The sequence below is a fragment of the Pseudomonas sp. FH4 genome, from assembly GCF_000510915.2.
GTDB lineage: Bacteria > Pseudomonadota > Gammaproteobacteria > Pseudomonadales > Pseudomonadaceae > Aquipseudomonas > Aquipseudomonas brenneri.
The window spans coordinates 1-178,327 of sequence record NZ_AOHN01000018.1; the positions used below are offsets into that span (position 1 = coordinate 1).

153 protein-coding genes, 4 tRNA genes and 5 pseudogenes are annotated in these 178,327 nt (G+C 60.1%); 92 read left to right on the top strand and 70 right to left on the bottom strand.

Annotation, left to right across the window (positions count from 1 at the left end):
• The coding region (locus tag H097_RS12740) for a DUF2806 domain-containing protein (protein ID WP_032860164.1) at window positions 1–473 on the top strand (473 nt) is incomplete at its 5' end.
• A gap of 24 nt (window positions 474–497) precedes the next feature.
• Here H097_RS12740 and H097_RS12745 read toward each other — a convergent pair.
• Entirely contained in the window at window positions 498–1,997 is a 1,500-nt protein-coding gene (locus tag H097_RS12745; RefSeq protein WP_082445573.1) for a tyrosine-type recombinase/integrase, read from the bottom strand.
• A 103-nt stretch (window positions 1,998–2,100) separates the two neighbouring features.
• Between H097_RS12745 and H097_RS12750 the strand changes: the two genes are divergently transcribed.
• Window positions 2,101–2,685, top strand: coding sequence for a hypothetical protein (locus H097_RS12750; RefSeq protein ID WP_032860165.1), 585 nt, complete (start codon window positions 2,101–2,103; stop codon window positions 2,683–2,685).
• A 47-nt stretch (window positions 2,686–2,732) separates the two neighbouring features.
• On the opposite strand, the gene H097_RS12755 is transcribed toward H097_RS12750, so the two are convergent.
• The 6 genes from H097_RS12755 to H097_RS12780 all read right to left on the bottom strand — a co-directional run bounded on the left by H097_RS12755 (window position 2,733) and on the right by H097_RS12780 (window position 10,171).
• Window positions 2,733–5,033: a PAS domain-containing hybrid sensor histidine kinase/response regulator gene (locus H097_RS12755; RefSeq protein WP_082445574.1), complete on the bottom strand. Its 2,301-nt coding sequence runs from the start codon at window positions 5,031–5,033 to the stop codon at window positions 2,733–2,735.
• Window positions 4,963–6,126: a nitric oxide-sensing protein NosP gene (gene nosP, locus H097_RS12760; RefSeq protein WP_032860167.1), complete on the bottom strand. Its 1,164-nt coding sequence runs from the start codon at window positions 6,124–6,126 to the stop codon at window positions 4,963–4,965. The genes H097_RS12755 and nosP overlap by 71 nt, the downstream gene beginning before the upstream one ends.
• 185 nt (window positions 6,127–6,311) lie before the next feature.
• On the bottom strand, window positions 6,312–7,487 hold the full coding sequence (locus H097_RS12765; RefSeq protein WP_032860168.1) for a porin: 1,176 nt from the start codon (window positions 7,485–7,487) through the stop codon (window positions 6,312–6,314).
• Window positions 7,488–7,727: 240 nt separating this feature from the next.
• The gene (locus H097_RS12770) at window positions 7,728–8,531 is read right to left on the bottom strand and encodes a sulfite exporter TauE/SafE family protein (RefSeq protein WP_032860169.1); all 804 of its coding nucleotides are present in this window, start codon (window positions 8,529–8,531) and stop codon (window positions 7,728–7,730) included.
• 9 nt (window positions 8,532–8,540) lie between these two features.
• Window positions 8,541–9,785, bottom strand: coding sequence for an FAD/NAD(P)-binding oxidoreductase (locus H097_RS12775; RefSeq protein WP_032860170.1), 1,245 nt, complete (start codon window positions 9,783–9,785; stop codon window positions 8,541–8,543).
• Between the two features lie 50 nt (window positions 9,786–9,835).
• On the bottom strand, window positions 9,836–10,171 hold the full coding sequence (locus H097_RS12780; protein WP_032860171.1) for a metalloregulator ArsR/SmtB family transcription factor: 336 nt from the start codon (window positions 10,169–10,171) through the stop codon (window positions 9,836–9,838).
• Window positions 10,172–10,265: 94 nt separating this feature from the next.
• On the opposite strand from H097_RS12780, the gene H097_RS12785 reads away from it, so the two are divergent.
• Window positions 10,266–11,129, top strand: a complete 864-nt coding sequence (locus H097_RS12785) for an MBL fold metallo-hydrolase (RefSeq protein WP_032860172.1) — start codon at window positions 10,266–10,268, stop codon at window positions 11,127–11,129.
• A 122-nt stretch (window positions 11,130–11,251) separates the two neighbouring features.
• Here the strand turns inward: H097_RS12785 and bkdR are convergent, their stop codons facing one another.
• Window positions 11,252–11,737 carry a Bkd operon transcriptional regulator BkdR gene (bkdR, locus tag H097_RS12790; protein WP_032860173.1) on the bottom strand — a complete coding sequence of 162 codons (486 nt, stop codon included), beginning with the start codon at window positions 11,735–11,737 and terminating at the stop codon, window positions 11,252–11,254.
• Window positions 11,738–11,933: 196 nt separating this feature from the next.
• On the opposite strand from bkdR, the gene H097_RS12795 reads away from it, so the two are divergent.
• The 5 genes from H097_RS12795 to H097_RS12815 all read left to right on the top strand — a co-directional run bounded on the left by H097_RS12795 (window position 11,934) and on the right by H097_RS12815 (window position 18,134).
• On the top strand, window positions 11,934–13,169 hold the full coding sequence (locus tag H097_RS12795; protein WP_032860174.1) for a 3-methyl-2-oxobutanoate dehydrogenase (2-methylpropanoyl-transferring) subunit alpha: 1,236 nt from the start codon (window positions 11,934–11,936) through the stop codon (window positions 13,167–13,169).
• A gap of 1 nt (window position 13,170) precedes the next feature.
• Window positions 13,171–14,229 (top strand): alpha-ketoacid dehydrogenase subunit beta, encoded by a 1,059-nt coding sequence (locus H097_RS12800; RefSeq protein WP_032860175.1) that lies wholly within the window; start codon window positions 13,171–13,173, stop codon window positions 14,227–14,229.
• Complete coding sequence (locus H097_RS12805) at window positions 14,230–15,501, top strand: dihydrolipoamide acetyltransferase family protein (RefSeq protein ID WP_032860176.1); 1,272 nt, start codon at window positions 14,230–14,232, stop codon at window positions 15,499–15,501.
• 3 nt (window positions 15,502–15,504) lie between these two features.
• Complete coding sequence (lpdA, locus tag H097_RS12810; RefSeq protein WP_032860177.1) at window positions 15,505–16,884, top strand: dihydrolipoyl dehydrogenase; 1,380 nt, start codon at window positions 15,505–15,507, stop codon at window positions 16,882–16,884.
• 230 nt (window positions 16,885–17,114) lie between these two features.
• Entirely contained in the window at window positions 17,115–18,134 is a 1,020-nt protein-coding gene (locus H097_RS12815; protein ID WP_032860178.1) for a branched-chain amino acid aminotransferase, read from the top strand.
• Window positions 18,135–18,269: 135 nt separating this feature from the next.
• Here the strand turns inward: H097_RS12815 and H097_RS27710 are convergent, their stop codons facing one another.
• Window positions 18,270–19,160, bottom strand: coding sequence for a GNAT family acetyltransferase (locus tag H097_RS27710; RefSeq protein ID WP_082445576.1), 891 nt, complete (start codon window positions 19,158–19,160; stop codon window positions 18,270–18,272).
• A 224-nt stretch (window positions 19,161–19,384) separates the two neighbouring features.
• Between H097_RS27710 and H097_RS12825 the strand changes: the two genes are divergently transcribed.
• The 7 genes from H097_RS12825 to H097_RS12855 all read left to right on the top strand — a co-directional run bounded on the left by H097_RS12825 (window position 19,385) and on the right by H097_RS12855 (window position 25,330).
• Entirely contained in the window at window positions 19,385–20,311 is a 927-nt protein-coding gene (locus H097_RS12825; protein ID WP_032860179.1) for an arginine deiminase-related protein, read from the top strand.
• Between the two features lie 11 nt (window positions 20,312–20,322).
• On the top strand, window positions 20,323–21,369 hold the full coding sequence (locus H097_RS12830; protein ID WP_032860180.1) for an ornithine cyclodeaminase: 1,047 nt from the start codon (window positions 20,323–20,325) through the stop codon (window positions 21,367–21,369).
• Between the two features lie 257 nt (window positions 21,370–21,626).
• The gene (locus tag H097_RS12835; protein WP_032860181.1) at window positions 21,627–22,406 is read left to right on the top strand and encodes an ABC transporter substrate-binding protein; all 780 of its coding nucleotides are present in this window, start codon (window positions 21,627–21,629) and stop codon (window positions 22,404–22,406) included.
• 154 nt (window positions 22,407–22,560) lie between these two features.
• Window positions 22,561–23,262: an ABC transporter permease gene (locus H097_RS12840; protein WP_032860182.1), complete on the top strand. Its 702-nt coding sequence runs from the start codon at window positions 22,561–22,563 to the stop codon at window positions 23,260–23,262.
• The gene (locus H097_RS12845; RefSeq protein ID WP_032860183.1) at window positions 23,259–23,972 is read left to right on the top strand and encodes an ABC transporter permease; all 714 of its coding nucleotides are present in this window, start codon (window positions 23,259–23,261) and stop codon (window positions 23,970–23,972) included. The genes H097_RS12840 and H097_RS12845 overlap by 4 nt, the downstream gene beginning before the upstream one ends.
• Before the next feature lie 3 nt (window positions 23,973–23,975).
• Window positions 23,976–24,818 (top strand): ATP-binding cassette domain-containing protein, encoded by an 843-nt coding sequence (locus H097_RS12850; RefSeq protein ID WP_032860184.1) that lies wholly within the window; start codon window positions 23,976–23,978, stop codon window positions 24,816–24,818.
• A 14-nt stretch (window positions 24,819–24,832) separates the two neighbouring features.
• The gene (locus H097_RS12855) at window positions 24,833–25,330 is read left to right on the top strand and encodes an Lrp/AsnC family transcriptional regulator (RefSeq protein WP_029296543.1); all 498 of its coding nucleotides are present in this window, start codon (window positions 24,833–24,835) and stop codon (window positions 25,328–25,330) included.
• 71 nt (window positions 25,331–25,401) lie between these two features.
• On the opposite strand, the gene H097_RS12860 is transcribed toward H097_RS12855, so the two are convergent.
• From H097_RS12860 to H097_RS12875, 4 genes and pseudogenes are all read right to left on the bottom strand, one after another.
• Entirely contained in the window at window positions 25,402–26,235 is an 834-nt protein-coding gene (locus H097_RS12860; RefSeq protein WP_032860185.1) for a TIGR03915 family putative DNA repair protein, read from the bottom strand.
• Complete coding sequence (locus tag H097_RS12865) at window positions 26,232–27,452, bottom strand: putative DNA modification/repair radical SAM protein (RefSeq protein WP_032860186.1); 1,221 nt, start codon at window positions 27,450–27,452, stop codon at window positions 26,232–26,234. Before H097_RS12865 ends, H097_RS12860 begins: the two co-directional genes overlap by 4 nt.
• 112 nt (window positions 27,453–27,564) lie before the next feature.
• Window positions 27,565–27,732: pseudogene (locus tag H097_RS12870) on the bottom strand (FKBP-type peptidyl-prolyl cis-trans isomerase); the annotation flags it as partial.
• Window positions 27,733–27,751: 19 nt separating this feature from the next.
• Window positions 27,752–28,516, bottom strand: a complete 765-nt coding sequence (locus H097_RS12875) for a hypothetical protein (protein WP_032860187.1) — start codon at window positions 28,514–28,516, stop codon at window positions 27,752–27,754.
• A gap of 593 nt (window positions 28,517–29,109) precedes the next feature.
• On the opposite strand from H097_RS12875, the gene H097_RS28185 reads away from it, so the two are divergent.
• The 7 genes from H097_RS28185 to H097_RS12910 all read left to right on the top strand — a co-directional run bounded on the left by H097_RS28185 (window position 29,110) and on the right by H097_RS12910 (window position 34,485).
• Complete coding sequence (locus H097_RS28185; protein WP_156356793.1) at window positions 29,110–29,247, top strand: hypothetical protein; 138 nt, start codon at window positions 29,110–29,112, stop codon at window positions 29,245–29,247.
• A complete protein-coding gene (locus H097_RS12885) occupies window positions 29,247–29,720 on the top strand; it encodes a hypothetical protein (protein ID WP_032860189.1) in 474 nt (157 codons plus the stop codon). The genes H097_RS28185 and H097_RS12885 overlap by 1 nt, the downstream gene beginning before the upstream one ends.
• Complete coding sequence (locus H097_RS12890; protein WP_032860190.1) at window positions 29,717–29,899, top strand: hypothetical protein; 183 nt, start codon at window positions 29,717–29,719, stop codon at window positions 29,897–29,899. Before H097_RS12885 ends, H097_RS12890 begins: the two co-directional genes overlap by 4 nt.
• Window positions 29,896–30,183 carry a hypothetical protein gene (locus H097_RS12895; protein ID WP_032860191.1) on the top strand — a complete coding sequence of 96 codons (288 nt, stop codon included), beginning with the start codon at window positions 29,896–29,898 and terminating at the stop codon, window positions 30,181–30,183. Before H097_RS12890 ends, H097_RS12895 begins: the two co-directional genes overlap by 4 nt.
• A gap of 378 nt (window positions 30,184–30,561) precedes the next feature.
• Window positions 30,562–32,817 carry a hypothetical protein gene (locus H097_RS12905; protein ID WP_032860194.1) on the top strand — a complete coding sequence of 752 codons (2,256 nt, stop codon included), beginning with the start codon at window positions 30,562–30,564 and terminating at the stop codon, window positions 32,815–32,817.
• A 51-nt stretch (window positions 32,818–32,868) separates the two neighbouring features.
• Window positions 32,869–33,132, top strand: a complete 264-nt coding sequence (locus tag H097_RS28190) for a hypothetical protein (protein WP_156356794.1) — start codon at window positions 32,869–32,871, stop codon at window positions 33,130–33,132.
• A gap of 147 nt (window positions 33,133–33,279) precedes the next feature.
• Window positions 33,280–34,485 (top strand): hypothetical protein, encoded by a 1,206-nt coding sequence (locus tag H097_RS12910; RefSeq protein WP_156356795.1) that lies wholly within the window; start codon window positions 33,280–33,282, stop codon window positions 34,483–34,485.
• Between the two features lie 97 nt (window positions 34,486–34,582).
• On the opposite strand, the gene H097_RS12915 is transcribed toward H097_RS12910, so the two are convergent.
• Complete coding sequence (locus tag H097_RS12915; protein WP_032860196.1) at window positions 34,583–34,924, bottom strand: hypothetical protein; 342 nt, start codon at window positions 34,922–34,924, stop codon at window positions 34,583–34,585.
• 306 nt (window positions 34,925–35,230) lie between these two features.
• On the opposite strand from H097_RS12915, the gene H097_RS12920 reads away from it, so the two are divergent.
• From H097_RS12920 to H097_RS12930, 4 genes are all read left to right on the top strand, one after another.
• Complete coding sequence (locus tag H097_RS12920) at window positions 35,231–35,449, top strand: hypothetical protein (RefSeq protein ID WP_032860197.1); 219 nt, start codon at window positions 35,231–35,233, stop codon at window positions 35,447–35,449.
• 136 nt (window positions 35,450–35,585) lie between these two features.
• Window positions 35,586–36,125, top strand: coding sequence for a recombinase family protein (locus H097_RS12925; protein ID WP_032860198.1), 540 nt, complete (start codon window positions 35,586–35,588; stop codon window positions 36,123–36,125).
• A 200-nt stretch (window positions 36,126–36,325) separates the two neighbouring features.
• Window positions 36,326–36,592 carry a hypothetical protein gene (locus H097_RS27715; protein WP_229752358.1) on the top strand — a complete coding sequence of 89 codons (267 nt, stop codon included), beginning with the start codon at window positions 36,326–36,328 and terminating at the stop codon, window positions 36,590–36,592.
• Window positions 36,593–36,646: 54 nt separating this feature from the next.
• Window positions 36,647–37,375, top strand: a complete 729-nt coding sequence (locus tag H097_RS12930; RefSeq protein WP_032860199.1) for a hypothetical protein — start codon at window positions 36,647–36,649, stop codon at window positions 37,373–37,375.
• 28 nt (window positions 37,376–37,403) lie between these two features.
• On the opposite strand, the gene H097_RS28725 is transcribed toward H097_RS12930, so the two are convergent.
• Window positions 37,404–37,943: a helix-turn-helix transcriptional regulator gene (locus H097_RS28725; protein ID WP_241495428.1), complete on the bottom strand. Its 540-nt coding sequence runs from the start codon at window positions 37,941–37,943 to the stop codon at window positions 37,404–37,406.
• Between H097_RS28725 and H097_RS12940 the strand changes: the two genes are divergently transcribed.
• Window positions 37,927–38,163: a hypothetical protein gene (locus H097_RS12940; protein WP_156356796.1), complete on the top strand. Its 237-nt coding sequence runs from the start codon at window positions 37,927–37,929 to the stop codon at window positions 38,161–38,163. The genes H097_RS28725 and H097_RS12940 overlap by 17 nt on opposite strands.
• Window positions 38,164–38,486: 323 nt before the next feature.
• Here H097_RS12940 and H097_RS12945 read toward each other — a convergent pair whose 3' ends face one another.
• Together H097_RS12945 and H097_RS12950 are read right to left on the bottom strand one after the other, a co-directional pair.
• A complete protein-coding gene (locus H097_RS12945) occupies window positions 38,487–40,103 on the bottom strand; it encodes a recombinase family protein (protein WP_082445578.1) in 1,617 nt (538 codons plus the stop codon).
• A 64-nt stretch (window positions 40,104–40,167) separates the two neighbouring features.
• Window positions 40,168–40,359: pseudogene (locus H097_RS12950) on the bottom strand (FKBP-type peptidyl-prolyl cis-trans isomerase); the annotation flags it as partial.
• Between the two features lie 181 nt (window positions 40,360–40,540).
• On the opposite strand from H097_RS12950, the gene H097_RS12955 reads away from it, so the two are divergent.
• Together H097_RS12955 and H097_RS12960 are read left to right on the top strand one after the other, a co-directional pair.
• On the top strand, window positions 40,541–41,428 hold the full coding sequence (locus tag H097_RS12955; RefSeq protein WP_032860202.1) for a nitrilase family protein: 888 nt from the start codon (window positions 40,541–40,543) through the stop codon (window positions 41,426–41,428).
• A gap of 14 nt (window positions 41,429–41,442) precedes the next feature.
• Window positions 41,443–42,612 (top strand): hypothetical protein, encoded by a 1,170-nt coding sequence (locus H097_RS12960; RefSeq protein WP_139115706.1) that lies wholly within the window; start codon window positions 41,443–41,445, stop codon window positions 42,610–42,612.
• A 38-nt stretch (window positions 42,613–42,650) separates the two neighbouring features.
• Here H097_RS12960 and H097_RS12965 read toward each other — a convergent pair whose 3' ends face one another.
• The 3 genes and pseudogenes from H097_RS12965 to H097_RS28730 all read right to left on the bottom strand — a co-directional run.
• Window positions 42,651–43,271, bottom strand: a complete 621-nt coding sequence (locus H097_RS12965; protein WP_241495429.1) for a hypothetical protein — start codon at window positions 43,269–43,271, stop codon at window positions 42,651–42,653.
• 87 nt (window positions 43,272–43,358) lie between these two features.
• Window positions 43,359–44,327, bottom strand: a complete 969-nt coding sequence (locus H097_RS12970) for a hypothetical protein (protein ID WP_032860204.1) — start codon at window positions 44,325–44,327, stop codon at window positions 43,359–43,361.
• A gap of 172 nt (window positions 44,328–44,499) precedes the next feature.
• Window positions 44,500–44,607 (bottom strand): annotated as a pseudogene (locus tag H097_RS28730) (outer membrane lipoprotein carrier protein LolA); the annotation flags it as partial.
• 32 nt (window positions 44,608–44,639) lie between these two features.
• Here H097_RS28730 and H097_RS12975 point away from each other — a divergent pair.
• The 3 genes from H097_RS12975 to H097_RS12985 all read left to right on the top strand — a co-directional run bounded on the left by H097_RS12975 (window position 44,640) and on the right by H097_RS12985 (window position 46,780).
• On the top strand, window positions 44,640–46,136 hold the full coding sequence (locus H097_RS12975) for a helix-turn-helix transcriptional regulator (RefSeq protein WP_032860205.1): 1,497 nt from the start codon (window positions 44,640–44,642) through the stop codon (window positions 46,134–46,136).
• Window positions 46,137–46,268: 132 nt separating this feature from the next.
• Entirely contained in the window at window positions 46,269–46,520 is a 252-nt protein-coding gene (locus H097_RS12980; RefSeq protein WP_032860206.1) for a CsbD family protein, read from the top strand.
• A gap of 11 nt (window positions 46,521–46,531) precedes the next feature.
• Complete coding sequence (locus H097_RS12985; protein ID WP_032860207.1) at window positions 46,532–46,780, top strand: DUF1652 domain-containing protein; 249 nt, start codon at window positions 46,532–46,534, stop codon at window positions 46,778–46,780.
• 106 nt (window positions 46,781–46,886) lie between these two features.
• Here the strand turns inward: H097_RS12985 and H097_RS12990 are convergent, their stop codons facing one another.
• Entirely contained in the window at window positions 46,887–48,092 is a 1,206-nt protein-coding gene (locus tag H097_RS12990) for an MFS transporter (RefSeq protein WP_032860208.1), read from the bottom strand.
• 176 nt (window positions 48,093–48,268) lie between these two features.
• On the opposite strand from H097_RS12990, the gene H097_RS12995 reads away from it, so the two are divergent.
• The 5 genes from H097_RS12995 to H097_RS13015 all read left to right on the top strand — a co-directional run bounded on the left by H097_RS12995 (window position 48,269) and on the right by H097_RS13015 (window position 55,695).
• A complete protein-coding gene (locus H097_RS12995) occupies window positions 48,269–50,434 on the top strand; it encodes a WG repeat-containing protein (protein WP_032860209.1) in 2,166 nt (721 codons plus the stop codon).
• Between the two features lie 111 nt (window positions 50,435–50,545).
• Window positions 50,546–51,103, top strand: a complete 558-nt coding sequence (locus H097_RS13000) for an XRE family transcriptional regulator (protein WP_032860210.1) — start codon at window positions 50,546–50,548, stop codon at window positions 51,101–51,103.
• A gap of 22 nt (window positions 51,104–51,125) precedes the next feature.
• Window positions 51,126–52,472 carry a glutamine synthetase family protein gene (locus H097_RS13005; protein ID WP_032860211.1) on the top strand — a complete coding sequence of 449 codons (1,347 nt, stop codon included), beginning with the start codon at window positions 51,126–51,128 and terminating at the stop codon, window positions 52,470–52,472.
• Between the two features lie 114 nt (window positions 52,473–52,586).
• Complete coding sequence (locus tag H097_RS13010; RefSeq protein ID WP_032860305.1) at window positions 52,587–53,684, top strand: DNA alkylation repair protein; 1,098 nt, start codon at window positions 52,587–52,589, stop codon at window positions 53,682–53,684.
• A gap of 151 nt (window positions 53,685–53,835) precedes the next feature.
• Window positions 53,836–55,695: a DUF3857 domain-containing transglutaminase family protein gene (locus H097_RS13015; RefSeq protein WP_032860212.1), complete on the top strand. Its 1,860-nt coding sequence runs from the start codon at window positions 53,836–53,838 to the stop codon at window positions 55,693–55,695.
• A 72-nt stretch (window positions 55,696–55,767) separates the two neighbouring features.
• On the opposite strand, the gene H097_RS13020 is transcribed toward H097_RS13015, so the two are convergent.
• A complete protein-coding gene (locus H097_RS13020; protein ID WP_032860213.1) occupies window positions 55,768–56,658 on the bottom strand; it encodes a LysR family transcriptional regulator in 891 nt (296 codons plus the stop codon).
• Window positions 56,659–56,787: 129 nt separating this feature from the next.
• Here H097_RS13020 and H097_RS13025 point away from each other — a divergent pair, with 129 nt between their 5' ends.
• The 7 genes and pseudogenes from H097_RS13025 to H097_RS13045 all read left to right on the top strand — a co-directional run bounded on the left by H097_RS13025 (window position 56,788) and on the right by H097_RS13045 (window position 63,927).
• Window positions 56,788–58,434, top strand: coding sequence for a GMC family oxidoreductase N-terminal domain-containing protein (locus H097_RS13025; RefSeq protein ID WP_032860214.1), 1,647 nt, complete (start codon window positions 56,788–56,790; stop codon window positions 58,432–58,434).
• Between the two features lie 15 nt (window positions 58,435–58,449).
• Window positions 58,450–58,536: pseudogene (locus H097_RS29110) on the top strand (outer membrane lipoprotein carrier protein LolA); the annotation flags it as partial.
• 70 nt (window positions 58,537–58,606) lie between these two features.
• Window positions 58,607–60,232, top strand: coding sequence for an MFS transporter (locus H097_RS13030; RefSeq protein WP_032860215.1), 1,626 nt, complete (start codon window positions 58,607–58,609; stop codon window positions 60,230–60,232).
• Window positions 60,233–60,461: 229 nt separating this feature from the next.
• The gene (locus H097_RS13035) at window positions 60,462–62,411 is read left to right on the top strand and encodes a DNA topoisomerase III (RefSeq protein WP_032860216.1); all 1,950 of its coding nucleotides are present in this window, start codon (window positions 60,462–60,464) and stop codon (window positions 62,409–62,411) included.
• Between the two features lie 125 nt (window positions 62,412–62,536).
• On the top strand, window positions 62,537–62,977 hold the full coding sequence (locus tag H097_RS13040) for a CBS domain-containing protein (RefSeq protein ID WP_032860217.1): 441 nt from the start codon (window positions 62,537–62,539) through the stop codon (window positions 62,975–62,977).
• An 88-nt stretch (window positions 62,978–63,065) separates the two neighbouring features.
• Entirely contained in the window at window positions 63,066–63,371 is a 306-nt protein-coding gene (locus tag H097_RS28195; RefSeq protein ID WP_156356797.1) for a hypothetical protein, read from the top strand.
• A 226-nt stretch (window positions 63,372–63,597) separates the two neighbouring features.
• Entirely contained in the window at window positions 63,598–63,927 is a 330-nt protein-coding gene (locus H097_RS13045) for a hypothetical protein (protein ID WP_029296579.1), read from the top strand.
• A gap of 60 nt (window positions 63,928–63,987) precedes the next feature.
• On the opposite strand, the gene H097_RS13050 is transcribed toward H097_RS13045, so the two are convergent.
• Window positions 63,988–64,890 carry a LysR family transcriptional regulator gene (locus tag H097_RS13050; protein WP_032860218.1) on the bottom strand — a complete coding sequence of 301 codons (903 nt, stop codon included), beginning with the start codon at window positions 64,888–64,890 and terminating at the stop codon, window positions 63,988–63,990.
• 132 nt (window positions 64,891–65,022) lie between these two features.
• Between H097_RS13050 and H097_RS13055 the strand changes: the two genes are divergently transcribed.
• From H097_RS13055 to H097_RS13065, 3 genes are read left to right on the top strand one after another with little or no spacing between them, the layout of a single operon-like run.
• Window positions 65,023–65,721 (top strand): CoA transferase subunit A, encoded by a 699-nt coding sequence (locus tag H097_RS13055; protein WP_010211319.1) that lies wholly within the window; start codon window positions 65,023–65,025, stop codon window positions 65,719–65,721.
• A 31-nt stretch (window positions 65,722–65,752) separates the two neighbouring features.
• Complete coding sequence (locus H097_RS13060; protein ID WP_032860219.1) at window positions 65,753–66,412, top strand: CoA transferase subunit B; 660 nt, start codon at window positions 65,753–65,755, stop codon at window positions 66,410–66,412.
• A gap of 11 nt (window positions 66,413–66,423) precedes the next feature.
• Window positions 66,424–67,605 carry an acetyl-CoA C-acetyltransferase gene (locus H097_RS13065; protein WP_032860220.1) on the top strand — a complete coding sequence of 394 codons (1,182 nt, stop codon included), beginning with the start codon at window positions 66,424–66,426 and terminating at the stop codon, window positions 67,603–67,605.
• A 123-nt stretch (window positions 67,606–67,728) separates the two neighbouring features.
• Here H097_RS13065 and H097_RS13070 read toward each other — a convergent pair whose 3' ends face one another.
• Complete coding sequence (locus H097_RS13070; RefSeq protein WP_032860221.1) at window positions 67,729–68,139, bottom strand: PaaI family thioesterase; 411 nt, start codon at window positions 68,137–68,139, stop codon at window positions 67,729–67,731.
• A 170-nt stretch (window positions 68,140–68,309) separates the two neighbouring features.
• On the opposite strand from H097_RS13070, the gene H097_RS13075 reads away from it, so the two are divergent.
• The gene (locus H097_RS13075; protein WP_032860222.1) at window positions 68,310–69,089 is read left to right on the top strand and encodes a DUF4349 domain-containing protein; all 780 of its coding nucleotides are present in this window, start codon (window positions 68,310–68,312) and stop codon (window positions 69,087–69,089) included.
• A 2-nt stretch (window positions 69,090–69,091) separates the two neighbouring features.
• Here the strand turns inward: H097_RS13075 and H097_RS13080 are convergent, their stop codons facing one another.
• The 4 genes from H097_RS13080 to H097_RS13095 all read right to left on the bottom strand — a co-directional run bounded on the left by H097_RS13080 (window position 69,092) and on the right by H097_RS13095 (window position 72,995).
• The gene (locus H097_RS13080; protein WP_032860224.1) at window positions 69,092–70,177 is read right to left on the bottom strand and encodes a DUF1615 domain-containing protein; all 1,086 of its coding nucleotides are present in this window, start codon (window positions 70,175–70,177) and stop codon (window positions 69,092–69,094) included.
• Between the two features lie 177 nt (window positions 70,178–70,354).
• Window positions 70,355–71,329: a porphobilinogen synthase gene (gene hemB, locus H097_RS13085; RefSeq protein ID WP_032860226.1), complete on the bottom strand. Its 975-nt coding sequence runs from the start codon at window positions 71,327–71,329 to the stop codon at window positions 70,355–70,357.
• A gap of 121 nt (window positions 71,330–71,450) precedes the next feature.
• Window positions 71,451–72,293 carry a PhzF family phenazine biosynthesis protein gene (locus H097_RS13090; RefSeq protein WP_032860228.1) on the bottom strand — a complete coding sequence of 281 codons (843 nt, stop codon included), beginning with the start codon at window positions 72,291–72,293 and terminating at the stop codon, window positions 71,451–71,453.
• A 3-nt stretch (window positions 72,294–72,296) separates the two neighbouring features.
• A complete protein-coding gene (locus tag H097_RS13095) occupies window positions 72,297–72,995 on the bottom strand; it encodes a glutathione S-transferase N-terminal domain-containing protein (RefSeq protein WP_032860230.1) in 699 nt (232 codons plus the stop codon).
• A gap of 251 nt (window positions 72,996–73,246) precedes the next feature.
• On the opposite strand from H097_RS13095, the gene H097_RS13100 reads away from it, so the two are divergent.
• Both H097_RS13100 and H097_RS13105 read left to right on the top strand, forming a co-directional pair.
• Entirely contained in the window at window positions 73,247–73,951 is a 705-nt protein-coding gene (locus tag H097_RS13100) for a hypothetical protein (RefSeq protein WP_032860232.1), read from the top strand.
• A gap of 114 nt (window positions 73,952–74,065) precedes the next feature.
• Window positions 74,066–75,121: a permease gene (locus tag H097_RS13105; RefSeq protein ID WP_032860233.1), complete on the top strand. Its 1,056-nt coding sequence runs from the start codon at window positions 74,066–74,068 to the stop codon at window positions 75,119–75,121.
• A 54-nt stretch (window positions 75,122–75,175) separates the two neighbouring features.
• On the opposite strand, the gene H097_RS13110 is transcribed toward H097_RS13105, so the two are convergent.
• From H097_RS13110 to H097_RS13120, 3 genes are read right to left on the bottom strand one after another with little or no spacing between them, the layout of a single operon-like run.
• A complete protein-coding gene (locus H097_RS13110) occupies window positions 75,176–76,705 on the bottom strand; it encodes a DHA2 family efflux MFS transporter permease subunit (RefSeq protein ID WP_032860234.1) in 1,530 nt (509 codons plus the stop codon).
• Window positions 76,705–77,907 (bottom strand): HlyD family efflux transporter periplasmic adaptor subunit, encoded by a 1,203-nt coding sequence (locus H097_RS13115; RefSeq protein WP_032860235.1) that lies wholly within the window; start codon window positions 77,905–77,907, stop codon window positions 76,705–76,707. The genes H097_RS13110 and H097_RS13115 overlap by 1 nt, the downstream gene beginning before the upstream one ends.
• Window positions 77,908–77,922: 15 nt before the next feature.
• Complete coding sequence (locus H097_RS13120; RefSeq protein ID WP_032860236.1) at window positions 77,923–78,399, bottom strand: MarR family transcriptional regulator; 477 nt, start codon at window positions 78,397–78,399, stop codon at window positions 77,923–77,925.
• Between the two features lie 196 nt (window positions 78,400–78,595).
• On the opposite strand from H097_RS13120, the gene H097_RS13125 reads away from it, so the two are divergent.
• The 8 genes from H097_RS13125 (at window position 78,596) to H097_RS13160 (ending at window position 91,712) form a co-directional block, all read left to right on the top strand.
• A complete protein-coding gene (locus H097_RS13125) occupies window positions 78,596–79,567 on the top strand; it encodes a fimbrial protein (protein WP_050593347.1) in 972 nt (323 codons plus the stop codon).
• A 54-nt stretch (window positions 79,568–79,621) separates the two neighbouring features.
• Window positions 79,622–82,444: a response regulator gene (locus H097_RS13130; RefSeq protein ID WP_032860237.1), complete on the top strand. Its 2,823-nt coding sequence runs from the start codon at window positions 79,622–79,624 to the stop codon at window positions 82,442–82,444.
• Window positions 82,431–83,618, top strand: a complete 1,188-nt coding sequence (locus H097_RS13135; protein WP_032860238.1) for an EAL domain-containing response regulator — start codon at window positions 82,431–82,433, stop codon at window positions 83,616–83,618. The genes H097_RS13130 and H097_RS13135 overlap by 14 nt, the downstream gene beginning before the upstream one ends.
• Window positions 83,619–83,680: 62 nt before the next feature.
• Entirely contained in the window at window positions 83,681–86,857 is a 3,177-nt protein-coding gene (locus H097_RS13140; RefSeq protein WP_032860239.1) for a hybrid sensor histidine kinase/response regulator, read from the top strand.
• A 34-nt stretch (window positions 86,858–86,891) separates the two neighbouring features.
• Complete coding sequence (locus tag H097_RS13145) at window positions 86,892–87,536, top strand: response regulator (protein WP_032860240.1); 645 nt, start codon at window positions 86,892–86,894, stop codon at window positions 87,534–87,536.
• Between the two features lie 136 nt (window positions 87,537–87,672).
• Window positions 87,673–88,269, top strand: a complete 597-nt coding sequence (locus H097_RS13150) for a fimbrial protein (RefSeq protein WP_032860241.1) — start codon at window positions 87,673–87,675, stop codon at window positions 88,267–88,269.
• Window positions 88,270–88,342: 73 nt separating this feature from the next.
• A complete protein-coding gene (locus H097_RS13155) occupies window positions 88,343–89,092 on the top strand; it encodes a molecular chaperone (RefSeq protein WP_032860242.1) in 750 nt (249 codons plus the stop codon).
• Window positions 89,093–89,189: 97 nt separating this feature from the next.
• Complete coding sequence (locus H097_RS13160; RefSeq protein ID WP_050593352.1) at window positions 89,190–91,712, top strand: fimbria/pilus outer membrane usher protein; 2,523 nt, start codon at window positions 89,190–89,192, stop codon at window positions 91,710–91,712.
• A 179-nt stretch (window positions 91,713–91,891) separates the two neighbouring features.
• On the opposite strand, the gene H097_RS13165 is transcribed toward H097_RS13160, so the two are convergent.
• The 3 genes from H097_RS13165 to H097_RS13175 form a co-directional block, all read right to left on the bottom strand.
• Entirely contained in the window at window positions 91,892–95,563 is a 3,672-nt protein-coding gene (locus tag H097_RS13165; RefSeq protein WP_082445581.1) for a translocation/assembly module TamB domain-containing protein, read from the bottom strand.
• Window positions 95,563–97,290, bottom strand: a complete 1,728-nt coding sequence (locus H097_RS13170) for an autotransporter assembly complex family protein (protein ID WP_032860244.1) — start codon at window positions 97,288–97,290, stop codon at window positions 95,563–95,565. The genes H097_RS13165 and H097_RS13170 overlap by 1 nt, the downstream gene beginning before the upstream one ends.
• Window positions 97,291–97,354: 64 nt before the next feature.
• Window positions 97,355–98,005 (bottom strand): GNAT family N-acetyltransferase, encoded by a 651-nt coding sequence (locus tag H097_RS13175; RefSeq protein ID WP_032860245.1) that lies wholly within the window; start codon window positions 98,003–98,005, stop codon window positions 97,355–97,357.
• 187 nt (window positions 98,006–98,192) lie between these two features.
• On the opposite strand from H097_RS13175, the gene xthA reads away from it, so the two are divergent.
• Both xthA and H097_RS13185 read left to right on the top strand, forming a co-directional pair.
• Window positions 98,193–99,005 (top strand): exodeoxyribonuclease III, encoded by an 813-nt coding sequence (gene xthA, locus H097_RS13180; RefSeq protein ID WP_032860246.1) that lies wholly within the window; start codon window positions 98,193–98,195, stop codon window positions 99,003–99,005.
• Between the two features lie 156 nt (window positions 99,006–99,161).
• Complete coding sequence (locus H097_RS13185) at window positions 99,162–100,502, top strand: phosphate ABC transporter substrate-binding/OmpA family protein (RefSeq protein WP_032860247.1); 1,341 nt, start codon at window positions 99,162–99,164, stop codon at window positions 100,500–100,502.
• A gap of 96 nt (window positions 100,503–100,598) precedes the next feature.
• Here H097_RS13185 and H097_RS13190 read toward each other — a convergent pair whose 3' ends face one another.
• The gene (locus tag H097_RS13190; RefSeq protein WP_032860248.1) at window positions 100,599–101,828 is read right to left on the bottom strand and encodes an acyl-CoA dehydrogenase; all 1,230 of its coding nucleotides are present in this window, start codon (window positions 101,826–101,828) and stop codon (window positions 100,599–100,601) included.
• A gap of 151 nt (window positions 101,829–101,979) precedes the next feature.
• Here H097_RS13190 and H097_RS13195 point away from each other — a divergent pair, with 151 nt between their 5' ends.
• The 3 genes from H097_RS13195 to H097_RS13205 all read left to right on the top strand — a co-directional run bounded on the left by H097_RS13195 (window position 101,980) and on the right by H097_RS13205 (window position 104,295).
• Window positions 101,980–102,909, top strand: coding sequence for a LysR family transcriptional regulator (locus tag H097_RS13195; RefSeq protein WP_032860249.1), 930 nt, complete (start codon window positions 101,980–101,982; stop codon window positions 102,907–102,909).
• 70 nt (window positions 102,910–102,979) lie between these two features.
• Window positions 102,980–103,381, top strand: coding sequence for a MerR family DNA-binding transcriptional regulator (locus tag H097_RS13200; RefSeq protein WP_029298346.1), 402 nt, complete (start codon window positions 102,980–102,982; stop codon window positions 103,379–103,381).
• 14 nt (window positions 103,382–103,395) lie between these two features.
• Complete coding sequence (locus H097_RS13205) at window positions 103,396–104,295, top strand: hydroxymethylglutaryl-CoA lyase (RefSeq protein ID WP_032860250.1); 900 nt, start codon at window positions 103,396–103,398, stop codon at window positions 104,293–104,295.
• A 698-nt stretch (window positions 104,296–104,993) separates the two neighbouring features.
• On the opposite strand, the gene H097_RS13210 is transcribed toward H097_RS13205, so the two are convergent.
• Window positions 104,994–106,676, bottom strand: a complete 1,683-nt coding sequence (locus tag H097_RS13210) for an AMP-binding protein (RefSeq protein ID WP_032860251.1) — start codon at window positions 106,674–106,676, stop codon at window positions 104,994–104,996.
• A gap of 171 nt (window positions 106,677–106,847) precedes the next feature.
• Here H097_RS13210 and H097_RS13215 point away from each other — a divergent pair, with 171 nt between their 5' ends.
• Genes H097_RS13215 through H097_RS13230 form a run of 4 tightly spaced genes read left to right on the top strand, consistent with a single transcriptional unit; the run spans window position 106,848 to window position 112,400 of the window.
• Window positions 106,848–108,011 (top strand): isovaleryl-CoA dehydrogenase, encoded by a 1,164-nt coding sequence (locus H097_RS13215; RefSeq protein ID WP_032860252.1) that lies wholly within the window; start codon window positions 106,848–106,850, stop codon window positions 108,009–108,011.
• Window positions 108,012–108,022: 11 nt separating this feature from the next.
• Window positions 108,023–109,630 (top strand): carboxyl transferase domain-containing protein, encoded by a 1,608-nt coding sequence (locus tag H097_RS13220; protein ID WP_032860253.1) that lies wholly within the window; start codon window positions 108,023–108,025, stop codon window positions 109,628–109,630.
• Window positions 109,631–109,644: 14 nt separating this feature from the next.
• A complete protein-coding gene (locus H097_RS13225) occupies window positions 109,645–110,451 on the top strand; it encodes a gamma-carboxygeranoyl-CoA hydratase (protein ID WP_032860254.1) in 807 nt (268 codons plus the stop codon).
• Window positions 110,448–112,400 carry an acetyl/propionyl/methylcrotonyl-CoA carboxylase subunit alpha gene (locus tag H097_RS13230; RefSeq protein ID WP_032860255.1) on the top strand — a complete coding sequence of 651 codons (1,953 nt, stop codon included), beginning with the start codon at window positions 110,448–110,450 and terminating at the stop codon, window positions 112,398–112,400. The genes H097_RS13225 and H097_RS13230 overlap by 4 nt, the downstream gene beginning before the upstream one ends.
• On the opposite strand, the gene H097_RS13235 is transcribed toward H097_RS13230, so the two are convergent.
• Window positions 112,397–113,044: an XRE family transcriptional regulator gene (locus tag H097_RS13235; protein ID WP_032860308.1), complete on the bottom strand. Its 648-nt coding sequence runs from the start codon at window positions 113,042–113,044 to the stop codon at window positions 112,397–112,399. The two genes, H097_RS13230 and H097_RS13235, sit on opposite strands and share 4 nt — an antisense overlap.
• Window positions 113,045–113,173: 129 nt before the next feature.
• Here H097_RS13235 and H097_RS13240 point away from each other — a divergent pair, with 129 nt between their 5' ends.
• Complete coding sequence (locus H097_RS13240; protein ID WP_032860256.1) at window positions 113,174–113,518, top strand: DUF3077 domain-containing protein; 345 nt, start codon at window positions 113,174–113,176, stop codon at window positions 113,516–113,518.
• Between the two features lie 479 nt (window positions 113,519–113,997).
• Window positions 113,998–115,149, top strand: a complete 1,152-nt coding sequence (locus H097_RS13245; protein ID WP_032860257.1) for a M14-type cytosolic carboxypeptidase — start codon at window positions 113,998–114,000, stop codon at window positions 115,147–115,149.
• A 24-nt stretch (window positions 115,150–115,173) separates the two neighbouring features.
• Here H097_RS13245 and H097_RS13250 read toward each other — a convergent pair whose 3' ends face one another.
• Complete coding sequence (locus H097_RS13250) at window positions 115,174–115,629, bottom strand: helix-turn-helix domain-containing protein (RefSeq protein WP_032860258.1); 456 nt, start codon at window positions 115,627–115,629, stop codon at window positions 115,174–115,176.
• A 96-nt stretch (window positions 115,630–115,725) separates the two neighbouring features.
• On the opposite strand from H097_RS13250, the gene H097_RS13255 reads away from it, so the two are divergent.
• Window positions 115,726–116,991, top strand: a complete 1,266-nt coding sequence (locus H097_RS13255) for an MFS transporter (protein WP_082445582.1) — start codon at window positions 115,726–115,728, stop codon at window positions 116,989–116,991.
• On the opposite strand, the gene H097_RS27725 is transcribed toward H097_RS13255, so the two are convergent.
• The 4 genes from H097_RS27725 to H097_RS13275 form a co-directional block, all read right to left on the bottom strand.
• Window positions 116,889–117,425, bottom strand: a complete 537-nt coding sequence (locus H097_RS27725; RefSeq protein ID WP_082445583.1) for a cytochrome b — start codon at window positions 117,423–117,425, stop codon at window positions 116,889–116,891. The two genes, H097_RS13255 and H097_RS27725, sit on opposite strands and share 103 nt — an antisense overlap.
• The gene (locus H097_RS13265) at window positions 117,422–118,504 is read right to left on the bottom strand and encodes a catalase family peroxidase (protein ID WP_032860260.1); all 1,083 of its coding nucleotides are present in this window, start codon (window positions 118,502–118,504) and stop codon (window positions 117,422–117,424) included. Before H097_RS13265 ends, H097_RS27725 begins: the two co-directional genes overlap by 4 nt.
• A 102-nt stretch (window positions 118,505–118,606) precedes the next feature.
• A complete protein-coding gene (locus tag H097_RS13270) occupies window positions 118,607–119,884 on the bottom strand; it encodes a membrane protein (RefSeq protein WP_032860261.1) in 1,278 nt (425 codons plus the stop codon).
• Window positions 119,881–121,488, bottom strand: a complete 1,608-nt coding sequence (locus H097_RS13275) for an amino acid adenylation domain-containing protein (protein WP_050593348.1) — start codon at window positions 121,486–121,488, stop codon at window positions 119,881–119,883. Before H097_RS13275 ends, H097_RS13270 begins: the two co-directional genes overlap by 4 nt.
• 204 nt (window positions 121,489–121,692) lie before the next feature.
• Between H097_RS13275 and H097_RS13280 the strand changes: the two genes are divergently transcribed.
• From H097_RS13280 to H097_RS13295, 4 genes are read left to right on the top strand one after another with little or no spacing between them, the layout of a single operon-like run.
• Window positions 121,693–122,199, top strand: coding sequence for a sigma-70 family RNA polymerase sigma factor (locus H097_RS13280; protein ID WP_032860311.1), 507 nt, complete (start codon window positions 121,693–121,695; stop codon window positions 122,197–122,199).
• On the top strand, window positions 122,196–122,942 hold the full coding sequence (locus H097_RS13285; protein ID WP_032860262.1) for an anti-sigma factor: 747 nt from the start codon (window positions 122,196–122,198) through the stop codon (window positions 122,940–122,942). Before H097_RS13280 ends, H097_RS13285 begins: the two co-directional genes overlap by 4 nt.
• Window positions 122,943–122,954: 12 nt before the next feature.
• Entirely contained in the window at window positions 122,955–124,067 is a 1,113-nt protein-coding gene (gene zapE / locus H097_RS13290) for a cell division protein ZapE (protein WP_032860263.1), read from the top strand.
• A 34-nt stretch (window positions 124,068–124,101) separates the two neighbouring features.
• Window positions 124,102–125,406 (top strand): protein kinase, encoded by a 1,305-nt coding sequence (locus tag H097_RS13295; protein WP_032860312.1) that lies wholly within the window; start codon window positions 124,102–124,104, stop codon window positions 125,404–125,406.
• Window positions 125,407–125,520: 114 nt separating this feature from the next.
• Here the strand turns inward: H097_RS13295 and H097_RS13300 are convergent, their stop codons facing one another.
• Together H097_RS13300 and H097_RS13305 are read right to left on the bottom strand one after the other, a co-directional pair.
• A complete protein-coding gene (locus tag H097_RS13300) occupies window positions 125,521–126,228 on the bottom strand; it encodes a YebC/PmpR family DNA-binding transcriptional regulator (protein WP_032860264.1) in 708 nt (235 codons plus the stop codon).
• 118 nt (window positions 126,229–126,346) lie between these two features.
• Entirely contained in the window at window positions 126,347–127,672 is a 1,326-nt protein-coding gene (locus H097_RS13305) for an MFS transporter (protein ID WP_032860265.1), read from the bottom strand.
• A 266-nt stretch (window positions 127,673–127,938) separates the two neighbouring features.
• Between H097_RS13305 and H097_RS13310 the strand changes: the two genes are divergently transcribed.
• On the top strand, window positions 127,939–128,814 hold the full coding sequence (locus H097_RS13310; protein WP_032860266.1) for a LysR substrate-binding domain-containing protein: 876 nt from the start codon (window positions 127,939–127,941) through the stop codon (window positions 128,812–128,814).
• Between the two features lie 115 nt (window positions 128,815–128,929).
• Here the strand turns inward: H097_RS13310 and H097_RS13315 are convergent, their stop codons facing one another.
• Window positions 128,930–129,790, bottom strand: coding sequence for a LysR substrate-binding domain-containing protein (locus H097_RS13315; protein WP_032860267.1), 861 nt, complete (start codon window positions 129,788–129,790; stop codon window positions 128,930–128,932).
• A 112-nt stretch (window positions 129,791–129,902) separates the two neighbouring features.
• Between H097_RS13315 and H097_RS13320 the strand changes: the two genes are divergently transcribed.
• The 3 genes from H097_RS13320 to H097_RS13330 all read left to right on the top strand — a co-directional run bounded on the left by H097_RS13320 (window position 129,903) and on the right by H097_RS13330 (window position 132,614).
• The gene (locus H097_RS13320; RefSeq protein ID WP_032860268.1) at window positions 129,903–131,027 is read left to right on the top strand and encodes a 2-aminoethylphosphonate--pyruvate transaminase; all 1,125 of its coding nucleotides are present in this window, start codon (window positions 129,903–129,905) and stop codon (window positions 131,025–131,027) included.
• 99 nt (window positions 131,028–131,126) lie between these two features.
• Window positions 131,127–131,954: a phosphonoacetaldehyde hydrolase gene (gene phnX, locus H097_RS13325; protein WP_032860269.1), complete on the top strand. Its 828-nt coding sequence runs from the start codon at window positions 131,127–131,129 to the stop codon at window positions 131,952–131,954.
• Window positions 131,955–132,068: 114 nt separating this feature from the next.
• Complete coding sequence (locus H097_RS13330; protein ID WP_032860270.1) at window positions 132,069–132,614, top strand: cytochrome b; 546 nt, start codon at window positions 132,069–132,071, stop codon at window positions 132,612–132,614.
• On the opposite strand, the gene H097_RS13335 is transcribed toward H097_RS13330, so the two are convergent.
• Window positions 132,611–133,501 (bottom strand): pyridoxal-phosphate dependent enzyme, encoded by an 891-nt coding sequence (locus H097_RS13335; RefSeq protein WP_032860271.1) that lies wholly within the window; start codon window positions 133,499–133,501, stop codon window positions 132,611–132,613. The genes H097_RS13330 and H097_RS13335 overlap by 4 nt on opposite strands.
• Before the next feature lie 57 nt (window positions 133,502–133,558).
• Entirely contained in the window at window positions 133,559–135,598 is a 2,040-nt protein-coding gene (locus H097_RS13340) for an NADPH-dependent 2,4-dienoyl-CoA reductase (RefSeq protein WP_032860272.1), read from the bottom strand.
• Window positions 135,599–135,808: 210 nt separating this feature from the next.
• Here H097_RS13340 and H097_RS13345 point away from each other — a divergent pair, with 210 nt between their 5' ends.
• The 3 genes from H097_RS13345 (at window position 135,809) to H097_RS13355 (ending at window position 139,337) form a co-directional block, all read left to right on the top strand.
• Entirely contained in the window at window positions 135,809–136,939 is a 1,131-nt protein-coding gene (locus tag H097_RS13345) for a carbon-nitrogen hydrolase family protein (RefSeq protein WP_032860273.1), read from the top strand.
• Between the two features lie 4 nt (window positions 136,940–136,943).
• On the top strand, window positions 136,944–137,984 hold the full coding sequence (locus H097_RS13350; RefSeq protein WP_032860275.1) for an AraC family transcriptional regulator: 1,041 nt from the start codon (window positions 136,944–136,946) through the stop codon (window positions 137,982–137,984).
• A gap of 300 nt (window positions 137,985–138,284) precedes the next feature.
• Window positions 138,285–139,337, top strand: a complete 1,053-nt coding sequence (locus H097_RS13355; RefSeq protein WP_050593349.1) for a pyruvate dehydrogenase — start codon at window positions 138,285–138,287, stop codon at window positions 139,335–139,337.
• A gap of 18 nt (window positions 139,338–139,355) precedes the next feature.
• Here the strand turns inward: H097_RS13355 and H097_RS13360 are convergent, their stop codons facing one another.
• Together H097_RS13360 and H097_RS28735 are read right to left on the bottom strand one after the other, a co-directional pair.
• Window positions 139,356–139,832, bottom strand: coding sequence for a MarR family transcriptional regulator (locus tag H097_RS13360; protein ID WP_029298408.1), 477 nt, complete (start codon window positions 139,830–139,832; stop codon window positions 139,356–139,358).
• Between the two features lie 61 nt (window positions 139,833–139,893).
• Entirely contained in the window at window positions 139,894–140,136 is a 243-nt protein-coding gene (locus H097_RS28735) for a hypothetical protein (RefSeq protein ID WP_241495430.1), read from the bottom strand.
• Between H097_RS28735 and aceE the strand changes: the two are divergent.
• Window positions 140,044–142,648 (top strand): annotated as a pseudogene (gene aceE / locus H097_RS13365) (pyruvate dehydrogenase (acetyl-transferring), homodimeric type). The gene H097_RS28735 and the pseudogene aceE overlap by 93 nt on opposite strands.
• Here aceE and H097_RS13370 read toward each other — a convergent pair.
• On the bottom strand, window positions 142,649–143,446 hold the full coding sequence (locus H097_RS13370; protein ID WP_032860277.1) for a DUF2242 domain-containing protein: 798 nt from the start codon (window positions 143,444–143,446) through the stop codon (window positions 142,649–142,651). It abuts the pseudogene before it with no gap.
• A 44-nt stretch (window positions 143,447–143,490) separates the two neighbouring features.
• Complete coding sequence (locus H097_RS13375) at window positions 143,491–144,435, bottom strand: LysR family transcriptional regulator (RefSeq protein WP_050593350.1); 945 nt, start codon at window positions 144,433–144,435, stop codon at window positions 143,491–143,493.
• Window positions 144,436–144,561: 126 nt separating this feature from the next.
• Between H097_RS13375 and H097_RS13380 the strand changes: the two genes are divergently transcribed.
• Window positions 144,562–145,740, top strand: coding sequence for an MFS transporter (locus H097_RS13380; RefSeq protein WP_032860278.1), 1,179 nt, complete (start codon window positions 144,562–144,564; stop codon window positions 145,738–145,740).
• A gap of 172 nt (window positions 145,741–145,912) precedes the next feature.
• Here the strand turns inward: H097_RS13380 and H097_RS13385 are convergent, their stop codons facing one another.
• The 10 genes from H097_RS13385 to H097_RS13430 all read right to left on the bottom strand — a co-directional run bounded on the left by H097_RS13385 (window position 145,913) and on the right by H097_RS13430 (window position 155,308).
• Window positions 145,913–147,784 (bottom strand): SurA N-terminal domain-containing protein, encoded by a 1,872-nt coding sequence (locus H097_RS13385; RefSeq protein WP_032860279.1) that lies wholly within the window; start codon window positions 147,782–147,784, stop codon window positions 145,913–145,915.
• A gap of 229 nt (window positions 147,785–148,013) precedes the next feature.
• Entirely contained in the window at window positions 148,014–148,286 is a 273-nt protein-coding gene (locus tag H097_RS13390; RefSeq protein ID WP_003174819.1) for an HU family DNA-binding protein, read from the bottom strand.
• Window positions 148,287–148,432: 146 nt separating this feature from the next.
• Window positions 148,433–150,829 (bottom strand): endopeptidase La, encoded by a 2,397-nt coding sequence (gene lon, locus H097_RS13395; RefSeq protein WP_032860280.1) that lies wholly within the window; start codon window positions 150,827–150,829, stop codon window positions 148,433–148,435.
• Between the two features lie 160 nt (window positions 150,830–150,989).
• A complete protein-coding gene (gene clpX / locus H097_RS13400; RefSeq protein WP_032860281.1) occupies window positions 150,990–152,273 on the bottom strand; it encodes an ATP-dependent Clp protease ATP-binding subunit ClpX in 1,284 nt (427 codons plus the stop codon).
• A gap of 112 nt (window positions 152,274–152,385) precedes the next feature.
• The gene (gene clpP, locus H097_RS13405) at window positions 152,386–153,021 is read right to left on the bottom strand and encodes an ATP-dependent Clp endopeptidase proteolytic subunit ClpP (RefSeq protein ID WP_029298421.1); all 636 of its coding nucleotides are present in this window, start codon (window positions 153,019–153,021) and stop codon (window positions 152,386–152,388) included.
• Window positions 153,022–153,113: 92 nt separating this feature from the next.
• The gene (gene tig / locus H097_RS13410) at window positions 153,114–154,424 is read right to left on the bottom strand and encodes a trigger factor (RefSeq protein ID WP_032860283.1); all 1,311 of its coding nucleotides are present in this window, start codon (window positions 154,422–154,424) and stop codon (window positions 153,114–153,116) included.
• A 402-nt stretch (window positions 154,425–154,826) separates the two neighbouring features.
• Window positions 154,827–154,902 (bottom strand) — tRNA-His (locus H097_RS13415).
• A gap of 76 nt (window positions 154,903–154,978) precedes the next feature.
• Window positions 154,979–155,063: transfer RNA gene (locus tag H097_RS13420), tRNA-Leu, on the bottom strand.
• 60 nt (window positions 155,064–155,123) lie between these two features.
• A tRNA-His gene (locus H097_RS13425) sits at window positions 155,124–155,199 on the bottom strand.
• A gap of 32 nt (window positions 155,200–155,231) precedes the next feature.
• Window positions 155,232–155,308, bottom strand: a tRNA-Arg gene (locus H097_RS13430).
• Between the two features lie 280 nt (window positions 155,309–155,588).
• Here H097_RS13430 and folD point away from each other — a divergent pair.
• Both folD and pbpG read left to right on the top strand, forming a co-directional pair.
• Window positions 155,589–156,443, top strand: a complete 855-nt coding sequence (gene folD / locus H097_RS13435; protein WP_032860284.1) for a bifunctional methylenetetrahydrofolate dehydrogenase/methenyltetrahydrofolate cyclohydrolase FolD — start codon at window positions 155,589–155,591, stop codon at window positions 156,441–156,443.
• 717 nt (window positions 156,444–157,160) lie between these two features.
• Entirely contained in the window at window positions 157,161–158,084 is a 924-nt protein-coding gene (gene pbpG / locus H097_RS13440) for a D-alanyl-D-alanine endopeptidase (protein ID WP_032860285.1), read from the top strand.
• A gap of 41 nt (window positions 158,085–158,125) precedes the next feature.
• On the opposite strand, the gene H097_RS13445 is transcribed toward pbpG, so the two are convergent.
• The gene (locus H097_RS13445) at window positions 158,126–158,812 is read right to left on the bottom strand and encodes a peptidase C39 family protein (protein ID WP_032860314.1); all 687 of its coding nucleotides are present in this window, start codon (window positions 158,810–158,812) and stop codon (window positions 158,126–158,128) included.
• Between the two features lie 212 nt (window positions 158,813–159,024).
• On the opposite strand from H097_RS13445, the gene H097_RS28415 reads away from it, so the two are divergent.
• Entirely contained in the window at window positions 159,025–159,186 is a 162-nt protein-coding gene (locus H097_RS28415; protein WP_191982823.1) for a hypothetical protein, read from the top strand.
• Window positions 159,187–159,222: 36 nt separating this feature from the next.
• Here the strand turns inward: H097_RS28415 and H097_RS13450 are convergent, their stop codons facing one another.
• A complete protein-coding gene (locus tag H097_RS13450; protein WP_032860286.1) occupies window positions 159,223–160,503 on the bottom strand; it encodes a Zn-dependent hydrolase in 1,281 nt (426 codons plus the stop codon).
• Window positions 160,504–160,597: 94 nt separating this feature from the next.
• The gene (locus H097_RS13455; RefSeq protein ID WP_032860287.1) at window positions 160,598–162,085 is read right to left on the bottom strand and encodes an NCS1 family nucleobase:cation symporter-1; all 1,488 of its coding nucleotides are present in this window, start codon (window positions 162,083–162,085) and stop codon (window positions 160,598–160,600) included.
• Window positions 162,086–162,683: 598 nt separating this feature from the next.
• Between H097_RS13455 and hydA the strand changes: the two genes are divergently transcribed.
• The 3 genes from hydA to preA all read left to right on the top strand — a co-directional run bounded on the left by hydA (window position 162,684) and on the right by preA (window position 166,912).
• The gene (hydA, locus tag H097_RS13460) at window positions 162,684–164,123 is read left to right on the top strand and encodes a dihydropyrimidinase (RefSeq protein ID WP_032860288.1); all 1,440 of its coding nucleotides are present in this window, start codon (window positions 162,684–162,686) and stop codon (window positions 164,121–164,123) included.
• A gap of 146 nt (window positions 164,124–164,269) precedes the next feature.
• Complete coding sequence (locus tag H097_RS13465) at window positions 164,270–165,637, top strand: NAD(P)-dependent oxidoreductase (RefSeq protein WP_032860289.1); 1,368 nt, start codon at window positions 164,270–164,272, stop codon at window positions 165,635–165,637.
• Window positions 165,638–166,912 carry an NAD-dependent dihydropyrimidine dehydrogenase subunit PreA gene (preA, locus tag H097_RS13470; RefSeq protein ID WP_032860290.1) on the top strand — a complete coding sequence of 425 codons (1,275 nt, stop codon included), beginning with the start codon at window positions 165,638–165,640 and terminating at the stop codon, window positions 166,910–166,912.
• Window positions 166,913–167,016: 104 nt separating this feature from the next.
• Here the strand turns inward: preA and H097_RS13475 are convergent, their stop codons facing one another.
• Window positions 167,017–167,637: a TetR/AcrR family transcriptional regulator gene (locus tag H097_RS13475; protein WP_029298440.1), complete on the bottom strand. Its 621-nt coding sequence runs from the start codon at window positions 167,635–167,637 to the stop codon at window positions 167,017–167,019.
• Window positions 167,638–167,752: 115 nt separating this feature from the next.
• On the opposite strand from H097_RS13475, the gene copC reads away from it, so the two are divergent.
• Together copC and copD are read left to right on the top strand one after the other, a co-directional pair.
• On the top strand, window positions 167,753–168,118 hold the full coding sequence (copC, locus tag H097_RS13480) for a copper homeostasis periplasmic binding protein CopC (protein ID WP_032860291.1): 366 nt from the start codon (window positions 167,753–167,755) through the stop codon (window positions 168,116–168,118).
• 3 nt (window positions 168,119–168,121) lie between these two features.
• Window positions 168,122–168,970 (top strand): copper homeostasis membrane protein CopD, encoded by an 849-nt coding sequence (copD, locus tag H097_RS13485; RefSeq protein WP_032860292.1) that lies wholly within the window; start codon window positions 168,122–168,124, stop codon window positions 168,968–168,970.
• A gap of 111 nt (window positions 168,971–169,081) precedes the next feature.
• Here the strand turns inward: copD and H097_RS13490 are convergent, their stop codons facing one another.
• From H097_RS13490 to H097_RS13500, 3 genes are all read right to left on the bottom strand, one after another.
• On the bottom strand, window positions 169,082–170,233 hold the full coding sequence (locus H097_RS13490; RefSeq protein WP_032860293.1) for an HlyD family secretion protein: 1,152 nt from the start codon (window positions 170,231–170,233) through the stop codon (window positions 169,082–169,084).
• Window positions 170,230–171,891 (bottom strand): MFS transporter, encoded by a 1,662-nt coding sequence (locus tag H097_RS13495; RefSeq protein ID WP_032860294.1) that lies wholly within the window; start codon window positions 171,889–171,891, stop codon window positions 170,230–170,232. Before H097_RS13495 ends, H097_RS13490 begins: the two co-directional genes overlap by 4 nt.
• Window positions 171,892–172,031: 140 nt before the next feature.
• Window positions 172,032–173,510 carry a DASS family sodium-coupled anion symporter gene (locus H097_RS13500; RefSeq protein ID WP_032860296.1) on the bottom strand — a complete coding sequence of 493 codons (1,479 nt, stop codon included), beginning with the start codon at window positions 173,508–173,510 and terminating at the stop codon, window positions 172,032–172,034.
• Window positions 173,511–173,776: 266 nt separating this feature from the next.
• On the opposite strand from H097_RS13500, the gene H097_RS13505 reads away from it, so the two are divergent.
• Window positions 173,777–175,939 carry a TonB-dependent siderophore receptor gene (locus H097_RS13505; RefSeq protein ID WP_032860297.1) on the top strand — a complete coding sequence of 721 codons (2,163 nt, stop codon included), beginning with the start codon at window positions 173,777–173,779 and terminating at the stop codon, window positions 175,937–175,939.
• Here the strand turns inward: H097_RS13505 and H097_RS13510 are convergent, their stop codons facing one another.
• A complete protein-coding gene (locus tag H097_RS13510) occupies window positions 175,940–176,377 on the bottom strand; it encodes a carboxymuconolactone decarboxylase family protein (RefSeq protein WP_032860298.1) in 438 nt (145 codons plus the stop codon).
• A 104-nt stretch (window positions 176,378–176,481) separates the two neighbouring features.
• Window positions 176,482–177,924 carry a mechanosensitive ion channel family protein gene (locus H097_RS13515; protein ID WP_032860299.1) on the bottom strand — a complete coding sequence of 481 codons (1,443 nt, stop codon included), beginning with the start codon at window positions 177,922–177,924 and terminating at the stop codon, window positions 176,482–176,484.
• Between the last annotated feature and the right edge of the window lie 403 nt (window positions 177,925–178,327).

A 178,327-nucleotide genomic window follows, 5' to 3' on the forward strand; every position in this document is an offset into this window, starting at 1 on the left:
ATCGTAAGGGGGAAACGGTGTCCTGTCTTTCATGGGGCTCGTTCAGCACGGTTCAAGCGGTAAAATCTTTAAGCGTAGACGACGCAAACTTATTTACACTGCTATGCAGCTTCTCGTTTGTTACTGATGGTGAGGATAGAATTTTCCCGTTGTTTTCACATAAATTTTTTAATTATATTCGCGCAAACGGGCTAACCACTAAAGTCGAGACTCACCTAAAAAGCATTGATCTTTTGAACAGCGGCACCATTTGGTATAGCGCTACCAGATCTGAGGACAAGGTGAACCTTCAGTATTTTTCCAAACAATACTACGCCTCCCCTGCACCATCGAAAGAAACTGTGGATAAAGTTTATATTCAAGCATTCCCTTTTACTGAAATAGGAAGAGAGCTCGCTAATATTGCCGGAGGCCAGCCTAATAAGGAATTCATTGAAATGCTGTGTGAAGAAGGTTGCATCCACCTCCTGTAAGAAAGCCTCAAATGATACAGCCATTTAGCTATCCGAGAGAGCAGCCTTAATTGCAGACGCCATTCGGTGCACCTGTACGCTCCTGCCAGACCCGTAGAGGTCGAACGTAATGCTTCCTGAGCTGTGCCCTAAGATCCCCTGCGCCGTCCCTTCATGAACCTCAGCGGCCTTCATAGCTCCTGCAAGCTGGTGCCGTAGCGAATGGAAAGACAGACCGCTTCGTGACTCAAGCATTAGGACGCCTCTAAGGCGCTCGTTAAGGAGAGACGAGAAGCTGCTTAAAGACATCGTGAAGAGAGGCCCCTGAGCATCCTGAGCGAACTTCTCAAAGGCTTCCACATCGAAGCCCAGCGCATCCACCACAGGAACCTGACGGACGCTGAATTTGTTCTTGAGCGTCTTACCCTCGTTCTCGTTCACATCAATGACCAACTGATCCCCGTCTTTGAAGACATCTGATGTGGTCAGCTGATGAAGTTCACCGATACGGGCACCTGTGACTACTCCAAGAGAGAGGCCCCAGCGCTGCCATGAGTTCAGCGGGAGACCGTTAGCGTATTCCATAATGGCCTTCACTTGATCCGGGCTGTACGCTTCACGCTCGCTTTCTGCACCCTTACGAATCAATAAGCCCTTGTCGTAGCTCTTTTCGATATAGCCGTTATCTTCTGCCCAGGTCATGACCGATGACAGGTCAATCAACAGCTTGTTGGCAGTAGATACCTTACGACCTTCCATGAGACGCTCTTTAAGGTCCGTCATGTCCTTGCGTGTATGCGCGCGTAGATCCAAATCGCCCAGCAGTGAGCCAATCGTCTTGAAGCCTGTCTGCTTGGTCTTCCGTGTGTTCGGCTGCCAGTCAGCTACACGCTCAGCTGTATGTAGCTCAGCGAGCTTCGTGAAGGTCAATGCGTCAGTGTCATTAGTAGCCTCCTGCACAACAGCCTCAGAGACAACGACAGGACGTTCTGTAGGGACGCTCACAGACTGCTCACCACTCTCCCTCTTGATCTCTTCAAGGATCTCTAAGATTGGCCCGAAGTCACCTTCATGGCGTCTCTCAGCGGCCCACATGACCCTCTGTATAAACGGCATCACCTGAGCTTGGTCAACGTTCAGCGGCTCAGTGACGCTAATTTCTTTAAGGTCCGCGCTGGTGTCTGAGTAAATAACTCCCATACCGCCACCCTCAATCCACTCACCTGAACGGGACTCTACGACCCCCTCAGCGATGTCACGCAGGCGAGCCCACAGCTCATCCCGTGTAGCGTCTAAGCGGTCAAGGTGGAAGGTCTTAAGGGTACTCAGTAGATGTCTTGCAGTAGCCAATGCTGTTTGCCTGTTGGTGGTCTTGAGGGCAATTGTACAGGTGTCCTTTGAGCCCTTCACGCGGACTCTTAGGGAATAGCGGCCCTCCCTCCTGTACAGATAAGGACGGGCAAGGCCTAACGGTTTTCTAACAGTTTCTAACGGTTTTTCTAACGATTTGTTAGAACTCTTGAAGGGACTTGACGGGCTGTTCATGAGCGAGAGCCTTACGCTACGTGGCTTTGGCCTCACTGATGGTCAACTTTAAGCATTCTCTGACAGAATAGGTCGCAATTTCGTTCACCCATTGGACCACCTCATGGCCATTCTCAGCAAAACCGCCGCCCGCCTGGCCCTGGCGCTGACCATCAGCCTGGGTGCCAGCCCGCTGTTCGCGGCAGCCAAGCCGGCCACTGCGCAACCGGACGACTTCCAGATCGTCTCGACCCTCGACGGCAAATTCACCTTCACCCTGCCCAAAGGCTATGTCGCCGACGCCTTGCCCGCTGGCGCGCAAGCCCAGGGTACCGCTGGCGCCAACGGCACGATGTACATCAACCAGGCGTCAAAAAGCGTGGTGGTCGTGGCCCAGACCCTGCGCAACGACGGCATCGACCTGAAGGACGACGAACCGCTGTTTCTCGATAGCGCGGTTGAAGGTTTCCTCAAGGACGTCGGCACCAGCCTGCCGGACTACAAGAAACTGTCGCAGAAGAAACTGCTGATCAAAGGCGTAGGCCTGCGCCAGATTGATGCCACCGCGAGCATGGGCGGCGGCAAGACCTTGAACTCGACCTTCCTGGCCGGCTCCGGCAACCGGTTGCTGGTGATCCAGGCCATTTCCCGGGCTGAGGACGTGATGGGGCATGGGCTGCTGGTAAGACAGATTACCAGTGGCAAATAACTGTGCGCCTACAGGGGATATGACACCCACCTGTGATCGCGACAGTGTCAGGGCCGGCCGAGCAAGTGGCTCATGGCAGTCTTGAGTTTCATCGGCCGCACCGGTTTGTGCATCAACGTATGCCCCAACTCGCGGATCTGCAGTTTCAGTTCATTGCTGTAGTTGGCCGTGATCATCATCGCCGGGATCGCGCTGGCCCGCCGCGCATTGATCCTGGCCACCGCGTCCACGCCATTCTGTTCGTCATCCAGGTGATAGTCGGCAATCAGCAAATCCGCCTGGGCATGGTAGTTGTCCACCTGGCGCGCCAGGTCCTGCTCGGACAAGGCCGTCACCACCTGGCAGCCCCAGCCCTCAAGCAGCGTGCGCATGCCGGCGCAGATCGCGGCGTCGTTATCCAGCACCCACACCCGCGCGCCCTGCAAACGCTCCAGCATCGGCTCGCTCATCACCGGCTTGGGCAAAGCCTTGGGCGCGGTGCTGCTCAGCGGTACCTCCACGCTGAACATCGAGCCCCGGCCCGGCCATGAGCGTACGGTGATCCGGTGCCCGAGAATCCTGGCGATCTTCTCCACAATCGCCAGGCCCAGGCCCAGCCCGCGATCCTGATCCGGGCGTTGCACATCACCGCGCTTGAACTCCTGGAAAATCTCCTCCAGACGCTCCTCGGCGATGCCCATGCCGGTGTCCCAGACCTGGATCGACAAGCGCTGATGCTCACGCCGACAGCCCAGCAGCACACGCCCGCTAAAGGTGTAGCGAATGGCATTGCTCAACAGGTTGCGCAAGATCCTCGCCAGCAGTTGAACGTCACTGCGTACCAGTGCCGAGCAACCGATAAAATGCAATTCCAGCCCCTCACTGCGCGCCACTTGGGTGTATTCGGCGGCCAGGTTGTCCAGCAGTTCGCTCAAGGCAAACGGCGCGATATCGGCCTTGATCACCCCAGCATCGAGTTTGGAAATATCCACCAGGGTACCCAGCAGGTTTTCCACATCCTCCAGGGAGTTGCTGACGTTACGCACCAGCGTCTCGTTGGCCACCGGGTCGCGCCGTTCCAGCAAGGCGCCGGTAAACAAGCGCGCGGCATTGAGCGGTTGCAGCAGGTCATGGCTGACCGCCGCGAGAAACTTGGTTTTCGACAGATTGGCCTGCTCGGCTTCCAGCTTGGCCTCACGCAAGCGCGATTCCACGCGGCGACGCTCGTCGATTTCCTGCAAGAGTTGGTCGTTGAGCGAGGTCAGCTCGGCCGTACGCTCGCGTACCCGCAGCTCCAGGTTCTGATAGGCCTGGTGCAAGGCTTCGGCGGTGCGGCGGCGCTCGGTAATGTCGCGGATCAGCACAAAGATCCCCACCACTTCGCCACTGGCCAGGCGGTTGGGCACATAGGAGCGCAGCATGTAGCGCTCCTGGTGGTTGCTGTTGGTTTCGGCGAACTCAAAGGTCACGCTCTCCCCCGCCAACGCCTGCGCCACGTAGGTTTCCAGACGCTGGTAATGCTGTTCGCTGTGGGCCTGGCGCAGGCTTTTGCCGAGCATCGCGCCCTGGGGCCAGCAATACCATTGCTCGTAGACTTTATTGGTGAACTCGTAGATCAAGTCGCCATTGAGGTAGGCAATCAACGCTGGCACATGGTCGGTAATCAGGCGAATCCAGCGCTCGCTCTCCTGGGATTTCTGCGCGACGGCTTGTTCTCGGCGCAGGGTCTCGGCCAGTTTGACGTCGGTGATATCCGTAAACAGAATCACCCGGCCGCCGTCCTGGGTCGGCCGTTCGCTGACTTGCAGCCAGCGCCCGTTATCCAGGCGATAGAACAGGGTCTCATCGGCGTGCCCGTGGGCCTCTTCAGTGAACAGACCGTTGACCGTCATCAGCCGCTTGACCTCGCGCAGGCCCATGCCCGCGACAATCTGCACCGGGCTGTTGCTCCAGAACCCCTGGAAGCGGCTGTTAAACAACACAATATGTTGATGCTGGTCGAACAGCACAAAGGCATCGGAAATGCTCTCGATGGCATCGATCAGATGCTGGTGCGCGGTTTCTGCCCGCAGTCGTGCATCACTCAGCAGATGGTTGCTGGCCTTGAGTTCGGCCATGGCCTGGTTCAACGCATCGGTACGCTCGCGGACCTGCTCGGCCAGCACCACCGAATGCTGGAACGCCGCATAAGGGTCGTTGCCACGGGTGGCACCGGACTCGATGCGTTCGATCAGCGCGGCGTTGATCCGTTGCAGCTTGTGGTTGTCCTGCTGCAGGGCGCTGATCTGCGCCTGCAGTTCAGCGCTGTCCAGGGGGACGACCACGGGCAATGGCGACCCCGGTAAAGGTCTGGTTGATGTGCATGCCATTGAACTGCTCTCCGTAGGTGTTGAACCCCATCACCCGTTGCTCACGCAAAAATGTGCCGATCGACTCCAGGGTACCGTGGTCTTCCAGCTCCAGGCGCCTGAGGAAACAGTCGCAGCCGATGGTCAGCAGCAGGTCGCCAAGGCGTGCTTGCAGGCCGTCGAACAGGGTTTGCAGGTTGGGCAGGATCGGCCCCGGCGTCATGGCGGTGAGGACGATGCCGTTCTCTACCGCACAGTAAAAACTCAGGCTCAGGTCAGCGTGGACCCGCTGGATCGCGCGCACGTAGTACTGGTCGTTGATGCGCACCGCCAGTGGGTGGGCGGCGAAGATCCGGTGATCGAGTTGTCCCACCGCCACGCCGATGTGCCGGGCGTATTCTTCGGCGGCAGGTTCGGCATTCAGTTCGAAGACCCGCCGCGAAGGGCTGTCGGCGCCGGTCACTACCAGTTTCTGCGCCCGGGGCAGGATGTGGTGGGTGGTGAACACTTCAAAATCCAGCCAGGTATTGACCAGCACCACCACCGCCGCGCCGCTGTGAAACTCACCGTCGAAGTACACGTGAGTGTGGGTCAGGTGGTTGTCATCACCCGCCGAGCCGCCAAAGTGCGGGATATCGCCCAGAGCCGCACTCAGGGCGGCCAGGACCATTTCTTCACGGCTGGACAGGCCGTCGAGCAGGGTCAAGGCAAAGCTGTTGCCCTTGATCGGCGCCAGGCTGTTGCTGCGACAGCCACCCACCAGGCGCTCGACCATTTGCTGGGCGTCGATCAGGCTGAAGTGCTCAACCTGGTCGATCAATTCGGTAGCGATGGAAAAGTGCGCATGATCAAACCCCACCGCTGTCACGCAATTGCGCCCATAGCCCTGGGGCGTGATTTCGCCGGCACTGGTGCAACCCACCACGCGGATCCCGCCGAAACGCTGCTGCAGGGCCTGGCCAAGGGCCTTGAGGTCATAGGTGGCGGAGCAGAAGAACAGCACGAAACCCAGGTACGGGTGCAACAACTGGCTGGCCAGCTCATCAGCCACCTGCCACGCCTCGCTGGCCTGGGACATGGCTGTGACTACGCCTTCGCTGTGCATCTGTTGCATGGTCATCTCCGCCTTTGAAACTCAAGTGTACGAACGCGCGGGATGGCAACCTATGCTACTTGGGTACTGGGTCGGGGCTTCGATGGGATGAGAACGCCAGGTTGGCGAGCAATCCATGTGAAATGAGATCAAAAAATGTGGGAGCGGGCTTGCTCGCTCCCACATTTTGATCCCATTCCAAGTCATTACCAGGTGAGCACCGCACCTACGGCAAAGGTATCGGTGTCTTCGTTCTGCGCGCTGGTGTCGTGGCCGGTGATCTCGAACTGGTTGTACTCGGCCACCAGTTTCAGGTTGTCGTTGATGTCATGGAACAGGGCAATGCCACGGGTTTCATAATCCGCGCCGCTGCCGACCACACCGTTGCCGTCGTCCTTGGTCTTGCCGTAGGACAGGGCCAGACGGTTCTTGCCCAGTTTGTAGGAGCCCTGCAACAGGTAGCCGTTGCTGTCGACATTACGCAGCGTCGCCTCACCCGCGTTGTTGGTGAAGAACGGGTTGATGCCCTTGGCCTGGAAGCCCGAGCCGGTCAGCGACAAGCCGCCCATCTTCGCCTGCACGCCGTAGCCCAGGCCCTTGGAGGTCACCGATTCGACGGTGGAATCGGTGTTGTCCGAAGTCTGGTAGCTGCCGTTGAGCCAGCTGTAGATCTTCGCCCCGCCGACATCGAACTGGTAGGTGATCTCGCTCTCGGTGCGCGGGTTCTTCTGGTAGGCCTTGCCCAGCGTGCTGCTGTCGTTGGTATCGACCGGATCCATGATGCCCACCGCCACGCGCAGGCCTTCCATCACCGGGGTGCGGTAGGTGATCTGCGAGGTGGGGAACGGGTACGGGTAACCACTGCCGATATTGCCGAACGACACCCCGCCGCCGTCCACCAGGCCCAGGCTGTCGCTGACCTGGCCATAACCGGCCAGCAGTTCGTCGAGCAGGATGTTGGAGCGGGCGAACAGGCCGAAGTCCTTGCCGATCAACACCTCGCCCCATTCGGGGTTGGCCACGGTGCCGTAGAACTGGCGCACGTCGATGGCGGTGTCGGTGCCGTTGGTTTCGCTGTCGTTGATGGTCACCCAGAACGAGGCCCGGGCGCCGAGCTTGAGGTCATCGACCTGCTTGCCCATGTTGAAACCCAGGTAGTTGGGCAGAAACCCCATCTTCACCCGCGACTGGCGCCGGTCGTACTGTTCGCCGGCACGGTCCACATCGCTGTTGACGTAGAAGGCGTTGATATAGCCATCGGTCGAGAACGTGGTCTCGTCCTTGTCGTACAGCACGATTTCGGCCTGGGCCACTGAGCTCAAGCCGAGGCTGGCGATAAAGACAGGCAACAAATGACGGGGGACATTCTTATTGTTATGCATGGCGCGCTCCGCGACGGGGGTCTGGGTGTCGGAGGCGATTATCGAAAGGCAGGCTGCGCGGTTAAACGCTGCCTTGGAGGGGAATGTGCGGTGCTTTGGACGGCGGCAAGGGCCCGCCACTTAAGGCTTACACCTGTAGGAGCGAGCTTGCTCGCGAAGGTCGTCAACGATGACGCGGGGTGCTTGAAAGAACGGGGGGCGTCCTTGGTTTTTTCACGAGCAAGGTGAGCGGTGCGCAGGTTAGACAGCGTTGAACAACATCCCGCCGGCGACCACCACACACAGGCTGGCAAAACCGACTTGCAGCACCCGCGCCGGAACCCGCGAACCCAGGCGCCGGCCAACGAGCATGCCGACAATGCTGGCGCCGATAAACACCCAGCCCAGAGGGTCGATGGTCACACCCGCATGAAACGCCCCCACCACGCCGATCAGCGAGATCAGGCTGATCACCATCAGCGACGTGGCGACGATCCCGCGCATCTGCACATCGGTCAGTTGCTTGAACGCCGGCACAATCAGAAAGCCGCCACCCACGCCGAGCAGGCCCGATACCGCCCCCGTCACCGCACCCAATGCCGCCAGGGTCGCGGTGCATTTAGCGGTCCAGGAAAAGCGCCCGGTCTGCTGATCGAGCATGCAGTTCTTCTGCCCCCAGGACGCTGCGCCGTGATCGCTGGGGCCGGCTTCGACCTTCTCGCGCCGCAGCATGCGCCACGCCACCAGCACCATCAGCGCGCTGAACAGGCCCATCAGGATCTTGTCCGGCAGTTGATGGGCAAAAAACACCCCCAGTGGTGAAAACAGCGCGCCGAGCAAGGCGATCAACAGCGCCGCGCGGTAACGCACCAGGCCATGGCGCAGGCCATCGATGGCACCGACAGCCGCCGCCGCGCCGACCGCGAACAACGACACCGGCGCCGCTTCAGTCATGCTCAAGCCCAGCCCCAGCACCAACGCCGGCACGCCGAGAATCCCGCCCCCGGCCCCGGTCAAGCCCATGACCAGGCCCATCATCACGCCAAAAAAACTTGCCAGCAGCATAGGGTTCTCTCAATCCACCTTGGCCAGACGGGTCAGCCACTCGCGGCCCTTGAGCATGCCGTTCCAGTAGAACCACGGCAGCAGCGTCGCCTTGAGCAACCACGCCGAGCGCCGCGCCACCGTCGGGTCGAGGGGGAACGTGGGCAACAGCTTGCCGCCATAGCCGAACTCGGCCAGCACCACCTTGCCCTTCTCGACCGTCAGCGGGCAGGAGCCATAGCCGTCGTACTTGAGCGGCAACGGCGCCTGCCTGCGCAGGGCCAGCAGGTTCTCGGCCACCACCACAATCTGCTTGCGCACCGCCGCCGCTGTCTTGGCATTGCTGGTGGAGCACACATCGCCAAGGGCAAAGATGTGCGGGTAGCGCACCTGCTGCAGGCTGTGAGGGTCGACTTCACACCAGCCGGCAGCATCGGCCAGCGGGCTGTGGCGAATAAAGTCCGGGGCTATTTGAGGGGGGACTACGTGCAGCAGGTCGAAGGATTTTTCCTCGACGCTGACATTGCCCTCGGCGTCCTTGACCTCGAACCAGGCCTTGCGCGCCGGGCCATCGACCTTGATCAGGTTGGAATTGAAGGCCAACCGTGCGCGGTATTTCTCGATGTACTTCATCAACGGCGGGACAAAGGTCGCGACGCCAAACAGGGCCGCGCCCGCCAGGTTGAACTCAACCTCGATGTGGTGCAGGTCGCCTTGCCTGAGCCAGTGATCACAGGACAGATACAGGGCTTTTTGCGGCGCGCCAGCACATTTGATCGGCATGGCCGGCTGGGTGAAGATCGCCTTGCCACCCTTGAGCTGCTGCACCAACTGCCAGGTGTAGGCCGCGTGCTGGTAGCTGTAATTGGAGGTGACGCCGTTGTGGCCCAGGGTCTGCTCCAGGCCTTCGATTTTCTCCCAGGCCAGGCGCAGGCCCGGGCAGACAATCAGGTTGTTCCAGGTCACGCGCTGGCCGCTGTCGAGCAGCAGGGCTTGCTCGTCGGGCAGCAGCTCGCTGACCGCCGCCTGGACCCAGGTCACGCCATCGGGCAGCACCCGGGCCATGGGCCGCATGGTTTTGCGAATGTCATGGGCGCCGCCGCCCACCAGGGTCCAGGCGGGCTGGTAGTAATGTTCGGCGCTGGGTTCGATCAGGATGATATTCAGCTGCGGGTCGCGCTTGAGCAGGCTGGCCAGCAGGCCGATGCCTGCCGAGCCGCCGCCGATGACTACGATATCGCCACTGATGGTTGGGCCACAGTGTTGCTCGTTCATGGTCTATCGCCTTTTGAATCAATGCACACAAGGGTCGCTGCCGCATGGCGTCACGCCCAGCTTTTTATCACCGCCCCGCAGTACAACCCGGAGAGGGTTTTCATCACTTGAATCACTTCGTGGCTGGCCAGCCCGTAAAAGATGTACTTGCCTTCACGGCGGGTCGCCACCAGCCCCTCATCGCGCAGGATCCCCAACTGCTGGGACAACGTTGGCTGGCGCACGCCGGTCATGGTTTCCAGCTCACCGACGTTGCGTTCACCCTGGGTCAACTGACAGAGGATCAACAGCCGGTCCTCATTGGCCAGGGCCTTGAGCAAGGTGCACGCCTTGGACGCCGATGCACGCAACTGGGCGACTTCGCCTTCACTCAGACTGGATTCCATTTGCCTCGGTCCTTTCTCTCACTTAAGCTCAAAACATTATGTTTAAATATAAAGTGAATATCACGCCTTTTTTTAGCCATCAGGGACCGCCGTCATGTCAGCGCTGATTCAACCCTTCCTGGACGAGGCCTCGTCGACCTGGACCTACATCGTCTATGAAGCCGACGGTGGCCCCTGCGCCATCGTCGATTCGGTACTCGATTACGACCCGGCGTCCGGGCGCACCAGCACCGCGCAGGCCGAGCGGCTGGTCGCTTTTGTGGTTGAGCACCGCTTGCAAGTGCAATGGCTGCTGGAAACCCACGCCCACGCCGATCACCTCTCTGCCGCGCCTTATCTGCGCCGGCAGTTGGGCGGCAAGATCGCGATTGGGCAATCCATCAGCAAGGTCCAGGATGTATTCAAGAACCTGTTCAACCTGGAGCCGGAGTTCCGCGTCGATGGCTCGCAGTTCGACCATCTGTTCGCCCCCAACGAGATCTTCCACATCGGCCAGCTCAAGGCCCAGGCCCTGCACGTACCCGGCCACACCCCGGCGGACATGGCCTACCTGATCGACGACCAGATGATCCTGGTCGGCGACACGCTGTTCATGCCCGACGTCGGCACCGCCCGCTGCGACTTCCCCGGCGGCGATGCGCACCAGTTGTATGCCTCGATGCGCAAGCTGCTGGCCTTCCCCGACGACACACGGTTGTATGTGTGCCATGACTACCCACCGCAAGGCCGCCCGGCCAAATGCCTGACCACCGTGGCCGAGCAGCGAGCAGGCAATATTCATGTGCATGACGGGGTGGATGAGGCGGCGTTTGTGCAGATGCGCACAACGCGCGATGCCGGGCTGGGCATGCCGACGCTGTTGCTGCCGGCGATCCAGGTGAATGTGCGGGCGGGGCATATGCCGCCGGCGGAAGACAACGGGGTGGTGTACCTGAAGATCCCCCTCAACCAACTGTGAAACACCGCCCCCTGTAGGAGCTGGCTTGCCTGCGATAGCGGTGGGCCAGTTAACACAGCTTTGCCTGATCTACCGCTATCGCAGGCAAGCCAGCTCCTACATTTTCAAACGCATTCCAATCATCAACCCAGGTTGATGCCATTGGCCGGCAACGGCAGCGCCGTCTTGTAGCGCACCTGCTTGAGCGCAAAGCTCGAGCGGATGTTCGCCACCCCCGGAACCTTGGTCAGAAAGTCCATCATGAAGCGCTCCAGCGATTGGATGGTCGGCACCAGTACCCGGATCAAATAGTCGGGATCACCGGCCATCAGGTAGCACTCCATCACCTCCGGCCGGTCGGAAATCGCCCCCTCGAACTGTTGCAGCGCCAGTTCGTTCTGTTTTTCCAGGCTGACGTGGATAAACACATTGACGTGCAACCCCAGCAGGTCAGCGTCCAGCAGTGTCACCTGGTCACGGATCAGCCCCAGTTCCTCCATCGCCTTGACCCGGTTGAAACACGGTGTCGGCGACAGGTTGACCGAGCGTGCGAGGTCGGCGTTGGTGATGCGGGCGTTCTCCTGAAGACTGTTGAGAATCCCGATATCGATACGGTCCAGCTTGCGCATGAGACAAAACCACCTGTTTATTATGTTTATGCAGATTTTTTATCCGCAAATGATCTCAGGCGCAACCAAACAGAGATAAATATTCTCCCCAGCCCGGCCTATGATTGTTGTAGGACAAGATTTCCCTTACCCGGGGACTGACTGTCAGCTAAGCGCGCCCACTATAAGAAATCCACAAGATCGAGCGTAGAAAGCCATGACCCAGCACTATGAACCGCTGCGCCTGCACGTTCCCGAGCCTTCCGGCCGCCCAGGTTGCAAGACCGACTTTACCTACCTGCGTCTGACCGACGCCGGTACGGTGCGCAAACCCGCTGTTGACGTAGAACCCGCCGACACCGCCGACCTGGCCAAGGGCCTGATCCGCGTGCTCGACGACCAGGGCCAGGCCCTGGGCCCCTGGGCTGAAGGTGTGCCGGTAGAGATTTTGCGCCGTGGCATGCGTGCCATGCTCAAGACACGAATCTTCGACAACCGCATGGTGGTCGCCCAACGCCAGAAGAAAATGTCGTTCTACATGCAAAGCCTTGGCGAAGAAGCCATCGGCAGCGCCCAGGCCCTGGCCTTGAACATCGACGACATGTGCTTCCCCACCTACCGCCAGCAAAGCATCCTGATGGCCCGCGAAGTGCCGCTGGTGGACCTGATCTGCCAACTGCTGTCCAACGAGCGCGACCCGCTCAAGGGTCGCCAGTTGCCGATCATGTACTCGGTCAAGGACTTTGGTTTCTTCACCATTTCCGGCAACCTCGCCACCCAATTCGTACAGGGCGTGGGCTGGGGCATGGCCTCGGCGATCAAGGGCGATACCAAGATCGCCTCGGCGTGGATCGGCGATGGCGCCACCGCCGAATCGGACTTCCACACCGCCCTGACCTTCGCCCACGTGTACCGCGCGCCGGTGATTCTCAACGTGGTCAACAACCAGTGGGCAATCTCCACCTTCCAGGCGATTGCCGGCGGTGAGGCCACGACCTTTGCCGGACGCGGCGTGGGTTGCGGCATCGCCTCCCTGCGCGTGGACGGCAACGACTTCATCGCCGTCTACGCCGCCTCCGCCTGGGCCGCAGAACGTGCGCGACGCAACCTCGGCCCGACCCTGATCGAATGGGTCACCTACCGCGCTGGCCCGCACTCCACCTCGGATGACCCATCCAAGTACCGGCCTGCCGACGACTGGAGCCATTTCCCGCTGGGCGACCCGATTGCCCGCCTCAAGCAGCACCTGATCAAGATTGGCCAGTGGTCCGAAGAGGAACACGCCACAGTCAGTGCAGAGCTGGAAGCCGAAGTGATCAGCGCGCAGAAAGAAGCCGAACAGTACGGCACCCTGGCCGGTGGCCAGATCCCGAGCGCCGCGAGCATGTTCGAAGACGTCTATAAAGAGATGCCGGAGCACTTGAAGCGCCAGCGTCAAGAGTTGGGGATCTGACATGAACGATCACAACAATAAAATCGAGTTGGAAACCGCCATGACCACTTCCACCATGACCATGATCCAGGCCCTGCGCTCGGCCATGGATGTGATGCTTGAGCGTGACGACAACGTGGTGGTGTTCGGCCAGGACGTCGGTTATTTCGGCGGCGTGTTCCGTTGCACCGAAGGCTTGCAGACCAAATACGGCACCTCGCGGGTATTCGACGCACCGATCTCCGAAAGCGGCATCGTTGGTGTGGCCGTGGGCATGGGCGCGTATGGCTTGCGGCCGGTAGCCGAGATCCAGTTCGCCGACTATGTCTACCCCGCCACCGACCAGATCATCTCGGAAGCGGCGCGCCTGCGCTATCGCTCGGCCGGCCAGTTCACCGCGCCTTTGACCATGCGCATGCCTTGCGGCGGCGGCATCTATGGCGGCCAGACCCACAGCCAGAGTATCGAAGCGGTGTTCACCCAGGTCTGCGGCCTGCGCACGGTGATGCCGTCCAACCCGTATGACGCCAAGGGCCTGCTGATCGCCTCGATCGAAAACGATGACCCGGTGATCTTCCTGGAGCCCAAGCGCCTGTACAACGGCCCGTTCGACGGCCACCACGATCGCCCGGTAACGCCATGGTCCAAGCACCCGCAGGCGCAGGTGCCGGACGGTTACTACACCGTACCGCTGGATGTGGCCGCCATCGTGCGCCCTGGCTCGGCCGTGACCGTGCTGACCTATGGCACCACGGTGTATGTGTCGCAAGTGGCCGCCGAAGAAACCGGGATCGACGCCGAAGTCATCGACCTGCGCAGCCTGTGGCCGCTGGACCTGGAAACCATCGTCAAGTCAGTGAAAAAGACCGGCCGTTGCGTGGTGGTGCATGAAGCCACCCGTACCTGCGGCTTCGGCGCCGAGCTGGTGTCGTTGGTGCAAGAACACTGCTTCCACCACCTGGAAGCGCCAATCGAACGTGTGACCGGTTGGGACACCCCCTACCCCCACGCGCAAGAGTGGGCGTATTTCCCTGGCCCGTCCCGTGTGGGCGCGGCTTTGCAACGGGTCATGGAGGTCTGAATGGGCACGCACGTTATCAAGATGCCGGACATTGGCGAAGGCATCGCAGAGGTTGAGTTGTCGGTGTGGCACGTCAAGGTCGGCGACATGGTCGTCGAAGACCAGGTACTGGCGGATGTGATGACCGACAAGGCGATGGTGGACATCCCCTCGCCAGTCCACGGCAAGGTGATTGCCCTCGGCGGCGAGCCGGGTGAAGTCATGGCGGTGGGCAGCATCCTGATCAGCATTGAAGTGGAAGGCGCCGGCAATACCAAGGAATCGGCGCTGTCGGCGGTGGCTGCACAAGCCGCGCCGGCACCGCAAGCCCAAACCAAGGCACCCGTGGTTGAAAGCAAGCCGGCAGCGACCAAGCCGGTAGTGACAACAGCGCAAGCCCCGGTGGCCCGTGACGCCGCCGAGCGCCCGCTGGCCTCCCCGGCCGTGCGCAAGCATGCGCTGGACGCCGGGATCCAGTTACGTCTGGTCCAGGGCTCGGGCCCGGCCGGGCGCATTCTGCATGAAGACCTCGATGCCTATCTGCAACAGGGTTCCACGCGGGCCTCGGCCGGCGCCAACCCGTATGCCGAACGCAACGACGAAGAGCAGATCCCGGTGATCGGCATGCGTCGCAAGATCGCCCAGCGCATGCAGGACGCGACCCGCCGCGCCGCACACTTCAGCTACGTCGAAGAAATCGACGTGACGGCCCTCGACGACTTGCGCGTACACCTCAATGAAAAACACGGTGCCAGCCGCGGCAAGCTGACCCTGTTGCCATTTTTGGTGCGGGCGATGGTCGTGGCGCTGCGTGACTTCCCGCAGATCAACGCGCGTTATGACGACGAAGCCCAGGTCATCACCCGCCTCGGCGCGGTGCATGTGGGCGTCGCCACCCAGAGCGATGTTGGGCTGATGGTGCCGGTGGTACGGCACGCCGAGGCACGCAGCCTGTGGGGTACCGCCGAGGAAATCACCCGCCTGGCCACTGCTGCACGCAATGGCAAGGCCAGCCGCGACGAGCTGTCAGGCTCGACCATCACCCTGACCAGCCTTGGCGCGCTGGGCGGGATTGTCAGCACCCCGGTGCTGAACCTGCCGGAAGTGGCGATTGTCGGAGTCAACCGCATCGTCGAACGGCCGATGGTGATCAAGGGGCAGATCGTGATCCGCAAGATGATGAACCTTTCCAGCTCCTTCGATCACCGGGTGGTCGATGGCATGGACGCGGCGCAATTCATCCAGGCCATCCGTGGCTTGCTCGAACAACCCGCCAGCCTGTTCCTGGAGTAAGTCATGTCGCAAGCATTGAACACCACGCTGCTGATTATCGGCGGCGGCCCTGGCGGCTATGTGGCAGCCATTCGTGCCGGCCAACTGGGCATCCCGACCATCCTGGTAGAAGGCCAGGCGTTGGGCGGCACCTGCCTGAACATCGGCTGCATTCCGTCCAAGGCGCTGATTCACGTGGCCGAACAGTTCCAGCAAACCGTACACCTGAGCCAGGGTTCGGCCCTGGGCATCGACGTGGATGTGCCGAGCCTGGATATCCGCAAGAGCGTGGAATGGAAAGACGGCATTGTCGACCGCCTGACCACTGGCGTCGCCGCGCTGCTGAAAAAGCACAAGGTCCAGGTGATCCATGGCTGGGCCAAGGTCATCGACGGCAAGACCGTGGAGGTAGGCGAGCAACGCATCCAGTGCGAACACCTGCTGCTGGCCACCGGCTCGAAAAGCGTCAACCTGCCGATGCTACCGATTGGCGGGCCGATCATCTCGTCCACCGAAGCCCTGGCGCCAACCCGCGTACCCAAACGCTTGATCGTGGTCGGTGGCGGTTACATCGGCCTGGAGCTGGGGATTGCCTATCGCAAACTGGGCGCCGAGGTCAGCGTGGTCGAAGCCCAGGATCGCATCCTGCCAGCCTACGACGCCGAGCTGACGCAACCGGTGGCCGAGTCCCTCAAGCAACTGGGGGTCAAGTTGTACCTCAAGCACAGCGTCACCGGGTTTGAAGGTGGCAGCCTGCAGGTACGCGATCCAAATGGCGACACGCTCTCTTTGGACACCGACCAGGTACTGGTCGCCGTCGGGCGCAAACCCAACACCCAGGGCTGGAACCTGGAAGCCTTGAACCTGGCGATGAACGGTGCGGCGATCAAGATCGACAACCGTTGCCAGACCAGCATGCGCAATGTCTGGGCCATCGGTGACCTGAGCGGCGAGCCGATGCTGGCGCACCGGGCCATGGCCCAGGGCGAAATGGTCGCCGAACTGATCAGCGGTAAATCCCGGGAATTCAACCCGGCGGCGATCCCGGCAGTGTGCTTTACCGACCCGGAACTGGTGGTGGTCGGCAAGACCCCGGACGAAGCCAAGGCGGCAGGCCTGGACTGCATCGTGTCGAGCTTCCCGTTCGCCGCCAATGGCCGGGCCATGACCCTGGAATCAAAAACCGGCTTCGTGCGGGTGGTAGCGCGCCGCGACAATCACCTGATTGTCGGCTGGCAGGCAGTGGGGGTTGGCGTGTCCGAGCTGTCCACGGCGTTTGGCCTGAGCCTGGAAATGGGCGCCCGCCTGGAAGATGTGGCCGGCACCATTCATGCCCATCCAACCTTGGGCGAAGCGGTGCAGGAAGCAGCCCTGCGGGCCTTGGGGCATGCCCTGCACCTGTAAAAAGCCACACACAACCCTGTAGGAGCGAGCTTGTTCGCGAAAAACTCAAGGGCACCGCGTTTATTTTGGTTATACGCGTTATCGTTGACGATTCTCGCGAGCAAGCTCGCTCCTACAGGAACCGCATGCAACTGGAAGACCAGCAGCGGAATGAAGTATTGTTGCGCCCATCCGGAAATAAACCGAAAGCCTGCCTTCGACCAGGCGGTTGCAAAGAGATAGAGGGTGTCATGAGTAACGAAAGCATCAATTGGGACAAATTGGGTTTTGACTACATCAAGACCGACAAGCGCTTCCTCCAGACCTGGAAAGACGGCGCCTGGCAAGAAGGCACCCTGACCGACGACAACGTGCTGCACATCAGCGAGGGCTCCACTGCCCTGCACTACGGCCAGCAGTGCTTTGAAGGCCTCAAGGCCTATCGCTGCAAGGACGGCTCGATCAACCTGTTCCGCCCGGACCAGAACGCCGCCCGCATGCAGCGCAGTTGCGGCCGCTTGCTGATGCCACAAGTGCCGACCGAAGCCTTTATCGAAGCCTGCAAGGAAGTGGTCCGCGCCAACGAGCATTTCATCCCGCCGTACGGCACCGGCGGCGCGCTGTACCTGCGCCCGTTCGTGATCGGCACCGGTGACAACATCGGCGTGCGTACCGCGCCCGAGTTCATCTTCTCGATCTTCTGCATCCCGGTCGGCGCCTACTTCAAGGGCGGCCTGACCCCGCACAACTTCCTGATCTCCGGCTACGACCGCGCCGCGCCAAACGGCACCGGCGCCGCCAAGGTCGGTGGCAACTACGCGGCCAGCCTGATGCCCGGCTCCCTGGCGAAAAAAGCCAACTTTGCCGACTGCATCTACCTGGACCCGGCCACCCACTCGAAAATCGAAGAAGTCGGCTCGGCCAACTTCTTCGGGATCACCCACGACAACAAGTTCGTCACCCCGAACTCGCCGTCGGTACTGCCAGGCATCACCCGCCTGTCGCTGATCGAGCTGGCCAAGACCCGCCTGGGCCTGGAAGTGGTTGAAGGTGATGTGCTGATCGACAAACTGGCAGACTTCAAGGAAGCCGGCGCCTGTGGTACCGCTGCCGTGATCACGCCGATTGGCGGCATTGAGTACAAAGACAAGCTGCACGTGTTCTACAGCGAAAAAGACGTCGGCCCGGTCACCCAGAAGCTCTACAAAGAGCTGACCGGTGTGCAGTCCGGTGATGTCGAAGCGCCAGCGGGCTGGATCGTCAAGGTCTAAGCCAACACTGATTGCAGGAGCCGGTTTGTGTGGGAGCGGGCTTGCTCGCGAATGCGGTGGGTCAGTCACTGATGATGTTGACTGACCCACCGCATTCGCGAGCAAGCCCGCTCCCACATTTGTTTTGGGGTGACTTCAGGGTTTGGGGAGATTCTGCGCAATCTTCTTGCCCATGCTGATCCTCGGTTCCACGCCATACCCCAGCGCTTCGTAGAACCCCACCACCGTATCGTTGCCCAGATTGATCTGCAGGTTGATCTTCAGGCAGCCCAGGGCGATCAACGCCTGCTCCCCATGCCGCACCAATGACGCGCCCAGGCCCTGGCGGCGATAGTCGGGATGCACGGCCACCGAATACAACCAGCCACGATGCCCGTCGTAACCGGCCATCAAGGTACCGATCACCGCCGTCTTATCGGTAGCGACAAAAAACAGCCCATCGTCGACCGCCAGCTTTTTATCAATCGCCAGTTCCGGCCGGTTGTGTGGCGTGTCATAACCAAACGCTTGCTGCCACAGCGCTGCCACCTGGGCACGGTGCTGGCGGTCGCGATAGACGCCGATGGGATGGCGTGACGACAATACCTTCTCCATCACCAGCGTGCGCTCGTTGCCGTGATACACATCGCGCACGGTATGAAACCCCAGCCTGGTATAGAACGGCTCGGCGGTGAGGGACGACGGTACGCTCAGCACCGTGACCCCAGCTTCACGGGCCCGCTGTTCGATATCGACCATCAGTTGGCGGCCGATGCCCTGCCCTTGCAGTGCCGGGTTGACGAACACCGAACGCACGACATTGGTATCAAGGGCGGCGGTCGCGACGATTTGCTGATCCTGGAGTGCAACCAGCACGGTGCGCCGCGTGAGCAATTGCAGGACCGCCTGCGGCGTGAAGTTGCTCGCCACCCGGGCAATCACGTCCGCCGGGTAATCGCCGGCGTTGCTGCTGTGCAGGGCGGCAAGGATGACCTGGCTGATGCCTTCGGCATCCGAGGCTTGAGCAAGGCGAACGGCGGTAGACATGACTCCTCCTGACGGACGACGTTACGACAGCCACCACAATACCTATGTGTGGGCTTGTGTGGGAGCTCCCACATTTTGAGCGGCGCTCGACGCTACAGCCGATTCGGCTGCCTCACCCCTCTTTTCAGCTTTCCCGGCTGAGGCGCGACCTTGTTTCAGCCGGGATTCTGCAACCAGAGCGCACACAATAGCCTCAATGCCCAACCTCATGGACTCGTGCCCCCATGCAAACCACCAATACCGTCTTGATGATCCGCCCGGCACACTTTGCCTTTAACCCGGACACCGCGATCAACAACCGCTTCCAGCGCGCGCCCGCCGATCCCCAGGCCGCACAGCACAAAGCGCTGGAAGAGTTCGACGGTTACGTCGACACCCTGCGCAAGCATGGCGTGGAAGTGCTGGTGGTACAGGACACCCCCGCGCCCCACACTCCGGATTCGATCTTCCCCAACAACTGGTGGAGCAGCCACGCCGACGGCAGCCTGGTGCTGTACCCGATGGAAGGACAGAACCGCCGCCTGGAACGCAACAAAGGCGTGCTGCAAGTGCTGGAGCAACGCTTCGCAATCAAAGGCACCATCGACTTCAGCCACCTCGAACAACAGAACATGTTCCTCGAAGGCACCGGCAGCATGGTCCTCGACCGCCAGCATCGCATCAGCTATGCCTGCCATTCCGGGCGCACCCACCATGACGCCCTGCGCCAGTTCGCCGAGCGCCTGGACTATCAGGTCTGCGCCTTCCATGCCGTCGACCGTCATCACGCGCCGATCTATCACAGCAACGTGATGATGAGCGTGGGCCGCGACCTGTCGGTGGTGTGCCTGCAAGCGTTGCCCGAAGAGCACGAACGCCAGGGCCTGGAACGCTCCCTGCGCGATACCGGCAAGGACATCCTGCCCCTGGACTTCGACCAATTGGAAGCCTTCGCCGGCAACATGCTGGAAGTCCACGACCGCGACGGCCAGCCGCTATTGGTGATGTCCAACAGCGCCTGGCAATCGCTCAAGCCCGCGCAGCGCCAGCATGTGGAGCGCCATACCCACCCGGTGGTGGTGAATATCGACAATATCGAACGCATCGGCGGCGGCAGTGCCCGCTGCATGTTGGCCGAAGTGCATCTGCCGGCCCGCGCCTCATTCCAATAAGGAGTTTTTCCATGACCCGTTATATCGACGTCAACGACCTCAGCTACCTGGTATCGCAAAAGGGCCTGCAAACCTGCATCACCGAGATGGCCGAGTACATCCGCGCCGACTACCTGCGCTGGAATGACTTTGAGAAATGCGCACGCCTGGCCAACCACTCGCCCGAGGGTGTGATCGAACTGATGCCGGTCTCGGATGCTTCGCTGTATGCCTTCAAATACGTCAATGGCCACCCGAAAAACACCCAGAGCGGCATGCTCACCGTCATGGCCTTTGGCGCCCTGGGGGATGTGGATACGGGCAAACCGGTATTGCTCAGCGAGATGACCCTGACCACCGCGATTCGCACCGCCGCCACCTCGGCCCTGGTCGCGCGCTACCTGGCCCGCGACAACAGCCGCAGCATGGCGCTGATCGGCAACGGCTCGCAAAGTGAATTCCAGGCCCTGGCGTTCCACGCCATGCTCGGGATCACAGAAATCCGCCTGTTCGATATCGACGCCAAGGCCATGGCCAAACTGGCAAACAATCTCAAGGCCTTCCCGGCGATCAAGGTGATCCTGGCCGGCAGCGTGGCCGAAGCGGTCAAAGGCGCCGATATCGTCACCACCGTCACCGCCGACAAGGCCTACGCCACCATCCTCACCGACGAGATGATCGAGCCGGGCATGCACCTCAATGCCGTCGGCGGCGACTGCCCCGGCAAGACCGAGCTGGACCGCCGTATCGTCGAGCGCGCGCGGGTGATCGTCGAGTACGAACCACAAAGCCGTATCGAGGGCGAAATCCAGCATATGCCCGAGGATTCGCCAGTCACCGAGCTGTGGCAAGTGATCAACGGCCAGAAGCCGGGCCGGGAAAACGCACGCCAGGTCACCCTGTTCGACTCGGTGGGTTTTGCCCTCGAAGACTACTCGGCCCTGCGTTATGTGCTGGACGTGGCCAAGGCCCTCGACGTGGGCAGCGAGCTGGAGTTGGTGCCAGACCTGGCCGACCCCAAGGACCTGTTCGCACGCCTGGCGCAGCAACCAGCCGCACAGCATAAAAAGCGCGCCTGAAACCGCTCTGGCCTGCTGCTTTGCGCAAGTAGCAGGCCGAGATAGGCGGTTTGAAAAGCCGATATACCGGGTCTTGCAGCCGATTCCGCTGCCGCCCGCGTTTTAACAGCGTATTCCGCATGCCAACACCCCGGTAAACGACACAAAAAACGCACCACCATGAAGCATTCTGAGCGCGACCAAAGAGTCAGCAAATGAATGCATGCAGCACCCTTTCTACTGCCCTGACATCAATTACAAAATATAGGGAAAACACCATGACTCCGCTCCGATCACTCATCGCCGCGCTGCTCCTGCCTTTGTGCGCCACCGCCGTCCAGGCCCAGGAATGGAAAGAAATCCGTTTCGGCGTGTTCCCCGAGTACCCACCCTTTGAATCCGTGGCCGCCGATGGCAGCCTGCAAGGTTTCGACATTGAACTGGGCAACGCCATCTGCGCCAAGCTCGAAGTCAAATGCACCTGGGTCCACAACGAATTCGACGGTATGATCCCGGCGCTGCGTGCGCGCAAGTTCGACGCCATCATGTCCTCCATGGCCGTGACCCCGGCCCGGCAAAAACAGATCGACTTCAGCGACCGCCTGTTCCTCAGCCCCACCTCGGTGATCACCCGCAAGGGCGCCGGCTTCGGCGACACCCCGGAATCGCTCAAAGGCAAGCAGGTCGGTGTACTTCAGGGCTCGCTGCAGGAAGCCTACGCCCGCGCGCACCTGGCCAAGCTCGGCGCCCAGGTCAAGGCGTATCAGTCCCAGGACCAGAACTATGCCGACCTGCAAAACGGTCGCCTCGACGCGACGCTGACCGACAAACTCGAAGCCCAGCTCAACTTCCTGTCCAAGCCTGAAGGCGCCGACTACCAGTCCGGCCCGGCCTTCAAGGATCCGACCTTGCCGCTGGACATTGCCATGGGCCTGCGCAAGAACGACCAGGAGCTACTGGCGCTGATCAACAAGGGCATTGCTGCCATCCAGGCTGATGGTACTTACGCGCTGATCCAGAAGAAGTACTTCGGCGACGACGATATCTACCACGAATAACGTCCTCAAATCGCCTCCCCCTGTAGGAGCGAGCTTGCTCGCGAAAAACGTCAACGATAACGCGTAAAACCAGATTAAACGCGGTGCCCTTGAGTTCTTCGCGAGCAAGCTCGCTCCTACAAAAGGGAAACCGTGCCCATCGAGATCTCCCTCCATGAATGAACTCCTCAACCTGCAAGGCTTCGGCCCGCTGCTGGCCCAGGGCGCCTGGATGACCATCAAACTGGCGTTCCTGGCGCTGGTGCTGAGCCTGGCCCTGGGCCTGATCGCTGCGGGTGCCAAGCTGTCCAGCCACAAACTGCTGCGTATCCCGGCCACGCTCTACACCACCTTGATCCGCAGTGTGCCGGACCTGGTGCTGATCCTGCTGATCTTCTACAGCCTGCAACTGTGGCTCAATGACCTGACCGAAATGCTCGGCTGGAACTACTTCGAAATCGATCCGTTCACTGCCGGCGTGATCACCCTGGGCTTTATCTACGGGGCATATTTCACCGAAAACTTTCGCGGCGCGATGCTCAGTGTGCCCGTGGGCCAACTGGAAGCGGCAACCGCCTACGGCTTGAGTCGCTGGCAGCGCTTCAGGCTGGTGATGTTCCCGCAATTGATGCGCTTTGCGCTGCCGGGGTTGGGCAATAACTGGCTGGTGCTGCTCAAGTCCACGGCGCTGGTGTCGATCATCGGCCTGGCAGACCTGGTCAAGGCCGCGCAGAACGCCGGCAAGACCACCAATGACCCGCTGTACTTCCTGATCCTCGCGGGCTTGGTGTACCTGTTGATCACCACCCTCTCCAACCGCATCTTCAAACGCCTGGAACGGCGCTACAACGTCGGCATCAAGGGGCTCGTGCGATGATTGAACTGATCCAGCAATACGGCCTGGCGTACCTGTGGACCGATGGCTCGGGCTTTTCCGGGGTGGCCATGACCTTGTGGCTGTTTATTGTGTCGGTGATCCTCGGGTTTTTCCTGTCGATCCCGCTGGCGATTGCCCGCGTCAGCGAGCACTTCTGGCTACGCTGGCCGGTGGAGGTCTACACCTACCTGTTTCGCGGCACGCCGCTGTATATCCAATTGCTCATTTGCTACACCGGCCTGTACAGCCTGGAAATGGTGCAGGACAACGCCCTGCTCAATCAGTTTTTCCGCAACGCGCTGAACTGCACGCTGCTGGCGTTTGTACTCAATACCTGTGCCTACACCGTGGAGATCTTCGCCGGGGCCATTCGCAATATTCCCCATGGCGAGGTTGAAGCCGCGCGGGCCTATGGCCTGCACGGCTGGCGGATGAACCTGTTCGTGGTGATTCCCGCTGCACTGCGCCGCGCGTTGCCGGCCTACAGCAACGAAATGATCCTGATGCTGCACGCCACGTCCCTGGCGTTTACCGCAACCATCGCCGACATCCTCAAGGTGGCCCGCGATGCCAATGCCGAGACGTTCATGACGTTCCAGGCTTTCGGCATTGCCGCGCTGCTGTACATGCTGCTGTCCTTTGCATTGGTGGGCCTGTTCCGACTGGCCGAACGACGCTGGATGCGCTTTCTTGTCCCGACCCGAGGCTAACCCATGAACCAGTCCGCACAGGCCCTGGCCGCTCACCCTGCTGACCTTGCCGTCTCCCGCCCGACGGCTGTTGCGGCCAGCGCCAGCGTCAAGCTCAAGGTCCAAGACCTGCATAAAAGCTACGGCGAGCATGAAGTGCTCAAGGGCGTTTCGCTCAACGCCAGCAAGGGCGATGTGATCAGCCTGATCGGTGCCAGCGGCTCCGGCAAAAGCACCCTGCTGCGCTGCATCAACTTCCTCGAACAACCCGACGCCGGGGTGATTACCCTGGATGGCATCAGCATTGAAATGCGCCGGGGCCGCGCCGGCGTACAGGCGCCGCACCAGGCACAACTGCAGAACCTGCGTACGCGCCTGGCCATGGTGTTCCAGCACTTCAACCTGTGGAGCCACATGACGGTACTGGAAAACATCTGCATGGCGCCGCGCCGGGTGCTGGGCGTGAGTGCCGCCGAAGCGGAAAAACGCGCGCGGATGTACCTGGACAAAGTCGGCCTGCCGGGCCGGGTCGCTGATCAATACCCGGCGTTTCTCTCCGGTGGCCAGCAACAGCGGGTGGCTATCGCGCGGGCCCTGGCCATGGAGCCGGAGATTATCCTGTTCGACGAACCGACCTCGGCGCTGGATCCAGAGCTTGTAGGAGAAGTCCTCAAAGTCATACAGACGTTGGCCGAGGAAGGTCGTACCATGCTCATGGTCACCCACGAAATGGGCTTCGCCCGGCAAGTCTCCAGCCAGGTGTTGTTCCTGCACCAGGGCCGCGTCGAAGAGCAAGGCAGTGCCGAGATCCTCGACCATCCCAACAGCGAACGCTTGCAGCAATTTCTCTCCAACCGCTTGAAGTGAATACAGAATCGACCATGGATACCAAGGCCAACGGACCCCACTCCTCCCCTGCGCTGGATCGCATTGATGAAGCCATCATCGATGTCCTGCGCCATCAGGGGCGTATCACCTACGAAAAGCTCTCTTCGCTGGTGCATCTGACGCCCAGGCCCTGCCTGGAACGGGTGCGCAAGCTGGAACGACGCGGGGTGATTCGTGGCTATGGCGCGATCATCGATGTGCAGATGGTCTCGCCGGGGTTGTCGCTGCTGGTGCTGGTGGCCCTGTCCAACCAGAGCGGGCGCTCGGCGCAAAAGGCCTTCGAAGCCTGCGTCAAGGCGTGCCCGCAGGTGTTCGAATGCCAGTTGATCAGCGGGCCGTTCGACTACAGCCTGCGCATGCGTTGCCGGGACATGGAGCACTACCGCGTGTTGACGGAAACCTGGTTGAACAATGACGAGCTGCACATTGATAAATTGGTGGCACATCCGGAGTTGGCGGTGGTGAAAAACACCGCGACTGAGTTGGCCTAATCACCACCCCCTGACACAACAGAGATCAACTGTGGGAGCAAGCCAGCTCCCACACAAGCCCGCTCCCACATTTAACTGTGCCCGCTTGATATTTTCTTACCTCGCCGAGCCGCCACGAGGCTCGCCTGTCCATCCCGCTGCTTCCCCGTCCGCGCCTCGCTGATCAACCCCGGTATCAACTTGCCCTCCGGCAGATTCTTCCAGAACCGGCTCGGCAAGTGCCCTTCCATGACCTTGGGATTCAACCGCGCCGGGTTGAAGATATGGCTGTAGTAGGTCAGCCACATGGCACTGTGTGGATCCTCGACATTCCGTGCCAATTGCTGCCATTGCTCCGGGCACTGGCGTTGATGAATCAACTGCTCACCGTCGTAATACACCCCATCCAGTGGCGTGGCGATCATCCAGCGATGACGGCCCATGCGCCCGACAAAGTGCTGGCTGGCGCTGTGCAGGATATCGTGGGCCGGCTCATGCCACGCCACGTACTCCGGCATCTGCGGGCCCACTGCCGCCGGCAGGGCGATAAAGCGCACAAACGCATGCAGGTGGTGGGCTTCGCGTCGTACCTGCTTGATCCGTCGTTGCAGTTCGCTGCCCAGTTGATCCCCCGCCATCATCGCCGTGCGGTCGCCATGGCTGACACGCCACAGCACTTCGTACAGCAGGCTCCAGCGTTGTTCGCCGTGGTAACAGGCGGCACTTTCCAGCAGCTCCAGCAGGGCCTTGGGAATACGCGCCTGGAACGGGCCATTGTGGGTCGGATAGTGCTCATCGGTGGCGAACAGGTCGGCCACTTCCACTTCGCCCCAACTCACATGGCTGGGGTCGATCTGATGGCTGAGCAACCAGCGCGCCTGCTCGCGCCAGGTGCTGAACAGGTTGTCGCACTCCAGGCTGATCATCCCCATAACCCCATCTGTTGCGGTTGCGGACGATCACGCAGTTGCTCGCGCAACAGCACGCTGGTGCTTTCGGCCTGCTGGGGATGGTAGTCACTGGTGATGAAAAACGGCTTGGCCTTGGTCAGCACGCAGCGCATGCGCGCCAGGTCCTCAAAGCGGATCTTGCGTTGCCGGCGCAGTTCCACCAGACGCTCGGTGGTGCGCAGGCCAATCCCCGGGATACGCGCGATCAAGGTCGCCTCGGCACGGTTCAGGTCCAGCGGGAACACCTCGCGATGCTCCAGGGCCCAGGCCAGCTTGGGGTCGATATCCAGCGCCAGATCCCCCGGCCCCGCGAACAGTTCATTGGCGCGAAAACCATAACTGCGCAGCAGGAAATCCGCTTGATACAAGCGGTGCTCACGCATCAACGGCGGCGCCGCCAGAGGCACGCTTTTCGGGCTATTGGGAATCGGGCTGAACGCCGAGTAATAGACCCGGCGCAACTTGAAGTTGCCATACAACGCCTCGGCGCCGTGGAGGATGGTGCTGTCGTCCGTGTCATCGGCACCGACAATCATCTGCGTGCTTTGCCCCGCTGGCGCAAAACGCGGTGCACGGGGTTCGTTGAGCACGGTTTGCTCGCCGGTGAAAATCGTCTGCATCGCCTGCTTGATCGAGCCGATCTGCTTTTCCGGCGCCAGGATCTGCAGGCTTTTATCGGTGGGCAGTTCAATGTTCACGCTCAAGCGATCGGCGTAACGCCCGGCCTCGGCAATCAATGCAGGATCCGCTTCGGGAATGGTCTTGAGGTGGATATAACCGCGAAAGTCATGCACCTCGCGCAGCAACTTGGCGACCCGTACCAGTTGCTCCATGGTGTAGTCCGCCGAACGGATGATCCCCGAACTGAGAAACAACCCGCTGACACAATTACGCCGATAGAAGTCCAGGGTCAGCGTCACCACCTCCTCCGGGCTGAACCGCGCACGGGGCACGTCGCTGGAGCGGCGGTTGACGCAGTATTGGCAGTCGTAGAGGCAGAAATTGGTCAGCAATACCTTGAGCAACGACACACAGCGCCCGTCCGGGGTGTAGCTGTGACAGATGCCCATGCCGTCGGTCGAGCCCAGCCCCGCCTTGCCCTCGGAACTGCGCTTGGGCGCACCGCTGCTGGCGCATGACGCGTCGTACTTGGCGGCATCGGCGAGGATGCTGAGTTTTTCGATCAACTGCATGGCGGGCTACCGAATACTGTATTTTTATACAGTATCAGCAGCAGCACCCGCCATTCAAGGGGAGACAGGCGAACGGTAGGACAAATCACTGTAGGAGTCGGGTCTTGGACCTTCAATCATCGCGCGTCAGCACTTCCAGCAACTCGATCTCAAAATGCAGATTGCTATGGGGCTTTATATGCGCACCCATCGCCCGCTCGCCATAGGCCAGATGCGCCGGTACAAACAGCTTGCGCACACCACCGACCTGCATGCCCATCAAGCCCTGGTCGCAACCTTTTCATATATGACACAAGGAATCAGCCCTTCGCGTGCGACTCCAACTCAAGGAAGTACTGACGGCCCAGCGGAGTGAGGTCAGCATATTGACCACCGTAAGAACCACGGACGGCGCAAACAAGTCCCACTCCGGTAAGGTGATCTAGGGCATTGTGCGTTGCGATTCTTGATAGACCAGAGTTTTTACGCACTTCGTCGAACCCAAACTGACAACCCTGTTGGATAGCGTTTCCCACAACAAGGAACACAAGGTTCTGGTCATCCGTTAGGGGCGCCCCCTTCTCAGATGCAAAGTCCACAGGCTCAACCTTCTCATACCGGGCATAAACCAGTGCTACAACGGGCCACATAAGCAGCACCATCAGTACGAGCACGAGCGTCACCACCCAGAACGGGAGAGAAACGTCTCTCACAAACCAACTGCCAACGCTCTGCATCCAGCTCCACAGCCCTAAAATTGCGGGACTGAAAAACGACAAGTTCAATTGAGACTCGACCCATTTCGTTATCGGTACTGCCGCTACCGTACCGAGCACCCACCACAAAACTCTCTTCACCGTCTTCGCCCTGTCACCAACTGATATGCCGGATGTTACCAGAGCCCCCAGAGCGACGGCAGACTGCGTACAGCCAAGGCGCCACAGCGGCACAGAAGCTAACAGCGATATCCAAACTCCCAATGCTTCCCGAAGTTCCGGAATCTGTGCAGGAGACATCTGAGTAAAGTTGTTTTTGCGGGAAGCCCTATAACCCAACGACAACACGCCCACGCAGAGAATCTGCATACACCAACCCAGTCAAACATGCAACTCTTACCTTGACAAACAGCCTCTTTTCGCTTATAATACTCACATACAGGAACATTTTATTTTTCAGCTGCTCGTTGTTCGGGCTGCTTCTGATTTTACCTCTCCTCCATTATTACGCTCTTGTCGCGTTTGTGGTGCGAGTCATGCTTATGATGGCTCATCTACTCCTCCTGAGATTTATTCAGACTGCCAATCGCGGACCGTTTCCCCGCGACCTCGCATTCTATCCAGTAATGTTGGCATTCCCACTGGTACATCAGCTCTAACGAACTCCTCTTCGTTTTTTTCAATTGGCCGCCGCTGTCGGTGATGGAAACAGCAAATCATTCAATTAGCGTTGACATTGGAAGTGGCCCTTGAGGCCATTTTCTTTATTCCGTCGCCGTTATTCTCACATTCAAATACTCAACAAGGAGGCCGAATGGCTCTAATCCTCGTACGCCCCTGCGTCATCTGCGGGGCGCCTATGAAAACGCAACGCGCTTCAAAGCAGACATGCTCGCACCGTTGTTACATGCAGCTCTACCGATCCAAGCAGGACAAACATACCAGCGATACAGGAGAAGAAAATGGAGCTCAATGAAGAAACAGGCCAGTTTGAATGGCCAGAGCAATCTACAACAGATGCCTTCGAAGAGAGCAAAGCAATCGTTGAGCAATACCTATCCCTGCTACTACAACAATCCAACCATAAGGAAAACGACTAATGTCCGTACTGAAAACCTTTGACAAGGCCGCTCTGCAAATCCTGAAAGACAATGCCACCAAGTTTTATGATGGCGGCTTTGCGGATGAATTCGCAGTTCCTTCTACACGCTCCACAGTGAGTCAGATTGGTGTGATGGTGCAAGGCCTTCCCGCAGCGTTTAAACGCCGTGACGAACTTCTAGTTGCTGGGTACTCCCACAGCGACGTTCCACCTTTACAGATTGGGGCCTATTTCACCTTTTATGTTAAGAAGCCACAAGCCGAGCAGAAAGCTGACTTAAAAGCAATCCATGCTCAAGTTGAGCTTGACTACCGTGCTGGTCTTGAACGTGAGAATGAAGCAGTTGTCTCCCGCCAAGTGAGGCTAGAACAGGAAAATATTCAACATCAAGTTGAAAGGGAATTGGCAGCAGAGCGAGAAGCCCAGCGCCTAGCCATCGAAACACGAATTCGTGCGGAGTTATCAAGATGAGAGCAAATACCCAAGCTTCACATAGTCAAACAAGCCTCGACTTGCAGCTGAAACTGGACAACATGACCGCTGCTTTTCAGTTGCTGGCCGAACAGTACAATGAAGCCGTCCGACTTCTTGATATTTCAACTACCGCACTTGAAGGGCTGACGATAGCCATAGTGGAAGGCACTCAATGAAACTGACAAAAGCACAAAATCAATTCTTCTCTTGTTTTGTTGAGGATGCTACTCGCTCGACATTGCAAGGCGTCCGAACACCAGAAGAAGTTGATAAATTTATCACTGATACCGATCTATCGCCATTGGTGCAGGAGTACGCAGAGTCGTTATTGAAGCAAGTTGACTTTTCCACCTTGAAGCGAGTTGATCGTTTCTTGCGAAGCGACGAGTACTTAACAGTTATGGCTGCCATCGAAAAAACATTAACCCAAGTGGCACGGAGCGCAGATGAGACTACCTGAATACATTCAAAATATCAGTGACGGCGGGCCAGCCTTTTTGGTTCACTGCCTGATGGGTAGTATCAACATCCGTCTATTAGCTAGTGCGATGCGTGGGTACGTCAACCACAACGCAGGGTGCGCCTATCAGTATCGCTACTTCTGGTTCGCAACCGAGGTTGGTTTGGTTGTCGCAGTCTCCGGCGATAGGAAGGCCGTCGAAGCGTTAGACGAGTTCTTCTCAACGCCCCAGCCTACATACGGCGAGTCAGAGCTCCAGTACAAGGGCAACGGTCCGAGAGCGTTCCTACGCGTCTTGAATTCGTTCCGTAGAGCCTACATCGGGTTAAATCGCCAACGCTCCTACGGTGGTTCCGTGCTACCCAAGGGGGAACCAGCATGATGGCTCAGGAAATTACAAGGCTCTCGGGCAAGCTGGTGTTTAACGTCGATATGCGTCAGATGCTGGCCTTTGAGCGGAAGCTTGTAGGCCTACAACGCCGCCTACAAGAGTTCGGGAAGGCGGCAAACAAGAAACTGAAACTGGACGTGTCCGCAAATGCAGGAAATCTACAGAAGCAACTGAAACAGAATACTGCTCTATCGAAAGCGCAGTTCGCGGCTCAGATGCAATCCAGCAAATTTACTCTTGCGACTGAGAAAGCTCGTACTGCCCTTTCGATAGAACAGACGAAGCAAGCCCTCAAGCAATCTCAAGTCGCCAAGGCGGCTCAACAACACAGCATGCGAGCCGAGGTACACGCTCAACGTATGCAGCGTGAGAGAGCAACTACAGCCGCCGCTGAGGCTCGTTCACGTACAGCTCTAGGTCGTGCAGAGGCATATGCTCAACAACTGCATGAGAAGCGTCATAAGGCCGCACAGAGACAAGCTCAACGTGCTTCGTATCAACGCTCAACAGGCAGTGTTCACCGTGGTGGTCATGGCCTAGGCGGAATGGCCGGACGTATGTCCATGATGCCCTCTATAGGGCCTGTATTCGGTTTAGGGAGTGCCGCCGCTGGCGCCACAGTCGCTATCGGTGCAATGGCTGCCGCAGCTATAGCCGCCTCTCTGGCCTTTGCTGCTAGTGCCGAGAAAACATCTAACGCACGAGACACCCGAATGGCTTCCTTCACCGCAGCCGCAGGCAGCAAAGAAGGTGGGGCCAGAATGGAAAAGAGCTACCAGAGCCTTGCCGATTTCCTAGGTTTGAATGCCAAGGAAGGTGGTCGAGATTACGCCAAGTTGACTGGAGCATTTGCAAAACGCATGGGCGTGGACAAGGCCGAAGACACATCTCGTGGAATCATGTCGTTCGGTAAGTCTCAAGGCATGTCGCAAGAGGACATGTCCAACATGAACCGAGGGATCATTCAGGCTCTGGGCAAAAATCAGCTCTACAGCGAAGAGTGGACAGGTCAAATCTCCGAGCATATGGGGGCCAGCGCCAACCAGTACGGTGCTGAGGCGTGGCAACGAACAATCAAGGGAAATCTGAAAGGTGACGCTGCCGAGAAAGCGTTCTCCGACGCCCGTGAAAAGAAGCTCATCAAGGGGAGCAAGGTTGTTACAGCGTTCTTTGAAAACCTTGGCGCGATCATGAAGCAGCATGCCAATGATGGTGGAGCCCTGGACGTGGCTCGTAACACGCAAGAATCCCGCACCAACCGATTCAGCAACCAACTTGATAATCAGATGGTGCAAGCCTACGAGTCGAATAACGGTAAGTTGAAAGCAGCCACTGGCGACTATGCTGCTGCGAAGCTGGAACTCTTGAAGTCTCTCGGCCCGCAGTTCGACCAATTCGGCAGCTTTACCGCAGATACGCTGGATAGTCTGACCAGAATTCTAAAGCTCACTAAGGAGCTGGTAGACACGCTGAATAGTCCTGATCCGAAAGCCATGGAGCGGTATTTCAGTCCTGAGTCCATCGAGAAATTCAAACAAGCATGGGACACCTTCGGTGACTCTATGACCAATCACTTCGGCACATTGAAGAGACTCTGGCAGAGTATTTTCGGCGAAGACAGTTCACGCGATATTTTGTCGTTCCTGTTGAGCCGTATCAGCGACGTCCTCAATTTGGCAAGCGCAGCTTTTAGTGTTCTAGATGCTGCCATCGAAAAGATTCGTGCTGTCCTAATTGCGGCAGGTATGTTGAAGCCTGATGCAGAGCAAAAGAAAATTTCCGAGGTTAAAGCCGAAACAGCCGCTCCGCAAAATGGCAATCAGTATATGACTAGGAAGCCTCTGCCCGGTCATGAGTGGGATACGCCAGATCCTTTGGGTGGTGCAAGCCTTAGTGCAACAGTCGTGCAAAATGCAGCAGACAGCTTGCAGCAGCGTATCTCGGCAATACACATGCCTCAAGTGAATATGCCTAATTACTACAATACTCCATCAGTGGAGCAGGGCAAAACGCTTTCGCATCCTGAGTTTGACTATGACCAATTAGCGTCACTGATTAGTGGTGCCAACACCAATTTAGGTGGCTTGGCTCCGGTCGAAGTGAAGTTGGAAATGAACTTTCATGGTGTTACTCAAGCATCCGAAATCATTCGAACTGCGGAATATGAAATTACGGATATTGCTCGCAGAACATTCGGCGAGCAAATCAGCCGAGCAAACGCAGGATTGAAAGAAATTAAATGATGGATGGCCTTCGGGCCATTTGTTCCCACAAACATAAATAGGATTATGCCAATGCACATCGGCAAGACGCCGCTTGCCCTCTGTTTGACATGGGTGCTGATTTTGATACTTCACTTTGGCCAAGAAGCTGAGATTGAATCGGTCAGCGCTCATTCAATTGACTTAAATCGACAAACATACAACCAACTCCAGCTAGAGCGCTCACAAGAAAGAGTATTAAACGAAGAGCAGACACAAAGAATAGTTTCCATTGAAATTATCCGAGCAACATCCAGTAATCCGAACACACAAATCCATACAGGAGAGCCCAAATGAAATCTTTCACTTGCCGGTATTGCGGACACGTTTTCTTCTCTACGAAGTTTAAACCTTTTTGCAATCCAGCGTGCCGTCATGCGGCAACAGATATAGACCCGCTCAGTAAAAAATCCAATAGACCAGTTAACCCAGAGGGAACTACAAATGAAACCAGCTACAACCAAAGCAGCCGCTAAACGCCAACCAACCTGCCCTGAGTGCAAAAAGCGTTTCCGCACCATGAGTAGAACAAAGAAGTTTTGCAGTGCTCTGTGCAGTCAAAGCTTTCGCAACGAAGCACGCCGAGTGAAATACCTGTTCAACGCCACAAACTCTCCTTTCTTCCAAGAGCTAGCTCGTCAAGCTGTCCGTGCCAGAACACTGCTAATCTACAAAGACTTCTCGCAGGATCAACTGGAGGCACTTTATGACGTGTATGCCGCCTGCCAGAAAATGAATGGTTATGGCCTAAGAAAAGAATACGGTGAAGCTCAGTTTGAAATTAGCCACATCGCACCAGTCCGTGGGAAAGCCTCTATCGGTCTATTCCGTGCTGACAATCTTGTAATTGTTCCAATGGCATTAAACCGTGCTCACGGCACTAAACACTTCGCTGGTGGTGCGTCACTACCTATTACTGATCTATCTTCGCGCTTCGCCCTGGAGAAGGAAGCTAACCACGCTGACGTGATTCAACGCATCATCGAGCTGATTGGCGAGAAGGCTGTCATGGCTGTCGTCAAGTCGAAGAAAATTCAACCGTCTAAGCGACAGGCTCTGTACTCGTGGCTAGTCGATAACCTCGACGATGCCAACCCCGATCATGCCAAGCACCTGACTACAATTGAGACGGCATCAGCTCGCGTCCTTGCAGGGATAATGCAAGAGGTGCAAGGCAAAGAAGTTGTGAGCGACTTCCGCGTATTCTTGTCCTTCCACGACGACACCAGTGTTCTGATGAGCGAGTGGGAACGAGTAGGGAACGCGTATCGTCCTGAAATCTTACCCGCCCTTGAACGCCTGCAATTTCTCGACGCCAACACCAACACTCGGTTCCGTTTGAGATTTGATTCTATCGACACGCAGTTGGTTTTCGACATGCTCCACGGCAAACCAGCCTGCACAGTGGATTCTATGATAGACGCTCTGTACGCCAGAGCCCTTGCATCGCCAGTGATGTACCAACCAACCGACGCACTACAGCAAACCATGCAACCAGTTATGCAGGCTCCAGCAGCTCGCAGGTCGGTCACACTGTCCTTTCTTGAAGAACTGGATAGCCAGATGGAGTCTGTAGCCCCTATCGCCCTTGTAGTCGCTAACTCGGTGCCAGTTGAAGAGCCTCACTTCATAATTCGATCATCTCTCTAGGGATGTAATCCGCGTAGTGGAATCAGCCTGTAAGCCACGTAATATAAGGCTTTTAGTGGTATTTCAGTGTGCACATGCGTGCAGTTCCATTGGACGTTTACATCTGCTTGGGGCGGAAGCCTCGGTAGACCCAGCCAAATGAATAGCCAAGTACATACAGACCGGCACACACGCCAGCCCATGCAGCAAGCAGTTTGGCAACGTACCCTAGCTGCCTGTCGATCAGATTTTCTTTGAACTCGTCATATGCTGCCTCAGCTCGCTTGTCGGCTTCGGCAGTGTACTTGCTGGGGAGTCTCAACTCGGGAAGCAGTAAGGATGCTTGGAAACGCTCCTCAGCTTCAGACTCTTCTGTAGGGATGTTCTGCCAGCCAATACCAACAAGCCCTAGCCCGACGATCACTGAAGCAACTGCCCACAATCGTTGCCATCCATTCATTTCCGATTTCCTTGTATGCCGAGTCCACAGCGTGGATCAGTCTGAGGCTCGGGAGCGTTGTAAATCAACCGCCCAAACCTGTCAAAAACCTCGAATAACGCCCTTAAAACCTATGCAGTCTGATTCATCTTTGAAATGACCACCCGTGCAGAACATCTGTAGCCCTGATTCTACGGTGCCTCCATTGTAGGGTTATGTAGCAAAGGCCGCTCCCCGTAGTCGAATTTCAGTTTCTGGCAAAAATCTGCAAGATTTCCTTCCTGATCCACACTCTATGGTCAAAACATCTCATCAAGGACGACTGCCATGTCAGACAACACAGAAGCTCACATAGCGACAGCGGACCTAATGACCTTGCTACTGCATAACCAGCACGCCTTGGCTGCTGCAATCGAAGAGTTGTCCCTGTGGGCTAAATCCAGCGGAGCAAGCGAAGCATATGAAAATGCCATCACTACACTGACAACCCTTGACCAAAATGCAGCTGCCATAACTGCCGGGATTTTCAAACTCCGCCAATCCTGATCCGTTGTGTTCATTTGTGTACACCCTTGAGACCACTCATCTGTGACTACAAAATCTGTATTCAATAGACTTGATTTAGATTGTGAACACATTCAGAATAAAAGCATCTAGACCCAAATGAATACGGAGTGCGGAAATGTCAGAGATTGGTTATGTGCGGGTGTCGTCCGTTGATCAAAACACCGCTCGCCAGTTGGACGGTGTTGCCCTAGAGGAAGTGTTCACTGATCAAGTCAGTGGCGCGACCACGGAACGTCCCGAGCTACAGGCCATGCTCAGGCACGTGCGGAAAGGCGACACAGTTCATGTTCATTCGATTGATCGTCTTGCTCGATCCCTTGAGGACTTACTGTCATTGGTCAAAAGCTTGATTGGACGAGGTGTAGCCATACGCTTTCACAAAGAACAACTTCACTTCACTGGCGATGCGAATCCAATGCAAGAACTGATGCTCTCTTTGCTGGGTAGCGTTGCACAGTTCGAACGAAGCATGATCAAAGAGCGCCAGCGTGAAGGCATAGCAAAGGCTAAAGAGCGCGGTGTCTACACAGGCCGTGCGAAGACGGTGGACGATGAGGCTATCAAAGCCTCCATTGCGTCCGGTGTATCCTACCGTGGCACAGCTAAGGCTCTTGGAGTGAGCCTGAGCACCGTTCAACGCGCAGTGAAGGGCTAAAACGCCGCATCGCTGCTCGGGTGCTACGGCGCCTGAGTGGCAAACGTTATTTTCAGATCTTGGCAGTTTTCATCTGGCTCCCTCGTGCTTGGCTTAGCACCAAGGATAGGTCGCCAGTTTATTTTTCCCAGCTAAAAACCAAACAACTATCAACATGCACCCAAAAATTTCGGCGAGGCTTGGCGATTTTCTGAAACGTCTTGGCTGATCAATTGGTCGAGAAAAATGATGCTACAGTAGTGGCTCATTCATCTCGGAGTGAAGAAAAAATGCCTATCCGTAGAACTGGAAGTTTCGACGTGACTGCTGGCTTAGTCCACCTAACACGAGAAAAACTCGCTGGTTTCCTGAGCGAAGAAGAGCTTGCTCAAACGGAAGTGAAACTCGATGGCGGGAGACTCACATTTAACGCTCCTGATCCTGTGTTGAAGAAAATCACACAGAATCTTGGACAGCCAGCAGGCTGAGACGCTTCACAAAAATTGACCATGCCTGTGGGCTGGCAGCCTGGAGGGAAAAACGTGGGTGAGACGGATACGCCAGATTTCAATAAAGCGCGAGGCTACTTGATCGGCTTTTCAACTGTAGTGCTGCTGTTATGGTATTTCGGTGCGGATCTATCAGCCTTTAAGCTGCTGGGGAACGAGGTCAAGCTCAAGGAAAACGTTCAAAACGTTTGGATGGTCCTTGCCGGTATCAACGCCTATCTATGGGTGAGGCTGTACCAACGAACTCCCGAGGGCAGCTTCCGCTTTGACGTTTCAATGCACGACCTCTATGAAAAGACGCTCATCTCAGTGGTCAAGCATCAGCGCAGAAAAAAGATGCGAGCTCATGTCTTGGAGCTCTTCGAACAATCACCAGGCACTGTTGACGGCGACTTCAAACTCATCAGTTTCAATCCCAAAGGAAGGATGACTCACTACGACAAATCCCCACCAAAAAGCTCAGAGCTTGCAGACAGGCTAGCGATGCTTAGAAAGCTACACAAAACGGCAAGAAATGAAATCTGCTACTCTTTTTATATCCACTACAAAGTAGGTGATAGCGAACACCATTTGAGCGGTGGTCAGACTTACCCTACGACTCCTTCTCTGCTCACAGCGACGCTAGTCAAAGGGTATGTTTTTGCGAGAGGCGTGATCGTGTCGCCTTGGTTCTTTGATCATGTCACCCCTTTTGTTTTGGGTGGTTTGGGCGTCGGTGTTGCTCTGTTTAACTGGTGGCAGATCAACTATCCGCAAGCTTGAGCACAACTATCTTGTCTCGTCAGACACCTCAATTTTGACCTGCAACAGATTCGACATGATTTAGAAGTGATAATCGCTTTTCTTCTGACAGCCTATGAAAAAGCATCAGCAATCTGGCGGTGTCGTCCTCCAGTGCATAGAAGTAGGCCGTTGGTAAGTTCAGCACGTCCGCAATTTGCCTCACAATATTTATATTGGGTTCATGCTTGTCGTTCTCGTACTGATTCATTCGGGCGCTGGCGCTGGCAGGATCGATACCGGCCTCTATTCCTAGACGCTCCTGCGACATTTTCGAGATTTTCCTAGCCTCTCGCAGGCGCTTGCTAAAAATCGACATCTCAATCTGCCCCTCAGTGGAGGCTAAGAGATTCTTAGATTTGCCTTGACCAAACACTAAGACATTCTTAGTATTTCGCTCTTGAGTGGTGTCTGTCTGACCGCTTAACCAACGGACTAAGGATTTTACAATGAAGTGCGCTCGTCTCTTTTTACTGATCCCCCTTCTTGCGGCCCCTCTCACGGCGCCAGCCTCTGGCAAGGTAGTAACCTTGATGGCTGATTCCGTCATCTGCTACAAGCGCGGCGACTGGGAGCAAATGATTGCAGCCGGTACGGATCAGGATGCGCCTGCAATGATGCGTCTTGTTAACTCCGGTAAGTGCCGAACTATCCATAAGGCAACCAAAATCGGCTACCTCGACCCCGCTGGCGGCGGAGAATGGGCGCTGATTGTACTGGAGAGCGGAAAAACAGCGTTTACGTGGGATAGCTTCATCCAGGGGAAGTAATCCGCACAGGTAGAAGTGGCTGAAAGCCTTGCAAGACAAGGCTTTTAGGCCGTCTACAGTGCGCGAGAATGGCAGAATTCAAACGAGCCGTAGTGGCTTATAAGTTCCGATATATACAAAATTTTGTATTTGTGTCGCATTATAAAAGAGCGAAGCGGCCACCGTAGGCAACCCCAGAGTGCTCTGATTTTTTTTGCATGGTAAGACGTAAGCCACTTAGCCCAAGGCTTCCAGAGCCTTACAAGTATCCATTTCTTATCTAGGGCGACGACGTTAGGGGACGGTTCGCTCCTGTTGGATGCGACACCAGCGACTGAACGGCGTCACTGATATTGTTGGTGCAAATCAGCATAGTCAGCTTCATCCCACACCAAATCTGCCGGCTCATCAGACTGGAATGGTTCGTGATATGGATAGCCCGCTTCATCGCCCTTCGATACGAGAATCAACCTCTCTCCTGCAATCAACTTGTACCGATTCTTGCGACGATCTACACCATCGTAACGATACATAGCATTCGAATGCGAGGAAGTGATTTGTCCATTTGCATTCACAGTGATTGAATACCCAACAGTGCGAAGCATCGCAGCCAGTCGCTGACTATCATCTGCCTCAAGCGTCCAGAGCTTGCCCATTTCGTTCCAGCCTTGAGCAGGCGGTGCAACAACAGTTGAACGTAGTATCACCAAAGCGTTCTCTGCCCCCTCACGGGCTTTCTGAGCCTCTTTCAGCTTGGTTGCAAGCTCTGGCATAAAACCAACTGCGTCGACCGTCTGCAACAGGCTAGTCACCCGCCTGCTCAACTCCTGCAACTCAGCTTCACGGGTGACAATTTCTTTGTCATTCACGCCCATCTGTTGTTGCGCAATCGCTTCAAGAGCGGCTTTAACAGATGTGTCCGAGTAGATTTTGTCAAGTACAGGCTTGGGCACGCTGTGTGAATTATCGCACCCAAGCTTTTGCGCTCTTGTGATGCAACGCATCGTATGAGGTGCCCCGTCTTTATTCTGCATAACGTAGCTCTTCCCACATTCACCACAACGCACCAATCCCACAAGAAAATGTTTGGCAGTCTTCTTAGGGCGTTGCGTCTTCATCTTCTCTGCATGCAATTGTGCCTTGTAGAACAATGAAGGCTCGATGATGGAGGGATACACATCATCAATGATTTGATGCTCTGGTGTGTCGGGCTGTGTTTCCCACTTTCCGATGACAGATTTGTTCCTCAACCATCCTCCAACGCCTGGTCCAGAAGCTTTTGCCAGACGCTCAACGCCAGACTCACGCATTCTTTTTGCAACGGCGGCTTTGCCCACACCACTGACATAAAGTTCAAAAGCAGTTTTGATCCAAGGTGCAACATCATCACGGACAGAGCCATCGCTGTTAAGCCATACAGGCGTCATGCGTTTTGGTGTGACGCCGCTCTTCTTGGCTTGCTCTCTCCGTAGCTTGTAGGAGGCTGCCACGCGCTCTGATAGAGCCTGAGAATATCCATGAGCCGCCTGTATCTTCGCAACGAGCAGGAAGATTTGAGCACCGCCTACAGACTCCTTGGTGTAGGTGGTGTTGTCGTCTAGGGTGATGATTGAAACGCCAGCTTGAAGGATTGGTGCAATCACTTGCGTGAGCATATCTAACGCCTGTAATCGGCCGGTACGGTCGATTGCCTCGACCAGCACCACGTCACCGGCCTTGATGACTCCTGCTTCAACAGCTAAGAGAAGCTTCCCGAAGCCACCACCCTCCTTGACGTGCTCCCCGTGAAAGCCGCTCTTCGCGAGATCAGAGAATTTGAGGTCGGTGTTCGAGTAATCAGGATTAGCGGCCAGCCACTCAGCGATCATGGCTTCCTGTCGCTCTACGCTGCTCCCACCCCTCTGGCGCTCGCTAGAGAATCGAACATAAGAAATGGCCTGTTTGGTTGCTTGTCGTTTCATGAAGGGGCGCCCTGTGTCTGCTGCCAAGAATAATAACAGGGGCTAAGTGTCACATACGAAATAGCTGCTCCCAACCTTTAATCACTCGACCGGTACCGATCACACATTGGAACGGCTTGCCCCGCTCCCAGGAAGAGTCAAACACCGTGCCGTCTTCCAGGGTGCCGGTGTATTGGGTGGTGATCAGCGCCCCCTTGACCACGGTTTTTCCGTCGCCTTGGCGCAGGTCGGTGATTTGCAGTTCTTCGTTGCTCATGGGGGTCTCGTTGGGTTCATACAGGCTGGCTTTTTCCCAGAATCAAGCGCCTTTGGCAAGCGCCCTCTAAAGGATCCAGGCTACAGCTCAGCCAGAAGCATCTGACTTAACCTCACCCATTTTTTCCCCTCTTATGAAAAACCAACCACCCCGGTTGCATAACAATAAGAGGTCACCCGCAATGAGCGAACCAACAAGCCCTGTCCGCGTCGCTGTCGTGCAGTTCGCCCCCCAGGTCGGCCTGGATAACCGCGAAAGCAATCTACGCCGCAGCCTGGCGTTGGCCGCCGAGGCCGTCAACGGTGGGGCTAACCTGATCGTACTGCCCGAGTTGTCGAACTGCGGCTATTTCTTCAGCAGCCGCCAGGATGCATTCGAGCATGCCGAGGTCATTCCAAGCGGCGCCAGTGTGCAGGCCTGGATGGCGTTTGCCGCCACGCACCAGGTGTATCTGGTGGCGGGCCTGAATGAGATCGATGGCCGGCAACTGTTTAATACCGCGGTATTGCTGGGGCCGGATGGGTTAATCGGCAAATACCGCAAGGCTCATCTGTGGAACCTGGAAAAACTCTGGTTCACCCCCGGCAACCTGGGGTTTCCGGTGTTTGAAACACCTATCGGGCGGATTGGCCTGTTGATCTGCTGGGATATCTGGTTCCCGGAAGTACCACGCATCCTCAGCCAACAAGGCGCCGACATTATTTGCAGCCTCAACAACTGGGTGTGGACACCGCCGCCGCTGTTCGATGAGGCAGGCAAATGCATGGCGTCCTATCTGACCATGACTGCGGCACACGTCAACAACGTGTTCATCGCCGCTGCCAGTCGTATCGGTGAAGAGCGCGACGCGCGCTACCTGGGCTGCTCGTTGATTGCCGGGACCAATGGCTGGCCCATCGGCAAAGTGGCGTCAGCCGATCGCCAGGAAATTCTGTTCGCCGATATCGACCTGACCAGTGCCCGCAGTGCGCCGATCTGGAACAGCCTCAATGACCTGCAACGTGACCGGCGCAATGATCTTTACGATCAGATGCTCGGGTATTCCCAACACCCCGCCCTGCCACGCTAAAAGGACGGTGGATCATGGAAAACCTGTTCCTGAAACCCGGCACCGAACGATCATCGGTCGATAAGGCGGTCATCACACTAGGGCTCATCAGCGCCTTGCTGATCCTCTGGATTGCATTCACACACCCAGGCTCCTGGCCCGGCTACAACGATATGGTGGAGGGCTTTCCGGAGCCCATCGCCTGGCTACGCTGGGTAGTGGGGGATATCAGCGAGGTGGCCTTCTACAAACATGAACTGGCCTCCCTCGGTTTGTTGGCGGGTGCATACCTGGCCTGGTGGGCCAGCCGAACCGGCAAGCGCTGGCAGGGTTTTGCGATTTGCTACGGCAGTGGGTTATGGCCGTGGCTGGTAACCAGTTCCCTGCTGGGCCTGCTGCTGAGTAACCTGCTGTGGGGGTGGACGGTCACCGCCGCTACCTGGCAGCCGACCTTTGCGGCGTTTGTGTCATTGCCGGCGGCAATGGTGCTGATGTTTGGCGGCGGCTGGAAGGTCACGCTCAACGGCGCGTTGCTGGGTGCGCTACTGGTCACGCCAACGTGCTTGCTGATCGTCAATTTTGTCTGTGTCCCGCTGGGTTTGCCTGTCGTGATTGGCAACGTACTGGGCATGGCGGTGGGCAGCGTGATTGCCTTTGTAGTGTGCCGACGCGTACCGGTGCTGGTGCGTTCCGGCTATATCGCCCCGCCCAGGCCGGCCCCGGCCAAGCCACCGTCTTATGGCGTGGCCTGGAGCCTGCGCAGGGTGTTGGCTGATTTTTCCGAAGCGCCGTTTTTCGGTAATGAGTGGGCCAGCCTCGGCCTGCTGGCCGGGGTCATGCTGGCGTATGCCTTGAACCCCGTGAGCGCCGCCTATGGCTCGGGATTGGTGCTGCAACTGGTCGGCGCCCAGGCGCTGACTTCGGCACTGGGCGTGGTGATCTGGCGCAGCCAGTGGATCAAGCGCGGTTGGTATCCCACCTATGTGCCGTTGGTGTCGGTCGTGCCAGCGGCAGTGCTGACCCATGGCGGCAGTTGGATGGTGATCGGCTCAAGTGCATTGCTCGGGGCGCTGGTTGCGCCGCCATTGGCCTGCGCAATTGCAGGACGGATGCCGGCGCACTTTCATCCTTACATCGGCAATGTGATTTCGATGGCGCTGAGCACCTTGTTGATTGTGCCTTTGGTTGGAAGATTGGTCGCGTAAACACGCGGGTAAGGCCCATGAGTCTTACCCGCGCTCACTCACAGCCACCGCCAAAACCGGCTCCAGAACCCCCGCTCCAGGTCCGCCTTGCACCCCGCATATTGGCGTGCATACATATCGGAGCGGGCCTTGACCTTGCCGGCAACCGGCAACAGCCACGCCTTGCTGGCATAGGTGCGGTTACGGTAACCGCCCCAGCCTTCGTGGTAGTTCAGGTATTGGCCATAGGCGTCATATTTGTACACGCCGTTGATGGTGGCGGTCTTGTCCATGTACCAACCGACAAAGTCGATGGCATCGTCGAAGTCCTGGCGGCGGGCCCAGTTGCGGCCGGTGCTTTTCTGGTAGTCGCCCCACACTTCATCCTTGGCCTGGGCGTAGCCGGCGGCGGTGCTGACACGGCCCCAGGGAATGATCCACAACAGGTATTTGCGCGGGGTCTTGGCGTTCTGCCGGAAGCCCGACTCCTGATACATGATGGCAAACGGCACCTGGATCGGCACACCCCAGCGCTTCTGGGTGACTTTGGCCGCGTCGTACCAGTCATCCTTTTCGCGGAAGATGCCACAGATGTCATTGGGCGTGCGTGGCGGTGAAGTGCCGCACGCTGCCAGCAGGAGGGTGAGTAACAGCAGGGTTGTGGTTTTTAGCAGGGTCAAAAGCATACCTTTGCGTGATGCGCGTAAAAGGTCGACAGTTTACGCGCTCACGCAAGGTGATGCCGCTAAGACATCAATTGGCCTTGATCAAACCATTGGCACTTTACGAGTCGAAATGGCCAGGCGCCCCATACCAAAGCTCAATGCAGCCCCCAACAGCAACATCAGCAATGTGCTCCAGGCCGCGCGGGAGAGTTGCTTAGCCGCGATTTCACCGGCTTCGCGGGCCTTTTGTTCAGCCTGGGCCTTGAGCTCTTCGACTTTCTGCACGGCCTGCTGATATGCCTGGGCATAGTTCTCGACAATCTGGCTGGCCTCGGCCTGGCTCTTGCCGGTGCGGGCCGCGACAATGTTGACCAGCGCTTCTTTGTCCGCCGCATTCAACGCAGGCTCACCGGAAGCCTTGACGCGCTCGAACCATTGCTTGAGTTCGGTCGCAGCCTGGGCCGGGTCGGTTGCTGCATCGGTGGCCGATTGCTTGCCATCAGCGCCAATCTGCTCGGCTTTCTGCTCGACCGTGGCCGGATCCAGCTCAGCCTTGCCGCTTTGCTTGAGCAAGGTGTCGAGTTCGCCCTGCAGGCTGTCCCAATCCAGGCTGATGCCCTTTTCGTTCAACTGCTGCTTGACGCTGTCGCTGATACCCGGCGCCACGGCGGCAATCCCGCTGCCCGCCGCCGACAGGCCTTTGCCTACGACATTGCCCGCTGCGCCGACAACGCTGGTGGCCAACGCCGCCAGCAGCCAGGTGGTCAGCAAGGTGGTGATGGTCCAGCTCAGGATGCCATGCAGGCCACCGCGATCCGGGGCCGTGCGCCCGGCAACGAAGGCACCCACGCCAATCGCCAGCAGCGTGGAGACAAACAGCCAGATACCAGCGCCGGTACCAAAGCCACTCAACGGGTTACCGGCCTGCATCGCGTCGACCGCGCTGGCGCCGATGGCGGTGCCCAGTACGCTCAGTACCAGAGAGGTCACCAGGGCAATTGCACTACCGGCCAGTACCGAGCCCCAAGACACGCGAAACGGCGAACGGTTGGTTTCATAGAGGGTGGTCATGATCGATCCTTGGACAAATGAGTAGGCCTTCAGTGTGTCCAGGTCGGTGGCTGCGGTCTCGGCACAATTGCACTAGGTACACTGGTGCATTCGCACCCTGCCAGGGTGATTGGCTCTGCACTATGCTCAGGCTCTGTTGTCGTACTCCACATGTGCCAGACACGCCCTGTTTTGTAGGCGCGAGCTTGCTCGCGAAGAACCTGAGGGCGCCGCGTTCTTCCAGGGCGCGCGCGTTACCGTTGGAGACCTTCGCGAGCAAGCTCGCGCCTACAGGAGACACGGTTGTCCTTACCTACCCATTTTGGAGAAACCATGAGCCAGGCCGTCCTCGCCCAAGAAACCAATCGCCGCCAATTGCAGCAGATCATCTCCGGGCTGTCCGATGGGGTGATTCTCGCCGAGGTCGACCAGAGCATTCTCTGGGCCAACGAAGCCGCGCTGGCCATGCATGGCCTGGATGACATTGCCGGGCTCGGTGCCAACACCGCCGAATACGCCGAGCGCTTTGCCCTGCGCTATCGCAACAATCACCCGCTGGCCCTGGAGGCCTATCCGCTGAGCCGGGTGGCCAACGGCGAAGCGTTCAGTGACGTGATAGTCGAAGTCACCCCCACCGCCGACGCCGACCGCACCTGGGTTCATCGCTTGCGCAGCCTGGCGCTCACCGACAGCGCCGGCAAGCCGGAACTGCTGGTGCTGATCCTCAGCGACGCCACCGAATGGGCCAGCGCCGAGCAGCGCTTTGAAAAGACCTTCAACGCCAACCCGGCACCGGCGGTGATCTGCCGCTTGAGCGATTTGCGCTATATCAAGGTCAACCAGGGTTTCCTCGAAATGACCGGTCACAACCGCGATCAGGTGATCGGCCGCTCGGTATACGAACTGGATGTGCTGGAACAGGCCGAACGCAAGGAGCTGGCGATCCAGCGCCTGGGCGAAGGGGCGACCATCCCGCAGATGCAAGCCGAGCTCAAGCTGCCTGAAGGCGGCAGCAAGCTGGTGATTGTCGCCGGCCAGCCGCTGGATATGAACGATGAGGAATGCATGTTGTTTTCCTTCACTGACCTTGAGCCCCGGCGCAAGGCCGAAACCGCCCTGCGCCAGAGCGAGGAGCGGTTTGCCAAGTCCTTCCGCCTGACACCGGTGCCGACCCTGGTGTGCGATGCGGGCAATCAGCAAGTGGTGGACGTCAACGACGCGTTCATGAGCATCACCGGCTACACCAGTGAAGAACTGATCGGCAAGTCCATCACCGAGATCAACTTTATCGACAGCAGCGAGGCCTGCACGCAGTTGTTCGCCACCCTGGAAAAGGCCGGCAACCTCGATGGCCAGGATCTGAAGATCCGCAAGAAAGGCAACGAAGTGATTGATTGCGTGGTGTCGGCCGACACCGTGAGCATTCAGGACACCACCTGTTACCTGCTGGTGATGATGAACATCACCGAGCGCAAACGCTCGGAGCTGGAGTTGGTATCGGCCATCGAAGAAGTGATGAAGGACGCGTCCTGGTTCAGTCAGACCCTGATTGAAAAACTGGCCAACGCCAAGAGCGTCAACAGCCCCAACCTGCCGAACATCGCGTTCACCGACTTGACCGCCCGTGAGCGGGATGTACTGGGGCTGATCTGTGAAGGCCTGGCCGACAAGGAAATCGCCTCGCGCCTGAAGCTGGCGCCCAACACCGTGCGCAATCATGTGGCTACGGTCTATTCCAAACTCAACGTACACAGCCGCAGTGCCGCCATCGTCTGGGCCCGCGAACGAGGGTTGTTTGCCGGGGAGCGGCGGGCAAAAAACCCGAAATAAGGTGCAAATGCACTAGGACTACCAGTGCAAATTCGCCTTATTGCACACCGCTGCGCTGCTTAACCTTGAAGGGTAGGCACTGGGTTTGACGCCCTGTGCCATGGCGATTTTTTTGCCCTTCAAGGAGGCATCATGAACAGTGAACAGGTCAAAGGCCGCATCGCAAAAGCGGCGGGCAAAGCTCAGGACTTTCTCGGCGACATGACCGACGACGAACAGCTCCAGGCCAAGGGCGTAGCGCGCCAGGCGGCCGGCCAACTGCAACAGACCTATGGCGATGTGCTGGACAATGTCGGTGACTTTGCCCAACGCAAACCCCTGGCCACTGTGGCAATCGTGGCGGGCGTGGGTCTGCTCCTGGGTCTGTTGCTGCGTCGTCGTTAATGGGGGCTGGCATGTTTACCTTGGCCCAACTGCGCAATTGCATCGAGGAAGCCTTGTTGCCGCTGACCTGCGAATTCACCCTGTGTCGCGACTCGTCACTGACCTTGAAGGTGTTTGACGCCGAGAGCGGCCGGGTGGACCTGGTCGTCACCGGGATCAGCGTGAATAAGCTCAAGACCCCGCAGGACGTCGCGACGATGGTCGAGGAATTGCGCTATGAGTTGCACAGCAACACCGTGGGCGAGACAGTGTCCATCTGACACCCCACCTCTGTAGGAGCTGGCTTGCCAGCGAAAAACGCCAGGGCACCGCGTTTTGCCTGGTTGTGCTCATCATCGCTCACCCCCTTCACCGGCAAGCCGGCTCCTACAGGGGGTGTGCGGTGTCAGGACGCGGTTTCAACGACGCGCCGATAAAATAGAACAGCCCGCCGGCCACGATAAACCCCGCCAGCATGTAGAACATGTAGTGCGCCGGCAGGCTGGCCAGCACCAGCCCGCACAACACCGGCCCCAGGGCGGCACCGAGGTTGGAGAGGTTTTGCGCGCCGTAGTACATGCCCCGCAGGTGATCCGGGGCAATGCGGTCGATAAACATGTATTCAGCGGGGAATACGATGATTTCCCCCACGGTAAAGATCGCCATCGACACCACCCACCACCACACGCTGGTGGACAGCGCAAAGCCAATCACCCCCAGCATGAACATGCCCAGCCCGAGAATCAGCCAGCGGCTCAGGTGACGGTGGCTGATCTGCCGGCCAATCACGTATTGCAGGGCGATCACCAATAGTGCGTTGGTGGTCAGAATCGCGCTGATGACCTTGTAGGTGTACTCCGCACTTGAGGTCGTCACCAGGTACTGCGACAGGTACGCAGTGAACTGTCCAAAGACTACTGCGCTGAGCAAGCCGCCCACGGTAAAGCACACCAGCCGATGATCACGCAGCAACACCCGGCCAACGGCAAGGAACGACACCGGTTTTTGCGCCGTGTCAACCGTCGCCAGGGTGCGGTCGCCCCAACGCCAGTAGAGTAGGAAAAACCCAGCCCCCAGTACCGCCGACAATACAAACGGCAGGCTGATATCGGCCTTGGCGATCATCGCACCAAAAAACGGCCCTACCGCGTAACCGATATTGGTCAGGGTGTATTTGATGGAAAACACTTCGCTGCGCGCATCCTCGGGCAACAGGCTGGCAAACCCGGCCTTGACCGCAATATCGATCACCGCATAGGCCAGGTTGATCAGGATCAGGCAGGCATAGAACAACCACAGGTCACGCGCCAGCAGCGTGCCGACAAACCCCAGGACAAACAGCAGGCTCAGGCCCAGCAACAAGCGATAACTGTTGACCCGGTCCACCAGGAAGCCGCCGTACACACTCAGCAGGGAGCCGACGATCAGCGAACTGCCAATCACCAGGCCTACCTGGCTGATGCCCAGGGCAAAGTGACTCGTAAGGTAGATCACCATGTACGGAAAGGTAATCGCCTTGGCCAGCGTCAGAATCAGCGTGGCTGACAGCAGCAGGTTCACGGTGCGGGGGTAACTTTTTATTGTGGTCAGCATCCTGCTCTCTTTCTCTGAAGGCATTCGTTGCAATGGGGCCAGTCGCTACCTTAACGCAGGATGAGCGGCAAAAAATGCTGCTTTATGCATTTATGCAAAAATTAAATCCACAATTCTGAATAACGTGTATACGGTACTACTCTCCTTGCGCCAGCCTACTGACGAGTCCAAGCACGATGAAAACAGCTCTGTCCCGAACCAAACTATTGGCTAGCGCCTTGATTGTGATCGCGGTGATCGGCGGCGCAACGTATTACCTGCTGGGCCGCAATGCTGACACCGAGTTGCTTGAAGACGCCGAGTACAGCGAGGCACAGCTCAATGAAGGCGGTGTGGATGGCATTCGGGACCTGCCCTTGGCGGAAGCGAAAAAGCGCCTGAATTACCTGATCCTCGATATGCGCGACAGCCTCAACCGCATTGCGGTGATCGAAAGCATGCGCCTGGAAATCGGCCCGGCCACCCCCACGCCCGGCGAGCCCCAGGCGCACAAAGAACTGAGCTACGACAAGCCGTTCATGCCCTTCCCCGATCAGCAATTGAAGGCTGCGTTAACCACCCTCAAGCAAACACCGCTGCACTTCCAACAGGTGTTTTTCGACAATGGCTCCGGGCTCAATCTGGATGTCGAAACGATCCGCGACACCCTCAAGCTTGGCGCACTGCCGGATCAGGAAAGCACAGGCAGCTACCAGATCCAGACCGTGCATTTTCGCGATGGCACCCAACAGCCGTTTGCCGAGGTGGTCCTTGAGGACGCCAATAACGAAGAAGAACCAAACCACACCAGCACCGAGCTGAAGGTCAACAAGCCGGTTGAGCGCATCAGTGTTGCCCTGCACTACCAGGCTTACCCTGGCTTCAAGAAAATCCTGCTGGACCAGGCCAACCCGAAAGTCACCGGTGAAAACGGCGAGACTTACCAACTGACCGCCCTCGGCGACTCACGCGCGGCCCTGCAACTGGCCACGCCCAAGCACAAGTCCTATGTGATCCAGGGCCTGACCGCCGACGGCAAGACCCTGTACAGCGGCGGCAGCAGCTCCAACACCTCGCCCACGGCCGCACAAAAGGCCAACCTGAAGGCGTACTACAACGAACTGCTGCGCATGGAAGACCATTTCGACGATTTCAAAAATGCCGCAGCCGTGCAGGATCACCTGGAAAAATTCGCCAGCAGCCTGCCCAGCTCAGACAGCGACCTGAGCAATGTCCAGGTGACTTACCAGTTCGAAGACACGCCTGCCAGTGTGGTCATCTACCTGCTGGAACCGGCGCAACCACAAACGATTGATCTGGAAATGAGCAACAACCTGGCGCCCCGTGATCGCTACATTGCCTTCGACAGCGCCAGCGAAAAAAAGGGGTTTATCGATAACCAGGGACAATGGGTGGTCAAGCCACGCTTCGAGCGTATCGAGTACACCCAAATGCCTGATGTCTACCAGATGATGGTCGGCGAGAAGTCCTCTGGCGAGGGCTGGAGCCAGTTGCTGTTCAAGTACTTTGCCTTTGTGCCTGGCACGCACACGCTCAATGAACTGCCCTTCGAAAGCATCGAACAGCAGATCAACGACCGGTTGATGGTGGTCCAGCGCGAGACCAATGGCCCCTACGGTGTCTACGACGTCAAGAAGTTGCAGGTCGTGGTGCCGATGAAGTACGTCAACCCCAGTGTCGTCGGCGAGGTGTTCATCGCCCGTCCGGGCCAGAAAACCTATGGCTCGGACTCGCTATACGGTGCCTGGAACCTGAGCGGCAAGGAGCTGCTGGCGCCACGCTACTCCAGCGTTAACGGCGCGGGAGCCTTTATCTACGCCACCTCTGCCGACAAGCATCAAACCGACGTCTACGACCTGGGCATGAAAAAACTCAATCCGGCCGGCGCAACGGTCTTCGGACAGTTTGTGCAGGGCCAGCCGTTATTGATCCAGGACCGTAAAAGCAACAAATACAGCTTCATCAATGAACAGGGCAAGGCGCTACCGTTCAGCCTGCCATTCGATGACGTGAATACGTTCTCCAACGGCATGGCGGTGGTGCAAAAAGGCAGCCGTTACGGCGCCATTGATACGAACGGCAAACTTCGCGTGCCCGTGACCTACACCAAGCTCACCCCCTTCCAGAAGAACCTGGCCGCTGCAGAAATGGATGGGTTTGAGGGCTTGGTGCTGATCGACAAGAACAACCGCGTGGCGAAGAAACTGGGCTCCTATACCAGCTACAGCTACCCGTCCAACAGCAACGATGCGACCTACAGCATTTGGGATGCGCAGGTGCCGAACCGGGTCAATGTGTTCGATGCTGACGGTAACCAGACAAGCAGTTTTGAGCGCGAGTAAGGTTCAAACCGTTCAATCAAGCCAGACAGGGCGCTTGTCCGTTGCGCCCGTGAAATTAATCATGTATTTTTTCATGAAATTTAAAGATAAGAATTTCACGAAAATACTCCCATGGACAAACAAGAAGAACTGGACGCCCTGGCGACCCTGATCCACGACCTGCGCAAGTACAAGAAACTCACCCTGGCCCAGCTGGCGCAAAAGATCGAACGCTCGGTGGGTTTCCTGTCCCAGGTCGAGCGCGGTTTGTCGCGCCCCACCGTGGCAGACCTGACTGCTATCAGCCACGCCCTCGATGTGCCCACCACTTATTTCTACAGCGTACCCAAGCCCAAGGCCGTGGATTGGGTCACGCGGCCCAACGAGCGGCGCACGGTGTACTACGCCAATGGCATTACCGACATCCTCGTCTCACCGAGCATGAACGGGGCGTTCTCGATGCTCGACAGCTGGTTGGCCCCTGGCGCCAACAGCGGTGAACAGACCATGAGCGACCGCGCCGAACAGGCCGGGTTTGTGCTTGAAGGCCACCTGACGCTATGGGTCGAAGGCGAGGCCGACGCGGTCACCCTGGGCCCCGGCGACAGCTTTCACCTGGCCAGTTTCGCCCACTGCCGCTACGGCAACCTGACTGACCTGCCGGCCCGCGTGCTGTGGGTCTACAACTGAGGCACACCAAGGAGCGTCACCCGTGAAAAGCCATTCCTCCACGTTACTGGCCGAAGTGCGGACCTTTCGCCAGAACCATCCGGATGTACGTTACGTCGACCTGATTTCCCTGGACATTCCCGGGCGGTTCTACGGCAAGCGCTACCCGGTTGAAATGTTGGAAAAAGTCGCCGCCGGCAGCCCTCTGAAACTGCCACAGAACGCCGTGCTGCTAGGCGCCCAGGGCGGTTTGTTCAAGATCGGCGACTACTGCTTCCATGACGGCGACCCGGACGCCAACCGCCGCCTGGTGCCCGGCACGCTCAAACCGGTGAGCTGGGAGGCGCAGCCCCTGGGACAGATGCTGATCACCTCCGACGGTACCGAGGCGCCCATCGAATTCGAACCCCGCGAAGTGCTGGCCAAGGTCCTCGAACGCCTGCACGGCAAGGGTATTCACCCGGTGGTGGCGTTTGAACTGGAGTTCTACCTGTTCGACAGAAAACTCGCCGACGGCCTGCCGCAATTTGCCCGCGACCCGTTGAGCGATGACCCGGACGACCAGCCCACCCTGCATATCGAGCGGCTGTCACGGTTTGCCCCGGTGCTCGATGACATGGTGCAGACCGCCCAGGCCCAGGGCATCGATATTACGGTGATCACTGCCGAGTTGGGCCCAGGCCAGTTCGAAATCAATTTCGGCCACCTCGACGATGGCCTGCGCGCCGCCGACTGGGCCGCCCTGTTCTGCCGCAGTACCCGTGGCGTGGCCCTCAAGCATGGCTATCGCGCCAGTTTCATGGCCAAGCCCTACCTGCAACATCCGGGCAGCGGCATGCATGTGCATGTCAGCCTGTACGATGGCGCCGGTAATAACCTGCTGGCGGCGCATCAGCAGCAACCGTTGCGCCACGCGGTGGCAGGTTGCCTGGAACTGCTGCCCCATTGCATGCCGATTTTCTCGCCCAACCACAACGCCTTCAGGCGCCTGGGCGGTACGGTCAACGCAGCGACCAAGGCCTGCTGGGGCTATGAAGACCGTGACGCCTGCGTGCGTATCCCCGAGTCTGATCCGCGCAACCTGCGGATCGAGCATCGCCTGGCCAGTGCCGACGCCAATCCCTACCTGGTGCTGGCGGCAATCCTGGTCGGGCTCGAACATGGCCTGGAGGCTGCGCGCGAACCCATCGCACCGTTGAACGAGGACCGTGACAGCGGCCACGACTTCCCCCTGGAAATGCTTGAGGCCGTGCGCGCCATGCAGGCACAACCGGCCCTGCGCAAGGGCCTGGGCGCGGAGTTTGTCGACGTGTATTGCGAGAACAAACGCCAGGATCACCTGGCCTTCCAGCAGGAGATCAATGCACGGGAATATCGCTGGTATCTGTAGCGACCGCCCCCCTGTAGGAGCTGGCAAGCCAGCTCCTACATTTTGATCTTCGCGGCCTTGAGCAAGGTGTTACCTTGCAAAGGTCTTATGATCGCCCTCTCCTGCGGACTGCCCATGACCGACCAAAGCCCCCCTGCCCTCAAGGAAATCTTCAACCTCGAACGCCTGCAACACATCGCCGATGAAATGCGTGCGGTGTACCCGGCGTTTGACGCCAAGGGGTTTCTCAAGCACGCCACGCAGGGTTTGGCCCAGTTGTCGGTGATGCAGCGCATGGCCCGTGTCAGCGAAAGCCTGCACGCGGTCATCCCCCTGGACTATGCGCATACCCTCAAGCATCTGTATGCCTTGGCTCCGCGCCTGAACAGCAGCTTTGTCAGCCTGTTCCTGCCGCACTTTGTGGCCAGCTACGGCCAGGATGACTTCAAGCGCTCGATGGCAGCGCTCAAGTACTTCACCACCTTTGGTTCTGCCGAGTTTGCCGTGCGGCCTTTTCTGCTCAAGGGTTTGGAACCCACGCTGGCGGTGATGCAGCAGTGGTCGCTGGACGACAATGAGCACGTGCGCCGCCTCGCCAGTGAGGGCTCGCGGCCGAGGCTGCCGTGGTCGTTTCGCCTGGCCCGGGTGCAGGCCGATCCGCGCCTGTGCGCGTCGATCCTGGATAACCTCAAGGCCGACAACAGCCTGTATGTACGCAAGTCCGTGGCCAACCACCTCAACGACATCACCAAGGACCATCCGGACTGGGTGCTGGATGTTATCGAGAGTTGGTCACTGGACAACCCTCACACCGCCTGGATCGCTCGCCACGCCCTGCGCAGCCTGATCAAGCAAGGCAATACCCGTGCATTGACGATCATGGGCGCAGGCGCGCGTGCCGAAGTGAAGATCCAGCACTTGAAGGTCGAGCCCGCGGTGATTCGCCTGGGTGAGCGCATCAACCTGTCGTTTACCCTGCAATCCATGGCCAGCACCTCACAAAAACTGGTGGTGGACTACGCCATCGACTATGTAAAAAGCGCCGGCCATAGCGCCGCCAAGGTGTTCAAGCTCAAGACCTTTACCCTCGGCGCGGATGAGCGGCATACAGTTTTACGTCGCCAACACATCCGCGACATGACCACGCGCAAGCACTACCCCGGCCAGCACACCGTGCATGTACTTGTGAACGGTGAACGCCTGGCAAGCAGTGAATTTGAGCTGATCGACTGACCCTTCCCACCAAACAAAAGGCTCTATCTCGGGCCTTTCAGCGATATTTATTGTCCTACAATGCTGGTCTTTGGTGTTGCGATCCATTATCATCTTCCGCCTTCTTGGTACCCGCGAGGGTATCTGTGTCAACGTTCCACCTGAGGCGCCCATGCACTGTTTTTCGTTTTACCGCCCTTTGATTTGCGCAAGTCTGGGGCTTGTTTCGCACCACGCTTACGCCGCGCCGCAACCCATGGCCGAAGCTGCACTTGCCAACGAATCCGAGCTGCACTGCCACTTCAACCGTGACGCCAGCACCGATTGCACCACCACCTACCGCTACACCATCCTCAAGCCCAGTGGCCGGGAAATATTGTCGCGAATCGACTTCAACTATGCCGAGGGCGATGGTTTTGAAGTACTGCACGCCGAGTCCACCCAGCCCGGCGGCAAGCCGCAGCCCCTCGACGAAGCGCAGATCGATACGCGCACCGCGCCCAACCCTGACCAGGGGTTTTCCCGGCTCAAGCAAACGTCCCTGGCCTTTCCCAACCTGCGGGTCGGCACGCAAATCCGCTACACCGTGCGCGAACATCACGCCGCCAAGCCGCTGATGACCGAGTTCCACTACGCCCTGCAGTTCGGCACCAGCACTGCCCGTCGCGACCGCCTCAAGGCACGGTTCACGGCTGAACGGCCAATCGAGTGGCGCGCGGAGTTGATGGACGGTTTCACCATCACCCCCTCGGTCAATCGCAAGACCCTGGATATCGAACTGAAGGCGCCGACCTATCTCAATTACATCAACGAATCGAGTCACGCCTACCTGCGGTTGATCCCACGTATCGAAGTGGGCAGCAGCCTTGATGTGCAAAAGCATTTCGGTGGTTTTGCCCAGCGCTACAACCAGATCCTCGCGGCCAAGCTACCGGCAGGCAGTGCCGCCGCCGTGGCTACGGTGAAAGACTTGGCCCCGGCGCAACAAGTGGCCGGCCTGATGCAGCACATCAACGATCACTACCGTTACCTGGGTGACTGGCGCGCCACGGATCGCGGCTATGTGCCGTTTAACCTGGCAGAGATCGAACAGCACGGTTATGGCGACTGCAAGGACCTCGCGATCCTCCTGACTGCCATGCTCAAGGCCAGCGGGATCAAGGCCGAGACCGCCTGGGTCAGCCGTGGGGATGTGGTGGATTCACTGCTGATTCCGGGCACCGGCGCGCCCAACCACGCCATCGTGCGTGCCGAAGTAGCCGGCCAGGTGTGGTGGCTGGACCCAACCAACCCGGTGTTCGCCCCGGGCCAGGCCATGCCCGACATCCAGGATCGCTGGGTACTCGTCAACGACACCCAGGGCCAGGTACGCGAGGAACATATCCCCCTGGCGCGCCCTGAAACCAGCATCCGCCTGGACAAACAGGTGCATTACGACAAACAGGGCAACGGTGCGACCCGCGCCAGCGTCACCTTCAGCCGCCTGACACTGATGCAATTGAGCGTCGCTGACCGCGAGCAAGGCGCTACCGCCACCGACCAGAACATCTGCGACAACTTCGGCCGGGAAATCAGCGATTGCCAGGTCACCCGCCCGCCCACCGGTTTCGTGGTGCCCGACACCTACACCGTCAACGCCAGCATGACCGACCTGCGCGCCCTGGAGAAACTCGACAACGGCTACGTCTATACCGACCAATCGCTGAAAGAGAAGTGGGATGACCTGTTCAACTACCGCCGCAACGGGCAACAGGGCGACCTGTACCTGGGCAATCCGGACACTGTCGACTACACCTTTACCTTGACCGGCGGGAAGATGGACAAACCGGTGCAGGGCTGCAAGATCAGCTCGCCCTGGTATGACCTGGAGCTCGATGGCGAGCCGCTCAAGGACGGCTTGCGCTATCACTATCGGCTGACCCAGAAAGTGCGCTGGTTGAGCCATGATGAAATCGTCAGTGCGCCGTTTGAAAAGATGATCAACGATGCCCGTGCGTGTGGTGAACAGGTGCATCAGACCGTGAAACTGTAGGAGCCGGCTTGCCGGCGATGAGGTCCTTGAGTCCCGCGCAAACCTATTGGACGCCATCGCCGGCAAGCCGCCCTACAGTCCGCCCAACAGCAGCCCCTGCTCCTTGGCACACAACTCCACCACGTAATCCCACAACACCCGCAACCGCACCGACTTGTGCAGTTCGCGCCGGGAACTGATCCAGTAACTGCGCTGGATGCCCTCCTGCGGCAACAACGGCACCAGGTCCGGGTCGCCTGCGGCCATAAAGCACGGCAGCACGGCAATCCCCAGGCCCGAACGCGCCGCCTGGTGCTGGGCGATCACGCTGGTGCTGTGGAACACCACCCTGGGGTTGCGGCAAAAACTGCTGAGGAGCTTGAGCTCCTGACTGAACAACAGGTCGTCGACGTAATCGATCCAGGCATGGGCGACCAGGTCTTCGCGCTTCTCGATAGGCGGCGTGCGGGCCAGGTAGCTGCGGCTGGCATAGAGCGCCAGGCGGTAGTCGGTGAGTTTGCGCGTAACCAGTTGGTCGACGCTGGGCCGCTCCAGGTGGATGCTGATCTCGGCCTCGCGGTTAAGGATGCTGACAAACCGCGGCACCGCCACCAACTCCACTTCCAACCCTGGATAACGCTCGAACAGGCCACCCATGCGCCCGGCCAGGAACATCACCCCCAGCCCTTCGGCCACTCCCAGGCGAATCTTACCCAGGGGCGCGGCGGAATGGGTCAGTTCCTCCTCAGCCATCAGCGCGACGTTTTCCATGGCCTCGGCATGCTTGAGCAGCGCCTCACCCGACGGCGTCAGTTCATAACCCTGGGCATGCTGCACAAACAGCGCAGTGCCGAGGCTTTTCTCAATGGCCTCGATATGCCGGGCCACGGTCGCATGCGTGGTTTTCAGGCGCTGGGCAGCGGTCAGCAGGCGCCCGCTGCGCTGTAACTCAAGAAAATACCGCAGGTCATTCCAGTCGAACATGTCGCCTCCCTTCCCGGCCATGAGAACAGCGCTGTTTAAAAACGCACAGCAGCTGGGTAAAAACTAACATTTTTAAGACGAAAACTAACAACTAGGATGGAGCCAATAAGAAAAACAAGCGAGACCCAGATGACTATTGCAACTGAGCAATACGATTACGTGGTAGTAGGTGCCGGCCCTGCGGGCTGCCTGCTGGCCAATCGACTGTCTGCCAACCCCGCCCATCGCGTGCTGCTGCTCGAAGCCGGTGGCCGCGACAATTACCCCTGGATCCATATCCCCGTCGGCTACCTGTTCTGCATCGGCAACCCGCGCACCGACTGGTGCTTCAAGACCGAAGCCCAGGAAGGCCTGCAAGGCCGCGCCTTGAGCTATCCACGGGGCAAGGTGCTGGGCGGCTGCTCGTCGATCAACGGCATGATCTACATGCGTGGCCAGGCCAACGACTACGACGGCTGGGCCGCCGAAGGCAACCCGGGATGGGCCTGGGACGATGTACTGCCGCTGTTCAAGCAAAGCGAAAACCATTTTGCCGGTGCCTCGCCCCTGCATGGCGACAGCGGCGAGTGGCGCGTGGAGCAACAGCGCCTGCACTGGCCAATCCTCGACGCGTTCCGCGAAGCGGCCAAGCAAAGTGGCATCGCCAATATCGACGACTTCAACCAGGGCGATAACGAAGGCTGCGGTTACTTCCAGGTCAACCAGAAAAGCGGCGTGCGCTGGAACGCGGCCAAGGCGTTTCTCAAGCCAATTCGCCAGCGCTCCAACCTGACGGTGCTGACCGAAGTCGAGGTCGATCGTGTGTTATTGAACGACGGCCGCGCCAGTGCCGTGGTTGGCCGCCAGCATGGGCAAGCCATCACCTGGAAAGCACGCGAGGAAATCATCCTGTGCGCCGGTGCCGTGGGTTCACCCGGCATCCTGCAACGCTCCGGCATCGGCCCTTCCAGCGTCCTCAAGCCCTTGGGCATCGAGGTGCTGCACGAGTTGCCCGGAGTCGGCGGCAACCTGCAGGACCACCTGCAACTGCGCCTGATCTACAAACTGGAAAACGCCCGCACCCTGAACCAGATCGCCGGCTCCGTATGGGGCAAGCTGGGCATGGGCCTGCAATACCTGTATGACCGCAGCGGCCCGTTGTCCATGGCCCCCAGCCAACTCGGCGCCTTTGCCCGCTCGGGGCCGGAACAGGCCACGGCCAACCTCGAATACCATGTGCAACCACTGTCACTGGAACGCTTTGGCGAGCCGCTGCACGCGTTCCCGGCGTTTACCGCGTCGGTCTGCGACTTGCGCCCACAGAGTCGTGGGCGCATTGATATCCGCTCGGCAGATCCTTCTGTGCCGCCGCTGATCCAACCCAACTACCTGAGCCATCCTGAGGATTTACGCGTGGCCGCCGCTGCCATCCGCCTGACCCGGCGCATTGTCGGCGCCCAGGCCCTGCGCCCCTTCAACCCGGTGGAATACTTGCCCGGTGAAGCCCTGCAGAGCGACGAACAATTGCAGGAAGCCGCAGCGCGGATCGGCACCACGATCTTCCATCCGGTGGGTACCTGCCGCATGGGCCACGATAAGGACGCGGTGGTCGATGCCCAGTTGCGCGTGCACGGAGTTCCCGGCCTGCGCATCGCCGATGCCTCGATCATGCCGCGCATCACCTCCGGCAACACCTGCTCACCCACACTGATGATCGCGGAAAAAGCCGCGCAACTAATCCTGTCCCCTTCAACGAGGAACCTCACCCCCCAACGAGAACAGACAACACCGGCATGACCTGTAGGAGCGAGCTTGCTCGCGAAAATCGCCAACGATAACGCGGGCATCCTGGATAAACGCGTTGCTCTCAGGCTTTTCGCGAGCAAGCTTGCTCCTACAGGGTAAAAGCGGCGCTGAAGTTGGCGCCGACAGTGGAACAACAATAAATAATCACTGTGAGGGCTACCCCATGTCAGAACGTGCTCAACCCCTGGACGCCACCGTCGGCGCCACTGTCACCAGCAAAGAGTCGCAAAAGGTCATCTTCGCCTCGTCCCTGGGGACGGTGTTCGAGTGGTATGACTTTTTCCTCTATGGCGCCCTCGCGGCAGTCATCAGCAAGCAGTTCTTTGCCGGGGTCAACGACACCACGGCTTTTATCTTCGCCTTGATGGCCTTTGCCGCCGGTTTTGTGGTGCGCCCCTTCGGCGCGCTGGTGTTCGGCCGCCTGGGGGACATGATCGGACGTAAATATACGTTCCTGGCCACCATCGTCCTGATGGGCGTGGCAACCTTCTGTGTGGGCCTGCTACCGACCTACGCCAGCATCGGCATCGCCGCACCGATCATCCTGGTGGTGTTGCGCATGCTCCAGGGCCTGGCCCTGGGCGGTGAATACGGCGGCGCCGCAACCTATGTGGCCGAACACGCGCCACAAGGCAAACGCGGGTTCCACACCAGCTGGATTCAGTCCACCGCAACCCTCGGCCTGCTGCTGTCACTGCTGGTGGTACTGGCCTGCCGGTATTTCACCGGCGATCAGTTTGAAGTCTGGGGCTGGCGCCTGCCGTTCCTGCTGTCGATCGTGCTGCTGGGGATTTCCACCTGGATCCGCATGAGCCTGCACGAATCCCCCGCGTTCCTGAAAATGAAAGAGGAAGGCAAGGCCAGCAAGGCGCCGATCCGCGAGTCGTTCGGCAACTGGGAAAACCTCAAGGTGGTGCTGATTGCGCTGTTCAGCATCAACGCCGGCCAGGCCGTGACCTTCTACGCCGCACAGTTCTATGTGCTGTTCTTCCTCACCCAGTTCCTGAAGATGGACCCGGCCCTGGCCAATATGCTGCTGATCATCAGCGTGGTGATTGGCGCGCCGTTCTTTATCTTCTTCGGCTGGCTGTCGGACAAGCTGGGGCGCAAGCCGGTGCTGATGGTCGGCCTGCTGCTGGCCACCGCGCTGTACTTCCCGATCTTCAAGGGCCTGGCCCACTACACCAACCCGGCGATGGACCAGGCCAGCCGCCAGGCGCCGATCACCGTGCTGGCCGACCCGGCTACCTGCACCTTCCAGTTCGACCCGGTGGGCAAGGCGCGGTTTGACAGCCCCTGCGACAAGGTCAAGACCTTCCTGGTCAAACAGGGCCTGCCCTACAGCAGCGAAGCCGCACCTGCCGGCAGCGCAGTGCAGGTCAGCGTGGGCGATGTGCGCATCGACGGCTATGACGAAGACGCCCTGCGCGGCGCCGTGACCCTGGCCGGCTACCCGAAATCGGCGGACGTGGCCCAGGTCAACAAAACCATGGTGGTGGTGCTGATCGTCGCCCTGATCCTGATCGCTGCGATGTGCTACGGCCCACTCGCCGCGCTGATGGTGGAACTGTTCCCGACGCGCATCCGCTACACCTCCATGTCCCTGCCCTACCACATCGGCAACGGCTGGTTTGGCGGGTTCCTGCCAACCGTGTCGTTTGCCCTGGTGGTGTACACCGGCGATATCTTCTACGGGCTGTGGTACCCAGTGGTGATTACCGGGGTCAGCCTGATTGTCGGGCTGCTGTGCCTGAAGGAAACCAAGAACGTGGATATCGACAACAACTAAATATCCCGCAAACACTGTAGATCCCTTGTGGGAGCGGGCTTGCTCGCGATGGCGGTGGATCAGTCAATACATCTAGTGACTGACACAGCATCATCGCGGGCAAGCCCGCTCCCACATTGGTTCCCGGCGCTCACACAAATTGCTGTATATCCATCCAGATAAAGGTTGCTCAATCCCCTTCTTTTGCCCATCCTGCTTCCCATTCAACTGCGTAACGAATGGGCTGAGCATGCGGCTGTACCTCTGTGAAAAACCCTCCCAGGCCAAGGATATCGCGGCCGTGCTCGGCGCCAGGCGCCGGGGCGACGGCTGCTGGCTGGGAACCGACGTCACAGTCACCTGGTGCATCGGCCACCTGTTGGAAACCGCCCCGCCCGACGCCTACGACGCCAAGTACAAACGCTGGGTGCTGGCCGACCTGCCCATTGTCCCGGAAAAATGGAAGATGACGGTCAAGCCCAAGACCGCCAGCCAGTACAAGGCCGTCAAGCGCCTGCTGGGCGAGGCCCGGGAACTGGTGATTGCCACCGACGCCGACCGCGAAGGCGAGATGATCGCCCGGGAACTGGTCGAACATTGCCGCTATCGCGGGCCGATCCAGCGGTTGTGGTTGTCGGCGCTGGACGATGCCTCGATCCGCAAGGCGCTGGCGTCGTTGAAGCCTGGCGCAGAGACCTTCAACCTCTACCATTCGGCCCTGGGTCGCTCCCGCGCCGACTGGCTGATCGGCATGAACATGAGCCGCCTGTTTACCCTGCTCGGCCGCCAGTCCGGCTACCAGGGCGTGCTGCCGGTGGGTCGGGTGCAAACCCCGACCCTGCGCCTGGTGGTGGACCGTGACCGTAGCATTGCCGACTTTGTCCCCGTGGCGTACTGGGCCATTGATGTCGAATTGCGCCATCAGTCGATGAGCTTTATCGCGCAATGGCGCGCCGCCGACGATATCTGCGACGACCAGGGCCGCTGCCTCAACCCGCAACGCGCGCAACAGGCCGCCAGCGCGATGAGCAACGCGGCCAGCGCCCGGCTGGTGAAGTTGCGCACAGAGCGCATGCGCGAAGTGGCGCCGCTGCCCTTCGACCTGGGCACCCTGCAGGAAATCTGCTCGAAAAAACTCGGCCTCGGCGCCCAGGAAACCCTGGATATCGCCCAGTCCCTCTACGAAACCCACAAGGTCATCACCTATCCACGCAGTGACTGCGGCTATCTGCCCGTCAGCCAGCATGGCGACGCACCAAGCATTCTCGCGGCATTGGGCCGGGCCGATCCGGCGGTCAATGCGCTGATGCCGCACATCGATGCGCAACGCCGCTCCCGCGCCTGGAACGACGCCAAGGTCAGTGCCCACCACGGCATTATCCCCACTGGGGCCGGCAAGGACCTGGCACAGTTGGCCGGCAAGCACCGCGCCGTCTACACCTTGATCCGCGCCCGTTACCTGGCGCAGTTCCTGCCCAACCACGAATACGACCGCACCCAGGCGGACTTCAACTGTGCCGGCGAAGCCTTGCGCGCCGTGGGCAAAGTGGTGGTGGAGCCAGGCTGGAAGCGGGCCTTGCCCGAAGCCCTGGCGCCAAGCAAGGGTCGCGAGGCGCCGGCCCCACAACCCTTGCCACCATTGGTGCAAGGCCAGGACTACGCAGTGGCCAAGGTCAACCTCAAAGACTTGTGGACCCAGCCGCCCAAACCCTTCACCGAGGGCGACTTGATCAAGGCCATGAAAAACGTCGCCAAGCTGGTGGACGACCCGCTGCTCAAGCAGAAACTCAAGGACACCACCGGCATCGGCACCGAAGCGACACGGGCTGGGATTATCCAGGGCCTGCTGGACCGCGGTTACCTGGTAAAAAATGGCAAGGCATTGTCAGCCACACCGGCGGCCTTCAGCCTGATCGACGCGGTGCCCAGGGCCATTGCCGACCCTGGCACCACCGCCATTTGGGAACAGGCCCTGGATATGGTGCAAAGCGGTGAGATGAGCCTGGAGGAATTCGTCGCCAAACAGGCAGCCTGGATGAGCAAACAAGTGGCGCGCTGCAATGGCCTGCAAATGACCATCAGCGGCCCGGCCAGCCCGGCAGGTCGTGCTGCCACGCCCTGGAAAAACAAACGCAAGCCGGCCAAGCGCAAGACTGGCACCAGCCCGAAACGGGCGGCAAAACCGGCAAGCAAGGGCTAATTGGGTGAAAAAATCCATAAAATGACGCTTTTTGACGGGATATACGCCGCTTTGGGTCTTGCTCCAGCGCCTGCGGTCTAGGATTCTGTAGGCACAGCCCTAATAACAACACCAGAGTGGCCGCCATGAAAACCGTCGCACAGTTGCTCAAGTCCAAGGACCAGAAGAATCAGGAAGTGCATACCATCCAGTGGAATCACACTGTGTTTGAAGCGCTGGTGGTGATGGCAGCGAAGAACGTCGGCGCTTTGCCGGTGGTCAAGGACAACAAAGTCGTCGGCATCATCAGTGAGCGCGACTACGCGCGCAAACTGATTCTCCACGGACTGTCCTCGACGAGCACACAGGTACACCAAGTGATGAGCTCACCGGCAATCACTGTGGACACCCACAAAAGCGTCGAAGACTGTATGGGCATCATGACCGACGGCCACCTGCGTCATCTGCCGGTGGTGGAAGACGGAGAACTGCTGGGCCTGCTGTCCATCGGTGACCTGGTCAAGGAAGCCATCGCTGAGCAGGCGGCCCTGATCCAGCAACTGGAGCAGTACATCCGCGGCGAATGACCCTACTCTCGACACCACCACGCCCCCGGTGAGAACTGGCTTATGTAGGAGCTGGCTTGCCTGCGATGGCATCACCTCGGTGTAACTGATGCACCGAGGCGCCTGCATCGCAGGCAAGCCAGCTCCTACATGGATCACTGCTGAACCCGGCCTTGCATGCGACCCACCGGCACAAAAAGTGACGCACAAGTCACCTTTCCCGCATCCTCCCCTGCACAAAAAAAATTATGTAGTGAGTAAAAATAATCACTACATAACCGTTGACGTAACCATTTTGACCTTGCATGATTCAGACGTCTCCCGGATCGGGAGCGTTGGCAACAAGCGTTTTGAACAGGCTCGTCTGACCGCCGAGCTGTTTTTCCGGATGTGCACTGCCCACAAGGCAGATTGATGAAGCTGACCGGCCCGCAAGGATCGGTACAAGAAGCTCAAATGCTGCTTGTCTTCGTTATGAAACCATTGCGTAGCAGGTCATCAGCAACACTACATGCATCAGGTTCAAGACCCTGCCCGTATTCGGCAGACCGTTACTGACGCCCGGTTTTCGGAACCGGAGACAACTTAAAAGTGTATTAACGAATCAACTGAAGATCGCCAACTGGTCAAGGGGCTTACACATGAATCTGAACAACCAACCAACTATCGACGAATTGGCTGAGATGTTCGCAGCGCAGAAAGACACACTCGACGACCATATCCTGTGGATTGGCAAATCGGGCGAAGTGCAAATTGACTGCCTGGCGCCCCATACCGAAGAAGCCGAGTTCGACCGCAATAACCGCGAACTGGCGGCGCGCCTGAAGATGTACCGCCGCGGCCAGGGTTATGTCGGCAAGAAAGCGGCAGCCGATCGCAACTTTATCGAGCAAGTGTTCGATACACTTAACAATGCCTGGGAGTCTTTCAAGGACAACTCGCAAGTTAAAGTAATCGACCGCTACTACTAAGAATAACGCTACCTTTGTGGGAGCTGGCTTGCCGGCTCCCACATTTGTTTATGTGCAACTTCAACTGTTGGGGTAATGCCCCTTCCCCGCCTCAGCCAGAAAGATATCGAACAGTGCCTGCGCCGCCGCCGACAGCTCATGCCCCGGCTTGGTCAGCACACCAATCGGCCGCTCGATCACCGGCCCGGTCAAGGTGATGCAATGAGCGCCCGCCTCCTCCATCTGCTGCGCGCATAACGCCGGCACCGCGCTGACCCCCAAGCCATTGGCAACCATCTTGCCCACTGTGGCCAGTTGATGACTTTCGAGGGCCACGGGTAACTTCATTTGCAAGGCACCGAGGTGTTCTTCCAGCATCACCCGCACAGTGGAAGGCCGCTGCAGGGTGATAAAAGGTTGCACCAGCAGGGTTTTCCAATCGATCTCGGCCATTTGCGCCAATGGCGAATCGCCGGGCACGACGGCGATAAAGCGGTCCAGGTACAGCGGGGTGAATGCCAGCGACGACCCCGGCGCCGGTTCGAACGCTACCCCCAACTCCACCTGGCGATCACGGACCATTTCCAGCACTTGTTCGTTGATCAGGTCATGCACCGTCACGTTGACCTGAGGAAAGCACGCGCGAAAGATCTTCAAGATCGGCGGCAGCAGGTTGCCGGCAAACGACGGCATCGCCGCCACCGTTACCCGCCCACGTTGCAGGGTAAAACGCTGGCGCAATTCATCTTCGGCATTGTCCCAATCGGCAATCAGACGACGCGCAAGCGGCAACAAGGATTCACCTTCAGGGGTCAGTGCCACGTTACGGGTATTGCGGCTGAAAAGGCGCCCGCCCAAGCCCTCTTCCAGGCCCTTGATGGTCAGGCTCAGGGCCGACTGGGACAAATGCAGGCGCTCACAGGCGGCGGCAAAACTCAGGCTTTGGGCCACGGCAAGGAAGGCCCGCATCTGTTTAACTGTCATGACGCTGCTCCAACGCATGGGTAATTGTGCTGTTTTTTAAATCAATCAACCTTAAAAAACAACTTAACAAATCAATCCGTCGGCGCAACACTCGGTTCACTGGCTGGACCACAAACAATAAAAGAGGTGCATATGGCAGGTTTCGATAAACGCGTGGCGTCCTATGAAGAAGCGCTGGCAGGCCTGGAAGATGGCATGACCGTACTCTCCGGTGGTTTTGGCCTGTGTGGCATCCCGGAAAATCTCATCGCCGAAATCAAGCGCAAAGGCACCCGCGACCTGACGGTGGTTTCCAACAATTGCGGCGTCGACGGTTTCGGCCTGGGCGTGTTGCTGGAAGAAAAACAGATCAGTAAGGTCATCGCCTCCTACGTCGGTGAAAACGCCCTGTTCGAGAAGCAACTGCTCAGCGGCGAAATCGAAGTGGTGTTGACGCCCCAAGGCACCCTGGCGGAAAAAATGCGCGCAGGCGGCGCCGGCATCCCGGCCTTCTTTACCGCCACCGGCGTCGGTACCCCGGTCGCCGAAGGCAAGGAAACCCGTGAATTCAACGGTCGCCCGTACCTGATGGAAGAATCCATTACCGGCGACTTCGCCATCGTCAAAGGTTGGAAAGCCGACCATTTCGGCAACGTGATCTACCGCCACACGGCGCAAAACTTCAACCCGCTGGCGGCCACCGCCGGCAAGATCACCGTGGTTGAAGTCGAGGAAATCGTCGAACCGGGCGAGTTGGACCCGGCGCAGATCCACACCCCTGGCATCTACGTCGACCGGATCATCTGCGGCACATTCGAGAAGCGCATCGAACAGCGCACCGTCCGCAAGTAATCCTCTAGCCCGAATAATAAGGACACATAAAATGGCTCTTACCCGCGAACAAATGGCTCAACGCGTCGCCCGCGAAATGCAGGACGGCTTCTACGTCAACCTCGGCATCGGCATCCCGACCCTGGTGGCCAACTACATCCCCGACGGCATGGAAGTGATGCTGCAGTCGGAAAACGGCCTGCTGGGCATGGGTCCGTTTCCTACCGAAGACACCATCGACGCCGACATGATCAACGCCGGCAAGCAGACCGTTACCGCACGCATCGGCGCCTCGATTTTCTCTTCCGCCGAATCCTTCGCCATGATTCGTGGCGGGCATGTCGACCTCACGGTACTCGGCGCCTTTGAGGTGGATGTACATGGCAACATCGCGTCCTGGATGATCCCAGGCAAGCTGGTCAAGGGCATGGGCGGCGCCATGGACCTGGTGGCCGGCGCAGAAAACATCATCGTGATCATGACCCACGCCTCCAAGGACGGTGAGTCCAAGTTGCTCAGCCAATGCAGCCTGCCGCTGACCGGTGCCAACTGCATCAAGCGCGTGCTGACGGACCTGGCCTACCTGGAAATCGAAAATGGCGCTTTTGTCCTCAAGGAACGCGCACCTGGCGTCAGCGTTGAAGAGATTGTCAGCAAGACCGCCGGTAAACTGATCGTCCCGGACCACGTTCCAGAAATGCATTTCCAGTGAGGACAGATTCCATGCAAGACGTCGTGATTGTTGCTGCCACCCGCACCGCCGTGGGCAGCTTCCAAGGTGCCCTGGCGAGCATCCCGGCACCGGAACTGGGCGCTGCGGTGATCCGCCGCCTGCTGGAGCAGACGGGTCTCGATCCTGCGCAAGTGGATGAAGTGATCCTCGGCCAGGTGCTGACCGCAGGCAGTGGCCAGAACCCGGCGCGCCAGGCGTCGATCCTCGCCGGCCTGCCGCATGCGGTGCCGAGCCTGACCTTGAACAAGGTCTGCGGCTCGGGCCTCAAGGCCCTGCACCTGGGCGCGCAAGCCATCCGCTGCGGTGACGCCGAGGTGATCATCGCTGGCGGCATGGAGAACATGAGCCTGGCCCCCTACGTACTGCCATCCGCCCGCACCGGCCTGCGCATGGGCCACGCGAAGATGGTCGACAGCATGATCACCGACGGCCTGTGGGATGCGTTCAACGACTACCACATGGGTATCACTGCGGAAAACCTGGTGGACAAATACGGTATCAGCCGTGAAGCCCAGGACGCGTTCGCCGCCGCCTCCCAGCAAAAAGCCGTCGCCGCGATTGAAGCCGGGCGCTTTGCCGACGAGATAACGCCGATCCTGATTCCCCAGCGCAAAGGCGACCCGATTGCCTTTGCCGTGGACGAGCAACCCCGTGCCGGCACCACCGCCGAATCCCTGGGCAAGCTCAAGCCAGCCTTCAAGAAAGACGGCAGCGTCACCGCCGGCAACGCGTCGAGCCTCAATGACGGCGCCGCTGCGGTGCTGCTGATGAGCGCCGACAAAGCCAAGGCCCTCGGCCTGCCGGTCCTGGCGCGTATTGCCAGCTACGCCAACGCAGGTGTCGACCCGGCAATCATGGGCATTGGCCCGGTGTCTGCGACCCGCCGTTGCCTGGACAAGGCCGGCTGGCAACTGGCCGACCTGGACCTGATCGAAGCCAACGAAGCGTTTGCCGCACAGGCACTGGCGGTGGGCAAGGAACTGGAGTGGGATGCGAGCAAGGTCAACGTCAACGGCGGCGCGATTGCCATCGGCCACCCGATTGGCGCTTCAGGCTGCCGCGTGCTGGTGACCCTGCTGCATGAAATGATCAAGCGCGATGCCAAGAAAGGCTTGGCCACCTTGTGCATCGGCGGCGGTCAGGGCGTGGCACTGGCCCTTGAGCGCGACTGATTCAACGAGCAACATGAAAGAGGCCCGGTTCCACGAAAACCGGGCCTTTTTTTGCCTATCTGATTTGCGAACGTCCTTCAATGTAGGAGCTGGCAAGCCAGCGCCTACAATAGATCGCCATCGTCAGCCAGGTTGGGGTACGGCGAAGACCGCATTGGCCCGCACCACGACCTTTTCTCCCACCTGCAAACTGACCGTGGCAAACGCCATCTGCCGCCCGCGCTTGTGATGCTCCAAGTGCACCTCGATCCACTCCCCTACCTGTACCGCCCCCAGATAATCGAGGGTCATGCTCGCGGTAATCAACGGCAACGGCGGGTCGCTGGAAAACGCCATGGCGTAACCCATGCCAACATCCGCCAGGGTCGCCAGCACGCCACCGTGGACCGTGCCGCGTCCGTTGGCATGGCGATTGTCGGCGCGCAGCCCCAGTTGCAAGTGCAGGCCTTCGCCACGGCAATACACCGGACCAAGCAAGTCCAGGAGCGGGCTGCTGCGGGGCAATGGGATAAAACCTTCAGGAATAACAGTCATGGTCGGATCGTCCTTGTGTGCAGACACAAGGTTTAACCCTGGGCGCGCGTTGCAGCCATCAAGATCAATGCGGCAAATCTGTGGCGATAAGCCTACGCCCGCTTTGCGTTCGCCGGGCAAACCCGCTTTAATCGCCGCGCACTTTATCCCGCACACTTGAAGGAACTGTAATGCGCCATCTGGAAGGCAGATTCACTGCACTGTTGTTATTGACTGGCCTGCTGCTCGGCGGCTGCTCGCCCAAGGAGTACTCCGAGGCCACGGCCATCAGTGGCGAACAGGGCCGGGCCGGCGCGCTGCTGGCCTATGAGCATGAGTTGAGCCTGGCGATGCCAGTAGCCCTGCTGGCACCGCGCATGCAGGCCACTCGCCAAGCCTGTGAGTCGGCGCAGTTCGGCGCCTGCAATATCCTGCGTATCGAAGAGAACAGCGACGGCGGCATGATCGTGCTACGCATTGTTCCAAACGGTGTCGAGCCGTTGGTGAGCATGGCGGCCGAGGGCGGTCAACTGGGCCAGCGTATCACCAGCGCCGAGGACCTGGCCGACGCCGTGGCCGATGTGCGCCGTCGCCAGGAACGCTTGCAGGCCCAGCAAAAACGCCTGGATGAACTGGCTGCGCGCAAGGACATCACCGTGGGCGATCTGATCACCCTCAGCAAGGAACAGGCCGCCATCGAAAACGAGCTGCAGGAACTGGCACAGATCGCCGCCGGCCAACAGCGGCGCCTGGACACCAACCGCGTGACCCTGAACTTCCAACCCTCAGACGGCGAACATCAGCAATCGCGCTTTGCCAGGATGTTCGGCAACCTGGGCGACAACCTGGTCGATGGCACCGCCGATGCCCTGGAGCGCTCCAGCTATGTGCTGCCGTTTGTGATCCTCGCGTTCCCGGTGTTGTGGCTGTGGGTCTGGTTGTGGCGCAAGCTGGTCAAGCGTCGCCCCTGACCTCAGCGCTTGATGCAGCGCTGGTAACGCTCATCCACGCGCTGGGCGAACCAGGCCGTGGTGAGGTTGCGGGTGATCTTCGGGCTCTTGAGCACAATACCCGGCAGGATCGCCCGCGGCAGCGGTTTGCCTTCGGCTTTCTCGGCCAGGGCAAACACCCGCTGGTACAGGGTGGTCTCTTCAAAATCCAGGCGATCGCCCTGCTCTAGCTGGCTGCGAATGCTCGGGTTGCGCATGTCCAGCTTCTTGCCCAATGAACGCACCGCCAGCTCCGTGGTGCCGGGCATGATGGAGCCATGCAGGATCAGATCCCCATCCAGCGCCAGACGCGTGCCCGAGGCGCGGCTGACGGCAGCCTGGAACGCCGCATTGCGACTGGCGTACCAACCGGCGTTGAAATCCGCAAAACGGTACAGCGGCTGGCTGTAGTTCACCGGGTAGCCGAGCAAATGGGCGATGCCGAAGTACATGCCACCCCGTCGGGTAAACACTTCCCGGCGAATGCTGCCGTCCACGGTGTAGGGATAGCCCCTGGCCTGTTTCTCGGCAAAGGCAATGCTCACCTGCATCGGGCCTGCGGTATGCACGGGGTTGAAACTGCCAAACAAAGTGCGCCCCAACGGCACAGTGCCAATGAAATCATCAAAGATACCACTCAGGTCTTTTTCGGTACGCGCAGCGCTCAGGCGCTCGGCGTAGGACTTGCCCGTGGGCGAACGCAGTTGCAACGCGGTACGCACCAGCACGGCCGGCACATGCACTTTGCCTGCACGACGGAGGATTTCATCCTGGGCGATCTTGCCCATGTTCGGCACCGGCGGGTCGACCTGGTAGGTGGACTCCTGCTCGGTCACGGCCAGTACCGCGCAGATATTCTCGGTGCTGGGGTAGATGTCCTGGCTGTCGAAGGCGGTGTAGATATCCTGGGCCCAACCGGCGCGATCCGACACCTTGGCCGGCATCAGCCGCACGATCTGCGCCTTGACCTCGGCCTCACTGCGCTCGGGCTGTTGCTGGCTGCGTTGGGTTGAACAGCCGGCCATGACCAACAAGGCGGCCAGGCAGGGAATCAGCCGGGATGAAAGCATGCGAGGGTGTCCTGTAAGCCGATGAAAGCACCCACTATCTCACAAACCCACACCCACCCCTGTAGGAGCCGGCTTGCCGGCGAAGAACGTCAACGGTAACGCGTACCACCTGAATGAACGCGTTGTTTGTGAGTTTTTCGCCGGCAAGCCGGCTCCTACAGGGGTGTAGCGTCAGGATCAGATCCCGGAAAGCGCCAGGTCCATCGCAAAGTAGGTGAAGATCAAGTCCGCACCGGCACGCTTGATCGAGCCCAGGGTCTCACGCACCACCCGTGCTTCATCAATGGCCCCTGCCTGGGCACCGAACTTGATCATCGCGTATTCGCCACTGACCTGGTAGGCCGCCACGGGCAAGCGCGAGGCTTCACGGATATCGCGGATGATGTCCAGGTAGGCGCCGGCCGGCTTGACCATCAGGCAGTCGGCACCTTCCTGCTCGTCGAGCAGGGATTCGCGCACGGCTTCGCGGCGGTTCATCGGGTTCATCTGGTAGCTTTTGCGATCGCCCTTCAGCGCACTGCCGCCCGCCTCGCGGAACGGGCCATACAGGGCCGAAGCGAATTTGGTGGAATAGGCCATGATCGGGATATGGTTGAAACCGGCCGCATCCAGGGCCCGGCGAATAGCCTGGACCTGGCCGTCCATCGCCGCCGACGGCGCGATCACATCGGCACCGGCGCGGGCGGCCGCCACTGCTTGCTTGCCCAGGTTGGCCAGGGTGCGGTCGTTGTCCACTTCATTACCGTGCATCACGCCGCAATGGCCGTGATCGGTGTATTCGCAGAAGCAGGTGTCGGACATCACGATCATCTCCGGCACCGCGTCCTTGCAGATCGCCGACATGCGCGACACCAGCCCACGCTCGTTCCAGGTGTCGCTGCCGCTGGCGTCCAGGTGATGAGACACGCCAAACGTCATCACCGACTTGATCCCGGCGCGGGCAAAGCGCTCGATTTCACTGGCCAGTTTCGATTCAGGGATGCGCATCACACCGGGCATGCTGGTAATCGGTACGAAATCGTCGATTTCTTCTTCGACAAAAATCGGCAACACCAGGTCATTGAGGGTGAATTCGGTTTCCTGGAACAGGCTGCGTAACTCGGGGGAACGACGTAGGCGGCGAGGACGGGTTTCGGGGAACTGGCTGGACATGAATGCTCCTGAAAAAAACAGGCGAAAAAACCTAGGGGCGAAAGCTTATGCCCTACGCACCCATCAGAACAAACGCTGGGGAACAACAGTTTATTCCCCTGGCGGTAACAATTGCATTGACCTACAGCCGTAGACAGCCCTCTATGCAGAGCGTCACGGCACCACCGATCCAGACTTCATCACCTTGCCGGGCGACACGGATTCGCCCTACACGCCCCATGGTAGTGCCCTGGCTGACCACATACGCATCGGGCGCCAAGCCTTCGCCCAGCAACCACTGCGCCAGGCCGGCATTCAGGCTGCCAGTGGCCGGATCTTCCGGCGCCCCATCACCAGCAATGAACGCCCGCACCTCAAACTGCGCATCAACCTCATCGCGGGCAGGATCACACGGGGCAATCACGCCCACCGCCAGCCCCAGCAACTTTGAATAGTCCGGCTGCAAGGCCAGTACCGCCTGCCGATCAGTCAACATCAGGGCCAGCCAGCCCGCGCCGTTATCGACCCATTGGCTGCGAAGGATCGCCTCGGGCTCAAGGTTCAGGGCCAGGCGCACACGCTCCAGCAACTCAACATCCAACGGGCCCGAACGGATCAAGGGCGGGGCGATAAACGCCAACTCGTCACCCTCGCGGCGGATGCGCACCAGGCCGATCTCGCATTCCTGGATGATCTCGCTGCCCCGGGGCACGCCACCGGCTTGCAGCCATGCCTGGCAACTGCCCAGGGTTGGATGGCCGGCGAAGGGCAGTTCCTGCACGGTGGTAAAAATCCGCACTCGGTAATCGGCACGTGGGTCCCGGGGCTGGAGCAGGAAGGTGGTTTCGCTGAGGTTGGTCCATTGGGCAAAGTCGGCCATCTGCTGGTCGCTGAGGCTATCGGCGCCCAGCACTACAGCCAGTGGGTTGCCCTTGAGTGCGACCCTGCTGAACACGTCCAGTTGCTTGAAATCGAAAGTCGGCATGGGTCAGCTCGGAATATTCAGGCCACGGATCACCGCTGGCCGGGCGACAAAACCATCCAACGCCCGCAGTACATTGGGGAAGTCGGTAATGCCCACCAGATCGCCCGACTCATAGAAACCAATCAGGTTGCGGATCCAGGGGAAGGTGGCGATGTCGGCAATGCTGTACTCGTCGCCCATGATCCAGGTACGGCCCAGCAGGTGCTTTTCCAGCACGCCGAGCAGGCGCCGGGCTTCAGCGGCGTAGCGGTCGCGGGGGCGTTTGTCTTCGTAGGCCTTGCCGGCGAACTTATTGAAGAAACCGACCTGGCCGAACATCGGCCCGATCCCGGCCATCTGGAACATCAGCCATTGCAGGGTTTCATAGCGCACAGCGGGGGCCTGGGGCAGCAGTTGGCCAGTTTTTTCAGCCAGGTAGATCAGGATCGCACCCGACTCGAACAACGCCAGCGGTTCGCCGCCCGGGCCATTGGGGTCGATGATCGCCGGGATCTTGTTGTTGGGGTTCAGGGACAGGAACTCCGGGGAAAGCTGGTCCTGGGTGTCGAAGCTGACCTTGTGCGCCTCATACGCCAGGCCCACCTCTTCGAGCATGATCGATACCTTGACGCCATTGGGGGTCGCCAGCGAGTACAACTGCAAACGCTCGGGATGCTGGGCTGGCCATTTGGTAATAATCGGAAACGCTGCGAGTGAAATCATCGATATACCCCAAGCTGAGAAAAACCCATGATAGCCATCTAGCGGCCAGGCTGCATTGGTCTTCAATCCGCAACATCGGCGCGCTAATCTCGGGTTTCAGCGAACCAAAACGCTATGGCGCACTCTTAGAAGCGCTTGAACGGTTGAATGGAGGCATACCGCCATACTCATGGAAAACCGCACGATGCTTGGAGCGTCGCTGTGGCTGGGCCTTGCGGTCTTGATCCGAAGCACTGAAGACTCGAAACCTCATGACAATCAAGCCTCTGTGCCTTGGTAAACGCTTTAAACGATATGCTTACTACCTGCTACCGATGTTCTTCGTAGGCGGCGCCTTGATGCTGGCCTTCGAAGCTCGCGAAAGCAGTGCCGAACCGAAGAACGGCGTACAGACCCTGGTCTTCCTGCGCCATGGCGAAAAACCCGCCGGCGGCCTGGGCCAGCTCAATTGCCAGGGCCTCAACCGCGCGATGAACCTGGCCACGGTGCTGCCGGAAAAATTCGGCGCCGCCGATTTCGTGTTCGCCGCCAATCCGACGCGCAATGTCGAGGAAGGCGAGTTCGACAATTCCTACAGCTATATTCGTCCATTGATGACCATCAGCCCCAGCGCGATCAAACTTGGGCTACCAGTCAACATCGAGTTTTCGGCCAACGATACCAGCGACCTGGCTGACGAATTGATGGAAGACAAATACCACAACTCCACCATCTACACGGCCTGGTCCCACGGCTACCTGCCGGAGTTGATCAATAAGGTGGCGAGCGAAGCGGTCGGTGAGAAATACACCATCACCGAAGACTGGTCCGGCGGTGACTTCGACACGTTGTACGTGCTGACCCTGACCTGGCACAACGGCAAGGCCAGCCTGCTCAGCCGCAACTACAAGCAAGGGCTGGATAACGGCTTGCACACGTGCCCGGATGCGACGCACGTAAACAACGCCGATGCATGACCTTGCCGGCGATCGCGTCCCGTCTGACAGGCCGCTATCGCCACCAAGCTGGCTCCTACAAGGTTCATGACCGCGTATGATGCGTCGCTATCGACTTATCTGCGGATCTTGACCATGTCTAACCTCACCTCTGCCAGCCCTGCACGCGGCTGGTCCTTCTGGTGGAAACCGGCGCTGTTCCTGTTGGTGGCCTGCGTCGGCCTGTATTACGTGAAGTGGTCGCCCTACTACTTCAAGGCCTTCATCGCGGCCGACAGCCATAGCATCGGTAACTCGATTCTCAATGACCAGCAAGGCTCGCCATTGGCGGCGGCCCTGGCCTATGCCCAGGTGTATTTCCTCGCGATCTGGAAAGCCGCCGTGCTGGCGGTGATTCTCGGCTCGTTGCTGCAGGTCTTGATTCCACGGGACTGGCTGTTGCGCTTGTTCGGCCGCGCCGGGCTTGGCTCCACGGTACGCGGCGGGCTGTTCGCCCTGCCGGGCATGATGTGCAGTTGCTGCGCCGCGCCAGTGGCGGCCGGCATGCGCCGCCAACAGGTTTCGGTGGGGGCCGCGCTGGCGTTCTGGATGGCCAACCCGGTGCTCAACCCGGCCACGCTGGTGTTCATGGGCTTTGTCCTGGGCTGGGACTTTGCCGCGCTGCGGCTGGTGGCCGGGATCGTGCTGGTGATCGGGGTAGCGTTGATCGCCCAACGTATCGCTCGTCCTGAGCAAGTGCCACAGGTGGCGCTGGAGGCCGTGGCCGACGTCAGTGGCACCGAGACCCAGCCGTTCCTCAGCCGCTGGTTGCGCACCCTGTGGCAGTTGTTCTGGAGCACCATCCCGGTGTACATCCTGGCGGTGTTGCTGCTGGGCGCGGCGCGGGTGTGGCTGTTTCCCCATGTGGATGGCGCAATGGCCGACAGCTTGCTGTGGCTGGTGCCGCTGGCGATTGTCGGCACCTTGTTTGTGATCCCGACGGCGGCGGAAATCCCGATTGTGCAAACCATGATGGCCCTCGGGCTGGGGACCGGGCCGGCGGTGGCACTGTTGATGACCCTGCCGAGCGTGAGCCTGCCGTCACTGTTGATGCTGCGCAAGGATTTCGATGCGCGGGTGCTGGTGACGGTGGCTGGGCTGACCATGCTGATGGGGGTGGTGTGTGGGTTGGTCGCGGTGGTGGTTCTTTAGTGACTCGGTGAATGTTGGGGCACCCTCACATGTTTGACCGCATGCACTGCAAGATCAGTGACCTGACGCCGCCGGCCCCGCCTTCGCGGTAAACGGCGGTTTGGCCAGCCACACCAGCAGGATCAAGCCCATGAACATCCACCCCAGCAACGTGAAGTAATCCACGGTGGACATCATATAGGCCTGGCTGGTGAGGACCTGGTCCAGTTGCGCATAGGCCTTGTGCCCGGCACCGCCCAGGGCATTGAGCGCATCCCGCGTGGCGGAATCATAGGTGCTCATGCTCTCACTCATGTAGGCATGATGCTGATCGGCCCGGCGAATCCAGATCCAGGTGGTCAGCGACGCCGCAAAGCTGCCGCCCAGGGTCCGCAGGAATGTCGCCAGGCCTGCGCCGTCGGCGATCTGGTGGGGTGGCAGGTCAGACATCAGGATGCTCAAGGTCGGCATAAAGAACAGTGCCACACCGATGCCCATGAACAGTTGCACCATGGCGATGTGCTGGAAATCCACTTCATTGGTGAACCCGGCGCGCATAAAGCAGCTCAGGCCAATCGCCAGGAATGCCAGGCCGGCCAGCAGGCGCAGGTCGAACTTGTGCGCGTATTTGCCGACAAACGGTGACATCAACACCGGCAGAATCCCGATCGGCGCCACGGCCAACCCGGCCCAGGTCGCGGTGTAGCCCATCTGCGTCTGCAGCCACTGCGGCAGGATCAGGTTGATGCCAAAAAACCCGGCGTAGCCCAGCACCAGCACAATAGTGCCAATGCGAAAATTGCGGTGGGCAAACAGCCGCAGGTTGACCACCGGGTGTTTATCGGTCATTTCCCAGATCACGAACACCGCCAGGGCGATCACCGAGATGGCCGCGCCGATGATGATGAAGTTGGACTCGAACCAGTCCAGGTCGTTGCCCTTGTCGAGGATGATCTGCAAGGCCCCGACCCCGACGATCAGGCTCAACAACCCGACGTAATCCATCGGTTGATGGCTGGTCACCACCGGGCGCTTCTTGAGCTGGGAGCGCACCACCATCACCGCAAAAATCCCGATGGGCACGTTGATAAAGAAGATCCACGGCCAGCTGTAGCTGTCGGTGATCCAGCCACCGAGAATGGGACCTGCAATCGGTGCCACCACCGTGACCATCGCCAGCAACGCCAGGGCCATGCCGCGCCTGGCGGGCGGATACACCGCAATCAGCAGGGTCTGGGTCATCGGGTACAACGGCCCCGCCACCAGGCCTTGCAGCACCCGAAACCCGATGAGCTCGGGCATCGAGGTGGAGACACCACACAGGAACGAGGCCAGCACAAACAGGAGGGTGGCCCACAAAAACAACTTCACTTCGCCAAAGCGCCGGCTCAACCAGCCGGTCAGCGGCAAGGCAATCGCATTGCTCACCGCAAACGAGGTGATGACCCAGGTGCCCTGCTCCGAACTCACCCCCAGGTTGCCGGAAATGGTCGGCAACGCCACGTTGGCGATGGTGGTGTCGAGCACCTGCATGAAGGTCGCCAGGGACAGGCCAATGGTGGCCATCAGTAAGCTGGGCGGTGTGAAAGAGGCGTTATCGCTCATTAGCGTTGCGCTGCCTTGGGCACGGCCACGCTGTTGTCATGGATCAGTTGGGTGATCATCGCGTCGGCTTCGCTCAACTGGCGGTCATACACATTGGTGCTGAACGAGGCTTTTTGCGGCGGCTGTTGCGCCAGCACCGGGCCGCTCTGGTCGTGCAGATTGACCTCCACCTGGGTCGACAAACCCACCCGCAATGGGTGTTTGGCCAGTTCCTCGGCATTGATATGAATGCGCACCGGCACCCGCTGCACAATCTTGATCCAGTTACCGGTGGCGTTCTGCGCCGGCAGCAAGGCAAATGCGCTGCCGGTTCCGGCGCCGAGGCTGTCGATGGTGCCGCTGTACTTCACATCACTGCCGTAGAGATCGGCCTCGATGTCCACCGGCTGGCCAATGCGCATATTGCGCAGCTGGGTTTCCTTGAAATTGGCGTCGATCCACAGTTGGTCCAGGGGAATCACCGCCATCAATGCGGTGCCCGGTTCGACACGCTGACCCAGTTGCACGGTGCGCTTGGCGACGTAGCCGGTGACCGGTGCGATCAGGGTACTGCGCGCATTGGCCAGATAGGCCTGGCGTAATTGCGCAGCGGCGGCCTGCACATCCGGGTGGGACGAAATCACCGTGTCATCCACCAGCGCGGTGGAGGTGTTGAGTTGCTGTTGCAGGTTGGCCAGGGAGTTGCTCGCCGCGCTCAGGGCGTCGCGGGCATGGGACAGTTCTTCCAGGGAAATCGCGCCACCCTGGGCGAGGATTCTGCGGCGGTTGAAGTTGTCCTGGGCGGTTTGCACCTGGGCTTTTTGCGCCAGTACCTGAGCCTTCATGCCATCGACATTGCTGTACAAGCCACGCACCTGGCGCACCGTACGCGCCAGGTTGGCCTGGGCACTTTGCAGGCCGACGGCGGCATCGTTGGGGTCGAAGTTGATCAGCACCTGGCCTTCATGCACCAGGTCGCCATCATCGGCACCAATGCTGACCACGGTACCGGTGACCAGCGGGGTGATTTCCACCACATTGCCGTTGACGTAGGCGTCATCAGTGCTTTCGCTCCAACGGCCATACAGTTCGTGCCAACCCCACACACCGACGATGCCGAGAACCACGATCAGGGTCAGGCCCAGCAGCATGATTTTGCGTTTGCGCGGGTTGCTGTCGTTGGGTTGGGATTCAGCGGTGTTGTTTGCTTGGGCAGTCGCCATGACAAGTACCTTGGGTTAATCAGTGCGCCCTACGCGCTGCAGCGTGATGGGATCACCTGCCGCGATAAGGATTTTCTTGAGGATGCGTTCCAGGGTCTGCAACTCGCCGGGCTCCAGCACGCCGGCCAACTGGTTCAGGGCCTGGGCGCCGATCTGCGGCAACAGGTCTGCCAGGCGCTGGCCTTCAGCAGTGAGCACAAGCTGCACCTGGCGCCGATCCTGTTCGGAACGCTTGCGCGCCAGCAGGTCCTTTTGCTCCAGGCGGTCGAGCATGCGGGTCATCGAGCCACTGTCCAGGGACAGGTTGCGGCACAGTTCTGCCGGGGTATCGACGCCGAACTGGGCCATGATGATCAACACCTTGAACTGCGCGGCGGTGATGCCGTGGGGTTCCATGTGGGTATCGATGATGCGGTCCTTGAGGATCGCGGCGCGGCCCAGCAACAGGCCGAGGTGGCAGTTGTGGAAGTTTTGCGGGGTGAAGTGATCCATCGGCAAGTCACCTTATTACTGCCTAGGCAGCGAATATGTGACTAAATATTACTGCCTAGGCAGTGAATGTCAAACAAAATGCTTAGCTTGCTTGGCAATTGACTACTCAACGGTATGTTCTAAGGATCACCTGATAGGCAGCAGCGGATGGCGTGATTACCGTGTAGCCCTCCTTTGCCAGCACGTATAGCCCCTCATGCAGCGTTCAACACTTCCGCGCCCCTTGCTCACCTTCATCGTCATGATGACGCTGGCTTGCTCCTCAGTCGCCATGGCGGGCAGTTGCACGGCCACCGATTCCGTCACGCAAACCCTCAACTTCGGCGCCAGCCTGGCCAGCGCCGGCCTGACGATACCCGCCGACACTCCCAATGGCACCGTGGTCTACCAAGACACTCTGTCCGCAAGCGCTCACCTCTGGAGATGCACGGCAACCTCGCAGTACGGCGTACTCCTCAATCCGTCGCACGGGACGATCACTGGCAGGGAATCGATCTTCCCCCTGGGCAAAAGCGGGCTCTCCTACCGTATCTGGATGGATTCGTTAAACCGCTACGAACTCTCCTTGCAGCCAATCCCCTCAAACGCCAACTACGGGATCAGTGCAGGGTCGGTGCGCCTGGAAATCATCAAGACTGGCGAACTGACGGATAAAGTCAGGATCAGTGCAGGCCTCCTGGGCACTTTGCAAGACGATGATCTGATCCTGAAAAGATTCAACCTGACCAATGCCATCGTCTTGAACAGCGCCTCCTGCCAGACCCCTTCCGTCCCGGTGGACATGGGGATCGACTACACCCTCGAAGACTTCCCCCGGACTGGTCCCACCCAACGTCGAGTACCCTTCAACATTGCCCTGAAACAGTGCCAGACCGGCATCAAGAAGGTGACCTACTCGATCAAGGCCAACACCCCGGTCATCGACGCAGCCAAAGGCATTGTTGCGCTCAGCAACGACAAGACCAACGCCAAGGACATCGCCCTGCAATTGATGAATCAGGCCGGACAGCCCCTGGCACTGGATACCACCTATCCCTTCAACGCTTTCACCACGAGCGGCACCAGCTTCAACATCCCGCTGTCGGCGGCCTACTACCGCCTGGGCAGCACTGAACTCAAGGCCGGCAACGGCAACACCAGCGTGACGTTTATCGTGAACTACCTGTAGCAAACTAAGGATCGTCTGATTTTCCCTACACCCGGCGACACCTAAAGTGCCGGCATGCGATTGAAGACCTACCTGCACCAGATCAGCCCGATTCTGTCTACCCCCGACGCCGCCCGCCGCCTGTTGCGCATTTTTGCGTTGGTGGTGCTGGTGGGCATCCTGGGTGGGGTGTACAGCTTCCTGCTGTTCACGTTCAACAATGAAATTTCCCAGCGGCGCAGCTATATGAGCAGCGCCATTGCCGAAGCCCATACGTTTTTCACCACCCGAGAATCCCTGCTCGAAAGCCTCAGCCTGTCGGCCACCCGGCGCGTTAAAAATGCCGACAGCGCCGTGTCCGCCGAAGAAATCCACCTGCTGCTGGGCACCCGCCCCGCCAAGCAATGGAGCATCTGGCTAACCCAGCGCATGCGTGATTACCTCAAGGACAAGCAACTCAACCTGATCTACGTCACCAGTGGCGCCGAGGCCAAGGTGCTGCGCCTGTACAACGCCACCCCGCCAGCGAGTGATTTGCCAAAGGACCTGCTCAAGCAATTGGACCACCTGAAACAGGTAAACCCTCCCGCCCTGCAAGAACTGTGGCTGACCCAAAGCACCCAAGGCCACTCCCAGTTGTACATTTTCATTCGCCTGGACGAGCGCGATGCGGACTCCGGCTGGCTGGGCCTGGAAATGGATGACCGCGAAGTCTCCAACACCCTGAGCGATCACAGCGCCGGGGAGTTCACCATGTTCAACTCCCAAGGGTTGCCGTTGTTCAGCAACAGCGCCCGGCCCCAGGCCAGCCAGGCCTTGCCGCGCCTGCTGCAACATGATTTCTTTGGTTTTGTCGGCAATGGATGGCTGCCCGAGCAACTGGTGCTGCGCAAACAGCTGAAGTCCTCGGACTGGCAACTGACCTACTCCATCGACCTGCGTGCGGTGCTGTTATCGTTGTGGCCACAACTGCTCGGCGCCCTGGCGTTCTGTGTGTTTGGTATCAGCCTGGTGTGGCTGCTGACCCGCCGCATTGAACACCGCTTCATTGCGCCCGCGATCCACCGTATCCAGGCCCTGGTGGAAAGCGAGCTGTTCAGCCGTGACGTGATCCAGACCGCCCCTGTGGCCCTGTGTGTATTGCGCCGCACCGACGGCCAAGTGGTGCTGGAAAACACCCTGTGCCAGCAATGGCTGGGCCAGAGCGGTGAACGCGAACAGCTGAGCCCTGGCTGGATCCGCCAAGCCTTCGATACCCAGGCGCCGACGCTTTCCGATTACTTTGAAACCGCCGACGGCCGCCACCTGTACCTTAGCTGTGCGCCCACCCGCTACAAAGGTGAGGACGTGTTGCTGTGCACCTTCAGCGACATCAGTACGCGCACCGAGATCGAAGCGGCGCTGGAGCAGGCGCGGCAACTGGCCGACGCCGCCAATGAGGCCAAGACCCTGTTCCTGGCGACCATGAGCCATGAAATCCGCACCCCGCTGTATGGCGTATTGGGCACCCTGGAACTGCTGGCCCGCACCCATCTGGACCCGCAACAGAAAAGCTACCTGCAAGCCATAGAAGGCTCCTCCGCTACCTTGTTGCAATTGATCTGTGACGTGCTCGACGTGTCCAAGATCGAGGCCGGGCAACTGGCCCTGGAACTGAGCGAGTTTTCCACCCTGGCCCTGGTCCAGGAAGTGGTCCACGGCTATGCCGCGGCGGCCCAGAGCAAGGGCTTGCACCTGTATGCCTGCATCGACCCACAGATGCCGGACCGGGTCATCGGCGACATCAGCCGGATCCGCCAGATCCTCAACAATCTGTTGAGCAATGCCGTGAAGTTCACCGACTCCGGGCGCATCGTCTTGCGGGCCACGTTGTTGAGCCGCGATGGCGAACGCGCCAGCGTGCAATGGCAGGTCTCGGACACCGGCAAAGGCATCGCCGGTGACGATCAACCGTTTATTTTCGACCCGTTCTACCAGACCGCCGGCAACACCAATGTAGTGGCCGGAACCGGCCTGGGCCTGCCGATCTGCCTGCGCCTCACACACTTGATGAATGGCAGCCTGCGCATGGTCAGCGAGACCGGGCTGGGCAGCAGTTTTTCCCTGACCCTGCCGCTGGTGGAGTGCGCCAAAGACGTGTTGCCCGCCAGCATGACGGCCTTGTTGCCAGACGTCATTTACGTGGTGTCGCCGGTCCGCGAACTGGCCGAGGCCGTCAGCGGCTGGTTGCGCCGCTGGGGCGCCCGCCCGCAGATCGGCTTGCCATCGGCCATGGACCCGGCCGGCGCGGGCCTGTTGATCGAGCTGCACCCCGGCCAGGCCGAGCTACGCCTGGCGCCGCAGTGGAACGGGCCACTGGTGCTGGCCAGCAGCGACGGCTGCACAGTGCCGCAGATCATGCTGGGCGGCTGCAAAGTCAACCTCAATGACCTGCACGCCATTCACCACGCGGTGAGCCAGGCCCAGGGCATACCGGTGGCGACACCCCAGGCGAGCCATGAGCAGCGCCATCTGCGCAAGTTGCACCTGCATATCCTGGTGGCCGAGGACAACGTCATCAATCAACTGATCCTGCGTGATCAATTGGAAGAGCTGGGCTGCACCGTGGAACTCACCTCGGACGGCGAAGAAGCCCTGTCACGCTGGCGCGCCGGAACGTTCGACATCGTGCTGAGCGACGTCAACATGCCCAAGCTCAACGGCTACGCACTGGCCCAGGAACTACGACGCCTGGGCTGCAGCGTGCCGATCATCGGCGCCACCGCCAACGCCATGCGTGGCGAAGCAGCCTTATGCCTGGCGGCCGGGATGAATCACTGCCTGGTCAAACCCTTCACCCTGCGAGCCTTGTTCAATGAACTGGCTCCCTATGAACGAGCCCTCCATGAATCGCTGTAGCATTTTGATCGTCGAAGACCACCCCTTCCAGCATCAGTACCTGCAGCATCTGTTCAGTGAGCTGGGGGATTTCCATGTGGAATCGGCGCGCGATGGCGAAGAGGCATTGACCTGTCTGCGCCGGCGCACTTTCGACCTGGTGCTGACCGACCTGCTGATGCCCGGCATGGACGGTGTGCAATTTATCCAGGGCCTGGCCACTCTGCGCGCCAAGCCGGCACTGGCGATCATGAGCGCCGCCTCCCGACGCATGCTGATGAGCGCAAGCCTGGTGGCGAGTAACCTGCAAGTGAATGTGATCGGGCTGATATCCAAGCCGGTGAACATCGCAGCCTTGCGCAACCTCACCGAGCAATTGCTGGGCCTGCGCCAGGTGGTACTGCCCGAAACGGCGCCGGGCATCGAGCGCCAGGCCATTCTTGAAGCCCTGGACAACGGCGAGTTGCAAGCCTGGTTCCAACCCAAGAAAGCCCTGGCCAACGCGCGCATTGTCGCCGCCGAAGCCCTGGTGCGCTGGATCCACCCCGAGTACGGCGTGTTGCTGCCCGGTGCATTCCTGCCCGCACTCAAGGCCTACAGCCTGGAGGAGCGCCTGCTGTGGCGGGTACTGGAACAGGCCATCGCCGCCCAGGCCCGCTGGCGGGTACAGGGCTATGACATCCCGGTGTCGATCAACCTGCCCACGCACCTGCTCAACAGCTATGACCTGGCCGACCGCATCCTCGCTTTCGTTCTGGAACACCAGGGCATTCCCGGGCGCATTTGTTTCGAGTTGATGGAGTGCTCGGTGCCCCAGGACATCAGTAATTTCTACGCCGGCGCCTGCCGTTTGCGGATCAAGGGCTTTGGCCTGTCCCAGGATGACTTCGGCAAGGGCTACAGTTCGTACATGAACCTGGTGTCGACGCCGTTTACCGAACTGAAGATCGACCGCGCACTGGTCCAGGGCTGCAACGACAACGAAGAACTGGCACAGGCACTGACCAGCATTGTCGCCCTCGGCCGACAATTGGGCCTGACCGTAGTGGCCGAAGGCGTGGAAACCGCGCAAGAACTTGCGCTGTTGCGTAAGATCGACTGCACTCAGGTCCAGGGCTTCCTGATTTCCCACGCGGTCTCTTCAGACCAGTTCCAGCAGTTGCTGAACCAGGATGGTCCGGCAAGCACCTATTGAGACTTTATTTCAGAGGCCATTGTGTCCGACCGTTTTCCCCTTCCCGCCTGCCGGGTCGCGTAATGAATCAGCCCAATGCCTTCCTGGAGAAACTGGCCAGCAGTTCACTGCGCCTGAACAAAGGCTTGATGGTGCTCGGCGCCCTGGTGCTGGTGCTGGCGGGGATCAGCTACGTGGGCGTGCAACGCATGATCGGCGAACAGAGCGACACCACGCGCTTTCACTTTGCCCGGTTGATGGAAAACATCGCGGAACAACAGGCCTTTCTTGCCACGGTTTCCCAGCAAAGTGCCCAGGGCGACCTGTTGCCACCGTTGACCTCTGCACAGCCCACACCCAGGGCGTTGCCCGAGCAGGGGCCGAATATTTATGAAGGCCGGGAGTTCAGCTATTCCCTGCCTTACAGCGTGAAGCTCAACCCGGCACGTATTGCCCCCAGCCAACGCACCAAGGTGTTTGACCTGGCCGCCCACCTGACGGCTTTCTACAGCGCCTTCTGGTCGGCTTCGCACTATCAGTCACCCCAGGTTCTGCTGTTCAACGGGCCGGACAACTTTGATATTTCGGTACCTTCAGCCGGTGCCCTGCGTGATGCAGGGCAGATCCAGGGCGGGGCCTTTGCCGATGTGGTGCACCGGGTAGAAACCAGCCTGCACGAAAACCCTCGCCAACCGCCGGACAACCAAGTCCACTGGAAAGCCTTCGGTGACGCCTCCAGCAGCGCGGTGACCCCCACCTTGCTCGCCTATATCCACATTGACCTGGCCCCGACAAGCCTGCATATCCAGGGCGCCAGCAGCCATGTACTGGTCGCCTCGCTGCTGGCACCGTCCCAGGTCAATAACATCGAGCGCCTCATGCAGTGGTCGATCTACGACCACTTCACCCTGATCGCACCGTCCGGCGAAGTGCTGGCCGGGGCCCAGAACGCAGGAAAAGTCCTGGAAAACGGGGTGAACTTCACCCGTGATGGGCTGGTGTTCAAGCTGACCAGCCCCGATGCACAACCCTGGACGGCGATCTATGTCATCGGTTTCAAGAGTTTCTTGAGCTATGCCTTGTGGCCGCTGCTGTGCCTGGCCGTGCTGATACTGGCAGGCCTGGGCGGCGGCCGAGCCTTCAATCGCTGGTACAAAAACCATGTAATCCTGCCCGCCCACCAGGCCCACGCCAGCATTGCCGAAAGCGAAGCCTTCAGCCGTGCCGTGATCGATACCGCACCGGCCGGCCTGTGCGTGATACGCCGCAGCGACCATCACGTGCTGCTGGAAAACCAGCGCGCGCGGCAGTGGCAAGGCACGCCAAAGCTGATCAATGCCCTGTGCCAGCACTGCAACCTCAGCGAGTCCGGCCAGGCCGACCTGGAGATCGACGGGCGCCATCTGCAAGTGGCCTTCATCAATACCCGCTATCAAGGCCAGGACGCCTGGCTGTGTGCCTTCCATGATGTGACGCGGCATATCGAAGATGCGATTGCCCTGGAAGACGCCCGCCACGCCGCCGACTCAGCCAATGAAGCCAAGACCCGCTTCCTGGCGACCATGAGCCATGAGATCCGCACGCCTTTGTACGGCGTACTCGGCACCCTGGAATTACTCGGACTGACGCCGCTGCAACCGCGCCAGCAGGATTACCTGCACACCATCCAGCGCTCCTCCGCCACGCTGTTCCAACTGATCAGCGATGTGCTGGATGTGTCGAAGATCGAGTCCGGGCAAATGACCCTGGAAGCCCAGGACTTCTGCCCCCTGGAGCTGACCGAAGACACTGTGCGCACCTACAGCGCCTTTGCCCGGGCCAAAGGCTTGCAACTCTATGCCTGCATCGACGCGACGGTGCCGGACCGGGTGCGGGGCGATCCGTTGCGGATCCGGCAGATTCTCAACAACCTGCTGAGCAATGCCATCAAGTTCACTGACCACGGGCGAGTGGTGCTGCGGCTACGCTCACTGGATGCCGACCGGGCGCGCCTGCAATGGCAGGTCAGCGACTCGGGCGTGGGCATTTCACAGGCCCAGCAGGTGCAGTTGTTCGACCCGTTCTATCAGGTCCACGGCACCGGCCATCAAACCGGTGCGGGGCTGGGCCTGGCGATCTGCAAATGGTTGTGCGAGTTGATGGCAGGCTCGCTGACCGTCGTCAGCGAGCCTGGCCTGGGCAGCAGCTTTACCCTGCAACTGGACCTTGAACCGGTAGCCGGCACACTGGCCGACTGCCCCGAGTTCGCGCCGCAGGCGCCTGCGATTTATGTGCGCGCACCAGTGCCGGAGTTGGCGCAGCACCTGTGCGCCTGGCTCAATCGCCTGGGCGTGGAAGCCAGCCCTCAGTTGCCACCAGCCCTGTCGTCAGCCGTGTGGGTGGATGTATTGCCGAGCGCCAAAGATGCGCCCTGGCCTGGATCACGTGTGATCGCCAGCGCCGACGGGCCAAACCCGCCGGCCTACGCGGGCGGCGCCTGGCAGGTCGATGCCTATGATGTACGCGCGATTGCCTGGGCCGTGTGCCTGGCGCAGGCTGGCAGCACAGGACCGAGCCGGCCAGCGCAGCCCGAACACACGCAACGCCTGAACCTGAAGGTCCTGGTGGCCGAAGACAACCCGATCAATTCAGCGATCATCAAGGAACAACTCGAAGCCCTCGGCTGCTCGGTGGTGACCGCCGTCAACGGCGAGCAGGCTCTGGTGCAGTGGCGGCCTGGGCAGTTCGACCTGGTGCTGACCGACGTCAATATGCCGCTGATGAATGGCTATGAACTGGCCCAGGCCCTGCGCCAACAAGATGCCGATATACCCATCATCGGCGTCACGGCCAACGCCTTGCGCGAGGAAGGCGAGCACTGCGCGGCGGTCGGCATGAACGCCTGGATGGTCAAGCCACTGAGCTTGTCGACCTTGCGCAAGCAACTGTTGCTGCATTGCAAGGCAAACGTGGCAGAGCCTGGCATCGTCGTGATGGACCAGGTGCAGTTATCGCCGAAAATGCGTGAGCTGTTTGCCAGCACCCTGCAGGTCGATATACAGGGTGTGCGCGCAGCACTGGAGCGTACCGATGCCAATGCCGTTGCCCAGCAACTGCACAGCATGGCCGGTGCCCTGGGCGCGGTGCGGGCAGAAAACCTGGCCACGGCCTTTGTTGACCTTGAGTGCCGGTTGATGGGCTTGAGCGTCACCCCCGCCCTGGCACAGGAGGTTCGGGGGCAGCTCGAACGCCTGGAGGCTTTAATCGATACGCTTGGGTAACTTCACCGTCTTTTCGCCTTATGGATATTGCGTCATGGAAAAGTTAAACGTAGTCATTGCCGACGATCATCCGATCGTACTGGTGGGCGTTCGCGAGTTGGTAGAGCGCGATAAGCGCTTCAACGTGGTGGGCGAAGCCCTGGACTCCACCGAACTGGTCAACCTGCTTGAGCAGCAGTCGGTCGACGTGGTGATCACCGACTTCAATATGCCGGCCGACTCCCCCTACGGCGACGGCCTCAAGCTGGTGGAATACCTGACGCGGCACTTTCCAGCGGTGCATATCCTGGTGCTGACGATGATCTCCAACCCGCTGATCCTGACCCGGTTGCAGGAACTCGGGGTGGTCGGGGTGATTCAGAAGAACCAGTTGCACGACGAAATCCAGGTGGCGCTCAAGTCCATCGCCAATGGCACGCCTTTCCACAGTGCCGGGCCACAATCGACTTCGGTCATTGAGTCCGTCGACCTGGACGAACGCTTCACTTTGTTATCGCCCAAGGAGCACGAAATATTGCGCCTGTTCATCAGCGGGCAAAGTGTCAATGAGATTGCACGGGGGTTGAATAGAAGCGCCAAGACCATCAGTACGCAAAAAGTATCGGCCATGCGCAAACTGGAAGTTACCAGCGACCAGGCGTTACTTGCTTACTGTATCGAGCGCAAACTTTTCAACTAACAATAACAACTAAAAAACCCTGCGGCAGCGCTCAAATCCGCGCTTCTAAGGATCGTCTGATTCCTCCCTTTGGGGGGGTTCTATATCGTGTTCTGGCACTTCATAGAACCTCTTAACCCAAACAATGGAATTGAGCATGAAAAAGCTTTCCCTCGCACTTCTGACCCTTTCGATGTTCGCCGCCACTGGCGCCGCTTATGCAGCTGAAGGTGATCCGGTAGCTCCTGTCAAGGCTGGCAGCGGCACCATCAACTTCACCGGCGTGATCAACAACGACGCATGTTCCGTTGAAGGCGCTGGCCTCAACAAAAACATTTCCGTGGAAATGGGTGAAGTGTCCATCAAGGACATGGGCACTGCTGCTGCACCGATTGGCAGCGGCAAACTGAGCGCTGAAAACTTCGACATGAAGATCAACTGCAACGCGGGTACCAAAGTGGCGATGCTCTTTGAACCCACCCGAGGCGCAGGCACGGGCATCGTGGCCGGCACCAAGGTCTTGAACGTGATTGGTGGTCTGGGCGCTGCCAAGAACGTCGGTATTGCCCTGCTCGACGCCAATGGCGCGATCATCGACCTGAGCTCGCCAGCCGCGGCCAAGATCGAGAGCAATCTGCAAGATAGCAACGCAACGCTGAAGTTCTCCGCAGCCTACGTCACCACTGCTGCACTGGACACCGTGGTTGCCGGTCGTGCTGACGCTACCCTGCCGTTCACCCTGCAATACGAATAAACCTGCAACACGCCTGAACCCTGGTGCGGGGCTTTACAGCCCCGCCCTTTCTTCCAAACCAGCGGTACTCATCATGTTTTCTCATTCCTCTCGGTCATTGTGCCTGGGCCTGCTTGGCCTCTTCGCCATCAGCCAGGCCCATGCCAGCATTTCCCTGAGCGCCACCCGCCTGGTGTTCGACGGTCAGCACAAGGAAGCCGGCATTACCGTGCGCAACAGCGGTGACGCCGTGTTGATCCAATCCTGGATCGATACCGACAGCGCTGATGCAAACTCAGTGCCTTTTGCAGTCACCCCGCCGTTGGCCCGGGTCAGTGGCCAGGAGCAGCAGTTACTGCGGGTGATCTACGAAGGCAAAGGCATGCCAACCGACAAAGAGTCGGTGGTCTGGCTCAACGTCCAGGAAATCCCCCAGGCCTCGAAAACACAAAACACCTTGCAGCTTGCAGTGCGCCAGCGCATCAAGGTGTTCTTCCGCCCTGCCGGGCTGGAATCCAACGCCTATCAGGCCCCAGTAGCGTTGTTATGGCGCCTGGAAGAGCGTGCTGGCAAAACCGTCCTGCGTGTCAATAATCCGGGGCTTTATCACGTTTCAATCGCGGATATAACACTTGAGTCAGGGCAACTAAAAGATAAGCCTTTTGATTCAACGATGATTGCACCCGGCGAACAAAAAGAGTTTGCACTGAAACAGCTAGATCGCACCCACACAGCCACATTGCTATTTAGCAGCATCAACGATTACGGCGCACAAGATCGATATACCGCGAAACTGTCCAACACTGCCGACTCCCAGGCCACACCAGACAAAGAGTCGCCTTAACGTACCTGCCTGGTTGGCACACGTACTTCTACCGTATTTCTCTTCGCTCCGTTAGTTCGTATCGGAGGTGATATAGGTTTCCTACATGTTTTTATTTATGCGCAGCAGATTAAATCTTGGCGGGAACCGCTGTGGGCGGCTGACTCAGTGGGCGCCCCTGCTTATTGTCATCACCTCCAGCACCACGTGCCTGGCCGAAGGCAGCGAGCAGGCGTCCGTTGAACAGTTCAACACCACGTTTCTGCAAGGCGCACCGTCCTCTGTCGACCTGCAACTGCTGCTGGCAGCCAACAGTGTGTTGCCTGGCAACTACCGGGTTGACCTCTACAGCAACGACACCCTGGTGGGCCGTCGCGATATCGACTTTCGCCGCAACCCCGCCAACGGCAAGGTTGATCCTTGCCTGACCCTGGAAATGCTGCAACAACTGGGCATCGACCTTGCCAAGCTGCAAGCCAGTGAAAAACTCACCCTCGATGACCCACAAGCCTGTTATGACCTGCCCGCCCTGATTGAGCACGCCAGCGTGCGCTACGACGTCCCCCGCCTGCGCCTGCTGGTCAGCGTGCCGCAACAGGCCATGGAGCGCGGCCGCCGTGGCTACGTGGACCCGGCCTTGTGGGACGACGGCGTGTCGGCGGCGTTTATCAACTATCAGTTGAGCAGCAACCGTAACCACACCGACTACAACACCACGCTGTCCAATAACCTGGGCCTGCGCAACGGCATCAACCTGGGCGCGTGGCGGCTGCGCAACGAATCGAACTTCAACAGCAGCACCGGCCGCCCCAGCACCTTCAAGAGCAACCGCAGTTACCTGCAACATGACGTGACCGCCTTGAAGGGCCAATTCAGCGCCGGCGATATCTTCTCCGATGCCGACCTGTTCGACAGCGTGCGCTATCGCGGGCTGAAACTGGCGTCCGACGAGGGCATGCGCGCCGACAGTGAGCGCGGCTATGCGCCGATCATCCGTGGCGTGGCGCAGACCAGCGCGACCGTGGAGATCCGCCAGAACAACTACACCCTGTACACCGCCAACGTGCCGCCGGGCCCGTTCGAAATCAGCGATATCTACCCCAGCGGTTCCAACGGCGACCTGGAAGTGACCGTCATCGAAGCCGATGGTCGGCGCCGGGTCACCATGCAAGCGTTTTCCAGCCTGCCGATCATGGTTCGCCAGGGCCAGGTGAAATACAGCGTCTCGGCCGGTAAGTACAACAGCAATAACGACGACCAAGCGACGCCACAGTTTGTCAGCAGCACCCTGGCCTACGGCATCAGCAGCAACCTGTCGGGCATTGTCGGGGTACAGGCAACGGAGAACTTCCAGGCCCTGTCCCTGGGCGCCGGTCGCAATACGCCGATTGGTGCGGTTTCGGTGGACGTGACGCACTCCTCCAGCCGCACTGAAGGCCAGAAAGTCCAGGGTAATAGCCTGCGGGCGTTGTATGCCAAGACGTTCACCGGCACCGATACCAGTTTTACCCTGGCCGCCTATCGCTACTCCACTGAAGGCTATCGGACCCTGACCGACCACGTCGAGGAACTGAGCGCCGATGGGCTCAAGCGCACGGGCAACTCGAAAACCCGTACCGACCTGACCGTCAACCAGAGCCTGGGCCGCAACCAGCAGTACGGCAACGTCTATATGAACGCCAGCGACCAGCGTTATTGGGGACGCGGCGGCTCCCAGAGCGTGTCGGCGGGCTACAGCAACTACTGGGGCGAAATGAGCTACAACCTGTCAGCCACCTATTCCAAGGATGTTGGCAATTACGGGCCGGCGAACAATGACACCCTGGTCAACCTGTCGCTGTCGTTCCCCTTGGGTTCGGCACCTCGCGCGCCACGGGCATTTGTCTCTGCCAGTACGCAAAAGAACAGCGACAGCACCCAAGTGGGCATCAACGGTTACCTCTCGGAAAACAGCGACACCTACTACTCGGTGCAAGGCGGCAATAGCAGCAACGGCGGCAGTACCGGTTCGGCCAACCTCAGCACCCGCACCTCTGTCATGGACATCAGCGCAGGGTATGGCCAGGGCAGCGGCTACAACTCGCAAAACCTCAACCTGTCCGGCTCGATCGTGGGCCACGCAGGCGGTATCAACCTGGGGCAGACCGTGGGCGAGACCTTTGCCCTGGCCGAAGTGCCGGACGTGGCCGGGGTGAAAATTGGCAGCTACAGCGGCGCCGAGACAGGTCGCAACGGCTTTGCCGTGGTGTCCAACGCCCAACCCTATCGGGTGAACTGGATCAGCCTGGACACCCGCGACCTGGGGGCAGACATCGAGATCGATAACGCCACCCAACAGGTGGTACCACGCCGTGGTGCAATCGTGTTGGCGCGGTACATCAGCAAGACCGGGCGCCGCGTGCAGTTCGCGTTGTTTGATGCCCAGCGCCAGCCGATTCCATTTGGCGCGGCCATCGAGGACATGGCAGGCAAACAGATCGCGATTGCCGACCCTAGCGGCAAGGCCCTGGCGCTGATGGAGCAGGACTCAGGCACCTTGGTCATCAAGTGGGGCGAGCAACAATGCCAGGCGCCCTATGCGCTGGCAGAACGTGACAAGGCGCTGAACTTTGAGCGGGTGTCGCTGGTGTGCCAGCCCTAGGCCAGAGGATCACGCAAAACATGTGGGAGCTTGCTCTAATGCCAGTCAGTTAAGGCTTTTTTGTAGGAGCGAGCTTGCTCGCGAAAAACTTACAGGCGCCGCATTCATTCAGTAAGCACGCGTTATCGTTGACGTTTTTCGCGAGCAAGCTCGCTCCTACATTTTTTGACCACGTCACGTCAGAAATCCCGTTTGTAGAAGATATCCAATGAGCTGGCCACGCCGCTGGCCACTTCCAGATACACCCTCTTGCTCAACAGATAGCGCAAGGCAATGGTGCTGGCCGGCTCAAACACCCCAACCCCGTAACGCAGGCTGAGTTTCTCGGTGATCTTGCCGCTGGCCACCACTGCCGTGTTGTTGCCACTGCCCTGGGTATCGAGTTCGAAGTCCTGGATCCCCAGGTTCTTGGCGATGTCCGAAGTCACCCCGGCACTGCCCATCAAGCCCAGGCCCAGCGCTGCCTGCGCCAGCATGTTGTTGTCTTCACCCGTAGTGCTCAACGGACGCCCCAGCACCAGGTACGACAGCGCCTGCTCCTGGCTCATCGCCGGCTCCGAGAAGATCTGTGTGGTGGGCTGTTCGGCGCTACCGCTCAGGCGGATCCCGGCGATCACGTCGTCGGTCTTGCGGATGGCTTCGATGTCCAGATACGGCTGGTCGAGGGGCCCGGCAAACATCAGGCGCGCACGGCGTACATCGAGTTTCTGGCCGTAGGCACGATAGCGACCATCGTTGAGCCAGAGCTCGCCACGGGTGTCCATGTTGTCGCCGATATGCACCTGGCCCTGAACCTTGGCGGTCAGGCCGAAGCCGGCAAAGTTGAGCTGGTCCTCGCCCACCACCACGTTGATATCCATGGCCATCGCCATCGGCGGCTTGCCCTCTTCGGTCTGGCTGCCGACGATCACCGTGTCGTCCGAGACCTTGACGGTCGACGGCGGCAGTTCGCGCACGGTGATATCACCACGCGGGATGTGGACCTTGCCGGCAATCGCCAACTTGTCGTCCTTGAGGGTGATTTTCAGGTCCGGCGCCACTTCAAGTTCCGCGTAGGGTTCGACCGTGACCGGCAGTTGCGAGCCTTGCAGGCTGAGATCGACCGCCAGGGCGCGGCCCCAGTCGATCTGGCCCTTGAGGCTGCCCTGCCCGGCCTTGCCACTGCGCCAGCCGCCGTTGAGTTGCACGCTTTCACCGGCAATCAGCGCCTGCAGGTTCAGGCCTTCGAGGCTGATGGGCAGTTCAGGTCCGGAAATCTCACCGGCGATCAGGTTGACGTTGCCGTTGACCTGCGGCGCCAGCAGCCCGCCGGAAATCCGCCCGCTGCCGTTGAGCTTGCCGTTGAGGGTTTCCACCATCGGCACGAACGGCCGTGCTACCGCAAGATCGAGGCCGGTAAGGCTGAAATTGCCGGAGATCGGCTTGTTCTTCGCCAGTGGGTTGATCTGCGCCTGCAACAACAACTCACCGAGCTTGCCGCCGCGGAAATTCAGCTGGGTATCAATGCGCGTGGGATTGAGCGTGGTTTCCAGCTTGAGGGTGTCGTAGGGGAAATCCAGCCACTGGTCCTTGTCCTTGACACGCAAGGTACCGCCGCTGGCATCCACCGAGACCAGACCTTTGGGGCCGCTGGCCGGCAGGTCGAGCTGGATATCGGCGTTGAGCTTGCCCTGCCAGGCAAAATCCTTGGGCAGCCATTGCGCCAGGCTGTCGATGGGGAATTGCTTGAGGTGGTAGCGCAGCTTGGGATCGGGCATCAGACGCTGGTCTTCACCACACAGGCTGGCGGGCCCGGAGACCCAGCAATGGGCGGCGAAGGTCAGCTTGCCGTCGGCCATGCGCTCGATTTTCGCCGGGGCTTGCAGCTTCCAGTCCTGGCCACCGGCCTGTATATCACCGCTGGCCAAGCGCCCGCGCCAGTTGCCTTGGTCGAGGTTGCCGTCCAGGGCCAGGGCCAGCTTGACCAGCGGCCCCATCAGGTCCAGTTGGACTTTCTGGCTCTTGATATCGCCCTGGGCGCTGGCGGTCAGGGTGCCGAGCTGGGTGTCACCGGCCTGGATGCCGCTGCCCTTGAGGTCGATCTTCGCGCGCTGGGCATTATCCAGGGTGGCGTCCAGGCTGAGGGCTTGCAGGCGATTATCTTCAAATGCCAGTTGCTGGCCCTTGAGGTCGAGCTTGCCTTGCGGCGCCTTCAAGGTACCGGCCACGTCGAGCCGGCCATTGACCTGCCCACGCAACTGCGGCCACAACTGGGCCAGGCGCGCGAGCTTGATATCAATCTGCCCAGCCAGGCGTTGTTGCAGGCTGCCACTGCCGTTGATGCGGTTGTCGCCCAGGCGGATATCCAGGTTGGCCAGGGTCCACTGCTCGCCCGCACCCTCGGCCTTGGCGGCCAGCACGGCGGTTTGGCCGCGCAGACGGCCCTTGAGGTCGAGGTCGGCATTGAGCTTGAGTTGCTCGTTTTTCATTTCGCCCTGGCTGCGCAGCGGCCCGGCGAGCGTGCCCGGCAGTTCCGCGACCCAGTACGCCGGGTTGATCGCCGACAGGTCCAGCGCGGTATCCCAGGCGATGCCATCGGCAAATTTCAGGTTCAGGTGGCCTTCGGCCTTGCCCTGGCCGGCAACCAGCTTCAGCTCCGGCAGGAACACTTGGGTCAGGTCGCCACTGAAGGGCGTGACCAGGCTGAACTTGCCGGCCGGGCCATCGAGGTCGGCCTTGAGATTGCCCAGGTAGTTGCCGTCTTTATAAGAGACTTCTCCATTGAAGGTACGCAGCGCTACTTGCGGCTCATCAATCACTGGGTAGAGGCGATGCCAGGGAAAGTCCAGCCAGTCGATTTTTGCGTCAGCACTGAAACCCTGCTGCCAATCCAACTGAGCACTGAGCTTGAGGCTTTGCTTGTCACCGGCCGTCAGGTCCAGGCCGGCGATCTGCGCGCCCTTGGCATCGACCCGGCCTTGCAGCAGCAGGTCGACCGGGCCTTTCTCGGCGGGCAGCACGGCTTTGCCCAGCAGTTGATAGCCTTTGCCCAGGTCGCCCTTGGCGGTGAGGTCCAGTTGATTGAGCTGCAAGGTATCCGGCAGGTCGGCGCTGGCCTTGAAACCATCGGCGGTAATGCGCACCTGCGCCGGCAGGTTCTCGACCAGGGGTTGCAGCTCGCCGCTGAGCTTGGCCGGCAGGTAGCCGCTGCTGTCGGCGTCGAGCTTGAGGGTCTTGAGCAAGTTGCCCTCGACGTTCAGTGCCACCGTCCACGGCGCACCGCCAGGGGCGTAGGGCAGGCTCAAGTTGCCGGTCGCCGTCAGCGGCCAATCGCCACTTGGATTAAGCAAGCCACTGAGGTCCAACACCAGGCCGTCGCGCTGCAGGTGTACCGTGTCGATCTTCATCCCTTCGGCGGTCCAGTGTGCCGCCAGTTGCAGGCCTTTGAGCTCTTCGCTGCCATTGAACAGCAGACTACCGACGCGCACGTCGCCCAGCTCGATGGCTACGGGCAGGTTCAAGTCCGGCAGGGTAATCGGGCCACTGCTTTCTTCGGTGCTGGGCGGGAATTGCAGGCTGATCTGCTCGACGTCCAGTTGCTGGATACACAAGGTCATGCGCAGCAGGCACGCCGGCGACCAGTCGAACTTCGGCGCATTGAGTTCCACGCGGCTGCTGTCTTGTTGCCACAGCAGGCGGTCGGCGCTCCATTGCCCGCCGAGGCGGCCCTGGAAATTGTCCACGGCCAACCCCGGCACCTGGCCCAGGGTCCAGCGGCTGCCGACTTGTGTGCCCAATACGGTCCACACGGCCAGCAACACCAGGGCGATCAGCGCCACCACGCTCAAGCCCGTTATTTTCAAAGCACGCATCACAACTCAGGCCCCATGGAAAAGTGCAAACGAATACCGCCCGGATCTTCCAGGGCATGGGCCAGGTCGAGACGAATCGGGCCGACCGGCGAAACCCAGCGCACCCCCACACCGACACCGGTTTTCAGGCTCGGCAAATCCAGGTTGTTAAAGGAGTTGCCCTGGTCGACAAACGTCGCGATCCGCCACTTTTCGGCGATGGAATACTGATATTCGGCGCTCAAGGCCACCATGTAGCGGCCACCGATGCGGTCGCCCTTGTTGTTTTCCGGGGACAGGGTCTGGTACTCGTAGCCGCGCACGCTCTGGTCGCCACCGGCAAAAAAGCGCAGGGATGGCGGCACGGACTTGTAGCCATTGGTGGCACTGCCGCCAAACTGCGCACGGCCGAGGAAACGGTGCTTGTCCCACACGGTGGTCAAGCCCTTGATCATGGCGGTGCCATAAAGCAGGTTGGTGTCCGAGCCCACCCCCTCCTTGGCCACCTTGGTGTCGAATTGCAGGCGGTAGCCGTTATGCGGGTCGATGCGGTTATCACTGCGCAGGTAGGAATAGCTCAGGCCCGGCATCAGCAAATTGCTCAGGCCGGAGTCATCGCCCAGGCGGTATTCTTCGCGCTGCCATTTCAGCGAGATCACCCGTGTCCAGCCGCTGGGCAACTTGCTGTGCCATTCCGGGCCGAGAGTAAGCAGCTTGCTCACGGTGTCGGTATTGGCCATTTCTTCGTTCTGGTAACCACCGGCGAAGCGCAGCTTGTCGGTCAGCGGCGGATCGAGGGGGATGTCATACCACAGGCCGACGTTCTGCCGCGGCGCCGACAACTCGGCCTCCCAGCCATAGCTGTGGCCTTGGGGGTTGACCCAGTGACGGGTCCAGTTGGCCTTGCCGCGCGGGCCGACGTCGGTCGAGTACCCCAGGCCGAGGCCCATGGTCCGTGGTTTGCGGGTTTGCAGTTGGACGGCCACCGGGATCACATCATTGGCTGCCGCAGCCGGGGCGGCATCCACACGCAAGCTCTCGAAAAAGCCGCTCGATTGCAGCGCCTGGTTCAGTTCGGCAATCAATTCGGAGTCGTAAGGCGTGCCACTTTTGAACGGCACCATGCGTTGCAGCAGTTCTTCGTCAAAGGGTGTATCACCGGCAAAACTGACCTTGCCAAGGGTGTAGCGCGGGCCGCTGTCGTAGACCAACTCGATATCGGCCACACCGGCCTGGGGATCGACGGATAGCTTCTGGCTGCTGAAACGACCACTGAAAAAACCGAACCGCGAGGCCTGATTCTGAATCAGGCGCTTGGCATCTTCGTAATGGCCATGGTTGAGAACGGCGCCGGACTTGAGGTCTTTACTGTCGGGGACACGAAAGGACTTGAGCTCGGCCGCCGGGCCGTCGACCCGAATCGTGACATTACGCAGATGCACGGGCTCGCCGGGGTCGATGCTGAGGATCAGGCGCGGGTTCTTGCCGCCCTTTACCTCACTGGCAATCTGCGGCTGGTAAAAGCCCAGTGCCTGGGCGGCCTTGCGGGCCTGCTCCTCGGCACCACGACTGAAGCGCTGCAAGGCTTCCTCGTCACGCTCGCCAACCCCGCCGATATAGCCTTCGATATTGGCTTTCAGCGCGTCGTTTGAAGGTTTGATGCGCACGTCCAACTCGCTTTGCGCCAATGCGCCGCAGCTTGTGAACAGCAGAATCAAGCCGCTGGTAACTCTATTGGGAAACTTCATAGGCGCGGATGCTACACGAGCAAGGGAGCACCTTAGAACCGGGAATCATCTGAATAATTCTGTGTTAAGGCGTTGCAGGTTGTAACACCTGTGGATTCGGGTGAAAAAACACATGCTCCAGGATCGGTCCTACGGCCACCTCGCCCACTTCTTCATAACCCTGGCGCTTGTAGAATTCCAGGTACAGCGGGTTGCCGGTGTCCAGCACCACGCCCTGGGAGTGCGGGTCTTCGGCACACCAGTTATGCACGGCCTCAAGCAGTTGCTCACCGTAATGTTTGCCCTGAAATTGCGGGTGAATCCCCAGCAACGGCAAGACATGCACTGACGCGGACGGCAGGCAGGCCAACACCGCCTGATGGTAGTCGAGGTAGCGCCGGGTGCATCTGAAACCGGTGCCCAGCCACATGCGCAATTGCCAGGCCCAGCTTTCAGTGATGCCCAGGCGCCGCTGCGGCGGTGCAATCAGGGCAATGCCGATCAGGCGGTCATTGACCAGCAGGCCAATGGCCGGTAATTCCTGGAGAAAGTGCTGCTTGACCAACTCGCGCACGGTGGCGCGTACCCGCTGCTCGTAGCCGGAACGCTCGGCTTCGAACAGGTAGGCAAAGGTCGGCTCATGGCGATAGGCGTGATACAGCAGCGAACGCGCTTCGCGCGAATAGCCGCTGTCGAGCAGGTGGACCTGGGCAATAGCGGTCGAGGTGTCGGGCATCAGTCGTCTCTCCCCTGGACGCAACTCAACAGGTCGCGCTCTTATTGTTACGAGCCCGGGGCAACTGAGTCGTTCCCTGCCATTGGCTCCCTGAGAGACATTAGCAGTGCATCTGTCCTACCGCCACGCTGGCCCCCGTCCGACTTGTCGGCTAGCATCGCCCTTTTGCCAGACTGGACTGCCGACCATGAAAATCGTCTCCTTCAACATCAACGGGCTGCGCGCCCGGCCTCATCAGCTGGCGGCCCTGATCGAGAAACATCAACCGGACGTGATCGGCCTGCAGGAAACCAAGGTCCACGACGACCAATTCCCGCTGGCCGAAGTCCAGGCCCTGGGCTATCACGTGTACTACCACGGGCAGAAAGGCCACTACGGTGTCGCCCTGCTTTCGCGCCAGGAACCGCTGGCCTTGCACAAGGGTTTTGCCAGCGACGAAGAGGATGCCCAGCGCCGGTTTATCTGGGGCACATTTGCCGATGAGCATGGCAACCCGATCACCATCATGAACGGCTATTTCCCACAGGGCGAAAGCCGCGATCACCCGACCAAGTTCCCGGCCAAGCAGCGCTTCTACGAAGACCTGCAACAGCTGCTAGAAAGCCAGTTCAGCAATGACCAGGCCTTGGTGGTGATGGGCGACGTCAACATTTCCCCCGAGGATTGCGACATCGGTATCGGTGCCGACAACGCCAAGCGCTGGCTCAAGACCGGCAAATGCAGCTTCTTGCCGGAAGAGCGCGAGTGGATGGCCCGCCTGAAGAACTGGGGCCTGACCGACAGTTTCCGGCACTTGAACCCGGACGTGGCAGATCGCTTCAGCTGGTTCGATTACCGCAGCCGTGGGTTTGAAGACGAACCCAAGCGCGGCCTGCGCATCGACCTGATCATGGCCTCCAATGGCCTGTTGCCACGAATCAAGGATGCCGGCGTGGACTATGAACTGCGCGGCCTGGAAAAGCCCTCGGATCACGCGCCGATCTGGCTTGAACTGAGCTGATTCTTGCGACAACGCAGTCAAAAATGTGGGAGCGGGCTTGCCCGCTCCCACATTTAGATCTGTGAATACATTTGGCTCTGTTGGGCGCCAGTCATATTATGGAAACCTTACTGACTTAATCTGCCCGCACTTCCTATGGCTTGAGAAGGTGGCGGCATGATGCTGCGCGCTCTGTACCTGCTGGCACTCTGCAGCACTTTTCCTCTTGTGGTCCTTGCAACCCCTCTTCCCTTTCCCGAACACGGTCCGGCCCTGCGCATCCAGGGCTCCAACACCATTGGCGCGGCGCTGGGGCCGGCACTGGTCAAAGGCTTGATGGAACAACAGGGGCTCAAGGCCATACACCGCGAGCCGGCGCCCCGCCCCAATGAGCAACGCATCGTCGGCAGTACGGCCCAAGGCCAGCGTGTGTCAGTGGAAATCGCCGCCCATGGTTCCAGCACCGGCTTTGTCGCGCTGAAAAATGCCGAGGCGGACCTGGCCGCCGCTTCGCGCCCGATCAAGGACCGTGAACTGGTCGAGCTCGAACCCCTGGGCGACCTGAAAAGCCCCGGCGCCGAACAGGTGATCGCCATTGATGGCCTGGCAATCATCCTGCATCCACGCAACCCACTGCACACCTTGAGCAGCGGGCAACTGGCGCAGGTTTTCAGCGGTGAAATCAGTACCTGGGAAGCCTTGGGCGGCAGCGGTGGCAAGATCCAGCTATACGCCCGCGATGATCAATCCGGCACCTACGACACCTTCAAGGAACTGGTGCTCAACCGTCACGGCAAAACCCTCGACAGCACGGCAAAGCGCTTCGAATCGAGCGAGCAATTGTCCGACGCGGTCAGTCGCGACCCACAAGGCATTGGTTTTATTGGCCTGCCCTACGTACGCCAGGCCAAGGCGGCGGCCATCAGTGACGGCGACTCCCAGGCCATGTTGCCGCAGAACAGCCTGATCGCCACCGAGGATTACCCACTGTCGCGCCGCTTGTTCTTCTACCTGCCACCCAATAATACGAACCCCTGGGCCGCAGCGCTGGTGGACTTTGCCCAAGGCGCCCAAGGCCAGGCCATCGTTGCCGCCAATGGGTTTATTGCCCAACAGGTCCAGGCCATCACCGTGCAGCCACGGGCGCCGATGCCCGCGGCCTATCAGGCCATCGCCCGCGAGGCGCAGCGACTGACTGTGAACTTCCGCTTCGAAGAAGGCAGTGCCAGCCTGGACAACAAGGCACGCCAGGACCTGGCGCGGGTGGTGGCTTATCTCAGCAGCCACGACAAGCTCGACAAACGGGTGACGCTGGTGGGGTTTGGCGATGCCAAAAGTGATCCGCAGCGCGCGGCATTGCTCTCGAAATTGCGCGCGATGGCGGTACGCCGGGAACTGCTCAAGAGTGGTGTGGTGTTGCGCGATATTCGCGGCTTTGGCGCCGAGATGCCGGTGGCGACCAATAGCGTGGATGAGGGGCGGATCAAGAATCGCCGGGTGGAGGTCTGGGTTTATTGAAGCCTGAAGACGGGTGTTGATTGCCCCCCGCTATCGCGGACAAGCCCGTTCCCACAGTGTGGAAGCGGGCTTGCTCGCGATACAGGCGACGCGGCCTTACTGGCCGCTGCGCATCAGCTCTTTAGGCACATATTTGCCAATTTCAAACTTGCCAATCGCCGCCCGATGCACTTCATCCGGGCCGTCGGCCAGGCGCAGGGTGCGCTGCATGGCATACATATAGGCCAGCGGGAAGTCATTGGAGACCCCGGCACCGCCGTGGATCTGGATCGCCCGGTCAATCACCTTCAAGGCCACGTTCGGTGCCACGACCTTGATCTGGGCGATTTCACTTTTCGCCACCTTGTTGCCGACCGTGTCCATCATATAAGCGGCCTTCAAGGTCAGCAGGCGTGCCATGTCGATTTCCATCCGCGAGTCGGCAATCTTGTCGATGTTGCCACCCAGGCGCGCCAGCGGCTTGCCAAAGGCAGTGCGACTGACCGAGCGTTTGCACATCAATTCCAGGGCGCGCTCGGCCATGCCGATGGAGCGCATGCAGTGATGGATACGCCCGGGGCCAAGGCGACCCTGGGCAATTTCAAAGCCTCGGCCTTCACCCAGCAAGACGTTTTCGTACGGCACCCGCACGTTGTCGAACAGTACCTCTGCATGCCCATGGGGTGCGTCGTCGTAGCCGAACACCGGCAGCGGGCGGACGATTTTCACACCGGGCGCATCCACCGGTACCAGAATCATCGAGTGCTGCTGGTGGCGCGGCGCATCCGGGTTGCTCAACCCCATGAAGATCAGGATCTTGCAGCGCGGGTCACAGGCGCCGGAGGTCCACCACTTTTTACCGTTGATCACCCATTCGTCACCCTGGCGTTCAGCGCGGGCGGCCATGTTGGTGGCGTCGGAAGACGCCACGTCCGGTTCGGTCATGGCGAACGCCGAGCGGATCTCCCCGCGCAGCAGCGGCTCCAGCCAGCGCTGTTTCTGCTCTTCGTTGGCGTAGCGCACCAGCACTTCCATATTGCCGGTGTCGGGCGCCGAGCAGTTGAAGGGCTCCGGCCCGAGCAAGGAACGGCCCATGATTTCTGCGAGCGGCGCGTATTCCAGGTTAGTCAGACCAGCGCCCAGCTCGGACTCCGGCAGGAACAGGTTCCACAGGCCTTCAGCCTTGGCGCGGGCCTTGAGCTCTTCCATGATCGCGGTGGGCTGCCAACGGTCACCTTCGCTGACCTGGCGTTCAAACACCGGCTCGGCGGGGTAAACGTAAGCATCCATAAACGCGGTGACGCGTTCACGCAGTTCCTGAACCTTGGGCGAATAGGCAAAATCCATGAGCAGCTCCCTTCTTTGAGAGGTTGTTTAGGTCATGCAATCGATGCTAGAACAGCGTTGATAATTTACCTAGCCTATTCTCGGCGTGTATTAACATTCATCACCGATATATGATCGGCGCATGAAAACCTAACAAGAAGAGCGCAGCGAAATGAATCTGAGCAAGGTCGACCTCAATCTTTTCATCGTCTTTGACGCGATCTACACCGAAGCCAACCTGACCCGCGCCGGGCAGATCGTCGGCATTACCCAGCCGGCCGTATCCAACGCCCTGGCACGCCTGCGCGAGACCTTCAACGACCCGCTGTTCGTGCGCACTGCCCAAGGCATGGTGCCGACGCCCATGGCCCAGAACATCATTGGCCCGGTGCGCAACGCCTTGTCGCTGTTGCGGGTATCGGTGCAGGAAAGCCGGATCTTCAACCCGTTGCAAGCGGCCAAGACCTACCGCATCAGCATGACCGACCTCACGGAGGCCGTGATCCTGCCGCCGCTGTTCCAGCGCCTGCGCCGCCTGGCGCCCACGGTGATCATCGAAAGCTTTTTGTCCAAGCGCCGGGAAACCACCAAGGAACTGGCCGCCGGCCGCCTGGATTTTGCGGTGGACGCGCCCCTGAACACCGACCCGCAAGTGCGTCACGTCAAGCTGATGGAAGACCGCTACGTGTGCGCCATGCGCAAGGGGCATCCGCTGGCGGGCAAGGAAAAATTCAGCCTGGATGACTACCTGGGACTGACCCATATTCATATTTCCAGCCGCCGCAATGGCCTGGGCCACGTCGACCTGGCACTGGGCAAGATGGGCATCCAGCGCAAGATCGCCCTGCGTTCGCAGCATTACCTGATGGCTTCCCAGGTATTGCAGCAGACCGATATGGTGATGACCGTGCCCGAGCGCTTTGCAAGGCGTAACGACCTGCACTCGTTCAACCTGCCGGTCAATGATGTGCCGCCGGTGGAAACCCACTTGTACTGGCATGAAAGCACCGACCAGGACCCGGCCAACCGCTGGATGCGTGAGCAGATGATCGAGTTGTGCCAGCAGGTCACGGCGCGCGAGAAGAAGTTGGATAACCCGTAGGCGGTGATTTGCTTGACGTTTACGTCAAGCAGCCATTAGCGTAGCGCCAAGACCCTCCTTGAGCGCCACCATGAGCACGACCTACAGCATCTCCGACCTGGCCCGCGAGTTGGACATCACCACCCGGGCCATTCGCTTCTATGAAGAACAAGGTCTCTTGAGCCCCGAACGCCGGGGCCAGGAGCGTATCTATTCGCCACGGGACAAAGTCAGCCTGAAGCTGATCCTGCGCGGCAAGCGCATCGGTTTTTCCTTGGCCGAGTGCCGCGAGTTGATCGAGCTCTACGACCCCACCAGCGGCAATCAAAAACAGCTGCACAGTATGCTGGCGAAAATCAGCGAACGTCGCGAGCAGTTGGAACAACAGTTGCTCGACATCGAACAGATGAAGCTGGAGCTGGACACCGCCGAAGAACGTTGCACCCAGGCCCTGGAACAGACAATCCAGAGCCAGGTCGGCCAACCCCAATAAAAAAGGTAGATCCCATGTCTCTCCCCTCCCATGTGCGCCTGGTCGAAGTCGGCCCGCGCGACGGCCTGCAAAACGAAGCGCAACCGATCAGCGTGGCCGACAAGGTACGTCTGGTCGACGCCCTCAGTGCGGCGGGCCTGGGCTATATCGAAGTCGGCAGTTTTGTCTCGCCTAAATGGGTACCGCAGATGGCCGGATCGGCCGAGGTGTTTGCGCAGATCCAGCGCAAGCCGGGGGTGATCTACGGCGCCCTGGCACCGAACCTGCGCGGGTTCGAGGACGCGCTGGCGGCCGGGGTCAAGGAGGTCGCGGTGTTTGCGGCGGCGTCCGAGGCGTTTTCCCAGCACAATATCAACTGCTCCATCAGCGAAAGCCTGGAGCGCTTTGCGCCCATCATGGCGGCAGCGCAGCAGCACGGCGTCAGTGTGCGCGGGTATGTGTCCTGCGTGCTGGGCTGCCCGTATGAAGGCCAGGTCGCCCCAGAACAAGTGGCCGCAGTGGCCCGTGAGTTGTATGCCATGGGCTGCTACGAGGTGTCTTTGGGCGACACCATCGGCACCGGCACCGCAGGCGCCACTCGGCGGATGTTCGAGGTGGTGGGCAAGGACGTGCCACGGGCAAAACTCGCCGGGCACTTCCATGACACCTATGGCCAGGCCATCGCCAATGTCTACGCCAGCCTGCTGGAGGGTATCGAGGTGTTCGACAGCTCTATCGCCGGCCTCGGCGGCTGCCCCTATGCCAAGGGCGCCAGCGGCAACGTGGCGACCGAGGACGTGCTGTACCTGCTCAACGGCCTGGGCATCGAGACCGGCATCGACATGGACATGTTGATCGTGGCGGGCCAACAGATCTGTACGGTCCTGGGTCGCCCCACCGGCTCACGCGTGGCCAAGGCCCGCAGTGCCCATTGAGTAGCGCACCCGTGACGATGTGTTACCTCGCGGCTACACATCGGGTAACACGGGAACATATTTTGTCGCATTTCCTGAAGTAAATTTCCCACGAAAAAATCAAACCATTGATTTTAAAGGGTTTTAAAAAGTTGGCACGGCTTCTGCTATCTCTATGGCATAACAAGAATAAAAAGCACCAAACCTAATAAAAATAAGACGTAACGACTCTGACATAACAAAAACAACACGGCAGAGACGCAGCTAACAGATTTTTTTGGAGAAGATGTGCTTCGCAGGGTACGGCGCAAGCCGCCACTCGCAACCGGGCAGAGAACAATAAAACTACCTCAAGGTAGCTACCCACTGGTTGGATCGCGTGCGAAGAAGCAGATCAGCGCTCAAAAAAATACGTTTGCTCTTGACCCCGGATGGGGGTCACCAAAAACAGCGCTAAAGGGCCACGGTTGCCAAAAACAACAATAGACCGCCCCTCAATAATAAAAAAAGAGCACGTAACAACAAATTAAAGGGGAGCTTCGGCTCCCCTTTGTGCTGTCTGGGTGAAATGCATTTTTTGCCCCCCCTCAATCCCCTGTGGGAGCGGGCTTGCTCGCGAAGGCGGTGGGTCAATTGATGAACACTTGACTGATACTCCGCTATCGCGAGCAAGCCCGCTCCCACACAAGCCCAGCCCCACATCAGGTTTGGGTCAGGCCTCAGGGTTCGCGACCCAGCTCCTCGATCGTGATCTCACGCATGCGAAACTTCTGGATCTTGCCCGTCACGGTCATCGGAAACGCTTCGACAAACCGAAAGTGCTTCGGCGTCTTGAAGTGCGCAATGCGCCCCTTGCACCATGTTTGCAGTTCCAGCTCGTTGGCCACATGCCCCGGGTGGAACTTGATCCAGGCCACGATCTCTTCACCGTAGCGCTCATCGGGAATGCCGATGATCTGCACATCGGCCACCGCCGGGTGGGTGAAGAAGAACTCCTCCAGTTCCCGCGGGTACACGTTCTCGCCACCGCGAATGATCATGTCCTTGTTGCGCCCGGCGATGCACACATAGCCCTGCTCATCCATGCTCGCCAGGTCGCCGGTGTGCATCCAGCCGGCGTCGTCGATGGCTTCGCGGGTGCCCTCGGGGTTGTTCCAGTAGCCGAGCATCACGCTGTAGCCACGGGTACACAACTCGCCGATCTGCCCGCGTGGCACGGTGTTGCCGGCCTCGTCGATGATCTTGCTTTCCAATTGTGGCTGGGTGCGCCCGACCGTGGTCACGCGACGCTCCAGGTCGTCATCCGCACCGGTCTGCAGCGACACCGGGCTGGTCTCGGTCATGCCGTAGGCAATCTGTACTTCGCTCATATGCAGGTCGCTGATCACCCGGCGCATCACCTCGATCGGGCAGGTAGAGCCGGCCATGATCCCGGTGCGCAGGGTCGACAGGTCGAACTCGTCGCGCTGCGGATGATCGAGCATGGCGATGAACATCGTGGGCACGCCGTACAGGCCAGTGGCGCGTTCTTCGGCCACGGCCGTCAGGGTCAGCAGCGGGTCGAAACCGTCATTGGGATAGATCATGGTGGTGCCATGGGTAATGCAGCCCAGATTACCCATGACCATGCCGAAGCAATGATAGAGCGGCACCGGGATCACCAGGCGGTCCTGGGCGGTCAGGCCCAGGCTTTCGCCGACCATGTAGCCGTTGTTGAGGATGTTGTGATGGCTGAGGGTGGCACCCTTGGGAAAGCCCGTGGTGCCGGAGGTGTACTGGATGTTGACGGCTTGGTCGAAGTGCAGGCTGGCCTCGCGCTGGTGTAACTGCTGCACGGGGACTCCTGCACCGAGGGTCGACAAGTGCGACCAGGGCAGGAACCCCGAGGGCGGTCGTGCATCCAGGCTGATCACCCCGCGCAGTTCGGGTAACCGCTCACAGCGCAATTGGCCAGCGCCCTGCTCCGTCAGCTCGGGCACCAACGCCTGCAACATCCCGTGATAGTCGGAGGACTTGAACGAACCGGCGCAGATCAACCACTGGCAACCCGACTGCTTGAGCACGTATTCCAGCTCGCTGCTGCGGTAGGCCGGGTTGATATTGACCAGGATCACCCCGAGCTTGGCGCTGGCCACTTGGCTGATGCACCACTCGGCACAATTCGGCGCCCAGATGCCGAGGCGATCCCCGGCTTGCAAACCCAGGGCCAGCAGAGCGCGTGCATGCAGGTCCACGGCTGCGGCCAGTTGTCGCCAGGTGTAGCGCAGGTGCTGGTGGCGCACCACCAGGGCCTCGCCCTGCGGGTACTGCGCCACTGTGCGGTCAAATGCCTGGCCAATGGTCATGGCCAGCAGGGCCTTGTCCTGTGGGCCACGGCTGTAGCTCTGATTCGGTTGATCCATGACGACCCCTATTGTCTTTTTTGTAGGTGGACGGTGCGCCGATCAGGCGCGAGCTTGACGTTAACGTAAGCTACGATTGACAGTCATGCAACGCAAGTTTACGTTAACGTAAAGGTGATCGCCCAATGGCGTCGCCAGCCCCACAACAATAATGTTTATAGGTGCCCTCCCATGAGTTACCCGACCCTGAACTTCGCCCTCGGTGAAACCATCGACATGCTGCGCGACCAGGTGCAGGCCTTCGTGGCCAAGGAGCTGGCGCCACGGGCGGCGCAGATCGACATCGACAACCTGTTCCCCGTGGATATGTGGCGCAAGTTCGGTGACATGGGCCTGTTGGGCATCACCGTGCCGGAAGAATACGGTGGTGCCGGCCTGGGTTACCTGGCCCACGTGGTGGCCATGGAAGAAATCAGCCGCGGCTCGGCCTCGGTGGCGCTGTCCTACGGCGCGCACTCCAACCTGTGCGTCAACCAGATCAACCGCAACGGCAGCCACGCGCAAAAGCTCAAGTACCTGCCCAAGCTGATCAGCGGCGAGCACATCGGCGCCCTGGCCATGAGCGAACCGAATGCCGGCTCCGACGTGGTCTCGATGAAGCTGCGCGCCGACAAACGCGGCAGCGTGTATGTGCTCAACGGCAGCAAGACCTGGATCACCAACGGCCCCGATGCCCACACCTACGTGATCTACGCCAAGACCGACCTGGAAAAAGGCGCCCACGGCATTACCGCGTTTATCGTCGAGCGCGACTCGAAAGGCTTCAGCCGCAGCAACAAGTTCGACAAGCTGGGCATGCGCGGCTCCAACACCTGCGAGCTGTTTTTCGACGACGTCGAGGTGCCTGAAGAAAACATCCTCGGCGCGCTCAATGGCGGCGTCAAAGTGCTGATGAGTGGCCTGGACTACGAGCGCGTGGTGCTCTCCGGTGGCCCGACCGGGATCATGCAGGCCTGCATGGACCTGATCGTGCCGTACATCCACGACCGCAAGCAGTTCGGCCAGAGCATCGGCGAGTTCCAACTGATCCAGGGCAAGGTCGCCGACATGTACACCCAGCTCAACGCCAGCCGCGCCTACCTCTATGCGGTGGCCCAGGCCTGCGAGCGTGGCGAAACCACACGCAAGGACGCCGCCGGGGTGATCTTGTACAGCGCCGAACGCGCGACACAGATGGCCCTCGATGCGATCCAGATTCTCGGCGGCAATGGCTACATCAATGAATTCCCGGCCGGCCGCCTGTTGCGCGATGCCAAGCTATATGAAATCGGCGCGGGTACCAGTGAGATCCGGCGCATGTTGATTGGCCGCGAACTGTTCAACGAAACCCGCTGAGGGAGTGCACCATGGCCACCCTGCACACCCAACTCAATCCACGCTCGGCAGAGTTTGCCGCCAACAGCGCGGCAATGCTCAAACAAGTCGATGCCCTGCACACCCTGCTTGCCCAGGTCCAGCAAGGCGGCGGCAGCAAGGCCCAGGAGCGCCACACTTCCCGTGGCAAGCTGTTGCCGCGCGAACGCATCAACCGCCTGCTCGACCCGGGTTCGGCGTTCCTTGAGCTCAGCCAACTGGCGGCGTATCAGGTCTACGGTGAAGACGTACCCGCCGCTGGCGTGATCGCCGGAATCGGTCGGGTCGAAGGCGTCGAGTGCATGATCGTCGCCAACGACGCCACGGTAAAAGGTGGCTCCTATTACCCGCTGACCGTGAAAAAACACCTGCGCGCGCAAACCATCGCCGAACAGAATCGCCTGCCGTGCATCTACCTGGTGGATTCCGGCGGCGCTAACCTGCCGCGCCAGGACGAAGTGTTTCCCGACCGCGAGCACTTTGGGCGGATCTTCTTCAACCAGGCCAACATGAGCGCCCAGGGCATCCCGCAGATTGCCGTGGTCATGGGCTCCTGCACTGCCGGTGGTGCCTATGTGCCGGCGATGGCGGACGAAGCGATCATGGTGCGCCAGCAGGCGACCATCTTCCTCGCCGGGCCGCCGCTGGTGAAGGCCGCCACGGGCGAAGTGGTCAGCGCCGAAGACCTTGGCGGTGCCGATGTGCACTGCAAGATCTCCGGGGTAGCCGACCATTACGCCGACAGCGACGAACACGCCCTGGCCCTGGCCCGCCGCAGCATCGCCAACCTCAACTGGCGCAAACAGGGGCAGTTGCAACAGCGCACACCCGTCGCGCCGCTGTATGCCAGCGACGAGCTGTACGGCGTGATCCCGGCCGATGCCAAGCAGCCGTTCGATGTGCGCGAAGTGATTGCGCGGCTGGTGGACGGCTCGGTATTCGATGAATTCAAGGCGCTGTTCGGCACCACGCTGGTCTGCGGTTTTGCCCATTTGCATGGCTATCCTGTCGCGATCCTCGCCAACAACGGGATCCTCTTCGCTGAAGCGGCGCAAAAAGGCGCGCACTTTATCGAACTGGCCTGCCAGCGCGGGATTCCCCTGCTGTTCTTGCAGAACATCACCGGCTTCATGGTCGGCCAGAAGTACGAGGCCGGCGGCATCGCCAAGCACGGCGCCAAGCTGGTCACGGCGGTAGCCTGCGCCAAGGTGCCGAAATTCACGGTGATCATCGGCGGCAGCTTTGGTGCCGGTAACTATGGGATGTGTGGGCGCGCCTACGATCCGCGATTTTTGTGGATGTGGCCCAACGCACGTATTGGCGTGATGGGCGCCGAACAGGCCGCCGGTGTGCTGGTGCAAGTCAAGCGCGAACAGGCCGAACGCAGTGGCCAGGGGTTCAGCGCCGAGGAAGAGGCGCAGATCAAGCAACCGATCCTCGACCAGTATGAAACCCAGGGCCACCCCTATTACTCCAGCGCCCGCCTGTGGGATGACGGCGTCATCGACCCCTTGCAGACCCGTGACGTGCTGGCCCTGGCCCTGTCCGCCGCGCTGAATGCCCCCATCGAGCCGAGCCGCTTCGGCGTGTTCCGCATGTAATTGGAGCTGCACCCATGAGCGATTTCAACACCGTGGAACTGGTGAACGACCCCCGTGGCTTTGCCACGCTGTGGTTGAGCCGGGAACAGAAGAACAACGCCTTCAACGCCGAAATGATCCGTGAGCTGATCATTGCCCTGGACCAGGTCCAGGCCGATGCCTCGCTACGTTTTTTGCTGGTACGCGGGCGCGGCAAGCATTTCAGCGCCGGCGCGGATCTGGCCTGGATGCAACAGTCGGCTGAGCTGGACTACCACACCAACCTCGACGACGCCCGCGAGCTGGCGGAGTTGATGTACAACCTGGCCAAGCTGAAGATCCCGACACTCGCGGTGGTCCAGGGTGCGGCCTATGGCGGCGCCCTGGGCCTGATCAGTTGCTGCGACATGGCCATTGGCGCCGATGACGCGCAGTTCTGCCTGTCGGAAGTGCGCATCGGCCTCGCCCCGGCGGTGATCAGCCCATTTGTGGTGCAGGCGATTGGCGAACGCGCGGCACGGCGTTATGCCTTGACCGCAGAGCGCTTCGACGGCCACCAGGCCCAGGCCATCGGGCTCCTGGCGCAAAGCTACCCCCTCGCCGAGCTGAATCAACAGGTCGAGCAATGGACCGCCAACCTGCTGCTCAACAGCCCGGCGGCCATGCGTGCCAGCAAAGACTTGCTGCGCGAAGTCGGCAACGGCGCGCTCACTCCAGCGTTGCGCCGTTACTGCGAAAACGCCATCTCGCGCATCCGCGTCAGCGCCGAAGGCCAGGAAGGATTGCGCGCGTTTTTGCAAAAACGTGCACCCAGTTGGCAGTCCCAGGAGCCTCGTTCATGAGTTCACCGTTGATTACCTGCGTGCTGGTGGCCAACCGTGGCGAAATCGCCTGCCGGGTCATGCGCACGGCCAAGGCACTGGGGATGACCACCGTCGCCGTGCACAGCGCTACTGACCGCGATGCGCGCCATAGCCGCGAAGCCGATATCCGCGTGGACCTGGGCGGCAGCAAGGCTGCCGACAGCTACCTGCAGATCGACAAGTTGATCGCCGCCGCCAAGGCCAGCGGCGCCCAGGCGATTCATCCGGGGTATGGCTTTCTTTCCGAAAACCCGGGCTTTGCGCGGGCGATTGCTGACGCCGGGCTGATTTTCCTCGGCCCGCCCGCCTCGGCCATTGATGCCATGGGCAGCAAGTCCGCCGCCAAGGCCTTGATGGAAACCGCTGGCGTACCGCTGGTGCCGGGTTATCACGGTGCCGCCCAGGACCTGGAAACCTTCCGCCAGGCTGCTGCGCGCATTGGCTACCCGGTGCTGCTCAAGGCCACTGCTGGCGGTGGAGGCAAGGGCATGAAAGTGGTCGAGGACGAAAGCCAATTGGCCGAAGCCCTGGCCTCGGCCCAGCGTGAAGCACAGTCGTCGTTTGGCAACGCGCAGATGCTGGTGGAGAAATACCTGATCCAGCCACGCCACGTGGAGATCCAGGTATTTGCCGACCAACACGGTCATTGCCTGTACCTCAATGAACGCGACTGCTCGATCCAGCGTCGGCATCAGAAAGTCGTCGAAGAAGCGCCGGCACCCGGTCTCAGCCCTGCCCTGCGCCAGGCCATGGGTGAGGCGGCAGTGCGTGCGGCCCAGGCGATTGGCTATGTCGGTGCTGGCACGGTGGAGTTCCTGCTGGATGCGCGTGGTGAGTTCTTCTTCATGGAGATGAACACCCGCTTGCAGGTGGAACACCCGGTGACGGAGGCCATTACCGGCCTGGATCTGGTGGCCTGGCAAATCCGTGTCGCTCAGGGCGAACCGCTGCCGATGACCCAGGATCAGGTGCCGTTGCGCGGTCACGCCATCGAAGTGCGGCTGTATGCCGAAGATCCTGCCAATGATTTCTTGCCGGCCACCGGGCGCCTGGCGCTGTACCGCGAGTCGGCGCCAGGCCCGGGACGCCGGGTGGACAGCGGCGTCGAGCAAGGTGACGACGTCTCCCCGTTCTACGACCCGATGCTCGGCAAACTGATTGCCTGGGGCGAGGATCGCGAACAGGCGCGCCTGCGCCTGCTGAGCATGCTGGATGAGTTTGCGGTCGGTGGTTTGAAGACTAACCTGGGCTTTTTGCGACGCATCATCGGCCACCCTGCGTTCGCTGCGGCGCAGTTAGATACCGGGTTTATCCCGCGGTACCAGGAGCAACTGCTGCCTGCCGCCAGTGAGTTGAGCGATGAGTTCTGGCAGGCGGCTGGCCATGGTTTCATGCAGAGCCAGCCAGCCCGGCTGCGCGAAGATGACCTCGCCTCGCCGTGGGCTGCGGCATTGGGCTTTCGCGCGGGCCTGCCCGCCGAGACGTCACTGCATTTGAGCTGCGACGGCCAGGACCGCCTGGTGCCCCTGCAAACCAACGCCGCGCCACAACTGCGTAACGAGCACCTGCTGATCGAGGATGCCGGCCTACGCCGTTCGCACCTGGCTGTACGCCATGGGCAGACGCTGTTCCTGCGCTGGCAAGGTGAGATGCGCAGTGTGACGCTGTTTGATCCGATCGCCGCCGTCGATGCCGGGCAGGCGCATCAGGGCGGCCTCACTGCGCCGATGAACGGCAGCATCGTGCGGGTGCTGGTGGACGTCGGGCAGACGGTCGAGGCTGGCACGCAACTGGTGGTGCTCGAAGCGATGAAGATGGAGCACAGCATTCGCGCACCCCATGCCGGTGTGATCAAGGCGCTGTATTGCCAGGAAGGCGAAATGGTCGGCGAAGGCAGCGCCTTGGTGGAGCTGGAGGCCTTGGCCTAGAACTTCACCGTGGCCTGTACCACCACGCCGATGATCTGACAGGCATCGGTCAGCAGCGCCTTTGGATAGGTCGGGTTGAGCGGCACCAGATAACGCTGGCCGCTTTCCTCGATCAGTTTGCGAAAGGTCGCCTGGCTGCTGCCGGCCCATTGGGCCACCACCAACTTGCCGGGCTCGGCGTCGAGGGCCGGGTCCACCAGGATCATCATCCCATCGGCGATACTCGGCCCGCTGGGTGCGGTCATTGCATCGCCGTAGACCTGGAGCCAGAACGCTTCGCCGTCGGCATCGTAGTCGCTCGCCTGAAAACGCGCCTGGCCATAGGCTGGCCGCTGCTCGTGCACCTGGATGGGCTGTTTCCAGTCTTTCACGGGATAGCGAAAATACGGGTTGTATTGAACGGCCGACGCGGCTTCGTCGTCTGCCGGGGCGTCGCCCTTCTCGCGGATCACCAGCGCCGCTTCCAGATAACCCAGGCCCAGTTCTTCGAGCACCCGGTTCATGTCGGCGAGGCTGGGGACACGGCGCTTGCCCAGCCAGTGGCCGATGCCGCCCTGGGACATGCCCAGCCGCGTGGCCAATTGCTCTTGCGTGACCTTGCGGTCTTTCATGTTGGCTTTGACCAACGCGATCCATTTATCCATGGGGCAGACGATACCGGGTGTATTCAGCGCGACAATAAACAGTTTGTAGTAATCAATCAAACGACATAAATACAGATCGTATTATTATCAGCTCCACCTGTTCACCTTCCCACCCAGAGCACCGACCTCATGAACACAACCCCGGATCACCTGCCTGGTACACCTGATGATGAAATAAAGCTCTTGCAGGACAGCGCCGCTGCCCAGCGCGCACTGGACTACTACTTGAAAGAAGATCCAGGCCTGGCAGCGGACGATGTGACATGGTTCGAGGCCAACCCCGCTGTCAGCAGTGAAGAAGCCCTGATCCACGCGTCGGACCTGCTGCGCAGCGCTGCCGCCATCGCCTATGAACTGGCCGACAACAAGCTGGGAGGCACCCGGGACCTGGCGTTTTCGGTGGTGTACCTGATTGATATGGCCAAGGCCATGCTGGAGCGTCCACTGCAACTGGCAGGCGGGAAAACCCCATAGCCAGGTAGGCATGCAGGAACAAAAGGAAAAATATTTCTATCTGGTTGATAAAAACATTTGACTTGCAAATGATAATGATTATTATTGCAAGCAGCTGGTCGCGAGATCAGTCGATAGACCAAGAGACCTTAGGTCGGACTCTTGGAATATCTCCTCATCAGGCTAATCACGGTTTTTGACCCGGCTCTTTGGCCGGGTCTTTTTTTTGCCAGTTATTCTGGCGTGGCTTCAGGCTAATGAAGACTGTGTGTTGCTTGATGGCACGCATGGTAGCAAAAGACTATCGCGAAAAGAAAGTCGATAAAGCGCTCTGGCCCGGATCTTTCCAAATTAGCACTTGAGAATCAATCTCACAGACTCTAAGCTGCGGCTGCGTCATGGACGACGCCCCCTTCTTTTTCGCAAAAGTTTGCGTCCAGACTTTACCCCGCGCCTGTGTAAACTACCCGCCACACCCCTCATATTCAGGCAACCAGACTATGACCGTGGCCTTGACCTCCATTAAGATCAGCACCGATTTCGACAGCGGCAATATCCAGGTGCTCGACACCAGCGATGCCCATCAATTGTTGCTCGCAATCAAACCCGATACCCGCAGCCAGCACTTCCAATGGTTCCACTTCAAGGCCGAAGGGATGCACATTGGCCATACCCATACCTTCCGCCTGAGCAACGCCGGCCAGTCCTCCTACAAACATGCCTGGAGCGGCTACAACGCCGTGGCGTCCTACGACCACATCAACTGGTTCCGGGTGCCAACGCGCTTTGACGGCGAAACCTTGCACATCGAATTCCAGACCGAGCAAAAACACGCCTGGTTCGCCTACTTCGAACCCTACAGCCGCGAGCGTCACGCCTGGTTGATCGACCAGGCACTGAACCGCGCCGGCACGCAATTGCTGGCCACCGGCAAGAGCGTCGAAGGCCGTGATATCCCGCTCCTGCGCCGTGGCAAGGGTGGCGCAGGGCAGCGCAAAGTCTGGATCATCGCCCAACAACACCCGGGCGAGCACATGGCCGAGTGGTTTATGGAAGGCATCATCGAGCGCCTGCAACAGCACGGTGACGACGAACTGAACAGACTCCTGGCCGCTGCCGACCTCTACCTGGTGCCGAATATGAACCCGGATGGCGCGTTTCACGGTCATCTGCGCACCAACGCCATGGGCCAGGACCTCAATCGCGCCTGGCAAAGCGCAAGCCAGGAACAAAGCCCGGAAGTGCTGTTCGTCCAGCAGCAAATGGAGCAATACGGCGTCGACCTGTTCCTGGACATCCACGGTGACGAGGAAATCCCCTACGTGTTCACCGCCGGTTGTGAAGGCAACCCCGGTTACACACCGCGTATCGAAGGCCTGGAAAAACACTTCCGCAGCCACTTGAGCGCCCTGACCCGCGACTTCCAGACCACCCATGGCTACACGCGTGACTTGCCGGGCCAGGCCAATATGACCCTGGCGTGCAACAGCGTGGGCGAGAAATTCGATTGCCTGTCCCTGACCCTGGAAATGCCGTTCAAGGACAACGACGATGCACCCGATCCGCATACCGGCTGGTCCGGCAAACGCTCGCTGCAACTGGGCAAGGACGTGCTGAGCACCGTGGCGGATATGGTCAGCGTGCTGCGCTGATCCTGCTTACCCCGGGGGCCAGGTTCAGCCCCCGGATTGCGCCGCCACCCGCAGGCAATCCTGCGGCCCGAGCACCCGGCCATCCGCTGCACGCACCGCCAAGGCCTGCAGCGGCTGCCCGTGCTCACGGTCCAACATCACCGAACGAGCCTCGCCCTCGTCGTAGAAAAACCCCTCGCCCCATTGCCGCAGCCCAATGATCACGGCGAACAGTCCCCTGCCCTTTTGCGTCAACACATACTCCTGGTAAGCGCTGCCATCCGAAGCCGGGACAATCTCGAAAATCCCGTGGGCCACCAGATTGCGCAGGCGCGTCGACAGAATGTTCTTGGCCATCCCCAGGCTGCGCTGGAACTCGCCGAAGCGGCGGATGCCATCGAATGCATCCCGAATGATCAATAGCGCCCAACCATCACCAATGGCCTCCAGTGAGCGTGCCACCGGGCATTCGGCACTTTCAAAGCGAGTGAGTTTGACCATGCGCAACGCCTGCCTGATGAAAAATGTAGTTGCAATATAAAACCGGTCTACCTACCGTACAACTAGTTTCATTTTAAAACCACAAAGGAATCCAGCATGCCAACCTCCCCCTTGAGCGCCGCCGTGGTGCTGCTGTTCGCCGTTGCCTGTGGTTTGTCGGTGGCCAATGTCTATTACGCCCAACCCCTGCTTGATGCCATGGCCACCACGTTCGCCATGGACCCCGCCACCATCGGCATGGTGATCAGCCTGACTCAGGTCGGTTATGGCATGGGTCTGTTGCTGCTGGTGCCGTTGGGCGACCTGCTCAATCGCCGGCACTTGATCGTCGGCCAGTTACTGCTGTCCACCGCCGCGGTTTTGCTGCTTGGCCTGTCCAGCAGCAGCCTGTGGTTTCTGGCTGGCCTGCTGCTGACCGGCTTGCTCGCGGTGGTGGCACAAGTATTGGTGGCCTACGCCGCAAACCTGGCGCGGCCCGAGCAACGGGGCCATGTGGTGGGCCTGGTGACCAGCGGCATCGTGGTCGGCCTGCTGCTGGCACGCACGGTGTCCGGGGTCATGGCGGACCTGGCCGGCTGGCGTTCGGTGTACCTGTTGTCGGCTGGCCTGACGCTGCTGATGGCACTGTTGCTCTGGCGCGTCTTGCCGGCCACCGAGCAGCCCCGGGCGCCAGGTTCGTATCTACAGCTGCTCGGCTCGGTGTTCAGCCTGCTGCGTGAAGAAAAAGTGCTGCGCGACCGCGCGGTCCTGGCGTTTCTGATTTTTGCCGCTGGCACCGTGCTCTGGACCCCACTGGTACTGCCCTTGAGCGCCCCGCCATTGTCGCTGTCCCACACCCAGATCGGCCTGTTCGGCCTCGCCGGTGCTGCTGGCGCGCTGGGCGCGGCTCATGCCGGACGCCTGGCCGACCGGGGCCTGGCCCAGTGGACCAGCGGCGCAGCCCTGGGGCTGATGTTGGTGTCGTGGCTGGCCATCGCCTTCACCCAGTCCTCGCTGTGGGCGCTGCTGCTCGGGGTGATTACCTTCGACCTCGGCCTGCAAGCCGTGCATGTCACCAGCCAAAGCCTGATCTACAGCGTGCGCCCCGCCGCCCAGAGCAGGTTGGCGGCCGGCTACATGCTGTTCTATTCGGCAGGCAGCGCCCTGGGCTCGGTCGCGGCGACGATGATGTATGCCTGGGCCGGCTGGCTCGGCGTGTGTGGCCTGGGCGCCGCCATCAACCTGCTGGCCCTGGTTTACTGGCGGGCGACCCTTGCACCTCAGTCCTTGCCGAGCATGCTTTGCAGCACGCCATCGCGACGAACCCAGCCATGGAACAACGCCGCCGCCAAATGCAGCAACACCGTCAGAAACAGCAAATAGGCGAGGTAACCGTGGGCTTTGCGCAGCACCGCAAACAACTGCGCATTGGCCGGCACCCATCCGGGCAACTGCAAGGCGCTGGACAGCATCACCGGATCACCGGCCGCCGAAATCATCGCCCACCCCAGCAACGGCAGGATCAGCATCAAGCCATACAGCAGCACATGCGAAGCCTTGGCCGCCAGCACCTGCCACGCCGGCAAGTCGACAGGCAACGGCGGCTGACGGGTAGAAAAGCGCACCCCCAGCCGCACGATCACCAACAGCAGAATCGCAATGCCCAGCGGCTTGTGCAGGTGCAACAACCACTCATGGCGCTCGGAAACCGACGCCACCATGCCAGCGCCGATAAACAGCATGGCGATCACCATCAGCGCCATCAGCCAGTGCAGCAGGCGCGCCAGCGGCGCAAAAAAACGCGGTTGGGCATTCATGGCCGGGACTCCTGAGGGGCGCTGTGCAACTGGCTGACTTCGCCGGTGCGACGCAAATATGAACTGGCATAGGCGGCAGAACGTGCAGCCAGCAGCGGGTCATTGGAGGCTTCGATACCACTGGGCAGGATCAAGGGGTCAAAGTTGATATCACGGCAATCGCCGTCCAGTTGCGGCTGGCTGCTTTCAAGCACCAAGGTGCCGGCGTTCAGCACCGTGTGCGCGCCGACCCAGGCCTTGCTGGCGTCATCTACCAGGTCCGAGGGGTTGGCCAGGGTGATCTGCAATTGCCAGCGCAGCGGCCCGGCCTTCAAGCGTTGTATCAAATCTGCCTGCAGGGAATCCGCCCCTTCAGGCGTGATGGCGCCGCTGGCATCCTGGCTCAGCGGTACCACGCCCCAGCGCACGGCCTGGCGTTGCCCGGTGGCATTGATCAGGTAAAAAGCGTTAATCGCGTTATAGGTCTCGGTGGCATAGCTGGCAGAGGGCTTGGCGGTCTTGACCCACGCCAGAAACGGCGCGGCCTCGGGATGGCTGGCAAAAAACGCCGGCATACTGGCCGGGTTCGGCTTGCCGGTCGCAGGGTCTGGGGCACCGGCCTTGAGCATCTGGTAGAACGCCTCAGGCGTGCCCACCGGGAACACCGGCATGCTGTTCATCCCGGTGCGCCATTGCTGGCCGTTGGCCTGGCTGAACTGCACGGCCAGGCTGCGGATCGGCACGCTGTTGTCCGGGGCATAGGGGTTGCCGCTGGGCAGGGCGAAACGCCCGATCACCTGGGTGCGGGCCTCACTGAATACCTGTGCGCTGGAATACGCCCGAACCGCAGGACTGCTCTCGAAATAGCCGGCCACGCACACACCTTTAGCGTGATTGCGTCGGTAGCCTTGGTGTACGCCATTATTGGTTTCCAGGGCATTGACCAACGTCTTGGGGCGCAAACGCTGTGGGTCAAGTGTGCCGTTGACGTAGGCAAAAGCCCCCGCCACGACACCAACAACCGCGCCAATAGCCGCCAGGCGCAGCATCAGGCTGGCACGCCCCAACGGCGGGCGTGGTGGGGATGGATGATCTGGCATGAAATGCTCCGAGGCCTATGGCCACAGGGGATAGGTGCAATAGGACGCCGCTCGCACGGGCTTATTCCCCCAGGGCCGTAGGCATTTTCATCAGAGCCTTGTTCAGGAGTCCCAGATCGCCCCATAGGCGGGTATCCCCCGAGCCTCCATTTCCTCGACCACCCGCTGCGTCACCGCCTGGTTGGCGATACAGATCACCGCTTCGGCAGCGAAGTCCTGCACCGCCGCGTAGGCCAGTTGCACCAGGTCAGGTTTGCCCCGTACATCGGTGTCCCAGATCACTGCACCGGGTTGTGCGCGAAGGATTTCTGCAACCAGTTCCTCGCCATAGGTCTTGGCCGGGCTGCGGGTCGACCAGACCAACTGGATCGGCACCTGCTTGGCCAGCAAATGCGGCATCACCGGGCCAATGCCGCTGCCAGTGGCGATGTACACCACCGACTTGAACAAGGTCTCGACGTTGGCCACCCCTGCCGTGGTAATGCCCTTGACCCACACATGGGACGGCATCTGCTCGATAAAGCGCCCCGTCCAATCCCCGGCCCGGGAAATAATCAGGCGAAAACCCGGCTGGCCCGGTGTCGGGATATTGGCAAACGAGTGCCACTCCAGCAGCGGTTGCAGGCTGATCGCGGTGGACGACCCCGCAAAGGGCGTGGTGTGGCGCAATGTGCTGATCACGGCATGGCCACTAGGCCGCTGATGACTGACTACCACTTTGCGCAAGCGTAACCAAGGCAGCGCAATACTCAGGGTCAGCACCAGCAATACCCAAACCGCCCCCGCGGGAGCCTCGGCCAGCAGTGTCTGCACCCAGAACAACAGCAAGGCCGCCCACCCCGCAAACCGGTGCACGCGCTCAAAGCCATTGTGAAAGCGGCGGCGAATCCCCGGCTGCGCCATCACCACCATCAACAGCAACACACCCAGCAGCGCCGCACTGACCAGCAACCACGGCACCGACACACTCGAAGGCTGTTGCAGATAGCGCCAGCCCTGGCTGCCGACCAGCACCGCGAACCACACCGTGGCCGCCAGCGCACCGCCGCTGTGCAGCCCGCCCAGGTGATAAACCTTGGCGGCGCGGCGGCGTATGTACAGCGGCCAGCTCACGGGAATACGCGTCGCCAACCAGAACAGCCCGTTGATTACATACTGCTGGCGCACCAGGATCGCCAGGGACAGGTTAATCATCACCAGCAGCGACACCTGTTGCACGTCGATCAAGGGCAGGGTCAAGCCCGCCAGCGCAAACCAGCCGTTGCCCATCAGCACCCCTGCCACCAGACAGTTGTAATGGGAAAATATCGGCCTGCCACGCCAGCGCCGCCACCCGCCAGGCCGGGCGGGCAGCACCGTGGCCATCCACCGTTCAATCATGCTCGGCCACCTGTGCTCAGGAGTAACTGGCGCCCCTCCTCGCTGTCACGGGCCCATTGCAGCAGCAAAGCCTTGTCGACCTTGCCACGCGCTGTGAGCGGCAGGAGGTCCACGGCGAAAATCACCGCGGGCACACAGTAGTAGGCCAGCCGTTGCGCGCAGTACTGCCTGGCTGCCGGGATATCCACCGTGGCGGGGGTCACGAATGCCACCAGGTGCTGGCTGTCGAACTTCAACGCCACCGCCCGGCTACAGGCACCGCAGGCCTCAAGCGTGGTGGCAAGCGCATCCAACTCCACGCGAAAACCGCGGACCTTGACCTGATCGTCAACCCGCCCCAGATGCTCCAACGCCCCTTCGTCCGTCCAGCGGCCCAGGTCGCGGGTATGGAACATCATCCGGCCCGCCCCCAGGAATGGATCAGGTCGGTAGCGTTGCGCAGTCAACAACGGGTTGTGCAGATAACCGGCCGTCACCCCATCGCCCCCGGCCCACATCTCCCCCACTGCCCCTGGCGCGCAGGCCTGGCCATGTTCATCGAGCACATACACGGTGTTATTGGGTGTCGGCTTGCCGATGGTCAATCGCGCCCCTGGCACATGCCGATGCAGGGTATTGACGATGGTCGTTTCAGTCGGCCCGCAACCGTTGTAGAACGTGCAATGGGCCGCCCAGCGGTCCGCCAGGGCCTGGGGGCATGGCTCGCCCGCCACCGCGACCACCTCAAGCGTGGGGCATTGCCGGGGATCCAGGGTCGCGAGAATCGACGGCGTGGCGATCAGCACCTGGCAATGGCGTGCCGTTTCCCCGATGTCTTGCTGGCGGATAAGCAACGTCGCCCCATGGGCCAGACAACCGAGGATCTCCCAGGCCGCCATGTCAAAGGCGATGTTGAGTATCTGCCCAACGCTCATGCCTGGCTTGATGCCGAGGTTTCCCGGGGCCGTCAGCAAGATATTGCAGACATTACGGTGGGTCACCCGCACCCCGTTTGGCCGGCCTGTGGTCCCGGAGGTAAACAGCACAAAACACAGGCTGGCAGGGTCTGGCGCGGCGACGTCCAGCAGGCATTCCTCGGCCACCCAGGGCTGTTGCGCCAGGAACTCATCCAGGCACACGCACGGCTGGCCCGCCGCCAGCGGCAATCGGTCCTTGAGCCCGGATAGGGTCAGTACTACGGCACTCGACAATGTCTCAAGGATCATCGTCAACTGGGCCGGCGGAGTGATCCTGGCATCCTGCGGCACGTACGCCGCGCCGATTTTCAACACGGCCAGCAGGCCCACCAGCATGGGGATCGACCGCTCGACAAACAGCGCTACCGTGTCTCCCGCCACCACGCCCTGCTCGATCAGGTGCCGGGCCAGCCGATTGGCCTGGCGGTTCAACTGCTCATAGCTGATGCTCTGCTCCAGACAGAGCGCGGCTATCTGCTGGGGAGCTGCTGCGGCTTGCGCCTCGAAGGCCAGGTGTATACACGCGTACGGCAGTGGCCCTGCCGGCCCGCATCCCCAACTTTCAAGGGTATTACGTTGGATGATGGGCAAATGGCCCAGTGCCTTGGTGCAAGCAAATCCGCTATCTGCTGCTGTCGCCGATATCATGTGTCAACTCCTCATCTGGCGCCTGCCTCACAGTGATCGGGCAGGCTGGGAGCTGGACTGAGGACGATTCACGACATTACAGGGCTACGGGAGCCTACAAACGATAAAGACCAAGGCCATCTGTAGCGTTTATTTTTCCTACAAATGGAACAACCTTTGCCGGTAGGCGTCTCCCTCAACACCGCCCACGACACGCAGGCCCCCATGCACGAACTCGACGAACAGTTGCGTGAACTCCTTCCCAGGCTGCGGCGCTTTGCCCTGTCCCTGACGCGCAACCCCAGCAGCGCCGATGATCTGGTGCAGGCCAGCCTGGAGCGCGCCATCGTCAGTTGGCGTGACAGGCGCGTCGACGGTGATTTACGCGCCTGGTTGTTCTCGATCCTCTACCGGCAGTTTCTCGACGCGCACCGGCGTTCGCGACGCTATGCACGGATGCTGGAGTTCTTTACCGGGCGCGATGACACGCAACCCTCGGTCGAACGCGAGGTGATCGCCCAATCGACCCTGCAAGCTTTCGACCAGTTGACCGGCGAGCAGCGCGCCCTGCTGCTGTGGGTCTCGGTGGAAGGCTTGAGCTACAAGGAAGTCGCCCATATCCTCGACGTGCCCATCGGCACCGTGATGTCACGCCTGTCCCGCGCCCGCCAGGCCTTGCGCCAGCTCAGCGACGGCGACATCAACCGCCCCTCCCTGCGGATACTCAAATGATCAGCCTGCCCCCCAACGAACGCGACCTGCACGCTTACGTCGACCACCAACTCTCGGAGGTGGAGCGACGCCAATTGGAGATCTGGCTCGCCGCCCACCCCGAGGTCGCGGCCCAGGTCCACGCCTGGCAACAGGATGCCCAGCACCTGCGCGCGGCCCTCGGCGCTGCGCCAGCGGCTAATCCGCAGTTGGATCCGGCACTGATTCGCCAGCGTCTCAAGCACCAGTCGCGCCGCCAACTGGCCACTGCCGCCATGCTGGTGCTCGCCGTCAGCCTGGGCGGCCTGGGTGGCTGGCAAGCACGGCAGGCAACCCTTGTGGCCACGGCACTGCCGATGACCGACGCCATGCAGGCCTATCGCCTGTTCGCCCAGGAGCGGATCATGCCCGCCGATTACCAGGTGCAAGGCAGCGGCGATATGCAAGCCTGGCTCGACCGTTACTTCACCCAGGCCCATCGCCTGCCAGACCTGAGCCAGGCCGGTTTCAACCCGGTCAGCGGGCGCCTGCTCACCACTGATCAAGGCGCAGCGGCGATGGTGCTCTACGAGAACCCGCAGGGCCGGCGCATCAGTTTCTACATTCGCCCGCCGGGCCCGCAGAACACCTTGCTGCCACCGGGCAGTCGCAATGCCGACGGGCTCCAGGCCCAGTACTGGTCCAGCCCCGGCTACAACTATGCGATGGTCAGCCAAGAGGACGAGCCGACCACCCCATTGCTCAAGCAGACCACAAGGTTCTAGGACACCAACGCCATGCCTTTTCGAGATAGCCGCCCCCGTCGCCTGCCCTTGTTCAAACGGCTGCTGGGCAAAACAACCACCACCGATAATGCCCCAGCCATTCAGCGGTTCTTTGAAGACAAGGCCCGGCAACAGGGCTACACCCTCAGCCCCAGCCAATGGCAGGTGATCGCGGCCATGACCCGGCAAACCGCGCACTTGCAGGCCCGGCGTCCGACCCGCAGCTTGTACCTGCACGGGGCCGTCGGCCGGGGCAAAAGCTGGTTGCTCGACGGGTTTTTCCAGGCCTTGCCGTGCCCGGACAAACAGCGGGTGCATTTCCACGACTTTTTCGCCCGCCTGCACCGAGGCATGTTTGCTCACCGCCAGCAGGCCGACGCCCTGGCCGCCACCCTGGATCAATTGCTCGACGGTTGCCGGGTGCTGTGTTTCGACGAATTCCATGTGCATGACATCGGCGATGCGATGTTGATCACCCGCCTGTTCAAGGCGTTGTTCCAACGGGGCATCCTGGTGCTGCTCACCTCCAATTACCCGCCACAGGGCTTGCTGCCCAACCCGCTGTATCACCAGCGCTTCAAGCCGGTGATCGACTTGATCGGCGCACGCATGGACGTCATGCAAGTCAGCGCGCCCCACGACTATCGAGGCTTGGCACAGAACCATCGGCAACAGCGCTTCACCCATGGCCTGTACGTTTGGCCCGGCACCCCGGCCCAACGCAGTGAGCGGGGGCTGCCCGACACCGATGGCCCACCCCTGGCCCTGGCAGTGGGAGCACGGCAACTGCAGGTCCGCTGGCATCAGGCGCGCACCCTGGGCGCCACCTTCAACGACCTGTGTGAACAACCCACTGCCGTGATGGATTACCTGCTGCTGTGCGAGGACTTCGACCACTGGATCATCGACGGCCTGCCCCGGCTGGACGACTGCCCGATTGCCGTGCAACAACGGTTTATCAACCTGATCGACGTGCTGTACGACCAGGACAAGCACCTGACACTGCTGGGCCAACAGCCACTGGACGATGCCCTGGAGGGCCAGGCGATCGACTTGGCGCGCACCCGCAGCCGCCTGGACCAGTTGCAACAAACCAGCTCGATCGCGCCCAAGCCGTTATCATGAGCGCCTTTGCCTTTGTCGAGTGACGCTGCTGTTCATGGATACCCTTGCCCAACTCAAGGCTGGCCAACTGGCTGGCATCAAGCGCCTGGACCTGTCCTGTGGCCTGACGCAGTTCCCTCGGGAAATCTTCGACCTGGCCGACTCCCTGGAAATCCTCAACCTCAGTGGCAATGCCCTGAGCAGCCTGCCCGACGATCTGCACCGCCTGCCCCACCTGCGCGTGCTGTTTTGCTCGGACAACGCCTTTACCGAACTGCCGGCGTGCCTGGGCCAATGCCCGCAATTGAGCATGGTTGGCTTCAAGGCCAACCAGATCGAGCATGTGCCCGCTGCCGCGCTGCCGCCGCAGCTGCGCTGGCTGATCCTTACCGACAACCACATCAGCCAGTTGCCGGACGAGCTCGGCGAGCGGCCGCGCTTGCAAAAACTCATGCTGGCCGGCAACCGCCTGGAGCAACTGCCGGCGAGCCTGGCCCAGTGCCATAACCTCGAACTGCTGCGCATCGCCTCCAACCGCCTGGCGCAATTGCCGCACTGGCTGCTGACGCTACCGCGCCTGACCTGGCTGGCCTATGCCGGCAACCCGGTGGAAATGGCGGTGGATGTGGCCAATGACGACGACACGCCGAATATTCCCTGGGCCGAACTGGCGCTGGCCGAAGTGCTGGGCGAAGGCGCCTCAGGTGTGATCCGCAAGGCACTCTGCAAACCTTCGAACGCGCCTGTCGCCGTCAAACTCTATAAGGGCACCATCACCAGCGACGGTTCGCCGCTGCACGAAATGCAGGCCTGTATTGCCGCCGGGCTGCACCCCAACCTGATCAGGGTGCAAGGCCGCGTGGTTGGCCACCCCGATGACCAGGCCGCACTGGTGATGGACCTGATCGAGCCGAGCTACCGCAACCTCGCCGGCCTGCCAAGCCTGGCGTCCTGCACCCGGGACATCTACGACCCCGCCACACGTTTCAGCGCCGAGGTGGCATTGCGCATAGCGCGGGGCATCGCCTCGGTGGCCGCCCACCTGCACCGGCACGGCATTACCCATGGCGACCTGTATGGCCACAATATCCTGTGCAATGCCGAGGGTGATTGCCTGCTCGGGGACTTTGGCGCGGCATCGTTCCACGCCACGGTAGACACCTTGCAAACCAGGGCGCTGCAACGCATTGAAGTGCGCGCGTTCGGGGTGTTGCTGGGGGAGTTGCTGGAGCGGATTGACGAAGGCTTGAGCGATGAACAGCGCCAAGTGCTGGAGGCGCTGCGTGACAGTTGCTGCCAACCGCAGGTGCTGGCACGACCGGCGTTCCAAGAGATCGAGACACTGCTGTCCTCACTCTGAAACGCCATGCAAATGTGGGAGCGGGCTTGCCCGCGATAGCGGTCGGTCAGTCACACCGCTATCGCGGGCAAGCCCGCTCCCACACTAGCCCGCGTCCACGATTACAGGCCGGTGTCAGCCCGCCAGGCCGACGAACATATCCTGCACGTCGTCATGGTTGTCCAGGCCTTCCAGGAAGGCTTCGACTTCAGCCATCTGCTCGTCGCTCAAACCAGTGACCGGGTTTTTCGAGATGTAGCCCAACTTGGCCGACAACACGGTGAAACCCTGCTCCGGCAAGGCTTTCTGTACCGCGTCCAGGTCAGTGGTCTCGGTGATGAACAGGGTCGAACCCTCTTCTTCGCCTTCTTCAAAGTCCTGGGCGCCGGCTTCGATGGCGGCCATTTCCGGATCGGCATCCGGAGTATCCGGCGAGGCCTCGATCAGCCCCACATGGTTGAAGTCCCAGGCCACGGAGCCCGAAGCCCCCAATTGCCCCTTGCGGAACGCCACGCGGATTTCCGCCACGGTACGGTTGATGTTGTCGGTCACGCATTCAACGATCAACGGCACCTGGTGCGGGGCGAACCCTTCATAGGTCACGCGATGGTACTGCACGGTTTCGCCCAGCAGGCCCGCGCCTTTCTTGATCGCACGTTCCAGGGTTTCCTTGGGCATCGAGGCTTTCTTGGCCTGCTCGACCACCAGACGCAGGTGGGCGTTGGTCGCGGTGTCTGCACCGTTGCGGGCGGCAATGGTGATCTCTTTCACCAGCTTGCCGAAGATCTTGCCCTTGGCATTGGATGCCGCTTCTTTATGTTTAACCTTCCACTGTGCGCCCATGACTCACTCTCTTGATATCCGTGGCGCCGAGACGTCTACTGGCCGGCGCTTTGGCGGCAGAGTTTATAGGGCAAAAACACTCTCTTCCACCAAAAAACCGGCCAGCGACGCAGGTGGCTCAGGTGCGCAGGGGTTTGATCGCCATGGCGCGATCCGGCACAAAGTCCCCGACTTGCGCCAATACCGCAGGCCGAGCGTTCCAGTAAGGCATCAACACCAGCGAAGAAAACAACGCGCAACCGGCAAATACGATAAACACCGTCACCGTGTCGAAGTAACCCGGCAGCAGGCCACCCAGGATCGCCCCCACCGAACCGCAGCCGTTGACGAAACCCGCCGCCGTGGCGCCAGCCTTGGCCGTGCCGAAATCGATCGCGGCGGTGCTGCTGATCATCGAGTCCGGCCCGTACAGGGTCAGGCCCATGACAAACAGCAAGGCCATCACCAGCAACACACTGCCGGTGTGCAACGCGCCCATGAACAACGCCAGTGACACCGTCAGCGCCAGCAGGCTGAGGACACAGGCCGGCATGCGCCGCGCACCGAACAGCTTGTCGGACGCCAGGCCAATCATGATCGGCCCCAGCAGCCCCGCCAGCTCGAACGCGGTGGGCACAATGGCTGCGCCGACCTTGCCCACCGACGGCATCTGCTCGTAGACAATTACCGGGCCCCACAACAGGATCGCGTAACGCGCCGGCTTCAACAGGAAATACGCCAGGCCCAGGGTCAGTACCGTGCGGTTGCGCAAGATCTCGCGCAACGGTTCAAGAATGCTGATCTTCCTGGCTGCTGCCGCCTCTTCTGCACTCAAGGCGGGCTCCGGCTCCACGGCGGGCAAACCGACATCCTGCGGGGTGTTGCGCTGGAAGATGAAGAACAGCACCGCAACCACTGCCACCACCGCCGCGCTGGAAATAAACGCTGCGTGCCAGCTACCGATCAGGGTATAGGCCCACCACCCGGCAAACGGTGACGCCACCAGGCCGCCAAAGGCATAGCAGGAACTCCACAGCCCCAGCACCCGCCCACGCTGCTGCGCCGGGAAGAAACTGCCAAGGTTCTTGCACAGGCCCGACCAGCCGGTGGACTGCGCCAGCCCCTGGATCAGCATGCAACTGATAAAGATCGGCAACGTGGCAAAGGTGCCCATCACCAACGCGGCCAACGCGGAAATCACCAGGCCACCGAGCACTACCACCCGTGGCCCGAAACGGTCGGCCAGCATGCCCCAGGTGAACTGGCCGACGGCGTACGCCGCCAGGTACAGGCCATCGAGGTTGGCCATCATCATCTTGTCCAGCGGGAAGTTCGGGTCGTCGACAATGCCGAGCTTGGCCACGGAAAACGCTTTGCGGGTGAAATAGAAGGCGGCATAAGCCAGCCAGGTGATGGCGAAAATCTGCACGCGCCAACGCTTGATGCTACCCATAGGGATATTCATGGTGGTTCTGACCTCAGGTGTGAGTGTGCCGGCAGAATCGAGAAGCAATTGCCTGTGTTTTTATTGTTTTGCACTGCAGTACCGGGTCGCAGGGCGCCAGGTACTGGTCAGATGAGTCCTGCAAGGTTGCACGCAACGACCCATGATCGCCGAAGTTGTAGGACTCAACCTACGGCGACTGAGGGCTATCAAAGCAATGGCTGACTAATAGGTAAAATCGATTTATCGTATTTCAAATATAAGCTCAGCTTGTAAGAGGTCGTGCCATGTCGGTTTCCCACGCGCAACTCAAAGCCTTCCATGCCGTTGCCGTCCACGGCAGCTTTACCCTGGCAGCCGAGCGGCTGTTCCTCACCCAGCCGGCCATTTCCGACCAGGTGCGCAAGCTCGAAGAGCGCTTCGGTGTGCTGTTGTTCCATCGTAACAAACGCTCCGTGCGCCTGACCGACCTGGGCGAGCGCCTGCTGAGTATCACCCAGCGCCTGTTTGTGATCGCCGCCGAGGCCGAGGAACTGCTGCAAGACTCCAAGGCCTTGCAGACCGGCAGCCTGACCCTGGCCGTGGATGCGCCGGTGCATGTACTGCCGCAGATCGCGCAGTTTTGCGAACGTTATCCGGGAATCACGGTAAAGATCGAGACCGGCAACACCGATGATGCGCTGTATCGCCTGTACAACTATCAGGCTGACCTGGCGCTGGTGGGGCGCGACGTTGACGATGAGCGCCTGCTCTCGATCCCGCTGCGCGATGACCCGATGCTGGCCTTTGTTGCACGCAACCACCCGTGGGCCGGGCGTGAATTCATCGACCTGGCGGACCTCGACGACACACCTCTGGTCCTGCGGGAAACCGGCTCGGTAACCCGTCAGACCCTGGAGCGGGAGATGCACCAGGCCGGGCTGCGGATTCGCCCGGCGATCCAGGTAGAAGGCCGCGAGGCCGCCCGTGAAGCGGTGGTGGTGGGGATTGGCGTGGGCGTGGTCTCGGCGTCGGAATTCGGTGCGGACTCACGGGTGTATGCCATGCCGATTCGCGATTGCACCCAGCGCATGAAGGAAACGCTGGTGTGCCTCAAAGAACAGAGCTCGCGACGGGTGGTGGCGACCTTTCTGGAGATTGTCCGCGAGAGCCTCGATACCTGAGCGAACGCAATACTCAAAGCAGCAAAGATCAAATGTGGGCGAGCAAGCCCGCTCCCACAGGGGATCTGCGCTTAATTGATGGCCCCCCCTCGCCACAGAGTCTGATCAACACCCATCAACTGGAGGCCAGTTCGAAAAACGCCTGAATCAAGCGCAACTCCCGGCGCCGCTCCATGCAGCCGAGCATATGCTGGTTCAGCAAGCCCTCGCCCTGGATAGGAATCGCGTGCACCCGCGGGTCACGGCTGACTTCTACCGACGACACCACGCCCACCCCCAACTCGGCGGCCACCGCTTCCGTCACCGCCTCACGGCTGTCCAGTTCCAGCAGCACCCGGGGATTGACGCCAGCCTCGGCACAGGCGTCGTCGAAAGTCCGGCGCGTAATGGAACTGGGCTCACGCAGCACCATGATCACCTGGTCCAGTTGCTCCAGGCGGATACCGGCCGGGTCTGCCAGCCATAGGTGGCCGGCGGGCACCAGCGCGCAGATCCGTGACTCGCTCAACGGCTGCAAATGCAAACCCTTGCGCGGTTCAACCTCAGTCAACACCGCCACATCCGCATGCTCGGACAGCAGCGCGGCCAGGGTTTCCTGGGCATTGCCCAAACGCAGGTTGACGGTAATCCCCGGGTAGCGCGCACGCAGGCGCGCCAGCATCGGCATGACCATGTGTGGCCCATCCGCCGCCACTTCCAGGCGCCCAGTCAGCAGTTGCCGGTTGGCTTCAAGCAGCGTCTGCGCTTCATCCACCTGGCCGAAGATACTGCGGGTGATGGCCGCGAGCTTTATCCCCTCTTCCGTCAACTCGACCCGCCGCGCGGTACGCCGCAGCAGAGTGATCTGGTAGTGCTCTTCCAGCGCCTTGATATGCCCGGTCACGGCGGGCTGGCTGATAAACAGGCGCGCGGCGGCCCGGGTAAAACTGCCGTCCCGGGCCACGGCGTCAAACGCACGGAGTTGGAAAAGATTCATAGCTATCGGCCTCACTGATGGCTGGCATAACAACAAACAATTTGATTGATGACAAGCCAAACTGCAATTTATGTCCCGTAGCTTCATCCCACTGCTTTGCGAGGACATGAGAATGAGTACTGCCGCGCCGATCCTGCTCACACCTGGGCCCCTGACCACGTCCGCCCGCACCCGCCAGGCGATGATGGTTGACTGGGGTTCGTGGGATGACCGCTTCAACCAACTGACCGCCAGCCTCTGCGAGCAACTGCTGGCGATCATCAACGGTGGCGACAGCCATCACTGCGTGCCCTTGCAGGGCAGCGGCACCTTTGCCGTCGAAGCCGCGATCGGCACCCTGGTGCCACGGGATGGCAAGGTGCTGGTGCTGATCAACGGTGCCTACGGCAAGCGCCTGGCGAAGATCTGCGAAGTGCTCGGCCGCCCGTTCAGCACCTTCGAAACCGCTGAAGACCAGCCCACCACCGCCGCTGATGTGGATCGGCTGTTGCAGGCTGACAGCAGCATCACCCATGTCGCGCTGATCCACTGCGAAACCAGCACCGGTATTCTCAACCCGCTGCCGGAGATCGCCCAGGTCATCCAGCGCCACGGCAAGCGCCTGATCATCGACGCCATGAGTTCCTTTGGCGCGCTGCCCATCGACGCCGCCCAAGTGCCGTTTGACGCCCTGATCGCCGCCTCCGGCAAATGCCTGGAAGGCGTACCGGGCATGGGTTTTGTCTTTGCCAAAAAAGACGCACTGGCCGCCGCCCAGGGCAACTGCCATTCCCTGGCCATGGATCTGTTCGACCAGCACGCCTACATGGCCAAGACCGGCCAATGGCGCTTTACCCCGCCGACCCACGTGGTGGCGGCGCTGCATGAAGCACTCCTGCAATACAACGAAGAAGGCGGTTTGCCGGCCCGCCACCAGCGCTATGCAGACAATTGCCAGACGCTGCTGGATGGCATGGCCGAACTGGGCCTGCGCAGCTTCCTGCCCGCCGCGATCCAGGCGCCGATCATCGTTACGTTCCACGCGCCGAACGATCCGCGCTACCAGTTCAAGGACTTCTACGAGCGGGTCAAGGCCAAGGGGTTCATTTTGTATCCGGGCAAATTGACCCAGGTCGAAACCTTCCGCGTCGGCTGCATCGGTCACGTCAACCAGGCCGAGATGCAAGCAGCGGTGGCGGCGATTGCCCAGGCGCTGCAAGAGATGTGTGGGAGCGAGCTTGCTCGCGAAGTGGGTTAACGATAACGCGGGCGGCCTGCTTCACAGCGGCGCCCTCAGGTTTTTCGCGAGCAAGCTCGCTCCTACAAAAAACGCCACATTAGCCATAGGATTTGCACCATGAACTATCAGAACCCCAACACCCTGCAAGCCGCCATCCTTGACTGGGCCGGCACCGTGGTCGACTTCGGCTCGTTCGCCCCCACGCAGATTTTTGTCGAGGCCTTCGCCGAATTCGACGTGCAGGTGTCCATCGAAGAAGCCCGTGGCCCGATGGGCATGGGCAAGTGGGACCACATCCGCACCCTGTGTGATCAGCCGCAAGTGGCCGAGCGCTATCGCAAGGCCTTCGGCCGCACGCCGACCGACGCTGACGTGACCGCCATCTACGAGCGCTTCATGCCGCTGCAGATCGAGAAGATCGCCGAACACTCGGCGCTGATTCCCGGTGCCCTGGAGACCATCGCCGCACTGCGTGCGCAAGGGATCAAGATTGGCTCCTGCTCCGGCTACCCCAAGCAAGTGATGGACAAGGTGGTCGAACTGGCCGCCACCAACGGCTATATCGCCGACCACGTGGTGGCCACCGACGAAGTGCCCAATGGCCGCCCTTGGCCGGCCCAGGCCCTGGCCAACGTGATTGCCCTGGGTATCGATGACGTGGCCGCCTGCGTGAAGATCGACGACACCGTGCCGGGCATCCTCGAAGGCCGCCGCGCCGGGATGTGGACCGTGGCGCTGACCTGCTCGGGCAACGCCCTGGGCCTGACCTACGAGCAGTTCCGTGCCCTCGACCCTGCAACGCTGGCCAGCGAACGCAAGCGTATCGAAACGCTGTTTGCCGGCTCGCGCCCGCACTACCTGATCGACACCATCACCGACCTGCCCGGCGTGATCGCCGACATCAATCAGCGCCTGGCCCGCGGTGAAATGCCGCAAGGCATCTGATAGAGGTCAATACATCGCCCCTCACTCGGGCAAACCTTGCATAACAGGGTTAGGCTGAAGGGACTTCGTCGCCAAAGAACGGAGGTTTGCCCCTGATGAGTGAGGAAAGACGCGATGCCGTGGAAAAACAGTGAGTCCCGTTACAGTACGATGTCCATCGCCCTGCACTGGCTGATGCTGGTGCTGCTGGTCGCGGTCTACGCCACCATTGAATTTCGCGGGATTTTCCCCAAAGGCAGTGGCGGACGCACGTTAATCAAGGAACTGCACTTCATGTTCGGCCTGACCGTGTTCGTACTGGTCTGGCTGCGCCTGTTTGCCCGCAGCCTTGGCGTGGCGCCGAAGATTTTGCCGGCACCGCCGCAATGGCAAACCTTGCTGGCGACCCTGATGCACGTGGCGTTGTATGTGTTCATGATCGGCATGCCGATCTTCGGCTGGCTGATCGTCAGTGCCGAAGGGCATTCGGTGTGGTTCTACGGGCTTGAGTTGCCACCGTTGATCGGCGAGAACAAAGACCTGGCCAAGCAGATCGAAGGCTGGCACGTGCTGGGCGGCACCATCGGTTACTGGTTGATCGGCCTGCACGCAGCTGCTGGCCTGTATCACCACTACTTCATGCGCGATAACACCGTGTTGCGCATGTTGCCCAAGCGTTAGTCCGCAAAACCCCGGCGGCCTTGCAGGCCGCCGGTGTGCACAAAGATCAAGCGAGTGCCGGGGGCAAAGCGCCCAGCCTCGATCTGCTGCTTGAGCGCCAGCAGTGCCTTGCCGGTGTACAGCGGTTCCAGCAGCATGCCGCTGGCCTGTTCGGCAGTGGCGATAAACTCAAGCAATGGCTGATCGACCTTGGCAAAGCCGCCACGGCTGGCATCCAGCAGTTCATACCCGCCCTGCACGATGGCCTGCACGTTCTGCGCGACGCCATGGTCATCCGGCACCGCCAGTGCCCCATACACAGGGTGGGCACCCGCCTCCGCCAGCACCAACCCAGCCAGTGTGGTGCCCGTGCCAGCCGCCAACCACCATGCGTCGTAATCGGCCCAACCCAAGGTGTGCAACTGTCGTCGGGCCTGCTCGACCAACACTCCGCAGCCCAGCGCCCCAGCCAATGCGCCGCCGCCTTCAGGCACGGGATGCAGACGCGGGTAGCGCTCGCACCAAGGCAACCAAAAGTCCGGTGCATGGCGCGCGCGGTAGCCGCCGTAACCCAGCCAGTGCAGTTGCATGCCCAAAGCTTGCAGATCGAGGACCGTCGGAGTGTCTTGGGGATGCCCGCGCAACAGGCCGACAGTGGCAAAACCGAAGCGTTTGCCGGCTGCCGCCAGGGCGTGCAAGTGATTGGAGTAGGCCCCGCCCAGGCTGATGATGCCCGTGGCGCCAGCCTGTTGCGCCTGGGCCAGGTGCTCGGTGAGCTTGAACCACTTGTTGCCGCTGATCAGCGGGTCGATGCGGTCCAGGCGCAGCACGGCCACCTCGACCCCGTTCAGCCAATCCAGCTGCAAGGGTTCAAGGGGAGCCTGGGGAAGCCAATCGAAAGGACCCATCAGGGCATGTCTGCATGAAAAAAGGGGCGGTAGTCTAACACCGCCCCTTCCCGGGTCTTACAGCTCGGCGGCGAGACGCGAGCCCTGGTTGATGGCGCGCTTGGCGTCCAGCTCGGCGGCCACATCGGCACCGCCGATCAGGTGCACGTTCTGGCCTGCGGCGACCAGGCCGTCCTGCAGTTCGCGCAGCGGGTCTTGGCCGGCGCAGATGACGATGTTGTCCACCGCCAGCACCTGGGGTTCGCCCTCGGCGCCGATACGGACATGCAGGCCCTGATCGTCGATCTTCAGGTACTCGACGCTATTGAGCATCTGCACCTGCTTGTTCTTCAGGCCCGTGCGGTGGATCCAGCCAGTGGTCTTGCCCAGGCCATCGCCGACCTTGGAAGCCTTGCGCTGCAACAGGAATACTTCACGGGCCGGGGCATGGGGCTGGGGCTTGATGCCGGCCACACCGCCGCGTGCTTCAAGGTGGGTGTCGATGCCCCACTCTTTCCAGAACGCTTCGCGGTCCAGGCTGGTGGACAGGCCCTGATGCACGAGGAACTCCGAAACATCAAAGCCGATACCGCCGGCACCGATCACCGCCACGCGCTGGCCGACCGGTTTGCGCTGCAGGAGCACGTCCAGGTAACTGAGCACCTTGGCGTTTTCCACGCCGGGGATTGCCGGGGTACGGGGCGCGATACCCGTGGCGAGAATGATCTCGTCGTAACCGCCGGCCGCCAGTTGCGCCACATCTACCCGGGTGTTGAGGCACAGTTCGACATGGGTGGTCTGCAACTTGCGCTTGAAGTAACGCAGGGTTTCGAAAAACTCTTCCTTGCCCGGCACGCGCTTGGCCACGTTGAACTGGCCGCCGATCTCGCTGGCCGAATCAAACAGCGTCACTTGATGGCCACGCTCGGCGGCGACCGTAGCGGCTGCCAGACCGGCAGGGCCGGCACCCACCACGGCGATCTTCTTGACCTGGGTGACCGGCACATAGTTGAGCTCGGTCTCGTAGCAGGCGCGCGGGTTGACCAGGCAGGTGGTCAATTTGCCACCGAAGGTGTGGTCCAGGCAGGCCTGGTTGCAGCCGATGCAGGTGTTGATTTCGTCGGCACGGCCAGCGGCGGCCTTGTTGACGAACTCCGGGTCGGCGAGGAAAGGACGGGCCATGGACACCATGTCGGCATCGCCCTCGGCGAGGATCTGCTCGGCCACTTCCGGGGTGTTGATACGGTTGGTGGTGATCAACGGGATCTGCACCGCGCCACGCAGCTTGGCCGTGACTTTGCTGAATGCTCCGCGCGGTACTTTGGTGGCGATGGTCGGAATACGCGCTTCATGCCAGCCGATGCCGGTGTTGATAATCGTCGCGCCCGCCTGCTCGATGGCCTTGGCCAGTTGCACGATTTCTTCCCAGGTGCTGCCGCCTTCCACCAGGTCGAGCATCGACAGGCGGAAGATAATGATGAAGTTCGGCCCCACGGCTTCGCGCACCCGACGCACGATTTCCACCGGCAGGCGCATGCGGTTTTCGTAGGCTCCGCCCCAGCGATCGGTACGATGGTTGGTGTGGGCGGCGAGGAACTGGTTAATGAAATAACCTTCCGAGCCCATGATTTCCACACCGTCGTACTCGGCGACCTGGGCCAGTACCGAGCACGTCACAAAGTCGCTGATCTGCTTTTCGATGCCTTCCTCGTCCAGCTCCTTGGGCTTGAACGGGTTGATCGGCGCCTGGATCGCGCTTGGCGCGACTTGTTTGGGGCTGTAGGCATAACGCCCGGCATGGAGGATCTGCATGCAAATCTTGCCACCCGCCTCGTGCACCGCCTGGGTGACGATCTTGTGCTTGAGCGCCTCGGCTTCGGTGGTAAGCTTGGCGGCCCCGGAATACACCCCGCCCTCATCGTTCGGGCCAATGCCGCCGGTGACCATCAGGCCCACACCGCCACGGGCACGCTCGGCGAAATAAGCAGCCATGCGTTCGAAGCCGCCGGGCTTTTCTTCAAGGCCGGTGTGCATCGAACCCATCAAGGTGCGATTGCGCAAGGTAGTAAAACCCAGGTCCAACGGGGCCAGCAGGTGCGGGTAGGCAGCAGCGGTCATGGTACAGCTCCACAACGGATCATCACGGGACGTGGCAGGCTCGAATGGCAGGCCATCGGTTTATGACCCACAGACTAAGAGCCATACCCTTGGCGCTCAATGACTGAAACTGACAAGTTATTGATCCAAATGTGCAGCGCCCCTTGGCAAGCGTGACAACGCGCCCTACCCTAGAGGCGAACCCTGCACACGGCCTGTTGTCTGTTCTCCATGCGTAAATTACTTGCCTTGACCCTCACCATGGCCCTGGTCGCCGCCGTTTCCGCCTATCTGGTCTGGACCCAGGAGCGCCCCGTGGGGCATTACCTGTCGGACCTGCGGATCAACCTGGCCGTCAACCAGGGTACGCCCGCCGATCACGGCAACCTGCTGGGCATCCAGCCAGAACTGTTCCCCGCTGACTACCAGAGCCTGGAGCGCTTGCACCTCAAGCTCTCGGCGTACCTGCGCAACGCCCGGGACATGGGCCTGCTCAACGACAAAACCATCGTGGTCCTGCCGGAACATGTCGGCACCTGGTTGATGGTCAGTGGCGAAAAAAACGAGCTGTACCAAGCCACCAGCCTTAAAGAGGCGATGAACTGGCTATCAGCAAGCAACCCATTGCTGTTCCTGCGCGCACTGATCAGTGCCCAGGGCGACAACCGCCTGGACGACGCCTACCTGCGCATGAAGGCCCCGGCCATGGCCCGCGATTACCAGGTGCTGTTTGGCGGCCTGGCCAAGGAGTTCGGGGTGACGCTGGTGGCCGGCTCCATCGCCCTGCCCAACCCGAGCGTCAGCCAGGGCCAATTGCAGGTTGGCCATGGTGCGCTGTACAACACCAGCCTGGTATTCGACCGCGATGGCCTGCCCCTGGGCCAGCCCCAACGCCAGCTCTACCCGATCTTTGATGAGCGCGGCTTTATCGCGCCGGGTGACGAAGGCGTGGTCAATGTCATCGACACCCCGGCCGGGCGCCTGGGCATCCTGATCGGCAGCGACAGCTGGTACCCGGACAACTACCGCAAGCTCAACGAACAAGGCGCGCAATTGGTCGCGGTGCCGGCGTTGGTGATTGGCCGGGATACCTGGGACAAGCCGTGGCGCGGTTTCAAGAGCGTATCCACGCCACCGGAAGTCAGCCTCAAGCCCGAAGAACTCAGCGAAGGCCAAGCCTGGCATCGCCTGAGCCTGATCAGCCAGGCGCCGATCAGCCTGGCCGGCGCGGGCATCAGCGTGTTCATGCGCGGCCAATTCTGGGACCAGGGCACCAGCGGCCAGAGCTTTCTCAGCGCCCAGGGCCAGGTCTTCGCCGATGGCAACGCGCGTGGTGCGCGCTTGCTGAACGTGTGGCTATAAGCCCATGAAACCGGCACCGATGCGCCTCGGGGATTTATCGGTGGGCATCGTGCATACCGTAGCCGATGCCATCCTCAGCCATGGCCTGGACCCGCAGCCGCTGCTGTTGCAATACGGCCTCGACCCGGCACGCCTGAGCGAACCCGGTGCGCGCCTGTCGATCCCCCGCTACATGCGCCTGGGCCATGCGGCCATCCAGTTGACCAACGATCCCGGCCTGGGCCTGCGCATGGGCCAATTCAGTCGCATGAATCAGCTCGGCCTGGCCGGTGTCACCGCCGCCCAGGCCCCCACCGTGCGCGAAGCCGCGCGCACCCTGACGCGCTTCGAGGCGCTGTACGGTGCCAATTACCGTGGCCAATCCAGCTTTCATGAGGACGCCCAAGGCGCCTGGTTGCGCTTCTATTCCATCAGCCCGTACAACGCTTATAACCGCTTCGTGGTGGATTCGATTCTCGCCGGCTGGCTGCATCAGATGGCGACCTTGTGCCAGCAGCCGGTGATGGCCGAGCGGATCGAAATCGAATTCGCCGCGCCAGACTACAGCACCAACTACAACGTGCTGGGCGATTGCCCGGTGCAGTTCGGCGCAGAACTCAATCAACTGCGCCTGAGCCAGCACAGCCTGGGCTTGCGCAACCCGCAGCACTGCCCGAGCACCTGGCACTTGTTGTTGCAACTGTGTGAAAGGGAATTGGAACAACTGACGCGCACCCGCAGCCTGCGCGAGCGCATCACCCGCTTGCTGGGGCCGATGCTCAATGGCGGCCGGGAACCCGACCTGGAAGAAGTGGCCGCGCGCCTGAAGCTGCCAACCTGGACCTTACGGCGCAAACTGGCCGAGGAAGGCACACAGTTTCGCGCGATTCTCAACGACACCCGCCGCGACCTGGCCATGACCTACATTCGCGATACGGAACTGGCGTTTGGGGAAATTGCCTATTTGCTCGGTTTTGCCTCAGCGGAAGCTTTTCAACGGGCCTTCAAGCGCTGGAACAGCCAGACCCCAGGGGAATTTCGCCGCAGTCAGCGGCATTCCGCCTGACGTCTGTCCTACAGCTCGGTGGCATCGTCGGCCGGATCCAGGGGATCGAGTTCGAATGCCTGATACTCCAACAGCTCTTCTTGATAATCGTCCATCGTCGACTCCTTGTGTAATCAAAGCAGGTGGCTTAAGTGACCCACATCACCAGCCTAAAGTGCCGTCGTGACGAAAAAAAGACAGGGTCATGACGTTCCTGAGCTTGAAGATTAAACGTAGCAGCCAGGCACGGATTTAAACAGGCAAAGTAAATGCAAATGCAATCATTGCAGTTGCAATCATTGCGCAACTTCCATTAGGGTGATGCTCTGCACCGCCAATGGGACGCGACTCTTGACTGCTAGCACTGCGCAATCCGCACAAATCTGCATCGACACCTTGAACAATCAGCAGCCGCCCCGCAGCTCGCCGCTGTATACGGTGATGGCTATGGCCAACACCCTAGAGTTCAACCCCGCGACGTGCAGGCAAGCCTGGGTCATTCGCGGCCAGTCCCACTCCAGGCGCATTGCCACCTGGCCCACCTGGTTTGCCCGTAACCGTGGGGAAAAACCGCTGTTGTACCTGCATAGCGCCACCTCATCGGCGCAGCTGTGTTCCCTCTCTCGCGGCACCGAGCAACGGGGGATTCTGTGCAACGACATCCAGACCCGTCCCGCCAGGTGGACCAGAGGCGCACACCCCTCACTCCCGCTGTGGCTGGCCAGCAATCCACATTGCACCCCCTATGATCCGGCCTCCGGCGAAGAAACCCGGGCGATAGTCCTGGCAGCCTTGCATGCGCTGTATATCGAGGGCAGGCCGGGTTTCTATTACCTGGCCCTGCATGACCAGCACGACGGGCCGGGATTGGCGCAACAAGACCGCGCGGATGCAATCAAGGGGATGTATCGGATCGGGCGCGAACCACCGGCACCTCTGCACGTGCGCCTGCTGGGTGCAGGCTACGTGTTTGCAGAAGTCGTGCATGCCGCAAGGTTGCTGGAGGAGGACTGGAACGTATCGGCGCAGCTATGGAGCTGCCCCAGCTACACCCGATTGGTGCGCGAAGCAAATGCCGCCGAGCGCTGGAACCGCCTGCATCCACTGGCAGAAAAACGCAGCAGTCACTTACGCGATTGCCTGGCGGGCAACGACAGCCCAGTGATCGCGGTCACCGGCTATCCGCAGTCCGTCGTCGACCCGCTGGCGGCCCATGTGCGTGCACGCTTTGTCGCCCTGGGTGCCGGCTCAGTCCGGCCAGCGGCACCTGACCGCTATTGGATTACCGCACTGGCTTTAAAAGCACTGGCAGAGGATGGGCTGATCGGACCACAACAGGTGGAACGGGCATTGCAGCAGTACCGGCTCAGATGAGCGGGAAGACGCCCTTGCCTATGGCGTTTCAGACCTGCGCCGTCCCCGTGTTTGCGCACTGGCCATCGCCAGCCCCGCCGTGCGCTCCAGCGCATCGGAAAAGCCCTGACGCTGCTCGGCGTTGAGTTGCGAAAGGAACAATTCATCCACGGTACTTTCGTAGATGCCCCACATCTTTTTACGCAACACCCGGCCCTCATCGGTGATCGAGGCAAACGCGGCGCGCCCATCACCCTCGCAGCGCGAGCGCACCACCAGGCCGTCCTTTTCCAAGCGGTCCACCAACCGCGTCAGGTTGTAGCGCTCGATGGCCAGTACATCGGCCAACTCATGCATGCGCCGAGTGCCATCAGGACCGCTTTCCAGGCCCCACAAGGCGTCGTACCAGGCGTATGGCGGCAAGCCGGCCTGGGTCAGGCGCCGTTCAATTTCACGGATGACCGCCCTGTGGGCCCTGACAAACCGAAACCATACATCAGGCTCTTTCGATGCCATGCAACACCATCCGGGGAATTCGAGAAGGTTGCAATGGTAGCTCATCCCGCGCTAAATTCAGTCATGTAGTTGCAATTGCAATCACTTTGCAGCGTGCCCAATCACCTTCCACAAGAAGCCCGCACGTTGATAACCGCACACCCTGGAGCCTCACATGAACGCGAACAACGCAGTAAGACTCGACGACGATCCACAGGAAACGCGCGAATGGCTGGAGTCCATCGAATCGGTGCTGTCCACCGAAGGCCGCCCGCGCGCCCATTACCTGATCGATCAGTTGCTGGATTTCGACGTAGCGCGCCATGGCGACTTCCACGGACGGGTCACCACCCCTTACGTCAACACCATCGCGTGTGGACCGCCAACTGCCCTACCCCGGCAACCTGGCGGTAGAACGCAGGCTCAATGCGTTTATCCGCTGGAATGCCATGGCCATGGTATTGCGCGCCGGCAAGCACTCGGGCGTGGGTGGACATATCGCCACGTATGCGTCGGCTGCAGTGTTGTACGACGTAGGCTTTGACCATTTCTTTCGTGGCCGTACCGAGACCTTCGCCGGCGACCTGGTGTACATCCAGGGTCACTCCTCGCCAGGCATTTACGGTCGCGCCTACCTTGAAGGGCGTATCAACGAAGCACAACTCGACAACTTCCGCCGCGAGGCCGGTGGTCAGGGCCTGTCCTCCTATCCCCATCCCCGGTTGATGCCGGACTTCTGGCAGTTTCCTACGGTGTCGATGGGCCTGGGGCCCATCACTGCGGCCTACCAGGCGCGGTTCATGCGCTACCTGGACCTGCGCGCCCTCAAGCCGCAGGAGGGGCGCAAGGTCTGGGCCTTCCTGGGGGATGGCGAAATGGACCAGCCGGAATCCCTCGCGGCGATCTCTCTGGCCGGGCGCGAGAAACTGGACAACCTGATTTTCGTGGTCAATTGCAACCTTCAGCGCCTCGATGGCCCGGTACGCGGCAACGCCAAGGTGATCCAGGAGTTCGAGAGCCTGTACCGCGCTGCCGGCTGGAACGTGATCAAAGTCATCTGGGGCGGTGGCTGGGACGCCCTGCTGGACAAGGACACCAGCGGCCTGCTGCGTCAGCGCATGATGGAGTGCGTAGACGGCGACTATCAGAACTACAAGTCGCAAAACGGCGCCTATGTGCGCGAACATTTCTTCGGCAAATACCCGGAGTTGCTGGCGCTGGTGGCGGATCTTTCCGACGATGAAATCTGGAAGCTCTCACGGGGCGGCCATGACCCCGACAAGGTCTATAACGCCTATGCCGCCGCCGTTCGCCATACCGGCCAACCTACAGTGATCCTGGCGAAAACCGTCAAGGGTTTTGGCATGGGTGAAGCGGGCGAAGGCCAGAACATCAACCACCAACTGAAGAAAATGGGCGCCGAGGCGGTCAAGGCCTTCCGTGACCGGTTCGGCCTCGAAGTGGCCGACGACCAACTGGCACAAATCCCCTATCTCAAGCCGGCGCCAGACAGCGAAGAAGCGCGCTACTTTGCCGCTCGACGCCAAGCGCTCGGCGGCTACGTTCCAGCCCGGCACAGTTCGGTGCCAGCGCTGCAAGCCCCCCCGCTCGAGGCCTTTGCCACGCAACTCAAAGACACCGGCGAGCGCGCCATTTCCACCACCATGGCCTTCGTCCGCATCCTCGGCACCCTGCTCAAAGACCCTAACCTGGGCAAGCTGATCGTACCTATCGTGCCGGACGAGTCCCGCACGTTCGGCATGGAGAGCCTGTTCCGCCAGATCGGTATTCATTCTGCCGTGGGCCAACTCTATACCCCCCAGGACGCGGGCCAACTGAGCTACTACAAAGAGAGCAAGGACGGCCAGATCCTGCAGGAAGGCCTGAATGAGTCCGGTGCATTTTCTTCTTGGATCGCCGCCAGTACGTCCTACGCCAACCACGGCGTGATGATGGTGCCCTTCTACATCTTCTATTCGATGTTCGGCTTCCAGCGCATTGGCGACCTGGCCTGGGCCGCAGGCGATGCGCGGGCCCGCGGGTTCCTGCTGGGCGCCACTGCCGGGCGCACCACCCTGATGGGCGAAGGGTTGCAACACGATGACGGGCATAGCCACGTAATGGCCTCGGTGATCCCTTGCTGTGTGTCCTACGACCCGACCTTTGCCTACGAGCTTGCCGTAATCATCCGTGAGGGCATACGGCGCATGTTTGTCGAGCAGCAGGACATTTACTACTACATCACCCTGCTCAACGAAAACTACCCGCACCCGGCCATGCCCGACGACGTCGAAGACGGAATTCTCAAGGGGATGTATTGCCTGAAAGCCGGCCAGCAGCCCCAGGTGCAGCTGATGGGCAGTGGCTCGATCCTGCGCGAGGTGATCGCCGCCGCGGACTTGTTACGCAAGGACTTTGACGTGGACTCTGACGTCTGGAGTGTCACCAGCCTCACCGAACTGCGCCGCGATGGTCACGCCGTGGAGCGCTGGAACCTCCTGCATCCGCAGGAAACGCCACGTACTAGCTACGTGGAGCAATGCCTGACGGACCGCGCAGGGCCAGTGGTGATTGCCACCGACTACATGAAAATCTTCGCCGATCAGATTCGCCCATTCATGGCGGGCCGGCGCCTGGTCGCCCTGGGTACCGATGGCTTTGGCCAGTCCGATACTCGTGAAGCGCTGCGCGAATTCTTCGAGGTAGATCGCCACTTCATCGTCCTGGCCGCATTGAAGGGCCTGGCGGACGATGGCCTGATCAACCGCGCCAAGGTCAGCGAGGCAATCAGCCGCTACGGGATCGACGTCGACAAGACCGACCCCGTCAACGTGTAGTCACTGGGCCGGCAGCGGCGGGATCGCTTCCGTCGGTGCCGGCAGCAAAGGCGTGGCTGGCGCCGGTTCCGTCGGTTGCGCTGGCGTTTGCTGGGGCATGATCGGCGCTGTCTCCGGTGGCGGCGACAGCGGTTCCGAGACTGCTGGAGCAACAGGTGCAGCCGGCGCTTCATCGGGTGTCTCAACCTTCTCGATCAGCGGCGCGGGCTTGGGCTCCGGCACGCCAAGGTCAGCCTTGGGCGCCTCTTGAATGTGTTCGGCAGCCTTCACTTCCTGCGGCAGGAACACGTCCACCAACGCAAAGTAGCGGTCATAGAACTTCGGCGATGTAACCGTCTCGCTGGCCACCTTGACCATGGAATCATCGGTGGAGCCGATCGGCATCGATACCGAACCGAGTACACCCACCCCCAGGCTGGCGGAGTTATTGACCTTCTTCAGCGCATAGCGATCCTGCAGGGCGTTGGCAAACATGGTCGCATGATGCTCGCTGCTGCCATCTTCGGCACAGACCACGTTGAAACTGATCTGCAGATGGGTCTCACCGGTCTGCTGGAAACTCTTGTTGCCGCTCACCAGCTTGGGGTCGCTGCTGGTGATGATATAGCCCTGGCTGAGCAACGCCCGGCGTGCCGCTTCACAGGCCGCGACATCGCTGACCGGGTAATTGCGTGAAAACGTACCGGAGTCGTCGAAATTCTCATGTTCGTAGATAGCGGTCTTGGGCGACGAGCAGCCCGTGGCGCCTGCCAGCACCAGCGCAAGCGCAAGGCCACGCAAGTGAAATGAAGTCGACATTGATGATCCTGAGGAAAACGGTCAGGGCGGTATTGTGCAACAGATCATGTGGTCTGCGCGCGGATTCCTGTGGGTAAGACGCCAGCGGCTGACGCGACGCCAGGCGTAGGAAAAAGCCTGGCACTCATATGATCGATAAACACCCGCAGTTTGGCCGAGGCATGCCGACTTGACGGCCATAGCATCCAGAAGCTGCCGTGGTGCTCAAGGTAATCGTCCAGTACCCGTTGCAGGCGGCCCTGCTCCACGGATTCACGAACCATGAAGTCCGGCAGGCAGGCGATCCCCAGGCCTTCATGCACCACATGGTTCAACGACTCGATGGTGGTGCTGATCAACGGCGCGCGCAACACGGGCTCGGGCTCACCCGGTAGATGGCGCAATGGCCAGGCTTCCAGCTTGCCCGTGGCGCAGAATTTGTGGCGCAGGCAGGCGTGGCGATTCAGATCCGTAGGACAAACCGGTGTGCCATGTAGGGCGAAGTACTGTGCCGATCCCACCAACACCAACCGATAGTGCCCCAGCAGTCGGGCCGTCAGCCGCGAATCCTCAGGTTTACCGGTGCGCACCACGGCGTCGAATCCTTCTTCGATCACATCCACCATGCGGTCGGAAAAATCCACGTCCAACTCGATATCCGGATAAGCCCGCATGAACTCGGTCAGCACCGGCATCAATAAGCCCCGGACCTGGGGCAAGCTGATACGCAATTTGCCACGGGGGATGGCCGTCGCTTCGATCAACTCCTGCTCCGCCGCGTCCACTTCAGCCAGGATCCGCCGCGATCGTTCGAGGAACAGCGCGCCCTCGGCAGTCAGGGTGATACTGCGGGTGCTGCGATGAAACAGGCGCACACCCAGGCGTTGCTCCATACGCGCAATGCTTTTGCCGACGGCCGAGGAAGACACCCCCAGCACGCGACCGGCCTGGGTAAAGCTGCGGGTTTCCGCGACCTGCACAAACACCGAAATACTGCCCAGGCTGTCCATTGTCCCTTCCTGCTGATTACGGACATAAACATCCGATAAGTTCGGAACCTTAGCCTATTTTTCCCAACGCTTCAGCCCCCTACTCTGCCCCAATGTCCTGATGCCTTGAATACGGAGCCGAGCCACATGAACGACAGCAGTACAACCCAATGCCTGTCCAGCCCCCGCGAACGCCTGCCCATGATGGGTTTGCTGGCGCTGGCCACCGCCGGTTTCATCACCATCCTCACCGAAGCGATGCCCGCCGGCCTGCTGCCCCAGATGAGCGCCGGCCTGGGGGTTAGCGAGGCGCTGGTCGGCCAACTCGTGACGCTGTATGCCCTTGGTTCGTTGCTGGCCGCCATTCCCTTGACCATCGCCACCCGTGGCTGGCGGCGCCGGCCCTTGCTGCTGATCGCCATTGGCGGCTTTGCGCTGGTCAACAGTGTCACGGCGCTTTCCAGTGTCTATTGGCTGACGCTGGTTGCGCGCTTGCTGGCCGGGGTCTTTGCGGGCTTGCTCTGGGCGCTGCTGGCGGGATATGCCAGCCGCATGGTGGCGCCACACCTGCAAGGCCGGGCGATTGCCGTGGCGATGCTTGGTGCCCCCCTGGCGCTGTCCCTCGGGGTGCCGGCCGGGACCTTTCTCGGCACGGCGGTAGGCTGGCGCTTGAGCTTTGCGATCATGACCGGGCTGACCGTGGTGCTGTTGGCGTGGGTACGCTGGCAGGTGCCCGATTTTGCCGGGCAAGGGGCGCAACAGCGTCTGGGCTTACGCCAGGTCCTGTGCTTGCCGGGGGTACGTCCGGTGCTGTGGGTGACCTTTACCTACGTGCTGGCGCATAACATTCTGTACACCTACATCGCGCCGTTCCTGGTGCCCGCCGGGATCGCCGCTGACATTGACCAGGTGCTGCTGGTGTTTGGCCTGGCTGCACTGATGGGGATCTGGATCGTCGGCCTGTTGATTGATCGGCGCCTCCACACCCTGCTGCTGGTCAGTTGTGTGATGTTTGGCGCGGCGGCGTTGGGGTTGGGGTTGTGGATGACGGATGCCGATATCGTCTATGCATCCATCGCCCTCTGGGGATTGGCCTTTGGTGGTTTGCCTGCCCTGCTGCAAACGGCATTGGCCAAGTCTGCCGGCAACTCTGCGGATGCTGCCCAATCAATGCTGGTGACGGTGTGGAACCTGGGAATTGCCGGCGGCGGGCTGGTAGGTGGTGTGCTGCTGCAAGGATGGGGCGTGATGTCCTTTCCCTGGGCGGTCGCTGGCTTGGCCATGCTGGCATTGATCGCAACCTTAAAGACCCGGAGCCCCCAGTAAGGTAGGAGCGAGCTTGCTCGCGAAAGACGTTAACGATAATGGGGGCTTGCTGGGTATACGCGGCGCTCTCAGGTTCTTCGCGAGCACGCTCGCGCCTACAAAACCTCGGTGCGCAGGCAAAAAAAGACCCCGGCTTTCAGGCCGGGGTCTTTTTTAAGGCTATCTCACGACATCAGAACCGCTTGATGTCAGCCTTGGCTTCCAGTTCCTTACGGAACGCAGCGAAGTCTTGCTGACCGACCCGCGAAGCGAGGAAGCGACGATACTGCTCCTTCTCTTCATCGGTAGGTGCAGCCCCTTCGTTGACGCTGTTCAAGCGTACGATCATCAAGCTGCCGTCAGGCAGGGTCACGTCGGCAAAGGTCGGTTTGTCCTTCGCCGCCGGCTTGGCCATGCGGAACAGAGCCTGCAGCACGGCAGGCTCAACGCCTTCCTGGCCACGGGTGGCTGCTTCAGTGACTTTCCAGGCCTGGCCATCAACCGACTTATCCAACGGCAACTTGCCATCACGCAGGCTGGCGATCAGTTCGTCAGCGTGAGTCTTCGCCGCAGCGCTTGCACGCTCCTTGGTCAACTGTGCACGGATGGCCGTTTCCACGCTTGCCAGTGGCAGTTGCTCAGGCTTGCGGTGCTCTTTGGCGCGCAGGACCACGATGGTTTCCGGATCCAGCTCGATGGCGGTGCTGTTGGCACCTTCATCCAGCACTTCAGGACTGAAAGCAGCCTGGATCACGGCACGGTTGGCCGCGATGCCTTCACCACCTTCACGGCCAAACGGCGCCGAGGTGTGTACGGTCAGCTTCAGGTCCGAGGCCGGCTGGGCCAGGTCGGAGGCTTCAAATGCCGCGTCTTCCAGTTGCTTGGTCGCCTCGACGAAGCGCTGCTCCACTTGCTGGGTCTTCAGCTCGCGGGTCAGTTTGTCTTTCAGGCTGGCGAACGATGGCACTTCAGGTGCTTCAACGCCCAACAGCTTGATCAGGTGCCAGCCGAAGCTGGAACGTACCGGCGCCGAAACCTGGTCCTTGTTCAAGGCGTACAGGGCGGTTTCGAAGTCAGGATCGTAGACACCAGGACCTGCAAAACCCAGGTCGCCGCCATTGTTGGCCGAACCTGGATCCTGGGAGAACTCCTTGGCCAGAGCCTCGAAGCTTTCGCCCTTGGCCAGGCGCGCCTGGACCTCTTCGATCTTGGCCTTGGCTTGCGCCTCGGTCATCTTGTCGTTGACTTCGATCAGGATGTGCGCGGCACGACGCTGTTCAGCGAGGTTGGCGGTCTCTTTCTCGTACAGGGCCTGCAGCTCATCGTCCTTGACCGTTACCTGGTCGAAGAACGAAGCCTTCTTCAGCTCCAGGTAGTCGATGACGACCTGGTCCGGGGTCATGAACTCCTTGGCGTGCTGGTCGTAGTAAGCCTTGACCTCGTCGTCGGTGAGTTTCACGGCACCCGGGTCGGCCTTGACGCTGACGGTGGCGAAATCACGGGTCTGTTTTTCCAGACGCGCGAAGTTCAGGACTTCCTGGTCGGTGACAAAACCGCTGCCGGCAATGCCTGCGCGCAGTTGGCCGATGAGCATTTCCTGGGTCAGCATCTGACGGAACTGCATACGGCTGTAGCCCAGTTGACGGATCACCTGGTCGAAGCGTTCAGCGCTGAACTTGCCGTCTTCCTGGAATTCCGGCGTCTGCAGGATCACTTGGTCCAGTGCAGCTTCCGAGAAGGAGAACTTCGAATCGGCCGCGCCTTGCAGCAGCAGCTTACGATCGATCAGGCCCTTGAGGGCCGCTTCGCGCAGCATTTTTTCATCCAGCAAGGACGCGTCGAAGTCCTTGCCCAATTGTTGCATCAGCTGCCGACGTTGCATGTCGACGGCCTGGCTCAGCTCGTTCTGACTGATTTCTTCACCATTGACCTTGGCCGCGTCCTGGCTGTTGGTCGTAGCCTGGAAAATGGCCTCGATACCGGTGAAGGCCATCAGTACAACGATGAGCCCGATAATGGTCTTGGCAATCCAGCCTTGTGAATTGTCCCTGATATTCTGCAGCATGCGTCCCCCAGAAACGGTTGAACTTCAAAATTAGGCAACCGTGGAGCGTGGGTAGAATCCGGATAGAAGAAAGGCGCATCCGAGGATGCGCCTTCTCGTAACTGGCGGAACGGACGGGTGTTGAACCCGCCCCCCGGCGTAGCGACCCAATGGATACTTGGGTCAGTTGCCGCTCCGCTGCCAGGCCAGACCTGCGTCCGGCCCGGATAGGCAAAGGCTTGAACGAAGCTTAGTTAACGGCTTCTTTCAGGGCTTTACCGGCTTTGAAACCTGGTTTCTTGGCAGCAGCGATTTGCAGTGCTTTGCCAGTCTGTGGGTTACGGCCAGTGCGAGCTGGACGATCGGTCACAGAGAAAGTGCCGAAGCCTACCAGTACCACGGAGTCGCCGGCCTTGAGAGCGCCAGTGACGGATTCGATTACTGCGTCCAGCGCACGGCCAGCAGCGGCTTTCGGGATATCAGCAGATGCGGCGATAGCATCAATCAGTTCCGACTTGTTCACTCTAAGTCCCCTTATATCTATTGAGTATGATTCTAAGTTTTTTGGTGAAAGCAAAAACCAGTGCTGAATGGCCTACAGACACTTAAGAGCCGCTTTATAACAAGGGCTCTAAAAATCTGTCAAGGAAGCCCCCAGGCTTAAACGTATTAATGCGTGCTAATTCTTTCCTTAGAGTCAGTCTCGCGCTTTTCGTCCTTCGCGACTATCTCGGGAGCCACATCCGGCAAGGGCTCCGGCGCGTATTGCAGCGCAATTTGCAGGACCTCGTCAATCCATTTAACCGGTTTAATCTGCAGATCCTGCTTAATGTTGTCAGGAATTTCCTTCAAATCGCGAACATTCTCTTCCGGAATGATCACGGTCTTGATACCACCGCGGTGTGCAGCAAGCAATTTCTCTTTCAAGCCACCGATGGCCAATACCTGACCACGCAGGGTAATTTCCCCGGTCATGGCCACATCAGCGCGTACCGGGATGCCGGTCAGGGCCGAGACCAGGGCCGTGCACATGCCTACGCCAGCGCTAGGGCCGTCTTTGGGTGTAGCCCCCTCAGGCATGTGGATGTGAGTGTCGTGCTTCTCGTGGAAGTCCAGGGGGATTCCCAGGCTACGGGCGCGACTGCGCACCACGGTCTGCGCGGCGGTGATGGACTCGACCATCACGTCACCCAAAGAACCGGTCTTGATCAATTGCCCTTTGCCAGGAATCACTGCGGCTTCGATAGTCAACAATTCGCCGCCTACCTGGGTCCACGCCAGGCCAGTGACCTGCCCTACCTGATCCTGCTGCTCGGCCAAACCGTAGCGGAATTTACGCACACCCAGGTAATGCTCCAACGAGTCGGCCGTAGCCTTCACGGAGAAGCGTTTTTCCAGTGCATGCTCCTTGACCGCCTTGCGGCAAATTTTCGCAATCTGGCGTTCAAGCCCCCGCACACCGGCCTCGCGAGTGTAGTAGCGCACGATATCGCGGATCGCCTCGACATCGAATTCGATCTCGCCCTTCTTCAGGCCATTGGCCGAAATCTGCTTGGGCGCAAGGTATTTGACCGCGATATTGATCTTCTCGTCTTCGGTGTAACCCGGCAGACGAATCACCTCCATCCGGTCCAGCAAGGCTGGCGGAATGTTCATGGAGTTGGAGGTGCACAGGAACATTACGTCAGACAAGTCGTAATCGACTTCCAGGTAATGATCGTTGAAATTGTGGTTCTGCTCGGGGTCGAGTACTTCCAGCAGGGCCGATGCTGGATCGCCACGCATGTCGCTGCCCATTTTGTCGATTTCATCGAGCAGGAACAGCGGGTTGCGCACCCCGACCTTTGTCATCTTTTGAATCAATCTTCCCGGCATCGAACCGATGTAAGTCCGGCGATGGCCGCGAATTTCCGCCTCGTCACGCACGCCACCGAGGGCCATACGCACGAATTTACGGTTTGTTGCACTGGCGATCGACTCAGCCAACGAGGTTTTACCCACGCCAGGAGGACCCACCAGGCACAACACCGGGCCGCGAATCTTCTTCACCCGCTTCTGCACGGCGAGGTATTCGAGGATGCGCTCCTTGACCTCTTCAAGGCCGTAGTGATCGGCATCGAGGATGTCTTCGGCACGCGCCAGGTCCAGGCGTACCTTGGTCTGGGCTTTCCACGGTACCTGCACCAGCCAGTCGATGTAGGAACGAACCACGGTGGCTTCGGCCGACATCGGCGACATTTGCTTGAGCTTGTTCAGCTCGGCGGTGGCTTTGGTCAGGGCGTCTTTCGGCAGGCCAGCGGCGTCGATGCGCTTTTTCAGCTCTTCGATTTCGTTGTGGCCTTCCTCGCTATCGCCGAGTTCCTTCTGAATGGCCTTCATCTGCTCATTCAGGTAGTACTCGCGCTGGCTGCGCTCCATCTGTTTCTTTACGCGGCCACGAATGCGCTTCTCGACCTGCAACAGGTCAATCTCGGCATCCAGCAGCGCCAGGACGTGCTCGACCCGGGTCGACAGGTCGATGATTTCGAGGATGTCCTGCTTCTGCTCGATTTTCAGCGCCATGTGCGCGGCCATGGTGTCGACCAGGCGGCTTGGCTCATCGATGCTGTTGAGGGAGGACAGGACTTCAGCCGGGACTTTCTTGCCCAGTTGCACGTATTGCTCGAACTGGGACAGCAGGCTACGCACAAAGACTTCGGATTCGCGCTCAGGTGCATCGACTTCGTCGATCAATGCCACTTCCGCACGCAGGTGGCCATCCACCTCCATGAAGCGCTCGACCGCCCCGCGCTGCTCACCTTCGACCAGCACCTTGACGGTGCCATCCGGCAGCTTGAGCAATTGCAGAACGGTTGCAATAGTACCAACGCGATACAGGGCGTCTTCGCCAGGATCGTCGTCAGCCGGGTTTCTCTGGGCCAACAGCAGGATCTGCTTGTCGCCCGTCATCGCTGCCTCAAGGGCTTCGATAGACTTCTCGCGCCCCACGAACAGCGGGATAACCATGTGCGGATACACAACCACATCACGCAATGGCAGGAGAGGCAATTCAATGGTTGTCTTCATGATTTCGCCTCTATGACAGATGAAAGTAAGCTTGAAACCAAGATGGGGGCTGCGTGTAAAAAAAACAAGCTCAATGCTGGCAGTTACACACAGTAAAAATTCTCATGAAAAACAAAGGGGCCCCTAGAGGCCCCTTGTTTGTACCGAAACTGCGCAACGCTTATGCGTCTGGCGCAGCCTTGGCAGTCGGCTCACTGTTTTCGTAGATATACAGTGGCTTGGACTTACCTTCTATAACGCTTTCGTCGATCACCACTTTACTCACCTCGGACTGCGAGGGGATTTCGTACATGGTGTCGAGCAGTACGCCTTCGAGAATCGAACGCAAACCGCGTGCGCCGGTCTTGCGCTCCAGTGCCCGCTTGGCCACCGACTTGAGCGCGTCAGAACGGAACTCAAGGTCCACGCCTTCCATTTCGAACAGCTTGGCGTATTGCTTGGTCAGGGCGTTTTTCGGCTCGGTGAGGATCTGAATCAGAGCAGCCTCATCCAGCTCGTCCAACGTGGCCAGGACCGGCAGACGACCAACGAATTCCGGGATCAGACCAAACTTGACCAAATCGTCAGGCTCGACTTCACGCAGGGACTCGCCCACCTTCTTGCCTTCTTCCTTGCTGCGCACTTCTGCACTGAAACCAATGCCACCCCGAGTGGAACGCTGCTGGATGACCTTTTCCAGACCGGAGAACGCGCCGCCACAGATAAACAGGATGTTGCGCGTATCAACCTGCAGGAATTCCTGCTGCGGGTGCTTGCGGCCGCCTTGGGGCGGTACGGAAGCGACCGTGCCTTCAATCAGCTTCAGCAGGGCTTGCTGCACGCCTTCACCGGAAACATCCCGAGTGATCGACGGGTTGTCGGACTTGCGCGAAATCTTGTCGATTTCATCGATATAGACAATACCCATCTGGGCTTTCTCTACGTCGTAGTCGCACTTCTGCAGCAGTTTCTGAATGATGTTCTCGACATCTTCACCCACGTAGCCAGCCTCGGTGAGGGTGGTGGCGTCGGCGATGGTGAACGGAACGTTCAGCAGGCGAGCGAGGGTTTCTGCAAGCAGGGTCTTACCCGAGCCTGTAGGACCGATCAGCAAGATGTTGCTCTTGCCGAGTTCGACTTCGTCGCCTTTCTTGTCACGCTGGTTCAAGCGCTTGTAGTGGTTGTACACCGCTACGGCCAGAACCTTCTTTGCACGCTCTTGACCAATCACGTACTGGTCAAGGATGCCGCTGATTTCTTTAGGCGAAGGCAATTTATGCGCGCTGCTTTCGGCCTGTGCCTCCTGCACCTCCTCACGGATGATGTCATTGCACAGGTCGACGCACTCGTCGCAGATAAAGACCGAGGGGCCGGCAATCAATTTGCGCACTTCATGCTGGCTTTTGCCACAGAAGGAGCAATAGAGCAGCTTGCCGTTGTCCTCGCCGTTGCGGGTGTCAGTCATTCGTTCGATCCAAATCCGATAGGCTTGCAACACAAGATGAAGGCTTATGCGGGCTTTTTCAAGCCCGCCAGTGGTCGGACATGCCGACCAGCCCTATTTTGAGCTGCTTATATTAAGCGGGGCGCTTGTCGATCACGGCGTCGATCAGCCCGTATTCACGCGCGGCCTCGGCACTCATGAAGTTGTCGCGGTTGGTATCGCGCTCGATTTCTTCCAGGGTGTGCCCGCTGTGCTTGGCCATCAGCGTGTTGAGACGCTCGCGGATAAACAGGATTTCCTTGGCGTGGATCTCGATGTCCGATGCCTGCCCCTGGAAACCGCCCAGTGGCTGGTGAATCATCACGCGCGAGTTGGGCAGGCAGAAACGCTTGCCTTCGGCACCGGCTGTCAGCAGGAATGCACCCATGCTGCAGGCCTGGCCAATGCACGTGGTGGATACATTCGGCTTGATGAACTGCATGGTGTCGTAGATCGACATGCCCGCCGTTACCGAACCGCCTGGGGAGTTGATGTAGAGATGGATGTCCTTGTCCGGGTTTTCCGCTTCAAGGAACAGCAGTTGCGCACAGATCAGGTTGGCCATGTAGTCCTCTACCGGACCAACCAGAAAGATCACTCGCTCCTTGAGCAGGCGCGAGTAGATGTCATAGGCGCGTTCGCCACGAGCAGATTGCTCGACAACCATCGGGACCAGGCCGCCTGCGGCCTGGATATCAGAGTTCTGCTGAATATACGAATTACGGAACATGCTCTGCAGTTACTCCCAAATAGTCATGTCTTGAATACGCATAAGCCAGCGCGAGGCTGGCTTATGGGTGTATTTTCAAACGAGTTGGACAATCAGTCGGCTTGTGCTGCTTCAGCCGGCTTGACTGCTTCTTCGTAAGAGACCGCTTTGTCGGTCACCTTAGCCTTCTGCAGAACAGTATCCACAACTTGTTCTTCCAGCACAACCGAACGGACTTCGTTCAGTTGCTGGTCATTCTTGTAGTACCAAGCCACGACCTGCTCAGGCTCCTGGTAGGCCGAAGCCATTTCCTGGATCATTTCGCGAACGCGGTCTTCGTCAGGCTTGAGGTCGAACTGCTTGACCACTTCAGCCACGATCAGGCCCAACACGACACGGCGCTTGGCTTGTTCTTCGAACAGCTCGGCCGGCAGTTGGTCAGGCTTGATGTTGCCACCAAACTGCTGAACAGCTTGTACGCGCAGGCGATCCACTTCATTGGACAGCAGGGCCTTAGGCACTTCGATCGGGTTGGCGGCCAGCAGACCGTCCATTACCTGGTTCTTGACCTTGGACTTGATGGCCTGGCGCAGCTCACGCTCCATGTTCTTGCGAACTTCGGCGCGGAAACCTTCGATACCGGTTTCCTTGATACCGAACTGGGCGAAGAACTCTTCGTTCAGCTCTGGCAGCTTAGGCTCGGAAACGCTGTTGACCGTCACGGTGAACTCGGCAGCTTTGCCAGCCAGGTCCAGGTTTTGGTAGTCAGCAGGGAAAGTCAGGTTCAGGACGCGCTCTTCGCCGGCTTTAGCGCCAACCAGGCCGTCTTCGAAACCCGGGATCATGCGGTTGGAACCCAGAACCAACTGGGTGCCCTTGGCCGAGCCGCCAGCGAATACTTCGCCGTCAACCTTGCCCACGAAATCGATGTTCAACTGGTCTTCGTTCTGGGCGGCACGATCGGCCACTTCAAAACGGGTGTTCTGCTTGCGCAGGATTTCCAGCATGTTGTCCAGGTCGGCATCAGCCACTTCGGCGCTCAGGCGCTCGATTTCGATACCTTCGAAACCAGCCACTTCGAACTCTGGGAACACTTCGAATACGGCAACGTATTCCAGGTCCTTGCCAGCTTCCAGGGACTTAGGCTCGATGGAAGGCGAACCAGCCGGGTTCAGCTTTTGCTCGACAACAGCTTCGTAGAAGGAAGCCTGGATCACGTCGCCTACGGCATCTTGACGCGCATCAGCACCAAAACGGCGCTTGATTTCGCTCATCGGCACTTTGCCTGGACGGAAACCAGCGATCTTGGCCTTCTGGGCAGTCTGCTGCAGACGCTTGTTGACCGCAGTCTCGATGCGCTCTGCCGGCACGGTGATGCTCATGCGGCGCTCGATAGCAGTAGTATTTTCAACAGAAACTTGCATGGATATTCCTCGTTGCACAGACGTTAGCCGGCCGTTTCCGACCCAAGAATCAAGGGCATGCATTCTAGTGGGTCAAACTCAAGAAGTCACCCTACTGAAAACGGGTTAAAAAACAGCAGGCATTTTACAGGTACGAATGCACGAATGCTCCTCGCCCCAGTGACAAATACAGCCAATCACGCCAGGGCTCTGTGCCAACCCTTCTATATATAGAAGAAGCTGCCAACCATCTCCCCGGCTGCCGACCTTGCACACAAGGCCGACGGGCAGAACGGCATCATCGAGAAACAAAAATACGACGAAACGCCCCACCCCTGCGACCCAAAACCTGCAGTCGCCGAATACGCAAACCGCTAAAACAAAAAAGGCGCCAGACTGTTAAATCTGGCGCCTTTCGGAATATGGGGTGGACGAAGGGGATCGAACCCTCGACAACGGGAGTCACAATCCCGTGCTCTACCAACTGAGCTACGCCCACCATATTGCGTGACAAAGAAGCCAACTGCCTTCTCTGCCGAGCACCAACCCAGCCAATGCAGGGGTGACGCTTTATTTGGTGCGGATGAAGAGACTCGAACTCTTACGCCTCGCGGCGCTGGAACCTAAATCCAGTGTGTCTACCAATTCCACCACATCCGCGGCTTGAAGCTTTTTTAAAACAAAGGCGCCAGACCGTTAAATCTGGCGCCTTTTCAAATATGGGGTGGACGAAGGGGATCGAACCCTCGACAACGGGAGTCACAATCCCGTGCTCTACCAACTGAGCTACGCCCACCATCTTGCGCTACTTGTGCCAAAGCTGCCTAATGGCGCACCCGGCAGGACTCGAACCTGCGACCATCCGCTTAGAAGGCGGATGCTCTATCCAGCTGAGCTACGGGCGCCTGATTAATCTGTACTCTTGGAGGACTACAAACTAAATGCTTCCAGCCTTACACAATAAAACGGCTATTGCGCTCGACCTTCTTAACCAGTGCTAGGCTGTGCCCGACAAGTGCGACGAATAGTATAGACGCCCCTAGGGGCCGTCAAATCTTTTTTGAAAAAAATTCATTTTATTTAAGGGGTTAGGGGAATTTGCAGACCAAGCGCCTTTGCCCTCACGTCCTGGCGTGCGAGAATGCGCGCACTTTTCCTCCCCCTCTCGATGGTTAATCACGCGTAATGACTGCACAACTTATCGACGGCAAATCAATCGCCGCCAGCCTGCGCCAGCAGATCGCCAAACGTGTCACCGAGCGTCGCCAGCTTGGCCTGCGCACGCCGGGGCTCGCGGTGATCCTGGTCGGCAGCGATCCTGCCTCCCAGGTTTATGTCTCGCACAAGCGTAAAGACTGTGAAGAGGTCGGCTTTATTTCCAAGGCCTACGACTTGCCTTCCGACACCACCCAACAGGCCCTCACCGACCTGATCGACGGTCTCAACGACGATCCGAACATCGACGGCATCCTGCTGCAATTGCCGCTGCCAGAGCACCTGGACGCCTCCCTGCTGCTGGAGCGCATCCGCCCCGACAAAGACGTAGACGGCTTCCACCCTTATAACGTCGGTCGCCTGGCCCAGCGCATTCCCCTGCTGCGCCCCTGCACACCGAAGGGCATCATGACCCTGCTGGAAAGCACCGGCGTCGACCTGTACGGCCTGGATGCAGTGGTGGTTGGCGCGTCCAACATTGTAGGTCGCCCGATGGCCATGGAGTTGCTGCTGGCCGGCTGCACTGTGACCGTCACCCACCGCTTCACCAAGGACCTGGCAGGCCACGTCGGGCGTGCCGACCTGGTCGTGGTCGCCGCGGGCAAGCCAGGCCTGGTCAAGGGCGAGTGGATCAAGGAAGGCGCCATCGTGATCGACGTGGGTATCAACCGTCAGGATGACGGCAAGCTGGTGGGCGACGTGGTGTACGAAACCGCCCTGCCCCGCGCCGGATGGATCACCCCGGTACCTGGTGGTGTTGGCCCGATGACTCGTGCATGCCTGCTGGAAAACACGCTGTACGCAGCCGAAACGTTGCACAGCTAAAAGGACCCCGCCTTGACGCAATGCTGTTAGGTCACGCCGGGCTTCCTGAAAAATCCGCTATCAGATATCTGGCAGCGGATTTTTTTATTCCTGCCCGAGAGATTTGACTTGCTCCCTGTCAACAAGAACAGCACGCCGCGGTTTCCTGAAAATGATGCCTGCGCGCTTAAAGGCCACACCTATAAGGAGCGCAACCCCCAAACTCCATAACCCTATGATGGTCAGTGCCATACATCCTCCTCAAGTATTGCCACCACGTACGACACGACGATTACAAAAAAAACTGACAATCGCCATTGTCGCACTGGCTCTCAGCGTATTGGCATCAGCGGCTCCAGCGATCAACAACGTTGTAGTACCCGTCACCATGAAGCCTGTGCCCACACACAGTAATAAATTGGTCGCCCATCGGATCGTTTTGCCGTTCATCTACGTCCCTGTTTTCAACAACGCCTCCTCAATTCAACGTTAACAAAAAGCCCATATCAAAGGCTCTGAGGTTTTTGTATCAGTCCTACACACCCAGGACCGACAGGACCGTTTTTACGGAGCCTTATCGCCAACGCGCTTGCGCTACAAACCTAACCAATCATCGGCTTACAGCCTTTATTTAAAGGCTCTCTATCAGTTTGTGATCCATACTAATAATATGTAACGTCATTTTTCATAAAACCGGCTGCATCCGGTATTTTTCTACCTTTTAGCGAGTTCATCCGCGTGAAAATTCATCTTTCTCTCATCAGCCTGTTCTTCGCATTCGCAGGCACTGTCGCCAACGCCAGTGAAACCACCCTGGCCCCACGGGACACCTCGCAACTGCACATCGCCTCAGGCAGCGCGATGCTGGTGGACTTGCAAACCAACAAAGTCATCTATTCCAGCAACCCCGACGTGGTCGTACCGATCGCCTCCGTCACCAAGCTGATGACCGGCATGGTGGTGCTGGATGCCAAGCAGAATATGGATGAGTACATCTCCATCAACATCAGCGACACCCCGGAAATGAAAGGCGTGTTCTCGCGAGTCAAGCTCAACAGCGAAATGCCGCGCAAGGAAATGCTGCTGATTACCCTGATGTCCTCGGAAAACCGTGCAGCTGCCAGCCTGGCCCACCATTATCCGGGTGGCTATGCGGCGTTTATTGCCGCAATGAACGCCAAGGCCAAGGCCCTGGGCATGACCAGCACCCGCTATGTCGAGCCCACCGGTCTGTCGATCCATAATGTGTCCACCGCCCGCGACTTGAGCAAGCTGGTGCAGGCCGCGCACAAATATCCGCTGCTCACGCAATTGAGCACCACCAAGGAAAAGACCGTGTCGTTCCGCAAGCCCAGTTACACCCTGGGTTTTTCCAACACCGATCACTTGGTCAACCGCGCCAACTGGGATATCAAGCTGACCAAGACCGGTTTCACCAACCAGGCCGGTCACTGCCTGGTGCTGGTGACGAGCATGGGCAACCGCCCAGTGTCGCTGGTGATCCTCGATGCCTTCGGCAAATTCACGCACTTTGCCGATGCCAGCCGTATTCGCAAGTGGATTGAAACGGGCAAGAGCGGCTCGGTGCCGGATGTGGCCCTGCAATACAAGGCCGACAAGAACCTCAAGGGCCGCCAGACCGGGGTCGCCCAATCGCACTGATGCACAGCTGACAAAAACGGCGCTCTCGAGCGCCGTTTGCGTTATGGCTGCTTTGGCCTTTCAGCCATGACCTTGAGTGCCTGTGCCGCCGCCTGTTCCTGGCCGGCCTGGGCGGTGGCGTTGGCGGCCTGCTGCCACCTCGCCGTATCCAGGTTGACCGGCAACTGGCTCGGACGCTGCACCAGCACCGCCCACTGCCCGGCGCTTTTCCAGGCGGACTCGAAGTCGCTGAACGCCACCGGGCGTCGCCGATCCCTGGCGACGCGCAACAACACCGTACTGTTTTGCTGGTTAAAGCCCACCAGTACCGCATAACGCGGCTCGGCCCAGAGTGTCGAGCCTTCGGTAATCCGCACCATCACCGGATACCCCGCCGCCACCTGCGCCAACAGCGCCGTCAGCCTGGTATCCAGCGGATACACCAACATCCCGTATTCGCGCGCCAGCACTTGCATGTTGCGCTCAAGGTCGGCTTCCCCACCGGGTAGATGCAATGGCTTATCCAGCAAGCCCGGTGTAATCACAATGCCTTGTTGCGACAGCATGCTGGCCAGGGCAGCCGGACCGCCCTGGTACGTGTCGCCACGAAACGCCGGCACGCCGTTGAGCTCTACACGTTCGGGCAGGCCCTTGATTTTTGAAGGTGTGGGATGCCCGGCACACGCGGCCAAGCCAAGGACGCAGGCAGCCACCAGCAAGGAGGCTTTGAGGTTCGACCGTAAACGCAACTTCTTCACTCTCTTGATCATCTGCGGGCTGGGGCGTTGATCATAGGACGCTCTTGGGCCCGGGTATAGCCTTGGGCAGCAGTAAAAAGCCCGGGATAGAGCAAACAAGTTGGACGCACACGACCATTGGTCAATAGCACGCAACCGGGAGGCAGCTAGACTGTCCATTGCAAAGACAGTGTGTGCCCTGCACAGGGCAAAAGGAGGCACTCATGAGCCTGACAGCCACAATTTTCCTGTTGGTGCTTGGCTGGCTGGCCGTCGCCGGCGCCATGCTGTGGGGCGTGTTGCGCGTGACCCGCCGGCACCCTCATCCACAGCCCAAGGCCGAGGCACGCGCCAAGACCCACAAGCCAGTCGCGCATCACGCCTGACCGAATCCAGGAGCCGGCAAGCCGGCTCCTGCAGATCTACGCCACCTGCTTGCGGGCCACCGCAGCCGAAGCCGCCACCATCGCCCGCAGCAACACCGCGCACCCCGCCGCCAGGTCATCGGGTGCGGCGTTTTCGATTTCGTTATGGCTGATCCCGCCTTCACATGGCACGAATATCATCCCGGCCGGCCCTAATTCAGCGACGAAGATCGCGTCATGCCCAGCGCCACTGACGATATCCATATTCGACAGGCCCAGGCCATTGGCCGCCTCACGCACGGCATCGACACACCCCTTGTCGAAATACAGCGGCGGGAAGTCAGCGGTAGGCACCATCTCGAAGCTCAGGCCGTGCTTGGCGCAAGTGTCGTCGATCACCTTACGCACCTGGGCAATCATCGAATCCAGGCGTGCCGGTTCCAGGTGACGGAAGTCCAGAGTCATGCGTACTTCGCCAGGGATCACATTGCGCGAGCCGGGATAGGCTTGCAGGCACCCCACCGTGCCACAGGCATGGGGCTGATGGCCGAGTGCGGCAGCGTTGACCGCCGCCACCACTGCCGACGCACCGACCAGGGCGTCCTTGCGCAGGTGCATCGGCGTCGGACCGGCATGCGCCTCGACACCGCGCAGAGTCAGGTCGAACCATTTCTGGCCGAGCGCTCCCAGCACCACGCCGATGGTTTTGCGTTCATCTTCCAGGATCGGGCCCTGCTCGATATGGGCTTCGAAGTAAGCCCCAACCTTGTGCCCGCTGACTGGCCGGGAGCCCGCGTAGCCAATCGCGTTCAGCGCATCACCCACCGTGATGCCCTCTGCGTCGGTTTTGGCCAGCGTGTCTTCAAGGCTGAATTTTTCGGCGAACACCCCGGAGCCCATCATGCAGGGAGGGAAGCGCGAGCCTTCTTCGTTGGTCCATACCACCACTTCCAGCGGCGCTTCGGTTTCGATCTTCAGGTCATTGAGCGTGCGCAACACCTCCACGCCCGCCAGTACACCGAAGCAGCCATCGAACTTGCCGCCCGTTGGCTGGGTGTCGATATGGCTGCCGGTCATCACCGGTGGCAATGCCGGATTGCGCCCCGCGCGACGGGCGAAGATATTGCCCACGCCATCGATGGTCACCGTGCAGCCCGCCGCCTCGCACCACTGCACAAACAGATCGCGAGCCTGGCGGTCGAGGTCGGTCAGGGCCAGGCGACACACGCCGCCCTTGGGCGTGGCGCCGAGCCTGGCGAGGTCCATCAACGACTGCCACAGGCGGTCACGGTTGATGTGCTGATGGGTGGATTGCAGAACGTCGATGGCAGCGTTCATGGTGATCTCCTCAGGCAATATTTCTTATGATTGACGCGATCCAACTGTGTGAGCGGGCTTGCTCGCCCCCACAGTTGATTGCATTTCACCTCGACTACAGGGTTGTCTTCGCGGCGACAGGGTTTGTTTTGCGCTTGCTGCACAGGCCGTAATACAACAACCCGCCCAGCGCCGAGCCGGTGAACCAGCCGTAGCTGTAGAACCAACTGAACGCATCGCTGCCCAGCGACAACAGGGTCAGCAGCACCGGCACGCCAAAAGCGATAAATCCCGCGACATTCCACGCCGGGTACACGTCATCGCGATACAAACCCGCCAGATCCAGTCGCTGGCGGCGAATCAGGAAATAGTCCACTACCATGATCCCGGCAATCGGCCCCAACAGGCTCGAATAGCCGAGCAGCCAGTTGGAATAGACCGTTTCCAGGCTGACATCGGAAACGATCAGCCCGAGCTTTTTCAGCAGTTCATGGGCCATCAGCGCCAACCCCACCAGACCGGTGAGCACCACCGCGGTGGTGCGGTTGATCAACTTGGGCGCGATGTTCTGGAAATCATTGGTGGGCGAGACAATATTCGCCGCCGTGTTGGTCGACAGTGTGGCAATGATGATCAACGCCATCGCCACCGCTACCCACACCGGGCTCTGGATATGTCCGATCAGGGTCACCGGGTCGGAGACGCTGACGCCCACCAGTTTCACCGAGGCCGCCGTCATGATCACGCCCAGTGCGGCGAACAAGAACATGGTCAGCGGCAGGCCGAAAATCTGCCCCAGGATCTGGTCCTTCTGGCTTTTGGCATAACGGCTGAAGTCAGGAATATTCAGGGACAGGGTGGCCCAGAAACCGACCATCGCGGTCAGTCCGGCCATAAAGTAACCCGTCAGGCTCGCGCCTTCGGGGCGCTTGGGTGGGATGGCCATCAATTCGCTGATCGACACATTGGGCAACGCCCACACCAGCAAGCCGATACCCACCGCCACCAGCAGCGGTGCCGACAGGGTTTCCAGCCATTTGATCGACTCGGCGCCGCGCAGCACCACCCACAGGTTCAACACCCAGAAGATCATGAAGCCGATCACCTCGCCGGTGCCGCCCAGGCTCTTCCAGCCCTCGAAGATCGAGCCGAGGAACAAGTGGATCGCCAGCCCGCCGAACATCGTCTGGATGCCGAACCAGCCACAGGCCACCAGCGCGCGGATCAGGCACGGCACATTGGAACCGAGAATGCCAAAGGATGAGCGCAGCAGCACCGGGAACGGAATGCCATATTTGGTACCGGGAAAGGCATTGAGCGTCAGGGGCACCAGCACCACGATATTGGCCAGCAGGATTGCCACCAGCGCCTCGCCTACCGACAAGCCGAAGTACGCGGTGAGCACGCCGCCCAAAGTGTAGGTCGGCACGCAGATCGACATGCCGACCCACAATGCCGTGATGTGCCACTTGTTCCAGGTTCGTTCGTGCACCTTGGTCGGTGCCATGTCGTGGTTGTAACGGGGGCTGTCGAGGACGTCGCTGCCGGCGTCGAGTTCATACAGGCCGTCGCGTTCTATGACTTGCGATCTGTTCTGTTGCATGGCCGCTCCACGGTTTTCTTAAAATTATTGTTGCTCATCCGGCGCTCAACGCTGGATGGCCGTAGTCCCGCATGAACATGACATCACGGACCCGGCCAACCGGCAGCGCACTCAATTACCGTGCCGCAAGCCATCGCCCCATCCGTACCGCTTATATAACTGGCTGATGTTTATCAGCTTTATTGTCTTAACCGAAAAGTCCCACGCCACTTGCAACGTTACTCAGGCCAAATAACGCAGAAGTTGTCCGAACAATCAGGACTCAATCTGGTGCAACACAATTATTTTTATTGCTTCCCGCCGTCAAGAGGCAACTCTCAAGCGTCTGATTTGCAATAGGAAATGTTGCTCATATTACGAACCTGTCAAGTGCGTCAAAATGGTGAGAGGGCGCTACATTTTGGTGAATTTAAGTTTTTATCCTTACATATCAATAAGTTAATACAGATACATGCTTATAAAAAATAATCTTGATCATTCGAAAAACTCGGGCTAGCTTCTATTCCTGTCACCACTGACAAGAATAAACCTTGCACAGTGTGCAGCACTACAACACTTAGAACTGGCATAAGCCGGTCAAGCCTCTGAGGAACTCGGCATGTCTCTGTTGATCCGTGGCGCCACCGTTGTTACCCATGATGAAAGTTATAAAGCTGATGTCTTGTGCGCAGACGGTCTAATCCGCGCCATTGGCACTGATCTGGATATTCCCGCCGGCACCGAGATACTCGATGGCAATGGCCAGTACCTGATGCCCGGCGGTATCGATCCCCATACCCATATGCAACTGCCCTTCATGGGCACCGTGGCCAGCGAAGACTTTTTCAGCGGCACGGCAGCGGGCCTGGCAGGCGGGACCACATCGATCATCGACTTCGTGATTCCCAACCCGCAGCAGTCGTTGATGGAAGCCTTCCACCAGTGGCGCGGCTGGGCCGAGAAGTCGGCGGCCGACTACGGGTTTCATGTGGCGATTACCTGGTGGAGTGAGCAGGTCCGCGAGGAAATGGCCGAGCTGGTGACCCATCACGGCATCAACAGCTTCAAGCACTTCATGGCCTACAAGAACGCGATCATGGCCGCCGACGACACCCTGGTCGCCAGCTTCGAGCGCTGCCTCGAACTGGGCGCGGTGCCCACCGTGCACGCAGAGAACGGCGAGTTGGTGTATCACCTGCAACTCAAGCTGTTGGCCCAGGGCATCACCGGGCCCGAGGCCCATCCACTGTCGCGCCCCTCGCAAGTGGAAGGCGAAGCCGCCAGCCGCGCGATCCGCATTGCCGAAACCATCGGCACGCCGCTGTACCTGGTACACGTTTCAACCCAGGAAGCCCTCGACGAAATCACCTATGCCCGCGCCAAGGGCCAGGCGGTTTATGGCGAAGTCCTGGCCGGGCACCTGCTGCTGGACGACAGCGTCTACCAACACCCCGACTGGCAAACCGCCGCAGGCTACGTGATGAGCCCGCCCTTCCGCCCGCGCGGGCATCAAGAGGCCCTGTGGCATGGCCTGCAATCAGGCAACCTGCACACCACCGCCACTGATCACTGCTGCTTCTGCGCCGAACAAAAGGCTGCCGGACGTGACGACTTCAGCAAGATCCCCAATGGCACCGCCGGCATCGAAGACCGCATGGCGTTGCTGTGGGACGAAGGGGTCAACACCGGGCGCCTGTCGATGCAGGAGTTTGTTGCACTGACCTCCACCAACACCGCGAAGATCTTCAACCTCTACCCACGCAAGGGCGCGATCCGGGTCGGTGCCGATGCCGACCTGGTGTTGTGGGATCCCCAGGGCACACGGACCATTTCGGCCAAGACCCACCATCAGCAGGTGGACTTCAACATCTTCGAAGGCAAGACCGTGCGCGGCGTGCCCAGCCACACCATCAGCCAGGGCAAGCTGGTGTGGGTCGACGGCGATTTGCGCGCCGAGCGCGGTGCCGGGCGCTATGTCGAGCGGCCGGCGTATCCGGCGGTGTTCGAGCAGTTGCGCAAGCGCGCGGAGCGTTCCAAGCCCGCCGCGGTGAAACGCTGACATCGCCGATCGCAGGCAAGCCAGCTCCCACACTTGATCGGGTTCACACAGTTCAAATGTGGGAGCGGGCTTGCCCGCGATGAGGCCAGTGCAAACCACAAAAAACCAATGCCCGCCAGAGGCAAAAAAACCGTGAGGCCATTACCGTGATCCAGACCCTGAACCACCTCCCCCACCCCGACGAAGACGGGGCGACCCTCGCCAGCCACTTCACCGACCTGGCACCGCCCCTCAATGCCCGGCAAGCCCACCTGGAAGCCTCGCGCTGCCTGTATTGCTACGACGCACCGTGCGTCAACGCATGCCCCAGCGAAATAGATATCCCATCGTTCATCCGCAATATCCACACCGACAACGTGCAGGGCGCGGCGCAGAAGATTCTCTCGGCCAACATCCTCGGCGGCAGTTGTGCCAGGGTCTGCCCGACCGAGATCCTCTGCCAGCAGGCCTGTGTGCGCAACAACAGCGAAGAATGCGCCCCGGTGCTGATTGGCCTGTTGCAGCGCTACGCCATCGACAACGCGCACTTTGATCAACACCCGTTCCAGCGCGCCGCGTCGACCGGCAAGCGCATCGCCGTGGTCGGTGCCGGGCCTGCGGGCTTGTCCTGCGCCCATCGCAGCGCCTTGCATGGGCATGACGTGGTGATTTTCGAAGCCCGTGAAAAGGCCGGTGGCCTCAATGAGTACGGGATCGCCAAATACAAACTGGTGGATGACTTCGCCCAGAAGGAGCTGGATTTCCTCCTGCAAATCGGCGGGATCGAAATCCGTCACGGCCAGCGCCTGGGCGATAACCTGAGCCTGAGCGACCTGCACCAGCACTTCGACGCGGTCTTCCTCGGCCTAGGCCTGGCCGCCAGCAAGCACCTGGGCCTGCCCCACGAGGATGCGCCCGGCCTGCTCGCCGCCACCGACTACATCCGCGAACTGCGCCAGGCCGACGACCTCAGCCAACTGCCCCTGGCCGACCGCTGCATCGTGCTCGGTGCCGGCAACACCGCCATCGACATGGCCGTGCAAATGGCCCGCCTGGGCGCGCGCGATGTCAACCTGGTGTACCGCCGTGGCTTTGCCGACATGGGCGCCACCGGCCATGAACAGGACATCGCCAAGGCCAATCAGGTACGCCTGCTGACCTGGGCCCAACCCGAAGCAGTGCTACTCGATGACCAAGGCCAGGTGCGCGGCATGCGTTTTGCTCGCACACGCCTGGAAAACGGCCGCCTGCAAGCCACCGGCGACACCTTCGAACTGGCAGCAGATGCGATCTTCAAGGCCATCGGCCAAGGCTTCGACGACCACGCCCTGCACGACCCACTGGCCCAGCAGTTGCAACGCCAGGGCGAACGGATCTTTGTCGATGCACAACTGCAAACCAGCATCCCCGGGGTGTATGCCGGTGGCGACTGCGTCAGCCTCGGGCAGGACCTCACCGTCCAGGCCGTACAACACGGCAAGCTGGCTGCCGAAGCCATGCACGCTCAACTCATGCTCAATGTGGAGGCTGCGTAAATGGCCGATCTATCGATTGTGTTCGCCGGTATCAAAGCCCCCAATCCATTCTGGCTGGCCTCCGCGCCACCCACCGACAAGGCCTACAACGTGGTCCGAGCCTTTGAAGCCGGCTGGGGCGGAGTGGTCTGGAAAACCCTCGGCGAGGACCCGGCGGCGGTCAACGTCTCGTCCCGTTATTCGGCGCACTTTGGCGCCAACCGTGAAGTCTTGGGCATCAACAATATCGAGCTGATCACCGACCGTTCCCTGGAGATCAACCTGCGGGAAATCACCCAGGTGAAAAAGGACTGGCCGGACCGCGCCCTGATCGTGTCGCTGATGGTGCCGTGCGTCGAAGAATCATGGAAAAACATCCTGCCGCTGGTGGAAGCCACCGGTTGCGATGGTATCGAGCTGAACTTCGGCTGCCCCCATGGCATGCCGGAACGAGGCATGGGGGCGGCGGTGGGCCAGGTGCCGGAATATGTGGAACAGGTCACACGCTGGTGCAAGACCTATTGCTCGCTGCCGGTGATCGTCAAGCTCACGCCCAATATCACCGATATCCGCGTGGCGGCCCGGGCGGCCTATCGCGGTGGCGCCGATGCGGTGTCGCTGATCAACACCATCAACTCCATCACCAGTGTCGACCTGGAGCGCATGGTCGCCCTACCGGTGGTCGGCACCCAGAGCACCCATGGCGGTTACTGTGGTTCAGCAGTCAAGCCAATCGCCTTGAACATGGTCGCTGAAATTGCCCGCGATCCCCAGACACAGGGCCTGCCGATCTGTGGGATTGGCGGCATCGGCAACTGGCGCGACGCGGCAGAATTCGTTGCCCTGGGTTGCGGTGCCGTGCAGGTGTGTACGGCGGCGATGCTGCATGGTTTTAGGATTGTCGAGGAAATGAAGGATGGCTTGTCGCGGTGGATGGACAGCCAGGGCTACAGCAGCTTGCAGGATTTTTCCGGGCGCGCGGTGGGCAACACCACAGACTGGAAATACCTGGACATCAACTACCAGGTCATCGCCAAGATCGACCAAGCGGCGTGCATCGGTTGCGGACGCTGCCATATTGCCTGCGAGGACACTTCGCACCAGGCAATTGCCAGTTTGAAACAGGCCGATGGCACGCATAAATATGAAGTGATCGATGATGAATGCGTGGGCTGCAACCTGTGCCAGATCACCTGCCCGGTGGCGGACTGCATCGAAATGGTGCCGATGGATACCGGCAAGCCGTTTTTGAACTGGACCCAGGATCCGCGAAATCCTTACCGGGAGGCGGTGTAAACCTTTAGACCGCTATCGCCGGTAAGCCGGCTCCTACATTTGGAATGCATTCCCCTGTAGGAGCTGGCTTGCCAGCGATGAGGCCATCAATCTCACCACACAGCTCAAGGCTCCAGCCCGATCCCCCGCAAAATCACACTGGTCACCGTCTGCACCGCCCGCTCGAATTGCATATCCGACAGCGCCTGATGGTCATTGAGGATCATCACCTGATGGTCAAAATCGGCATAGTGCTGGGTTGAAGCCCAGATCATGTACAGCAGGCTCGACGGCTCCACCGCCAGGATGCGTTTGTCTTCCACCCACTGGCGGATTTTCGCTTCCTTCATCTTGGCCCAGTCATACAGGCTCGCGTCCAGCGCTTCGCCAAGGGTTGGTGCGCCGTGGATGATTTCGTTGGCCCAGACTTTCGAACCATAGGGACGGCTGCGCGAATGCTGCATCTTCGCCCGAATGTAACTGCTGAGCACCACGCGCGGATCATCGAACATCTCGAAGCACAACGCATCCTGCTTCCACACCTCCAGCAGGTCGAACAACACCGCGCTGTATAGCTCGCTCTTGGTGCTGAAGTAGTAATGCAGGTTGGAGCGTGGCAGTTGCGCCTGTTCGGCGATGTCAGCCATGGCGGTGCTGCCATAGCCTTTTTCAGCGAAAACCTTTTCTGCCGCCAGCAGAATCTTTTCGACGTTGACCCGACGAATACCGATCTTGTGATTGCCCATGGGGGCTCCCTGACCACGACATGTCCCGAAGACTACCATCCGCTCTAGATCGGGGCGACAGCCTGAGCTGAAACTTCGTACACTGCCCGTCCTGTTCATTGATTGGGATTGCACAATGTTGATCAAAAACACCCTGACAATCGCCGCCCTGCTGGCCTCTCTGCTCGGCGCCCAGGCAGCCCTGGCCCACGCCCACCTGAAAAGCGCCACGCCGGCCGCCAACAGTACCGTCGCCGCGCCCGCCGACCTGCGCCTGGTGTTCTCCGAAGGCGTCGAAGCCACGTTCACCAAGGTTTCCCTGAGCAAGGACGGCACCGAAGTCGCGGTCAAGGGCCTGGAAACCCCAGACGCCGACAAGAAAACCCTGGTTGTGACCCCAGCCGCACCGCTGGCCGCCGGCACCTATAAAGTGGAGTGGCACGCGATCTCCGTCGATACCCACAAGAGCGCAGGCAGCTACAGCTTCAAGGTCGGCCAGTAACCCATGGCAACCCTGCTGGTGCTGTGTCGTTTCCTGCACTTTATGGTGGTTTTGCTGATGTTCGGGGCCTGTGCCTTCAGGCCCTGGTTATTGGGCGCAAGCCCCAGGCCGGCCCTGGACCGGCAACTGTCCCGCATCACTAGGCTACTGGCCTGGCTGGCCCTGGGCTCTGGCGTGAGCTGGCTGCTGTTGATCAGTGCCAGCATGGCCGGCAGTGAACTGGCGACGCTGGATCTGGCGACGGTGCAGTTGGTGCTGGGCAAGACCTTCTTCGGCCAGGTCTGGAGCGTCCACCTGCTGCTCAATGGGTTGCTGGTCCTGAGCCTGTTGACACCCTGGAATCACCTGCGCCTGCCCCTCAGCGCGCTGCTACTGGCAACCCTGGCCCCAGTGGGGCACGGCGCCATGCTCAGTGGCCTCAGCGGGCAATTGCTGATCCTCAACCAGATCGTGCACCTGCTTTGCGTCGGTGCCTGGCTCGGTGGTTTGTTGCTCTTGGTGTTGATCCTGCGGCACGCGGCGCTGTACCCGCTGGAGACAATCCTTCGGCGCTTCAGCGGTGTCGGTTACGTGTTGGTGGCCGGCCTGCTGATCAGCGGGCTGATCAACATCCGCGTACTCACCGGAGAATTATGGCCGACCCCACTGTTCAGTGGGTTTGCCTTGATCCTGCTGATCAAGGTGCTGCTGGTCGCGGGGATGTTGGGGTTGGCGTTGCTGAACCGGCTGCGGATCAAGGATTGCCAGCAGCGAGTGGGCCCATTGCAGGCCAGTGTGAAGCTCGAATGGTTGCTGGGCGTGGCCGCGGTGGCGGCGGTGTCCCTGCTGGGCACCCTGCCCCCGATGCTGTAGGAGCGAGCTTGCTCGCGAAAGTCGTCAACGATAACGCGGGTTGCCTGGGTAACCGCGTTGTCGTTAAGTTTTTCGCGAGCAAGCTCGCTCCTACAAGGGGTGCGTTGAATATCAGGGCGGGCTGTTTTTCAGGCGGCCCGCCGTGTCGATACTGACCACCACCGACAACCCCGGTCGCAGGCGCTCGCTCTGTTCCTGATCCGGGTCCACCGTAATCCGCACCGGCACCCGCTGTGCGATCTTGACGAAGTTGCCGGTGGCGTTGTCCGCCTGCAACAGGCTGAACTCGGCGCCCGTGGCCGGCGAGATGCGCTGGACCGTGCCATGAAACTTGCGGTGGTTCAGGGCATCGACGGTAAACGTCACCGGTTGGCCCACCTGCACGTGATCCATCTGGGTTTCTTTCATATTGGCGATCACCCACAGTTGGTTCGGCACCAGCGCCATCAACTGCGCACCGGAGTTGACGTAGGCGCCCAGGCGCACGCCGATCTGCCCCAATTGACCATCCCGTGGCGCCAGCACGCGGGTGTTGGACAGGTCAATGCGCGCCAGCTCCACGGCCGCATCAGCGCTGGCAACAGCAGCTTCCAGTGAGCCGCGATTGACAATCACCGTCTGCAAATCCTGGCGAGCGATTTCCAGGCTGGCCTGGGCCTGGGCCACGGCTGCAATCGTCTGCGCGTTGGCCGCGCGGGTCACGTCCAACTCACGGCGCGACACCGAGCCGTCGCTGATCAGTTCTTCATTGCGCCGCAAGTCGGCGGTGCTTTTGCGCGCCTGGGCCTGGCTGTCGGCCAAGGCGGCCTGGCGTAGCTTGATGGTCGCCTCGGCGCTATTACGCTGCTGCACCACGTTGGCCAGGGACGCCTGCTGCACCGCCAGTTGCGCCAGGGCCTGGTCCAGGCGCTGCTTGTAGATGCGATCATCGAGGCGCACCAGCAAATCCCCGGTCTTGACGTGCTGGAAGTCCTGCACCGGCACTTCGAATACATAACCACTCAGTTGCGGGCCGATGATCGTCACCTGGCCACGCACCAGGGCGTTTTCCGTGGTTTCTACCGCGCTGCTGAACGGTGGCAGTTGCCAGGCGTACAACACGATCAACACGCCAACGATAGCAATCGCGGCAAAGCCCAGGGACGAGATGATGCGCACACCCAACGAGCGCGGTTCGGTGACCGTGGCACCGGGTGGCGTGGTGCCTTCCGGGGTGGAAGCAATGGCGTTGGTGGTCGTGGTGGTAGCCGTAGGTTCGGTCATGAAGGAAGTGCGCCGCTAGGTTGAACGGAAGGCGCTGCACTGGCGGCAGCTTTCTGGGTGGTGCTCATCAGCCACAGGCTGCGGGTAAAGATCCACAACATGGTCAGGATCGCGATGATCGCGATCAGCATGAACACGTCGTTATAGGCCATCACATTGGCTTCGCGGGTGGCCGCCGTGGCCAGGCTGCGGATGCCCATCAGGTTGCGCAGTTCAGGGTCGGCAATCACCGAGCCATAGGCCGAGCCGCCGCTCTGCACGCGGGCGGCCACGCGCGGATCCAGCAGCGTCAGGTGTTCGACAATCATGCTGGAGTGAAACTTCTCGCGCACGATCTGGAACGTGCCGAGCAACGCTGCCCCCAGCAGCCCGCCAAGGTTCTGGCAAATACCGAACAGCACCGAAAAACTCACCAGGTTGCGCGGATTGGTCAGCACATTGCGCATGCCCAGCACCATGGTCGGCCCGAGGAAAAACGTGCCGCCAAACCCCAGCAGGAACTGACTCAAGTACATGTTCTGCGGCCGGGTCAGGTTGCTGGAAAAGCTGTCCATCACGGAGCCTGTGGCCATCAGGGCCAGGGAAATCACCAGCGGCATCAGCAAGTGGGCCGGGTTGATGGTCAAGGCGCTGATCACCAGGCCGCTGATCGCTCCCAGCAACATCACCAGGTACAAGGTGCGCATCTGCTCGCTGCTCATGTTCAGCGCCTGCAAGAAGCCCACTGCGCCGGTGGACTGTTCGGACAGCACCATACGGATCAGGATCACCGCCAGGGCCAGGCGAATCATCACCCCGCCGCCCAGCCAACGGGTCATCAGCAACGGGTTGGCGCGGTTATGTTCGATGGCCAATCCGGCCATGATCAGCACCAGCGAACAGGCCGAGGCGACCCCGATCCACGGCGCTTCCAGCCACCAGTCGATGCGCCCCAGTGACAGCACCGCGCAGAGCAACGCCACGCCCGAGGCGAGCAGGCCGAAGGTCAGGAAGTCGAGCTTTTCAAAGGTTTTGAAACGGTCACCCGGCGGTAACTTGAGCATGAATACGCAGCCCAGGCAGGTCAGTGCCATGCCCAATTCAAACAGATACAGGCCACGCCATTCGGCAATTTGCAGCAAGTCTTCGGAGAACAGCCGCGCCAGCGGCAAGGCCAGTTGCGCCGTGCCCAGGCCCAGCACCAGGGCCTTGAGCCGCCACTTCGCGGGGAACGCCTGCACCATGTAGTACAAGCCCAGGGAACTGAGCGCCGCACCGACCATGCCGTGGGCGGCCCGCACGGCAATCGCCGAGCTGAGGTCGTTGACGAACAAGTGGCCAAAGGTCACCAGCGCATACAGCACCAGGAACACTTCGGTAAACGCGCGCAAGCCGAACTGTTGGCGAAACTTCACCAGCAGCAGGTTCATCGAAACGTTGGTCATCACATAGGCCGCAGGCAGCCAGGCCATTTCAGCGGTGGTCGCGCCCAACGCGCCTTGCAGATACGGCAGGTTGGCGATCACCAGCGCATTACCCAGGCCGCCGGTGATCGCCACCAGTATGCCGACCAGGGCAAAGGCCCAGCGTTTGAGCGTGGGGTGATGGGGTGTCGACGGCGACCCCGGCAAGCTCGGGCGCTCGTGGGGTTGCCAGGTGTGCGGGGTGTATTTATCCATTGCCTGACCTTGATGACCGACGCACAAGGCCGGTAAAACCATGACTCAGAGCGTAGTAGACCTGAGCTAAGTTCATCTTGTCATGTCGAAAGCACAATCCTTGTGTAGGAGCCGGCTTGCCGGCTCCTACACAAGGATCATCAGATCCAACCCAGCCAGCTCCAGTAGGTGGCTGCAAAGACCAGCATCAGCAGGTAACCGATCAAGGTCACCAGCAGGCCCACCTTGGCAAACTGGCGGGCGGTAAAGGTGCCGGTGCCCAGGCACACCATGTTCTGCGGCGCGTTGATTGGCAGGATAAAGCCATAGCTGACCACAAACCCCAGCAGCATGGTCATGCCCAACCGGCTGAAATCCCCCGGCAGGGTTTGCAGTACGGCAATCAGGATCGGCAGCAAGGCCGAGGTCAGCGCAGTGGCGCTGGCAAAGCCCAGGTGGATCACGATCAGGAACGCACCAAGGATCGCAAACACCCCCAGCGGGCCCAGTTGATCCAGGCCGGTATGCCCCACCACCTGCGCGCCCAGCCATTGCCCGGCCTGGGTGGTCAGCAGGGCCGTGCCAAGGCTGATGCCCACCCCGAACACAATCACCGTGCCCCACGGAATGCGCGACTGCACATCCTTCCAGGTCATCACCCCGATCCCCGGCATCAGCAGGAGCACCAGGCCGGCATACGTGGTGGAGGTGGTGTCGAAGCTGTGCAGGCGCCCTTCAGTGGCCCAGGCCAGCAACAGCAGGATCGAGACCGTCAGCAAGCGCTTCTGCGGGCCGGTCATCGGGCCGATATCGGCCAAAGATTGCGCAACGGCTTCCTTGCCGCCCGGGATGCTATTGCTTTCCGGTGGCAGCAACTTGAGCACCAGAAACAGCAGCACCGCCGACATGATCACGGCCCACGGCGCCCCGGCGATCAGCCAGTCGATCCATGACACACGCTGGCCGAGCATTTTATCCATAAAACCCACGGTCAACAGGTTCTGCGCGGCAGCGGTCTGGATCCCGACGTTCCAGATGCTGGTGCCCTGGGCGACGACAATCATGATCCCGGCGGCGATATTGGAGCGTTTATCCACGCCAAACGCGGCAATCACCCCCATCATGATCGGCACCACACAGGCGCTGCGCGCGGTGGCGCTGGGCACCACCAGGCTGAGCAGGATAGTCACTGCAATCGCCCCCAGCAGAATCCCGCGGGTGCTGGTACCGACCCGAGTCAGGGTCACCAGAGCGATACGCCGGTCCAGGCCGGTGTGGGTCATGGCGGCGGCAATAAACAACGCACCGGCCACCAGGGCCAGGGCCGGGTTGGCAAACCCGGTGAGCGCCATGCTGATGGCCGGGCTGGAACCGATCAGGTGCGTCGGGTCCTGCAATGACGGTGCGGTGCCCAGCAAAAAAGCCATCAGCGAAGTGATCATGATCGCACTGGCTTCATAGGACACCGCTTCGGTGATCCACACCACCACCGCAAACGCGAGGATCGCCAGCATCCGGTGGCCGGCTACCGGTAAATCATCCGGCAGCGGCAATAGCAAGACGCCGACCATCACCAGCACGGCAATGACCAGGCCCATGGGCAATTTGAAGGAAACAGCGGGTGTTGCGGGGGCGTTCATGGGGAACTCCGTGAGCCATGACAATCAGGCGTGCAGCATGAGGCAAAGCGTCACGGCGGGTTTTGACAGGTATCAAGGCACGGCCGATAAATCAAGGAGCGAGCTTATCTGCGGGCGGCGGTCCGACGAAAATCCCACAGGCACCTCGGGTTACTTTTTAGCGCTGCGTTATCGTTAACGATGTTCTCGGCCAAGGCGAGTGCTTGTAAAGGCGCGCACTTATGCCTAGCTTATGCGCCCCCGCCCGCGCTTTAAGGCCTTGCCCCATGGTTTTGCGTTTTCGTCCCGTCGTCACCTCACGTTTCGCCCTCGGCCTGTTGCTCAGCGGCGGCATCGGCAACAGCCTGGCGGCTGAGCTGGAACTGCCGGCGCTGAAGATCCTGGGCCAGGATGAGTCCGGTTATCGCAGTGAAAGCGCATCGGTCGGCGGCTTCGAAGACGCGCCGCTGCTCGACACCCCGGCTTCGATTACCGTGATCAACGCCGCGCTGATCAAGGACCAGCAAGCCCGCCTGCTCAGCGAAGTGCTGCGCAACGACGCCTCGGTGGGTGAAAGCTACGCGCCGATCGGCTACTACGAAAATTTCGTGGTGCGGGGATTTTCCCTGAATGCCGCCAGCAGCTACAAGATCAACGGGCGCACCATCACCGGCGAGCAGAACGTGGCCCTGGAAAACAAGCAACGGGTGGAATTGCTCAAGGGCCTGGCGGGCCTGCAAAGCGGGATCTCCGAGCCCAGCGGCGTGATCAACTACGTGACCAAGCGCCCGGAAGACGTGCGCTCGGTCACCGTGTCCACCGATGATCGCGGCAGCGGCTATATCGCCACCGATGTCGGCGGCTGGTTTGGCAGCGAGCAGCAGTTCGGCCTGCGCGCCAACGTCGCCCATGAAGACCTCAACTCCTATGTCGAACACGCCAATGGCCAGCGCGATTTCCTGTCCCTGGCGTTCGACTGGAACATCAGCCCCGACGCTGTGCTGCAACTGGATGCCGAATACCAGGACAAGCAACAGCGCTCGGTGCCCGGTTACCAGTTGCTCGGCGGCACCGAAGTGCCCCATGACGCATCACCGAAAAAACTGCTCGGCCACCAGAGTGGTTCCAAGCAGGTGGGCATCGACTCGCTGAACCTCAACGGCAAGTTCGAATACCGCTTCAGTGACCAGTGGAAAGGCAATATCAGCGCAGCGCGTAGCAAGGTGGTGATTGATGATTACAGCTCGTTTGCCTGGGGGTGCTACGGCTCCGCCAGTTGCGAAGGCGTCAAAGTACCGAACTACTTCAGTCCGGAAGGCAACTACGACATCGCTGACTACCGCAGCCCTGACGATACCCGGCGCAATGATGAAATCCAGGCGGCCATGACCGGCCTGTTCACAACCGCAGGCATAGGCCATGAGCTGACCTTCGGCACCAGCGCCTTTCGCCGGGTGATTGACAAGCGCAAGTCGGTCAATGAGCCCATCGGCAGCGGCAATATCGATCAGGACCCACCAGCCTTCACGCCTACCGACAAGCCTTTGAACGACAGTCATCGACGCCTCGACAGCCGCCAGTACGGGCTGTTCGTCACCGACCGCATCAGCTTCAACGAGCAGTGGCAAACCGTATTGGGCGGCCGCGAAGTGCGTCTGGATGAAAAAGCCTTCGATCAGACTGGCGTCCAGGAACGCCACACCCAGCAATACGAGTTCCTGCCCAACGCTGCGCTGATCTACAAACCGATGGACAATCTCTCGCTGTACACCAGCTACAGCAAAGGCCTGTCCCTAGGCGGCGAAGCACCGTGGTATGCGAGTAATGATGGGGAAATCCTCGCACCGACCGTCTCGCGCCAACTCGAAGCCGGGGTCAAATACTACTGGCGCCGCATCAGCTTCGCCGCCGCCGTGTTCCAGACCCGCCAGGCTTATCAATACGCCAAGCCCGATAGCGCCGGTGACTTCACCTATGTGCAGCAAGGCCAGCAGAAAAACACCGGCCTGGAACTGTCGGCCAACGGCTGGGCCACCGAGCGCCTGCAGATCGCTACCAGCGTGGCAGCCATTCGCGCGCGGGTGAACGGCAGCGGTACGCCGCAATACGAAGATCACCAGACGATCAACGTGCCCAAGCTGCGCGCCAGCGTGTACGCCGACTATGCCCTACCGTGGGTCAACGGCCTCGCCGTTCTCGGTGGCGTGCAATACAGCGCCAGCAAGAACGCCAATCGCACCGGCAATGTGGAGGTTGGAGATTATGCGGTGGTCAATATCGGCAGCCGCTACAGCACCAAGGTCGACGGCTACGAAACAGTGTTTCGCCTGAGCGTCGACAACCTGTTCGACAAGCGCTACTGGCGCGACGCGGGCGAGTATATGGGCGATGACTACCTGTTCCAGGGCGCGCCGTTGACGGCGCGCTTGAGTGCATCAGTGAATTTCTGATTACTTGGGCATCTTGCGAAAGCCCACCGCCAGGCGGTTCCAGCTGTTGATGGTGGCGATGGCCACGCTCAGGTCCACCTGCTCAGCCGGGCTGAACTCGGCATTGAGCAACGCATAATCTTCATCCGAAGCGTGGGTCTGGCTGATCAGGGTCAGGCTTTCGGCCCAGGCCAGGGCGGCACGTTCGCGCGGGGTGAAGAATGGCGTTTCGCGCCAGGCCGACACGGTGTACAGACGACGCTCAGTCTCGCCGCCCTTGCGTGCATCGGCGGTGTGCATATCCAGGCAGAACGCGCAGCCGTTGATCTGCGACACGCGCAGGCGTACCAGTTCCAGCAGGGGCAGTTCGATGGACAGTTTACCGACGGCCGCTTCCAGGGCGAGCATGGCTTTCATCGCGTCTGGGGAAGCGGTGTAGAAATCGATACGGGCAGACATGGTGTAACTCCAGGACAGTGGGGATTGGTGCCTAGCTTAATCACCCCACTGCGGCAGACAAATAGCCAATCCGGGCGAAGAACAGGTAGCCAATGCCAGACCGTTCAGACCCGGTTGCGCAGCCAATGCAAGAAGCCCTTTTTCACCGGCACGATCGGCGCATCCTGGGTCAGATGCTGGGCGGCGTGCAGGCGGAAATCCAGGAGGTTCTGCATGGCTTCACTGATATCGTGGCGCGCGTCCAGGCACGGCTTGAGGTATTCCTTTTCGATGCGGTAGAGGGTGCAATAGGTCTTGGCCACAAAATCCGCCGGTACGCCCTGCTCACCGAGGATCCCGGCCTCGCCGATCACTTCCCCCGGCCCCATGCGCCCGGCTTCGAACGTGTGCCCGGCCTTGGCCAGCATCACCGAAACCACCCCGGACTCGATGATGAACAGGTGATCGCTGGCCTCCCCTGCCGGCAGGATCATGTCGCCTGCACGGAAGGTTTGCGCCGTCATGTTCTGACTGAAGGTTTCCTTCTCTTCCTGGCGCAGGGTGGAGAAGATATTTGAGCTTTCCAGCAATGCCCGCGCTGGCGACGTGGTCGGCGAGGTCGGGCTTTCGGCACTCGATAGCAAACTCACGCCAGCCGCCTGCAAATGCCGGTAGGCCAGGTCGTAAAGCTGGTTGCGCACCTCGCGTTTGAGGCCCATGGCCGGCACAAAGCCGCTGATTTCATACTCCACGCCACCGCCAGTGGACGTCTTGAAAGCCACGCTCGGCGCCGGTTTGGCCAGCAATTGCCGGCAACCTTGCATGGCGCGCTCCAGGGCTTCGAGCACCGTTTGCGGGCGCGCATGCGGGCTGACTTGCAGGCTCACTGCCAGGCCGAACATGTCCGCCGGGCGCGAAAAGTTGATGATCTTGGCCTTGGCCGCCAGCGAATTGGGGATGACCGCCATGCTGCCCTGGGAGGTTTGCAGGCGCGTGGCGCGCCAGTCGATGTCGGTGACCCGGCCTTCGGTGCCATCGATGGAAATCCAGTCATCGAGTTGATAGGGCTTGGTGGTGTTGAGCACGATCCCGGAAAACACATCGCTCAAGGTACTTTGCAGCGCCAGGCCGACGATGATCGCCACCGCGCCGGAAGTCGCCAGCACGCCCTTGACCGGCAGGTCCAGCACGTAAGCCATGGCGGCGATGATCGCGATCAGGAAAATCACCGCGCCCATCAGGTCTTGCAGCAACCGTCCGGTGTGGCCGACTCGCTGCATCATCAACGCACCGAGCAACACCGTCAGGGTGCGGGCGGCAAACAACCACCAGCCAATCTGCAAGGCGGTGGCGGCCATGTGCAAGGGGGTGTTGTCGGCATAAGGCGCGATTTGCATCGGGTTCATGCCGTCGTTGAACAGCACCGCGCTGTAGGTGGCAAAGATCACCAGGCGGGCGACCAGTTTCCAATTGCCGGAGCTGGCAGAAAACAGACGCCAGACGACGATATCGATAAGGATCAGCGCCAGGGCGCACACCATCGGGTGATCGGAGATAAAAGGCAGCATCCAGGCGACTCCAGGGCGAATGCCGTGAAGATCGCACGAAACGGGATTGACGGGTATAGGGCCTGACAAACGAAACGCAAACCCTGTGGGTCCAGATACAGGGGATCGGCGGTGTGCCCGAGTTTTGGCATCGACAGAAATCAAGTGTGGGAGCTGTCGAGCCCCGGCGAGGCTGCGATGACGGTGGATCATGCAATACATCTCTAGCGCCTGTGCCGCCGCCATCGCAGCCTCGCTAAAGCTCGACAGCTCCCACGGGGATGGGTGGCAGGTCCGGGATTTTGGCCGCAACATGGATCATGTGTGGGAGCTGTCGAGCCCCGGCGAGGCTGCGATGACGGTGGATCATGCAATACATCTCTAGCGCCTGTGCCGCCGCCATCGCAGCCTCGCTAAAGCTCGA

What these genes read in the sequence shown, in the direction of transcription:
- H097_RS12745 (WP_082445573.1), bottom strand. Translation starts at nt 1,997, where the DNA reads ATGAACAGCCCGTCAAGTCCCTTCAAGAGTTCTAACAAATCGTTAGAA.
- H097_RS12750 (WP_032860165.1), top strand. Translation starts at nt 2,101, where the DNA reads ATGGCCATTCTCAGCAAAACCGCCGCCCGCCTGGCCCTGGCGCTGACC.
- H097_RS12755 (WP_082445574.1), bottom strand. Translation starts at nt 5,033, where the DNA reads ATGGCATGCACATCAACCAGACCTTTACCGGGGTCGCCATTGCCCGTG.
- nosP (WP_032860167.1), bottom strand. Translation starts at nt 6,126, where the DNA reads ATGCAACAGATGCACAGCGAAGGCGTAGTCACAGCCATGTCCCAGGCC.
- H097_RS12765 (WP_032860168.1), bottom strand. Translation starts at nt 7,487, where the DNA reads ATGCATAACAATAAGAATGTCCCCCGTCATTTGTTGCCTGTCTTTATC.
- H097_RS12770 (WP_032860169.1), bottom strand. Translation starts at nt 8,531, where the DNA reads ATGCTGCTGGCAAGTTTTTTTGGCGTGATGATGGGCCTGGTCATGGGC.
- H097_RS12775 (WP_032860170.1), bottom strand. Translation starts at nt 9,785, where the DNA reads ATGAACGAGCAACACTGTGGCCCAACCATCAGTGGCGATATCGTAGTC.
- H097_RS12780 (WP_032860171.1), bottom strand. Translation starts at nt 10,171, where the DNA reads ATGGAATCCAGTCTGAGTGAAGGCGAAGTCGCCCAGTTGCGTGCATCG.
- H097_RS12785 (WP_032860172.1), top strand. Translation starts at nt 10,266, where the DNA reads ATGTCAGCGCTGATTCAACCCTTCCTGGACGAGGCCTCGTCGACCTGG.
- bkdR (WP_032860173.1), bottom strand. Translation starts at nt 11,737, where the DNA reads ATGCGCAAGCTGGACCGTATCGATATCGGGATTCTCAACAGTCTTCAG.
- H097_RS12795 (WP_032860174.1), top strand. Translation starts at nt 11,934, where the DNA reads ATGACCCAGCACTATGAACCGCTGCGCCTGCACGTTCCCGAGCCTTCC.
- H097_RS12800 (WP_032860175.1), top strand. Translation starts at nt 13,171, where the DNA reads ATGAACGATCACAACAATAAAATCGAGTTGGAAACCGCCATGACCACT.
- H097_RS12805 (WP_032860176.1), top strand. Translation starts at nt 14,230, where the DNA reads ATGGGCACGCACGTTATCAAGATGCCGGACATTGGCGAAGGCATCGCA.
- lpdA (WP_032860177.1), top strand. Translation starts at nt 15,505, where the DNA reads ATGTCGCAAGCATTGAACACCACGCTGCTGATTATCGGCGGCGGCCCT.
- H097_RS12815 (WP_032860178.1), top strand. Translation starts at nt 17,115, where the DNA reads ATGAGTAACGAAAGCATCAATTGGGACAAATTGGGTTTTGACTACATC.
- H097_RS27710 (WP_082445576.1), bottom strand. Translation starts at nt 19,160, where the DNA reads ATGTCTACCGCCGTTCGCCTTGCTCAAGCCTCGGATGCCGAAGGCATC.
- H097_RS12825 (WP_032860179.1), top strand. Translation starts at nt 19,385, where the DNA reads ATGCAAACCACCAATACCGTCTTGATGATCCGCCCGGCACACTTTGCC.
- H097_RS12830 (WP_032860180.1), top strand. Translation starts at nt 20,323, where the DNA reads ATGACCCGTTATATCGACGTCAACGACCTCAGCTACCTGGTATCGCAA.
- H097_RS12835 (WP_032860181.1), top strand. Translation starts at nt 21,627, where the DNA reads ATGACTCCGCTCCGATCACTCATCGCCGCGCTGCTCCTGCCTTTGTGC.
- H097_RS12840 (WP_032860182.1), top strand. Translation starts at nt 22,561, where the DNA reads ATGAATGAACTCCTCAACCTGCAAGGCTTCGGCCCGCTGCTGGCCCAG.
- H097_RS12845 (WP_032860183.1), top strand. Translation starts at nt 23,259, where the DNA reads ATGATTGAACTGATCCAGCAATACGGCCTGGCGTACCTGTGGACCGAT.
- H097_RS12850 (WP_032860184.1), top strand. Translation starts at nt 23,976, where the DNA reads ATGAACCAGTCCGCACAGGCCCTGGCCGCTCACCCTGCTGACCTTGCC.
- H097_RS12855 (WP_029296543.1), top strand. Translation starts at nt 24,833, where the DNA reads ATGGATACCAAGGCCAACGGACCCCACTCCTCCCCTGCGCTGGATCGC.
- H097_RS12860 (WP_032860185.1), bottom strand. Translation starts at nt 26,235, where the DNA reads ATGATCAGCCTGGAGTGCGACAACCTGTTCAGCACCTGGCGCGAGCAG.
- H097_RS12865 (WP_032860186.1), bottom strand. Translation starts at nt 27,452, where the DNA reads ATGCAGTTGATCGAAAAACTCAGCATCCTCGCCGATGCCGCCAAGTAC.
- H097_RS12875 (WP_032860187.1), bottom strand. Translation starts at nt 28,516, where the DNA reads ATGCAGATTCTCTGCGTGGGCGTGTTGTCGTTGGGTTATAGGGCTTCC.
- H097_RS28185 (WP_156356793.1), top strand. Translation starts at nt 29,110, where the DNA reads ATGGAGCTCAATGAAGAAACAGGCCAGTTTGAATGGCCAGAGCAATCT.
- H097_RS12885 (WP_032860189.1), top strand. Translation starts at nt 29,247, where the DNA reads ATGTCCGTACTGAAAACCTTTGACAAGGCCGCTCTGCAAATCCTGAAA.
- H097_RS12890 (WP_032860190.1), top strand. Translation starts at nt 29,717, where the DNA reads ATGAGAGCAAATACCCAAGCTTCACATAGTCAAACAAGCCTCGACTTG.
- H097_RS12895 (WP_032860191.1), top strand. Translation starts at nt 29,896, where the DNA reads ATGAAACTGACAAAAGCACAAAATCAATTCTTCTCTTGTTTTGTTGAG.
- H097_RS12905 (WP_032860194.1), top strand. Translation starts at nt 30,562, where the DNA reads ATGATGGCTCAGGAAATTACAAGGCTCTCGGGCAAGCTGGTGTTTAAC.
- H097_RS28190 (WP_156356794.1), top strand. Translation starts at nt 32,869, where the DNA reads ATGCACATCGGCAAGACGCCGCTTGCCCTCTGTTTGACATGGGTGCTG.
- H097_RS12910 (WP_156356795.1), top strand. Translation starts at nt 33,280, where the DNA reads ATGAAACCAGCTACAACCAAAGCAGCCGCTAAACGCCAACCAACCTGC.
- H097_RS12915 (WP_032860196.1), bottom strand. Translation starts at nt 34,924, where the DNA reads ATGAATGGATGGCAACGATTGTGGGCAGTTGCTTCAGTGATCGTCGGG.
- H097_RS12920 (WP_032860197.1), top strand. Translation starts at nt 35,231, where the DNA reads ATGTCAGACAACACAGAAGCTCACATAGCGACAGCGGACCTAATGACC.
- H097_RS12925 (WP_032860198.1), top strand. Translation starts at nt 35,586, where the DNA reads ATGTCAGAGATTGGTTATGTGCGGGTGTCGTCCGTTGATCAAAACACC.
- H097_RS12940 (WP_156356796.1), top strand. Translation starts at nt 37,927, where the DNA reads ATGGCTGATTCCGTCATCTGCTACAAGCGCGGCGACTGGGAGCAAATG.
- H097_RS28725 (WP_241495428.1), bottom strand. Translation starts at nt 37,943, where the DNA reads ATGACGGAATCAGCCATCAAGGTTACTACCTTGCCAGAGGCTGGCGCC.
- H097_RS12945 (WP_082445578.1), bottom strand. Translation starts at nt 40,103, where the DNA reads ATGAAACGACAAGCAACCAAACAGGCCATTTCTTATGTTCGATTCTCT.
- H097_RS12955 (WP_032860202.1), top strand. Translation starts at nt 40,541, where the DNA reads ATGAGCGAACCAACAAGCCCTGTCCGCGTCGCTGTCGTGCAGTTCGCC.
- H097_RS12960 (WP_139115706.1), top strand. Translation starts at nt 41,443, where the DNA reads ATGGAAAACCTGTTCCTGAAACCCGGCACCGAACGATCATCGGTCGAT.
- H097_RS12970 (WP_032860204.1), bottom strand. Translation starts at nt 44,327, where the DNA reads ATGACCACCCTCTATGAAACCAACCGTTCGCCGTTTCGCGTGTCTTGG.
- H097_RS12975 (WP_032860205.1), top strand. Translation starts at nt 44,640, where the DNA reads ATGAGCCAGGCCGTCCTCGCCCAAGAAACCAATCGCCGCCAATTGCAG.
- H097_RS12980 (WP_032860206.1), top strand. Translation starts at nt 46,269, where the DNA reads ATGAACAGTGAACAGGTCAAAGGCCGCATCGCAAAAGCGGCGGGCAAA.
- H097_RS12985 (WP_032860207.1), top strand. Translation starts at nt 46,532, where the DNA reads ATGTTTACCTTGGCCCAACTGCGCAATTGCATCGAGGAAGCCTTGTTG.
- H097_RS12990 (WP_032860208.1), bottom strand. Translation starts at nt 48,092, where the DNA reads ATGCTGACCACAATAAAAAGTTACCCCCGCACCGTGAACCTGCTGCTG.
- H097_RS12995 (WP_032860209.1), top strand. Translation starts at nt 48,269, where the DNA reads ATGAAAACAGCTCTGTCCCGAACCAAACTATTGGCTAGCGCCTTGATT.
- H097_RS13000 (WP_032860210.1), top strand. Translation starts at nt 50,546, where the DNA reads ATGGACAAACAAGAAGAACTGGACGCCCTGGCGACCCTGATCCACGAC.
- H097_RS13010 (WP_032860305.1), top strand. Translation starts at nt 52,587, where the DNA reads ATGACCGACCAAAGCCCCCCTGCCCTCAAGGAAATCTTCAACCTCGAA.
- H097_RS13015 (WP_032860212.1), top strand. Translation starts at nt 53,836, where the DNA reads ATGCACTGTTTTTCGTTTTACCGCCCTTTGATTTGCGCAAGTCTGGGG.
- H097_RS13020 (WP_032860213.1), bottom strand. Translation starts at nt 56,658, where the DNA reads ATGTTCGACTGGAATGACCTGCGGTATTTTCTTGAGTTACAGCGCAGC.
- H097_RS13025 (WP_032860214.1), top strand. Translation starts at nt 56,788, where the DNA reads ATGACTATTGCAACTGAGCAATACGATTACGTGGTAGTAGGTGCCGGC.
- H097_RS13030 (WP_032860215.1), top strand. Translation starts at nt 58,607, where the DNA reads ATGTCAGAACGTGCTCAACCCCTGGACGCCACCGTCGGCGCCACTGTC.
- H097_RS13035 (WP_032860216.1), top strand. Translation starts at nt 60,462, where the DNA reads ATGCGGCTGTACCTCTGTGAAAAACCCTCCCAGGCCAAGGATATCGCG.
- H097_RS13040 (WP_032860217.1), top strand. Translation starts at nt 62,537, where the DNA reads ATGAAAACCGTCGCACAGTTGCTCAAGTCCAAGGACCAGAAGAATCAG.
- H097_RS28195 (WP_156356797.1), top strand. Translation starts at nt 63,066, where the DNA reads ATGCACCGAGGCGCCTGCATCGCAGGCAAGCCAGCTCCTACATGGATC.
- H097_RS13045 (WP_029296579.1), top strand. Translation starts at nt 63,598, where the DNA reads ATGAATCTGAACAACCAACCAACTATCGACGAATTGGCTGAGATGTTC.
- H097_RS13050 (WP_032860218.1), bottom strand. Translation starts at nt 64,890, where the DNA reads ATGACAGTTAAACAGATGCGGGCCTTCCTTGCCGTGGCCCAAAGCCTG.
- H097_RS13055 (WP_010211319.1), top strand. Translation starts at nt 65,023, where the DNA reads ATGGCAGGTTTCGATAAACGCGTGGCGTCCTATGAAGAAGCGCTGGCA.
- H097_RS13060 (WP_032860219.1), top strand. Translation starts at nt 65,753, where the DNA reads ATGGCTCTTACCCGCGAACAAATGGCTCAACGCGTCGCCCGCGAAATG.
- H097_RS13065 (WP_032860220.1), top strand. Translation starts at nt 66,424, where the DNA reads ATGCAAGACGTCGTGATTGTTGCTGCCACCCGCACCGCCGTGGGCAGC.
- H097_RS13070 (WP_032860221.1), bottom strand. Translation starts at nt 68,139, where the DNA reads ATGACTGTTATTCCTGAAGGTTTTATCCCATTGCCCCGCAGCAGCCCG.
- H097_RS13075 (WP_032860222.1), top strand. Translation starts at nt 68,310, where the DNA reads ATGCGCCATCTGGAAGGCAGATTCACTGCACTGTTGTTATTGACTGGC.
- H097_RS13080 (WP_032860224.1), bottom strand. Translation starts at nt 70,177, where the DNA reads ATGCTTTCATCCCGGCTGATTCCCTGCCTGGCCGCCTTGTTGGTCATG.
- hemB (WP_032860226.1), bottom strand. Translation starts at nt 71,329, where the DNA reads ATGTCCAGCCAGTTCCCCGAAACCCGTCCTCGCCGCCTACGTCGTTCC.
- H097_RS13090 (WP_032860228.1), bottom strand. Translation starts at nt 72,293, where the DNA reads ATGCCGACTTTCGATTTCAAGCAACTGGACGTGTTCAGCAGGGTCGCA.
- H097_RS13095 (WP_032860230.1), bottom strand. Translation starts at nt 72,995, where the DNA reads ATGATTTCACTCGCAGCGTTTCCGATTATTACCAAATGGCCAGCCCAG.
- H097_RS13100 (WP_032860232.1), top strand. Translation starts at nt 73,247, where the DNA reads ATGACAATCAAGCCTCTGTGCCTTGGTAAACGCTTTAAACGATATGCT.
- H097_RS13105 (WP_032860233.1), top strand. Translation starts at nt 74,066, where the DNA reads ATGTCTAACCTCACCTCTGCCAGCCCTGCACGCGGCTGGTCCTTCTGG.
- H097_RS13110 (WP_032860234.1), bottom strand. Translation starts at nt 76,705, where the DNA reads ATGAGCGATAACGCCTCTTTCACACCGCCCAGCTTACTGATGGCCACC.
- H097_RS13115 (WP_032860235.1), bottom strand. Translation starts at nt 77,907, where the DNA reads ATGGCGACTGCCCAAGCAAACAACACCGCTGAATCCCAACCCAACGAC.
- H097_RS13120 (WP_032860236.1), bottom strand. Translation starts at nt 78,399, where the DNA reads ATGGATCACTTCACCCCGCAAAACTTCCACAACTGCCACCTCGGCCTG.
- H097_RS13125 (WP_050593347.1), top strand. Translation starts at nt 78,596, where the DNA reads ATGCAGCGTTCAACACTTCCGCGCCCCTTGCTCACCTTCATCGTCATG.
- H097_RS13130 (WP_032860237.1), top strand. Translation starts at nt 79,622, where the DNA reads ATGCGATTGAAGACCTACCTGCACCAGATCAGCCCGATTCTGTCTACC.
- H097_RS13135 (WP_032860238.1), top strand. Translation starts at nt 82,431, where the DNA reads ATGAATCGCTGTAGCATTTTGATCGTCGAAGACCACCCCTTCCAGCAT.
- H097_RS13140 (WP_032860239.1), top strand. Translation starts at nt 83,681, where the DNA reads ATGAATCAGCCCAATGCCTTCCTGGAGAAACTGGCCAGCAGTTCACTG.
- H097_RS13145 (WP_032860240.1), top strand. Translation starts at nt 86,892, where the DNA reads ATGGAAAAGTTAAACGTAGTCATTGCCGACGATCATCCGATCGTACTG.
- H097_RS13150 (WP_032860241.1), top strand. Translation starts at nt 87,673, where the DNA reads ATGAAAAAGCTTTCCCTCGCACTTCTGACCCTTTCGATGTTCGCCGCC.
- H097_RS13155 (WP_032860242.1), top strand. Translation starts at nt 88,343, where the DNA reads ATGTTTTCTCATTCCTCTCGGTCATTGTGCCTGGGCCTGCTTGGCCTC.
- H097_RS13160 (WP_050593352.1), top strand. Translation starts at nt 89,190, where the DNA reads ATGCGCAGCAGATTAAATCTTGGCGGGAACCGCTGTGGGCGGCTGACT.
- H097_RS13165 (WP_082445581.1), bottom strand. Translation starts at nt 95,563, where the DNA reads ATGCGTGCTTTGAAAATAACGGGCTTGAGCGTGGTGGCGCTGATCGCC.
- H097_RS13170 (WP_032860244.1), bottom strand. Translation starts at nt 97,290, where the DNA reads ATGAAGTTTCCCAATAGAGTTACCAGCGGCTTGATTCTGCTGTTCACA.
- H097_RS13175 (WP_032860245.1), bottom strand. Translation starts at nt 98,005, where the DNA reads ATGCCCGACACCTCGACCGCTATTGCCCAGGTCCACCTGCTCGACAGC.
- xthA (WP_032860246.1), top strand. Translation starts at nt 98,193, where the DNA reads ATGAAAATCGTCTCCTTCAACATCAACGGGCTGCGCGCCCGGCCTCAT.
- H097_RS13185 (WP_032860247.1), top strand. Translation starts at nt 99,162, where the DNA reads ATGATGCTGCGCGCTCTGTACCTGCTGGCACTCTGCAGCACTTTTCCT.
- H097_RS13190 (WP_032860248.1), bottom strand. Translation starts at nt 101,828, where the DNA reads ATGGATTTTGCCTATTCGCCCAAGGTTCAGGAACTGCGTGAACGCGTC.
- H097_RS13195 (WP_032860249.1), top strand. Translation starts at nt 101,980, where the DNA reads ATGAATCTGAGCAAGGTCGACCTCAATCTTTTCATCGTCTTTGACGCG.
- H097_RS13200 (WP_029298346.1), top strand. Translation starts at nt 102,980, where the DNA reads ATGAGCACGACCTACAGCATCTCCGACCTGGCCCGCGAGTTGGACATC.
- H097_RS13205 (WP_032860250.1), top strand. Translation starts at nt 103,396, where the DNA reads ATGTCTCTCCCCTCCCATGTGCGCCTGGTCGAAGTCGGCCCGCGCGAC.
- H097_RS13210 (WP_032860251.1), bottom strand. Translation starts at nt 106,676, where the DNA reads ATGGATCAACCGAATCAGAGCTACAGCCGTGGCCCACAGGACAAGGCC.
- H097_RS13215 (WP_032860252.1), top strand. Translation starts at nt 106,848, where the DNA reads ATGAGTTACCCGACCCTGAACTTCGCCCTCGGTGAAACCATCGACATG.
- H097_RS13220 (WP_032860253.1), top strand. Translation starts at nt 108,023, where the DNA reads ATGGCCACCCTGCACACCCAACTCAATCCACGCTCGGCAGAGTTTGCC.
- H097_RS13225 (WP_032860254.1), top strand. Translation starts at nt 109,645, where the DNA reads ATGAGCGATTTCAACACCGTGGAACTGGTGAACGACCCCCGTGGCTTT.
- H097_RS13230 (WP_032860255.1), top strand. Translation starts at nt 110,448, where the DNA reads ATGAGTTCACCGTTGATTACCTGCGTGCTGGTGGCCAACCGTGGCGAA.
- H097_RS13235 (WP_032860308.1), bottom strand. Translation starts at nt 113,044, where the DNA reads ATGGATAAATGGATCGCGTTGGTCAAAGCCAACATGAAAGACCGCAAG.
- H097_RS13240 (WP_032860256.1), top strand. Translation starts at nt 113,174, where the DNA reads ATGAACACAACCCCGGATCACCTGCCTGGTACACCTGATGATGAAATA.
- H097_RS13245 (WP_032860257.1), top strand. Translation starts at nt 113,998, where the DNA reads ATGACCGTGGCCTTGACCTCCATTAAGATCAGCACCGATTTCGACAGC.
- H097_RS13250 (WP_032860258.1), bottom strand. Translation starts at nt 115,629, where the DNA reads ATGGTCAAACTCACTCGCTTTGAAAGTGCCGAATGCCCGGTGGCACGC.
- H097_RS13255 (WP_082445582.1), top strand. Translation starts at nt 115,726, where the DNA reads ATGCCAACCTCCCCCTTGAGCGCCGCCGTGGTGCTGCTGTTCGCCGTT.
- H097_RS27725 (WP_082445583.1), bottom strand. Translation starts at nt 117,425, where the DNA reads ATGAATGCCCAACCGCGTTTTTTTGCGCCGCTGGCGCGCCTGCTGCAC.
- H097_RS13265 (WP_032860260.1), bottom strand. Translation starts at nt 118,504, where the DNA reads ATGCCAGATCATCCATCCCCACCACGCCCGCCGTTGGGGCGTGCCAGC.
- H097_RS13270 (WP_032860261.1), bottom strand. Translation starts at nt 119,884, where the DNA reads ATGATTGAACGGTGGATGGCCACGGTGCTGCCCGCCCGGCCTGGCGGG.
- H097_RS13275 (WP_050593348.1), bottom strand. Translation starts at nt 121,488, where the DNA reads ATGATATCGGCGACAGCAGCAGATAGCGGATTTGCTTGCACCAAGGCA.
- H097_RS13280 (WP_032860311.1), top strand. Translation starts at nt 121,693, where the DNA reads ATGCACGAACTCGACGAACAGTTGCGTGAACTCCTTCCCAGGCTGCGG.
- H097_RS13285 (WP_032860262.1), top strand. Translation starts at nt 122,196, where the DNA reads ATGATCAGCCTGCCCCCCAACGAACGCGACCTGCACGCTTACGTCGAC.
- zapE (WP_032860263.1), top strand. Translation starts at nt 122,955, where the DNA reads ATGCCTTTTCGAGATAGCCGCCCCCGTCGCCTGCCCTTGTTCAAACGG.
- H097_RS13295 (WP_032860312.1), top strand. Translation starts at nt 124,102, where the DNA reads ATGGATACCCTTGCCCAACTCAAGGCTGGCCAACTGGCTGGCATCAAG.
- H097_RS13300 (WP_032860264.1), bottom strand. Translation starts at nt 126,228, where the DNA reads ATGGGCGCACAGTGGAAGGTTAAACATAAAGAAGCGGCATCCAATGCC.
- H097_RS13305 (WP_032860265.1), bottom strand. Translation starts at nt 127,672, where the DNA reads ATGAATATCCCTATGGGTAGCATCAAGCGTTGGCGCGTGCAGATTTTC.
- H097_RS13310 (WP_032860266.1), top strand. Translation starts at nt 127,939, where the DNA reads ATGTCGGTTTCCCACGCGCAACTCAAAGCCTTCCATGCCGTTGCCGTC.
- H097_RS13315 (WP_032860267.1), bottom strand. Translation starts at nt 129,790, where the DNA reads ATGAATCTTTTCCAACTCCGTGCGTTTGACGCCGTGGCCCGGGACGGC.
- H097_RS13320 (WP_032860268.1), top strand. Translation starts at nt 129,903, where the DNA reads ATGAGTACTGCCGCGCCGATCCTGCTCACACCTGGGCCCCTGACCACG.
- phnX (WP_032860269.1), top strand. Translation starts at nt 131,127, where the DNA reads ATGAACTATCAGAACCCCAACACCCTGCAAGCCGCCATCCTTGACTGG.
- H097_RS13330 (WP_032860270.1), top strand. Translation starts at nt 132,069, where the DNA reads ATGCCGTGGAAAAACAGTGAGTCCCGTTACAGTACGATGTCCATCGCC.
- H097_RS13335 (WP_032860271.1), bottom strand. Translation starts at nt 133,501, where the DNA reads ATGGGTCCTTTCGATTGGCTTCCCCAGGCTCCCCTTGAACCCTTGCAG.
- H097_RS13340 (WP_032860272.1), bottom strand. Translation starts at nt 135,598, where the DNA reads ATGACCGCTGCTGCCTACCCGCACCTGCTGGCCCCGTTGGACCTGGGT.
- H097_RS13345 (WP_032860273.1), top strand. Translation starts at nt 135,809, where the DNA reads ATGCGTAAATTACTTGCCTTGACCCTCACCATGGCCCTGGTCGCCGCC.
- H097_RS13350 (WP_032860275.1), top strand. Translation starts at nt 136,944, where the DNA reads ATGAAACCGGCACCGATGCGCCTCGGGGATTTATCGGTGGGCATCGTG.
- H097_RS13355 (WP_050593349.1), top strand. Translation starts at nt 138,285, where the DNA reads ATGCTCTGCACCGCCAATGGGACGCGACTCTTGACTGCTAGCACTGCG.
- H097_RS13360 (WP_029298408.1), bottom strand. Translation starts at nt 139,832, where the DNA reads ATGGCATCGAAAGAGCCTGATGTATGGTTTCGGTTTGTCAGGGCCCAC.
- H097_RS28735 (WP_241495430.1), bottom strand. Translation starts at nt 140,136, where the DNA reads ATGGCGCGCTACGTCGAAATCCAGCAACTGATCGATCAGGTAATGGGC.
- H097_RS13370 (WP_032860277.1), bottom strand. Translation starts at nt 143,446, where the DNA reads ATGTCGACTTCATTTCACTTGCGTGGCCTTGCGCTTGCGCTGGTGCTG.
- H097_RS13375 (WP_050593350.1), bottom strand. Translation starts at nt 144,435, where the DNA reads ATGGACAGCCTGGGCAGTATTTCGGTGTTTGTGCAGGTCGCGGAAACC.
- H097_RS13380 (WP_032860278.1), top strand. Translation starts at nt 144,562, where the DNA reads ATGAACGACAGCAGTACAACCCAATGCCTGTCCAGCCCCCGCGAACGC.
- H097_RS13385 (WP_032860279.1), bottom strand. Translation starts at nt 147,784, where the DNA reads ATGCTGCAGAATATCAGGGACAATTCACAAGGCTGGATTGCCAAGACC.
- lon (WP_032860280.1), bottom strand. Translation starts at nt 150,829, where the DNA reads ATGAAGACAACCATTGAATTGCCTCTCCTGCCATTGCGTGATGTGGTT.
- clpX (WP_032860281.1), bottom strand. Translation starts at nt 152,273, where the DNA reads ATGACTGACACCCGCAACGGCGAGGACAACGGCAAGCTGCTCTATTGC.
- clpP (WP_029298421.1), bottom strand. Translation starts at nt 153,021, where the DNA reads ATGTTCCGTAATTCGTATATTCAGCAGAACTCTGATATCCAGGCCGCA.
- tig (WP_032860283.1), bottom strand. Translation starts at nt 154,424, where the DNA reads ATGCAAGTTTCTGTTGAAAATACTACTGCTATCGAGCGCCGCATGAGC.
- folD (WP_032860284.1), top strand. Translation starts at nt 155,589, where the DNA reads ATGACTGCACAACTTATCGACGGCAAATCAATCGCCGCCAGCCTGCGC.
- H097_RS28415 (WP_191982823.1), top strand. Translation starts at nt 159,025, where the DNA reads ATGAGCCTGACAGCCACAATTTTCCTGTTGGTGCTTGGCTGGCTGGCC.
- H097_RS13450 (WP_032860286.1), bottom strand. Translation starts at nt 160,503, where the DNA reads ATGAACGCTGCCATCGACGTTCTGCAATCCACCCATCAGCACATCAAC.
- H097_RS13455 (WP_032860287.1), bottom strand. Translation starts at nt 162,085, where the DNA reads ATGCAACAGAACAGATCGCAAGTCATAGAACGCGACGGCCTGTATGAA.
- hydA (WP_032860288.1), top strand. Translation starts at nt 162,684, where the DNA reads ATGTCTCTGTTGATCCGTGGCGCCACCGTTGTTACCCATGATGAAAGT.
- preA (WP_032860290.1), top strand. Translation starts at nt 165,638, where the DNA reads ATGGCCGATCTATCGATTGTGTTCGCCGGTATCAAAGCCCCCAATCCA.
- H097_RS13475 (WP_029298440.1), bottom strand. Translation starts at nt 167,637, where the DNA reads ATGGGCAATCACAAGATCGGTATTCGTCGGGTCAACGTCGAAAAGATT.
- copC (WP_032860291.1), top strand. Translation starts at nt 167,753, where the DNA reads ATGTTGATCAAAAACACCCTGACAATCGCCGCCCTGCTGGCCTCTCTG.
- copD (WP_032860292.1), top strand. Translation starts at nt 168,122, where the DNA reads ATGGCAACCCTGCTGGTGCTGTGTCGTTTCCTGCACTTTATGGTGGTT.
- H097_RS13490 (WP_032860293.1), bottom strand. Translation starts at nt 170,233, where the DNA reads ATGACCGAACCTACGGCTACCACCACGACCACCAACGCCATTGCTTCC.
- H097_RS13495 (WP_032860294.1), bottom strand. Translation starts at nt 171,891, where the DNA reads ATGGATAAATACACCCCGCACACCTGGCAACCCCACGAGCGCCCGAGC.
- H097_RS13500 (WP_032860296.1), bottom strand. Translation starts at nt 173,510, where the DNA reads ATGAACGCCCCCGCAACACCCGCTGTTTCCTTCAAATTGCCCATGGGC.
- H097_RS13505 (WP_032860297.1), top strand. Translation starts at nt 173,777, where the DNA reads ATGGTTTTGCGTTTTCGTCCCGTCGTCACCTCACGTTTCGCCCTCGGC.
- H097_RS13510 (WP_032860298.1), bottom strand. Translation starts at nt 176,377, where the DNA reads ATGTCTGCCCGTATCGATTTCTACACCGCTTCCCCAGACGCGATGAAA.
- H097_RS13515 (WP_032860299.1), bottom strand. Translation starts at nt 177,924, where the DNA reads ATGCTGCCTTTTATCTCCGATCACCCGATGGTGTGCGCCCTGGCGCTG.